Annotated in this window: 192 protein-coding genes, 3 tRNA genes and 2 pseudogenes (1 of these 197 cut by a window edge); 103 read left to right on the top strand and 94 right to left on the bottom strand. The window is 63.8% G+C overall.

What is annotated here, in order from left to right:
• From P0D87_RS00985 to P0D87_RS00975, 3 genes are all read left to right on the top strand, one after another.
• Window positions 1-248: the 3' portion of a sensor histidine kinase gene (locus P0D87_RS00985; RefSeq protein WP_053858046.1), read on the top strand. 1363 nt of this gene lie to the left of the window's left edge; the window shows 248 of its 1611 coding nt (coding positions 1364-1611); its start codon lies off the left edge, out of view; it ends in the stop codon at window positions 246-248.
• Between the two features lie 122 nt (window positions 249-370).
• Entirely contained in the window at window positions 371-856 is a 486-nt protein-coding gene (locus P0D87_RS00980) for a response regulator (RefSeq protein WP_053858047.1), read from the top strand.
• Window positions 857-908: 52 nt separating this feature from the next.
• A complete protein-coding gene (locus P0D87_RS00975; protein ID WP_006048907.1) occupies window positions 909-2882 on the top strand; it encodes a hybrid sensor histidine kinase/response regulator in 1974 nt (657 codons plus the stop codon).
• 67 nt (window positions 2883-2949) lie between these two features.
• Here P0D87_RS00975 and mscL read toward each other — a convergent pair whose 3' ends face one another.
• The 4 genes from mscL to mfd form a co-directional block, all read right to left on the bottom strand.
• Window positions 2950-3399, bottom strand: coding sequence for a large conductance mechanosensitive channel protein MscL (gene mscL, locus P0D87_RS00970; protein WP_029968328.1), 450 nt, complete (start codon window positions 3397-3399; stop codon window positions 2950-2952).
• 110 nt (window positions 3400-3509) lie between these two features.
• Window positions 3510-4544, bottom strand: coding sequence for a threonine/serine dehydratase family protein (locus P0D87_RS00965; RefSeq protein ID WP_006048909.1), 1035 nt, complete (start codon window positions 4542-4544; stop codon window positions 3510-3512).
• Between the two features lie 62 nt (window positions 4545-4606).
• Window positions 4607-5854 carry an acetylornithine deacetylase gene (gene argE / locus P0D87_RS00960; RefSeq protein WP_053858048.1) on the bottom strand — a complete coding sequence of 416 codons (1248 nt, stop codon included), beginning with the start codon at window positions 5852-5854 and terminating at the stop codon, window positions 4607-4609.
• A 218-nt stretch (window positions 5855-6072) separates the two neighbouring features.
• Entirely contained in the window at window positions 6073-9555 is a 3483-nt protein-coding gene (mfd, locus tag P0D87_RS00955; protein WP_029968331.1) for a transcription-repair coupling factor, read from the bottom strand.
• A gap of 120 nt (window positions 9556-9675) precedes the next feature.
• Between mfd and ispD the strand changes: the two genes are divergently transcribed.
• Both ispD and ispF read left to right on the top strand, forming a co-directional pair.
• Window positions 9676-10389 carry a 2-C-methyl-D-erythritol 4-phosphate cytidylyltransferase gene (ispD, locus tag P0D87_RS00950; RefSeq protein WP_029968333.1) on the top strand — a complete coding sequence of 238 codons (714 nt, stop codon included), beginning with the start codon at window positions 9676-9678 and terminating at the stop codon, window positions 10387-10389.
• 54 nt (window positions 10390-10443) lie between these two features.
• On the top strand, window positions 10444-10923 hold the full coding sequence (ispF, locus tag P0D87_RS00945; protein WP_006048913.1) for a 2-C-methyl-D-erythritol 2,4-cyclodiphosphate synthase: 480 nt from the start codon (window positions 10444-10446) through the stop codon (window positions 10921-10923).
• A gap of 77 nt (window positions 10924-11000) precedes the next feature.
• Here ispF and P0D87_RS00940 read toward each other — a convergent pair whose 3' ends face one another.
• From P0D87_RS00940 to ompR, 4 genes are all read right to left on the bottom strand, one after another.
• On the bottom strand, window positions 11001-11519 hold the full coding sequence (locus tag P0D87_RS00940; protein WP_006048914.1) for a carboxymuconolactone decarboxylase family protein: 519 nt from the start codon (window positions 11517-11519) through the stop codon (window positions 11001-11003).
• A 74-nt stretch (window positions 11520-11593) separates the two neighbouring features.
• Complete coding sequence (locus P0D87_RS00935) at window positions 11594-12142, bottom strand: peroxiredoxin (RefSeq protein ID WP_006048915.1); 549 nt, start codon at window positions 12140-12142, stop codon at window positions 11594-11596.
• A gap of 237 nt (window positions 12143-12379) precedes the next feature.
• Complete coding sequence (locus P0D87_RS00930) at window positions 12380-13729, bottom strand: ATP-binding protein (protein WP_006048916.1); 1350 nt, start codon at window positions 13727-13729, stop codon at window positions 12380-12382.
• 44 nt (window positions 13730-13773) lie between these two features.
• A complete protein-coding gene (ompR, locus tag P0D87_RS00925; protein WP_006048917.1) occupies window positions 13774-14508 on the bottom strand; it encodes an osmolarity response regulator transcription factor OmpR in 735 nt (244 codons plus the stop codon).
• A gap of 229 nt (window positions 14509-14737) precedes the next feature.
• Between ompR and P0D87_RS00920 the strand changes: the two genes are divergently transcribed.
• Window positions 14738-15064 carry a hypothetical protein gene (locus P0D87_RS00920; RefSeq protein WP_082366974.1) on the top strand — a complete coding sequence of 109 codons (327 nt, stop codon included), beginning with the start codon at window positions 14738-14740 and terminating at the stop codon, window positions 15062-15064.
• A gap of 325 nt (window positions 15065-15389) precedes the next feature.
• Entirely contained in the window at window positions 15390-16592 is a 1203-nt protein-coding gene (locus P0D87_RS00915; RefSeq protein ID WP_053858050.1) for a DUF1501 domain-containing protein, read from the top strand.
• 25 nt (window positions 16593-16617) lie between these two features.
• On the opposite strand, the gene P0D87_RS00910 is transcribed toward P0D87_RS00915, so the two are convergent.
• The gene (locus P0D87_RS00910) at window positions 16618-17478 is read right to left on the bottom strand and encodes a squalene/phytoene synthase family protein (protein ID WP_053859019.1); all 861 of its coding nucleotides are present in this window, start codon (window positions 17476-17478) and stop codon (window positions 16618-16620) included.
• A gap of 230 nt (window positions 17479-17708) precedes the next feature.
• Between P0D87_RS00910 and P0D87_RS00905 the strand changes: the two genes are divergently transcribed.
• Window positions 17709-17795 (top strand) — tRNA-Leu (locus tag P0D87_RS00905).
• Here the strand turns inward: P0D87_RS00905 and P0D87_RS00900 are convergent.
• From P0D87_RS00900 to P0D87_RS00885, 4 genes and pseudogenes are all read right to left on the bottom strand, one after another.
• Window positions 17796-17981 (bottom strand): annotated as a pseudogene (locus tag P0D87_RS00900) (GIY-YIG nuclease family protein); the annotation flags it as partial.
• 32 nt (window positions 17982-18013) lie between these two features.
• On the bottom strand, window positions 18014-18217 hold the full coding sequence (locus tag P0D87_RS00895; RefSeq protein WP_053858051.1) for a hypothetical protein: 204 nt from the start codon (window positions 18215-18217) through the stop codon (window positions 18014-18016).
• 70 nt (window positions 18218-18287) lie between these two features.
• Window positions 18288-18515: a hypothetical protein gene (locus P0D87_RS00890; RefSeq protein ID WP_053858052.1), complete on the bottom strand. Its 228-nt coding sequence runs from the start codon at window positions 18513-18515 to the stop codon at window positions 18288-18290.
• A gap of 345 nt (window positions 18516-18860) precedes the next feature.
• Complete coding sequence (locus P0D87_RS00885) at window positions 18861-19148, bottom strand: hypothetical protein (RefSeq protein ID WP_053858053.1); 288 nt, start codon at window positions 19146-19148, stop codon at window positions 18861-18863.
• Window positions 19149-19666: 518 nt separating this feature from the next.
• Between P0D87_RS00885 and P0D87_RS00880 the strand changes: the two genes are divergently transcribed.
• Both P0D87_RS00880 and P0D87_RS00875 read left to right on the top strand, forming a co-directional pair.
• Window positions 19667-23173, top strand: coding sequence for a DUF2339 domain-containing protein (locus P0D87_RS00880; RefSeq protein ID WP_053858054.1), 3507 nt, complete (start codon window positions 19667-19669; stop codon window positions 23171-23173).
• The gene (locus tag P0D87_RS00875; RefSeq protein ID WP_053858055.1) at window positions 23170-24702 is read left to right on the top strand and encodes a DUF3999 domain-containing protein; all 1533 of its coding nucleotides are present in this window, start codon (window positions 23170-23172) and stop codon (window positions 24700-24702) included. Before P0D87_RS00880 ends, P0D87_RS00875 begins: the two co-directional genes overlap by 4 nt.
• Before the next feature lie 136 nt (window positions 24703-24838).
• On the opposite strand, the gene P0D87_RS00870 is transcribed toward P0D87_RS00875, so the two are convergent.
• Complete coding sequence (locus P0D87_RS00870; RefSeq protein ID WP_029968344.1) at window positions 24839-25291, bottom strand: MarR family winged helix-turn-helix transcriptional regulator; 453 nt, start codon at window positions 25289-25291, stop codon at window positions 24839-24841.
• Window positions 25292-25355: 64 nt separating this feature from the next.
• Window positions 25356-26501: a glycerate kinase gene (locus P0D87_RS00865; protein WP_006048925.1), complete on the bottom strand. Its 1146-nt coding sequence runs from the start codon at window positions 26499-26501 to the stop codon at window positions 25356-25358.
• A gap of 399 nt (window positions 26502-26900) precedes the next feature.
• Between P0D87_RS00865 and tig the strand changes: the two genes are divergently transcribed.
• The 7 genes from tig to P0D87_RS00830 all read left to right on the top strand — a co-directional run bounded on the left by tig (window position 26901) and on the right by P0D87_RS00830 (window position 35706).
• The gene (gene tig, locus P0D87_RS00860; RefSeq protein WP_006048926.1) at window positions 26901-28247 is read left to right on the top strand and encodes a trigger factor; all 1347 of its coding nucleotides are present in this window, start codon (window positions 26901-26903) and stop codon (window positions 28245-28247) included.
• A 171-nt stretch (window positions 28248-28418) separates the two neighbouring features.
• On the top strand, window positions 28419-29072 hold the full coding sequence (gene clpP / locus P0D87_RS00855) for an ATP-dependent Clp endopeptidase proteolytic subunit ClpP (RefSeq protein ID WP_006048927.1): 654 nt from the start codon (window positions 28419-28421) through the stop codon (window positions 29070-29072).
• A 180-nt stretch (window positions 29073-29252) separates the two neighbouring features.
• Window positions 29253-30524 (top strand): ATP-dependent Clp protease ATP-binding subunit ClpX, encoded by a 1272-nt coding sequence (gene clpX / locus P0D87_RS00850; RefSeq protein WP_006048928.1) that lies wholly within the window; start codon window positions 29253-29255, stop codon window positions 30522-30524.
• 198 nt (window positions 30525-30722) lie between these two features.
• Window positions 30723-33146, top strand: a complete 2424-nt coding sequence (gene lon, locus P0D87_RS00845) for an endopeptidase La (protein ID WP_006048929.1) — start codon at window positions 30723-30725, stop codon at window positions 33144-33146.
• A gap of 332 nt (window positions 33147-33478) precedes the next feature.
• Window positions 33479-33751: an HU family DNA-binding protein gene (locus P0D87_RS00840; RefSeq protein ID WP_006048930.1), complete on the top strand. Its 273-nt coding sequence runs from the start codon at window positions 33479-33481 to the stop codon at window positions 33749-33751.
• Window positions 33752-33810: 59 nt separating this feature from the next.
• Window positions 33811-33886: transfer RNA gene (locus P0D87_RS00835), tRNA-Val, on the top strand.
• A gap of 188 nt (window positions 33887-34074) precedes the next feature.
• Window positions 34075-35706 carry an MFS transporter gene (locus P0D87_RS00830; RefSeq protein ID WP_053858056.1) on the top strand — a complete coding sequence of 544 codons (1632 nt, stop codon included), beginning with the start codon at window positions 34075-34077 and terminating at the stop codon, window positions 35704-35706.
• A gap of 153 nt (window positions 35707-35859) precedes the next feature.
• Here P0D87_RS00830 and P0D87_RS00825 read toward each other — a convergent pair whose 3' ends face one another.
• The 6 genes from P0D87_RS00825 to P0D87_RS00800 all read right to left on the bottom strand — a co-directional run bounded on the left by P0D87_RS00825 (window position 35860) and on the right by P0D87_RS00800 (window position 40424).
• A complete protein-coding gene (locus P0D87_RS00825; RefSeq protein WP_053858057.1) occupies window positions 35860-36576 on the bottom strand; it encodes an O-methyltransferase in 717 nt (238 codons plus the stop codon).
• Window positions 36577-36581: 5 nt separating this feature from the next.
• Entirely contained in the window at window positions 36582-36878 is a 297-nt protein-coding gene (locus tag P0D87_RS00820) for a 4Fe-4S dicluster domain-containing protein (RefSeq protein WP_053858058.1), read from the bottom strand.
• 2 nt (window positions 36879-36880) lie between these two features.
• Window positions 36881-37189 carry a hypothetical protein gene (locus P0D87_RS00815; protein ID WP_053858059.1) on the bottom strand — a complete coding sequence of 103 codons (309 nt, stop codon included), beginning with the start codon at window positions 37187-37189 and terminating at the stop codon, window positions 36881-36883.
• A gap of 12 nt (window positions 37190-37201) precedes the next feature.
• Complete coding sequence (locus tag P0D87_RS00810; RefSeq protein ID WP_171799838.1) at window positions 37202-37783, bottom strand: RNA polymerase sigma factor; 582 nt, start codon at window positions 37781-37783, stop codon at window positions 37202-37204.
• Between the two features lie 212 nt (window positions 37784-37995).
• The gene (locus tag P0D87_RS00805; protein ID WP_006048936.1) at window positions 37996-39183 is read right to left on the bottom strand and encodes an MFS transporter; all 1188 of its coding nucleotides are present in this window, start codon (window positions 39181-39183) and stop codon (window positions 37996-37998) included.
• 347 nt (window positions 39184-39530) lie between these two features.
• Window positions 39531-40424 carry a LysR family transcriptional regulator gene (locus P0D87_RS00800; protein ID WP_053858061.1) on the bottom strand — a complete coding sequence of 298 codons (894 nt, stop codon included), beginning with the start codon at window positions 40422-40424 and terminating at the stop codon, window positions 39531-39533.
• Window positions 40425-40658: 234 nt separating this feature from the next.
• On the opposite strand from P0D87_RS00800, the gene P0D87_RS00795 reads away from it, so the two are divergent.
• A complete protein-coding gene (locus P0D87_RS00795; protein ID WP_053858062.1) occupies window positions 40659-40934 on the top strand; it encodes a DUF4148 domain-containing protein in 276 nt (91 codons plus the stop codon).
• Between the two features lie 141 nt (window positions 40935-41075).
• Here P0D87_RS00795 and P0D87_RS00790 read toward each other — a convergent pair whose 3' ends face one another.
• The 3 genes from P0D87_RS00790 to budC all read right to left on the bottom strand — a co-directional run bounded on the left by P0D87_RS00790 (window position 41076) and on the right by budC (window position 43866).
• A complete protein-coding gene (locus tag P0D87_RS00790) occupies window positions 41076-41600 on the bottom strand; it encodes a cyclophilin-like fold protein (protein ID WP_321175801.1) in 525 nt (174 codons plus the stop codon).
• A gap of 103 nt (window positions 41601-41703) precedes the next feature.
• On the bottom strand, window positions 41704-43074 hold the full coding sequence (locus P0D87_RS00785; protein WP_053858064.1) for a hypothetical protein: 1371 nt from the start codon (window positions 43072-43074) through the stop codon (window positions 41704-41706).
• 9 nt (window positions 43075-43083) lie between these two features.
• The gene (gene budC, locus P0D87_RS00780) at window positions 43084-43866 is read right to left on the bottom strand and encodes a meso-2,3-butanediol dehydrogenase (RefSeq protein ID WP_053859020.1); all 783 of its coding nucleotides are present in this window, start codon (window positions 43864-43866) and stop codon (window positions 43084-43086) included.
• A 125-nt stretch (window positions 43867-43991) separates the two neighbouring features.
• On the opposite strand from budC, the gene P0D87_RS00775 reads away from it, so the two are divergent.
• Entirely contained in the window at window positions 43992-44495 is a 504-nt protein-coding gene (locus P0D87_RS00775; protein ID WP_053858065.1) for a flavin reductase family protein, read from the top strand.
• A gap of 35 nt (window positions 44496-44530) precedes the next feature.
• Here P0D87_RS00775 and P0D87_RS00770 read toward each other — a convergent pair whose 3' ends face one another.
• The 3 genes from P0D87_RS00770 to P0D87_RS00760 all read right to left on the bottom strand — a co-directional run bounded on the left by P0D87_RS00770 (window position 44531) and on the right by P0D87_RS00760 (window position 47369).
• Window positions 44531-45673, bottom strand: a complete 1143-nt coding sequence (locus P0D87_RS00770) for a DSD1 family PLP-dependent enzyme (protein WP_053858066.1) — start codon at window positions 45671-45673, stop codon at window positions 44531-44533.
• Window positions 45670-46347 carry an HAD-IA family hydrolase gene (locus tag P0D87_RS00765; protein ID WP_053858067.1) on the bottom strand — a complete coding sequence of 226 codons (678 nt, stop codon included), beginning with the start codon at window positions 46345-46347 and terminating at the stop codon, window positions 45670-45672. Before P0D87_RS00765 ends, P0D87_RS00770 begins: the two co-directional genes overlap by 4 nt.
• Before the next feature lie 116 nt (window positions 46348-46463).
• Window positions 46464-47369 carry a LysR family transcriptional regulator gene (locus tag P0D87_RS00760; RefSeq protein ID WP_053858068.1) on the bottom strand — a complete coding sequence of 302 codons (906 nt, stop codon included), beginning with the start codon at window positions 47367-47369 and terminating at the stop codon, window positions 46464-46466.
• Window positions 47370-47613: 244 nt separating this feature from the next.
• Here P0D87_RS00760 and P0D87_RS00755 point away from each other — a divergent pair.
• Both P0D87_RS00755 and P0D87_RS00750 read left to right on the top strand, forming a co-directional pair.
• Window positions 47614-47690, top strand: a tRNA-Asp gene (locus tag P0D87_RS00755).
• Window positions 47691-47773: 83 nt separating this feature from the next.
• The gene (locus tag P0D87_RS00750; RefSeq protein ID WP_053858069.1) at window positions 47774-49714 is read left to right on the top strand and encodes a SurA N-terminal domain-containing protein; all 1941 of its coding nucleotides are present in this window, start codon (window positions 47774-47776) and stop codon (window positions 49712-49714) included.
• Window positions 49715-49891: 177 nt separating this feature from the next.
• Here P0D87_RS00750 and P0D87_RS00745 read toward each other — a convergent pair whose 3' ends face one another.
• Window positions 49892-50233 (bottom strand): hypothetical protein, encoded by a 342-nt coding sequence (locus P0D87_RS00745; protein WP_006048947.1) that lies wholly within the window; start codon window positions 50231-50233, stop codon window positions 49892-49894.
• Window positions 50234-50349: 116 nt separating this feature from the next.
• A complete protein-coding gene (locus P0D87_RS00740) occupies window positions 50350-51096 on the bottom strand; it encodes an arylesterase (protein ID WP_053858070.1) in 747 nt (248 codons plus the stop codon).
• On the opposite strand from P0D87_RS00740, the gene P0D87_RS00735 reads away from it, so the two are divergent.
• A complete protein-coding gene (locus P0D87_RS00735; protein WP_029968371.1) occupies window positions 51095-51781 on the top strand; it encodes an ABC transporter ATP-binding protein in 687 nt (228 codons plus the stop codon). The genes P0D87_RS00740 and P0D87_RS00735 overlap by 2 nt on opposite strands.
• Before the next feature lie 177 nt (window positions 51782-51958).
• Here the strand turns inward: P0D87_RS00735 and pgi are convergent, their stop codons facing one another.
• The 3 genes from pgi to P0D87_RS00720 all read right to left on the bottom strand — a co-directional run bounded on the left by pgi (window position 51959) and on the right by P0D87_RS00720 (window position 57066).
• A complete protein-coding gene (gene pgi / locus P0D87_RS00730) occupies window positions 51959-53581 on the bottom strand; it encodes a glucose-6-phosphate isomerase (RefSeq protein ID WP_053858071.1) in 1623 nt (540 codons plus the stop codon).
• Window positions 53582-53924: 343 nt separating this feature from the next.
• Window positions 53925-55511, bottom strand: coding sequence for a bifunctional ADP-dependent NAD(P)H-hydrate dehydratase/NAD(P)H-hydrate epimerase (locus P0D87_RS00725; RefSeq protein ID WP_053858072.1), 1587 nt, complete (start codon window positions 55509-55511; stop codon window positions 53925-53927).
• 247 nt (window positions 55512-55758) lie between these two features.
• Window positions 55759-57066, bottom strand: a complete 1308-nt coding sequence (locus P0D87_RS00720; protein ID WP_053858073.1) for an FAD-dependent oxidoreductase — start codon at window positions 57064-57066, stop codon at window positions 55759-55761.
• 350 nt (window positions 57067-57416) lie between these two features.
• Here P0D87_RS00720 and purL point away from each other — a divergent pair, with 350 nt between their 5' ends.
• The 3 genes from purL (at window position 57417) to P0D87_RS00705 (ending at window position 63397) form a co-directional block, all read left to right on the top strand.
• Window positions 57417-61511: a phosphoribosylformylglycinamidine synthase gene (gene purL / locus P0D87_RS00715; RefSeq protein WP_053858074.1), complete on the top strand. Its 4095-nt coding sequence runs from the start codon at window positions 57417-57419 to the stop codon at window positions 61509-61511.
• Between the two features lie 277 nt (window positions 61512-61788).
• Window positions 61789-62115, top strand: coding sequence for a helix-turn-helix domain-containing protein (locus tag P0D87_RS00710; RefSeq protein WP_085962920.1), 327 nt, complete (start codon window positions 61789-61791; stop codon window positions 62113-62115).
• A complete protein-coding gene (locus tag P0D87_RS00705; RefSeq protein WP_006048955.1) occupies window positions 62105-63397 on the top strand; it encodes a HipA domain-containing protein in 1293 nt (430 codons plus the stop codon). Before P0D87_RS00710 ends, P0D87_RS00705 begins: the two co-directional genes overlap by 11 nt.
• Window positions 63398-63452: 55 nt before the next feature.
• On the opposite strand, the gene P0D87_RS00700 is transcribed toward P0D87_RS00705, so the two are convergent.
• From P0D87_RS00700 to P0D87_RS00680, 5 genes are all read right to left on the bottom strand, one after another.
• Window positions 63453-64232, bottom strand: a complete 780-nt coding sequence (locus tag P0D87_RS00700) for a peptidylprolyl isomerase (protein WP_006048956.1) — start codon at window positions 64230-64232, stop codon at window positions 63453-63455.
• An 11-nt stretch (window positions 64233-64243) separates the two neighbouring features.
• Window positions 64244-64555 (bottom strand): BolA family protein, encoded by a 312-nt coding sequence (locus P0D87_RS00695; RefSeq protein WP_006048957.1) that lies wholly within the window; start codon window positions 64553-64555, stop codon window positions 64244-64246.
• A 1-nt stretch (window position 64556) separates the two neighbouring features.
• On the bottom strand, window positions 64557-65087 hold the full coding sequence (locus P0D87_RS00690) for a septation protein A (protein WP_006048958.1): 531 nt from the start codon (window positions 65085-65087) through the stop codon (window positions 64557-64559).
• 171 nt (window positions 65088-65258) lie between these two features.
• Window positions 65259-65681 (bottom strand): peptide-methionine (R)-S-oxide reductase MsrB, encoded by a 423-nt coding sequence (msrB, locus tag P0D87_RS00685; protein ID WP_006048959.1) that lies wholly within the window; start codon window positions 65679-65681, stop codon window positions 65259-65261.
• A 61-nt stretch (window positions 65682-65742) separates the two neighbouring features.
• A complete protein-coding gene (locus P0D87_RS00680; RefSeq protein WP_053858075.1) occupies window positions 65743-67299 on the bottom strand; it encodes a protein adenylyltransferase SelO in 1557 nt (518 codons plus the stop codon).
• 221 nt (window positions 67300-67520) lie between these two features.
• Here P0D87_RS00680 and P0D87_RS00675 point away from each other — a divergent pair, with 221 nt between their 5' ends.
• The 3 genes from P0D87_RS00675 (at window position 67521) to P0D87_RS00665 (ending at window position 72763) form a co-directional block, all read left to right on the top strand.
• Entirely contained in the window at window positions 67521-69206 is a 1686-nt protein-coding gene (locus P0D87_RS00675; protein WP_053858076.1) for a 3-(methylthio)propionyl-CoA ligase, read from the top strand.
• Between the two features lie 185 nt (window positions 69207-69391).
• Window positions 69392-71476: a 3-hydroxyacyl-CoA dehydrogenase NAD-binding domain-containing protein gene (locus tag P0D87_RS00670; protein ID WP_053858077.1), complete on the top strand. Its 2085-nt coding sequence runs from the start codon at window positions 69392-69394 to the stop codon at window positions 71474-71476.
• A gap of 108 nt (window positions 71477-71584) precedes the next feature.
• Window positions 71585-72763, top strand: coding sequence for an acetyl-CoA C-acyltransferase (locus tag P0D87_RS00665; protein WP_053858078.1), 1179 nt, complete (start codon window positions 71585-71587; stop codon window positions 72761-72763).
• A gap of 10 nt (window positions 72764-72773) precedes the next feature.
• On the opposite strand, the gene P0D87_RS00660 is transcribed toward P0D87_RS00665, so the two are convergent.
• Together P0D87_RS00660 and P0D87_RS00655 are read right to left on the bottom strand one after the other, a co-directional pair.
• Window positions 72774-73277 carry an LEA/WHy family protein gene (locus P0D87_RS00660; RefSeq protein ID WP_006048964.1) on the bottom strand — a complete coding sequence of 168 codons (504 nt, stop codon included), beginning with the start codon at window positions 73275-73277 and terminating at the stop codon, window positions 72774-72776.
• Window positions 73278-73345: 68 nt separating this feature from the next.
• The gene (locus P0D87_RS00655) at window positions 73346-73720 is read right to left on the bottom strand and encodes a hypothetical protein (RefSeq protein ID WP_053858079.1); all 375 of its coding nucleotides are present in this window, start codon (window positions 73718-73720) and stop codon (window positions 73346-73348) included.
• A gap of 231 nt (window positions 73721-73951) precedes the next feature.
• Here P0D87_RS00655 and P0D87_RS00650 point away from each other — a divergent pair, with 231 nt between their 5' ends.
• The 5 genes from P0D87_RS00650 (at window position 73952) to P0D87_RS00630 (ending at window position 79370) form a co-directional block, all read left to right on the top strand.
• Window positions 73952-75499, top strand: a complete 1548-nt coding sequence (locus P0D87_RS00650; protein ID WP_171799839.1) for an aminotransferase-like domain-containing protein — start codon at window positions 73952-73954, stop codon at window positions 75497-75499.
• Window positions 75500-75625: 126 nt separating this feature from the next.
• Window positions 75626-76111, top strand: a complete 486-nt coding sequence (locus P0D87_RS00645) for a PaaI family thioesterase (RefSeq protein ID WP_006048967.1) — start codon at window positions 75626-75628, stop codon at window positions 76109-76111.
• Between the two features lie 116 nt (window positions 76112-76227).
• Window positions 76228-77226, top strand: a complete 999-nt coding sequence (locus P0D87_RS00640) for an NADP-dependent oxidoreductase (protein WP_029968390.1) — start codon at window positions 76228-76230, stop codon at window positions 77224-77226.
• Between the two features lie 226 nt (window positions 77227-77452).
• A complete protein-coding gene (locus tag P0D87_RS00635) occupies window positions 77453-78346 on the top strand; it encodes an SDR family oxidoreductase (RefSeq protein WP_053858081.1) in 894 nt (297 codons plus the stop codon).
• Window positions 78347-78410: 64 nt separating this feature from the next.
• Window positions 78411-79370, top strand: a complete 960-nt coding sequence (locus P0D87_RS00630; RefSeq protein WP_053858082.1) for an alpha/beta hydrolase — start codon at window positions 78411-78413, stop codon at window positions 79368-79370.
• Here the strand turns inward: P0D87_RS00630 and P0D87_RS00625 are convergent, their stop codons facing one another.
• Both P0D87_RS00625 and ygfZ read right to left on the bottom strand, forming a co-directional pair.
• Window positions 79371-80252, bottom strand: a complete 882-nt coding sequence (locus tag P0D87_RS00625; protein WP_053858083.1) for an NRDE family protein — start codon at window positions 80250-80252, stop codon at window positions 79371-79373.
• Between the two features lie 137 nt (window positions 80253-80389).
• Window positions 80390-81466 (bottom strand): CAF17-like 4Fe-4S cluster assembly/insertion protein YgfZ, encoded by a 1077-nt coding sequence (gene ygfZ / locus P0D87_RS00620; protein WP_053858084.1) that lies wholly within the window; start codon window positions 81464-81466, stop codon window positions 80390-80392.
• 77 nt (window positions 81467-81543) lie between these two features.
• Between ygfZ and mltG the strand changes: the two genes are divergently transcribed.
• The 11 genes from mltG to P0D87_RS00565 all read left to right on the top strand — a co-directional run bounded on the left by mltG (window position 81544) and on the right by P0D87_RS00565 (window position 92921).
• The gene (mltG, locus tag P0D87_RS00615; protein WP_029968395.1) at window positions 81544-82554 is read left to right on the top strand and encodes an endolytic transglycosylase MltG; all 1011 of its coding nucleotides are present in this window, start codon (window positions 81544-81546) and stop codon (window positions 82552-82554) included.
• Window positions 82555-83175, top strand: a complete 621-nt coding sequence (gene tmk / locus P0D87_RS00610) for a dTMP kinase (protein WP_006048974.1) — start codon at window positions 82555-82557, stop codon at window positions 83173-83175.
• Between the two features lie 97 nt (window positions 83176-83272).
• On the top strand, window positions 83273-84316 hold the full coding sequence (locus P0D87_RS00605; RefSeq protein WP_029968397.1) for a DNA polymerase III subunit delta': 1044 nt from the start codon (window positions 83273-83275) through the stop codon (window positions 84314-84316).
• Window positions 84317-84412: 96 nt separating this feature from the next.
• A complete protein-coding gene (locus P0D87_RS00600) occupies window positions 84413-84937 on the top strand; it encodes a GNAT family N-acetyltransferase (RefSeq protein WP_044020915.1) in 525 nt (174 codons plus the stop codon).
• Between the two features lie 33 nt (window positions 84938-84970).
• On the top strand, window positions 84971-85762 hold the full coding sequence (locus tag P0D87_RS00595; protein WP_029968401.1) for a TatD family hydrolase: 792 nt from the start codon (window positions 84971-84973) through the stop codon (window positions 85760-85762).
• An 89-nt stretch (window positions 85763-85851) separates the two neighbouring features.
• On the top strand, window positions 85852-86544 hold the full coding sequence (locus P0D87_RS00590) for an ankyrin repeat domain-containing protein (protein ID WP_044020874.1): 693 nt from the start codon (window positions 85852-85854) through the stop codon (window positions 86542-86544).
• 176 nt (window positions 86545-86720) lie between these two features.
• On the top strand, window positions 86721-87077 hold the full coding sequence (locus tag P0D87_RS00585) for a Rap1a/Tai family immunity protein (RefSeq protein ID WP_006048979.1): 357 nt from the start codon (window positions 86721-86723) through the stop codon (window positions 87075-87077).
• A 318-nt stretch (window positions 87078-87395) separates the two neighbouring features.
• Entirely contained in the window at window positions 87396-88634 is a 1239-nt protein-coding gene (locus P0D87_RS00580) for a mechanosensitive ion channel family protein (protein WP_053858085.1), read from the top strand.
• Window positions 88635-88924: 290 nt separating this feature from the next.
• The gene (otsA, locus tag P0D87_RS00575; RefSeq protein WP_053858086.1) at window positions 88925-90334 is read left to right on the top strand and encodes an alpha,alpha-trehalose-phosphate synthase (UDP-forming); all 1410 of its coding nucleotides are present in this window, start codon (window positions 88925-88927) and stop codon (window positions 90332-90334) included.
• A 100-nt stretch (window positions 90335-90434) separates the two neighbouring features.
• Window positions 90435-91601, top strand: a complete 1167-nt coding sequence (locus tag P0D87_RS00570; RefSeq protein ID WP_053859021.1) for an AAA family ATPase — start codon at window positions 90435-90437, stop codon at window positions 91599-91601.
• Between the two features lie 252 nt (window positions 91602-91853).
• A complete protein-coding gene (locus P0D87_RS00565; protein ID WP_006048984.1) occupies window positions 91854-92921 on the top strand; it encodes a glycosyltransferase family 4 protein in 1068 nt (355 codons plus the stop codon).
• Window positions 92922-93300: 379 nt separating this feature from the next.
• Here P0D87_RS00565 and P0D87_RS00560 read toward each other — a convergent pair whose 3' ends face one another.
• The 3 genes from P0D87_RS00560 to P0D87_RS00550 all read right to left on the bottom strand — a co-directional run bounded on the left by P0D87_RS00560 (window position 93301) and on the right by P0D87_RS00550 (window position 95305).
• Window positions 93301-93888, bottom strand: coding sequence for a BPSL1445 family SYLF domain-containing lipoprotein (locus P0D87_RS00560; protein ID WP_006048985.1), 588 nt, complete (start codon window positions 93886-93888; stop codon window positions 93301-93303).
• A 369-nt stretch (window positions 93889-94257) separates the two neighbouring features.
• Complete coding sequence (locus P0D87_RS00555) at window positions 94258-94710, bottom strand: hypothetical protein (protein ID WP_029968406.1); 453 nt, start codon at window positions 94708-94710, stop codon at window positions 94258-94260.
• A 301-nt stretch (window positions 94711-95011) separates the two neighbouring features.
• Window positions 95012-95305 (bottom strand): PsiF family protein, encoded by a 294-nt coding sequence (locus tag P0D87_RS00550; RefSeq protein WP_006048987.1) that lies wholly within the window; start codon window positions 95303-95305, stop codon window positions 95012-95014.
• Window positions 95306-95772: 467 nt separating this feature from the next.
• Between P0D87_RS00550 and P0D87_RS00545 the strand changes: the two genes are divergently transcribed.
• Both P0D87_RS00545 and P0D87_RS00540 read left to right on the top strand, forming a co-directional pair.
• Window positions 95773-96069 carry a YciI-like protein gene (locus tag P0D87_RS00545; RefSeq protein ID WP_053858088.1) on the top strand — a complete coding sequence of 99 codons (297 nt, stop codon included), beginning with the start codon at window positions 95773-95775 and terminating at the stop codon, window positions 96067-96069.
• 599 nt (window positions 96070-96668) lie between these two features.
• The gene (locus P0D87_RS00540; protein WP_053858089.1) at window positions 96669-98105 is read left to right on the top strand and encodes a DUF6566 family protein; all 1437 of its coding nucleotides are present in this window, start codon (window positions 96669-96671) and stop codon (window positions 98103-98105) included.
• A 115-nt stretch (window positions 98106-98220) separates the two neighbouring features.
• On the opposite strand, the gene P0D87_RS00535 is transcribed toward P0D87_RS00540, so the two are convergent.
• Complete coding sequence (locus tag P0D87_RS00535; protein WP_114156118.1) at window positions 98221-99786, bottom strand: mannose-1-phosphate guanylyltransferase/mannose-6-phosphate isomerase; 1566 nt, start codon at window positions 99784-99786, stop codon at window positions 98221-98223.
• Window positions 99787-100452: 666 nt separating this feature from the next.
• Between P0D87_RS00535 and P0D87_RS00530 the strand changes: the two genes are divergently transcribed.
• The 10 genes from P0D87_RS00530 (at window position 100453) to P0D87_RS00485 (ending at window position 113597) form a co-directional block, all read left to right on the top strand.
• A complete protein-coding gene (locus P0D87_RS00530) occupies window positions 100453-101850 on the top strand; it encodes an undecaprenyl-phosphate glucose phosphotransferase (RefSeq protein WP_006048991.1) in 1398 nt (465 codons plus the stop codon).
• A gap of 31 nt (window positions 101851-101881) precedes the next feature.
• Window positions 101882-103354 (top strand): UDP-glucose dehydrogenase family protein, encoded by a 1473-nt coding sequence (locus tag P0D87_RS00525; protein WP_029968413.1) that lies wholly within the window; start codon window positions 101882-101884, stop codon window positions 103352-103354.
• 53 nt (window positions 103355-103407) lie between these two features.
• Complete coding sequence (locus P0D87_RS00520) at window positions 103408-103845, top strand: arsenate reductase/protein-tyrosine-phosphatase family protein (protein ID WP_029968415.1); 438 nt, start codon at window positions 103408-103410, stop codon at window positions 103843-103845.
• Window positions 103839-105074, top strand: coding sequence for a polysaccharide biosynthesis/export family protein (locus P0D87_RS00515; protein ID WP_029968417.1), 1236 nt, complete (start codon window positions 103839-103841; stop codon window positions 105072-105074). Before P0D87_RS00520 ends, P0D87_RS00515 begins: the two co-directional genes overlap by 7 nt.
• A gap of 43 nt (window positions 105075-105117) precedes the next feature.
• Window positions 105118-107316: a polysaccharide biosynthesis tyrosine autokinase gene (locus P0D87_RS00510; protein WP_053858091.1), complete on the top strand. Its 2199-nt coding sequence runs from the start codon at window positions 105118-105120 to the stop codon at window positions 107314-107316.
• A 61-nt stretch (window positions 107317-107377) separates the two neighbouring features.
• Entirely contained in the window at window positions 107378-108310 is a 933-nt protein-coding gene (locus P0D87_RS00505; RefSeq protein WP_006048995.1) for a glycosyltransferase family 2 protein, read from the top strand.
• Between the two features lie 85 nt (window positions 108311-108395).
• Window positions 108396-109601, top strand: a complete 1206-nt coding sequence (locus P0D87_RS00500; RefSeq protein WP_053859022.1) for a glycosyltransferase — start codon at window positions 108396-108398, stop codon at window positions 109599-109601.
• 3 nt (window positions 109602-109604) lie between these two features.
• Window positions 109605-111131 (top strand): glucose-6-phosphate isomerase, encoded by a 1527-nt coding sequence (locus P0D87_RS00495; protein ID WP_053858092.1) that lies wholly within the window; start codon window positions 109605-109607, stop codon window positions 111129-111131.
• Complete coding sequence (locus P0D87_RS00490; RefSeq protein WP_171799840.1) at window positions 111128-112357, top strand: glycosyltransferase family 4 protein; 1230 nt, start codon at window positions 111128-111130, stop codon at window positions 112355-112357. The genes P0D87_RS00495 and P0D87_RS00490 overlap by 4 nt, the downstream gene beginning before the upstream one ends.
• A gap of 73 nt (window positions 112358-112430) precedes the next feature.
• Complete coding sequence (locus tag P0D87_RS00485) at window positions 112431-113597, top strand: glycosyltransferase family 4 protein (protein ID WP_006048999.1); 1167 nt, start codon at window positions 112431-112433, stop codon at window positions 113595-113597.
• A gap of 166 nt (window positions 113598-113763) precedes the next feature.
• Here the strand turns inward: P0D87_RS00485 and gmd are convergent, their stop codons facing one another.
• Genes gmd through P0D87_RS00470 form a run of 3 tightly spaced genes read right to left on the bottom strand, consistent with a single transcriptional unit; the run spans window position 113764 to window position 116740 of the window.
• Window positions 113764-114807: a GDP-mannose 4,6-dehydratase gene (gene gmd / locus P0D87_RS00480; RefSeq protein WP_029968426.1), complete on the bottom strand. Its 1044-nt coding sequence runs from the start codon at window positions 114805-114807 to the stop codon at window positions 113764-113766.
• Window positions 114808-114846: 39 nt separating this feature from the next.
• A complete protein-coding gene (locus P0D87_RS00475; RefSeq protein WP_053859023.1) occupies window positions 114847-115596 on the bottom strand; it encodes an SGNH/GDSL hydrolase family protein in 750 nt (249 codons plus the stop codon).
• Between the two features lie 46 nt (window positions 115597-115642).
• Window positions 115643-116740: an acyltransferase family protein gene (locus P0D87_RS00470; RefSeq protein WP_053858094.1), complete on the bottom strand. Its 1098-nt coding sequence runs from the start codon at window positions 116738-116740 to the stop codon at window positions 115643-115645.
• A gap of 709 nt (window positions 116741-117449) precedes the next feature.
• Between P0D87_RS00470 and P0D87_RS00465 the strand changes: the two genes are divergently transcribed.
• Genes P0D87_RS00465 through P0D87_RS00455 form a run of 3 tightly spaced genes read left to right on the top strand, consistent with a single transcriptional unit; the run spans window position 117450 to window position 123624 of the window.
• Complete coding sequence (locus P0D87_RS00465; protein WP_053858095.1) at window positions 117450-119651, top strand: NHL repeat-containing protein; 2202 nt, start codon at window positions 117450-117452, stop codon at window positions 119649-119651.
• A gap of 35 nt (window positions 119652-119686) precedes the next feature.
• Window positions 119687-121153: a flippase gene (locus P0D87_RS00460; protein WP_053858096.1), complete on the top strand. Its 1467-nt coding sequence runs from the start codon at window positions 119687-119689 to the stop codon at window positions 121151-121153.
• A complete protein-coding gene (locus P0D87_RS00455) occupies window positions 121150-123624 on the top strand; it encodes a glycosyltransferase family 4 protein (protein WP_053858097.1) in 2475 nt (824 codons plus the stop codon). Before P0D87_RS00460 ends, P0D87_RS00455 begins: the two co-directional genes overlap by 4 nt.
• 123 nt (window positions 123625-123747) lie before the next feature.
• Here the strand turns inward: P0D87_RS00455 and P0D87_RS00450 are convergent, their stop codons facing one another.
• Window positions 123748-124983 carry an acyltransferase family protein gene (locus tag P0D87_RS00450; RefSeq protein WP_029968437.1) on the bottom strand — a complete coding sequence of 412 codons (1236 nt, stop codon included), beginning with the start codon at window positions 124981-124983 and terminating at the stop codon, window positions 123748-123750.
• A 235-nt stretch (window positions 124984-125218) separates the two neighbouring features.
• Between P0D87_RS00450 and P0D87_RS00445 the strand changes: the two genes are divergently transcribed.
• Window positions 125219-125374: a hypothetical protein gene (locus P0D87_RS00445; protein ID WP_006049008.1), complete on the top strand. Its 156-nt coding sequence runs from the start codon at window positions 125219-125221 to the stop codon at window positions 125372-125374.
• Between the two features lie 286 nt (window positions 125375-125660).
• Window positions 125661-126575, top strand: a complete 915-nt coding sequence (gene galU, locus P0D87_RS00440) for a UTP--glucose-1-phosphate uridylyltransferase GalU (RefSeq protein ID WP_006049009.1) — start codon at window positions 125661-125663, stop codon at window positions 126573-126575.
• Window positions 126576-126732: 157 nt separating this feature from the next.
• Here galU and P0D87_RS00435 read toward each other — a convergent pair whose 3' ends face one another.
• Together P0D87_RS00435 and P0D87_RS00430 are read right to left on the bottom strand one after the other, a co-directional pair.
• Entirely contained in the window at window positions 126733-128910 is a 2178-nt protein-coding gene (locus P0D87_RS00435) for a malate synthase G (RefSeq protein WP_053858098.1), read from the bottom strand.
• Between the two features lie 157 nt (window positions 128911-129067).
• Entirely contained in the window at window positions 129068-129472 is a 405-nt protein-coding gene (locus tag P0D87_RS00430; protein WP_006049011.1) for a GlcG/HbpS family heme-binding protein, read from the bottom strand.
• A gap of 276 nt (window positions 129473-129748) precedes the next feature.
• Here P0D87_RS00430 and P0D87_RS00425 point away from each other — a divergent pair, with 276 nt between their 5' ends.
• Window positions 129749-130630: an MOSC domain-containing protein gene (locus tag P0D87_RS00425; RefSeq protein WP_053858099.1), complete on the top strand. Its 882-nt coding sequence runs from the start codon at window positions 129749-129751 to the stop codon at window positions 130628-130630.
• A gap of 36 nt (window positions 130631-130666) precedes the next feature.
• On the opposite strand, the gene cobA is transcribed toward P0D87_RS00425, so the two are convergent.
• Complete coding sequence (gene cobA, locus P0D87_RS00420; protein ID WP_053858100.1) at window positions 130667-131446, bottom strand: uroporphyrinogen-III C-methyltransferase; 780 nt, start codon at window positions 131444-131446, stop codon at window positions 130667-130669.
• Between the two features lie 784 nt (window positions 131447-132230).
• On the opposite strand from cobA, the gene nirB reads away from it, so the two are divergent.
• From nirB to P0D87_RS00395, 5 genes are all read left to right on the top strand, one after another.
• A complete protein-coding gene (gene nirB, locus P0D87_RS00415; protein ID WP_053858101.1) occupies window positions 132231-134771 on the top strand; it encodes a nitrite reductase large subunit NirB in 2541 nt (846 codons plus the stop codon).
• A gap of 33 nt (window positions 134772-134804) precedes the next feature.
• Complete coding sequence (gene nirD / locus P0D87_RS00410) at window positions 134805-135158, top strand: nitrite reductase small subunit NirD (RefSeq protein WP_006049015.1); 354 nt, start codon at window positions 134805-134807, stop codon at window positions 135156-135158.
• A 149-nt stretch (window positions 135159-135307) separates the two neighbouring features.
• On the top strand, window positions 135308-136675 hold the full coding sequence (locus P0D87_RS00405) for an MFS transporter (protein ID WP_006049016.1): 1368 nt from the start codon (window positions 135308-135310) through the stop codon (window positions 136673-136675).
• A gap of 37 nt (window positions 136676-136712) precedes the next feature.
• Complete coding sequence (locus P0D87_RS00400) at window positions 136713-137423, top strand: type IV pili methyl-accepting chemotaxis transducer N-terminal domain-containing protein (protein ID WP_035569962.1); 711 nt, start codon at window positions 136713-136715, stop codon at window positions 137421-137423.
• Between the two features lie 75 nt (window positions 137424-137498).
• A complete protein-coding gene (locus tag P0D87_RS00395; protein WP_006049018.1) occupies window positions 137499-137999 on the top strand; it encodes an MgtC/SapB family protein in 501 nt (166 codons plus the stop codon).
• A 13-nt stretch (window positions 138000-138012) separates the two neighbouring features.
• Here P0D87_RS00395 and P0D87_RS00390 read toward each other — a convergent pair whose 3' ends face one another.
• On the bottom strand, window positions 138013-139191 hold the full coding sequence (locus P0D87_RS00390; protein WP_053859024.1) for a porin: 1179 nt from the start codon (window positions 139189-139191) through the stop codon (window positions 138013-138015).
• 274 nt (window positions 139192-139465) lie between these two features.
• Here P0D87_RS00390 and aldA point away from each other — a divergent pair, with 274 nt between their 5' ends.
• From aldA to P0D87_RS00370, 4 genes are all read left to right on the top strand, one after another.
• The gene (aldA, locus tag P0D87_RS00385) at window positions 139466-140920 is read left to right on the top strand and encodes an aldehyde dehydrogenase (protein WP_053859025.1); all 1455 of its coding nucleotides are present in this window, start codon (window positions 139466-139468) and stop codon (window positions 140918-140920) included.
• Window positions 140921-141023: 103 nt separating this feature from the next.
• Window positions 141024-142370, top strand: a complete 1347-nt coding sequence (locus tag P0D87_RS00380) for an MFS transporter (RefSeq protein WP_171799843.1) — start codon at window positions 141024-141026, stop codon at window positions 142368-142370.
• The gene (locus P0D87_RS00375; protein ID WP_053858103.1) at window positions 142371-143588 is read left to right on the top strand and encodes a mandelate racemase/muconate lactonizing enzyme family protein; all 1218 of its coding nucleotides are present in this window, start codon (window positions 142371-142373) and stop codon (window positions 143586-143588) included. It begins immediately after the preceding gene.
• 3 nt (window positions 143589-143591) lie between these two features.
• A complete protein-coding gene (locus P0D87_RS00370) occupies window positions 143592-145268 on the top strand; it encodes a GMC family oxidoreductase (protein ID WP_053858104.1) in 1677 nt (558 codons plus the stop codon).
• 121 nt (window positions 145269-145389) lie between these two features.
• Here the strand turns inward: P0D87_RS00370 and P0D87_RS00365 are convergent, their stop codons facing one another.
• Window positions 145390-146322 carry a LysR substrate-binding domain-containing protein gene (locus tag P0D87_RS00365; RefSeq protein WP_006049024.1) on the bottom strand — a complete coding sequence of 311 codons (933 nt, stop codon included), beginning with the start codon at window positions 146320-146322 and terminating at the stop codon, window positions 145390-145392.
• 318 nt (window positions 146323-146640) lie between these two features.
• On the bottom strand, window positions 146641-147006 hold the full coding sequence (locus P0D87_RS00360; protein ID WP_006049025.1) for a hypothetical protein: 366 nt from the start codon (window positions 147004-147006) through the stop codon (window positions 146641-146643).
• A gap of 343 nt (window positions 147007-147349) precedes the next feature.
• Here P0D87_RS00360 and P0D87_RS00355 point away from each other — a divergent pair, with 343 nt between their 5' ends.
• Window positions 147350-147973: a glutathione S-transferase family protein gene (locus P0D87_RS00355; RefSeq protein ID WP_053858105.1), complete on the top strand. Its 624-nt coding sequence runs from the start codon at window positions 147350-147352 to the stop codon at window positions 147971-147973.
• 116 nt (window positions 147974-148089) lie between these two features.
• Here the strand turns inward: P0D87_RS00355 and fabV are convergent, their stop codons facing one another.
• The gene (gene fabV, locus P0D87_RS00350; RefSeq protein ID WP_006049027.1) at window positions 148090-149286 is read right to left on the bottom strand and encodes an enoyl-ACP reductase FabV; all 1197 of its coding nucleotides are present in this window, start codon (window positions 149284-149286) and stop codon (window positions 148090-148092) included.
• Window positions 149287-149617: 331 nt separating this feature from the next.
• Here fabV and P0D87_RS00345 point away from each other — a divergent pair, with 331 nt between their 5' ends.
• The gene (locus P0D87_RS00345; protein ID WP_053858106.1) at window positions 149618-152131 is read left to right on the top strand and encodes a penicillin-binding protein 1A; all 2514 of its coding nucleotides are present in this window, start codon (window positions 149618-149620) and stop codon (window positions 152129-152131) included.
• Window positions 152132-152159: 28 nt separating this feature from the next.
• Here the strand turns inward: P0D87_RS00345 and P0D87_RS00340 are convergent, their stop codons facing one another.
• Entirely contained in the window at window positions 152160-153512 is a 1353-nt protein-coding gene (locus tag P0D87_RS00340) for an MFS transporter (RefSeq protein ID WP_006049029.1), read from the bottom strand.
• 289 nt (window positions 153513-153801) lie between these two features.
• Here P0D87_RS00340 and P0D87_RS00335 point away from each other — a divergent pair, with 289 nt between their 5' ends.
• The gene (locus tag P0D87_RS00335; protein ID WP_029968463.1) at window positions 153802-154113 is read left to right on the top strand and encodes a hypothetical protein; all 312 of its coding nucleotides are present in this window, start codon (window positions 153802-153804) and stop codon (window positions 154111-154113) included.
• Window positions 154114-154187: 74 nt separating this feature from the next.
• Here P0D87_RS00335 and P0D87_RS00330 read toward each other — a convergent pair whose 3' ends face one another.
• On the bottom strand, window positions 154188-154634 hold the full coding sequence (locus P0D87_RS00330) for a cupin domain-containing protein (RefSeq protein WP_053858107.1): 447 nt from the start codon (window positions 154632-154634) through the stop codon (window positions 154188-154190).
• Complete coding sequence (locus P0D87_RS00325; RefSeq protein ID WP_053858108.1) at window positions 154631-155335, bottom strand: FMN-dependent NADH-azoreductase; 705 nt, start codon at window positions 155333-155335, stop codon at window positions 154631-154633. Before P0D87_RS00325 ends, P0D87_RS00330 begins: the two co-directional genes overlap by 4 nt.
• Window positions 155336-155619: 284 nt before the next feature.
• Between P0D87_RS00325 and P0D87_RS00320 the strand changes: the two genes are divergently transcribed.
• Window positions 155620-157092 (top strand): HD domain-containing phosphohydrolase, encoded by a 1473-nt coding sequence (locus P0D87_RS00320; RefSeq protein WP_053858109.1) that lies wholly within the window; start codon window positions 155620-155622, stop codon window positions 157090-157092.
• Between the two features lie 21 nt (window positions 157093-157113).
• On the opposite strand, the gene P0D87_RS00315 is transcribed toward P0D87_RS00320, so the two are convergent.
• Window positions 157114-157455, bottom strand: a complete 342-nt coding sequence (locus P0D87_RS00315) for a cupin domain-containing protein (protein ID WP_053858110.1) — start codon at window positions 157453-157455, stop codon at window positions 157114-157116.
• Window positions 157456-157697: 242 nt separating this feature from the next.
• Complete coding sequence (locus P0D87_RS00310) at window positions 157698-158375, bottom strand: TetR/AcrR family transcriptional regulator (RefSeq protein ID WP_053858111.1); 678 nt, start codon at window positions 158373-158375, stop codon at window positions 157698-157700.
• Window positions 158376-158454: 79 nt separating this feature from the next.
• Between P0D87_RS00310 and P0D87_RS00305 the strand changes: the two genes are divergently transcribed.
• The 5 genes from P0D87_RS00305 (at window position 158455) to P0D87_RS00285 (ending at window position 163752) form a co-directional block, all read left to right on the top strand.
• Window positions 158455-159198 carry an SDR family NAD(P)-dependent oxidoreductase gene (locus P0D87_RS00305; protein WP_053858112.1) on the top strand — a complete coding sequence of 248 codons (744 nt, stop codon included), beginning with the start codon at window positions 158455-158457 and terminating at the stop codon, window positions 159196-159198.
• A gap of 274 nt (window positions 159199-159472) precedes the next feature.
• Window positions 159473-159706: a hypothetical protein gene (locus P0D87_RS00300; RefSeq protein WP_321175803.1), complete on the top strand. Its 234-nt coding sequence runs from the start codon at window positions 159473-159475 to the stop codon at window positions 159704-159706.
• A gap of 306 nt (window positions 159707-160012) precedes the next feature.
• Window positions 160013-161581: a gamma-glutamyl-gamma-aminobutyrate hydrolase family protein gene (locus P0D87_RS00295; protein ID WP_408636708.1), complete on the top strand. Its 1569-nt coding sequence runs from the start codon at window positions 160013-160015 to the stop codon at window positions 161579-161581.
• Between the two features lie 37 nt (window positions 161582-161618).
• The gene (locus tag P0D87_RS00290; RefSeq protein WP_053858115.1) at window positions 161619-163055 is read left to right on the top strand and encodes an aspartate aminotransferase family protein; all 1437 of its coding nucleotides are present in this window, start codon (window positions 161619-161621) and stop codon (window positions 163053-163055) included.
• A gap of 235 nt (window positions 163056-163290) precedes the next feature.
• On the top strand, window positions 163291-163752 hold the full coding sequence (locus tag P0D87_RS00285) for a tellurite resistance TerB family protein (RefSeq protein WP_006049041.1): 462 nt from the start codon (window positions 163291-163293) through the stop codon (window positions 163750-163752).
• On the opposite strand, the gene P0D87_RS00280 is transcribed toward P0D87_RS00285, so the two are convergent.
• Window positions 163725-164606, bottom strand: coding sequence for a LysR family transcriptional regulator (locus tag P0D87_RS00280; RefSeq protein WP_006049042.1), 882 nt, complete (start codon window positions 164604-164606; stop codon window positions 163725-163727). The genes P0D87_RS00285 and P0D87_RS00280 overlap by 28 nt on opposite strands.
• 143 nt (window positions 164607-164749) lie before the next feature.
• Here P0D87_RS00280 and P0D87_RS00275 point away from each other — a divergent pair, with 143 nt between their 5' ends.
• Together P0D87_RS00275 and P0D87_RS00270 are read left to right on the top strand one after the other, a co-directional pair.
• Entirely contained in the window at window positions 164750-165508 is a 759-nt protein-coding gene (locus P0D87_RS00275) for a TerC family protein (RefSeq protein ID WP_044020922.1), read from the top strand.
• Window positions 165509-165541: 33 nt separating this feature from the next.
• Entirely contained in the window at window positions 165542-165850 is a 309-nt protein-coding gene (locus tag P0D87_RS00270) for a TFIIB-type zinc ribbon-containing protein (protein WP_006049044.1), read from the top strand.
• Between the two features lie 37 nt (window positions 165851-165887).
• On the opposite strand, the gene P0D87_RS00265 is transcribed toward P0D87_RS00270, so the two are convergent.
• Window positions 165888-167285: an MFS transporter gene (locus P0D87_RS00265; protein ID WP_053858116.1), complete on the bottom strand. Its 1398-nt coding sequence runs from the start codon at window positions 167283-167285 to the stop codon at window positions 165888-165890.
• A 424-nt stretch (window positions 167286-167709) separates the two neighbouring features.
• Here P0D87_RS00265 and P0D87_RS00260 point away from each other — a divergent pair, with 424 nt between their 5' ends.
• From P0D87_RS00260 to P0D87_RS00245, 4 genes are all read left to right on the top strand, one after another.
• On the top strand, window positions 167710-168663 hold the full coding sequence (locus P0D87_RS00260; RefSeq protein ID WP_029968488.1) for a 2-hydroxyacid dehydrogenase: 954 nt from the start codon (window positions 167710-167712) through the stop codon (window positions 168661-168663).
• A 123-nt stretch (window positions 168664-168786) separates the two neighbouring features.
• Complete coding sequence (locus tag P0D87_RS00255; RefSeq protein ID WP_053858117.1) at window positions 168787-169734, top strand: LysR family transcriptional regulator; 948 nt, start codon at window positions 168787-168789, stop codon at window positions 169732-169734.
• Between the two features lie 76 nt (window positions 169735-169810).
• Complete coding sequence (locus P0D87_RS00250) at window positions 169811-170722, top strand: MBL fold metallo-hydrolase (RefSeq protein ID WP_053858118.1); 912 nt, start codon at window positions 169811-169813, stop codon at window positions 170720-170722.
• A gap of 131 nt (window positions 170723-170853) precedes the next feature.
• Window positions 170854-171789: a LysR family transcriptional regulator gene (locus tag P0D87_RS00245; RefSeq protein WP_006049049.1), complete on the top strand. Its 936-nt coding sequence runs from the start codon at window positions 170854-170856 to the stop codon at window positions 171787-171789.
• A 72-nt stretch (window positions 171790-171861) separates the two neighbouring features.
• On the opposite strand, the gene P0D87_RS00240 is transcribed toward P0D87_RS00245, so the two are convergent.
• The 10 genes from P0D87_RS00240 to P0D87_RS00195 all read right to left on the bottom strand — a co-directional run bounded on the left by P0D87_RS00240 (window position 171862) and on the right by P0D87_RS00195 (window position 185645).
• Window positions 171862-174873: an ATP-binding protein gene (locus tag P0D87_RS00240; RefSeq protein WP_053858119.1), complete on the bottom strand. Its 3012-nt coding sequence runs from the start codon at window positions 174871-174873 to the stop codon at window positions 171862-171864.
• Between the two features lie 113 nt (window positions 174874-174986).
• Window positions 174987-175526: a DUF3331 domain-containing protein gene (locus tag P0D87_RS00235; RefSeq protein ID WP_053858120.1), complete on the bottom strand. Its 540-nt coding sequence runs from the start codon at window positions 175524-175526 to the stop codon at window positions 174987-174989.
• 87 nt (window positions 175527-175613) lie between these two features.
• Window positions 175614-176627: an MBL fold metallo-hydrolase gene (locus P0D87_RS00230; RefSeq protein ID WP_082366978.1), complete on the bottom strand. Its 1014-nt coding sequence runs from the start codon at window positions 176625-176627 to the stop codon at window positions 175614-175616.
• Between the two features lie 11 nt (window positions 176628-176638).
• Window positions 176639-178366, bottom strand: coding sequence for an FAD-dependent oxidoreductase (locus P0D87_RS00225; RefSeq protein WP_053858121.1), 1728 nt, complete (start codon window positions 178364-178366; stop codon window positions 176639-176641).
• Window positions 178367-178418: 52 nt separating this feature from the next.
• On the bottom strand, window positions 178419-180035 hold the full coding sequence (locus tag P0D87_RS00220) for an alginate export family protein (protein WP_053858122.1): 1617 nt from the start codon (window positions 180033-180035) through the stop codon (window positions 178419-178421).
• The gene (locus tag P0D87_RS00215; protein ID WP_053859027.1) at window positions 180025-180993 is read right to left on the bottom strand and encodes a VOC family protein; all 969 of its coding nucleotides are present in this window, start codon (window positions 180991-180993) and stop codon (window positions 180025-180027) included. The genes P0D87_RS00220 and P0D87_RS00215 overlap by 11 nt, the downstream gene beginning before the upstream one ends.
• A 93-nt stretch (window positions 180994-181086) precedes the next feature.
• On the bottom strand, window positions 181087-181338 hold the full coding sequence (locus P0D87_RS00210; RefSeq protein WP_006049057.1) for a DUF1427 family protein: 252 nt from the start codon (window positions 181336-181338) through the stop codon (window positions 181087-181089).
• A gap of 24 nt (window positions 181339-181362) precedes the next feature.
• Window positions 181363-182004, bottom strand: coding sequence for a phosphohydrolase (locus P0D87_RS00205; protein WP_053858123.1), 642 nt, complete (start codon window positions 182002-182004; stop codon window positions 181363-181365).
• A 227-nt stretch (window positions 182005-182231) separates the two neighbouring features.
• Window positions 182232-183701 (bottom strand): mechanosensitive ion channel family protein, encoded by a 1470-nt coding sequence (locus P0D87_RS00200; protein WP_053858124.1) that lies wholly within the window; start codon window positions 183699-183701, stop codon window positions 182232-182234.
• A 72-nt stretch (window positions 183702-183773) separates the two neighbouring features.
• Entirely contained in the window at window positions 183774-185645 is a 1872-nt protein-coding gene (locus P0D87_RS00195) for an amidohydrolase (protein ID WP_006049060.1), read from the bottom strand.
• A 295-nt stretch (window positions 185646-185940) separates the two neighbouring features.
• On the opposite strand from P0D87_RS00195, the gene P0D87_RS00190 reads away from it, so the two are divergent.
• The 4 genes from P0D87_RS00190 to P0D87_RS00175 all read left to right on the top strand — a co-directional run bounded on the left by P0D87_RS00190 (window position 185941) and on the right by P0D87_RS00175 (window position 192169).
• Window positions 185941-186459, top strand: coding sequence for a Dps family protein (locus P0D87_RS00190; RefSeq protein WP_006049061.1), 519 nt, complete (start codon window positions 185941-185943; stop codon window positions 186457-186459).
• A 347-nt stretch (window positions 186460-186806) separates the two neighbouring features.
• Window positions 186807-187628 carry an alpha/beta fold hydrolase gene (locus P0D87_RS00185; RefSeq protein ID WP_029968505.1) on the top strand — a complete coding sequence of 274 codons (822 nt, stop codon included), beginning with the start codon at window positions 186807-186809 and terminating at the stop codon, window positions 187626-187628.
• Window positions 187629-188062: 434 nt separating this feature from the next.
• Entirely contained in the window at window positions 188063-189028 is a 966-nt protein-coding gene (locus P0D87_RS00180) for a helix-turn-helix transcriptional regulator (RefSeq protein ID WP_053858126.1), read from the top strand.
• Between the two features lie 174 nt (window positions 189029-189202).
• On the top strand, window positions 189203-192169 hold the full coding sequence (locus tag P0D87_RS00175) for an ATP-binding protein (RefSeq protein WP_053858127.1): 2967 nt from the start codon (window positions 189203-189205) through the stop codon (window positions 192167-192169).
• A gap of 47 nt (window positions 192170-192216) precedes the next feature.
• Here P0D87_RS00175 and P0D87_RS00170 read toward each other — a convergent pair whose 3' ends face one another.
• The 4 genes from P0D87_RS00170 to P0D87_RS00155 form a co-directional block, all read right to left on the bottom strand.
• Window positions 192217-194061 (bottom strand): HAD hydrolase family protein, encoded by a 1845-nt coding sequence (locus tag P0D87_RS00170; RefSeq protein ID WP_171799844.1) that lies wholly within the window; start codon window positions 194059-194061, stop codon window positions 192217-192219.
• 38 nt (window positions 194062-194099) lie between these two features.
• Window positions 194100-195155 (bottom strand): glycosyltransferase family 4 protein, encoded by a 1056-nt coding sequence (locus tag P0D87_RS00165; RefSeq protein ID WP_053858129.1) that lies wholly within the window; start codon window positions 195153-195155, stop codon window positions 194100-194102.
• Window positions 195156-195342: 187 nt separating this feature from the next.
• On the bottom strand, window positions 195343-195618 hold the full coding sequence (locus P0D87_RS00160; RefSeq protein WP_006052798.1) for a hypothetical protein: 276 nt from the start codon (window positions 195616-195618) through the stop codon (window positions 195343-195345).
• A 53-nt stretch (window positions 195619-195671) separates the two neighbouring features.
• On the bottom strand, window positions 195672-195923 hold the full coding sequence (locus P0D87_RS00155; protein WP_053858130.1) for a DUF2934 domain-containing protein: 252 nt from the start codon (window positions 195921-195923) through the stop codon (window positions 195672-195674).
• Between the two features lie 250 nt (window positions 195924-196173).
• Between P0D87_RS00155 and P0D87_RS00150 the strand changes: the two genes are divergently transcribed.
• Window positions 196174-196899, top strand: a complete 726-nt coding sequence (locus tag P0D87_RS00150; protein ID WP_053858131.1) for a DeoR/GlpR family DNA-binding transcription regulator — start codon at window positions 196174-196176, stop codon at window positions 196897-196899.
• 78 nt (window positions 196900-196977) lie between these two features.
• Here P0D87_RS00150 and P0D87_RS00145 read toward each other — a convergent pair whose 3' ends face one another.
• The 7 genes from P0D87_RS00145 to deoC all read right to left on the bottom strand — a co-directional run bounded on the left by P0D87_RS00145 (window position 196978) and on the right by deoC (window position 206484).
• Window positions 196978-198060, bottom strand: a complete 1083-nt coding sequence (locus P0D87_RS00145) for an ABC transporter permease (RefSeq protein WP_053858132.1) — start codon at window positions 198058-198060, stop codon at window positions 196978-196980.
• Between the two features lie 15 nt (window positions 198061-198075).
• A complete protein-coding gene (locus tag P0D87_RS00140) occupies window positions 198076-199623 on the bottom strand; it encodes a sugar ABC transporter ATP-binding protein (protein ID WP_053858133.1) in 1548 nt (515 codons plus the stop codon).
• Window positions 199624-199683: 60 nt separating this feature from the next.
• The gene (locus P0D87_RS00135) at window positions 199684-200688 is read right to left on the bottom strand and encodes an autoinducer 2 ABC transporter substrate-binding protein (protein WP_006052803.1); all 1005 of its coding nucleotides are present in this window, start codon (window positions 200686-200688) and stop codon (window positions 199684-199686) included.
• 125 nt (window positions 200689-200813) lie between these two features.
• Complete coding sequence (locus P0D87_RS00130) at window positions 200814-201887, bottom strand: ABC transporter permease (protein ID WP_053859028.1); 1074 nt, start codon at window positions 201885-201887, stop codon at window positions 200814-200816.
• Between the two features lie 49 nt (window positions 201888-201936).
• Complete coding sequence (locus P0D87_RS00125) at window positions 201937-202905, bottom strand: ribokinase (protein ID WP_053858134.1); 969 nt, start codon at window positions 202903-202905, stop codon at window positions 201937-201939.
• Window positions 202906-203044: 139 nt separating this feature from the next.
• Window positions 203045-205462 carry an aldehyde dehydrogenase family protein gene (locus tag P0D87_RS00120; protein WP_053858135.1) on the bottom strand — a complete coding sequence of 806 codons (2418 nt, stop codon included), beginning with the start codon at window positions 205460-205462 and terminating at the stop codon, window positions 203045-203047.
• Between the two features lie 14 nt (window positions 205463-205476).
• Window positions 205477-206484 carry a deoxyribose-phosphate aldolase gene (gene deoC, locus P0D87_RS00115; RefSeq protein ID WP_053858136.1) on the bottom strand — a complete coding sequence of 336 codons (1008 nt, stop codon included), beginning with the start codon at window positions 206482-206484 and terminating at the stop codon, window positions 205477-205479.
• Between the two features lie 468 nt (window positions 206485-206952).
• Between deoC and P0D87_RS00110 the strand changes: the two genes are divergently transcribed.
• The 3 genes from P0D87_RS00110 to P0D87_RS00100 are packed head-to-tail and all read left to right on the top strand — an operon-like array spanning window position 206953 to window position 212317.
• The gene (locus P0D87_RS00110) at window positions 206953-207534 is read left to right on the top strand and encodes a DUF2760 domain-containing protein (protein WP_053858137.1); all 582 of its coding nucleotides are present in this window, start codon (window positions 206953-206955) and stop codon (window positions 207532-207534) included.
• Entirely contained in the window at window positions 207531-209390 is a 1860-nt protein-coding gene (locus P0D87_RS00105; protein WP_053858138.1) for an Hsp70 family protein, read from the top strand. The genes P0D87_RS00110 and P0D87_RS00105 overlap by 4 nt, the downstream gene beginning before the upstream one ends.
• The gene (locus tag P0D87_RS00100) at window positions 209387-212317 is read left to right on the top strand and encodes an Hsp70 family protein (protein ID WP_082366979.1); all 2931 of its coding nucleotides are present in this window, start codon (window positions 209387-209389) and stop codon (window positions 212315-212317) included. The genes P0D87_RS00105 and P0D87_RS00100 overlap by 4 nt, the downstream gene beginning before the upstream one ends.
• Window positions 212318-212343: 26 nt before the next feature.
• Here P0D87_RS00100 and phnX read toward each other — a convergent pair whose 3' ends face one another.
• Window positions 212344-213147, bottom strand: coding sequence for a phosphonoacetaldehyde hydrolase (gene phnX / locus P0D87_RS00095; protein ID WP_006052812.1), 804 nt, complete (start codon window positions 213145-213147; stop codon window positions 212344-212346).
• 40 nt (window positions 213148-213187) lie between these two features.
• Window positions 213188-214420 (bottom strand): 2-aminoethylphosphonate--pyruvate transaminase, encoded by a 1233-nt coding sequence (locus tag P0D87_RS00090; protein ID WP_053858139.1) that lies wholly within the window; start codon window positions 214418-214420, stop codon window positions 213188-213190.
• A gap of 133 nt (window positions 214421-214553) precedes the next feature.
• On the opposite strand from P0D87_RS00090, the gene P0D87_RS00085 reads away from it, so the two are divergent.
• Complete coding sequence (locus tag P0D87_RS00085) at window positions 214554-215423, top strand: LysR substrate-binding domain-containing protein (protein ID WP_029968530.1); 870 nt, start codon at window positions 214554-214556, stop codon at window positions 215421-215423.
• Window positions 215424-215496: 73 nt separating this feature from the next.
• Here the strand turns inward: P0D87_RS00085 and P0D87_RS00080 are convergent, their stop codons facing one another.
• Complete coding sequence (locus tag P0D87_RS00080) at window positions 215497-216243, bottom strand: glucose 1-dehydrogenase (RefSeq protein WP_006052815.1); 747 nt, start codon at window positions 216241-216243, stop codon at window positions 215497-215499.
• Between the two features lie 489 nt (window positions 216244-216732).
• Here P0D87_RS00080 and P0D87_RS00075 point away from each other — a divergent pair, with 489 nt between their 5' ends.
• Entirely contained in the window at window positions 216733-218073 is a 1341-nt protein-coding gene (locus tag P0D87_RS00075; protein WP_029968531.1) for a TAXI family TRAP transporter solute-binding subunit, read from the top strand.
• A 31-nt stretch (window positions 218074-218104) separates the two neighbouring features.
• Here the strand turns inward: P0D87_RS00075 and P0D87_RS00070 are convergent, their stop codons facing one another.
• Together P0D87_RS00070 and P0D87_RS00065 are read right to left on the bottom strand one after the other, a co-directional pair.
• Entirely contained in the window at window positions 218105-218992 is an 888-nt protein-coding gene (locus tag P0D87_RS00070) for a ProQ/FinO family protein (RefSeq protein ID WP_053858140.1), read from the bottom strand.
• Window positions 218993-219473: 481 nt separating this feature from the next.
• The gene (locus P0D87_RS00065) at window positions 219474-219677 is read right to left on the bottom strand and encodes a cold-shock protein (RefSeq protein ID WP_006052818.1); all 204 of its coding nucleotides are present in this window, start codon (window positions 219675-219677) and stop codon (window positions 219474-219476) included.
• Window positions 219678-219983: 306 nt separating this feature from the next.
• On the opposite strand from P0D87_RS00065, the gene P0D87_RS00060 reads away from it, so the two are divergent.
• Together P0D87_RS00060 and P0D87_RS00055 are read left to right on the top strand one after the other, a co-directional pair.
• The gene (locus P0D87_RS00060) at window positions 219984-221429 is read left to right on the top strand and encodes an NAD-dependent succinate-semialdehyde dehydrogenase (RefSeq protein WP_006052819.1); all 1446 of its coding nucleotides are present in this window, start codon (window positions 219984-219986) and stop codon (window positions 221427-221429) included.
• A 107-nt stretch (window positions 221430-221536) separates the two neighbouring features.
• Complete coding sequence (locus P0D87_RS00055; protein ID WP_085962968.1) at window positions 221537-222115, top strand: GNAT family N-acetyltransferase; 579 nt, start codon at window positions 221537-221539, stop codon at window positions 222113-222115.
• 59 nt (window positions 222116-222174) lie between these two features.
• Here the strand turns inward: P0D87_RS00055 and kdgT are convergent, their stop codons facing one another.
• Window positions 222175-223191: a 2-keto-3-deoxygluconate transporter gene (gene kdgT / locus P0D87_RS00050; RefSeq protein ID WP_053858142.1), complete on the bottom strand. Its 1017-nt coding sequence runs from the start codon at window positions 223189-223191 to the stop codon at window positions 222175-222177.
• 323 nt (window positions 223192-223514) lie between these two features.
• Here kdgT and kduI point away from each other — a divergent pair, with 323 nt between their 5' ends.
• The 3 genes from kduI to kdgR all read left to right on the top strand — a co-directional run bounded on the left by kduI (window position 223515) and on the right by kdgR (window position 226212).
• Window positions 223515-224351, top strand: a complete 837-nt coding sequence (kduI, locus tag P0D87_RS00045; protein ID WP_408636721.1) for a 5-dehydro-4-deoxy-D-glucuronate isomerase — start codon at window positions 223515-223517, stop codon at window positions 224349-224351.
• Between the two features lie 71 nt (window positions 224352-224422).
• Window positions 224423-225223 carry a 2-dehydro-3-deoxy-D-gluconate 5-dehydrogenase KduD gene (kduD, locus tag P0D87_RS00040; protein ID WP_053858143.1) on the top strand — a complete coding sequence of 267 codons (801 nt, stop codon included), beginning with the start codon at window positions 224423-224425 and terminating at the stop codon, window positions 225221-225223.
• Between the two features lie 110 nt (window positions 225224-225333).
• On the top strand, window positions 225334-226212 hold the full coding sequence (gene kdgR, locus P0D87_RS00035) for a DNA-binding transcriptional regulator KdgR (RefSeq protein ID WP_082366981.1): 879 nt from the start codon (window positions 225334-225336) through the stop codon (window positions 226210-226212).
• Window positions 226213-226271: 59 nt separating this feature from the next.
• Here the strand turns inward: kdgR and P0D87_RS00030 are convergent, their stop codons facing one another.
• A complete protein-coding gene (locus P0D87_RS00030; RefSeq protein WP_171799846.1) occupies window positions 226272-226826 on the bottom strand; it encodes a cytochrome b in 555 nt (184 codons plus the stop codon).
• A 658-nt stretch (window positions 226827-227484) separates the two neighbouring features.
• Between P0D87_RS00030 and P0D87_RS00025 the strand changes: the two genes are divergently transcribed.
• Together P0D87_RS00025 and P0D87_RS00020 are read left to right on the top strand one after the other, a co-directional pair.
• Window positions 227485-227856 carry a hypothetical protein gene (locus P0D87_RS00025; protein ID WP_006052827.1) on the top strand — a complete coding sequence of 124 codons (372 nt, stop codon included), beginning with the start codon at window positions 227485-227487 and terminating at the stop codon, window positions 227854-227856.
• A gap of 114 nt (window positions 227857-227970) precedes the next feature.
• On the top strand, window positions 227971-228240 hold the full coding sequence (locus P0D87_RS00020; protein WP_006052828.1) for a hypothetical protein: 270 nt from the start codon (window positions 227971-227973) through the stop codon (window positions 228238-228240).
• Between the two features lie 87 nt (window positions 228241-228327).
• On the opposite strand, the gene P0D87_RS00015 is transcribed toward P0D87_RS00020, so the two are convergent.
• From P0D87_RS00015 to P0D87_RS00005, 3 genes and pseudogenes are all read right to left on the bottom strand, one after another.
• Complete coding sequence (locus tag P0D87_RS00015; RefSeq protein WP_029968547.1) at window positions 228328-228579, bottom strand: hypothetical protein; 252 nt, start codon at window positions 228577-228579, stop codon at window positions 228328-228330.
• A gap of 154 nt (window positions 228580-228733) precedes the next feature.
• Entirely contained in the window at window positions 228734-229912 is a 1179-nt protein-coding gene (locus P0D87_RS00010; RefSeq protein WP_006052830.1) for a 4-hydroxybenzoate 3-monooxygenase, read from the bottom strand.
• A gap of 248 nt (window positions 229913-230160) precedes the next feature.
• Window positions 230161-230686 (bottom strand): annotated as a pseudogene (locus P0D87_RS00005) (threonine ammonia-lyase, biosynthetic); the annotation flags it as partial.

The raw sequence follows: 230686 nt of genomic DNA, 5'->3' as shown, positions 1-230686 counted from the left end.
CGCGCGCCGTGCGCATGCGCACGTACTATGTGCGCGATAACGGCCTCGGCATTCCGGCCGCGTATATGTCGAAAGTGTTTCGTGCGTTTCAACGTCTGCATATCGACGTGGCGAAGGGCGACGGCGTCGGTCTCGCGGTGGTGCGGCGCACGGTGGAACGGCATGGCGGGCGAGTGTGGGTCGAGTCCGCGGAAGGTGCGGGATCGAGCTTTTTCGTCGTGCTGCCGGAACAACCCGCGCGCCTCTGAGTCGCGCGGGCGCAATGAAAACTCGCAGCGCATGAATCGCGCGGCCTGCGCTCCAGCGCAGCGCCGGCACTACGTGGGCTTACCTGGCGTGAACTGCCGTGAACTGGGAGAACGGAGGGCATATGAGTCACGGGGAAACGGTCAGCATCGTGTTGATCGAAGACGACGACGGCCACGCCACGCTCGTCGAACGCAATCTGCGCCGTGCCGGTATTTCGAATGGCTTCGTGCGCTTTCGCGATGGTCAGCAGGCTCTCGATTATTTCTTCGGCGCGCAGGCGGACGGCGAGAGCGCGCCGGGCGCGCATCCCGATGCGGAAGATCTGAGGAATTCCGTGGTTCTACTCGATCTGAAGATGCCGCGCGTCGACGGCTTCGAAGTATTGCGGCGCCTGAAGGAGTCGCCGCAAACGGCGCCGGTGCCGGTGATCGTCCTCACCACGACCGACGATCCTCGCGAAATCGCGCGCTGCTACGAACTGGGCTGCAATGTCTACATTACGAAGCCAGTCGAGTACGATGCATTTATTGAAGCGGTGCGCCGCCTCGGGTTTTTCCTGCAAGTGGTGAAGCTGCCGTCCGGGCATCGCTTTGCGTCGCCATCATGACGTGCCTCAATTTGTTCACATACTCTATATATCTACCCGACGAAGATCGCGCATGACCGAAGAAGTGTCCACGCAGCCCGCCGCTTGTGTTCTCGTCGTCGACGACGACGAGGGCATCTTGCGTCTCGCGCGCAAGTCGCTCGAACGCGCCGGCTGCCGGGTCGCGGTATGCCCGAGCGTGGAGGCCGCGCGCGAACGGCTCGCCGCGGGCGGCCTCGACTTGCTGGTGCTCGACTATCAGTTGAGTGGACCGGAAACGGGCCTCGACTTCTTTCGCCGGCTGCGTTCCGAAGGCGTGCGGATTCCGGCCATCCTCGTGACTGGTTTTACCGACGAATCGCGTGTGATCGAAGCGCTGCGCGCGGGCGTGTCCGACGTGGTGCCGAAGTCAGGCGATTACCTCGATTACCTGCCCGAAGCGGTGGAGCGCGTGCTGTCGCAAGTGCGCCTGCAGCGCGCGTCGGACGAAGCATTGCTGCTGCGCGATCGCGAGCAGCACTACCGCGACCTGTCCGAAGCGCTGCCTCACCTCGTGTTGACCTGCAACGCCGCGGGCGACTGCGATTTCCTGTCCAAGCAATGGTACGACTACACCGGTCTCACCGAAAACAGCTCGCATGGTCTTGCATGGCTCGATGCCGTGCATCCGGACGATCGCGAGGAAGTGCGCCGTAGCTGGCTCAAAGCGGTGGCCGGGAATGCGGGCACCTATCGGCACGAACTGCGCATTCGCCGCCATGACGGCGAATATCGCTGGTTCGACACGCGCATCGTCGCCACGCGCGACAACGAAGGCAACATCAGCAAATGGTTCGGCAGCTGCACGGACATCCATTCGGAGCGCGAAGCGATGCAGGAACGCGAACGGCTGCTCGCTTCCGAACAGGCCGCGCGCCAGATCGCCGAAGAAGCGAACCGCGCGAAAGACCGCTTCCTCGCGATGCTTTCACACGAGTTGCGTACGCCGCTCACGCCGGTGCTCGCCGGCGCGAGCGTGCTGGAGATGATTCCCGATCTGCCGGATCAGGCGCGCTCGAGCGTGCGCATGATTCGCCGCAACATCGAACTCGAAGCGCGCCTGATCGACGATCTGCTCGACCTTACGCGGGTAGCCAACGGCAAGCTGCGTCTGTCGCTGGAAACGGTCGACGTGCATGAGGTGATCGACAGCGTGCTCGAACTGTTCCGCAGCGAAATCCAGGTCAAGCAGCAGGACGTGCATGTGCACAAGGACGCGACGCATCACTACGTGCTTGCCGATCGCGCGCGCCTGCAACAGATGCTATGGAATCTGATTCGCAACGCCGCGAAGTTCACGCCTGACGGCGGCCACATCTACGTACGCACGCGCGACGAGCGCATGCATGTGCAGATTTCGGTGGAAGACACGGGCATCGGCATCGAGCCCGAACAGATCGGCAAGCTGTTCAACGCGTTCGAGCAGGGCGATCAGAAGATGACGCGGCAGTTCGGCGGGCTGGGGCTCGGCCTCGCCATCACCAAGGCGCTCACGGACGTGCATGGCGGCACGGTGACCGCACAAAGCCCGGGCCCGCACTGCGGCGCCACGTTCACCATCACGCTGCCGACGGCTGCCGCCCCCGCGCGCACCTCGCAACCGGTGTTGCCCGACCCGGTGCATCCGGCCGGTGTACTTAACATTTTGCTGATCGAAGATCACGTCGATACTGCCGAAGTCATGGCGCAACTGATACGCACGCTCGGCCACGACGTGACGACGGTGGGCCGCGTGGACGACGCGCTCGCCGCCACGCAGTTGCAAACTTTCGATCTGGTGATCAGCGACGTCGGCTTGCCGGACGGCACCGGCCTCGATTTCATCAAGGCGTATCGCGAGCGTTCGAATGCGCCCGCCGTTGCGCTGACCGGTTTCGGCACCGACGAAGACGTGCGCCGTTGTCTCGCCGCCGGCTTCACCTCGCATTTGACGAAGCCGGTGAACTTCGCGCAACTGGAAACGATGATCGAGAACGCGATCAATCTGAAGGCGCAGAAGGAAATGTGACGCGCGGCGCGTAGGTGTGGCACATAAGTGCGGCACATGAGTGCGCCGCACGGCAAGCATCGGTCGCCTAGCGCGGCGAGTTTTTCAGCGAGTCGCGGATTTCACGCAACAGCAGCACGTCTTCCGGCGGCGGCGGCGGGGGTTCCGACGGCGCGGCAGCGTCCGGCTTACGCAGATTGTTGATGAACTTCACCATCAGGAAAATGATAAATGCGAGGATGATGAAGTTGATGAGCACCGTAATGAACGAGCCATAACCGAACACGGCGACGCCCGCTGTTTGCAGGTCTTTATACGATTCCGGACTGCCTTTGAAGCTCGGCGGAATGTCGCCGAGGCGAATGAACTTGTTCGAGAAGTCGAGGCCGCCCGTGGCGACGCCGACAACCGGCATGATCAGGTCTTTCACGACTGAATTGACAATGGTGGAGAACGCGCCGCCGATGATCACACCGACCGCGAGATCCATCACGTTGCCCTTAAGGGCAAATTCCTTGAATTCCTTGACCATGCTCATAGGGTTTTCCTCCCGAATATCGATGACTTAATCATACCAATCTCAGACGGATAGGCCAGCCCTTAGTTATAGCTTAGTGAGCGTAGTTCGGCTTGGTCGGCATGACTAGCCTAGTCGGGAAACTGCGACGCGCTGTGGCGCGCGCGTTCGATCTGCGCCGCGAAAGTAACCGGGTCGGTGTTGGTGCCGCACAGCAGAACGCCGACACGCTTGCCTTGCAGCTTCTCGCGCAGCGGTCCGAGCAGCGCCGCGGTGGCAGCCGCGCAAGCCGGTTCGACGGCGAGCTTCAGTTGTCCGAACAGGGTCAGCATGGCCGCGCGCAACTGGTCGTCGGAAACCGTGACGAGTTCGTCGATATGACGGCGGCACAGTTCATAGCTGTATTCCTCGGTATGCGGCGCCATCAGCGAATCGGCGATGCTGTGCATATGGCCCATCTTCACCGTGTGATTCGCGGCGAAGCTCTTGCCCATTGCGTCCGCGCCTTCTGGCTCGACACCGAACACGTGCACGTCGGGATTCGCGAGCCGCATTGCCGTGGCGACGCCGGCCGCGAGACCGCCGCCGCCGATCGGCACGATCACGGCTTCGAGGTCGGGCGTTTGCGTGGTCCATTCGTAGCCGAGCGTGGCCGAGCCGAGCACCGTGCGATAACCGTTGAACGGATGCACGAAGTAGCGGCCTTCTTCGGCTTCGATGCGGCGCACGAGTTCGAACGCTTCGGCGAGATCTTCGGCGAACACAATTTCCGCGCGATATTGCCGGCACAGCGCGACGCGCGCCGGATTGGCCGCGCGAAACAGCACGACCTTCGCGCTGATGCCAAGCCGCATCGCCGCATACGCAACCGCTACCGCATGGTTGCCGCCCGATACGCAGGTGACGCCCGCGCTGCGCTGCGCTTCGTCGAGCGCGAGCAGGTTCGTGAACGCGCCGCGCGCCTTGAAGCTGCCGCCCGCCTGCAGCAACTCGAACTTGAAGTTCACCACCGTGCCTTCGAGCGACGCGAAGTCGAGCCTGTCGAACACCGGCGTTCGCGCCACCCACGGCGTCAGCGCGAAGTGCTGCGCGGCGATGTCGTCGAGAGTGGGGATCGGCTCGCCGTCGATCGTATGGTCGGTGTGCTGCGGCGTGGCGGTTGACATGGCGTGGGCGACAATGGGTTGATCGGGAAACGCGTGAGTGTCTGCTTCTTTCTCACGCGCTTTCAGAGCGCATGCGCTTCCACCGACATGCTGTGGATGAACTTGCGCAGGAAGCGTTCGCACTGCACGAGCTGATCGAGTGCGACGAACTCGTTGGCCTTGTGCGCCTGCTGAATGTCGCCGGGGCCGCACACGATGCTCGGAATGCCCGCCAGCGAAAACAGTCCGGCCTCCGTGCCGTATGCAACCTTGCGCTTGTCCTGATCCGCGGTGAGCGCGCGCACGAGCTGCGTGATGGCCGCCTGTTCGGACGAATCGAGTCCCGGCGCCGCGGCGATCTTCGTGATCTCGATGGCCGCCGATGGATGCTCGCGCAACATTTTCGGCAGCAGCGTTTCGCGCGCGTACTGGTCGATGCGCGCGAAGATCGGCTCCGGATCGAGCGTGGGAAGGTTACGGAATTCGAACTGGAACTTGCACTCGGCCGGCACCGTATTGATCGCATTGCCGCCGACGATCGTGCTGGTTTGCGCGGTGGTGAAGGGCACGTCGTACAGTTCGTCGAACGGACCTTGCTCGCGGAACTGATCGGCCATGTCGCGGATATAGCAGATGAGGCGCGCTGCGTATTCGATCGCGTTCAAGCCCTTCGGCGTGAGCGACGAGTGCGCCGCCTGGCCGCGCACGCAACATTGATAAGCGTTGATGCCTTTGTGCGCCACGATGGGCCGCATGCTGGTCGGCTCGCCGACGATGCAGCCGTCCGGCTTCACGCCGCGCTTCATCAGGTCGGCGATCAGAAGCGGTGCGCCCGCGCAGCCGACTTCCTCGTCGAACGAAAGCGCGAAGTGAATCGGCTTGGCGAGCTTCGTGCGCTGCATTTCAGGAACGAGCGCAAGCGCCGCGCCGATGAAGCCTTTCATGTCGCAGGTGCCGCGGCCATACAGTTTGTCGCCGCGAGTTTCCGGCTTGAACGGATCACTGTCCCATTGCTGACCGTCGACGGGCACCACGTCCGTGTGGCCCGACAAGACCACGCCGCCATTCGTTTCGCCGTCGTGCGCGGGGATCGTCGCAAAGAGGTTGGCCCATTTGCCGCTTTGATCGTGCGTGAGCGTGGCGTCAATGCCTACGGCGCGCAACTCGTCGCGCACGGTTTCGATCAGACCGAGATTCGGATTGCGGCTCACCGTGTCCATCGACACGAGCCGTGTGACCCAAGGCAGCGAGACAGGCGTATCGGAGGCGGAAGCGGATGATGCAGTGGCGGATGTTTGCGAGGACTGCGCTGAATCAGCGACGTGAGACATGACAAGACTCCGGCATTTGAGTCTTTCGATCATACCCAAAAATGCCGTGCCGTATGCGGCTTGTGTACAGTGAGTGCGCTGCTGCGCGCGGGTTGCGCAGCGCAGCATTGCGGAATAACGCTAGACGTAGGGCGGTTTTGTGCGCTGGGCAGCGCGTAACGCGTGCATCGAATGAACGCGCCCTACGCCGTGCGGCGTTTCAACTCAACTTACTCAACTCATCGCGCCGCCGTTGCCGCGGCCGTACCGCGGCTCGGCGACCCGAGTGCGCGCAAGGTCTCCTTGACGGTCGCGACGCGCACCGCAAGGTCGGGACTGCGCGTTTCAATGCGCAGTTTGTCCTGGCCCGCGAGCTTGATGTGCTTGTGCTTCTGCACCATCTCGATGATACGCATCGCGTCGATTGGCGGATTCGGAATGAACTGCAAGCCGATCACGGCTTCGCCCGCGTCGATCTTCGAGATGCCCAACGGCTTCGCCGCCAGCCTCAGCCGATGCGTCTCGACAAGCGCATGCGCCTGCGGCGGCAGCTTGCCGAAGCGGTCGATCAGCTCTTCCTGAATGCCGTCGATCGAATCGCTGTGCTCGCAATTCGCGAGCCGCTTGTAGAGCGACAGACGTTCCTGCACGTCGCCGCAATAGTCGGCGGGCAGAATCGCGGGCGCATGCAGATTGATCTCGGTCGTCGCGGCAAGCGGCGCGGTGAGGTCGGGCTCCTTGCCGTCCTTCAGCGCCTTCACGGCGTCGTTGAGCATGTCGGTGTAAAGCTGGAAACCGATCTCGTGAATCTCGCCCGACTGCTTGTCGCCGAGCACTTCGCCCGTGCCGCGAATCTCCAGATCGTGCATGGCCAGATAGAAGCCCGAACCGAGTTCCTCCATCTGCTGGATCGCCTCGAGCCGGCGCTGCGCCTGCTTCGTCAGACCTTGCGGATCGTGCACGAGCAGATACGCGTACGCCTGGTGATGCGAGCGCCCGACGCGTCCGCGCAACTGGTGCAATTGCGCAAGACCGAACTTGTCCGAGCGATGAATCAGGATCGTATTCGCGCTCGGCACGTCGATGCCGGTTTCGATAATCGTCGTGCACAGCAGCACGTTCGCGCGTTGCGCGACGAAGTCGCGCATCACGCGTTCGAGTTCGCGCTCGTGCATCTGCCCATGCGCGACCGCGATGCGTGCTTCGGGCACGAGCGCTTCAAGCATCTGCCGGCGATTCTCGATGGTCTCGACTTCGTTATGCAAAAAGTAAACCTGGCCGCCGCGCTTCAGTTCGCGCAGCATGGCTTCGCGAATCACGCTTTCTTCCTCGCGACGCACGAAGGTCTTGATCGCCAGACGCTTTTGCGGCGCGGTCGCGATCACAGAGAAATCGCGCAGCCCTTCGAGCGCCATGCCGAGCGTGCGCGGAATCGGCGTGGCGGTCAGCGTGAGCACGTCCACTTCCGCGCGCAACGCTTTGAGCGCTTCTTTCTGACGCACGCCGAAGCGGTGTTCTTCGTCGATGATCACGAGCCCGAGCCGCTTGAACTGCACATCCGACGAGAGCAGCTTGTGCGTGCCGATCACGATATCGACGCTGCCTTCGTTGATCTGCTGGATCGCGGCGTTCACTTCCTTGGTCGACTTGAAGCGCGACAGTTCGGCGATACGCACCGGCCAGTCGGAGAAGCGGTCCGTGAAGGTTTGCGTATGCTGTTCGGCGAGCAGCGTGGTGGGCGAGAGGAGCGCGACCTGCTTGCCGCCCATCACCGCGATAAACGCCGCGCGCAATGCAACCTCGGTCTTGCCGAAGCCCACGTCGCCGCATACCAGACGGTCCATCGGCTTGCCGCTCGTCATGTCGCCGATCACGGCGGCGATGGCCGCGGCCTGGTCCGGCGTTTCCTCGAAACCGAAGCTCTCGGCGAACTTCACATAGTCTTTCGGTTCGAGCGCGAACGCGTGGCCCGAGCGCGCGGCGCGGCGCGCGTAAAGGTTCAGCAGCTCGGCGGCCGTGTCGCGAATCTGCTGCGCGGCCTTGCGCTTGGCCTTCTCCCATTGACCCGAGCCGAGCGAATGCAGCGGCGCGCTTTCCGGGTCGGCGCCGCTATAGCGCGAGATCACATGCAGTTGCGCGACCGGCACGTAGAGCTTGCTGTCGCCCGCGTATTCGAGGTGCAGGAACTCGGTTTCGCCTTCGCCCAGGTCCATCGTGACGAGGCCCATGTAGCGGCCAATGCCGTGCTGCGAATGCACGACCGGATCGCCGACCTTCAGCTCGGACAGATCGCGCACCATCGAATCGACGTTGCTCGCCTGTTCCTGACGACGTCGCCCGGCGCGTCGCGCGAGCGGTCCGTAAAGCTCGGTCTCGGTGATGATCGCGATGCCGTCGACCGGCACCGCAAAGCCGTTCGCAAGCGGCGCGACGCCGAGCGAAAAACGCGCGTCGCCGATGAGCCAGTCCTGGAAGCTGTCGCTCGACGCGGGCTTCAGATGATTGTCCGCAAGCAACTGCAATAGCGTTTCGCGGCGGCCCGCCGATTCCGCGGCGAACAGCACGCGGTTCGGCGTCGTGTCGAGAAACGCGCGCAACGCGGAGACAGGATCGTCCGCGTGACGGTCGATCGCGAGGTTCGGCAGCGGCGTCGCCCAACCGCCGCCCGCGTTGGCCGGCAGCACGAGGCGCGCGAAGGGCTTGGCGAGCGTGAAGAAATCCTCGTCCGTCAGAAAGAGGCGCTGCGGCTCGAGAATGGGCCGGTCGCGATCGTGCGACAGGAAGTTGTAGCGCTGCTTGGTGTCGTTGGTGAAGCGCCGGATCGCCGCATCCAGATCGCCGATAAACGCGAGTTGCGCGCCTTGGGGCAAATAGTGGAAGAGGGTAGCCGTCTCGTCGAAGAAAAGCGGCAAATAATATTCGATGCCCGCCGACGGCACGCCGTTGCCGATGTCCTTATAGATCGACGCGCGGCTCGGATCGCCCTCGAACGTCTCGCGCCAGCGGCTGCGAAACGCGGTGCGCGCGGCTTCGTCGAAGGGGAATTCGCGGCCCGGCAAGAGCCGCACGTCTTTCACCGGATAAAGGCTGCGCTGCGTGTCGGGATCGAACGCGCGGATCGAATCCACCTGGTCGTCGAACAGATCGATCCGGTAGGGCAAGGGCGAGCCCATCGGGTAAAGATCGAGCAGCGAGCCGCGCACGCAGTATTCGCCGGGGCGCACGACCTGGCTCACGTGTTCGTAGCCGGCCAGTGTGAGCTGCGCTTTCAGCTTGGCCTCGTCGAGGCGCTCGCCTTGCGAGAACGAGAACGTATAGGCCGCGAGAAACGACGCGGGCGGCATCCGGTACAGCGCCGTGGTGGCGGGCACGAGCAGGATGTCGCAGCGGCCCTCGCCGAGATCGTGCAGCGTGGCGAGGCGCTCGGAGACCAGATCCTGGTGCGGCGAAAAGGTGTCGTAAGGCAGCGTTTCCCAGTCGGGCAGCAGGCGCACGCGCGCGTCCGGCGCGAAAAAGCCGATTTCCTGCGACAGCCGCTGTGCATCGACCGCGCTCTCGCAGACGACCGCGAGCAACGGCACCTTCTCGCGATAGGCGAGATGGTAGCGGGCGATCAGCAGCGCGTCGGACGAGCCATGCGTGCCGTCGAAGGCGAAACGCTGGCCGGCCTTGACGAGCGCGACGGGCGGGGAGTACTGCGATGTTGCGGCGATATCTGGCATAGAAAGGAAAAGGCGGCCTCGGGCTCACACGAACCGGCAAGTTTACGCGTGTCGGGGCGTGGATGCGAAGGACCTATTATAAAATCCGTCCTTTACTTTGACCTCGCGGCATCCGCACTCGTGACTTCCCGTCTATTTGCCCTGATTCCGTGCGCAGGCACCGGCAGCCGTTCCGGCGCCGCGATGCCCAAACAGTATCGCACCGTCGCCGGCCGCGACCTGCTGCATTATTCGCTCGCGGCATTCGACGCGTGCAGCGAATTCGCGCAAACGCTCGTCGTCATTGCGCCCGACGACCAGCACTTCGACGCGCGCCGCTTCGGCGGCTTGCGCTTTGCCGTGCGCCGTTGCGGCGGCGCGTCGCGCCAGGCGTCGGTGCTGAACGGCTTGCACGCGCTCACCGAGTTCAACGCGCGCGACGACGACTGGGTGCTCGTGCACGACGCCGCGCGGCCGGGCATCACGCCGGGGCTGATCCGCACGTTGACCGGCGCGCTGAAAGACGACGCGGTGGGCGGCATCATGGCCTTGCCGGTCGCGGATACGTTAAAGCGCATCGACCGCGCATCGGCGGACGGCCGCATTGCCCGCACCGAATCGCGCGACGGACTCTGGCAGGCGCAGACGCCGCAGATGTTCCGCATCGGCATGTTGCGCGAAGCGATCTTGCGCGCGCAGGCCGACGGCCACGATCTCACCGACGAAGCGAGCGCGATCGAATGGGCCGGCCATGCGCCGAGGCTCGTGCAGGGCAGCTTGCGCAATTTCAAGGTGACGTACCCGGAAGACTTCGATCTCGCCGAGGCGATTTTGCTGCGGCCTTCGGCAGCGTGACCGGCGGTTTCATTTTCAGTGAATTCAGTGAACGGACTTGAGGACTTGACGCAGATGGATTTCAGAATTGGGCAAGGCTACGACGTGCATGCGCTGGTGCCGGGGCGTCCGTTGATTATCGGCGGGGTGACGATTCCCTATGAGCGCGGCTTGCTCGGCCATTCGGATGCCGACGTGCTGCTGCACGCGATCACCGACGCGCTGTTCGGTGCGGCCGCGCTCGGCGACATCGGCCGCCATTTCTCCGATACGGATGCGAAGTTCGCCGGCGCCGACAGCCGCGTGCTGCTGCGCGAGTGCGTGGCGCGCGTGAAGGCCGCGGGCTTTTCGATCGCGAATGTGGACAGCAGCGTGGTCGCGCAGGCGCCGAAGCTCGCGCCGCATATCGAGGGCATGCGCGCGAACATTGCCGCCGACCTCGGCCTGCCGACGGAAAAGGTCAACGTGAAAGCCAAGACCAATGAGAAGCTCGGCTATCTCGGTCGCGGCGAGGGCATCGAGGCGCAGGCCGTGGTGTTGCTGGTCAAGGACTGACTGGCTTTTATGCGGCCGCGAAGAGCGGCTTGCGCGGCGTTGACAAAGCCCGGAAGCCGCGACGAAATCAACTGCCGTTATTCAGCGGCAATACACTGCGCGGCCGCATTGATCACCGCGGCAATCCGGCCCACGTCGCGCAACTGCGTCGTGCTCATGCCTTCGGCGACCAGCGTATCGAAGTGCGACTTCACGCAGAAGTGACACTTGCCGATGATCGACGCGGCGAGCGCATACATCTCGAAGCGCCGCTTGTCCACGCCGCCATGCGACGCATAGGCGTTCATGCGTAACTGCGCCGGTTGCGATTTCAGATCCGCGTTGTCCGTCATTTCGACGTACGGATACCAGACGTTGTTCATGCCCATCAACGCGGCGGCGGTCAACGCGCCGTTCGTCTCTTCGGGCGAGAGCACGCCCGCGTTGCGAATCGCGTTGACGATCACCGTGCTCTTCGCGGCGAAAGCCGCGGCCAACGCGACGCCCACCGCATCGTTACCTTCCAGCGACGAGCGCGCGATCGTGCCGTCGAGATTCAGCCGGATGTCTTTCGCGTAGTCGGGCACGAGCGCCTTAATGGAAGACAAGAACTCCATTGCGATCTCCTATCGGGTTGTCGATAAAAAAGCCCGCGGCTTTTTCAAGCGTGGCGGGCCTGGGCGGACACGGCTTACAGCGTCGCGCCGCCGACTGCGCGGTTGCACGGACAGAGCTCGTCCGTTTGCAGACCGTCGAGAATACGCAGCACTTCCTCAGGATTGCGGCCGACGTTCAGGTTGTTCACCGAAACGTGCTGGATCGTATTGTCCGGATCGACGATGAACGTGGCGCGCAGCGCGACGCCCGCTTCCTTGTCGCGCACGCCGAGCTGGTCGATCAGCTCGCCCTTCACGTCGCCGAACGAATAGTGGTTCAGCTTGCTCAAGTCCTTGTGCTCGCGGCGCCATGCGAGCTTCACGAATTCATTGTCGACGCTGCCGCCGAGCAGCACCGCGTCGCGTTCCTCGAAGTCTTTCGCGAGCTTGCCGAACTCGACGATTTCCGTCGGGCACACGAAGGTGAAATCCTTCGGGTAGAAGTAGATGATTTTCCACTTGCCGGGGAACGACTGCTCCGTGATCTCTTCGAACGCCGAGACGCCGTTTTCCTCGTGGTTGTTAAAGCCAGGCTTGGCAGCGGTGACGGTGAACGCTTCGAGTTTGTCGCCAACGGTTTTCATGCGAGTGCTCCTTCGTGTGTTGGAAAAACAGCATGTTGAGGCTACCAGCTCGTCATCACGAGCGCGTGTCAGGCTTTTAACTATAGCTCTATGGAACTATCCGCTCAATAGTTTTTAACTAACAACCCGGATAGTTATTATTCAACGGCGCGGGCATTGGCAGTGCGCAGCCTGGTCTGATGTGGCCGGTGTCGCAAGGCGCGGGCCACAGCGGTTCACAGCGGGCTCGCAGTGGACTCAAGCGCCTTTGGCAAGCGGGAATTCGATCGTGACTTCGAGGCCGGGGCCCGGCGTGCGATTGCGCAAGCGCAGCGCGCCGCGATAACGGCCGACGAGCCGCTGCACGATCGCCATGCCGAGACCCGTGCCGTTCGCCTGCGTGCGAGCGGAGTTCACACGATAGAACGGCCGTGTGACGAGCGCGAGTTGATCTTCCGGAATGCCCGGGCCTTCGTCGACCACCGAAAGCTCGACTCGCGAGTGCGACACACGCGTCTCCAGAATGACGTGCGGAATGCCGTCGCCATCGCTCAAACCGTATTTGCGCGCGTTTTCCAGCAGATTGCCGACGACGCGCCGCATGTCGGTCTCGTCCGCTTCGATCACCGCCGACGGCGCAAGCCGCGTGATCAGCCGCATGCTGTCCTCGCTTTGCATGCGCGCGGCGAGTTCGCTTGCGATCACCGACAGATCGACCGGCTCGGGCACGCGCTGCACCGGCCGCGCGTAATCGAGGAAGCGGCCGATGATCATATCCATCTGCTCGATGTCGTCGACCATTGCGTCTTTCGTGCTTTGATCCGACGGACTCATTTCTGTTTCGAGCCGCAGCCGCGCGAGCGGCGTGCGCAGATCGTGCGAGATGCCGGCGAGCATCAAGGCGCGGTCGGCCTCGAGCTGCTCGAGGTCCCGCACCATCTGGTTGAAACTGCGATTGGTTTCGGCGGCCACGCCCATGCCGCGCTCGGGCAGCGGTTCGGGCGACTGGCCCGAGCCGACCCGGCGCGCGGCCATCGCGAGACGTGCGAACGGCCGGTTCACGAGACTCGTGATGAAGGCCGCGCCGAACAGCGACAGCGCAAGCGCGAACACGCCCCAGCCGGCCCATTGAAGGCCGGTCGCATTGTCGAGTTGATCGCGGTCGAGGGCGACCCAGTAATCGTCGTCGTCGATCTTGAAGCTGATCCACACGCCAGGGATGTCGTTGACGCTTTGCGCGATCACGGTGTCGTCGCCTAGACGGCCGCGAATGTCGTGTTCGATCAGCCGGTTCAGCGACTCGTCGGGCTGCAGCTTGAACTTGTCGGTGGTTTCGCGCGGATACACGCGCACGCCTTCATTGCTTTCCAGATCTTGCAGCAACGCGCGCCGCAGATCGGGATCGGAATAAAGGAGTGCCGTGCGTGTGAGCTTGACGATGGCGACGAGCTGCAACGCCACGCGCTGCGCGCGCGGCTCGCGCTCGATCACCCGGAAGCTCTGGAACCACGCGGCGAGACTGACTGCGATCAACAGCGCGATCAGCAGAAAGGTCCGCCAGAAAAGGCCGCCGAACGCGAGCGTCAGGAGGCGCCGGTCGATCCGCATGGGCCCTTCTTATCTGAAAACAAAAGCTTGAGGTGTGAACAAACTCAGGCTGCGCCGTCGGGAATGAACACGTAGCCAAGACCCCATACCGTCTGAATGAAGCGCGGGCTGCCTGGGTCGGGCTCGATCAGCTTGCGCAGACGGGAGATCTGCACGTCGAGGCTGCGGTCGAACACTTCGTATTCGCGGCCGCGAGCGAGTTCCATCAGCTTCTCGCGCGACAGCGGCTGGCGCGGATGACGCGCGAATACCTTGAGCACCGAGAACTCGCCGGTGGTCAGCGGAATTTCCTGGCCTGCTTTGGTGAGCGTACGGGTCGCGAGATTGAGCGCGAACTCGCCGAACTCGAAGACCTCGGTGGTCTCGGACGGCGCGCCCGGCAATTCCGACGGCGACTGACGGCGCAACACAGCATGAATTCGCGCGACCAGTTCGCGCGGATTGAACGGCTTCGGCAGATAGTCGTCAGCGCCCATTTCGAGGCCGACGATACGATCGACGTCTTCGCCCTTGGCCGTCAGCATGATGATCGGCGTGCGGTCGTTGCTGCCGCGCAGACGCCGGCAGATGGACAGGCCGTCCTCGCCAGGCAGCATGAGGTCGAGCACCAGCAGATCGAAGCGCTCGCGCACCCACAGCTTGTTCATGGACGGCGCGTTCTCCGCCACATAAACATTGAAGCCTTGTTCGCCGAGGTAGCGGCGCAGCAGGTCGCGCAGGCGCGGATCGTCGTCGACGACGAGGATTTTCGAAGGGTTTTTGGTTTCCATGGTCGGCATCTTAGCGCGATTAGAAAGTGGTGCGCGGTTGCATCATTTGTCGAGTTACAGTCAGTTACAAAATTTACCCTGCCTGTGGCACGGCGTAAAGCGACGCCAGTTAGACTCCTTTACTGAATGCGGCTGTTCGGTGGATACTTCACTCGACTAAAACCCACGCGCCCGGCTCGTAACCGGGTTTGTCACACGCATTTGAGGTCGCCGGTTGCCGCGCCACGAAGGGAACAACATGAAGGGAGGGGTTTGGCCGAATGTGCGCCTGAACGTGATTGCACTGGCGGTTGCCGGTACGCTCGCAGGCACATTGGGATCAACGCTCGCCCACGCCCAGCCTTCTGCCGACAGAGCTGCGAGCGCGCGCGCGCCCAGACTGAGCCCCTCAAAAGCAAACCGTCATGACTCGAACAGCGAGCGGCCTGCATCGGACGTGATGCTGCGCACCGCGGTTCCCCCCGACCTCGATCAACGCCGCCGCGATGGGCATATGACGCCGGACGAACGTCGTTTGCTGAGGCAGCATATCGAAGATGCTGTGCGGGAGCTTTATAAGCGGTAGGGTTTTGGTGGTGGTGGTCGTCGTGCTTGTTCTGGTTTTAGCGTTCCACGCTGTCTTTCCGTTCTTGTGCTGTCTTGTGCTTGTTCGCACTTGCATCGCTCTTCGCTGTGCTTCCCGTTCCTGATTTTGCAGTGCATGTCTTGCTCATCATGCTGACAAGGTGTGTCGACTCTTGCATGTGGCCTGTGTACTAGAAGCGGGCAGACAAGGGAGCGGCATGGCGCATGCGATGCGTCATCGTGCGTGAAGATGCGGTCTGTCATGAACGCATCGTGCGCCTTGCACATTTGTTCGCCAGCGATTCGCGCATCCTTCCGGACGCCCCATGAAACGACGCAGCTTTCTCTCGATGAGCGCCGCCGCCAGCGCGGCCCTCTGGCTGCCTCGCACATTCGGCGCTGAGCCCGCCGCGCACAGGGCACGTCACGCTCCAGTGTTCGCGCGCGATAACGGCGAGCTCCTGATCCTCATCGAATTGAAGGGCGGCAATGACGGTCTGAACACCGTCATTCCGTTCGCCGATCCGGCGTACTACCGGCTCCGTAAGCGCATCGCAATCAGACGCGAGCACGCGATTCAACTCGACGAACGCACGGCGCTGCATCCATCGCTCGAACCGTTGATGCCTTTGTGGCGAAGCGGGCAGCTTGCGATCGTTCAGGGCGTCGGTTACGCGGCGCCCAACCTCTCGCATTTTCGTTCGATGCAGATATGGGACACGGCATCGCGCTCCGATCAGTACCTGCGCGAAGGCTGGCTCAGTCGCGCGTTCGACAGCGCGTCGGCGGCGGCTGGTTTTGCCGCTGAGGGCGTCGTGATCGGCAGCGCTGAAATGGGACCGTTGGCGCTGGGCGGCGGTGACGGGGCGCGTGCCGGTCGCACTCAAGTTGTAGAGGCCGGGAAAGGCATCGCTCAACTATGCGGTCGGCCGCTGCGCGCACAAGACGCAACGCGACTGACGACCGCGTTTCCATGCAGTTCGTTCGGCGCGTCGATAAAGAGCGCGATGCAGATGCTCGCGGCCCGCGATAGGTTGCGCGTGCAAGCACAGCAAGGGCAGGCACTGCGACTACATGCTGCGCAAGCCGACACAACCGCCCCTGCAACCGCAATCCGCCTGACGCTAAACGGCTTCGATACGCATCAGAATCAGCCGGAGCGTCATCGTCTGTTGCTGACGCAATTTGCTGAAGGCTTGGCTGCGATGCGATCGGCGCTTGTCGAACTGGGCCGTTGGAACGACACGCTCGTGATGACGTACAGCGAGTTCGGGCGGCATCCGCGTGAGAATGGCAGCGCCGGTACCGACCACGGCACCGTGGCGCCGCATTTCATGATGGGTGGACGAGTGCTCGGCGGCTTGCACGGCGTGCCGCCGCAGTTGGCGCGGCTCGACGGCAATGGGGAGCTGCCGGTCGGCGTCGATTTTCGACAGCTTTACGCGACGGTGCTCGCGCGCTGGTGGCGTGTCGACGCACAGGCGATCTTGCGGCAGCAGTTCGAGCCACTCCCTTTGCTGCACATCTGACGACGGCGCGCGCCGCCCGTTACGCTTACTTTGCGCGCCACGCGATCCACAGCTTGCGGACCGGCGTCAACGCGATACGTTGATGCAGCACGTGATAACCGTCGCGCTCTATTTCATCGAGCAACGCGCCAGCGAGCGCGGCCTGCGCAAGCAGCGTGCGCTGCGAACGGCGCTCGCTGCGCGGCACCGCGGCGAGCGCGCTATGCAAGGCATCACGCGCCCGCTTCGTCTGAAAGCGCATGAGTTCCGTGAACGCATCCGAATATTTTCGATTGATCAGGTCCGCGGCTGTCACACTGAAGCGCTGCATTTCGTCAATAGGAATGTAGATGCGGCCGTGGCGCGCATCGTTGCCCGTTTCCGCCACGAGTTGTGCGAGCAGCAGCGCTTCGCCTAACGGTGCGGACCAGCCCGGAGCCTGTGCGCCGTCGGTGGGTGCGCTCGTGGGTGCGCTCGTGGATCCATTCGTGCTCGCCGCGCGCGCCACAAGCGCGGCAAAAGTGCCGCCGACCGCCTGCACATAGCGGCGCAAATTCGGGTAGTCCAGGTAACGCGCCTGGTCGAGATCCATCTCGAAGCCGCCAAGCAGCGTCTGCAACGCGGGGTATTCCGCTTTGACGTCGGGCAGCGAAGCCGCGAGCGCCTTTGCAACCGGATGCGTGGGCGAGCCCGCAGCCAACGCGCCGAGTTCGTTTTGCCACCACGCGAGCTTCGTGCGGCCAATCGCGGGGTCGCTCACTTCCTTGACCGTTTCCTCGAACTCGCGGCGCAGTGCGAAGAGCGCGGTCAAGCGCGGCTGACTGGCGGCCGGCGCTTGCCGCAGCGCGTAGTAGGCGCTCGATCCAGGGGGCGCCGCTTTTTGCTGGCAATATTCGTCGAAATTCACGGCGTGGAATGTGGGGAAGGGCAGGCGAAGTGAGCACGGCATGCGTGCGCGAAGCCGAAAATTGTAGCATCGGCGGGGCAACGGCAGAGGCGCGAGCCGGATGCCCGGCAGTTGCAGACAAGCGCGAATCAATGCGTTAGAATCTCGCGCTTACGCTTTTGGGCGCGTACATTTGAACGCGCCGGAAAGCATGCAGGACATCGGGCGAGACGTACAACGTTGGCCCGGCTGCGAGGGTGGCGAAATTGGTAGACGCACCAGGTTTAGGTCCTGACGCCCGCAAGGGTGTAGGGGTTCGAGTCCCCTCCCTCGCACCATTAACTTCTCGATATAGAGCGGTCTGCGGATTTCCTTGGCGTGGTTGACCGGCGGCCTTGAAGCGAATCCGGGATTCTCGGCAGGAACATAACATCATCGAATTTCTTGACGTTGATGTGCTGCCCGAGCCGCGTATAGACATCTTCTGTCTTTCCAATGTATTGGATATTCCGCTGCCTCAAGAAGAAATAGAGTCCGAGAAATAGAGTCCGCGGCGCTAGGCCGGAATCGGAACCTGTTGAAGGCCTGCGCGCTCAAGAAGCTTTCCGTGCATCGCTGCATTCTTTTCGCCGTTTTCTTTTCCAAACTTATCCACGGTCTTTGCGCCTGAAGAATCGTCGCCGGCGCGCTTGCGCGCCGTTTGCCAGACGCGGTAAATCTGGTGCGAGCCGGCGTACCGTTCGCGCGTCGTTGGGTTCATGAACAGCGGGCCGTCCGCTATGGCCCACCTGTACAAATGAGACCGTCGGTCCGGTTCCGCAGGTTATCAATCACTCGATATTCGGGAGTGCCGGCCATGCGTCGGGATCTCCACCCATCGCCACACACATGTCCCGCATGAGGTCCGTGCTGACCTCGATCCACTCGGGCGTACCGAACGGAAGGTCCTCGGGATTCTTTTTGCCCTGCGCTGAGCGAGTGCGGCGCACGGTCGCGCTGACTTCCTTCATTTCATCGAACAGAAGGTAGTCCGGCTTGGTCGGTTCGTTATCTGCCATCTCTTGGTCTTTGGTATTTTTTTTGGTTGATCGGAAAGATACTCCGATTTTCTGATGTCGTAACTTCCAATTTCGGAAAGTTGTGCCGTCCCGTCATGCGGGACGAATCAAAAGCGCGCCCGACAATCTGCTGGCGAGGCTGCAATCAGGAATTGACGGCGGCCTGAAGCGGTACGACGCCGAGTGTTCGCGATCGTCGCGATGTGTAGTGAGAACCCCCGTCAGGTCACAGCACTCGCCGGGGCTCTTTCTTGAATGGCCCTTGGGTGACTCTTTTTTGGTGACCCGGATAGGCGGCGCGCGCGATGCAGGCCGGTAGAGGCCCGCATGGCGAGGTCAGGCCGCTCAGGCTTCCGGTGTGGCGGGCGGCGCCTGCGTGCCCGGCAGATCGGCTTGCGCGGCGCCCTCGAGAAAGCGCCGCGTCGATTCGAATGCCTGCAACATCGGCTCGGGCCACGGCGTTTGCAGCATGACCGCCTGATGGTTTTCGAACGCCGACGACAACAGCTTCGCCAGTTCCGGCGAACGCAGATGGCGCAACAGCACGCTTACCGCAATCGCCGTCGCCTGGCTCGCACCGGCCGTCTGGAGTTCCGACGCCGTGAGCGCCGCGACCTGTTTGTTGATGTCCACTGAAACTTCCCTGAATAGAGTTGGATGACTGGCTCGCGCGCCGCGCGGTTCATCGACTTGAATGGAAGCGATAACCCGGCGCACGCGGCGGACCCGGGATTTTGACACGGTTGGCGTTTTGCCGCGAAGACAGCGTCGCGATCAGTGAGAATGCGGCGCGCGGATAATCGCGTGCCGTTGTTCGGGTAATTGACTCGGCAAAGGCGCTGACAATAACGGTTCGATTCGGTAAGCGATTCGCTTTAATTAATCGACGCACATCAGCCGCATAATGAGCGATGAAATTTCGGCAAGTGTTGTCGGAGACGTGGCGACATCCGCGTTCAATTGGCTTGCCTGCCGCTCGTCATCATCTATCGGGGGATAGCTGCTTGAAAAGCCCGCTTTGCACGTCGCTTTGCATGTTATTCTGCGCGCCGATTTTCGCTGATTCCACATGCCGTATTCGCGGATAATCCGCGCGACCGAGGTTGCGATCAAACGGATATCGCCGGAAAACACAATAAAAGAGGGATGCGATGAGCGTGATATTTGCCGTGCTGGGCGCGGTGGTCGGCATGCTGGCTTCGTTGTCGAACGATCTTCCGCTCGGCTATGGCGCATTGTTCGGCGCGCTCGCGGGCTTTGCGCTGGCGCGCTTGCGCAAGAGAAATCCAGCGGGCACCGCGCAGTCGCCATCTCCGGGAACCACCGTCACGGATGCGCCGAGCGCTCCTCGTGACCTGGCGGCTCGCGTCGAGTGGCTGGAACGTGAACTCGTTTCGCTGCGCGGCGAGATCCGGCAATTGCGTGAGGCAGTGGGTATTGCGTCAGCCGACGACGCTCGAGCGCCAGCGCCCATGCACGCATCAGACGCCGCAACGATGCGCGATTCAGTTGCGGCAGGCACCACAGAGCATCGCTATGCAATCGCGGCGCAAGAGGCCGTGAAGCTCACGGCGAGAGCGTCGGCGGCGCTTGCGCCAGCGGGCGGGGAGGCGGGCGCGTCGATTGTTCGGCAGACAGAAACGTCAACCGGCATGGACGCCGCCGCACAAACACAAGCACAAGCACAAGCACAAGCACAACTCGACGCAGCCGCGCGCACCCAAGCCGACGCCGCCGCGCCAGCACAACCGAACCTCGCGGGCCTCCCGCAAGCCACTGCGACCCACGCGGCACAACCCGCCCAACCGCAACCCGACGCCGCCGCGCATACCCAACCTGACCTCGCCGCCCCGGCACAACCCAACCTCCCACCCGCCCCCCCACGCGGCCCCGGCGTCGTCGAGCGCCTTTTCAAAGCAGGCCGCGACTGGCTCTTCGGCGGCAATACGGTGGTGCGCGTCGGCATCGTCGTGCTGTTCTTCGGCATTGCGTTCCTGCTCAAATACGCCGCCGACAACAGCCTGCTGCCGATCGAATTCCGCCTCGCCGGCGTCGCGCTCGCCGCGACGGCCTTGCTCGTGCTCGGCTGGCGCATCGGCGACAGTCGCGGCGCGTACGGGCTCGTGCTGCAAGGCGGCGGCGTCGGCGCGCTGTACCTGACGGTGTTCGCCGCGACCCGGCTCTATCATCTGCTGCCCGCCGGCGCAGCCTTGCCGCTGATGGTCGCGACCTGCGCGCTGAGCGCGTTCCTCGCGGTACGGCAGAATGCGCCTTCGCTCGCGTTCATGGGCAGCGCGGGCGGCTTCCTCGCGCCGCTCCTCTTGTCCACCGGCGGCGGCAGTCATGTGATGCTGTTCAGTTACTACGCGTTGCTCAACGCGGGCATCTTCGCGATCGCGTGGTTCAAGGCATGGCGTCCGCTGAATCTGCTCGGCTTTGTCTTCACGTTCTCGATCGGCGCGGCGTGGGGCGCGACGGCATATCGTCCGGAACTCCTCGCGAGCACCGAGCCGTTTCTGGTCCTCTTCTTCCTGATGTATGTCGGTATCGCGCTGCTCTACGCGGTGCGCCGCGAACTGACGCTCAGGCATTACGTCGACGGCACGCTCGTGTTCGGCACGCCGCTCGTCGCAATCGGCCTGCAGTCCGCGCTGATGCGAGGCACCGAGTTCGGGCTCGCATGGAGCGCCGTCGCGCTCGCCGTGTTCTATCTCGCGATAGCGGGCTGGCTCGCGCCGCGCCGCGCGCGCCTCGGCCTGCTGTTCGACTCGATGTTCGCGCTCGCCGTCATCTTCGCGACGCTCGCCGTGCCGCTCGCGTTCACCGGACCGACGACGAGCGCGACGTGGGCAATCGAAGGCGCCGCGGTGACATGGCTCGCCGTGCGGCAACGACGCCTCGTCGCGTTCGCCTTCGGCCTGCTGATGCAACTGGCCGCGGCGGGCGCGTTTGTCGTCGGCACGGTTTTGTCGTTCAGCCACGCGGCGAGCTTGCCGGTGCTGAACGGCGCTTATCTGGCAAGCGTACTGATCGCGCTCGCCGGCATCTTCACCGGATGGCGTTTGCACGGCCGCAGCGAAGCACGCGACTGGCACGCGTGGCTGCCGCAGATCGGCGTGGTCGCGAGTCTGTGGGGTCTGCTGTGGTGGGTGGGGGGCGGGCTCAACGAGATACAGAGCTACGTCCATGCGTACGTTCCGGACGACCGCGACCGAGTCGGCATCGCATTCGTCGCGCTGTTCGCCGCGCTGAGCGCATGGCTCGCTCATGGCGCGCGCCGCAAGCTGCGCTGGCCGCTCGCAGAGTGGCCGGCGCTCGCGCTCGTGCCTGTTCTCGCCGCGCTCACACTCGGACTTTTTGCATTGAACATGAGGCCGGTCAGCGGCTACGGCTGGCTGGTTTGTCTGCTGGTTGCCGTCGCCAGTTACGCGCTTTTATGGCGTCAGCAGCGCGACGTCGGCGAGCGCATTCTCGCGCCGCTGCACACGCTGGTGTTCTGGACCGCCGGCACGCTCGCCGCGCTCGAAGGCTACTGGGCGTTGCGCGCTTACGTGCCCGAAGGTGCATGGAGCTGGAGCGCGTGGGCGTATGGCTTCGGCGCGCTGCTGTTGCTGCTGGCCGGCGTGGGGCATCGTCTGCGTTGGCCGGTTGGGCGCTTCACGTGGGCCTATCAGGTGTGGGCCGCGGCGCCGCTCGCCGCGTTGCTGTGGGCGTGGACCATTGCAAGCGTGACGAGCGACGGCAGCGCCGCGCCGCTCTTCTGGCTGCCCATCGTCAATCCGCTCGACGTGGCGCAGATACTCGTGTTCGTCGCGGGCGCAGTGTGGCTGCGACGGCTGCGCGCACTGGGCGTGCAATGGCACCCGCGCGCGTTCGATTATGCCGTGCTCGCGACGCTGTTCCTGTGGTTCAATGCGTTGCTGCTTCGCACGCTGCATCATCATTTCGACGCGGCGTACGACGTGACCGCGGTGCTCGCGTCGTTCACGCTGCAGCAGGTGTTCCTGGTCGGATGGAGCGCGTTCGCGTTCGCCGGTTTGTGGCTCGCGCGACGCGACAGCATCGTGCGCCTGTGCGCAATTTCGTCGACGCCGCTCGTGCTCGTGATGTGGCTGTGGACGTTCTACGCCAACCTGACGCAGGACGGCGGCGCGTGGGCGCGGCTGCCGTTATTGAATCCGCTCGATCTCGTGCAAGCCGCGGTCTTTGCACTGGCCGCGCTCTGGCTCGTGCGCGTTCACCGTCTCGGCGTGCCGCTCGACGGCTACCGGCTGCCGCTGCAAGTCGCGGCCGGGGCGACCGGCTTCGTGTGGTTGAATGCGATGCTGCTGCGCACGCTGCATCATTGGATCGGCGTGCCGTACGAGTTCGCGCAGATGTCCGAGTCGATGCTCGTGCAGGCGTCGGTCTCGGTCTTCTGGACGCTGTGCGCGCTGGCGGCGATGATCTGGGCGACGAGACGCGCAAGCCGTATCGTGTGGTTCATCGGCGGCGGGTTGCTCGGCGCGACTGTCGTCAAATTATTTCTGTTCGACCTGTCGCACGTGACGGGGATCGAGCGCATCGTATCGTTTATCGGTATCGGCCTGATGTTGCTGCTGATCGGCTACTTCTCGCCGCTGCCGCCCAAGCCGATGGTCAGGGAAACTGAACAATGAAGCATCTTCTGAAAGTGACGGGCTGGTGTGCCGCGCTCGTGTGCGCGTGGACCGCGGCGCCCGCGTGGGCCGAAGAGTTCGCGCGGCACTTTGCGCTTCAGCTCGACGACGGCGCGGCCTACTACAGCGTGAGGCTGCCGGCCGCGGTCTATGCGGCCAGCCAGCGCAACGATCTCGGCGACGTGCGCGTTTTCAACGGCGCGGGCGAGCCCGTGCCGTACTCGCTCGAGGGGCCGCGCGAGCCGGCCCGCACGCCGCCGACGCTGCGTCCGGCCCGCTGGTTCCCGCTTCGTCCCGCCGCCGCAGGTCAGGCGGGCGCGCCGCTGGGCGTGACGATCGCCGCTGACGGATCGCTGCGCGCCACCGCCGCGCCGCCTGGGCGCGCGCAGCACGACACCGATCTGATCGATGCCGGTCAGGCGTCGCACGAAGGCCGCGCGAGCGCGCTGCTGATCCATCTGCGCGACGACAATTACCAGGGGCGTGTGTCGGTCGAATCGAGCGACGATCTGCGCAACTGGCAACCGGCCGGCGATGCGCAACTGCTCAAGGTCAGCTACAACGGCAGCACGCTGAGCCAGGACCGGATCGAACTGAACGGTGCGCACGCGCGTTACCTGCGCTTGCGCTGGCTCGACGGCGCGCCGTACCTCGAATCGATCGATGTCGAAGTGCAGGCGGCCGGCGCGGGGCGCGCGCAACTCGCGGACAGCCAGCGCGAGTGGCGCGAAGGCATCGTTGCGCGCGCGGGTCCGAAGGCCGGCGAATATTTCTTTAGCACCAGCGGTCCTTTCCCGGTCGACCGGCTGCGGCTGAATCTGCCGCAGCCCAACACGGTGGCGCCCGCGGTCGTCTATTCGCGCGGCGAACTGGGCGGGGCGTGGCGCGAGGTGTCGAATGCGACGCTGTTCCGTTTGCATAACGGAGACGTCGAACAGAACAATCCGTCGCTTCAATTGCCGCCGGATACGGACCGTCACTGGCGGGTGGTTGTCGATGCGCGTAACGGCGGGCTCGGCAGCGGCGTGCTGACTGTTGCAGCGGGGTGGCGTCCGGCGACGCTGACGTTCGTCGCGCGCGGATCGGCGCCTTTCACGCTTGGCGTGGGCAATGCGTCCGCAGTGTCGACCGCGGTCGGGCGCGATGAGTTGCTGATGGACGCGTCCTCGGCGATTGCCACCGCGCGCGTCGGCGAGCCGCTCGCGCTTGCGCCGAATGCGAATGCGCCGTCGCCGGCGAATGCGGATGCGTATCGGCGCTATGTGCTGTGGGCCGCATTGCTACTGGCCGTCGGCTCGCTCGCGGCGATCGCGTGGCGTCTGGCGCGCAGCGTGTCGCATCGGGTGCCGGCGGGCGATGCCGCGGCAAGCGCATCGGGCGCGATGGCCGGCGGTCTTGCAACTACGGCGGCTGCGGCAACGGACTTAAACGGCCCAGCAGGTGCTTCGCCCCAGGATAATGCGAACGCGGTTTCCGGTGGTGCAGGGCACGCGCCGGAACCTGGGCATCGGCGCGAGAGCAACGACTGAGACGCGCGTGCGTTCGCAACGAACGACACGCGTTATCCACCTCTGTTCATGAGCGCGGCATTCGTCGCAAATTTGAAGCGCCGCGCGTCATGTCTGGCGCTTGCCGGTTTCAGACTCGAGCCGCGTTTCACACGCTTCACGCGTCGCGCGTAGTCATCATCTCGATGACCTTGTCGAGCGCTTCGCCTAGCGCGAGCTTTTCGTTTTCGTCGAGGCAATCGAACAGGTCGCCATTCCACTTGCGCGCGATCGGCATCACCTTGCGATACAGCGCGCGGCCCTCGGGTGTGAGCGACACGAGCACCACGCGGCCGTCGTCGGCACTCGCTTCGCGTTTGACGAGTCCCTGTCTGATCAGACCTTCGGCGGCGCGGCTCGCCTGGCTCTTGTCGAGATTGGCATGCCTTGCGAGTTCCATGATCGAGAACGGTCCAAACGATCCCACCGACGCGATTACGCGAGCTTCCGGCAACGTCACGCCGAGCTTGTCCTGGTAGCGCTCGCTGATGCCGCGCTCAGCAAGCTTGTTGAGTACATGCAGACGATAAGTGAGGAGCTGTTCCAGGCCAGCTTTGGCGGAGTCCTTCATGGTCTTCCCGTGATGAGTGGCGTGGTTGTGGCGCTGTGATTGTTGCCGCAACCATGCCGCCTGGTCAACGCGCGCCGTACTTCAAACGCGTCAGTTGTTCGGCCTCATCCGCCAGGAGCCGCGCGGCGTCGCGAATCGCGAATTCAAGCGTGATCGGACCGGGTGCCGGCGAGAAGCAACCACTGAAAAATTCGGCAAGGCGCGGCAACGCGGCGGAGTCCACGGCGCCCGACAAAAGTGTGGCCGGCACGCCTGCGGCTTGCGCATGACGGCACGCGATGAAGGGCGCTTTGCCATGCAGCGTTTGCACGTCCGAGCGTCCTTCGCCGGTGATCAGCCAGTTCGCGCCTTCGAGCGCGGCGTCGAGGCCGAGTTGCCGCGCGACCGTTTCCGCGCCCGGCTCGAACTGCGCGCCGAGCATGTGCAGCGCGAAGCCCAGGCCGCCCGCGGCGCCCGCGCCGGGCAGATCGCGGGCACTGCGCCCGAGCGCCGCTTCGAGCAGATCCGCGTAACGGGCGAGGGCGGCGTCGATCGTCGCGACCTGTTCCGGCTTGACGCCTTTTTGCGGGCCGAACACGGCGGTTGCTCCATGCTCACCGGTCAGCGGATTGTCCACATCGGACATGCCGATGAATTGCGTGCCCGCGAGCCGCGCGTCGAGTTGCGACACGTCCACGCGCGCGACGCGAGCGAGTTGCTCGGGCGAGGGCTCGAGTTCCCCGCCTTGCGCATCGAAGAGCTTCAGCCCGAGTCCGACGAGAAGGCCCGCGCCGCCGTCGTTCGTGCTGCTGCCGCCGAGCGCGACGAAAAACCGCCGCACGCCCGCGTCGAGCAGCGCGCTGATCGCTTCGCCCATGCCGCGCGTGTTGCGCGCCTGAACCGGCACGCCCATCCCGACCGGGTCGGTGATGCCGACGATCTCCGCGGTTTCCACGATCGCGCTGCCGTCGGCGAGCACGCCGGTCAGCGCGTCGCGCACCGGCCCGGCCGCACCGCGCACGCTCAGCGTGCGGCGCTCGCCGCCGCTTGTCAGCATGGCGTCGAGCGTGCCTTCTCCGCCGTCCGCCATCGGGCAGATACGGACTTCGGCATCCGGACGGGCACGCCGCACGCCCGACGCGATCGCCTGCGCGACCTGTTCGGCGCTGAGCGAGCCTTTGAAGGAATCCGGGGCGATGACGACGACGGGCGTGGACGGCGAATTCGGCATGGTGTCTCTGAATGGTTGGAATGGTTACGAGCCGGGAGGCGGCGGTGAAGCGGACGCGGCGCCGCTCCGAGCGCGTTCGCTAGCTTATCAGCATGGCCGCGCCGACTAAATATGCCGAAAGGCATAGGCGGCATTGTGGAAATTGCGATCCGGTAGCGCGGCGGCATCGCCGGCGAAGTGCGAAACCGACTCGAAAACAGCCCGGAAAGGGCTCCGAATGCCGATAAAAACGCGCGTAATCATCGAATCCCGGCTAGGCGCGCAAATAGTTTGCTAAAATATTCGGCTCTTTGGACCCAACCGTGCTGCCGGCGGCCTGCAAGCCCGCGGCGCAGGCGCGCAAATGCGGCACGAGAAGATAACTGAATTCGCTCGAATAATTTTAGGACGATTGAAGCCATGGCTAACGTTGTTGAGAACCTCGGCAAGCTCGAACGCCGCGTAACGATTTCCCTGCCGAAGGACGCCGTGCAGAAGGAAGTGGACTCGCGTATCCGTCAACTCGCGAAGAACGTGCGCATGCCGGGTTTCCGCCCGGGCAAGGTGCCGCTCAAGATGGTGACGCAACAGTATTCGGGCCAGGTGGAAGCGGAAGTGCTGAGCGACAAGGTCGGCAAGGAATTCTTCGACATCAGCCGCGCCGAAAACCTGCGCGTCGCCGGTCAGCCGAGCTTTGCGCCGAAGGTCGACGCGACTGAAGGCGATTACGCTTTCGACGCGACCTTCGAGGTCTATCCCGAAGTGAAGCTGGGCGATGTCGCCACGGCTGAAATCGAGCGCACCACGACCACGATCACCGAAGCGGAAATCGACCGCACGCTCGAAATCCTGCGCAAGCAGCGCGTGCATTTCCACGCTCGCGGCGAAGCCGGCGAGCACGGCGACGGCGGCGCGGATACGGCGGCCAAGGAAGGCGATCGCGTGTCGGTCGACTTCGTCGGCAAGATCGACGGTGAAGTGTTCCAGGGCGGCAGCGCCGAAGACTTCGCGTTCGTGCTGGGCGAAGGCCGCATGCTGCCGGAATTCGAAAAGGCGGCTACGGGCCTGAAGGTCGGCGAGTCGAAGGAATTCGACCTGGCATTCCCGGCCGACTATCACGGCAAGGAAGTGGCCGGCAAGACCGCGCAATTCACGATCACGATGAAGAAGATCGAGTGGCCGCATCTGCCGGAAATCGACGCTGAATTCGCGAAGTCGCTCGGCATTGAAGACGGCGATCTGACCAAGATGCGCGCCGAGATCAAGGACAATCTGGAGCGCGAAGCCAAGCGCCGCACGCAAGCCATCGTCAAGAATCAGGTGATGGACGCGCTGCTCAAGATTTCGGAACTCGACGTGCCGAACGCGCTGATCGAACAGGATCAGGAACGCCTCGTCGCGATGGCTCGCCAGGATCTGGAGCAGCGCGGCGTGCCGAACGCTAAAGATGCGCCGATTCCTGCCGCTATGTTCAAGGAACAGGCCGAGCGTCGCGTGAAGCTGGGTCTCGTGCTGGCCGAGCTTGTGAAGGCGAACGACCTGCAGGCAAAGCCGGAACAGATCCGCGCCGAAGTCGACGAATTCGCGAAAAGCTACGAAGACCCGAAGGAAGTCGTCCGCTGGTATTATTCGAACCAGCAACGCCTTGCTGAAATGGAAGCGTACGTCGTTGAAGCCAACGTCGTCGAATTCGTGCTGAGCAAGGCCAAGGTGACGGACAAGGAAGTGAGCTTCGAAGAACTGGCAAGCGCAACGGCGCAAGCGTAAGCGTCGCTGCAACGGCGTGCCGGCTGTCGGAGCGACGGCCCGCACGCCGTTTTTTTGTGCGGCATTTTTGTACTGCCTGTCGTGCAGTCGGCGCGCACTTGAATACGGGCTGGTCGACCACACCTGTCTAGCATCAAATATTTAGAATATTTCCAGACAAGGATCCATTGCATGACCTTTCGCGCCCAAATGCTGGACACGTTGACCTCCCAGTCGTCCCGGGATCTCGAAGCGCAGGCGCTCGGACTGGTGCCGATCGTCGTGGAAACGAGCGGTCGGGGCGAGCGCTCGTATGACATCTACTCGCGTCTTCTGAAGGAACGCATTGTGTTCCTGGTCGGCGAGGTGAACGATCAGACGGCCAATCTCGTCGTCGCACAAATGCTGTTCCTCGAGAGCGAGAATCCGGACAAGGACATCTACTTCTATATCAACAGCCCGGGCGGATCGGTTTCGGCGGGCATGGCGATCTACGACACGATGCAGTTCATCAAGCCGGACGTCTCCACGCTGTGCATGGGGCTTGCGGCGAGCATGGGCGCGTTCCTGCTGGCAGCAGGCGCGAAGGGCAAGCGCTTCGCGCTGCCGAACTCGCGCGTGATGATTCACCAGCCGCTTGGCGGCGCGCGCGGTCAGGCGTCGGACATCGAAATTCAGGCTCGGGAAATCCTTTACCTGAAGGAGCGGCTGAATCATCTGCTGGCGCACCACACCGGCCAGCCGGTCGAGCGTATTGCGCGCGACACCGACCGTGACAACTTCATGTCCGGCGACGACGCGCAAGCGTACGGTCTGGTCGATCAGGTAGCCCACAAGCGTCCTTGATCGGGTACGGATTTGCCCTAATTCGGGGCAAATCCGGCGCCTGATCGGTTGTGAAATAATCAAGACTCGTCCGAGCGCCTGCGGCAAACGCCGTCACCTTGCTCAGCCCCGCCGCGCCCAACTGCGAGGCTGGGGCAAACGGCGTATCATGTAATCGAGTGTCCGGAGGCTCACACATCTATGGCGGACAAGAAAGGTTCTAACAGCGAAAAGCTGTTGTATTGCTCGTTTTGCGGCAAGAGCCAGCATGAAGTCAAGAAACTGATTGCCGGCCCGTCGGTGTTCATCTGCGATGAATGTATCGACCTGTGCAACGAAATCATTCGCGACGAAGCAGCAGGCGCGGGTATCGAGGCGGGCTTGTCCAAGTCCGATCTGCCGAGTCCGCAGGAAATCCGTGAAATCCTCGACCAGTATGTGATCGGTCAGGAACGCGCGAAGAAAATTCTCGCGGTCGCGGTGTACAACCACTACAAGCGCCTGAAGCATCTCGACAAGAAAGACGAGATCGAGCTGTCCAAGAGCAACATCCTGCTGATCGGCCCGACCGGTTCCGGCAAGACCTTGCTCGCGCAAACGCTCGCGCGTCTTCTGAACGTTCCCTTTGTCATTGCGGACGCAACCACGCTCACCGAAGCGGGTTACGTGGGTGAAGACGTCGAGAACATCATCCAGAAGCTGCTTCAGAACTGCAATTACGAAGTCGACAAGGCCCAGCGCGGCATTGTCTATATCGACGAAATCGACAAGATCAGCCGCAAGTCGGATAACCCGTCCATTACCCGCGACGTGTCGGGCGAGGGCGTGCAGCAGGCGTTGCTGAAGCTGGTCGAAGGCACGATGGCGTCGGTGCCGCCGCAAGGTGGCCGCAAGCATCCGAATCAGGACTTCATCCAGGTCGATACGACCAACATTCTGTTCATCTGCGGCGGCGCATTTGACGGCCTCGAAAAAGTCATCGTCGATCGTACTGAAAAGACCGGCATTGGCTTTGGCGCGAGCGTGAAGAGCAAGCAGGATCGCGACGCCGGCGAAGTGCTGCGCGAAGTGGAACCGGAAGATCTGATCAAGTTCGGTTTGATTCCCGAACTGATCGGCCGTCTGCCGGTGGTCGCCACGCTCGGCAAGCTCGACGAAGCGGCGCTGATGAAAATTCTCGTCGAACCGAAGAATGCGCTGGTGAAGCAGTACCACAAGCTCTTCAACATGGAACGGGTCGAACTCGAAATTCGTCCGGCCGCGTTGCAGGCTGTGGCGCGCAAGGCGATCCGTCGTAAGACGGGCGCGCGCGGACTGCGCTCTATCCTGGAACAGGCGTTGCTGGACGTGATGTACGATCTGCCGCAAATGAAAGGTGTCAGCAAGGTCATCATCGACGACAATGTGATCGACGGCGACGGCAAACCGTTACTGATCTACGAAGACGCGCCCAAAGTCGCGGGTTCGAACTGATCGGCTTCGGATACCGCAAAAAGCCGTTCATGGCGACGTGAACGGCTTTTTCGTTTATCGTGTGGTCAGAAAGATTGTTTTCACAATGGAGTCACTGAACCTTCGGAGTCACTGAACTTTTCCCACACGCGGAGGCTTGCAATATTTTCTGCCGGCCTCACCTATCGAACGAACTGATTCCACTCATGGGGAAATGAAATGTCAGGAACCCAACTCCTTCCGCAGGAACGCATTACGCTCCCGCTGCTCCCGCTGCGTGACGTAGTCGTTTTCCCGCACATGGTGATTCCGCTCTTCGTAGGCCGCCCGAAGTCGATCAAGGCTCTCGAGGCAGCGATGGAAGGCGGCAAGCACATCATGCTCGTCGCCCAGAAAACGGCTGCGAAAGATGAGCCGACCGAAAAGGACATGTACGAAGTAGGGTGTGTTGCCAACATCCTGCAAATGCTCAAGCTGCCCGATGGCACCGTTAAGGTGCTCGTCGAGGGTTTGCAGCGCGCGAAAACGCTTTCCATCGAAGAACAGGAAACGCAGTTCTCGTGCGAAGTCATGCCGCTCGAACCCGACCACGCCGACAGCGCTGAAACTGAAGCGCTGCGCCGCGCGATCGTGTCGCAGTTCGATCAGTATGTGAAGCTGAACAAGAAGATTCCGCCGGAGATTCTGACGTCGCTGTCGGGTATCGACGAAGCCGGGCGTCTGGCCGATACCATCGCGGCACATTTGCCGCTGAAGCTCGACCAGAAGCAGCACATCCTTGAGATGTTCCCGGTCATCGAGCGTCTCGAGCATCTGCTCGCGCAGCTCGAAGCCGAGATCGACATCCTGCAGGTCGAAAAGCGCATCCGTGGGCGCGTGAAGCGCCAGATGGAGAAGAGCCAGCGCGAGTACTACCTGAACGAACAGGTCAAGGCGATCCAGAAGGAACTCGGCGAAGGCGAGGAAGGTGCGGATCTCGAGGAACTCGAGAAGCGCATCACGGCTGCCCGCATGCCGAAGGAAGCCAAGAAGAAGGCCGACGCCGAGCTCAAAAAGCTCAAGCTGATGTCGCCTATGTCGGCTGAAGCCACCGTCGTGCGCAACTATATCGACACGCTGATCGGCTTGCCGTGGCGCAAGAAGAGCAAGGTCAACAACGACCTCTCGAATGCGGAACGCGTGCTCGACGAAGACCACTTCGGTCTCGAGAAAGTGAAGGAACGCATTCTCGAGTATCTCGCGGTCCAGCAACGTGTCGACAAGGTGAAAGCGCCGATTCTGTGCCTCGTTGGGCCTCCGGGTGTCGGTAAGACGTCGCTGGGCCAGTCGATCGCTCGCGCCACGAACCGCAAGTTCGTGCGCATGGCGCTCGGCGGCGTACGTGACGAAGCCGAGATTCGCGGTCACCGTCGTACGTATATCGGTTCCATGCCGGGCAAGATTCTGCAAAGCCTGACCAAGGTCGGCGTGCGCAATCCGCTCTTCCTGCTCGACGAAGTCGACAAGATGGGCCAGGACTTCCGCGGCGATCCGTCGTCGGCATTGCTCGAAGTGCTCGATCCGGAACAGAACCATACGTTCGCCGATCACTACGTCGAAGTCGACTTCGATCTGTCGGACGTGATGTTCGTGGCGACGTCGAACTCGCTGAATATTCCGCCGCCGTTGCTCGACCGGATGGAAGTGATCCGTCTGTCGGGTTACACGGAAGACGAGAAGGTCAGCATCGCGCAACGTTATCTTTTGCCCAAGCAGAAGAAGAACAACGGCCTCAAGGATGGCGAGGTCGATGTGACGGAAACGGCGATCCGCGACATCATTCGTTACTACACGCGTGAAGCGGGCGTGCGTTCGCTCGAGCGTGAAATTTCGAAGATCTGCCGCAAGGTCGTGAAGATGCTTCTGCTGAAGAAGGCGGAAGGCGCGGTGAAGGTCGACGGCAGCAACCTCGACACGTTCCTCGGCGTGCGCAAGTACGACTTCGGTCTGGCCGCGAAGGAAAATCAGGTTGGCCAGGTCACGGGTCTCGCGTGGACGGAAGTGGGCGGCGATCTGCTGACCATCGAAGCCGCCGTGATGCCGGGCAAGGGCAATGTGATCCGCACGGGTTCGCTCGGCGACGTGATGAAGGAATCGGTCGAGGCAGCGCGCTCGGTTGTGCGTTCGCGTTCGCGTCGTCTCGGTGTCAAGGACGAAGCGTTCGAGAAGCAGGACATTCACATCCACGTGCCTGAAGGCGCCACGCCGAAAGACGGTCCTTCGGCCGGTATCGCGATGACCACCGCGCTGGTGTCGGTGCTGACCGGTATTCCGGTGCGTGCCGATGTCGCGATGACGGGTGAAATCACGTTGCGTGGCGAAGTGCTGCCGATCGGCGGTCTGAAGGAGAAGCTGCTGGCAGCGCATCGCGGCGGCATCAAGCTCGTGCTGATCCCGGAAGAAAACGTCAAGGACTTGACGGAGATTCCGGACAACGTGAAGAACGCAATCGAAATCGTGCCGGTCCGCTGGATCGACAAGGTGCTCGAACTGGCGCTCGAACGTGTGCCTGAAGCGTTGCCGGAAGAAGAGGCGAAGCCTGCGTCGCCGGTCGCTGCCGAACCCGGCAAGGACTCCGGCGCAACCGAAGTCGTGAAGCACTAAACCTTCAGCGGTAGTTTCGCTGCACAAAACCCGCGGCCTTATCGCCGCGGGTTTTTTATTGCCTGTTTTCTTTCGAGTGCAAAGAAAGTTGTAGCGACACGGTCTTCATTTGGGCAATGAAATGTGAGGCTGTAAACTGGTTGTGCGCGCATCGAAAGGCGCAAGCATCGCGGCGAGAAGCGAGTCCGTTCGAATCTCTGCAAAATCAGGCTCAACCCCGGTTGACACGGCGGTTTCGGCCAATTCTAATGACTCGGCCCGGCGTTGCGCCGGCCACACGATGTCAGGCGCTGCACGCGCCGTTTCGCTTCTAAAACATTCGCGGGGGTAGGATGAACAAGACGGAATTGATCGACCACATTGCGCAGCAGGCGGAAATTTCCAAGGCTGCGGCCGGCCGCGCGCTGGACGCAGTGATCGGCGGTGTAAAAGGCACGCTGAAGAAAGGCGGTTCGGTGACGCTAGTCGGCTTCGGCACGTTCGCCGTCGGCAAGCGTACGGCGCGCACGGGACGCAATCCGCGCACCGGCGACGCGATCAAGATCAAGGCGGCAAAAGTGCCTAAATTTAGGCCTGGCAAAGCCCTAAAGGATGCGCTAAACTAACGGGCTTACTGCTTCAGCAAAGGCAACAGCGAGGCAGCAGCATCAGAAGTCTGCGAAACGGGTGCTTAGCTCAGTTGGTAGAGCGGCGCCCTTACAAGGCGTAGGTCGGGAGTTCGAGCCTCTCAGCACCCACCATTCGTTTCGCGACCTGCTTCCACGCAGTTCCGTAGTGTTCTGCCGCAGTATCCGAAAACCCGCACAGCTATTGGCTCTGCGGGTTTTTTCTTGGCCGTGGCGCGGCGCGCAAGCCCACCAGCACCCACATCTGCACTCCCGCGCCCCAGTTGCTATGCTAGTCACCATCGACCGGCACTGGAGCGAGCATGGCCGACCAGCGCGTTCATAGCGACCCACACCGCGCGCAGGTTGTCGCTGCGCAAGCGAGCCCGTGCGACGAACTCATCATCCGCATGCAGCCCACCGCACTCGACAGCCCGTGCCGGCGCAAGCGTCTGGCGCTCGCCGCGACGATCCTCGGCTCGAGCATGGCGTTTATCGACGGCTCCGTCGTCAACGTCGCGTTGCCCGCCATTCAGAGCGAGCTCGGCGCGAGCGTCGCGGCGATGCAGTGGATCATCAATGCCTACCTTCTGTTTCTCGGATCGCTCGTACTGGTGGGCGGATCGATGGGCGACAAACTCGGCCATCGCACGGTGTTCATCGCGGGCATCGCGGTTTTCACGCTCGCGTCGGCCGCTTGTGGGCTCGCGCCGAACGCGGGCTCGCTGATCGCCGGACGTGCGGTGCAGGGCATAGGCGCGGCGCTCTTTGTGCCCGGCAGTCTTGCGATCATCGGCGCGATCTTCGACGGCGAAGAGCGCGGACGGGCGATCGGCACCTGGGCGGGTGTCGGCGCGATTACGTCGGCGCTCGGGCCAGTGGCCGGCGGCCTGCTCGTCGACGCATTCTCCTGGCGCGCGATCTTCTTTCTCAACGTCCCGCTTGCAGCGGCGACGATTGCGCTCGCGGTTTCGTCGGTGCCGAACAGCCACACGCCGGATGCGCCTCAACAATTGGACTGGCCAGGCGCGTTGAGTGCGGCAGCGGGGCTCGCGGCATTGACCTATGGCCTGACCGAGGCGTCGGCGCGTGGCTTCGCGCATGCGCTCGTATTGTGCGCGATCGGCGTTGGCACGCTCGTGCTGGCCGCATTCCTGATGATCGAAGCTAAGAGCCGTGACCCGATGATGCCGCTCGAGGTGTTCCGCTCGCGCGATTTCACCGGCGCCAATCTCGTCACGCTGCTGCTTTACTTCGGTATGGGCGGCGTGTTTTTCTTCCTGCCGTTCACGCTGATCCGCGCACATGGCTACACCGCGACCGAAGCGGGCGCGGCGCTGCTGCCGGTGCCGGTCATCATCGGCTCGTTGTCGCGCTTGACCGGCGGCCTGACGACCCGCTTCGGCTCGCGGGTCCTATTGAGCGTTGGCCCGGCCATCGCCGCAATCGGCTTTGCGATGCTCGCGATGCCGTTCGTGCGCGGCAGCTATTGGGCCGGATTTTTCCCTGCGCTCGCCGTGCTCGGGCTCGGCATGACGATCACCGTGGCACCGCTCACGACGACCGTGATGGGCTCAGTGCCGGCTCATCGCACGGGCGTGGCGTCCGGCATCAACAACGCGGTGGCACGCGTGGCGAGCCTGCTGGCGGTTGCGGTACTCGGCATCGTGTTTGTGTGGTCGCACGACGCGGCGCTGTCCGCGCGGCTGGACGCACTGCACGTTCCTCACGATGCACGCCAGAGCGCACAGTTATCGGGGTTGAACGCGGCAGCCGGTGCGCAAGCGGGCGATGCACATACGCCGCCGCAGACGCCGCAGACGCCGACGGCGCCGACGGCGCAAGCGGAAGCCGACGCCATCGTTGCCGCGCTGCGCGCAGTCGCGCTGGTGTCCGCCGCATGCGCGTTCGCAGGAGCGGGGCTGGCCCTGGCAACTATCCAGCGACGCAGGTGAGAGGCTTCACTTCACCGGACGCGTTTGCTCACGGACTCTCTGCTTCCATCTCCGGCTGAGACCGGGCGCCTTCATACAAGCAGCGATCAATCACGGCGCATTGGAATCATCCCGATTGCATGGCGCAAGAACGCGAGCGCACTCCCGATTCATTCAGCAAACCACGACCGTAAACTCGATCCCCGATTCAAAGCCCAAGGTCGTGCTCGAGAAGCGCGGGTCCGCATCGAGATATTGCTTGTACGGCCGAACCGCGTCTTCGGCTGTGTACATGTTGTCGGCGAGAACGATCGATCCGGGGCGCAGCAGGTGTTCGATCCGTTTGAACAGATCCAGATAGGCGTTGGCCCATACGTCGATGAACACCATGTCGAACGTGCCGTCCAGCTCGGTGACGGTCTGGAACACATCGCCTTCCCGCAGATCGACATAAGCATCGACGCCCGCCGTCGTGATGTTGTCCCGAAGACGTACGCACTTCAGCGGATCGACTTCAGTCGCCACAACGATGCCGCTGCCTGACGTGCGAAGAGCCTCGGCGAGATACAACGTGGACACACCGCACGAACTACCGAGTTCTAGGATTCGAGCCGGTTTGTGCGACAGCACCATGTTGCGCAGGAACCGTCCCGTCTCCGCCGAGACGGCCAGCGAAAGAGGCGTGCCTTGCGAGGACTCGAAATCTTCGCTGGATAGCCCGAGCGTTTCGAGAAACCGGCCACGCAATCTGGGTGCGAGCGTTTCGTATTCGTCGGCGAGAGTCAGAAACTCCTCGCTCGATCCATGAAACTGCGCGCAAGCGCGGGCTATCACTTCTGACTGGCTCTGCTCGTGAAGCTCGCGCAAAAGCACTGTGGTTGATGGACTCATATGCGCTATGCCGTTCTGGCGAGCTTGATCGCGCGTTCAGGGCATGCCGTCACGCAAAGACCGCACGAGCGGCAGGCGTCCGCATTCGGCGTGTAGGCGGCCTTCATTCCATGCACGCGCTGCTTCAGGCGATGCATCAAACCGAGGCTGAGATAATCGGCCTCATCGATACGCCGGATCTCAAACACATTTTCCGGGCAAACGTTCACGCAATCGCCTTTGCCTTCGCAACGTTTGAGATCGACGACAGGCGCAATCACGCCCGGCTCCTGTTTGCAGTCGCGCACCGCGTTCTCGCGCATATTCAATCCTCCTTGCGCGGGGCATGGCGTGAGCGCCACGCCGTCTGCAAATGCTCGCGTTCCTCGGGCGTCATCGCTTCCCATTTGCGCCAGTGACGCCGTTCGCGCCAGCCGCCATGTCCGCGGAATCCGCCAAAGAGAATGCGGCTCAAGACCAGCAAGCCCAACGCATGAGCGAAATCGATCGCACGGGCGCCGACGAATAGCGCAGGAATCACCCAATTCCATAGCGTCATGACCACCCACCCGAGCGCGGCGATGGCGACCACCACAAGCAGCGCTTTACCGGCACATCTGATTCGGAATTTCATCCGTTGACTCCTTTAAAGATCCAGTTCGTCGTAAATGACTTGCAGTCGAGCGCGCAAATGGAGAACCGCATAGCGTTTGCGCGCGAGCAGCGTATTAAGCGGCACGCCGCTTTGCGCGACCATGTCCTTGAAGGAACACCCCTCGAGCTCGTGGGCGATAAATACGTCGCGTTGATTCGGCGGCAACTCGTCGAGCGCGTCCTGCAAAGCCTTCAGCAATAGCGCGCGAGCGTAGAGCGCTTCGGGACCGGCATCGTGCGCCGGCAGCGCGAGGTCGAGGCGATATTCGCTGCCGGCGTCGTCGTCGGTCTCGAACGGATCGGTCAGCGGCTGCTCTCGTTTCTTGCGAAAACGATCGATGATGCGGTTGCGCGCGGCGCGGAAAAGCCACGCGCTGGCCTGTTCGATCGGAGCGGGAAGCCGGTAAGCCTGCACGAATTCGTGGAACACGTCCTGCAGGATGTCCTCGGCATCGTCCGGGTCGCGTATTCGACGCCGGATGAAATTGACGAGCCTCGTGCGCTCACGCACCACGGTCGCGGTGATGTCGCTGTCTCGGTCGGTCATCGGCTGCGAGGTAGGTGGCGGTTCCATGCGCCTGAAGACGTTTCAGGAACGCGAATATTGTGGCGAGCGTGAAAAATGTTTTGTCGGGCGACTGCGGCCGCTCGTTGCCGCCGATAGAAGAATAATCAACTGTACGCGGCAGGACCCAGACGCGCAAACTGGAAACGTAAGATGGCCGTTAGCCGGATAAGCGATGACGCTGGTGCCGCGCACGAACTGCGCGTCGTCTGCATCGTCTATCAGACCGCAGGCCTGAGACGCCTGCCGCTGCCAACGACAATCGCCGAAAGAACCAGCAGCGCCGCGCCGGACAAGAAGGTCGCGCCGATCGAATAATGATCGAGTAGTGTGCCGCCTAGCTCCGCGCCGACCATGATGGATAGCTGGATAGACGCAACCATCAAGCCTCCGCCGCTTTCCGGCTTGTCCTTCACGCCTTTTGAAAGCCACGTCGACCAAGCGACCGGAATGGCTGCATTAACGGCGCCCCACGCAATTGCCAGCAATGCCGCTGCGCCGAACGAGTGACCCGCAGGAAGCATGATGAGCGTCACGACGGCCAGTGCAACGGGCAAAGCCATCAACAGATGGAAGAGGCGTTTACCGATCAGTGCGCTCGCACCGTACGTGCCGGCGAAACCGGCGAGTCCCATGCCTAGCAGAAGGACTGATAGCCGTAGCACGCCGACGTGCGTGTAGGTTTCAAAGAACGGCCGGAAGTACGTGAAGACCTCAAAAGCGCCGGCAAACGTCAGCATGACGGCGAGCATTGCAAACGACACATGTGGGCGCCGCAGGAGTGCAAGCGCGTTCGCGCCGCCGTCTTGCGATGCGCGGGTTTTCATAGGCGGAAGCGTCACCAGCAGCATGACCAGATTGATTGCCACGATTGGGACGAGTGCCCAGAACACACCTCGCCATCCGATGACACTGCCCAGGTAACTGCCAATGGGTGCCGCAAACGACGTCGCGACGGCGTTGCCCGTATAAAGAACACCTAACGCCTTCGGCACCGATTCCTCGGGCACGAGTCGCATGATCGTTGCGGTTGCAAGCGACCAGAAGCCGCCTACTGTCACGCCGAGAAGCGCGCGAGCGGCCATCAACATCTCGAAGCTGCGGGCCTCGGCGATCAGCACCAACGACATCAGCATCAGTCCCGCGAGTCCGGCCAGCACATGACGTCGATCGAGACGGCTCGTCACCGAAGGAATGATCAGGCTTGTCGCGACAGCAAAGAGGCCCGAGATAGAAATGGCCTGGCCCGCCATACCGACTGACGCACGCAGGTCCGAGGCAATCGGCGTCAGAAGACTAACGGGCATGAATTCGGACGCTATCAGCATGGCCGCGCACATCGCCATCGAGGCGACCGCGCTCCATACCTGGCGTCTGGAAATAGCGGATTGATTCGACACTGTGGACATCGGATTTCCTCGTTCATCTTGCGCGCCGATTCGCTGCAGTACTTGAACGTGCTTCGATAAAAAGGAATGCGCGACCGGCCAATGAATTGGCAGTCGACAATGCCTGACTACGGCGTTCAGGCGCGACGATGCGCGCTCAAGCAGTGAATGGACGTGCGAGTCGCCGGCGCTGCGATCCGTTAAAGCAATGCAGCGGGCGCGTGTTGACTAAAAAGACTGAAGTTAGCGAGTGAATGCCTGACCGATTGAAGTTATTCTAGCTGCGCGGGCAGTTCGGATAAACCCAAGCCGGTCGATTGGACTTATGAGCTGTTGTGATCAATCGGTGCGGCGAATTGGGAGTCGGCTTAGCTTTGGTGTTTCAATGCATCGATCACAAGCGAGAATGCACGCGACGTCTGACGGCGGCTCGGATAGTAGGCTCGGTAGCCGGGCCAGACTGGGCACCAGTCTCTCAAAACGCTTAGCAAATGGCCATTGCGCATGTGTTCGAGTACTGCGTCCTCAGGTACGAAAGTCAGTCCAAAGCCGTCCAGCGCGGCCTGGATCATTTGAGGCTGCGTATTGACGGTGACCTGTCCTGCAACGCGCACTTGCGTCTCTCTCTTTCCCTTTTTCAATTCCCACGCGTACAGCGCCTTCGTGGTCGTCATGCGCAAGCTAATGCATTCGTGGCGGAGAAGATCTTCCGGGGTTTTGGGAAGTTCTCTATTTGCAAAGTAGCCGGGTGAGCCGACGATAGCCATCGGAATGTCCGGGCTAATACGGACCGCAATCATGTCCTTTGCGACCTGATCGCCGAATCGGACGCCAATGTCATAGCGTTCTTCGACGATGTTCGAAAGACCGTAGTCGACGGTCACCTCGACCTTGATATCCGGGTAGGACGGCAAAAGTTTTCGCAGCTTCGGCCAGATGACCGTCTCCACCGGATGATCCGTTGCGGTGATGCGAATGATCCCAGCGGGCTTGTCCCTGAAATCCGATAAAGCCGCAATGCTTGCATCGATCTCCTCGATGCGCGGCGCCACCGCCTGAAAAAGTTCTTCGCCCGCTTCAGTGGTCGAAACGCTTCGGGTCGTTCGCGTGAGGAGGCGCAGTCCGAGTCGCGCCTCGAGATCGCGGATGGTATGACTCAACGCCGATTGAGAAACGCCCAGTTTTGCCGCCGCACGCGTGAAGCTCTTCTCGCGTGCAACCGCGATAAACACAAGGATGTCATTCAGGTTTTCTCGAGGCATCTCGCATCATCCATTCTTTGTGAGCAAACATCCGGTGCCAGGGGCGAGCAGCGCGTTGCGTGTTCGAGCGTCGCTTCGATCTCGTGATTCATGAATGATACTAATAGGCTCAATGGAAGGCGTCTACTTAATCGAATCAGTAGAAATCCTTAAAGTGTGCATGAACCGAAGCGACGCCCGTTGCTTCATCGAAGCTATCGGGCAAACCTTGCCCAACTTTCTGGAGCTACGACCATGAAACGCAAACTTAAACTTGCTCTTATCGCAATCGCCATGTCTGCGCCTATGCTCGCCTCGGCGCAAACGTCCTCTCAAGGTTTGACGCGTGAGCAGGTCCGTCAGGAAGCTGCCGACTACGCGGCAGCAGGATATAACCCCGCGCGCATGAATCCGCGGACCTGGGTGGACGACGCGCACGCAGCGTCCGCGAAGGTGACGCTCGCGAAAGCGGAACGCACGTCGAGTCAACTCGCGGCGAATAAGAGCGACGACAACGCGCACTGCAACTGATCGCTGTATTGCGCGACGATAGTTGTCTATCGGTTATCTGCCGACGCTCGCAAGCAAAAGAGGCTATGGGATGCGAGTCCCATAGCCTCTTTGTGCATGTTCGAGAAAACGACGGAACGGCATCGAAAGTTCAAAAGCCGACTACTGCACAGCTTCAATACGGACGCTGAATTCGCCGTCCATCTTCGACAGTTCTTCTATACCGGAAGTGAAGCGACCGAGATGAACCAGATCGCCGGAATGTCGAAACCCGCGATAGTAGGCCACGAGGTTTCCCCACGGCGCATACAACGCAAAGTCGCCGACAGCGGGTGTCAATCCAAACGGCGCGCCTTTGGTTGAGAGCTTGCGCGGAGGATAGGCGACTTTCTCGACTCCGTTGTAGTCCCGGAAATTCAGCGTGAGCGGCAGCATGGAAACAAAGTCGCGGCTGGCAGGGTTGTCGTTGAGTTCGACCTCCGCTTGCTTACCGTCGAAGCTCAGCCTGATTCGGGCCAGCGCGGTTGATTTGTTCGACATGGTTGCGGCTTGTTTTGCTGAAGCGGTCTGTACGTAAGCAGGATTCGTTTGGCTCTTTAATGCGGACGCGCCACGGCTCATAAAGGGGAGAGCAGTCGTTGCAAATGCAACAGCTAGTGCAACTGTTCGGCAAACCTTCGTGTCCAAATGCTGCTCCTTTGCCTGGGAAGTCCACGTCGCTGTCCACTTTATCCGAGAGTCTTCTTTAGATTAAGTTGCTGTGCTTTCTTGAGGCTATGAATCGGCGTCATCAATACAGCGCCGCCATGACCGCCGATCGAAGATCTTCCGCGTGAACCATCAGCTCGCGAACCCGGCGCAGCGTCGGATACTGGTAGAGCAGAGCATGCCATTTCGGAGATTCGAGTAACTGCTGCCAGACTGGTTCTAGAGCGCTTGAATCGGCATCGTGTTCGGTAGCGAGAACATTTGCAAACACCAGACTGGCCTCTGCCGACAACAACTGCATACGAGCGGCGGCACCAAGCAAACGCGGACTCGCTTCAGCAGGAGCGTCACAGCAATAGAGCACAGTCTTCGCGAGACTTGCGTCGTCGGTTCGCAGCGCGCTCAGTGAAGCGCCACGCACACGCACTGTGCCTTGCTGGGTGAGGAACGAGTAGACCGTGTTTTCATCCGCGTGGGCAAGCAGATTCACACCGCGCAAAAGACGCGGGAAGTCGGTGGTCGCGGCGTCAACGGATGCCTTCGCCTCCACGAGCAGGCATACGTCCCAGGCCGCAGCTTCGCCATTCGCCTTTGCACGTCTTAACAGCACGACGTCCCACTCGGTTTTTGCACGCTCGTGGCTCGCGGGCATCGCGGCCGGAACACGCATCGAGTTGACGACGCAATACGACGCGAGCGAGTCTTCCGCGTCGTTCAGTCGTCGCGCCAATAGCTCGAGCGCGTGCGTGGCTAACGCTTCAACCTGGGCGCCGCGTTCTTTCGATGCAACGCCGAGGGCAATCGCCGCCGCGCTTCCCGGACGATGAGCATGCCGATCCCACAGCGACTGATATTGACGCACACGATCATCGGACGCGAGCAGTTCGAGACGCCGCAAGCGTGACAACTCGGGACTGTCGAGCAATTGCCTCAAGCTGCGTTCGAACGGAAACTCGCCCGAGCAATGCTCGACGCAAAGCCGCCGCAGCGTCGCGTCGAACTCCGACCAGGCTCCCGACGCCGCGGACGCATGCAACAAAGCCAGCGCGTCGCGTTGCCGCCCCGGCGGAGTTCGTTGCTGCTTCGCCGGATGAGCGATGGCGTTCACGGCCGCGTGAATCGTACGGCGGTCCCGCGCGGCACGCGCTGCCAGCGACGCGTACTCGCGCACCTCAGCCGTTCGATGACGAAACGCCATCGCCTGGAAAACGGGGTCGCCGGATTCGGCACGCATCGCGTCACGAATCATCTGAGCGAGCGCTGCGATGAAACGACGCTTCAATTCCGCATCGGGCGCTTCGCCGCGGACCACGGCTTCGCGAGCCCGCTCGATGACGATCGCGAGCGCCTCAGCAGGACTGGCATCGGGCGTCGGCGGAAATTTGCAGGCGTCGGCCGGCAAGCGATAACGCCGCACGACGCGATTCAGCGTGTCATCGAGCAGCGCAGGCACGCGTCGCGCTCACGCTTGCGGCGGCTGGCCGTTCGACGCGCTCAGACCGCCGTCGACGGGCAGATTCACGCCGGTCACAAAACGCGCGTCGTCGCTGGCGAGAAAAGCGATGACCGCCGCGATGTCAGCGGGCTCGGCTGCGCGGCCGAGTGGAATGCGCTCGCGAAACTTTGCCATCAGCTTTTCGTCGCCGAGCATGTCTTGCGTGAGGTCGGTGGCCGTCAGGCTCGGGCAGACCGCGTTGACTCGCACGCCGTCGCGGCCGTGATCCAGGGCAAGCGCCCGCGTGAAATTGGTGACCGCGCCCTTGGCCGCGTTGTAGAAACTCATGCCCCAATCGCCGCCCAAGCCGGACACCGACGACACGTTCACGATCGAGCCGCGCGCGTCGATCAAATGACGAATCGCCGCGCGGCTGCAATAGAAAACACCGTCGAGATCGGTCGACATGATCGCGCGCCAGTCGTCGAGCGAGGCTTCGTCGATGCGGTCAGTCGGCGCGATTCCTGCGTTATTGACGAGCACGTCGATACGGCCGAAGCGCGCGATTGCCGCGGCCATCAGTTGCTCGGCGGCCTCGTAACTGGAGACATCGCAGGGGTGAACGAGCGTGCGTTGAGCGTCGAGGTCGCGCGCCACCCGCTCGAGCTTCTCGTGAGTGCGTCCGGCCAACACGACCGACGCGCCTTCTCCGGCAAAGCGACGCGCCGCACCTTCGCCGATCCCGGACCCGGCGCCTGTCACGACGACCACTTTCGAACTGAACCGGTTGTAGATGAGAGAGTCTTTCATGATGAAATGAAGATCGCTGTAAAACACCTTCGCGCCGCAAGCCGCGTTCCAGCCGATGCGCGAGCCGCAACGCATGAGCGGCGCTATGATGAAACACGCTTCTTCGCACTTAAGAGGAGTCCACGATGAGCGAGCGCATCGCAGAACTTTTCAGGCATTTGACGGCCGGCGTGTATGTCGTCGGCGTTGCGGATGGTAATCGACGCAACGCGTTCACCGCCAGTTCGATCATGCAGGTTTCGTTTTCGCCGTTGCTCGTCGCGATCACGATCGGCACGGACCACGAGTCGTACAAACTGCTGCGAAGCGGCCAGGTCTTCGCCATCAACGTGTTGAGTGCGGACCAGCAGCCGCTCGCGGAACACTTCGGCACGCAGTCGGGCCGCACCGTCGACAAACTCGCGTCCGTGTCGTGGCAACCGGGCCGAACGGGTGCGCCCTTGCTCCTCGAGGCGCTCGCGCACTTCGAGTGCGAAGTGGCGAACGACGTCGAGGCGGGGGATCATCGCCTGGTCATCGGCCGTGTCGTTGATGGAGCAATCATTCGCCGCGACGGCGAGCCGTTGATCTACGCGCAAACCGGCAATCTCGACGGCAGCGCGGCGCTCTATCCGGACCGGTTTGGCTAGCCACGGGCGCGGGCTCACAAGCAGGTCCGCGAGTTTCACCAGCCATGCAGGCGGCTCCACACGGCGAGTTCTCCCGTTGCTTGCAGCGCGTGATATTCGGGGAACTGCGCGCCCGTTGCACACGCGTGATTGGGCAGGATGCGCAGCCGGCTGCCGATCGGAAAGCGGGCCTTCAGATCGCCGTGATCAGGAGCGTGGCCGGCATCGGCCGGTGCAAGAATGCCGTGCTCCTGGTTTGCGCCGATCATCAGATAGCCGTCGAGCGGAGTGCCGTCGAGCGTGCACGGCAGTCCATAGCCGAAATCGCGTGACTGCTTCGACGTGCCGCGGTCACGGCTCATGGCCATCCAGCCCGCATCCACAATCACCCACGATTTGTCCTCCTGATGGCCGATCACCGTGGTCAGGACGCTCAGCGCGATATCGTCGATCGCGCAAACACCGACGTTGTGCATCACGAGATCGAAGAATGCGTAGACGCCGGCACGCACTTCGGTGACGCCTTCGAGGCTGCGTGCGGCGAGCGCCGTCGGCGTGGAGCCGACGCTCACGCTCTCGCACGGAATGCCGGCCGCGCGCAGGCGTTGCGCGGCGCGCACGCAGCCGGCGCGTTCCTGTTCAGCGAGCGCCGCCAACGCTGCGGGCGTATTCAATTCGTAGCTCGAACCGGCATGTGTCAACACGCCGCCGACCTTGATCGCGCCCGCGTGCAGAATGCGGCCGATTTCCAGCAGCGCATCTTCTTCTGGCTTGAGGCCGGAGCGATGGCCGTCGGTATCCACTTCGATCCACACTTCCAGCGATTCGCCCGCTGTTTTGCAGAACTCCACGATGCCGAGCGCGGCGCTCGCATTGTCGACGACGATCTTCAGATCGCATCCCCGTTTCCGCAGCGCCATGACTCTAGGCAGCTTCGACGGAACGATACTGACCGCATAAAGAATATCGACGATGCCGGCCGCGAAAAAATTTTCCGCCTCTTTCAGCGTGGAAACGGTGATGCCCCGAGCCCCGGCGGCGATCTGCGCCTGTGCCACGTCGACGCATTTCGACGTTTTCACATGCGGGCGGAATTTCACGCGGAGGGCGTTCATCCGCTCCTGCATCGCGGCGATATTCTTTTTCATCTTGCGGACATCGACGATGGCTGCGGGCGTTTCCTGTGAGTCTAGCGTCATGATGTTTGCGGTTTGTTCGGCGTGAAGTGGCTCGCCCAGGCGGCGAGAGAATCGAGTGCCGGCGATTCGATTTCCGGCCGCTGTGCGCCGGCGACGAGCGGCAGGCCGATCCGGTTATGCCAGTACGTCCGCAAGCCGACGGCAGCCGTACCGAACATGTCGTAACTGGAACCCGCGACGAATGCCGCTTGGTGAGGCAGCACGTTCAGCGCGTCGAGCGCCAACTCGTAGGGACGAGGGCTGGGCTTGTAGGCGCCGGCTTCTTCTGCTGTCACTACCACGTCCCATTGCACGGGCAGAATCGAGGCGGCTTGCCGGCCGAGTCGTGCCGAACAATTGGTGACCACTGCGAGCTTGCAGTGAGGTTGTAGCTGTTGCAGCGCAGCCAATGCGCCTTCCCACGGCGTCAGTTCGAGCCAGTTATCTTCGAGCGCTTGCGGCGCGGAGTCGGGAAGGCCGACGTATTGCGCCGCGCGCTTGACCAACGTTTCGTACTCGACGTATTGGCCGCAGCCGTAGGTGAGGCGCAGGTACTCGGCACGCCACGCTCTGCCTGCCTGTTCGGAGCCGGCGCAACGATTCCAGAGCGTCCACGAATCGAGCAGGGCGGTCAACAGGTCGAACAGGACGGCGTTCGGATAGCCGGGCTGAAGTGAGGAATCTTTCGCGGACATGGACGTTGATAACCAATCGGAATCCAGAGACGATTCGATTATAGGTTTTAGCAGCCCGCTGTGAATTTAGCTGCGCTAACTCAATGATTCAAAAAATATGAACATGTGATGCGCGCTCAAACGCGCCACGGCGGAAGCGGCTTGAAGCGCGCCTGCAGATACTGCATGAAATTCCGGGTTCTTCTCGGCAAGCCGGAACGGTTGTGAGTCAGCGCGATCACGTGGGCATCCGGTGCTTTCCAGGCGGGCAGCAGCCTCACCAGCCGGCCTTGCCGGATATCGTCCGCGACATCCCACTCGGAACGCAGGATGACGCCTCGCCCTTCGCACGCCCATCGGCGGATCACGTCGCCGTCGTTGCAACTGAGTTTCGACGTCACGCGGACGCTGCGGCCGGTTTTGCCTTTGCTGAAATGCCACAGCGACACGTCTTCCTGGTTTTCGCGAAGGACGATGCACGGCAGTCCCGCCAGATCGTCAGGCCGTTCGGGATTGCCGAAACGCTTCACGAAAGCAGGCGACGCGCAGACGAACCGCGCATTGGGTGCGATCGTATGGCCGACAAGATTGGATGCGCGCAACTCGCCGATATGAACCACGACGTCGAACCGGTCCGCCGCTTCGGTGAGCGGCTGGTCGGATAGCGTGAGCGCGACATCGACGTCGGGGTTCTCCTGCTGGAAATCGGCAATGACCGGTGCGAGGTAGCGCCGGCCGAAACCGAGCGGCGCATTGACCTTCAATGTGCCGACCAGTCCTCCATGATGAATCCGCAGATCTTCCAGCAGCGTGTCGAGTTGCTCGATCAGTTCCGCACCGCGCAGGCAAAGCAGCGTGCCTTCTTCGGTAAAGGTCAGCTTGCGCGCGGTTCTTTCGACGAGCCTGCTGCCGAGCTTCTTTTCGATCTGTTGCAGGCGCTGCGTTACTGCCGAAGCGGTGAGGCCGAGCTTGCGCGAGGCGGCGATCAGGCTTCCGTTCTGCTGGATGGTAAGGAGGAAGCGGATATCGGCGGTATCGGTCATTTGGGTGACGCTAACTGGATCAGTGACGGAGATTGGATTGTGGGCCGGACCGGTCGGGTACGCGCCGAACCTTGCCCGAACCGCATCGGGAGCCGCCCGAACCTCGGGACGCAAAAGTTGCGGACACGCGGCGCCTTCAGCTACAATTCGTTTTTTGCCGCGATTTCGCCGCGATTTGGGCAGTCCCGGCAAGCTGCAGCTTGCAAGAAGAAGCGCAGCCAGGATGCAGAAGTGTGTAGTAGAAGGAGTGGTAGTTCAGTCGGTTAGAATACCGGCCTGTCACGCCGGGGGTCGCGGGTTCGAGTCCCGTCCACTCCGCCAGTATCCTTGAAAGGCGAACTCCGGTTCGCCTTTTTTATTGCCCGCTGTTGTAAGATCGGGCGTTCTGTTTTTGGCACTCACGCATGCTCGATTTTTTCCGTAATCACAAACGCCTGATGATGTTCATGCTCATCCTCGTCATTGTGCCGGGGCTGGGTTTTGTGGGCATTCAGGGCTTTCGCGGCTTCTTTGACGAAAGCGCAAACGTCGCGAGCGTCAACGGTCACAAGATCACGCGGGCAGAGTACGACAACGCGATGCGTCAGCAGCTCGACCGCGCGCGGCAGATGCTCGGCGCGCAGTTCGACATCAAGGCGTTCGACACGCCGGAGCGTCGCAGCCAGATGCTCGACGGCCTGATCGAACAACGCGTGCTGGCCGATGAAACGCAGCGCCTGCACCTCACCGCGTCCGACGACGCCGTGCGCCGCGTGCTGCTGAACGATCCGGTCATCTCGTCGCTGAAAAATCCGGACGGCTCGATCGACGTCGACCGTTACAAGCAGTTGCTCGCCATGCAGGGCATGACGCCCGATCAGTACGACGAGCGCGTGCGCTACAGCATCGCCACGCAGCAGTTGCCCGCCGCCATTCAGGGCAGCGCCTTCACGTCGAAAACGCTCGCGCAGCATTTGACCGAACTCGCCGAGCAGCAGCGCGAAGTGCAGGGCATCGCGTTCCATCCGCGCGACTATGCCGCGAAGGTGCAGCCTACCGACGCGCAGTTGCAGGCCTATTACGACGCCCATCGCAACGACTTCGCGACGCCGGCCACGGCGACCATCCAGTATCTGGTGATGTCGCCGGCCACGGTCGCCGCGTCGGTGCAGCCCGGCGACGCCGAGCTGAAAAAATACTACGACGACAACATCGCGCACTACCGCACTGAAGGCCAGGTGCGCGCGAGCCATATCCTGATCGCAGCGCCGAAAGACGCGAGCGCGGCCGACAAGGCCAAGGCGAAGCAGAAGGCCGACGAGTTGCTCGCACAGATCAAGGCGCATCCTGATCAATTCGCTCAGATCGCGCAACAGAACTCGCAAGACCCCGGCTCGGCGGCGAAGGGCGGCGATCTCGGCTACTTTGGCCGCGGCATGATCGCAGGCGGCAAGGCGTTCGACGACGCGGTGTTCGCGCTCAAGAAGGACGAGGTCAGCGGCATCGTGCAAACGGACTTCGGCTATCACATCGTCAAGGTGACGGACGTGAAGCCGGCCGCTACCAAGCCGTTCGACGAAGTGAAAGATCAGATCGCGCGCGACCTGAAGACCCAACTCGCCAGCAAGGCGTTCAGCGACGACTCGGAAGGTTTCACGTCCATCGTCTATGAGAAGGCGAAGAGCCTGCAACCGGCTGCCGACAAGTACAAGCTGCAATTGCAGACGGCCACTGTCACGCCGCAGCCCGATCCGAAGCTGCCGCCCGACAGCCCGCTGAACAACGCGAAGTTCCTCGCCGCCGTGTTCGCGAACGACTCGGTCAATGCGCGCAACAACACGCAGGCAATCGACGTCGGCGGCAACACGCTGATCGCGGCGCGCGTCACCGACTACAAGGCCGCGGCCGTGCCGGCGCTCGACGCGATCAAGGACACGGTGCGTCAGAAGGTCATCGCGGCCCAGTCGAACGAAGCCGCGCATAAGGACGGCATCGCAAAGCTCGCGGAGTTGGAGAAGTCGAAGGCGACCACGGGTTTCTCGTCGCCGCTGAAAGTGTCGCGCAACGACGCGCAAGGCATGCCTCCGGCGGCCTTGAGCGCGATCTACAAGGCGGACGCGCAAAAGTTGCCCGCCTACGTAGGCGTCGATCTCGGCGACGATGGTTACGCGATCTATCGGGTGAACGCGGTCGTCTCGGGCGGAGCAGTGGACCCGCAGCGTCTGGCTGCGGCTCAGCAGCAGATCGCGCAGGTGCAATCGCAGTCGGAAGCCGAGGCCTATGTCGAGGCGCTGCGCGCCCGCTCGAAGGTGAAGCTGTACGGCTCGCTCGAAAGCAGCGGCAACGCGCAGGCAAGCGACCAGTAAGGCTCGCGTTGCAGCCTCGTTGCAGCCCGGTTGCAGCCTGTTAGTCAGCAGCACGCAAATGCAAAAAGCCCCGCAACCGCGGGGCTTTTTGCATTTCGCGACACTTTTCATTCGACAAGCTTCATTCGACAACTGAGCGCTCGTCGAACGATCCTGGCGCTCGTCAGCGCCTCGCGATTACAGGCACGAACTGATCGCGCCGGTGGCGTCGCTGCCTGCTGCGCCATTTGCGCGGAAGCCGACCCACGAACCCTTGCCGGAGTATGAAGGACGCACGACAGCGGCCGCGCCGTTCGGCGGCTGCTGGCCAGGCACATACACGTCGACGGCCTGATCGTTAGCGAGCGTGTCTTGCGACACGACCTGCTGCTGCGAGCCGTCCGCCCACTTTTGCGCGATGCAGGTCGCCACGGCCTTCGGCGGTTGCTGGCTTTGTCCAACGGATTGGACGCCAGCCGGCGGTTGAGCGGCGCAGGCAGAAATTGCCACGGTCAAAGCGATTAACGGTAGGTATTTCACGTTATCTCCTCAGAAGTCGCTCAGAATCGAGCCGGGTACACGGGATTGCGAAGCGTGAGATAGAGCGCGCCGATCCGTGTTCCCGTGATGTCGGACACAAGTTGCTAGCCGCCTGCCTAGCGCGGCGAACTTGCACGAAGGAGTGGCTTCACAGCAGGCCACACGTTGTTCAGTAGCACTGGCTGTGCCTGCTGCGTCGGATGAATCTGGTCCGCCTGGAACATATCGGGCTTGTCGGCAATGCCGGCGAGCAGAAACGGCACCAGCGGCACGCGCAGTTGCTTCGCGAGCTGGCCATAGATGCCGTGGAACTTTTGCGTATAGTCGGGGCCGTAGTTAGGCGGCACGTACATGCCCACGAGCACGACTTTCGCGTGACCTTGCTGCGCCTCTTCGATGATCGTGCGCAGGTTCGCTTCGGTCGTGGCGAGCGGCACGCCGCGCAACGCGTCGTTCGCACCCAGTTCCACGATCACAATGCTGGGCTTCAAACGCTGCATGAGCGCCGGCAAGCGGGCTCGTCCGCCGCTTGTCGTGTCGCCGCTGATGCTGGCGTTGGCAACGCTATAATCGATTCGCTCTTCGGTCAGGCGCTGGCGCAGCAACGCAACCCAGCCCGTATCGCGGGGCAGGCCGTATTCGGCGGAGATGCTGTCGCCCAATACGACGATCACCGGCCTGGCCGCTTCGGGCGCATTCGGTGCGTTGGCTGCGTTGGGTACATTAGCCGCGCGAACCGCGAAACTCGCCGATAGCAAGGCCGCGGCCAATACGACCGGGCCGATTACCACTGAGCTCGTTGCCGGAATAATGGCGTTGGCGCAACGCCTGATGGCGCGCACTTTCAACCTACGCCTCACCATGCTAAACAAAACTGATCCAGTCATTGAAGTGCGGGGTTTGTGCAAGAAGGTTAAGGATGCAACGGGCGAACTGACCATTCTCGACAACATCGACCTGGCTATCCAGGCCGGCAGCAGTGTCGCGATAGTCGGCGCGTCCGGGTCGGGCAAGTCTACGCTGCTCGGCCTGCTCGCAGGATTGGACAGCGCAAGCGCCGGCTCGGTTCGTCTGCTCGGCCGCGAGCTCACGACATTGAACGAAGACGAGCGCGCGGCACTGCGCAGCGGCTCGGTCGGCTTCGTGTTCCAGTCGTTCCAGTTGATGCCGCATTTGACCGCGCTCGAAAACGTCACTTTGCCGTTAGAACTGCAAGGCGGTATCGGCACCCGCGAGGCCGCGCTGCGCGCGCGCCGGCTGCTCGAGCAGGTCGGCCTCGGGCAGCGCACCGGTCATTATCCGAAGCTGCTGTCGGGCGGCGAACAGCAACGCGTGGCACTGGCGCGCGCGTTCGTCACGCACCCGGCCATTCTCTTCGCCGATGAACCGACCGGCAGCCTCGATGCCGCGACCGGCCACGCGGTGATCGACCTGATGTTCGAGATGAATCGCGCGAATGGCGCAACGCTGATTCTCGTCACGCACGACGTCGAACTGGCGCGCCGCTGCGATACGACAGTGACGATCGAAGCGGGGCGTCTGGCGTGAGCGAGGTGGAGGCGCGGTTAACACCGCGCTCATCAGCGAGCTACAACCAGTAAGCGCGACACATGCCGTTAGGTCGAAAAAAAGCGGGCCGCTAAAGGCCCGCTTTCTACTTCACACAGCGCAACGCATATCGAACACGCCGACCGCAAATGCGCCGGTTCGACCAGCGCACCAATCTCAGCGCTTCAAAGCCGCCCGCGCCCTTGCGATCAACGCCGACGTCGACGAATCGTGTTTCTTTTCATCGACGCTTGCCGCGGTGAGATCGGCTTCAACCACCTTGCCGAGAATCTTGCCCAGCTCGACGCCCCATTGATCGAACGGATTGATGTTCCAGACCGACGCCTGCACCAGCACCTTGTGTTCGTACAGCGCGATCAACGCACCGAGCGAACGTGCGGTGAGCGCGTCGAGAATCAGCGTACTGGTCGGACGGTTGCCCGGGAACACGAGGTGCGGCGCAAGCTCCGGCTTGTCCGGACCGGCGACCTTTTTCGCTTCTTCGAGCGTGCGGCCGAGCATCAGCGCTTCGCTTTGCGCGAAGCAGTTGGCGAGCAGCTTCGCGTGATGATTGACGAGCGGATGCTCAGGCGTCAGCACGGCGACGAAGTCGATCGGCACAATGGTCGGACCTTGATGCAGCATCTGGAAGAACGCATGCTGGCCGTTCGTGCCCGGCTCGCCCCACGTCACGGCGGAGGTCGGATAGTCGACCATCGCGCCATCCAGACGCGCCGACTTGCCGTTGCTCTCCATCTCCAGTTGCTGAAGATATGAAGGCAGGTAGTGCAGCGCTTCCGAATACGGCGCGACGAGATAGCTCTGCGAGCCGAAGAAGTTGCGATACCAGATGCCGATCATGCCGAGCAGCACGGGCAGATTCTTGTCGAGCGGCGCGGTGCGGAAATGTTCGTCCATTTCGTTGGCGCCCGCGAGCAGCTCGCCGAACTGCTGCGGTCCGACCGCGATCATGATCGACAGACCGACTGCCGACCACAGCGAATAGCGGCCGCCCACCCAGTCCCACATCTCGAACACGTTCTCTTGCGCAATGCCGAACTTGACCACTTCCGAAGGGTTCGCCGATACGCCGACGAAGTGCTTCGCGAGCGCGTTTTCCGGGCAGCCTTTCTCGATGAACCAGTCGCGCAGCGAGCGCGCGTTCGTCATGGTTTCGAGCGTGGTGAAGGTCTTCGAAACGATGATGGCGAGCGTCTCTTCGGGATCGATCTGCTGCATCACGTTGTAGAGATCCGCGCCGTCCACATTCGACACGAAGTGCGTGGCGATCTCGGGCGTAGCCAGATGATGCAGCGCGTGCACGACCATTTTCGGCCCGAGGTCCGAGCCGCCGATGCCGATGTTCACCACGTGGCGAATGCGCTTGCCCGTGTAGCCGGTCCACGCGCCGCTGCGCACCTGGTCGGCGAACGCAGCCATCTTGGCGCGCTCGGCTTGCACCTGCGCGTGGAACGGCGCGCTCGGGCTGCTCGCGCGCAGCGCGGTGTGGAGCGCCGCCCGGCCTTCGGTCGGATTGACGACTTCGCCCGCGAACATCGCGTCGCGGCGCTTTTCGACGCCGGCTTCGCGGGCGAGTTGCACGAGCAGCTTCAGCGTGTCGTCGGTGATGCGGTTCTTCGAAAAGTCGGCCGCGAGACCGCCGCCGGCGAACGCAAAGCGTTCGGCACGCGTGGGCGCGGGATCGTTCTCGGGGGCGAACCAGTCGCGCAGGTGTGCATTGCGAATCTGCTCGTAATGCGTTTGCAGCGAGGACCAGGAGGGGAGCGAGTTCTGGGTCATAGCGTCCGTCTAACCAGGGGCACGAAGAAAGGCGCGCGCGAAGCGCCGCCAGGGATGATGCAACGATGCTGTTAGAGCGAGACCGCACGGCCGCGTTCGTGGTGAAATTTCAGAAGCTGCGGCACCATGCAGCGCTTCGCCGCGGTTCGTGGAATCCATCGCGATTCGCGAGGCACTGCATGCGTCAGGCGGCGAACATAATTACTGAGCGCGGTCTATCTACACAGTGGGTCACGCAGTCACTCAGTATAGCGGCGTTGCGTGACAGGCGGCAGGGCTTTAGCCACCCGGTATAGGACGCCTCTTGCCGCACGCGGCGCGATGCCGCTCAGCGCGCCATCACTCATGATTGCGTCGACGGATAGAACATGCGGTTCATCAAGCTGCGCACCATTGGTGCGAGTTCGCCTGCCGTCAGTCCGGCGGGGCCGTGACCTTGCGCGGTGAGCGTGTCGGCGGCGAGTCCGTGCAGATAGACGCCCGCGAGCGCCGCTTCGTAGCCCGGCAGGCGTTGCGCGAGCAAGGCGCCGATGATGCCGCCGAGCACGTCGCCGGTGCCGCCCGTCGCGAGCGCGGCATTGCCGGTCGGATTGATCGTGAGACGGCCGTCGGGGGCGGCGATCACCGTGCCCGTTCCCTTGAGCACCACCACGCTCGCGAAGCGCGCAGCGAGCGCGCGCGCCGCGCCGAGGCGGTCCCGCTGCACGCCGGCGGCGTCGGTGCCGAGCAGGCGCGCGGCTTCGAGCGGATGCGGCGTGAGCACGCACGGATCGCCTTCGACACCGCGCGCGGTGACGGCCGCGGCCAACGCCGCGTCGTTCGAAATCAGATTGAGCGCGTCGGCATCGAGCAGCTTCGGCACGTCGAGTTGCAGCACGTCGCGCAGCACGCGCGTGGCGCGCTCGCCGTGGCCCATGCCGCAGCCCACCGCCAGCGCGTCCATTTTGTCGAGCGGCAGATCGTCGACGGCATGCAGCATCAGTTCGGGATGCGGTGGGTCGTAGGGCGGGGCGCCCGCGCCGAGCAGCGCGACGTGGACCTTGCCCGCGCCGCTGAAAAGCGCCGCGCGCGAAGCCAGAATCGGCGCGCCGCACATGCCGGTGTCGCCGCCGACCACCGCGAGACTGCCGAACGTGCCCTTGTTGGTCGCGAAGTCGCGCGGCGGCAGGAACGTCGCGAACAGTTCCGGCGCGTTAAGCCGAATCGAGGCGCGCGCCGTGCTGTCGATGCCGATCGGCGCGACCGTCACCGCGCCGGCAAGATCGCGGCCCTGCGCGGTGAAAAGACCCGGCTTCCCGGCGATGAACGTGACGGTGTGCGTCGCGCGCACCGCGGCTTCGCCGTCGTCGACGATCGTGCCGGTGTCGCTGTCGAGACCGCTCGGCACGTCGAGCGCCAGCACGCCGCCGCCATGCGGCCGGGCCCGCGTGCGCTGCGAAAGCCGGCGCGCGATGTCGGCGAACACGCCTTCCAGTGGGCGCGCGAGGCCAATGCCGAACATGCCGTCGACAAGCCACGTGTACCCATCGAACGAAGCAGGCGGCGCCTGGGTGATCGAGACGCCGTTCGCGCGCGCCGTGTCGAGCGCCCAGCGGGCGTCGTCCGGTTTCACTTCGACGGGCATGCACAGTTCTGTGGCGATGCCCGCCTTGTGCAGTTGCGTCGCGAGAATCAGCGCGTCGCCGCCGTTGTTGCCGGGGCCGGCGATCAGCCAGACGCGCTGGCGGGATTTTTCCGTCGACGTGTCGCGCGTGATCTGTTCGCGCAGGAAGCTGGCGGCCGCCTTGCCGGCGCGGTCCATCAGCGTGTGCGCGGGCAGCGACGCCGCGGCTTGCGTTTCGGCGATCCGCAGATCGGTCAGCGTGAGCAGCGGCAGCGCGCGGTTGTGCGGGCGGATCAGCGTTGGCGGCGTGAGGTCGGCATCGGTCATGGCGAGAACAGGGCGAGAACAGGGCGAGCACCTTGGGTAAGGCGCGAGAGCTTCTGGAATCGCTATGGTAGTGCCGATGGACGCGCCGCGTGGCAGTTTGGCGAGGCGAGATGAGACGAGGCGAGATGAAGTGAGATGAGGCGAGCTGGTCTGCGGCCATGCAAAGCACCGGCGGCACTGCTAGCGCTGGCCGGGCGCGAACGGCATTCGCAAAAACCGTGGCTACGTCCCACGGCCCGCGCAGCGCTTAAACCCCTTGCCCGAACCGCTCGGCCCGCAACGCGGCGAGCGTTTCCGCCGGGAGATCCGGCGTCTCGCCCGAGATCAGATCCGCGACCAGCTTGCCCGCTCCGCAGGCGACGCCCCAGCCCGCGGGCCCATGCCCCACATTGACGAAGAGCCGCGGATGCAGCGCATTGCCGACCACGGGCAGTCCGTCCGGCGACAACAGCTTGACGCCTTCCCACGGCAAGGCCGCCGAGATGCGCGCGGCGCCGGGAATCCAGTCGTGCGTGGCCTGGCCGAGGAGCGCGAGCGCTTCCTTGGTCAGCGCCTCGCCAAGCGGCTTGTCGAGCTGGTTGGCGGCTTGCAGGACCGCGCCGCCGGCAATCCGCAAACGGTGATTCATGCGGCTGATCGTGATGCGCTTGACCGCATCGACGATGGCCACGTGCGGCGCGCATTCTTCATGCGCGATCGGTGCGACCAGCGTGTGAATGCGCAACGGATAGAGCGGCAGTCGCAAGCCGAGGCGCTCGAGCAGCGCGAGACTGCCTTGACCGGCGGCGACCACGACGGCGTCCGCGTGAATCACGTCGACTTCGCGCGAACGGGAAGTTTCGCCCGGCCGCGACGCAAGTTCGACCGCCGCGCGCTGGCCGTCGAGGCGGATCGACGACACCTCGCAGCCGAGCATGAACTGCACGCCGCCCTGGTTGTCGAGCGTCTGCTTGATGAGCTTGGTGAAGAGCGGACAATTGGCGGTTCGTTCGTGATCGAACACGACGCCGCCCGCGAATTCCGGCTCGGTGCGCACCGAATGCTCGTAGGCCGCGCATTCCGCGGGACTGAGCACGCGATGCGGCACGTGGTGCAGCGCCAGCAGGCCGAGCGCGGGCTGCAACTGCTGCCACTCCTGCGCGGAACGCACCAGATAGAGCAGGCCGCTTGCCTGTTCGAACTCGTAGCCAAAGCGCGCTTCCATGTCCGCCATCGCCTCGCGCGAGGACTCGATGAGCGGCCGCAACATCTCGTACTGATGACCGAACTCGTCCGGCTCCTGCAACGCGGCGAGCTTCTTCACGAACTGGCGCGCCGGGCCGCTGAAGCCGGGCTTGCTGATCACGCCGTTTTTCGCGTTCTGCCGGCTTGCCATGAAGGTCGGGCCGAACCAGACGTCGAGCGGCGTCGGCAGGACCGTGCCGCCGTGACCATAGGTGGCGCCCTGCGCGACGGTGGCGTGGCGCTCGACGACGCATACCCGGTGGCCGGCCGCGCGTAGCTGATAAGCGGTGGCGACGCCAGCAATCCCGCCGCCAATGACGATGACATCCATTGTTCTGATTCGATTTGCCGGGGCGAGGCGCCGAGGCGTGACATGCGGCGCGGCCGCACCTCGCGCGCAGCCAAGACTTCCGGAACGAAGTCCGGCGCGGCTCGCGACGTGAGGCTGGCGCAAGGCCACGCCTTGCTCGCACCGATCTGATGAAAGGGCGAATGATAGCAGTCAACGACCGCGCGCGGCGCGCCGGAGCATGGCCGAGAGCGCCTCGCGGAGCGCGGGCGAGCCCACGTCGCAGGCCGCTGGAAGCCCGTTCCCGGGGTATAATCCCGGACTTCCTTTCCGCCTCATGTCGCCATCACGCGCGACTCTTCGGCATCATTGAGCGACGCAACGTCAAGTCCATGGCCCACTTCTCGTGTTTCCCCGGCGCTTCGGCCCTTTCCGATTTCCGTCAAACCCGCCTGCTCGAAACGCTCACGCGCATCGACCCGAACATCACGGGCGTGCGCGGACAATACCTGCACTTCGTCAACGCGCACGCTCCGCTTTCCGCAGAAGACAACGCGAAAATCGAGGCGCTGATGCACTACGGCCATCCGCTCGAAGAAGTCAAAGAGCGCGGCGCCGCAGAGACGTTCCTCGTGGTGCCGCGCTTCGGCACGGTGTCGCCGTGGGCGAGCAAGGCAACGGACATCGCGCATCTGTGCGGGCTCACGCAGGTGCGCCGCATCGAGCGCGGCGTCGAGTACACGGTCACGCTGAAAAGCGGGCTGCTCGGCGGCAAGAAGGCGCTCTCCGACGAAGCCCGTGAGGCCGTCGCCGCCGCGTTGCACGACCGCATGACCGAGAGCGTCGCGCCGTCGCGCGATTACGCGCTGCATCTGTTCGACGAACTGCCGGCCAGGCCGCTGCAAACCGTCGACGTGCTGGGTCAGGGCCGCGGCGCGCTGGAAACCGCGAACACGGAACTGGGCCTCGCGCTCGCCGACGACGAAATCGACTACCTGGTCGACGCCTTCACGAAACTCGGTCGCAACCCGACCGACGTCGAACTGATGATGTTCGCGCAGGCCAACAGCGAGCACTGCCGTCACAAGATTTTCAACGCGGAATGGACCATCGACGGCGAGAAGCAGGACATCTCGCTCTTCAACATGATCCGCAATACCGAGAAGCTCAATCCGCAAGGCACGATCGTCGCGTATTCGGACAACTCGGCGATCATGGCGGGCGGCATGGCCGAGCGCTGGTTCCCGCGCACGCCGGAGCAGCTCGGCGAGAACGAATTGCCCGAGCACTATCGCCGCAGCGTCGAGCTCACGCACACGCTGATGAAGGTCGAAACGCACAATCACCCGACCGCGATTTCGCCGTTCCCCGGCGCCGCGACCGGCGCGGGCGGCGAGATCCGCGACGAAGGCGCGACGGGCCGCGGCGCGCGTCCGAAGGCCGGCCTCGCGGGCTTCACGGTGTCGAACCTGGAATTGCCCGACGCCGTCGAGGCATGGGAAAACGCGCGCGACGTCGCCGAGCCGCTCGCGCATCGCAATCCGAACAATAAGTACGAAGCGTATGGCCGCCCGGACCGTATCGCGTCGCCGCTGCAAATCATGATCGACGGACCGCTCGGCGGCGCCGCGTTCAACAACGAATTCGGCCGGCCGAACCTGGGCGGCTATTTCCGTGCTTACGAGCAGAATGTGGCGGGCCTCGTGCGCGGCTATCACAAGCCGATCATGATCGCGGGCGGCATCGGCAATATCTCGGATCAGCACACGCACAAGCACGACTTGCCGGAAGGCTCACTGCTGATTCAGATCGGCGGCCCCGGCATGCGTATCGGCATGGGCGGCGGCGCGGCGAGTTCGATGGCGACGGGCACGAACACAGCCGAACTCGACTTCGACTCGGTTCAGCGCGGCAACCCGGAAATCGAGCGGCGTGCGCAGGAAGTCATCAACGCGTGCTGGCAACTCGGCGACAAGAATCCGATTCTGAGCATTCACGACGTGGGCGCGGGCGGTTTGTCGAACGCGTTTCCGGAAGTGGTCGACGGAGCAGGCAAGGGCGCGCTGTTCGATCTGCGCAAGATTCAGCTCGAGGAAAGCGGTTTGTCGCCGCGCGAGATCTGGTCGAACGAGGCGCAAGAGCGTTATGTGCTGGCCATTGCGCCGGCCGATTTGCCGGCGTTCCAGGCCATGTGCGAGCGTGAGCGCTGCCCGTTCGCCGTGATCGGCACGGCCACGGCCGAGCGTCAACTGAAGCTGATCGATCCTGAACTGAAGGACGACAACGCGCATCAACCGGTCGACATGCCGATGGAAGTGCTGCTCGGCAAGGCGCCGCGCATGCATCGCGACGTCAAGCGCGTCGAGTCCAAACTGCAAGCCGTCGATGTGACGGGCATCGCGCTCTCCGAAGTCGCGGTCAGCGTGCTGCGTCATCCGACGGTCGCGAGCAAGTCATTCCTCATCACCATCGGCGACCGTTCGGTGGGCGGCACGACCGCGCGCGACCAGATGGTCGGCCCGTGGCAGGTGCCGGTCGCGGACGTCGCGATCACGACGATGGACTACGCGGGCTTCCGCGGCGAAGCCATGACAATGGCCGAGCGTACGCCGCTCGCCGTCATCAACGCGCCGGCGTCGGGCCGCATGGCGGTTGGCGAGGCGATCACGAATATCGCAGCAGCGCCGATTGCGTCGCTCGACAAGCTGAAGCTGTCGGCGAACTGGATGGCCGCGTGCGGCGCGCCGGGCGAAGACGCGGCGCTCTACGACACGGTCAAGGCGATCGGCATGGAATTGTGCCCGGCGCTCGGCATCAGCATTCCGGTCGGCAAAGACTCGCTGTCCATGCGCACGAAATGGGAAGACCGCGGCGTCGCGAAGGAAGTGGTCGCGCCGGTGTCGCTCATCATTTCGGCGTTCGCGCCCGTCGAAGACGTGCGCCGGCATCTCACGCCGCAACTGCGTCGCGCAAGCGGTGCGGACGGCGTCGGCGACTCGGTGCTGATCGCGATCGACCTCGGCCGCGGCAAGCATCGGCTGGGCGGCAGTATCCTCGCGCAGGTCACGCAGCAGATCGGCGACACGGTGCCGGACGTCGACGAGCCCGAAGACATCAAGCGCTTCTTCAACGCGATCCAGTCGCTCAACAGCAACGGCAAGCTGCTCGCTTACCACGACCGCTCGGACGGTGGCCTGTGGGCGACGGTCTGCGAAATGGCGTTCGCGGGCCACGTCGGCGTGTCGCTGAACGTCGACATGCTGGTGCTCGACCCGCATCACGAGTCCGATTACGGCGACGCCAAAGACTGGGCGAAGCAGACGAGCGGCCGCCGCGAAGACCGCACGATCCGTGCGCTTTTCAACGAAGAACTCGGCGCCGTGGTGCAGGTGCGCGCAGCCGACCGCGACGTGGTGCTCGCCGCGTTGCGCGAACATGGCCTCGCGGCCTGCTCGCATGTGATCGGCAAGATCAACGACCGCGACGTCATCGAAATTTATCGCGATGCGAAGAAGGTCTACGAAGCGCCTCGCGTCGAACTGCATCGCGCGTGGAGCGAGGTGAGCTGGCGCATTTCGCGTCTGCGCGACAACCCGGCTTGTGCCGACGCCGAATACGACACGCTGCTCGACGCCGCCGATCCGGGCATCACGCCGGTGCTGACGTTCGATCCCGCCGAAGACGTCGCCGCGCCGTACGTCGGCAAGAGCGCGCGTCCGCGTGTGGCGATCCTGCGCGAGCAGGGCGTGAACTCGCACCTGGAAACGGCTTATGCGTTCGACCGCGCCGGTTTCGACGCGCACGACGTGCACATGAGCGACCTGCTCGCGGGACGTGCGAACCTCGCTGACTTTGCCGGCGCGGTTGCGTGCGGCGGCTTCTCGTACGGCGACACGCTCGGCGCGGGCGAAGGCTGGGCGAAGGCGATCCGCTTCAACGCGCAACTCGCCGACATGTTCGCGGCGTTCTTCGGCCGTGCGGACACCTTCGCGCTCGGCATCTGCAACGGCTGCCAGATGATGAGCAGCCTCGCGTCGATGATCCCGGGCGCCGAAGCCTGGCCGAAGTTCACGCGCAACAAGTCGGAGAAATTCGAAGCGCGCTTTTCGCTCGTGCAGGTGGAGGCTTCGCCGTCGATTTTCTTCGCCGGCATGGAAGGCTCGCGCATTCCGGTCGCGGTCGCGCACGGCGAGGGTTACGCGGACTTTTCGCAGCAGGGCGATGCGTCGAAGGTCGCGGTGGCAATGCGTTATATCGATCACCGTGGTCAGGCGACCGAGCAGTATCCGTTCAACCCGAACGGTTCGCCGGACGGCATCACGTCGGTCACGACGCCGGACGGCCGCTTCACGGTGCTGATGCCGCACACGGAGCGCGTGCACCGCGCGGTGCAGATGAGCTGGCATCCGGAAGGCTGGGGCGAGGGCGCCACCGACGCAAGCCCGTGGCTGCGCGTGTTCCAGAACGCACGGCGCTGGTTGGGCTGATCGCCTGGAGCGTAGCCGGTAGAGCCGTAGAACAGGCTGCCGCGTTTTTCGCGGCAGCCCGTTCCGCTGCGCCGAGCCGCAGGTCGCCGTCCTCGCCCTCGCGGCCGCTTCGGTCCACTTCTCTTCGTACCCGCTCGGGTACGAAACACCTCATTTCTCCCGCTTTTCACCGGTTTCGTATCCGCTCGGGTACGAAACACCCGGTTTCACCCCATTTTGACCCGCTTCGTATCCGCTCGGGTACGAAAACGGCTTTGCACCGCTGCGCTATGCCATAATGTTCCCGAGCGGATACGGACGGCGAAGGGAGTCGAAAGTGCGGGAATCCGGAGTGTTGATTACTGACATTGCGCAGTTGGGCGAACTGGCGCGAGCATCGCGGCTCGCGCAAGGGCTCACGCGAGACGACGTCGCGCTTGCCACCGGCCTGTCGCCCAAATTCATCAGCCACATCGAGGCGGGCAAGACGACGGCGCAGATCGGCAAGGTATTGCATCTGCTTGGCGAACTCGGCATAACACTGCGCGCCGAGACCCCCGTCGATCTTCCTGCGGCCGCGGCCGCAGGTGCACCTCGTCGCCGGCGGAGCAATCGTGGCGGCTAGAACACTCGTCGCATACGCCAACCGCCGGCGCGTCGGCACCGTGAGCGATGAAAACGGCGTCTGGTCGTTCACCTACGACGAGGAATGGCTCGGCTACGGCGACGCGTTCGCGCTGTCGCCCGCTTTCGCGTTCCAGTCCGCGTCTTTTGTGGATGGCTCGAGCGAGAGGCCGGTTCAATGGTTCTTCGACAATCTGTTGCCCGAAGAAGAAATGCGAGCGGCGCTTGCTCGCGAAGCCACAGTCGATGCAAACGATGCGTGGGGTCTGCTCGCCTACTACGGCCGGGAATCGGCAGGCGCGCTGACTCTGCTCGCGGAAGGCGAGCGCGAGGCTTCGGGCGGTTTGCAACCGTTGTCGTACGCCAATCTCGACGCGCGCATTCGCGCCATGCCCGAACGTGCGCTGACCGCCACCGCACCCAAGCGCATGTCGGCGGCTGGCGCGCAGCAGAAGCTTCTTTTGACGTTAAGGGGCAATGCACCGGAGTACGAGCTTCTCGAGCCGCTAGGCAGCGAGCCGTCCATGCATTTGCTGAAGCCCGATATGCGAAGCACGGGCTATCCGCATTCGGCAATCAACGAATTTTTCTGCATGCGACTGGCGCAGGCCATGGGCCTGCCGGTGCCGCCCACGCATTTTCTGCGCGTGCCGTCGGCGTGTTATGTGATCGACCGCTTCGATCGCGACATCTCCAGCGAGCCGGTTCGGCGCCTGCACACGATCGACGCGATGCAGCTGCTGAACTACGACCGCAGCTTCAAATACCGGAACGCGAACGCGCAGGTATTGAGCGATGCCATCGAGATAACCAGCACGCGAGCCGTCGCGCGGCTGCATCTGTTCCGTTGGGCCATCTTCAATGTGCTTATCGGCAATGCGGACTCGCATCTCAAGAACGTGTCGTTTTTCGCGACTTTCCGGGGCTACATGCTCGCGCCGTTCTATGACCTGGTGAGCACAGTCGTCTATCACACGCCGACTTACCAGCCGCACAATCAGGACCGCTGGCCCGACTGCGACCTGACCATGCCTGTCGGTCAGGCCACGCGTTTCGCCGACATCTCCAGGAAGAACATGCTCGAGTTCGGGCAAGCACTGCGCCTTCCTCTGAAAGGCTGCGAGAAATTGCTGGACGAAATGCTGGCACTGGCCGACGCGAAAGTCGCGAACACGCGGCGGGCCGTCGACGAAATCGCGCAGCCGAATGCCGGCGAAGTCCGCCTGCTCGATTCGATCGTTGCAATGCCGCTTGCTGAAATGAGCCGGGCGCTGCGCAAATAAAAAGCCCCGTTCAGTCATCGACTGAACGGGGCCATGAAGCGACCCAGCTTGCCGCTTACTGGATCTTCGCGTTCTTGCGCAGACCTTCTTCGAACGCCTGCAGCTTTTCCTGCTGAATCTGCTGCACGATCTGCGGGCGCACCTGTTCCAGCGGCGGCGGCGTGATGCTGCGCACGTCGTCCACACGAATGATGTGCCAGCCGAATTGCGTATGCACCGGCGTCTCGCTCATCTGGCCTTTCTGCAGATGCGTGGCCGCGTCCGCGAACTCGGGCACGTAGGCTTTCGGATCGGACCAGTCGAGGTCGCCGCCGTTCTTGCCCGAGCCCGGGTCCTTCGAATATTGCTTGGCGAGATCCTCGAAGCTCGCGCCGCCCTTGATCTTCGCGATCAGGTCCTTCGCCTGCTGTTCGTTGTCGACGAGGATGTGATGCAGGTGATACTCCTTGCCGCCCGCGTCCTTGATCAGCGCGTTATAGCGAGCGGTGACTTCCGCGTCGCTCGGCGTGTTCTTCTTCACGAAGTCTTCGATCAGCGCGCGCAGCACGACCGTTTGCTGTGCGACGGCGATTTGCGCCTTGATGTCCGGCCGATTCGGCAGCCCGCGGCGCAGCGCTTCCTGCATCAGGATCTCGCGATTCACGAGCTCTTCGCGCACTGCCATTTGCAACTGCGGCGTGTTTTGCTGGCCTTGATGAACCAGTTGATCGATCAGCGCGTCGGCACGCGCTTTCGGAATCGGCGTGCCGTTCACCACGGCGATGTTCTGTGCGAATGCAGGTGCGGCCGCAAACGCAGCCAGCAATACCCAAAGGCGGGTTTTCTTCAAGGTCATCGGAAGGTTTCCTAGCGGGGCAACAAAGCGAATTCTTCGGGCGTGTAAGCCGTGATGGCAAGGGCATGAATGCCGCGCTGCATGGCGTCGGCCAGCGCATCATACACCATGCGATGCCGCGCCACGCGGGGCTTCCCGGCGAACGCGGCGGCCACGATCGTGACGCTGAAATGACCGCCGGCAGAGGCTCCGGCGTGGCCTGCGTGCTGCGCGCTGTCGTCGGTGATCTGGATCGACGCGATGGGCGCGAGCGCAGCCGTGAGACGCGCCTCGATCAGCGCGGCGCGCTCGGCGGTGGTGGCGTGCATGAACACGTCGCTCATGTCATTCCTCCTTCATGTACTTCGACAGCCACAAGCTTTGCCCGACGATAAACACCACCAGACAGCCGGTTGCGCCGAACAGTTTGAAATTGACCCATTGGTCGGTCGTGTAGTTGTACGCGACGAACAGATTGAGCAGCCCGAGCAGCACGAAAAAGATCGCCCAGATGACATTCAGCTTGCCCCAGATCGCGTGCGGCAGCGTGATCTGCTTGCCCATCATCGCTTCGATGAGGTTCTTGTTGAAGGCCAGTTGCGAGACGATCAGCACGACGGAGAAAGCCCAGTACAGCACGGTCGGCTTCCACTTGATGAAGGTGTCGTTATGCAGCACGAGCGTCGCGCCGCCGAACACGGTGACGACGCCGAGGCTCACCCACAGCATCGGATCCACCTTGCGATGGCGGAAGGCCACCCACGCGATCTGCACCAGCGTGGCGACGATCGCCACTGCCGTCGCCGTGAAGATGCCCCACACCTTGAAGGCGACGAAGAACAGGATGATCGGGAACAGATCGAACAGAAATTTCATGTGTGGACGGGGAATTCGGAGAGTGGGTCGGAGAGGCAGGGGCGCCGTGATCCGCCAACTGGCTGGCTGCGCCGGGCGCTCAGCTTCAGCATCACGACCGACGGCGCCTGGCGGACCGTGCAAGCGGCCGCCAACCACTCGTCGGGTCCCGCCATCAGCGCACGCGCTGCGTTACTTGGGCTCGAATTGTAACGCAGCCGAATTGATGCAGTAGCGAAGACCGGTCGGCGCGGGGCCGTCCTCGAACACGTGGCCGAGATGCGCGCCGCAGTTCTTGCATTGCACCTCGATGCGCAGCATGCCGTGCGAGCGGTCGGTCTTCTCCGCGATCACTTCGCCGTTGATCGGCTTGAAGTAGCTCGGCCAGCCGCAGCCGGCGTCGAACTTGGTATCCGATTCGAACAGCGGCGTGCCGCAACAGACGCAGTCGTAGATGCCGCGATCCCAGTGATCGTGATAGCGGCCGGTGAAGGGACGCTCGGTGGCCGCGTGCCGCGTCACCTGATATTCGATGTCGGAAAGCTGCTTGCGCCACTCGGCGTCGTCTTTCTGTACGGCCGGGGCGTCGTGCTTGAGGTCGTCGGGATTGTTCATGGTCGGTTCCTCTCTCGGGCTTGGGTGGGAGCGCGGTTCGCGCGATGCGGCGTCGCGCGCGTCACGACGAGCAGCTCACTTCGAGCGAGCTTGCCCAGTCGGGCGGCAAGCCGGCATACGCCTCATGCTCGGGCTGTTCGTCGAACGGACGGCACAGCACGGCGGCCAGACGCTCCAGTTCGGAAAAGTCCTTCTCTTTCGCGCGGCGGATCGCCGTTTCCGCCAGATGATTGCGAAGAACGAATTTGGGGTTGACGCGGTTCATTGCAATGGCGCGCGCCGCGTCGTCGCGTGTTTCATGGGACAGCCGCGCGCGATAGTCGTTCGCCCACGCGTCGAACGCGGCGCGATCGAGGAACAGATCGCGCACCGGCGCGTCGCCGCTCGCGTCGTGTTTCGAGAGACGCGCGAGATTGCGGAACGTCAGCGTGAAATCGGCGCGATTCGCGTGCATCACGTCGAACAGGCGATTCACGAGGGCCGCGTCGCCGTCGCGCTCGATCTCGAGTCCGAGCTTCGCGCTCATGCGCCGCTCGAGCGCCGGACCGAAGCGGTCCTTGAAACCGGCGAGCACCCGCTGCGCGTCTTCGATCGACTTGTCACCGCGCACGCTCTCTTCATAGCGTTCGCCGAGCAGCGGCAAGAGCCCTTGCGCGAGACAGAAGAGATTCCAGTACGCGATTTGCGGCTGCATCCGGTACGCGTAACGGCCTTGCGAATCGGAGTGATTGCAAATATAGCCGGCGTCGAAGCCGTCCATGAACCCGAACGGGCCGTAGTCGATCGTCAGACCGAGGATCGACATGTTGTCGGTGTTCATCACGCCGTGGCAAAAGCCCACGGCCTGCCATTCGACCATCAGGTCGGCGGTGGACAGCACCGCTTCGTTCAGCAGCGCGAGATACGGGTCGTCGGCTTCGCGGCAATGCGGATAGAAGCGCTCGATCACATGATCGGCGAGCGCGCGCAGCGCGTCCGTGCGGTCGTTCGAATAGAAGTGCTCGAAGTGGCCGAAGCGCACGAAGCTCGGCGCGACGCGCGTGACCACGGCGGCCGTTTCGACTTCCTCGCGCCGCACGGGCTGGTCCGAGCCGATCACGCACAACGCGCGTGTGGTCGGAATGCCGAGATGATGCATCGCCTCCGAGCACAGGAATTCGCGAATCGACGAGCGCAGCACCGCGCGGCCGTCGCCCATGCGCGAATAGGGTGTGCGGCCCGCGCCTTTCAGTTGCAGCTCGAAGCGCTGGCCGTCATGTTCGACTTCGCCGAGTCCGAGCGCGCGGCCGTCGCCGAGTTGACCCGCCCACACGCCGAACTGATGCCCCGAATAGACCGATGCATAGGGCAGCGCGTCTGCCGGCCATTCGCGCGTGGCGTTGCCCGAAAACAGCTCGGCGAAGCCCGGATCTTTTTCGAGCCCCGGCTCCAGGCCGAGCATCGCCGCGGTCTCGGAAGAGAAACCGACGACGTACGGCGCGTTGAGCGGCGTTGCCGGCAAACGCGTGACAAACGTGCTGCCAAGCTGCGCGAACGCGTTTTCGTTGGAGGTGGAAAGAGCTTCGGAAAGTGCCGCCAAAGGCCCGGACAGGCCTGCAATGCTTGGGGAAAACGACATGTTGAGCGCCTCACTATTAACCGATATTGTAAGTCCGCACCCGCGGCGCTGCTGGCGGCCCGGCACGTAAGCCGCGCGGGCCGCGTGGCTGCCGATGCGTGGCGAGCCGCCGGCTCGCTTGCCGACTGCTTCAGCAATTTCACTGCCGCGGCGGGTTTTCCGCGCACGGCGCTTTCCGATCCGCACTCTTTGAAAAGCAAAAGGCGAGGAGACGACTCTTTATGACGATGCCGCTGCTTGGCCAGATGATGGACGTGCCCCTCACCGTGTCCTCGCTGCTTGCGCACGCCGCGCGGCATTTCGGCACCGCCGAGATCGTGTCGCGGCGCATTGAAGGCGACATCCACCGTTATACCTATCGCGATTGCGAACGGCGCGCGAAGCAACTCGCGCAGGCGCTCATCGCGCTTGGCGTGCAGCCCGGCGAGCGCGTCGCGACGCTCGCCTGGAACGGCTACCGGCATCTCGAAACGTACTACGGCACGACAGGCTTCGGGGCGGTGTGCCACACGATCAACCCGCGGCTTTTTCCCGATCAGATCGCCTACATCGTCAATCACGCCGACGACGCCTACGTGCTCTTCGACACCACGTTCGCGCCGCTCGTCGACGGGCTCGCGCCGCAATGTCCGAAAGTGCGCGGCTGGATCGCGCTCGCCGACGAAGCGCATCTGCCGGCCATGCAAACGCCCGCGCTCAGCTACGAAACGCTCGTGAACGCGCACGACGGCGACTTCGAGTGGCCGCCCATCGACGAGCGTCAGGCGTCGTATCTCTGCTATACGTCGGGCACGACCGGCAATCCGAAAGGCGCGCTGTACTCGCATCGCTCGACGGTGCTGCATGCGTTCGGCGCGTCCTTGCCCGATGCGATGGCGCTGTCCGCGCGCGATTCCGTGCTCCCCGTCGTGCCGATGTTCCATGTCAACGCATGGGGCATCCCGCACGCCGCGCCGCTCACCGGCGCAAAGCTCGTGTTCCCCGGCAAGGACCTCGACGGCAAGTCGCTGTTCGAACTCATGGAGCGCGAACGCGTCACGTATTCGGCGGGCGTGCCGACCGTCTGGCTCGGCCTGCTCAACTATCTGCGCGAAAGCGGCTCGCGGTTTTCGTCGCTGGAGCGCACGGTGATCGGCGGCTCCGCCTGTCCGCCGGCGATGCTGCGCAGCTTCGTCGACGACTACGGCGTGCAGGTCATTCATGCATGGGGCATGACGGAGATGTCGCCACTCGGCACGCTCTCCAAACTTACGTGGGAACAATCGCAGCGGCCTGTCGCGGAGCAGCGCAAACTGCTCGAGAAGCAGGGGCATGCGTTGTACGGCGTCGATATGAAGATCGTCGGCGACGACGGGCAGGAACTGCCGTGGGACGGCGTTGCGTTCGGCGATCTGTACGTGCGTGGGCCGTGGGTGATCGACCGATATTTCCGCAAGGACGACTCGCCGCTCGTGGACGGCTGGTTTCCGACCGGCGATGTCGCGACCATCGACCACGACGGCTTCCTGCAGATCACGGACCGCTCGAAGGACGTGATCAAGTCGGGCGGCGAATGGATCAGTTCGATCGACGTGGAAAACGTCGCGATCGCGCATCCCGCAGTGGCCGAAGCGGCGTGCATTGCGTGCGCGCATCCGAAGTGGACCGAGCGGCCGCTCCTCGTCGTGGTCAAGCGCGCGGGCCTCGACGTGACGCGCGACGAACTGCTCGCGTTCTACAACGGCAAGGTCGCCAAGTGGTGGATTCCGGACGACGTCGTGTTCGTCGACGAACTACCGCATACGGCGACGGGCAAACTGCAGAAGCTCAAGCTGCGCGATATTTTCCGCGATCATGTGCTGCCGTCCGCGCTCGAAGACCGCATGCACGAAGGCGATTGCCCGCTCGCCAGGGGAAACCCCGCCTGATCGTAAATTGAACGAGCGTGCTTTTTTGTGTATTCTGCCTGCTGACACCGGAACCGCCGACCTAAGCTGAAGACGAAGGCCGGCGCATTCGAGTTGGGCCATTCGCCGGCTCGATCAACCGGACGGGCGGCGCGCGCTGCGCCGCCTCATCTCATGGATGCAATGCATCGCACGGAGGCAGGCAGATGGCAGTGGACTACACAACCCATGACGGCGTGGCCGTCATCACGCTGAACAATCCTCCCGTCAACGGCCTCGGCCTGTCGACGCGCGCGGGGATCGTCGAAGGCATCGAGCGAGCGCAACGCGATCCGGCCATCCGGGCCATCGTGCTGACGGGCGCGGGCAAGGCCTTCTCGGGCGGCGCCGACATCACCGAATTCAACACGCCGAAGGCGACCCAGGAGCCGACGCTCGCCACCGTCATCAAGACCGTGGAAGGGAGCGCCAAGCCGGTGGTCGCGGCCATTCACAGCGTCGCGATGGGCGGCGGCCTCGAACTGGCGCTCGGCGCGCACTACCGCATCGCCGCACCCGGCGCGCAGATCGCATTGCCCGAAGTGAAGCTCGGCATTCTGCCGGGCGCGGGCGGCACGCAGCGTCTGCCGCGCGCAATCGGCCTCGAAGGCGCGCTCAACATGATCGTGTCCGGCGCGCCGGTCGACTCGCAGAAACTGGCCGGTTCGGGCCTCTTCGACGAACTCGCCGAAGGCGATCTCACGCAAGCCGCGCTCGCGTTTGCGCGCAAGGTCGGCGCAAAACATGGCCCGCATCCGAAAGTGCGCGATCGCGAGATCGAGCATCCAAACCCGGAAGGTTTCATTCAGTTCGCGCGCAACAGCGTCGCGGCTATCGCGAAGAATTTTCCCGCGCCGCTCAAATGTATCGACGCGGTCGAGGCCGGCGTGAAAAACGGCTTCGACAAGGGCCTCGCATTCGAGCGCGAGTGCTTCGTCGCGCTCGTGCAAACACCCGAGAGCCGCGCGCTGCGCCATGCGTTCTTCGCCGAACGCGCGGCGAGCAAGATTCCCGATGTGCCCGCCGATACGCCGGTGCGCGAGATCCGCCAGGTCGCGGTGATCGGCGCGGGCACGATGGGCGGCGGCATCGCGATGAACTTCATCAACGCGGGCATTCCGGTCACGCTGCTCGAGATGAAGCAGGACGCGCTCGAGCGCGGTCTTGCCACGATCCGCAACAATTACGAAGCGAGCGTGAAGAAGGGCAAGCTCAAGCCCGAGGCGCTGCAGGAGCGCATGGCGCTCATCACGACCACGCTTTCCTACGACGACCTGAAGAACGCCGACCTGATCGTCGAAGCGGTGTTCGAGGAACTCGGCGTCAAGGAGCAGGTATTCAGGCGTCTTGATGAAATCGCGAAGCCGGGCGCGATTCTCGCGTCGAATACGTCCACGCTCGATGTCGACAAGATCGCCGCGTTCACGAAGCGTTCGCAGGACGTCGTCGGCACGCACTTCTTCAGTCCGGCCAATGTGATGAAGCTGCTCGAAGTGGTGCGTGGCGAGAAGACCGCGAAAGACGTGCTCGCCACCGTCATGAAGCTCGCGAAAAAGATAAAGAAGACCGCGGTTGTTTCGGGCGTGTGCGACGGCTTTATCGGCAACCGGATGATCGAGCAGTACATCCGCCAGGCGCTCTTCATGCTTGAAGAAGGCGCGCTGCCTGCGCAGGTCGATCGGGCCATCGAAAAATTCGGCTTTGCGATGGGGCCGTTCCGTATGAGCGACCTGGCGGGCAACGACATCGGCTGGGCGATCCGCAAGCGCCGCTATCAGGAACAGCCTGACATGCACTACTCGAAAATCGCCGACCGTTTGTGCGAGAGCGGGCGCTTCGGCCAGAAAACCGGCGGCGGCTGGTACGACTACAAGGCGGGCGACCGCACCGCGTATCCGTCGAAAATGGTGGACGAAATGATCGTCGCTTATTCGAAGGAAACCGGTAGCGAGCGGCGCAAGATCGGCGACGAGGAAATCGTCGAGCGCCTCGTGTTCGCGCTCGTGAACGAAGGCGCGAAGATTCTCGAGGAAGGCATTGCGTCGAAAGCGTCGGACATCGACATGGTCTATCTGACCGGCTACGGCTTCCCGCTTTATCGCGGCGGCCCGATGCTGTACGCGGACACCGTCGGCCTTTACAACGTCGAGCGCGCGATACGCCGCTACGCATCGCAGCCGAACGGCGACGCGTGGCAACTTGCGCCGAGCATCGCCGAACTGGCGGCGCAGGGCCGCACGTTTAACGGCTGAGTTGACGCGTAGAGCAAAAACGCTCGCATCGAACGACAAAGGTGGCGCGGGTCACTCCCGCGCGTTAGCGCATGCGCCACCATCGACATTGACACGCAGGAGATTCGCATGACTGACGCCGTAATCGTATCGACCGCTCGCACGGGGCTCGCCAAATCATGGCGCGGCGGTTTCAACATGACTCACGGCGCGACGCTCGGCGGCCACGTGACGAAGGCCGCGGTCGAGCGCGCGAAGCTGGACCCGGCGCGCATCGAAGACGTGATCATGGGTTGCGCGAATCCGGAAGGCGCGACGGGCATGAACATCGCGCGGCAGATCGCGCTGCGCGCGGGCTTGCCGGTCAGCGTGCCGGGCATGACGGTCAACCGTTTCTGTTCGTCGGGATTGCAAACTATCGCGCTTGCCGCGCAGCGCGTGATCGCCGGCGAAGGCGATGTGTTCGTCGCGGGCGGCGTGGAATCCATCTCGTGCGTGCAGAACGAGATGAACCGCCACATGATGACCGAAGGCTGGCTCAGCGAGAACAAGCCGGAAATCTACTGGTCGATGTTGCAGACCGCCGAGAACGTCGCCAAACGCTATTCGATTTCGAAGGAACGTCAGGACGAATACGGCGTGCGCTCCCAGCAGCGCGCCGCAGCCGCGCTCGAAGCCGGCCGCTTCAACGACGAGATCGTGCCGTTGACGGTGCTCGCGGGCGTCGCCGACAAGGCAACGGGGCGTCTTTATACGAAGGAAGTCACCGTCAGCGGCGACGAGGGCATTCGCGCGGACACGACGCTCGAAGGCGTATCGAAGATCCGCACGGCGCTGCCCGGCGGCGTGATTACCGCGGGCAACGCGAGCCAGTTTTCGGATGGCGCGTCGGCTTGCGTGGTGATGAACGCGAAGCTCGCGGAACGCGAAGGGCTGCAGCCGCTCGGCATTTTCCGCGGCTTCGCGGTGGCCGGCTGCGAACCGGACGAGATGGGCATCGGCCCGGTTTTCGCGGTGCCCAAGCTGCTCAAGCAGGCCGGTCTGAAAGTCGGGGACATCGACCTGTGGGAACTGAACGAAGCGTTCGCCGTGCAGGTGCTGTATTGCGCGGACAAACTCGGCATCGACCAGGAGCGCTTGAACGTGAACGGTGGCGCGATTGCGGTGGGCCATCCGTATGGCGTGTCGGGCGCGCGCCTCGCCGGACATGCGCTGATCGAAGGCAAGCGGCGCGGCGCGAAGCTCGTCGTGGTGACGATGTGCATCGGCGGCGGGCAGGGCGCGGCGGGCCTCTTTGAAGTGGTCTGAGGTCGCGTGATTACGGCATGCCGGCGCCGGACATCGGCAGGCTGAGCATGCCCTGATCGACGAAACGGGCGGTGCCGAATGGACCGCCCGCCAGCTTGCCGCGCAGAATATACGGAACCTGTCCCGACTGCGCGGCGCCGGCGAACGCGAAGGCCTGGCGCACCGCGGCGAATGCGGGCACCGTCAACGGCACGTTCAGCACCGTTTCGCCATAGCGCGGCACGGTGCCGGCTTGATCGCTGACGCCGCTCGCAAAAGAGTGGCCGTTCAGTTCGAGATCGAGCGACACGCCGTTGAAGCTCACCGCCGATTCGTTCGGATTCTGCACGCGCAGCTTGACGTTAAAGCGCACCTCCAGCCCCTGGCTTTCGAGCGGTTCGATGCCTGCCACGCTCACGCGCAACGGGTCGCCGCCGAACAGCCCCGCGCAGCCGCTGAGCGTCAGCGTGAGAACCGCGCACAACGCGGCGACGCGCAACAGACTCGCGCCGAACAGCTTGCGGACAAAGGACATGACCGGCACCTCGAAGAGCGGATGGGGTCATGCATTGTAGCGGGCGACAGGCGGCGCGCGGCAACGCATCAGGCAGCGCGCCGCAGCGTCGCTTTGAGAAAGGCGGCGAGTTGGCGAATCCCATTCGCGTGCTGCGTATTGCTTCTAGCTGCTGCATGCGATGCGGGCAGTGCGAACGCCGCGGGCAGTGCGAACGCCGCGGCTTTTCCATGCAACGCGCTGATCGACACCATGCTGCGTTCGGTCGGCACGAAGCACTCGCCTTCGCTGAGCATGATCGATGTCGACGGAACCGCGTCGCCGAGCCACGACAGCGAATGATCGCGGACGACCAGGTGCAGATCGCCTTCGACCGCGACGACGGCGCTCCTCGCGCGCAGGTCGTGCAGCGCGACCTGGCCCGCGGCGAGACGGCACACATTGATGTTGGCGTGAGCTGACATAACGTTTCCTTTGGTGCGTTTGCATGCCATTCAGCTTATTGACCCGCTGCCACGGAAAACAGCCGCAGCCGCCGACAATCTGCACCGGTACAACGCGGGTGTTTGATACGCTGTATCGGTCGAAATGAGGTCGATGTGTATCTGTTGCCGCACGCGGACCGTGCGCACCATCGGCTCATGAGCCGATCAACCTGAACGCAAGCACAAAAGCCCATGCACGCGCACACCAGCATGCCCCTCGCGCCTCATGCACTCCCGGCGTCCTCGAACGATGCCACCGCGAGCGAACCGCTTTACCGCCAACTGGCCGCGCAATATCGCCGCGCGATACGCAACGGCGTGCTGCGCCCCGGCGAGCGCATGCCGTCGATGCGCGCCTTCATGCAGCGTCACGGCGTGAGCCTCGCGACCGCCACGGAGAGTTATCGCGTGCTCGAACGCGAGGCGCTGATCGAAGCGCAGCCGCGCGCCGGCTATTTCGTGCGCGCTTCGCAAAGCGCCGCGTTGCCCGCCGCATCGGAACCCGACCTCGCAACGATGCCTCGCGCCGCGCAGTTCGTCGGCATTCACTCGGTCATTTCAACCATCGTCTCGCAATATCAGCGCTATCCGGACGCGTTCAATCTGGGCGGCGCGACGGCGTCGCCGGATCTCTATCCGACCGACGCGTTGCAGAAAGCCGCGCTGCGCGCATTGCGCCGACGGCCGATGCTGTTGACCACAGCCGGGCCGGATCAGGGCGATCCGGCGTTGCGCGCGATCATCGCGCGCCGTGCGCTCGACGCGGGCATCCAGATCGGCGCGGACGACATCATCATGACGCACGGCGGCATCGAGGCGGTCAACCTGGCGTTGCGGGCAGTCACGCAACCGGGCGACACCGTCGCCGTCGAATCGCCGTGTTTCTTCGGCTTGTTGCAGGCACTCGAGAGTCTCGGGCTGCGCGCGCTCGAAATTCCCGCGAGCCCGAGCACGGGGCTCGCCATCGAGGCGCTCGACTTCGCGTTGCAAACGCATCCCGACATAAAGGCTGTGGTCGTGGTGCCGAACCTGCAGAATCCGCTCGGCAGCGTGATGCCCGATGCGCACAAGGCACGGCTCGTCGAGTTGTGCGCGCGGGCGGGCATCGCGCTGATCGAGGACGACCCGTATCGCGAGCTGGTCGATAGCACGCAGCCGCTGCGCTCGCTGAAGGCCTGGGACAGCGACGGCACCGTGATCCACTGCACGTCGTTCAACAAGACGCTCGCGCCGGGCATGCGCATCGGCTGGATCAACGGCGGGCGCTGGCATCCGCGTATCGGCATGCTGAAATTCGCGCAGTCGCGTCACAACGAGCAGTTGTCGCAAGTCGTGCTCGCGGAGTTTCTGCAGACCAACGCGTATGAGCGGCATCTGCGGCGCTTGCGCGACCGGCTGAGGATGCAGCGCGAGCGGATGGCGGCGGCGCTGGGCGCGTCCTTTCCCGAGGGCACGCGGTTCACGCCGCCCGCGGGCGGCATCTTCTTCTGGATCGAGCTGCCGCGCGAGGTGTCGTCGGCCGATTTCTTCGACGCCGCGCTGAAAGAGGGCATTCGCGTGATGCCGGGCACCGTGTTCTCGAACGCGGGCCGCTTCGATCACTTCATTCGCCTCAGTTGTCCAAGCACCGATCTCGATCTCGCCGATGACGCGCTGCGCCGGCTCGGACGGCTTGCGACAGCGATGGCGGCGCGGGCGTCGGCATATGCGTCGGCGGCAGACAAACCCACGCCTCGCTCCCACTGCGAAACGGCATAGCAGGTATCATTTCTTCTCTTCCGGCGCGTCGCGTCGCGCGCGCATGAAGGTGCCCGCATCGCCGGTGCATCAGCGCACACACGCACGCGCCGCCGCACGTCAAGACAAGGAAAACCGAAAGCCGCAATGACCGATTCATCTTCATCCACTGCGGGCGGCGCGTCGTTGCCCGAAAGTCCCTTCGTCGACCGGCTCGGCGCACGGCTCGTTTCCGCTGCGGACGGCGCCAGCGAAGTGGTGCTGTCCCTCTTGCCCGAGCATATGAACACGTGGGACGTCGCGCACGGCGGCGTCACGATGACGCTCGCCGACGTCGCGCTCGCGATGGCCGCGCGCAGTCTCGCCGGCGACGGTGTCGGCGTGGTCACGGTCGAGATGAAGGTCAACTTCATGCAGCCAGGCCGCGGCGAGTTGCGCGCGACGGCACGCGTGCTGCATCGCTCGACCACCATGGCGTATTGCGAAGGCGAGATCCGCGATAGCGAAGGCCACTTCGTCGGCAAGGCGCTCGGCACGTTCAAATACATGCGCCGCCTCGCCGTGGGCCGCGACGTGACGCGCCAGCGCTTGCGCAGCGACCCGTCGGCGAAACCCGGTCCTAGCGACGGTTGAGCGAGTGGCAAGGTGCGAGGCGGCAACATGCCCGAACATGCCGTCGGCGAGCGCAACACGCCGTCGCTGATTCGTAATCGGTAGTCCACAATCCACAACCCAAGGAGACGATCGACATGCCACAAATCAACCGCCAGTTCCTGCTCGCTTCGCGTCCGCAAGGCGCTGTCACGCCCGACAACTTCCGTCTCGTGGAGACGCCGCTCGCGCCGCTTGCCGATGGCGAAATCCGCGTGCGCAATCACTACCTGTCGCTCGATCCGTACATGCGCGGCCGCATGAACGACAGCAAGTCGTACGCGGCGCCGCAGCCGCTCGATGAAGTGATGATCGGCGGCACGGTCGGCGAAGTGATCGAGTCGAAGAACCCGAAGTTCGCGGTCGGCGACAAGGTCGTCGCCATATTCGGCTGGCAGGAATACGGCACGTCGGACGGCGCGGGCGTGCAGAAAGTCGACGACACGCACGTGCCGCTGTCGGCCTATCTCGGACCCGTCGGCATGCCGGGCGTGACGGCATGGTATGGATTGAACCGGATCATCGCGCCCAAGGCGGGCGAGACCGTCGTAGTGAGCGCGGCGAGCGGCGCGGTGGGCAGCGTCGTCGGCCAACTGGCGAAGCGGGCCGGCGCGCGCGCGGTGGGCATCGCCGGCGGCGTCGAGAAATGCCGCTACGTCGTGGAGACGCTCGGCTTCGACGCCTGCGTCGACTACAAGGCCGGCAATCTGTATCAGGACCTGAAGGCGGCGACGCCGGACGGCATCGACGGCTGCTTCGAGAACGTCGGCGGCGAAGTGCTCGACGCGACGCTCGCGCGCATGAACCCGTCGGGGCGCATCGCGGTGTGCGGATACATCGCGGGCTACGACGGTCAGCCGGTGCCGCTCAAGCACCCGTCGCTGATACTGACGCAGCGTCTGCTGGTGCAAGGCTTCATCGTCACCGAGCATATGGACGTCTGGCCGCAGGCGCTCAACGAACTCGGCACGCTCGTCGCGCAGAAGAAGCTGCAATATCGGGAGACCATCGCGCAAGGGCTCGATGCCGCGCCCGAGGCTTTCATCGGTTTGCTGAAGGGCAAGAACTTCGGCAAGCAGCTGGTGAAGCTGATTTGAGTGAGGCTCGGCTCGGTGAGTGAAGCGTGAGTGGGACGCGCGAGTCGCTCATTGAGCCGTTTGTCGATGCGATGCGTTGCGTTGCGCGGAAGTCGCGGGTTGATGGCATGCAGCAAAATCAGGCATCAAACGGCACGCAGCCGAAGTCACCGCAGTCGAAGTCGCGCATCGCGAATCACACATTCAAAAGCCACGCATCAAGCCCCACGCAAAAAGGAGTCGCCAGATGTTCGAATTTCCCGCCAGGGTCGCGGTCATCACCGGCGCGGCGAGCGGCTTCGGCCAGGCATTCGCGCAACGAGCCGCGGCGTTTCGCATGAAGCTCGTACTCGCGGACGTGAACCCCGAGGCGCTCGCCCAGACCGTCGATGCATTGCGCGCCGCGGGCGCCGACGCGATCGGCGTGCCGACCGACGTATCGAACGCGGCGCAGGTCGACGCGCTCGCCCAGGCCGCGCTCGATGCGTTCGGCAAGGTGCATCTGCTCTTCAACAATGCGGGCGTGGGCTCGGGCGGCTTCCTGTGGGAGAGTTCGGCGAACGACTGGGCCTGGGTGTTCGGTGTGAACGTGATGGGCGTCGCCCACGGCGTGCGCGCGTTCGCGCCGCTCATGCTCGCGCAGAACGAGCCGGCGCATATCGTCAATACGGCGTCGGTGGCGGGGCTGTTGTCGCCGCCTGCGATGGGCGTCTACAACGCGTCGAAGCATGCCGTCGTGTCGCTCACCGAGACGCTCTATCACGATCTGCAGCTCGCGCAGGCCGGGCGCGACGCCAATGCCCGGGTCGGCTGTTCGCTGCTCTGTCCGGCTTTCGCGCCGACCGGCATCGCGGATGCCGAGCGCATGCGGCCCGCCGGTCTGCGCAACGAAAACGATCCGACGCGCTCGCAGATCGCCGCCGGCAAGCAATTGCAGCGCGCGGTGCGAGCGGGCAAGCTGAGCGCGGCCGAGGTCGCCGCGCTCACGTTCGACGCCATCGCCGCACGGCGCTTCTATATCATCACGCACCCGGCCATCATGGCGACCGTCAAGCTGCGTCACGAGGACATCGAGCAGTTGCGCGATCCGACCGATCCGATGTCGCTGAAGCCGGAAGTGAAAAGCGCCAGCGAGATTTGAATGCGGTACGGAAGCCGCCCGCCCGAGCCGTCCCGCGAGTTCTCTTCAACCCACCTCACGTCACATGCCGTTGAATCCGAAGATCGAGCAGGTGCTCGACATGATCGCGCGCGCAAAGCGCCCGAAGCTCCATGAGATGACGCCGCAAGCGGCGCGCGCATCGTATGAAAAAAGCGCGCCGATTCTGGAGATCGCCAGCGCGCCGATGTTCTCCGTCGAAGACCTGCGTATTCCGACACGCGACGGCGCGACGATCGGCGCACGTCTTTACCACGCCGAAGAGCCGAGCTGGGCGAACCCCGCGCCGGCGCTCGTCTACTATCACGGCGGCGGCTTCACGGTCGGCAGCGTGAACACGCACGATGCGCTCGCGCGGATGTTCGCGCGCGACGGCCAATGCGCGGTGCTGTCGGTCGATTACCGGCTCGCGCCGGAACACAAGTTCCCGACCGCCGTCGACGACGCTTTCGACGCGCTCACGTGGCTGCATACGCACGCCGCGGAGTTCGGCATCGACGCGGCCCGGCTCGCGGTCGGCGGCGACAGCGCGGGCGGCACCCTCGCGACGGTGTGCGCGGTGCTCGCGCGCGACGCAGGCATCCCGCTCGCGCTGCAATTGCTGATCTATCCCGGCACGACCGGTTATCAGCAGACCGATTCGCACTCGCGCCTCGCCGACGGATTCCTGCTGTCGGGCACGACGATCCAATGGTTCTTCGAGCAGTATGTGCGCGATACGAGCGATCGCGACGACTGGCGTTTTGCGCCGCTCGACGGCACGCGCGGTGCGCCCGATTTCAGCGGACTCGCGCCGGCCTGGATCGCGACCGCCGAATACGATCCGCTCAGCGACGAAGGCGATGCCTACGCGGACAAGCTGCGCCGCTACGGCAACGCGGTGACACTCACTCGCTATCCGGGCATGATCCACGAATTCTTCAAGATGGGCGGCTTCGTGCCCGAGGTCGCGCACGCGCATGCCGATGCCGCCGCGGCATTGCGCGCGGCATTCGGCGTGGACTGACTAGGCGATTTCCCGCTCGACGTTGAACGCGAAGCTGCGTTCGAAGTCGCCTGGCCGCACGATGCGGTGCGAGCCGTTGTCGTCGCTGCGCTCGGCCACCGCGACGCTGACCATCTCGCCGTTCGCGACGACGCGCAGCGCTGTCGTGCCGCGCGTGCCGTATCCGGGCGTTTCGATGAACGCCGCAGACAGCGCCCGTTCCCGCTCGAGCGCAATGCCGGTGGACGGCAACTCGGCGTCCGCGGCGACGCGCGGATCGCGCATCAGGTCGATCAGATGTTCGAGCGGCGGCATCGGATTGCGCGTGAGCAGCGCGCCCAGTTCGGCGCGCTTCCTGACGAGCTTCGGCCACGGCGTGTCGAGAATCGCGTTCGAGATGCCGTGCGTGCCCGGCGCAAGCAGCGCGGGCGCCAGATTCGAGCGATTGCAGTACCAGGCCAGCTCGCGACGCGTCCAGTCGCCTACCAGCAGATTAAAGCCGTTGTACAGGTCGCCCGTTTGCGCGACGCGGCGCAGATAGGCGAGGGGCGTTTCCTGTTCGCCGTCGTTCGCGTCGTGGTTTTCGCCGCCATTCCGTCCCGCGTCAAATGCGGGCTCCTCGCAAGCCAGCCAGTCGCTGACGAGCGTGCCGCGGGTCGGCGCGTCGGCGCGCATGTCGTGCGGCGCGCGGTAGTTGGTCAGCGCGGCGAAGCGTCCGTGGCGCGACATGCCGAGCCAGGTGCCGCCGCCGACCAGATCGCGGCCGGCCAGCACGCCCCGCGCGTCGTCCCACCAGCCGATCGGCTGGGCCGTGCGGTGGAAAAATTCGTCGCGATTCGCGGCAAGCGTGAAGAGTGGGCCGTCGACCGCATCGGGCCGCCAGTCGAACACGATCAGGCACATCGGGGGCGTCTCCCGGTTGTTGCTTCAATGTTGCTTCAAAACGCAATGGCGAACAGTAGTCGGACGAGGACGCCGGCAAAAAGCGGCGCGTGCTTCGAGCGCACGGCGCCGTTCATCTGCGTACCGCGAAGCGCCGTTCAAACCTCGGAGGGCAGTCCGTACGGCAGCGCGAGAAAGCGCAGCGCCGGGCCGTCCGCGGCGCCCAGGTGCACCGAACCGCTTTCGAGCGCCGCGAGCTTGATCTCGACGAGAACATCGACGCCGCCGTCCCGCGCCGACGCCGCGTTCACCACCATGCCGCACGGCTGACCGGGATCGTCGGAGTGAAACAGTTCGACGCCCGCCTTCACGGTATCGAGCTCGCCCGCCACGTTCGCGAGCGACGTGCGCCGCTTGATCGTGCCGCGGTACTGGCTGCGCGCGACCACTTCCTGGCCAGGGTAGCAGCCCTTGCGGAAATTGACCGCGCCGAGCACGTCGAAATTGACCATTTGCGGCACGAACTGTTCGACCACCGGCTGCGTGATGCGCGGCTCGCCCGCGCGAATGTCGAGCCAGTCCCACACGGCCGGCGAAACCTGCGTGAGCTTCTCGCCGAGCGAGGGCAGATGCGCTTCGACCTGCGCCTTCGGCCCGATCCACAGATAACGAAGCCGCTCGAACGCATCCGGCACGCGAATCAGCGAGCCGGCCGCGCCGTCCACCTTGACGTGCACGCCGTCCGGCAACGCGTCAAACACGCCGGACAGCGCCTTGCGCACATCGCCCGCGAGGCCGATCACCGCCAGCTCGCCGCTTGCATCGGCGAGCTTCGCCTTCGCGCGCAGAACGAACATGGAGAGGCGCTTTTGCACCGCCGCCTGCACGTCTTTCGAGACCAGCAGACGGAGCGTGTCGCCGCTGCGCCAGGTCAGGAACGACGCGAGCAGGCGCCCCTTCGCCGAGCAGTAGCCCGCGAGGCGCGCGTTGGCGGCGTCGAGGTGCTGTGTATCGTTCGTCAACTGACCGTGCAGGAAGCTCGCGGCGTCGTCGCCGGTCGCGTCGATCACGCCGAACTGCGTGAGCACCGCGTAGGCGCCGTGCTGGAGGGCGGCGTCGAACTCATCGGCGGACGGACGCGGCAACACCGGCAGCGCCGTGACGGCCGCGGCTGACGGATTGGCAGCGGGGTTAGCTGGGACAGTGCCTGAAGCGGTAGCGAGCGGTGTGTTCATGGATTCCGGGAACAGTCAATTCTGACTTTAGCTAAGGCAAACAAGTATTATATGCAGTCCAACCCTGCCACGTTTTCATGTCCCTCTTCAAGAAATGTTTGGTTGCCGGCTCGATTGTCCTCGTGCTGGCCGCAGCCGCGATCGCTGGCGGATACCACTGGGCCAACAGCCCGCTCGAGCTGAATCCCGCGCAACTCGACGTCACCGTCAAACCGCACAGCAGCCTGCGCAGCGTCACGCTGCAGCTCAACCGCGGCGGCGTGCCGGTCGAGCCGGAGCTATTCATCGTGATGACGCGGCTGCTCGGCCTGCAAAGCGAGCTCAAGTCCGGCAATTACGAGTTCAAGACCGGCGTGACGCCCTACGAAGTGCTGCAAAAAATCGCGCGCGGCGACGTCAACGAATACGTCGCGACCATCATCGAAGGGTGGACGTTCAAGCGCATGCGCGCCGAGCTGGACGCGAATCCGGCGCTCAAGCACGACAGCGTCGCGATGAACGACGCGCAGTTGATGAGCGCGATCGGCGCACCGGAAGCGTCGATCGGCAACGGCGAAGGGCTCTTTTTCCCGGACACCTATCTGTTCGACAAGAACACGAGCGACCTCGACGTGTATCGCCGCGCGTATCGTCTGATGCGCGTGCGTCTCGATGAAGCATGGCTCGCGCGGGCGCCGAACCTGCCGTACAAGACGCCGTACGAGGCGCTGATCATGGCTTCGATCATCGAAAAGGAAACCGGCAAGAAGTCGGACCGTCCGATGGTCGCGGCCGTGTTCGCGAACCGTCTGCGCGTGGGCATGCCGCTGCAGACCGACCCGACTGTGATCTACGGAATGGGCGAGAGCTACGCGGGCCGCATCCGCAAAAAAGACCTGCAGACGGACACTCCCTACAATACCTACACGCGCATGGGCCTGCCGCCCACGCCGATTTCGCTGCCCGGCGTCGCGTCGCTGCAGGCGGCGATGAACCCGGCGCAAACGAGCGCGTTGTACTTCGTGTCGCGCGGCGACGGCAGCAGCATCTTTTCCGACAACCTTGGCGATCACAACAAGGCCGTGGACAAATACATTCGAGGGCAATAAATGGCGCGCGGCAAATTCATCACGTTCGAGGGCATAGACGGCGCCGGCAAGACGACGCATCTCGCCTGGTTCCGCGAGCGGCTGGAACAGAAGGTGGCGGCCACCGGCCGCGCGGTCGTCATGACGCGCGAACCCGGCGGCACGCCGCTTGGCGAGCAGATCCGCGAAATCGTGCTGCATCAGAAGATGGATCTCGAAACCGAGGCGCTGCTGATGTTCGCGCTGCGCCGCCAGCATCTGGCGGAAGTGATCGAGCCGGCGCTCGCGCGCGGCGACTGGGTGCTGTCCGACCGTTTCACCGACGCGACCTTTGCCTACCAGGGCGGCGGGCGCGGGCTGCCGCGCGACAAGCTGGAAACGCTCGAGCGGTGGGTGCAGGGCGGCTTCCAGCCGGATTTGACCGTGCTGTTCGACCTCGCGCCGGAAATCGCCAACGAACGGCGCAGCGCGGCGCGCGATCCGGATCGCTTCGAGAGCGAATCGGCGGCTTTTTTCGAGCGCACGCGGGCCGAATATCTGCGCCGGGCGGAAGAGGCACCGTATCGTTTCGCTATCATTGACTCTTCGCAGAGCATTGTCCGCATCCAGAAACAGCTTGAAGAGTTGATTGCAAGTCTTTGATTTTGCATTAGTAATGTCAAATCCAGGCGAGCGCACGCCAAAGCTGCGGCAAAGCATCAAATAACGCCCCCAACCGATTGATTCGAAAAGACAAACGATGATTTATCCGTGGCAAGCCGATGACTGGAACCGCCTGCAGCAGTTGCGCGGCCACTGGCCGCATGCGTTGTTGCTGCATGGCCAGGCGGGCATCGGCAAGCTGCGCTTTGCGCAGCACCTCGCGCAGGGCCTGTTGTGCGAAGACCAGCGCGAGAACGGCGAGCCGTGCGGCGCGTGCGTCGCGTGCAACTGGTTCGTGCAAGGCAACCATCCCGATTACCGGATCGTGGTGCCCGAGGCGCTGGCCGCCGAGGCCGGCCTCGGCTACGGCGCCGACGACAAAGCGGATAAAGCCGACAAGGCCGACGCCGACGAGGGCAAGAAAACGCGTGCACCCAGCAAGGAGATCAAGATCGAGCAGATTCGCGGCTTGCTCGACTTCGTCGGCGTGGGCTCGCATCGCGGCGGCGCGCGCGTGGTCGTGCTGTATCCCGCCGAAGGGCTGAACATCGCCGCGGCCAATGCGCTGCTGAAGACGCTCGAGGAGCCGCCAGCGGGCGTCGTGTTCCTGATGGTGTCGGCACGCATCGACCGGTTGCTGCCCACCATCATCAGCCGTTGCCGCCAATGGCCGATGAGCATGCCGTCACCCGAAGCCGCCACCCAATGGCTCGCGGCGCAAGGCGTGGCCGAAGCGCCGGCGCTGCTCGCCGAGGCGGGCGGCGCACCGCTCACCGCGCTCGCCCTCGCCAGCGACGAAAACCGCACGCTGCGCGACTGGACGCTCAAGCAACTGGCTGCGGGCCCCGAGTGCGACGCCTTTGCGTGCGGCGAGGCGCTGCAGAAGCTGCCGGTGCCGCTCGTGCTCGGCTGGCTGCAGCGCTGGATGTACGATCTGCTCGCCCAGCGCGCGGCCGGCGCGCCGCGCTACTTTCCGCAGGCGTCGGCGGCGTTGACGCGTTGCGCGTCGCAGGCTGACGCGAGCGCGTTCGCGCGCTTCATGCGGACCGTGACGCGGCAGCGCGCGGTCGAAAATCATCCGTTGAACGCGCGGCTTGTGTTCGAGGAGCTGTTTCTGGGCTACCGCGAGCTTTTTGCATGACGCTCACGAAGCGCCATGCCGTCCATGCCGCAAGCGTCGTCTGAAGAACCGTTTCTGATTTTTTTACCCAGCCTCTCATTCCAATCCGAAAGCACCATGAGCCTGTCTTACCGCGATGCCACGCTCGACGATCTGCCCGCGATCGTCGCCATTTACAACTCGACGGTCGCGTCGCGCCAGGTGACGGCCGATCTGGAGCCGGTCAGCGTCGAGAGCCGGTTGGCATGGTTTCATGCGCACGGGCCGCAGAAACGTCCGCTGTGGGTCGTCGACGACGCCGAAGCGCCCGGCCGCCTGCTCGGCTGGCTCAGCTTTTCGGACTTTTACGGCCGTCCGGCCTATCAGCGCACCGCGGAAGTCAGCATCTATCTGGACGAGCGCGCGCGCGGCAAGGGCCTCGGCAAGCAGTTGCTGGCGGCCTCGCTCGCGGCGGCGCCGGCGCTCGGCATCGACACCGTGCTCGGTTTCATCTTCGGCCACAATGACGCGAGCCTGCGCCTCTTTCGGGGTTTCGGCTTCGACACGTGGGGGTCGCTGCCGCGCGTGGCCGTGCTGGACGGCGTCGAGCGCGATCTGGTGATTCTCGGCAAGCGGCTCGACGCGCACGGCGCGGCAAGCTGATCCGCCTCAGGCATTCCTTTGCAGGACATCGTCATGTTTGTCGATTCACACTGTCACATCAATTTCGAAGGACTCGCCGACCGCCTGCCGCAGGTGCTCGAGAACATGCGCAGCCACGCGGTCACGCATGCGCTGTGCGTGTCGGTCGATCTGGAAACGCTGCCGTCGGTTCTTGAAATCGCGAGCCGGCACGACAACGTTTATGCGTCGGTGGGCGTGCATCCCGATCACGAGGACATGCGCGAGCCGAGCGTCGCCGAACTGGTCGAACTGGCCGAACATCCGAAAGTGGTCGCGATCGGCGAAACGGGGCTCGACTATTACCGCCTGGAAGGCCGCTCGATCGCCGATATGGAATGGCAGCGCGAGCGCTTTCGCACGCACATCCGCGCCGCGCATGCGACCGGCAAGCCGCTCATCATCCATACGCGTTCTTCGTCGGAAGACACGCTGCGCATCATGGCCGAGGAGCGTGCGAGCGAGCCGGGCGGCGTCATGCATTGCTTCACGGAGCCGTGGAGCGTCGCCGAGCAGGCGCTTGCGCAAAACTTTTACATCTCGCTGTCGGGCATCGTCACGTTCAAGAGCGCGACGGACGTGCAGGACGTCGCGCGTCGCGTGCCTCTGGAGCGGCTGCTGATCGAGACCGATTCGCCGTATCTGGCGCCCGTGCCGTATCGCGGCAAGCCCAATGAACCTGCGTACGTGAGTTATGTCGGACGTTTCATCGCGCAGCAGCGCGAGATGACGGACGAGGCGCTCGCCGCCGCGACGACGCAAAACTTCTTCCGCCTTTTCAAGATTCCCGCGCCGGCTGGCGCGTAGAGGTAAACAAATCAATAGGATAGGGCTTAGCCCTAAAGTAAAATATGACATATTTCACATTAACCCGCACACCGCATTCCGCTGACACGATGGCCACGGCAAGCTCGTCCGTCCGCCGCGGTTTGTCGCGCGCCGCCTTGGCCGCCACATTCGCCTGTGCCGCGCTGAGCTCGCTGATCGCCGCGCCGGCTGTAGCCGCGCCGATCGACTCGCTGATCAAATCGGTGAAATTCGACGACGTGGACGGCGTGAAGAAATTGCTCGCGAAGGGCATGGATCCGAACAGCGTCGACAACCAGGGCATGCCGCTGCTGGTCCTCGCCGCGCGCGAGAAGTCGGACAAGGTCGGCGCCGCGCTGCTCGCGAATCCGAAGACCAACGTCGAAATCGAGGACAAGGCGGGCGAAAACGCGATGATGATGGCCGCGCTCAACGGCGACCTGGAATTCGTCAAGCAACTGATCGCGAAAGACGCCGAAGTCAACAAGAAGGGCTGGGCGCCGCTGCACTACGCCGCCGCGAACGGCCACGACGACATCGTGAAACTGCTGCTCGACCATTCGGCTTACGTCGACGCCGGCTCCCCGAACGGCACCACGCCGCTGATGATGGCCGCGCGCGGCGGCCATGTGTCGACGGTGAAGCTGCTGCTCGACAACGGCGCGGACCTGACCGTGAAGAACCAGATCGGCCTGACCGCGCTCGATTTCGCGAAGACCTACAAGGAGCCGGACGTGGTCGAGGGCCTCACCGCCCGCCTGCAACAGATGCAGCAAAAGTAAGGCGCGCGGCGAAGCGGCTGGTGCGCGTTTTGCCGCTTATATGCCTGAAGATAGCGGCGGCTGCCTGCTGCGGCCCCGTAAAACAGTGCAGAATGACGACTTTGGCGCGCCTCTCGTGTGCGCGCCCTCGGGATGCGGCAACAGACCGCGTGATAAACGACCTGGAAAGGAACACCATGCTGCGGGCTTTGATTTTCGCCAGCGCGTTTGCCGTACCGTTGTCGGCGGCCGCGTTTACGGGAGGCGACCTCAACAAGCTGTGCACGAAGACCGACGTGGCGTCGCGCAGTGCGTGCGCTGCGTACATTGAAGGCGCCGCCGACGGCATTTTCAACACGATCGACGCAATCGGCGGCACGACCGGGCCGCGCGTCGGCCAGTACTTCTGCCTGCCGCAAGACGCGCGTTCGGCGCAGTTGACGGATGCGGTGCGCAAATACATCGCCGAGAATCCGATTGTGGCGGGCTATAACGCGAGCACGGCGATTTCGCTGGGGCTCGGCAAGGCGTTTCCTTGCAAAAGCGGAAGCTGACTTGAGTTGATTCGAGCTGGCGCGGTTTGCGGCCTCGTGCCGCGGGGCGTGTGGGTTGCCAGCTTTGTTGTTTTTTCACGGGTTTTTGTCACCGGTTTTTTGTCACTGAGTTTGCTCACCGCGTGTGCCGTATGCCGTGCACGCGTTCAACATGAGCCGGGGCGCCGCTTTGCGCGGTCGCAGCCGGCTTTGATAGCGGGGCGCATCGTTTGATCCGCGCTTTCGCGGGCGTGCCGGCCGGGCGCCTCATCTCTACGCCGTCGCCGCGTCACACGCGGCCGGCCTGTCCCCATCCAAGCGAGGAGGAAACTGTCCTATATGGCTTTTCTCGATCGACTCGACCAGTTGGACCACATCGCTGAAGCGCCGCTGCATACCTGGCCCGGCGCGTTGCTGGTCTCGGTCATCGCCGTGCTGATCGCGATCGGCGTGCACCGCGTGGGCGCGCGCATCGTCACGCGGATCGCGCGGCCTTATCCGCTCACGAGTGTCGTGCTGCGCTATATCGACAAGCCGTCGCTGTTCGTTCTGCTGATTCTCTCGCTCGAAGCCGTCTGGTGGGAGGCGCCGGACACGCTCACTTTTATCGGCCCGTTGCGCGACGCCGCGGCCATTGCGCTGATCGGCGCGTTGACGTGGCTGTCGGTGCGCTCGGCGGCGGCCATCGGCGAGGCGATCATTCAGGCCCATCCGCTCGATACCGCCGACAATCTCCACGCGCGCCGCATCCATACGCAGGCGAGGGTGCTGGCGCGCTCGGTGATGCTGGTGATCGTGATCGTCGGCGTCGGCGGCGCATTGATGACGTTTCCGAACGTGCGGCAGATCGGCGCGAGCCTGCTGGCGTCGGCGGGCGTCGCCGGTCTGGTCGCCGGTATTGCCGCGCGGCCGGTGCTCGGCAATCTGATCGCGGGCTTGCAGATCGCGCTGTCGCAGCCGATCCGGCTCGACGACGTCGTCGTGATTCAGGGCGAGTGGGGGCGCATCGAGGAGATTACCGGAACCTATGTGTCGGTGCGTCTGTGGGACCAGCGGCGGCTGATCGTGCCGCTGCAATGGTTCATCGAGAATCCGTTTTCGAACTGGACGCGCAGCAGTTCGCAGATCATCGGCACGGTGTTTCTGTACGTCGATTACCGGATGCCGCTCGCGCCGTTGCGCGAGGAACTCGCGCGCATCGTCGAAGCGGCGCCCGAGTGGGACCGTCGCGTGCAGGTGCTGCAAGTCACCGAAGGCACCGAGCGCTCGATGCAGTTGCGCGCGCTCGTCAGTTCGCTCGATTCAGGTCTGAACTGGGACCTGCGCTGCCGCGTGCGCGAGGGGCTGCTCGACTTCATCCAGAAGCACTATCCGCAGTATTTGCCGCGGGCGCGCGCGGAGGTGTCGGCGGAACTCGAAAACGGCAAGGGCGAACCGCTCGACTGGGTGCCGCGCGGCACGCGCACGCCGGCCGGCAGCACGGCGGCGCATACTGAGGCGGACCCGGTGGCAAGCCGGCCTGGGCCTGGGCCGTCGTCGGCGGCTGGGTCGCCGCACAAAGTGAAGGAAACGGCCTAGCGCGAAGTCAGAATCCGCGCGACGCTGCGCGGAACGTTGGCAGGCAGTGCTGCGACGATCGGAAGCGCGCAACCGAATTCGCTGAAATGTGCGCGCCGTGCGCTATCTGCCCTGGCCAACCGGCTAAACGATGCAACCGATCGTTCGCCAAAGGGTCGAACCGTCCACTCATTGAATAAACCTGGCGCGGCATGGCGTGCACCATGCAAAACGATGTCGACGCGTCCGCTGCGTGGCGGGCGCGGGCTGCACCCTGGCAGATGCCGCGCGAAACAAGGAGGACTTGCAACATGGGCCGACTGATCGTCGTGTCGAATCGCGTCGCTACGCCGACGGAAACCAAAGGATCGGCGGGCGGCCTCGCCGTCGGCGTGTTCGGCGCGCTGAAAGACGCGGGAGGCGTGTGGTTCGGCTGGAGCGGCGACGTGGTCAGCGAGACCGTCGCCAACGCGGGACCCACGCTCGAACAGGACGGCGCGGTGACCTTCGCGACCGTGGGCCTCACGCGCAAGGATTACGACCAGTACTACCGCGGTTTTTCGAACGCGACGCTCTGGCCGGTGTTCCACTATCGCAACGACCTCGCGCGCTACGAGCGGGAGGAATATGCCGGTTATCGGCGCGTCAACGCGTGGCTCGCGCACAAGCTCATCAAGCTGCTCGAACCCGACGACGTCATCTGGATTCACGACTACCATCTGATCCCGTTCGCCGAGGCGCTGCGCAGCGAGGGCATCACGAATCGCATCGGTTTTTTCCTGCACATTCCGTTTCCGTCGCCGCAAATCCTGCTGAATATTCCGCCGCACGAGGAACTGGTGAAGTCGCTGTCGTGCTACGACCTGCTTGGTTTCCAGACCGCGACCGACGAAGAGGCTTTTCACGACTACGTGACGCGCCACGCGCGTGGCACGGTGTCGAACGGCATGGTGGAGGCGTTCGGCCGGAAGCTGCGCACGGGCGTTTACCGCATCGGCGTGTTTCCCGACGAGATCGCCGAACAGGCCAAGCGCTACGAAAGCCGTCAGCACGTGCTCGACCTGAAGCAGAGCCTGGAAGGCCGCAAGCTGATCATGAGCGTGGACCGGCTCGATTATTCGAAGGGGCTCGTCGAACGTTTTCGCGCGTTCGAGCATCTGCTGGAACGCTCGCCCGAATGGCGCGGCAATGTCACGCTCGTGCAGATCGCGCCGCCCACGCGGTCGGATGTCGCGACCTATCAGAAGATCCGCCAGGACCTGGAGTACGAAGCGGGGCGTATCAACGGCCGCTATTCGGGCCTCGACTACACGCCGATCCGTTATCTGAATCAGCAATACGACCGCTGGAAACTGATGTCGCTGTTTCGCGAGTCGCAGATCGGTTTCGTCACGCCGTTGCATGACGGCATGAACCTGGTCGCAAAGGAATATGTCGCCGCGCAAAACCCGGACGATCCCGGCGTGCTCGTGCTGTCGATTTTCGCGGGCGCGGCGGCGGAGTTGACGGGCGCGCTGCTCGTCAATCCGCACGATGCGATCGGCATGTGCGAGGCGTTGCAGCGGGCGCTGCAAATGCCGCTCGATGCACGGCAGCGGCGTCACGAGATCAACATGGCGGCGCTGCGCAAGAACGATCTGGGCGTGTGGCGCGACAGCTTCCTGCGCGACCTGCGCAGCGTGCCGATACAAAGACCGGCCGTGGGCGGAGGGCACAGGTGATGAGCTTGCGGCAATACGCAACCTTCAGCCTCGGGCAGCGGAGGTTGTCGGCCAGCAAGGCGTGCGTGCGCCCGCAAGCCTCGTATCTTCGGATGGCCGCGTGCTGAGTGCGCTCGCCATCGCGGGCTATCGGTCTTTGCGCGAACTGATCGTGCCGCTCGGCCGGCTGAACGTCATTACCGGCGCGAATGGCAGCGGCAAATCGAGCGTCTACCGTTCGCTGCGTCTGCTTGCGGAAACGGCGCGCGGCGGCGTGATTACGTCGCTCGCACGGGAAGGCGGCCTGCCGTCCACCTTATGGGCCGGTCCCGAACGCTTTTCGCGCGGCGTGCTGAGCGGCGAATTCGAGGTTGAACCCACGGCACGCAAGACGCCGGTGAGTCTCAGGCTCGGTTTCGCGGGCGAGCAGTTTAGTTATGCGATCGATCTCGGGCTGCCGCTGCTCAATAAGAGCACCCGTTTTATGCTCGATCCCGTCGTCAAGCGCGAATGCATCTGGAGCGGGCCGGTGCTGCGGCCGTCCGCATTGCTCGTCGACAGGCAGGGTCCGGCGTTACGCACGCGCGATGAAAGCGGCGAGTGGCAAACGGTGCCGCAGCCGGTTGCGAGTTTCGACAGCATGATGACGGAGTTCGCCGACCCGCGCTCCGCGCCCGAAATGATCGCGGTGCGCGAACAGATCCGCTCGTGGCGCTTTTACGATCACTTCCGGACCGACGTCGACGCCCCCGCGCGCATGCCGCAAGTCGGCACGCATACGCCGGTGCTCTCCGACGACGGCGCGGACCTCGCCGCCGCATTGCAAACCATCCGCGAAATCGGCGATTCGAGCGCGCTCGACGCTGCCATCGACGACGCGTTTCCCGGCTCGCGGCTCGACATCGCCTCGCAGGACGGCCGCTTCGAAGTGCTGATGCAGCAGCACGGCCTGCTGCGTCCGCTGAAGGGCGCGGAATTGTCGGATGGGACCTTGCGCTATCTGCTGCTGGTCGCCGCGCTGTTGACGCCGCGCCCGCCCGCGCTGCTGGTGCTGAACGAGCCTGAAACCAGTTTGCATCCCGATCTGCTGCCGGCGCTCGCGCGGCTGATCGCGCGGGCCGCCGCGCACTCGCAGGTCCTCGTCGTATCGCATGCAGCGCGGCTGATCGCGGCGCTCGAACGCGAGGACGCCAGCGAATCGCTGGTGCTGGAAAAGCATTTCGGCGCCACGCGTCTCGCGGACGCCGACGAGCGCGACATGCCGGCCTGGAAGTGGCCGTCGCGCTGAATCGCGCGACGCGATGCGGCGTTTATTTCGGTGCCAGGCGGCTTGTAAGCTGAATGTAACAGCGCCCAGGAAATGCAATAACGGGCGCTTTTTAGTCCCTGCCAGGGAATAATGCTCCGATGCCTATGGTGCGCGCGTGCTGCCGCGGTGCACTGATCGAAGACCGGCGCTCAAAAGGGCGCCACTGACGGCGCCGCAAAACGCGGCCTCGGAACAAGCCGGGCCACGAGCCGTCAGTTCACGGAGACAACTATGAAGATTGCGCAGATCGCCCCCTTGACCGAATCGGTGCCGCCGAAGCTATACGGCGGCACGGAGCGCGTCGTGTCGTACATCACCGAGGCGCTCGTCGAGCTCGGCCACGATGTGACGCTGTTCGCAAGCGGCGATTCCGTTACGAGTGCGAAACTGGAGCCGGTGTGGCCGCGCGCGCTGCGCCTCGACCCAGGCATTCGCGATCGCGTCGCGCCGCATATGTTGCTGATGGAACTGGTGCGCCGCCAGGCCGAGCAGTTCGACGTCCTGCATTTTCACCTCGACTATTACTCGTTCTCGGTGTTTCAGCGCCAGGACACGCCGTTCGTCACGACGATGCACGGCCGTCTCGACCTACCCGAACAGCAGCCGGTGTTCGACACGTTCAGCTCGGCGCCGGTAATTTCGATTTCGAATGCGCAGCGCCATCCGCTGCCGCAGGCGCGTTGGCTCACCACCGTCTATCACGGCTTGCCTGAGCATCTCTACACGCCGCAGCCGGTCGAGCAGAAGTACCTGGCATTTCTCGGCCGTATTTCGCCGGAAAAACGCGTCGATACGGCGATCCGCATTGCCGGTCGCTGCGGCATGCCGATTCGCATCGCCGCCAAGGTCGACGCCGCCGATCGCGAATATTTCGAGCGCGATATCCGGCCGCTGCTGGACTTGCCGTACGTCGAGTTCATCGGCGAAATCGCGGACAATCAGAAGGCGGAGTTTCTGTCGGGCGCGCATGCGCTGCTGTTTCCGATCGACTGGCCGGAGCCGTTCGGCCTCGTGATGATCGAGGCGATGGCGTGCGGCACACCGGTCGTCGCGTTCAACCGCGGCTCGGTGCCGGAAGTGCTCGAAGACGGGCTGACGGGCTTTATCGTCGAAGACGAGATCGGCGCGGTCGCGGCGGTCAACCGGCTGCACAAGATGTCGCGTGCGGGCGTGCGGCAGCGCTTCGAGGAGCGCTTCACGTCGCACCGGATGGCGCAGCAGTACGTGGATGCGTATCAGTCGGTGATTCGCGCGCAGAAGCGTTCGCGCTTCAAGGTGGTGGATAGCTCGGGGCGTTGATCGCGGCCAGTGGGCGCGCGGTGCTGCTGTCTCGTTTGCTCGCGCGATCAGACAAAGCGGGATTGAGCGAAAACAGTAGAGAGAAACGAAGCCGGCGCTCGTGGCGAGCGCCGGCTTTTTTACTGCGAGAGGCTGTGCCGCGTGTGCGGTGAGCCGATGCCGGCATAGCGCACTAGGCGCGCTCGCGGCAACTCAGTTGTCGCGATGGCTGCATTACTACGGTTGCGTTCCACAACCCTAGGCCCAGCGGGACACATTGCGTGTCCCGCCGCAAAGACGCTATCCCGCCTCAACCAACGCGGCGGCGGCTCGTCGAGCCATTGTCACGCTCACAGAGTCGGCCCGCGGACACAAACCGCCGGGGGCCAACCCTTCGGCGTCAAATCTTCAGGCGCGAAACCTTGGTGCCTTGCAACGACAGGTCGCCCATCAACCCGGCGTTGGTCAGCACGAAGACCTCGACCGGCGCGGTTGCCGTGTTCGAATCGATCGCGCCGTTCGCACCCATTTTCACGAGCGCAACGGAGGCGTCGCCGCCGACCGACCAGCCGTCGGCATTGCGGAATTTGTCGAGCGCATCCTGCGTCATGAACAGGAAGATGATGGCCTTCGATTGCGCGCCCGCCTGGAGCCCGAACGAGCCGGAAACCGTGCTGTAGTAGCCGACTGAGGTGCCGGCGACGCGCAGCGCGCCTTCGCCGTATTGCCCGCCGACGATGAAGCCCGCCTGCAGCACCGACGGGAACACCAGCACGCCGCGCGCCTTGGCGACGAGCTCGCGCGAACCCTTCACGGTCGTGTACAGCCGCGACATGGTGCCGTCGACGTCGGCGTCGATCGAGCGGCGTTTGGACGAATCGGTGGCGGCGGTGTCGTGGCCGCCGGTGTTGGTTGTGCAACCGGCGAGAGCAAGGCCTCCGAAAGCGAGCGCAGCGGTAGTCTTCAACATGAAGTGTCGTCTTTGCATCGTTTTTCTCCGTATGGTTCCGGGGCGCGACCGCGAACAAATCGCGCGGTCGCCTCTGAGTTATATCACACGGCACGCCAAAACGCGCCCTCGGTCGTAAGCCTCAAAGCCTTATGCGGCGGGGCTTTGAGGCAAATCGAAAAGAGTCTTCTGTAAATTTGACCGGTCGCCGGGCGACGCTCGCGGAGCGCATCAACGCGCAGAAAACGGGCCGCCGTGCTGCGGATCGCGCTCGGTCGAGCCGCCGGGCACGCGAGCCGAAATCGCCGGATTCGCCCATTTTTACCGACTCCAGCGCTTCGCATTTTCTGTCGCGATCGGCGCGAAACTGTTGTCTCGACGCCGCAAATCTGAAGTCAGATGCGCGCGCTATCCGCCGTGATTGGCCGGACTCTTGACCGCCGGTGGCCGCCTGAGCGCGCGGCGCACTGCGCCGATCAACACGCCGATAACAAACAGCGTGAGCGCCGGCACGATCCAGTAGCCGACGAACGCATGCCAGAGATAAGCCATCAGGGTGGAGCGGCGCACGCTGTATTCATTGCGGGCGTCCTGCTGACGCGGCGCGTTGGCCGCGAGCACGTCGGCGGGACAACCGGCGGCTTGCGCCTCTTCCGGCTTGCCGTGGCAGCGCGCGGGGGCGCCGGCCGCACGTTGCGCGTCGGTGAAATTCCAGGTGGTCAGCGCGCGGTCCAGGTCGACGGCGTTGTAGGCCATCTCCTCGCGAATCTCGCTGACAGCAACGATCGCCACGGGCACCGCCCAGAACACGATGACGACCAGCCACCGCCTCAACCAGCGGTTTTTATGCTTCGATACCATCCTTGCCTCCAATCGATGCTTTGCGGCATCAACGACAAGATGGCGGCCCGTATGAATGTTGTGTGGGGTGGGCCGTCTCCGCAGCCATCATAGAAGAAAAACAGCGCGTTCGGGCGAGAGGACTGTGAAGGGCGGGCGAAGCGGGGAACGGAAAAGCGTAGGGGGTGTGGTGCGAAAGATCGCACACGAGAGCCCGATGCGAGAGTCCGATGCGAACCGCATGCGCCGCGCGAAGTGCGCGGCGCATGGTCGAGCGTGCTGGAAACCCGCCTGGTCGAATCTGGTTGGGTTTAAGCCAAGTTCAGTTAGCCGGCGCCGACGACAGGCAGCTCTTCATGAACGCCTTGCGATCGTCGCCTTTCTTGCCGGTGGCTTGCGTGTTGCATACCTTCATCTTGTCCTGCTGGCTCATCGGCGCGGCGGCCGGTTTCGCCGACAGGCACGTCTTCATGAACGCCTTGCGCTCGTCGCCTTTTTTGTCGCCGGCCTGCTTGTTACAGTCGGCCATCTTCGTCTGCTGGCTGTTCTGCGCGAATGCCGGCGAAACGAGGACGGCGCCGAGTACCAGGGAAGCGATTGCGGATTGGATTTTCATGTGACACTCCATCGGTGTGGAAACGTTTTTGGTCTTCATGCACGTGGGCGTCGACGGGATCCGGCATCCGGCCCTCGGCAAGTCCATTATGGCAAATGCTGTCTGCATCAACGGTCAAAAGCGCGTTTGCGTTGACAGCCGCGCCCGCTGGTTTTCCCTGATCAGGCGGAGTGAGTGCGTATTTCAGGTCGATTGGCGTTGAATTGCAGCGAATCCGGACACGCGATTATGTTATGCATTGCAGATTAATCGATGATGCAATCGGACTGCAATTCGCTACCGTATCGCCCACTGCGAGCGGTTGAAAAATTCGCGCTGCATTGTTTTTCTGCATTGTCCATTTGCTGCGGTAGCACATGAATGGCAATTGGTAAGGAAATTCGCAGGGAAATCCTTAACGGCTATTGACAGGTTGCCGTGTCCGTTCACCACCGGCACCGTAGTGTTTTTTTAAGGAGGAATTCGTCATGCACTATCTATTGATCTATGACCTCGTGCCCGACTATCTGGAACGGCGTGGTGAGTACCGCGATGCGCATCTGAAACTCGCATGGGAAGCGGCGGGGCGCGGCGAACTGATGCTGGGCGGTGCGCTGACCGAACCGGTCGACACGGCCATGCTGCTTTTTAACAGCGAGACGCCTCGCGTCGCCGAAGCCTTCGCCCAGGCAGATCCGTACGTGCGAGCGGGGCTTGTTACACGCTGGCGCGTACGCGAATGGAAAACCGTGGCGGGCGAGGGCGCGGCGAATCCCGTGCGCTAGCCGTTCCACAAACCACGCAGGCGACGCCTCAAGCGAGCGGCTCGCCTGCGTTGCCACATCGATGTCATCAAGCGTTGGCACCGTTGACTCGATGCGCGCGCAACGAACCTGCCGCACCGGCAGACAGACAAAGAATGCCTGAATTATTGCGCCGTGATGCGGTCGAATTCGGGCGGCTTATTCGGCGTGTCTGCCGCATTTTTTAGCAGGCCTTTAGCGCGCATTGGCTGTGCTCTTTCGCGGGCTGTCGAGTGGGCAATAGCTATTCCGTCGCTATCGCATGAAGCATTTCCGTTACGGCATGACGTGAATTAAGCGAGTGAAAAGCATAAGTTTGTTTCTATCCGTAACACTTGTCTCGCCGATATTCACGCAAACCCTGGTGATGGTATGCTTCGTGCACAATTCTCCCATGCACGAGTGAGACCACGTTTTGTGCTTCGCAACAGGGATAAACCGCACTAACACAGGGCGGGGTTGACCAGCCAACAGAACGTACAAGACATATTTGTGCAACCGAGGGTGACACACGGATCGTGAAGGCTGAATCCGTGGTCCACCCAAAGCCGCGGCCCGGCCAGGCTGCGTGGAGAAAATCCATGTTTTTCGATGAGCTAAGCAATGACGAATGGGCGCTGCTATCTGCGCTTGTCTCCGATGAGCCGGCCGTCCGTCTGAACCGACGTGGGCGGCCTCGCGCCGACCCACGTGTCGTGGCCAATGCGGTTTTGTGGATCCTCACTACCGGAGAGCCCTGGTCGAAGCTGCCAGGCCGTTATCCGTCGGGGCCCACTTGCCGGCGCCGTTTCGAGGAATGGCAACTGAACGGCACGCTGCTCGAGATGGTTCGGCTTCTGTCCAGAACAGGGCGCACGTTCGCCTACGTGCCGCAACCGGCGCCGCCCGTCGCCGCCAAACCCGCGGCGCCTGTCGCGGATACAACCAGCATGCGTGACGAGAGTCCGCGCGGCGTGTCGTGGAAAAGCCCCGAGTCGTGGCAGGCGCCCGGCACGAACGGCCACGCGGCCAACGCGCTGCACGAGGCTCAGGCGTCGCACGCGCGGCCCTGGCGTTCGGCCGATCCGATCGCGGATATCACGCGTCAACTGGCGGGTTTCGACCACGCCGCGCCCGTCGTCGCGCAGGATCGGCAAGATGCCTACGCTGCACAAGCCGCACATGCCATCGCGCGTGCGCCGGCTTTGCCGACTCCATCGGTCGCTTATGCGCCGCGCCCGGCGCTGCGTGCCGACTTGCGCGCGATGAACGAAGCCGGCGCGGTCGGTGCCGCGATGCAGGGCTTGGACGCGGCCATTGCATCGGCGCGCGGAATCTCGGGAGCGGCGCTGCAACGCAGCCCGCTGTCGACGGCTCTCGCGCCGCGCGGGCGGCAAGTCGCCGAACGGCACGGCTATCTGATCTACGTCGCCGCCGAGCGGGTGCCGAACGCGATGTATCGCGCATGGGCGGAGATCATGAAGGACGGCAAGCGCGTCGAGCGTTCCGGCCTCGTCGGCCCGCGCTTTACGGACGCCGAGGCGGCCGAGCATTATGCGTTCGAGTGGGCTGCGCAGTGGATCGATCGTGAATGCGCGATGCAGGCCGCGGCCTATGCAGCGCCGCAGGTACGGGCACCGCAAGCGTACGGCGCGCCGATGCATGGGCAGATGCACAAGCCCGTGTACACGTCGGACGTGTCTGCCGCTCACTCGCCGTATACCGCGCCGCCGGCTCGTCCGATGGCGGCGGGCATGCGTCATGTGCCCGAGTCCGTCGCCGCGCATCATGGAGCGCCGTTGCATGGTCCGTTGAATGCGTTTCGCGGACCGCTGCGGCGCTACACGAGCGAACCCGCCGCGGCTGCTGTCGGCAGTGCGGTGAGTGGCGGGATGACTAGCGCAAACGCATCAGCCAATGCAGCATCAGGCGCGGGCGCAGCACCAGGCGCAGCAACCGCAACGCCCGCCAATCCAGCCGCAGCAGATCGAGCAGAACGTTATCCGTCGTACACAGAACTCATCTCCCACGCGGGATGAGCACGCAGCACCCCGCGGCAGTCTGGAGCAACCGCCGCAGGATCCCGCTTCATTCGCTGTGATTCAACGCTGTTCCCGCAACCGACCTCGCGTGCCTGATGTGTGACCCAGGGCTTTACTGGCGTCCGTACGTGTCGTCGAAGCGCACGATATCGTCTTCGCCGAGATACGAGCCGGATTGCACCTCGATCATTTCGAGCGGCATCTTGCCCGGGTTCTCGAGACGGTGCGTGACGCCGAGCGGGATATAAGCCGATTCGTTTTCGGAGACGATAAAGCGCTCTTCACCTCGCGTGACGAGCGCGGTGCCGCGCACGACGATCCAATGTTCGGCGCGGTGATGATGCATTTGCAGCGAGAGGCGAGCGCCCGGCTTCACGACAATGCGCTTCACCTGGAAACGCTCGCCGGTATCGACGGAATCGTAATTGCCCCACGGGCGATGCACCTTGCGATGATTGGCCGCTTCGATGCCGCCTTCGCTGCGAATGCGGCCCACGATTTTCTTCACGTCCTGCACGCGCGATTTGTCGGCGACGAGAATCGCGTCCGCCGTTTCGACGACGACGAGATCCTGCGTGCCCACGCAGGCGATCAGGCGTCCTTCCGAATGCGCGAAGGTGGAGGAGGCGCCTTCGAACATCACGCGCCCGCGGCCCACGTTCTGCTCCGCGTCTTTCTCGGAGATGTCCCAGATCGCGTCCCACGAGCCCACGTCCGACCAGCCCGCCTGCAATGGCACGACCACGCCCGAGGCCGCGCTTTGGTCCTGGCCGAGTTGCTCCATCACGGCGTAGTCGATCGAATTGGACGGCGACGCGCTGAACGCATCGCGTTGCAGGCGGAAGAAGTCGCCGTCCGCCTTGCCGCCCGCGTAGGCCGCTTCGCAGGCGTCGTGAATGGCCGGCTGAAAGTGGCGGATCGCCTTCAACCACGTCGATGCGCGCATGATGAAAATGCCGCTGTTCCACCAGTATTCGCGCGATTCGACATAGCGTTGCGCGAGTTCGAGATGCGGCTTTTCGACGAAGCGATCGAGCTTGTGCGCGGTGACCGAAGCACTCGCATCCACAGCGTCAGCCGCTTGCGTTTCATCAGGATTACCAGGCGTACCGATAGCCGCGCCAATGCGGATGTAGCCGTAGCCCGTTTCCGCGCGCGTCGGCACGATGCCCATTGTGACGATCTGACCCGCCGCCGCATGCTGCACGCCCGCGGCGACTGCGGCGTGAAAGCCTTCGAGATCGGTGACCGCGTGATCCGCGGGCATCACCACCATGATGCCGTCCTCGTCCTGCGCAGCAATGGATAGCGCGGCCACAGTCAGCGCCGGCGCCGTATCGCGGCCTACCGGTTCGAGAATCAGGCGAGTCGGTTTGCCGCTCGTGCGCAATTGCTCGGCGGTCGTGAAGCGTTGTTCCTCGTTGGCCACCACGACGAGTTGCCCGGCGAGCGGATAGCCGGCCTCGAGCGCGTCGAGACGGCGCGTGGTGGACTGCAGCAGCGAGTCTTCGCCGAGCAGGCCGATCAACTGCTTGGGATGCTGTTCGCGCGACATCGGCCACAACCTCGTGCCTGAGCCGCCCGCGAGAATGACGGGATGAACCTTCAGTTTGACGTGCGCGGACGTCGTCTGGGTGGGCCGGGTGTCGGCGGACGTGGCCGTAACCGGAGCGGTCATGATGGACTCCTCGGGACTGGATGGATGCGTCCAGTTTTATCACGAAGACCGAAATGAATAAAAGCCCGTTAATTGGAAACTATATATAAGCCGAATAGAGCTAACGTCTTGATGAACAAAAAATGTCGCGGCTATTTTATAAAAAGAAAAATTATGCGGAAATTAACGGCGGGCTATTTTTTTACCGCGGCGCCTGCACGAGAATTATGACGGCGCAAGCCCGCGCGGGCATCGCCGGAAAGCGACAGAAAGGCCGCCGTTACTCGTCATGAAGGCGCAAAAGCATGGTCAAAGCCGCTATTCCGGTAAAAACACCCCACAAAATTCACAAAAAATTCCGAAATTTTGACCGATACATTTTGAGATTTTTGCAGCCTTGCGGCGCGAATTTTAATAACGCTTTATCTATACCTGTAGAAGGACATTCACTCATTCCGAGACACGTTTTTCGCCGCGGCCGAGCGTCCGGTTTAGCAAAGCGGAAAGCGTAATTGCAATTAGCACGGCTTCAATCGGATTCGCGTCGGGCAATTCATTTGCCGGCGCGGCTGCTGGCGTTTTTGCGTGCCGCCCAATCGACCGGGCAGCGCGTTCCAAGCGGCCGGCGGATGCACGCAACGGACTAACAGCAGGATGGCACTTGACTGACGAACTGAGGGGCAGCACATGCTGAGCGTTCTATCGAGACTGATCGACATCGCGATGGTCGCGCTCGGCGCCGCGATCGCGGCGGCCGTGCACAACGGAGAAGTCGTGTGGCTGGACGACATGCAAAGCGTGTCGCTCGCCTTCGACGTGCTGCTCGTCGTCGTGTTCTTTCCCGCGCTCGGCATCTATCAGTCATGGCGCGGCAAGCCGCTCTACGACCTGCTGTGCCGCGTCGCGGGCGGCTGGGCGATGGTCGAAGTCACCGGCGTGCTGATCAGCTTCAGCCTGCATCGCGCGGACAGTCTGTCGCGGCTGTGGCTCGTCTATTGGGCGGCCGCGACCATCGTGCTGCTGATCGTCACGAAGGTGATCGTCTACTCGATTCTGCGCGGGCTGCGCCGCGAAGGCTTCAATCAGCGCGCGGTGGCGATCGTCGGCGGCGCACCGTATGGGCGCTTTCTGATCCAGCAGATGCGCAGCCGTCCGGACGCCGGCTTCAGCCCCGTCGTGGTGTTCGACGAGAACGGCACGATCAACCCCTATGAAGATCCCGACGCGGCCGCCGCGATAGAAGGCGTGCCCGTCGAACGCGACTATCAGCGCATGATCCAGCTCGTGCGCCAACGCGCGATCCGCGAATTGTGGCTCGCGCTGCCTATTTCGAAGGAAAAGGAAATACATCGCATTGTGATGGATCTGCGCAACGACTTCGTGAACATCCGCTTCATTCCGGACGTGCGCAGCCTCACGCTCTTCAATCAGCCGATGGTGGAACTGCTCGGCGTGCCGGCGATCAATCTCGCGGCTTCGCCGATCACCGATTTGCGCGTGCTGCCCAAGCGCATCTTCGACCGGCTGTTCGCGCTCGCCGCGTTGACCGCGCTCGCGCCGCTGATGCTCGGAATCGCGGTGCTCGTCAAGCTCAGCTCGCCGGGTCCGGTGTTCTTCCGCCAGAAGCGCAAGGGCATCGACGGAAACGAGTTCGAGATCTACAAATTCCGCTCGATGAAAGTGCACAAGGAAGAGGCCGGCAAGATCACGCAGGCCACGCGGCGCGATCCGCGCATCACCGCGGTCGGCGCATTCCTGCGGCGCACGAGCCTCGACGAGCTGCCGCAATTCATCAACGTGCTGCGCGGCGAGATGTCGGTGGTCGGGCCGCGTCCGCATGCGCTCGAACACGACGACATCTACAAGGATCTGGTGAAGGGCTACATGCACCGCTACCGGATCAAGCCGGGCATCACCGGATGGGCGCAGATCAACGGCTATCGCGGCGAAACCGACCGCATCGAAAAAATGATGGGCCGCGTCAAGCTCGATCTGTACTACATGCAGCACTGGACCTTCTGGCTCGACATCAAGATCGTCGTGCTGACGCTGTGGAAGGGCTTTGTCGGCAGCAACGCATATTGAACACTCACTCCAAACTCCTGCGAGGTAATACATGAACCTGACGATCATCGGTAGCGGCTACGTAGGCCTCGTGACGGGCGCATGTCTGGCCGACATCGGCCACGACGTGTTCTGTCTCGACGTCGACCGGCGCAAGATCGACGTGCTCAACGGCGGCGGCGTGCCGATTCACGAGCCGGGCCTGCAGGAGATCATCGCGCGCAATCGCAAGGCCGGACGCCTCACGTTCTCGACCGACGTCGAAGCGGCGGTCGCGCACGGCGACATCCAGTTCATCGCGGTCGGCACGCCGTCGGACGAAGACGGCTCGGCGGATCTGCAATACGTGCTCGCCGCGGCACGCAATATCGGCCGCCACATGACGGGCTTCAAGGTGATCGTCGACAAATCGACGGTGCCGGTCGGCACGGCTTCACGCGTTCGCGACGCGATCGCCGAAGAGCTTGCCGCGCGCAACCTCAGTCACATGTTCTCGGTGGTGTCGAACCCGGAGTTCCTGAAAGAGGGCGCGGCAGTGGAAGACTTCACGCGGCCCGACCGCATCGTGCTCGGTTGCGACGAAGACGTGCCCGGAGAAAAGGCGCGCGAATTGATGAAGCGCCTCTATGCGCCGTTCAACCGCAATCGCGAACGCACGCTGTACATGGACGTGCGCTCGGCCGAATTCACCAAGTACGCGGCCAACGCGATGCTCGCCACGCGCATCTCGTACATGAACGAGCTGGCGAATCTCGCCGACCGCGTCGGCGCGGACATCGAGGCCGTGCGCCGCGGCATCGGATCGGACCCGCGCATCGGCTACGACTTCCTGTACGCGGGCTGCGGCTACGGCGGTTCGTGCTTCCCCAAAGACGTGCAGGCGCTGATCCGCACAGCCGCCGATCACCACGCGAACCTGCGCATTCTCGAAGCCGTGGAAGCGGTCAACGACACGCAGAAGAAAGTGCTCGGTCAGAAGATCGTCGCGCGTCTCGGCGAGGACCTGTCCGACCGCACGTTCGCTGTGTGGGGCCTCGCGTTCAAGCCGAATACCGACGACATGCGCGAAGCGCCGAGCCGCCCGCTGATTGCCGAACTGCTGCGCCGCGGCGCGCGCGTGAAGGCGTACGACCCGGTCGCAATCGACGAATCGAAGCGCGTGTTCGCGCTCGATCTGAAGGACGTGCCGCAGCAGCACGCGCGTCTGCAGTTCGTGAACGAAGAGATGGAAGCAGCGCAAGACGCCGACGCGCTCGTGATCCTGACCGAGTGGAAAGTCTTCAAGAGCCCGGACTTCAATGCGCTCAAAACGATGCTGAAAACGCCGCTTATTTTCGACGGCCGCAATCTGTACGAACCGGACGCGTTGCTCGAACTCGGCATCGAGTATCACGCGATCGGACGCCAGCATGCGCTGCGCAATGCGCCCGCAAGAGTCGGCGTGAACGGCCTGCCGCCCGTGCATGGCGATACGCACGGCGGTACGCAAGCGGATGCGCTCGCCGTGGCCCAGGCCGGCCAATAAGCCTGCCTGTCACGCCGCCCGCCCGCACTACGCGCCTCATCCCGGAGCCCGACATGTTCGCCAATGTTCTGATCGTCTGCCACGCCAACGTGTGCCGTTCGCCGGCCGCCGAAATGCTGTTCAAGGCGCGCCAGGCGTCGGCGTCCATCGCGTTTCATTCGGCGGGCATTCGCGCGATGAACGGCCACGGCATGGACCCGGTGATGCGGCGCCTGCTCGCCGAGCGCGGCGTCGCATCCGGCGCGCATCACTCGCGGCGGCTTGACCGCCGGCTCGTGCGATCCGCCGATCTCGTGCTCGTGAGCGAGCGCGCGCAGATCGGCGAAGTCGAAGCACTCGATCCGGCTTCGCGCGGCAAGGTCTTTCCGCTCGGCAAGTGGGAAGACCTGGCCGACGTCGCCGATCCGCACGGCGGCGAGGAATCCGCTTACAGGGAAAGTCTCGTGCTCATCGAACATCTGGTCATGGGATGGCTGAAAAAAATATGCTGATGAAAACACTCGCTACACCTACATTCGCGAACCCGAAAACGAAGCTGATCACGAAGTTCGCCGCCACGCTTTTGCTGACGTCCTTTCTGTCGGCCTGCGCCACCGCACCGGGTAATTACCTCGACACGTCGCGTCTGAAAGACGACGGCCAGCACCAGAGTCAGAGCCAGTCCGCCGAAACCTATCCGGTCCATGTGATCGACGCGAGCGTCGTCGCCGCCCAGGCGCAGGCCGAAGCCAGCGCACCGCCGCGTCCGTTGCCGACCTCGACCTTCAGCGATCCTTCGCAGTACGTCTACCGGCTGTCGCCGCAAGACATTCTCGGCATCACCGTGTGGGATCACCCCGAATTGACCACGCCGCAGGGCAGCACGCTGTCGGCGGGCGGCACCAGCACGCAGACCATCGCCGGCGCGTTGCAGCAGCCGTACACGGCCGCGTTGCCGGGCCAGGCCGATCCGTACGGCCAGACCGTCGCCGCGGACGGCACCATCTATTTCCCGTTCGTCGGCCGCATCATGGCCGCGGGCAAGACCGTCGGCGAGTTGCGCGATCAGCTTGCGCGCGGCCTCGTGCGCTATATCCGCAATCCGCAAGTCGATGTGCGCGTGCTGTCGTATCGCGGCCAGAAAGTGCAGGTCACCGGCGAAGTCAAAACGCCGGGTCCGCTCGCGGTCAGTGACGTGCCGCTCACGCTCGTCGATGCGCTCACGCGCTCGGGCGGCACGACTGCCGACGCCGACATCCAGCGCGTGCGCCTCACGCGCAACAAGACGCTTTACGTGCTCGACGCGAACCGCATGCTCGATGCGGGCGACACCACGCAGAACGTGATGCTGCAAAACGGCGACGTCATCAACGTGCCGGACCGCAGCAACAGCCGCATCTTCGTGATGGGCGAAGTGAAGACGCCGATTCAGGTGCCGATGCTCAAGGGCCGTCTGACGATCGCGGACGCGCTCACGCAAGCCGGCGGCATTCTCGACACCGACGCCAATCCGCGGCAGATCTTCGTGATGCGCGGCATGCGCGAGCATCCGACCACGCCGGACGTGTACCGCCTCGACATGACGCAGCCCGACGCGATCATGCTGTCCGCGCAGTTCCAGTTGCAGCCGCTCGATGTCGTGTATGTGGGCACCGCCGCCTCGACCACGTTCAACCGCGTGTTGCAGCAGGTGTTGCCGAGCGTGCAGACGCTGTTCTACCTGAAGCAACTGACGCGCTAACCAGATACGGGATCGAACTGTGAGCAATCAAATCTCTCCACACATGACCGGCCCGATCAGGACCGAAGAAGAGGACGTGGTCCTCGGGCAACTGGTGCAGGTGATCCTCGACGACATCTGGTGGCTCATCGCGATCGCGGCGGCGGTCGTCGCGATTGCCGGCGCGTATTGCGTGCTCGCCAAGCCGATCTATTCGGCCGATGCGCACGTGCGCGTCGAGCAGGCCGACAACACGTCGCAGGCGCTCACGCAAACGCAGACCGGCGCCGCGATCACGAGCGGCTCCAGTTCGCTGCCGACCGACGCCGAGATCGAAATCATCAAGAGCCGCGGCGTGGTGGCGCCGGTCGTCGAGCAGATGAAGCTGAACTTCAGCGTCACGCCGAAAACGCTGCCGCTGCTCGGCAGCATCGCCGCGCGCGTCGCGACGCCTGGCGAGCCGGCGAAGCCGTGGCTCGGCTTGTCGTCGTATGCATGGGGCGGCGAGGTCGTCGATGTCGATTCGATCGACGTGCTGCCCGCGCTCGAAGGCCAGAAGCTGACCATGAAGGCGCTCGACGGCGGCCGCTACGAACTGCGCGCGGAGAACGGCGCGTTGCTGCTGCGCGGTCAGGTCGGGCAGCAGGCGCAAGGCGGCGGCGTGACGATGCTGGTCAGCAAGCTGGTCGCGCGTCCGGGCGAGGAATTCACCGTGATGCGGGCGAACGATCTCGACGCGATTAGCGCGTTTCAATCCGCGATCAGCGTGCAGGAGCAGGGCAAGCAGACCGGCGTGATCCAGATTTCACTCGAGGATAAAAACCCCGAGCATGCCGCGCTGGTCGCCAACGCGCTCGCGCAGTCGTATGTGCGTCAGCACATCGCGAACAAGCAGTCCGATGCAAGCAAGATGCTCGACTTCCTGAAGAGCGAAGAGCCGCGCCTGAAGTCCGATCTCGAACGCGCCGAGGCCGCGCTGACCGCGTATCAGCGTCAGTCCGGTTCGATCAACGCGAGCGAGGAGGCGAAGGTTTATCTCGAAGGCAGCGTGCAGTACGAACAGCAGATTGCCGGCTTGCGGCTCCAGATGGCGCAGCTCACCGAACGTTACGGCGACGACCATCCGATGCTGAAGGCCGCGCGCGAGCAGATGGCCGAATTGCAGGCGCAGCGCACGAAATACGCAGACCGTTTCCGCGATCTGCCGGCCACCGAGGTCAAGGCCGTGCAGTTGCAGCGCGACGCGAAGGTCGCGGAAGACATCTACGTGCTGCTGCTCAATCGCGTGCAGGAGTTGTCGGTGCAGAAGGCGGGCACCGGCGGCAACGTGCATATCGTCGACGCCGCGCTGCGTCCCGGATCGCCGGTCAAGCCGAAGAAGGCGCTGATCCTGTCGGCGGCGACGATTCTCGGGCTGATCGCGGGCACCGGCTTCGTGTTCCTGCGCCGCAATATGTTCAAAGGCATCGACGACCCCGAGCATATCGAGCGCGCATTTCGTCTGCCGGTGTTCGGCCTTGTGCCGATGAGCGCCGAGCAGACGCTGCTCGAAAACGGATTCGCGCGCGGCGGCGAACGCCTGCGTTCCGTGCTCGCCAATGCGCGGCCGAAGGACGTCACCGTGGAGAGTCTGCGCAGTCTGCGCACGTCGATGCAGTTCACGATCATGGATGCAAAGAACCGCATCGTCATGCTCACAGGACCGATGGCGGGCGTCGGAAAGAGCTTCCTCACGGTCAACCTCGCCGTGCTGCTCGCGCATTCGGGCAAGCGCGTGCTGATGATCGACGGCGACATGCGCCGCGGTGTGCTCGAACGCTACCTCGGCGGCACGCAGGAAAACGGCTTGTCGGAATTGCTGAGCGGTCAGATTTCGCTGGAGGAGTCGATCCGCGCGTCGGAGATCGAGAACCTCAGCTTTATCTCGTGCGGGCGCCGTCCGCCGAATCCGTCCGAATTGCTGATGTCGCCGCGTTTGCCGCAATACCTCGACGCCCTCGCAAAACGCTACGACGTGATCCTGATCGACACGCCGCCGGTGCTCGCGGTGACCGATGCGTCGATCATCGGCGCGTATGCAGGCTCGACGTTCTTCGTGATGCGTTCGGGCATGCACAGCGAGGGCGAGATCATCGACTCGCTCAAGCGTCTGCGCGGGGCCGGCGTGCATGTGCAGGGCGGCATCTTCAACGGCATGCCGGCGCGCGCTCGCGGCGGCTATGACCGCAGTTACGCGGCGGTGCAGGAATATCTGAGCACCTAACCGTAACGGCCTCGGCTAGCGAAACGCATCGCATCAAGGACTCAGCAACAAGGACATCGCAATGAAAGTGACGGTACTGGTTCCGACTTACCGCCGCCCGGCCGACCTCGCGCGTTGCCTCGCGGCGCTGCAACGGCAGTCGCGCGCGCCCGACGAAGTCGTGGTGGTTGCTCGCGCCGACGACGACGCGACGCATACCTGTCTGCGCGATCCGGCGGTGCCGGGCAAGCTGCCGCTATCGGTGGCGCTCGTCGACGTGCCCGGCCAGGTGGCCGCGCTCAATCGCGGACTAGACGCCGCGAGCGGCGACGTGATCGCCATCACCGACGACGACGCCGCGCCGCATCCCGACTGGGTGCAGCGCATCGCCGCTGCGTTCGAAAGCGATGCGCGGCTCGGCGCGCTCGGCGGCCGCGACTGGGTGCACGAAAAAGGCCGCGTGCTCGACGGCGAGCGGCCATTGGTCGGCAAGGTCACCGCGCACGGCAAGATCATCGGCAATCATCATCTCGGCGTGGGTGGCGCACGCGAAGTCGACATCCTGAAGGGCGCCAACATGAGCTATCGGCGCGACGCGGTGCGCAACATCCGTTTCGATGCACGGCTGCGCGGCGCGGGCGCCCAGGTTCACAACGACATGGCGTTCAGCCTCGCGGTCAAGAACGCCGGCTGGAAGCTGATGTACGACCCGCGCGTGGCGGTCGATCATTTCCCCGCCGAACGTTTCGACGACGACCGCCGCGACGCGCAGACCATGGCCGCGTTGCGCAACGCCGCGTTCAACTTCCATCTGATTCTGCGCGACCAGTTGCCGCCGCTGCGCCGCGAAACCGCATGGTGGTGGTGGACGCTCGTCGGCACCAAGGTGTATCCGGGGCTCACGCATGCGGCGCTCGCGCTGCTGTCGAAACAGGCGCGTTTGAAGCTCTCGCGCTGGCGCGCGGTGCGAACCGGCGCGCACGAGGCGCGGCGCGCGCTGTCGCGGACCGCGTGAAGCGGCGGTTCATGCAAGCGGCACGCAGCGGGTTGGACGCGTGGGCATCGGCATCGGCATCGGCATCGGCAAAGGGAATCTCTACATGACTACCAAGGTTCACGTTCATCTGTTTTACGGCGCCGATCCGCGTTTCTATCGACCGGGCGACAACATCGGTTGCCTGTACGGCTATCACCACGCCGAGTCCGACGCGTTCGCGCTCAGCTATTCACAAGACGCGCGCGAAAGCAAACCGGTGCGCCTCGCGCGCCGCGCACTGAAGGCGGCGTTCGGCTTCGATTTCATTCACACGTGGCGCAATCGCGCGGACGTGCTGAATGCCGACGTGATCTGGACGCACACCGAACAGGAATGGCTTTCCGCCGCGCTGATGCTTCTGCTGAGCGGCCGCAAGGCCGGCGCGAATGCGTCGCCGCTGCTGCTTGCGCAAAGCGTGTGGCTGCTCGACAAGTGGCCTTCGTATGGCATCGTGCGTCGCTGGCTGTATCGCAAGCTGATGACTCGCGCCGATCAGTTGACCACGCTCGCCAGCGAGAACGCCGCGCTGTGCAAGCGCTATTTCGATCGCGACGCCAGGCCGTTGCTCTACGGTCTGAACACGCGCGACTTCCCCGTGAAGACGCCGACCGAATGGAAGCCGCATTCGCCGATCCGCATCGCCGCGATCGGCAACGACCGCGACCGCGACTGGGAGACGCTCATCAAGGCATTCGGCAACGACGCGCGCTACACGGTGAAGCTCGCCACGCGTCGCCGGATTCCTGCTTCGCTGCGCGCGCCGAACGTCGAGATCGCGCTGTTCTCCGGCATCAAGAAACAGCATGAGTTGTATGACTGGGCCGATGTGATCGTCGTGCCGCTGCGGCCGAATACGCACGCGTCGGGCATTACGGTGATGCTCGAGGCGGCGGCGGTCGGCAAGCCGATGGTCGTGACCAACGTCGGCGCGTTGCAGGATTATTTTCCGGCGAGTGAGGCCTTCTACATTCCGCCATTCAATCCGCCCGCGTTGCGCGATGCCGTCGATCAGCTCGCCGCCGCGCCAATGGATGCACTGCGCCAGGCGCAAGCGGCGGCGACCGGTCTGCTCGCGCGCGATCTCACGACCGAGCACTACGCGATGCAGCATGTACGCATCACGCAGGAGATGCTGCGTGCACGCGCTGGAGTGCGCGGCCGGGGCGCGCAGAGCGCCGACGCGGACAAGGCCGCGAGCAAGGCCGCGAATAACGCCGCAAGCAGGCAAGCGCAGGCCGGCGCCGCGCAAGAATCGCGCGGAGGTCTGTAAGCGATGTCGATGTTCCCGCGAGCGGACTTTCCGCCTCCGCCTGGCATACCCGGCATGTCCAGCGCTGTAGAGGCGGCGGCCGGGCAGGGCGCAAGGCGAGCGCGCCGCGAATGGCTACCATCGGCGATGCTCTGGCTCATCACGGCGGTGCTGATCGTCGCGCATCAAGGCACGGTGTTGACGCTCGCGTTTCCCGTTCTCGCGATTCTCACGGGCCTGTGGCTCTACTTCAAGAGTCCCGCGCGCTACATCGGCTTCATGTGGTGGCTGTGGTTCCTGAGCCCGGAAGTGCGGCGTCTCGCCGACTGGTCCAAAGGCTCGTTCACGCCGACGAGCCTGATCCAGGTCGCGCCGCTCGCGGTCACGATGATCAGCGCACTCTCGCTATTGCGCTACTACCGCCTGCTCGGCCAGCGACGCGGTCTGCCGGTGCTGCTGATCCTGCTCGGCCTCGTCTATGCGTACCTCGTCGGCGTGGTGTCGAGCGGCCCGCTCGCGGCCACCTACGACCTCGCGAACTGGCTCTATCCGATCCTGATCGGCTTTCACATCATGGCGAACACGCGCCAGTATCCGCAGTATCGCGACATCATCGTCAACACGTTTATCTGGGGCATGCTCGTGATGGGCGGCTACGGCCTGATCCAGTTTTTCATCATGCCGCAGTGGGACGCGCTGTGGATGCTCGGCTCGCAGATGAACTCGCAAGGCGATCCCGTGCCGATGGGCGTGCGCGTCTTCAGCACGATGAATTCGTCAGGACCGTTCGCGTTCGCGATGATGGGCGCGATGGTCTACGTGATGGCCGCCACGCATCGCGTGCGCTGGGTCGCGGCAGCGCTCGGCTTCTTCTCGTTTGCGCTGAGCCTCGTGCGCTCCACATGGGGCGGTTGGGTGATCGCGCTGCTGATCCAGTTGATCAAGTCGAACAACAAGGTGCGCTTGCGGATCGTCGCGAGCGCGGTGCTGCTTGCGGGGTTATGCGTGCCGCTGCTCGCGGTCGGTCCGGTGGCCGAGCGGATGCAGGCGCGTCTGTCGACCATCGTCAATCTAAACGACGACCAGAGCTATGCCGCGCGCAACGAGTTCTACGCGACCTTCGCGAAGACCGCCTTCACCGATGTCTCCGGCGAAGGCATGGGCGCGACCGGCACGTCGACGAAACTCTCGAACGACGGCGGCCAACTCGGCCAGTACGGCAACTTCGATAGCGGCGTGATGAACATACCGTTCGTGCTGGGATGGCCCGGCACGCTGCTCTATATGTCGGGCATCGTGTGGCTGCTCACGCGCGCGGTGCTCGCGTCGTTCAGATTGCGCCACGACAAATACGTGTCCGCGTGCCTGAGCCTGTGCCTCGCGACCTTCGCGATGCTCGTGTTCACCAATTCGCTGGTCGGCACCGGCGGACTGCTGCTTTTCATGAGCGTTTTTTCGATTCTTTCCGCGGTGCATTACGACAAGATCAACCGCGTCAACGCGGTCAATAGCCCATCGCGCACGCCAATTTTTCACGGAGGCACTGATTGAGAGTCGCCATTGTCACGCACGTTGTGCGCCATAACGACGGCCAGGGGCGCGTCAACCACGAGATCGCGCGCGCGGCGCTCGACGAAGGCATCGGCGTGACGCTGATCGCTTCGCATGTGGCGCCCGATCTGCTCGTTCATCCGAATGTCCGCTGGGCGCCGATCAAGATCGGCCGCTGGTGGCCCACCAATCTGCTGCGCCAGCAGGTGTTCGCGTTCAAGAGCGCGCTGTGGCTGCGCGCGCATCGCCGCGAATACGACGTGCTGCATGTGAACGGCTTCATTACGTGGATGCCCGCCGACGTCAACACGTCGCACTTCGTGCATAGCGGCTGGCTCGGCAGCAAGTACTACCCGTTCGGGCTGCTGAAGGGCGTGTGGTCCGCGTATCAGTCGATCTATACGCGCTGCAATGCGCTGCTCGAGCGCTGGGCATACCGGCGCTCGAAGGTGATCACGGCGGTCTCGCAGAAGGTCGCCGACGAAATCCGCGCGATCGGCCTCACGCCGGATAACCGTGTGGACGTGATCTATAACGGCGTCGATACGCAGGGCTTTGCGGCGGCCACCGGCGATCGCGCAAAATTCGGTCTGCCTGCCGATGCGTTCCTGCTGCTGTTCGTCGGCGATCTGCGCACGCCGCGCAAAAACCTCGGTACGGTGCTGGCTGCGCTCAAACATTTGCCCGAGCATGTGCATATCGCGGTGGCCGGTTTCCTGCCGGGCAGTCCTTATCCGGACGAAGCGAAGGCGCTCGGCATCGCGCATCGCGTGCATTTTCTCGGGCTCGTGAAAGAGATGCCCGTGCTGATGCATTCCGTCGATGCGTTCGTGTTTCCATCACGTTATGAGGCAATGAGCCTGTCGCTGCTCGAAGCGATGGCCGCGGGTCTGCCGGTCGTGACCGCGCGCACCGCGGGCGGCGCCGAGATCATCACGCCGGAGTGCGGCATCGTGCTCGACGATCCCGACGATCCGCGCCTGCTTGCTGCCGCAGTCGCGCGCCTTGCCGCCGACGACGACGCGCGCCGCAACATGGGCACAGCCGCCAACGAACTTGCGACCGGCTTCGGCTGGGCGCGCATGGCCGCGCAATACATTGCGCTGTATCGGCAGCTCGAAGGGCAGCAGAAAAATCGCCGGCGCAGCGATGCCGACGCGGCGGCGGTCGCGAAGACCGACGCGCTGACGCTCAACTCGCTGGCCGGGCACAAGAGCGGCGAATGAAGCGACGGCGCGTCGGACACGCGACCATCGCAATCCAACGAATACCTCACGAAATCGACAAGGGGCAATGACAATGACGACGAGCTCAATCAAATCGCTGCAGATCGGGATGCACTGGTTCCCCGAGCGCGCGGGCGGCCTCGACCGCATGTATTACTCGCTGGTCGGCGCGCTGCCGGGCGCGGGCGTCGCGGTGCGCGGCGTCGTGGCCGGCTCGCCGAAAGTGGCCGCCGATACCGGCGGTGCGATCAACGGCTTCGGTTCGGCCGGGCAATCGCTGCCATTGCGCTTGATGGCCGCACGCCGCGCGCTGCGCGAGGAGATCGGCCGCTCGCGTCCCGACGTGATCTCGTCGCACTTCGCGCTCTATACGTTTCCTGGGCTCGACGTGACGCGCGGCATTCCGCAGGTCTCGCATTTTCAGGGACCGTGGGCGGACGAGAGCCATGTCGAAGGCGCCGATTCGCTCGGCCAGCGCGCGAAGCGTTATCTCGAGCAGTCCGTGTATGCGCGTTCGTCGCGGCTCATCGTCTTGTCGGAGGCGTTCGGCAAGATTCTGACTTCGCGTTATCGCATTTCGCCGGACCGTGTGCGCGTGGTGCCGGGTTGCGTCGACGTCGAGCAATTCAATCTGCCGATCACACCGGCCGAAGCGCGCCTGAAGCTGCAATTGCCGCAGGATCGTCCGATCGTGCTGGCGGTGCGGCGTCTCGTGCGGCGCATGGGTCTGGAGGATCTGATCGATGCGGTCAAGCTGCTGAAGGCGGCCCATCCGGACGTGCTGCTGCTGATCGCGGGCAAGGGGCGTCTCGCGGACGAATTGCAGGCGCGCATCGACGAGGCCGGTTTGCAGGACAACGTGAAGCTGCTCGGCTTCGTGCCCGATCAGCATCTCGCGGCGTTGTATCGTGCGGCGAATATCAGCGTGGTGCCGACGGTGGCGCTCGAAGGCTTCGGGCTCATCACGGTCGAATCGCTCGCGTCGGGCACGCCGGTGCTGGTGACGCCGGTCGGCGGCTTGCCGGAAGCGGTGGCGGGGCTGTCGCCCGATCTCGTGTTGCCGGAGACGGGCGCGCAAGCCATCGCGGCGGGTCTCGCAGGTGCGCTAAGCGGCAGGCTGAAGCTGCCGGACGCCGACGCGTGCCGGCGCTATGCGCGTGAGAACTTCGATAACTCGGTGATCGCGAAGCGCGTGGCTGCGGTTTATGGGGAGGCTATTGGGGCCGGTGGGGTGCATTGAGGCGTGCACTGAGGTTTGCCCTGTACGTGCGTGAAGAATGAGAAAAGCGCCGGCTCTTGCACAAGAGACCCGGCGCCTTTTTTCACGCGGCGATTTTTTCGTGGCCGCGCGTCATAGCGGCATTCGCGCCTGCATCGTCCGCGATACAGACTCGAACGGCAGCGGTCTAGAACGTCTCCTGATGCTCATTCCGCCCAAGATCCGCGTGAACCATCATGTGACACAGTTGCTCGAGACTCGTCCGCGGCTCCCAGCCTAGCTTCTCGCGCGCCTTGTCCGCGCAGCCGATCAGCAGATCCACTTCGGCCGGCCGGTAGAACTTCGGATTCACGCGCACGAGCGTCTTGCCGGTCGCCACGTCGATACCCGTTTCGCGCTCTTCCTTGCCCGACCATTCGAGTTGATAACCGGCCGCTGCGAACGCCATGCGCACGAAGTCGCGGACCGTTTCAGTGCGGCCCGTCGCGAGCACGAAGGTGTCGGGCTCGTCGGCTTGCAGCATGCGCCACATGCCTTCCACATATTCAAGCGCGAAGCCCCAGTCGCGTTTCGCGCCGAGATTGCCGAGCTCCAGCACGTCCTGCTTGCCGAGCTTGATCTTCGCGACGGTGTCGGTGATCTTGCGCGTCACGAACTCGCGGCCGCGCAGCGGCGATTCGTGATTGAACAGAATGCCGCTGCTCGCAAAGAGACCATACGACTCGCGATAGTTGATCGTCGACCAATGCGCGAACAGCTTCGCCACGCCATACGGACTGCGCGGATAGAAGGGCGTGTCCTCGCGTTGCGGCACCGCCTGCACGAGCCCGAACATTTCCGACGTCGACGCCTGGTAATAACGCATCTTCGGATTGAGGATGCGGATGCCTTCGAGCAGATTCAGCGCGCCGATGCCGGTCACCTCGGCGGTCGTCACCGGCTGATCGAACGAGACGCCCACGAAGCTTTGCGCGGCGAGGTTATACAGCTCGTCGGCCTGCGCGCCTTCGAGCAGACGCAGCGTCGAGCCGAGATCGGTCAGATCGTGCTCGACGAGACGCAGATTCGGATGATCGAGCACGCCCAGCTCGCGCATGCGCCAGAAGTTGACGGAACTCGTGCGCCGGTAGGTGCCGGTCACGTGATAGCCCTTGTCGAGCAGCAGCTTGGTCAGATAGGCGCCGTCCTGTCCGGACACACCGGTGATGATCGCTTTGCGTGGTTGGCTCATAGCTTGCCTTCGATATGGGTAAAAGAAAAAAAGAGCACCTCAGGGCGTGCCATCCAGGAGCCGCCGCACCAGCGGTTCGACGACCTCGGCATCCTGCTCGGCCTTGAGCCGGTACAAGCCCGGCTTCGGATGCGCGCCGTCGGACATCAGCGTCTTCCAGTCCGGCAGGGTGCTGATGTACGCGAACTGGTCGACGAGCGGCACATGCTGCTCGGCGGCGACGCGGCGCGTCACCGCGACCATCGACGCGAGCCGTGCGTTGAGCCGGTTATCGGGCATCGGATTCGACGTCTCCAGCACCGGCTCCTTGCCGAGCGCGCGAGCCGTTTGCACGAGCGCGCTCTGCGCTGCGTAGAACTGCTCGGGCGTCTGGTCCTGCATCACTTCGTTGATGCCGTAGTTGATCAGCACGATCTGCGCGGGCGATGCCGCGAGCCGTTCGCGCCACGGCAAACCGGCCGTCGGCCCGGCGCGGCGGTTGCCGGTGCCGTCGCGCAATTGCGTCGCCATCGTCCCGCCGACGCCGTAGTTGACGACGCGCACGCGCTCGCCGAAATGCATCTGCAGCTTGTCCTGCAGATAGGCCACGGCGTTTTGCGCTTGCGGCGCGCAACGGCCTTCGCTGCATGAAATGCCGAGCGTCGTCGAGTCGCCGTAGGCATCGATCACAATCTGGTGCTGCGCGGCCTGAGCATGCGCGGTCGTTGCGGCGGTAAATGCCGTGAGCGTGATGAGTGCGGTAAGCGGCGCGAGCATCGCTGCCGCGGCGGCGCATGCGCGGCGCTTCATGCGTGCGACCTCATGCGCCACTTCATGTGCCACCTCATGTGCCACTTCATGCGCGGCCGTGCGGTGCTTGCGGCGCGGCGCGCGGCACACTCGCACCCGCACCGGCCGTCGCGTGCGCCCTGCCGCGCGAGCCGAAAATCAGCCGCTTTTCGAACGCGAACCATGTGACGCTTGCATAGGCGAGGGTGATCGCGAGCGCAAGCGCAGCGGTCGCATAGCGGCTCATGTTCAGCGGCCACAACGCATACAGCACGCTCAGGTGAATCAGGTAAATCGTGTAGCTGATCGTACCGATGTACACCAGCACCGGATTGCACAACAGCCGTTTGACGATGCCCCGGCTTTGCAGGGCGATGACCACGACGGACGTGCAAAGCACCAACGAAATGCTGTAAAGCCCCGCGTTCGACAGCGGCGTATTGGCCGCGCGAAAACGCGGGAAATGCAGATGCAGCCACGCGAGCGCCGCGAGTGCGGCAATCACGCCGAGCACTGCGAGGCCCTTGAACGGTTCGAGCGCGTCGCGATCGCGGCGCACGGCGACCGCTAGCAGCGCGCCCGCCGCCAGCAGATCCATGCGAAAGGGCGTCAGGTAATAGATCGGCCAGAACGAATCGAACCACGGCGTGGCCACCGCGCGCAGCACCGGCACGAGCAGGATCAGCGCGGCCGCGACCCATGCGAGCACACGCTCGGGCACGAGCAGAATCACGAACGGCCACACAATATAGAACTGCTCTTCGACGGCAAGCGACCACAGCACATTCAGGCTGTCGTGTCCGCTCTGGTTGAGCGCATCGCCGATGTTGGTCGCGAAGAACGCATACCACTGCCAGTGCTGCGCCCAACCGAACCCGAACAGGATCGACGACACCGCCATCAGCAGCAGATACGGCGGCAGAATGCGCCGTGCGCGGCGTGCATAGAAATAGCCGAAGTACGACTGCCCGCGCGCCTTGCGTTCGAGCAGGATGCCGGTGATCAGAAAGCCGCTCAGCACGAAGAACAGATCGACGCCCATCCACAGCGGCGCTTTCAATGCGTGCTGCGCGAACACCGCGAGCACGGCGATCGCACGCAAGCCGTCGAGCTGCACGATGCGGCGTGAATGAGAAGGCGCTATGGGCAGGGCGCTAGCAGTCATGAACCGTCCGTGGTGTGAAGCGGATAAAGCCGCGAGAAGCCGCAAGGCATTGCGAAAGACGTGTCGCGCCGATAACGGCCGCGATCCGGAACGCAATCGGAATGCAATCCGGGTGCATTCGATTCTAGGCAAAAGAAAATCGCGAAAAAACGCGAATGAAATGGATAAGTGAATCAGATTGCAACAGGGTGTTTCGTTATCCATTTGAAGGCGGTTTGCATGCTTGTCTTGTACCCGGAGCCCGAGTCCGGGTTCATGCGTGAATTCGCCGGATCGATGAAGTGCCCTCGGTAAAACATGGGCTCATGCATTCGCAAGCGGGCGCCTTATACAGCATGGCACGGCCAAATTTTCTTTTAATCCATTTTTAAATCGATTTCTTTATCCCGACATAAAGCTGGGAATATTTTTGAATTATTTTTGACTTTCGTCGCCGACTTTTGTACGCGTAATGTGAACCGTGCGGATTGGGCGGCCAAGGACGGCGCGTGCGCCGAGCACCGCATTTCGACGGGGCTTATGCGGCCTGCGTGGCATAGGCGAACGTTCGCGCTTCGTCTTTCATCGGCAACTTGCGGCGCATGCCGTCACCTTCATTGAATGCCTGTGTGTGCGGATAGCAGCGTACGTCTGTGAGGCTCGCGCGCGCTCGCCTATCGGCCTCATCGGTTTTTTAAAGCATCGATCCGTATCGACTGGAGGACATACCTTGCTGCGCTTCACGTTCAAACGCCGTCTCGCGATATTCGCGTGCGCTGCCGGGCTGGCCGCTCTATCGGCCGGTTCAATCGCGCGTGCCGAAACGGCGTTGAACGCTAAGACGTCGTGGATCGGCAATACGTTCGGCTTCGGCGACGGCACCTGGACCCAAATCAACATCACGGCAATTGCCGTCGCGCCCGACGGCAAGGTCTACACGAATGCGCCGTGGGACGAAAGCGGTGCCGAGGCGAGCGTCTATCAGAACGGCAAGATGCTCGGCTTCGCAGGCGGCACGCACGGCTGGGGCAACAGCGGCGGCAATGCAATCGCGATCAATCGCAAGTACGCGTTTGTCGCGATTGCAGTCGGCAACGAAAAAGGCCGGCTCGTACAGCCGGGCGTGTGGCCGGAGAAAGGCAAGCAGTGGTTCGGCATTTCGCGTCGGCAGATCGCCGATCCGAAACGCGCCGCACCGTTTCAGCCTGCGGCGAAGAGCGCCGATCCGCATGCGCAACTCGCCGCCGGCTTCCTGATGATGAACGAAGTGCCGACCGGCACGAGCGCCGAAATCGGCGGACTCGCGGCGAGCGAAACGACGCTCTACGCGGCGAACACTGCGCGCGATCGCATCGAGGTGTACGACGCGGAATCGATGCAGCAGAAGACCACGTGGAGCGTGCACGAACCGGGCCGCCTCGCGCTTGCGCCGGACGGCACGCTATGGGTGCTGAGCGGCACGCGCAACGATCGCGCGCCGCATGTCGAGCACTACACGTCAGGCGGAAAACGCATCGACGAGAACTTCGAACTGCCCGCCGATACGCTCGCGGTCGATATGGCCGTCGATGCAACAGGCCGTGTGCTGATCGCCGATAACGGCCCGCGTCAGCAGGTGCTGCTCTTCAGCAAGAAGGACGGGCGCTACGAAGAGAGCGGTTCGCTCGGCGAGCGCGGCGGCATTTTTAGCGGCGTCGCCGGAAGGCCAGGACCGCGGCGTTTTAACGGACTCACCGGTGTGGGCGCGGATGCGCGCGGCAATGTGTACGTGTCGACCAACGGCATCGGTCCGCGCTATGAGCCGATCGGCGCGGGCCTTGGCGCGACGCTCGAAAGCTACGTGCCCGACGGCAAGCAGAACTGGCTCGTTCAGGGACTGCTTTTCGTCGACGGCGCGTGGATAGATCCGTCGCGACCGGACAGCGTTTATACCGGCAACAAACGCTTCGAACTCGACCTCTCGAAACCCGCGGGGCAGGACTGGAAATATGTCGGATTCCTGTCTAACCGATTCAAGTATCCCGACGATCCGGTCTTTCACACCGACCAGTATCCGGGCCTGCCGATCGCCCGCAAGCTGAAGGGCCGCACGTTTCTGTATTTGACGGACATGTATGCGGATCATCTGAAGATCTATCGCTTCGATCCGCAACGCGACGGCGAGACTGCGATTCCGTCGGGCTTTATCGCGGGCCGCGAGCGTGCGGTCGCGAAGGTGCCGAACGCGCCGCCGGGCGGCGACTGGATCTGGCGCGACGCAAACGGCGACGGCAAATTCAATTCCGACGAGTTCGCGCTGAACACGACCGGCACCAAGCTCGCGGGCGGCTGGGGCTGGTGGGTCGATAGCGCCGGCGACATCTGGCGCACACGCGATACGAAGGGCATTTATCGCTTCCGCTTCGGCGGCCTCGATGCGAAAGGCAACCCCGTCTATTCGTATTCCGACCTCACGCAATACCCGGTGCCGCAACCGTTCGCCGAGCTGCATCGCACGATTTACGAACCCGACACCGACACGCTGTACGTGACCGGTTATACGCCGGACACGCCGGCCGACCGCGGCTTCTGGAAGGAAGTGGGCCGCGTGCTCGTGCGCTACGACAAGTGGTCGAGCGGCAAGCCGGTGCAGCGCTATTCGATCACGCTCCCCTGGCAGACGCAGAGCAAACCCATCGCGACGATCATCGGGCTCACGGTCGAAGGGCAGTACATCTTCGGCGTCGAACCCGTGGGCGCCGTGCACGTGTGGGACAAGGACAACGGCCGTGAACTCGGCGTGATTCGGCCGGGGCCAGAAGTAGGCCGCGCGTCGGGCTGGGTCGACGTGCCCAACGGCATCAGCGCGGCGAAGCGAAGCAACGGCGAGTACCTCGTGTTCGTCGAGGAAGACGCGCGCGGCAAGGTGCTCATGTACCGCTGGAAACCGTGACGAATTACCAATCGCAGTCGAACCCAGGGCATCCGATGGACAAAGGCATTCTCAAGAACGTAGCGATCAATTTCTTCGGCCTCGTGCTGCCGACTTTCGTCTCGCTCGTGACCGTGCCGTCGTATATCAAACTGCTGGGCGTCGAGCGCTATGGCGTGATCAGTCTCGTGTGGACGCTGATCGGCTACTTCGGCATTCTCGATCTCGGCATGAGCATGGCCGCGCAGAATCACATTTCGAAAGCGCGCGCGTCGGGCGACAAGGACGAAAGCGCGCGCGTGTTCTGGAGCGCGACGTGGCTCAATCTCGGGACCGGTGTAATCGGCGGACTGATCATTTATTTCGGCGCGTTTCTCTACACCGCGTATTTCACGAAGGTATCGCCGGAACTGCAGCACGAGGTCTACATGGCGTTGCCGTGGCTCGCGGTGGCGATTCCGCTGGCCAACGTCTCGTGGGTATTCGCAGGCGCGATCAACGGTGCGGAACGCTTCGGCGTCTACAACACGAATCAGACGATCGGCACTTTCCTGTTCCAGCTCTTGCCGCTCGGCGCGGCGCTCTGGCTCGGCGCGAATTTGCAGAACGTGCTCGCGGCCGCAGTATTCGCACGCATACTCGCCGCGATCCTGCTCGGCCGTTCGGCGCTAAAAGTGCTTGAAATACGCAGTATTCTGCCGCCGCAGCTCGGCGTGGCGAAGGGGCTTTTCAACTTCGGCGGCTGGATGCTGATTGCGAGCGTCACCAACATGATCGCCGAATCGCTCGACCGCGTGATGCTCGGCACTAGTCTCGGCGCGCGCTTCGTCACGTATTACACGGTGCCGCAAAACCTCGTCACGCGTTTGAACATCGTGCCGACCGCGATGGTGCGCACGCTGTTTCCAAGGCTCTCCGCTGTGGGCCGCGCGGACGCCGACACGATCACGCAGCAATCGCTTGAATTTCTCAACGGCGTGTTCACGCCTGTCGCGCTGATCGCGATGCTCGTGCTCGAACCGTTTTTGCATCTATGGGTGGGCAATGAGATTGCGACCGTCGCGGCGCCGGTGGGACGCATCATGATCGTCGCCGTCTGGCTCGTCGGCCAGGCGAACGTGACGCGCATCCTGATCCAGTCGCAGGTCAATCCGGCCACGGCCGCACGCGTCGGTCTCTTCGAATTGCCCTTGTTTGCAGGGGCTTTGTGGTTCGGCATCGCGCATTTCGGACTGACCGGCGCGGCGATCGCGGTGGCCGGCCGCGCACTCTTTGACTACGTCGTGCTGCTGCGGCTCTCCGCAATCCGCGCGCGGCAGATCGCGCTCGACATGCTCGCTCACCTCGTTTTCCTGCTGGCGAGCCTCTGGCTCTCCGGCTTCCTGCCCGGCCTCGCGATGGCGATTGTCGCCGGCGCGCTGATGGTCGGCGCGAACATCGCGTGGTCCATCACGATGACTCCCGCATTGCGCGATCTAGCGCGTTCACTGCTGTTGCGACTGAATCCGAGGAAAAGCGCATGAACCACGAAGTCCTTGAAGAAGCCGTGCTGCAACCGCCGACGCGCAGCGCACTGGCCGAACTGACCACGGCTCCCGCTATAGGCACGCCCTCGCGCGCCGCATCGCGCGGCAATAAAACCGTGCGCGTCGCGATCGTGCACGACTGGCTCGTCACCTATGCAGGCGCGGAGAAGGTGCTGGAACAGATCGTCGCGTGCTTTCCGGAGGCGGACCTGTTCAGCCTCGTCGATTTTCTCGACGACCGCAGCTTCCTGCGCGGCAAGCCCGTGACCACCTCGTTTATCCAGAAGCTGCCGCTCGCACGCACGAAGTACCGCACCTATCTGCCGCTGATGCCGCTCGCCATCGAGCAACTCGATGTGTCCGCGTACGACGTCGTGATCTCTAGCAGCCACGCGGTGGCGAAGGGCATTCTCACCGGTCCCGACCAGGTGCATATCAGCTACGTGCATTCGCCGATTCGTTATGCGTGGGATTTGCAGCATCAGTACTTGCAGCAGTCGAAATTGACGAGCGGCCTGAAGTCCGCGATGGCGCGGCTGATTCTGCATTACATCCGCAACTGGGACATCCGCACGGCGAATTCCGTGGATGGCTTTATCGCGAACTCGGAGTTCATCGCGCGGCGCATCAAGAAGGTTTATCAGCGCGATGCGCAAGTGATCTTTCCGCCCGTCGACGTGGATGCTTTCACGCTGTGCACGGAGAAGGACGACTTTTATCTGACCGCTTCGCGCATGGTGCCGTACAAGAAGATCGATCTGATCGTCGAGGCGTTCGCGCGTATGCCCGAGCGCAAGCTCGTGGTGATCGGCGACGGTCCCGAGATGCAGAAGATCCGCGCGAAGGCCGGCGTGAATGTCGAGATCATGGGCTATCAGCCGTTCGAGGTGCTCAAGGACCGGATGAGCCGCGCGAAGGCGTTCGTGTTCGCCGCAGAAGAAGACTTCGGCATTTCGGTGGTGGAGGCGCAGGCGTGCGGGACGCCGGTGATCGCATACGGCAAGGGCGGGGCGCTCGAAACCGTGCGCGACGTGGCCGAGCCGCGCGCGACCGGCATGTTCTTCGACGAGCAAAGCGCGGACGCGATCATTGCCGCTGTCGAGCGTTTTGACGCACACGTGAAGCGTTTTTCGCCGCTGGATTGCCGCGCGAACGCCGAGCGTTTTTCCGCGGCCAATTTCCGCGAGCGCCTTTTCGCCCATGTGCGCGCTGCTGTCCCCGCGCTGCGCAACGCGACGCTGCCGCCATACGTGCCGTATGTACCGGAGCGCGCTGAACCTGCGGCGAACGCGCCGCGCATTCTCGCGGTCGATCAAAGCGGCGTGCTGGGCGGCGCCGAATTGTCGCTGCTCGAAATCGTCAAGGCGCTGCGTTCGCGCATCGAGGTCGTGCTGTTCGACGACGGCCCGTTCCGCACCGCGCTCGACAAAGCGGGCGTGAGCGTCGAGGTGCTCGACGCCGGTGCGCTGCGCAACGTGCGCAAGCAGGGCGGCTCGCTCCCGAAGGGCGCGGCGCTGAAGGGTTTGTTGTCGCTCGTTCGGGCGACGGCCAAACGCGCGCGCAATGCGCAGGTGATCTATGCGAACACGCAGCGCGCGATGGTGATCGGCGCGGTCGCGGGCAAGCTCGCGAGGCGGCCGGTGGTCTGGCATCTGCGCGACATCGTGAGTCCCGAGCATTTCGGCGGCAAGCAGCTTGCGATCATCAAGTGGTGCGCGCGCCTCGGGCTTAGCCATGTGATCGCGAATTCGGCGGCATCGGCGCGTGCCTTTGCCGAACTCACGCAGTTCGACGACAAGCGTATCGACGTCGTATTCAACGGCATTTCCGCAGCGCCGTTCGACGCGTTGCGCGACGTGCCGCAAGCGACGCTGCGCGAGCGCCTGAACCTGCCGCAGGATGCGTTTCTGGTCGGCTCGTTCAGCCGGCTCGCGCGCTGGAAAGGCCAGCATGTGCTGCTCGAAGCGATGGTCCTCAACCCGCACATGCACGCGGTGCTGGTCGGCGCGCCGCTCTTTGGCGAGGATCAGTACGAGATCGAACTGCATGCGTTCGTCGCGGCGAACAAGCTCGGCGGCCGCGTGCATTTTCTCGGCTTTCAGCACGATATTCCGGCGTGCATGTGTGCCGTCGATGCGGTCGTGCATACGTCGATCACGCCCGAGCCGTTCGGCCGCGTGATCGTCGAAGGCATGCTCGCGCAGCGGCCCGTGGTGGCCGCACGCGCGGGCGGCGTGCTGGAGATCGTCGACGACTACGAGAACGGCGTGCTGTGTACGCCAGGCGATGCGCATGCGCTGGCCGACGCGTTGGCCGAACTGCGCTCGAATGCGGAACTGCGCGAGAGGCTCGTTAAAAACGGCTACAGGACGGCGCTGAGCCGTTTCGGCACGGAAGCGTATGTCGAGAGCGTCGAGCGGATTCTGAGGCGCGTGGCGGCGTCGGCGAAGAAGGCTGCGGATGCGTGACGCTTGAGGAAGGAGCGGGCGCTCGCGGTTGTGAGCGCCGCTTGGTTAAAAGGAACAAAGCGGAGCATGAGTCAGCGACGAAGTCGCCGGCTCTCGCTGCGCTTTTTTTAATCACGATGATCGTTACAGCGCGCTTTTCGTTTTCGGTTTGAAACTGGCCGACCACTTCATCGCCGGCAATTCGACGAGACGATAGAACACATACGCGGCAGGCACCGCAACCAGCATATAGCCGAACGACGGCCAGATCGACATCTGCAACGACGAGCGGAATAGCAGCGACGAGAGCAGCACGAAGATCGGCAGATGAATCAGATACAGCGAGAAGCTGAAGTCGCCGAAGCGCGACAGCAGCCGCAGGCCCCAACCGGCGCGGCCGCTGCCGTTGCCCTTATTGCGGTCGTTGGGTTCCAACGCCTTGTACAGATAGAACGCGAAGCCGATCGCCCACAACTGGAACGCACCGTACTGACCGAAATGAAACGCCGCGCAGCCGAGCGCGATGCAGGCCGCCGCGAGCGCGTAAAGCCACCGCGACGAACGCGTTTGCAACACGCTGTGCGCCTTCGCGTCGGCGATCCATGCGCCGAGCGTCCACGAAAACCAGTATGACGTGAAGAACTGAATGTCGTGCCGCTCGAGCGCATAAGCCGACACGACATTGACCACGCCGACTATCGCGAGCACCGACGTCATGCCAATGCGCCGGCGCAGTGCGAACAGCAGCGGATAGATCGCATAGAACTGCACTTCGAGCGAAAGCGTCCACAGCGCGCCGTTCGATCCATAGGTCTTGCCGGCCACGCCTTGCAGCGAAAACAGATTGACGAGAAATGCCTCGAGGCCGATCTCGCGAATCTTGTGGCTCACAGGTGGCAATTGCAGACTGAACCAGTCGAGTGCGAACGTCAGCAGCAATGCCGCGAGCAGCACCGGATAGATGCGCGCAAAACGGCGCGCCCAGAAGTTCGCCGCGCCGAGCCGGTAAGCGGGATTGGCGGCGAGCCGCAATGCGGCGCTGCGATGAATGCAGTAGCCGCTGATCACGAAGAAAATCGGCACGCCGGCCGAGCCCCACGCAATCGGAAAGGTCAGATAGGCGGCAATCGTATTCAGGCTGAATGAATGACCGGCGTTCTGGTGAAAGGCCTGCATGCCGACCCATTCGATCTGTCGGCAATGGAAGTACGCGACGAGCAGCGCGGCGAAGCCTCGCATTGCGTCGATCACATGTTCCTTGCCGGCGCTGTCGGCGCGCGCGTCGCTTTGCGCGCGCGGCGCGGCGGGTTTTGCCGCGGGTTTTGACGTAGGAGACAGGGGCAGGGATGAGCCGGCGGCATCCAGTGCTGAGTCGCTCATGCGCGGTCCTTTATTCGAAGTGGTGCAATGCGGATTCGCGCGATGCGCGCGCGGTGCATCACATGCTAGTGCACCGCGCGCACCAAAAATGGATAAAAAAATCGGCCATATTCTCCATTAAAAAGGCCATTTTGTGACGAATTGTAATTACACATGACGAGCCGTATCGAATAATTATTTATCCGTTTTGTCATGCTACTTTGAAGCACGGATTCTCCTGATGAGAGGTGAAGTCATGAACCTGCATTTGCTGGCCGGCATCGCCGTGCTGCTGATCCTCGTCGCCGCCTCCGCCTACCGGGAAGCGCTGCGTAATGAGCCGATCCGCCGTTTTCGCATCAATCCGGGCAAGCTGCCGCAACTCGACGAAAACGAAGAAGCCCGTTCGTAAAGCCGGCCGCGGCACGCCTCGTTGCGCACGGACTCGCGCGCGCGGCGCGAGAAAATCCACGAGTAAATTTTTCGCAACTGCTTAAAAATAATTCGATTTTGCAATGTAATTGTTGCCTGTCTTGCGCATTACACGCCGCTCCAATGGATGCAAACCGGTTTTATTAAGCATTGTTTGAGAAATTTCACGCGTGATCTCGCGTGGCTTTTTTGTTAGCCTTTCCGGCGACGTCGAGCGGCCGCCATGCCCGCGACACCAATTTCTAACCGATCTGGGAATGCCTACCATGCTGAAAGTCACCAAAGCCGTGTTTCCCGTAGCGGGCCTCGGGACACGATTCCTGCCGGCTACCAAGGCAAGTCCGAAGGAAATGCTGCCTATCGTCGACAAGCCGCTGATTCAGTACGCTGTCGAAGAAGCGATTGCTGCCGGCATCACCGAAATGATCTTTGTCACGGGCCGCAGCAAGCGCGCTATCGAAGATCATTTCGACAAGTCGTATGAGATCGAGGCCGAGCTCGAAGCGCGCAACAAGCAGAAGCTGCTCGATCTCGTGCGCAGCATCAAGCCCGCTAATGTCGACTGTTTTTACGTTCGCCAGGCCGAAGCGCTCGGTCTCGGTCATGCAGTGCTGTGCGCGGAAAAGCTGGTCGGTCAGAGCCCGTTCGCGGTGATTCTCGCGGACGACCTGCTGCATAGCTCGAAGCCGGTCATGAGCCAGCTTGTCGATACGTTCAATCACTATCACAGCTCGGTGATCGGCGTGGAAACCATCGCGCGTGAAGACAGCCGCTCATACGGTGTGGTCGACGGCCGCGAGTGGGAAGACAACGTGATCAAACTCTCGGGCATCGTCGAAAAGCCGGCGCCGGACAAGGCGCCGTCGAACCTCGGCGTAGTGGGCCGCTACGTGCTGATGCCGACCATCTTCAAGCATATTCGCGCGCTGAAGCCCGGCGCGGGCGGCGAATTGCAGTTGACCGATGCCGTGCAGTCGCTGCTCACCGAAGAGCAGGTGCTCGCCTATCGCTACTTCGGCACGCGTTTCGATTGCGGCAGCAAGCTCGGCTATCTGAAGGCGACGGTGGAGTTCGCGCTGCGTCATCCGGAAGTGAAAGACGAGTTTGGAGCCTATTTGCAGGCTTATTTGCAGGCGAACGCGCACGGCGTGCCGCCGGAGTACACGGCTGAAGCGGCCTGATTCGGGCGGCGGTCGCTGCGGTCCACACGTAAATCACGCAGAAAGCGCGCAATACATCGCGCGCATTGAAATCGGGCGCCTCGCAGCAACGAGGCGCCCGTCTTTTTTTGCGGCTGCCGCTACTCGAACTTCAACGCTGTTCGCGCAGCGGCGAACCTCACGCCCGGTCCTGCTTCACTTCAAGCCGGAACTTGTGCAGCAACGGCTCGGTGTAGCCGCTCGGCTGCTGACGTCCTTCGAACACGAGCGCCTGCGCGGCCTTGAACGCAATCGTGTCGAAGCCCGGCGCCATCGGCGTGTAGAACGGATCGGCGGCATTCTGCTGATCGACCACTTTCGCCATGCGCCTGAAGGTCTCCTCGACCTGCTCGCGCGTGACCACGCCGTGATGCAGCCAGTTGGCGATGTGCTGGCTCGAGATACGCAGCGTCGCGCGGTCTTCCATCAGGCCGACGTCGTGAATGTCCGGCACCTTCGAACAACCCACGCCCTGATCGATCCAACGCACCACGTAGCCGAGAATGCCTTGCGCGTTGTTGTCGAGCTCGGCGCGGATTTCATCGGCGCTCCACTTCGCCGTTTCGACGACGGGAATCGTCAGCAGGCCGTCGAGCAATTCGTCGCGCACCTTCGCGTAATCGGTGCGCTCGAGTTCCTGCTGAACCGCCTGCACGTCGATCTGGTGATAGTGCAGCGCATGCAGCGTCGCGGCCGTGGGCGAGGGCACCCACGCGGTGTTCGCGCCGGCCTTCGGATGCCCGATCTTCTGCTCGAGCATCGCGTGCATCAGATCGGGCATCGCCCACATGCCCTTGCCGATTTGCGAGCGGCCGCGCAGCCCGGCATGCAAACCGACGAGCACATTGCTGCGCTCGTACGCTGCAATCCAGGTGCTCGACTTCATATCGCTCTTGCGCATCATCGGGCCGGCTTCCATCGCGCTGTGCATCTCGTCGCCGGTGCGGTCGAGAAAGCCCGTATTGATGAACGCGACGCGCTCCGACGCCTCGCCGATACACGCCAGCAGATTGACGCTGGTGCGGCGCTCCTCGTCCATGATGCCCATCTTGATCGTGTTGCGCGGCAGCTTCAGCAGATCTTCGACGCGCGCAAAGAGCTCGCTCGCGAACGCCACTTCAGCCGGGCCGTGCATTTTCGGCTTCACGATATAGATGGAGCCGGTGCGCGAATTGAGCCTGTTTTTGCGGTCGTGCAGCGCGCACAGCGTCGTGATGACCGCATCGAGAATGCCCTCGGGAATCTCTGCGCCGTCGTTCGTCAGCACTGCCGGATTGGTCATCAGGTGGCCGACGTTGCGGATAAAAAGCAGCGATCGCCCGTGCAGCTTGACCGGCGTTTTGCCGTCCGCGCCGACGTATTCGCGATCCGCGTTCAGACGGCGCGTGAACGTCTTGCCGTTTTTCGTGACCTCTTCGGTCAGATCGCCGTTCATCAGGCCGAGCCAGTTGCGATAGAGCTGAACCTTGTCGCTCGCATCCACGGCCGCAACGGAATCTTCACAGTCGATGATCGTGCTCACCGCCGCTTCGACCACCACGTCCTTGACATGCGCGGCGTCGGTCTTGCCGATTGAGTCGTTCGCGTCGATCTGGATTTCGAGGTGCAGACCGTTATGCTTGAGCAGCACCGCCGAGGGCTCGCTTGCGTCGCCCTGATAGCCGATGAACTGCGCGGGCGCAGCAAGCTCGCTCGTGCCGTTTTTCAGCGCGACGACGAGCTTGCCGTTCTGCACGCTATAGCGCGTCGCGTCGGCATGCGAGCCGTTCGCGAGCGGCGCGGCTTCGTCGAGAAACTTACGGGCATAGGCGATGACCGCCGCGCCGCGCACCGGATTGAAGCTCTTCTGACGCTCCGCGCCGTTCGTATCGGGAATCGCGTCGGTGCCGTAGAGCGCGTCGTACAGGCTGCCCCAGCGCGCGTTTGCCGCGTTCAGCGCATAGCGCTGGTTCGACAACGGCACCACCAGTTGCGGACCGGCCTGTTCGGCGATTTCAGTATCGACGTTCGCGGTCGTCGCCTTCACGCCGGCCGGCGCGGGCACGATATAGCCGATGCCTTCAAGAAACGCACGATACGCGCGCAAGTCGCGCACCGGGCCCGGATTCGCGCGATGCCAGTTGTCGAGTTCCGTTTGCAGGCGATCGCGCTCGGCGAGCAGCGCGCGGTTTTTGGGCGCCAGATCGTGCACGAGGGCGTCGAAACCCGACCAGAACGCGGCGCTGTCGATTCCGGTGCCGGGCAGGGCTTCGGTTTCGACGAACTGGTCGAGATTGGCGGCGACCTGCAAGCCGCCACGCGGGTTCATCTGAGTCATCGACTGCTCCATCTGTCTGAGTGGGGCCGATGTGGGGTATCGGCCCGCGTTGGGGCTACTGCTGACAAGCTGTCTGCTGTTGCTGCGTTCGGTTCGCGGATCATGCGGTCACGACGGCATTCGTGACGCACGCGCCATGCTCATGGCCTTGCCGACATCAGACGCCGAGCGCCTGAATGCCGGCCTTCGCGATCTGCGCATCCTGATCGGACTTTACGCCCGACACGCCGACCGCGCCGATCACCTGGCCTTCGACGATCACCGGCACGCCGCCTTCCAGCGTACCGGAGAGCGGCGCGCTGAGAAACGCGGTGCGGCCATTGTTGATCATGTCCTCGTAAACCTTGGTTTCGCGACGGCCGATGGCCGCGGTGCGGGCCTTTTCGGTCGCGATATAGGCGCTCGCGGGCGCGCTGCCGTCCAGACGCAGCATGCCGAGCGGATGGCCGCCGTCGTCGGACACGACGATCGCGACGGCCCACCGGTTCTTCTCGGCTTCGGCACGCGCGGCTTCGAGGATGCGGGTCGTTTCGGCGATGGTCAGTACGGGTTTGCTCAGCATAATCAGGTTCCTGTCTCGTTCATGGTAGGGAGGCTTTGTGCCACTTCTTCCGGCTCGTGCGCATGTTCATGCTTGCAGTGGCTATCAAACGGGGCAATAAAGCGCGGGCCGCGTCGACAGCCATGCTGCCGTGCCAAGCTTTGGGATTTTACTTCCACGAGCGACGGGAGGAAACGGCCGCCGCCGCAAGCTTGCGGCTCGAAAGGAACAAGCGGCGCGATTTGCCGATTTACAATCGCCCAAGTGCCTCATAAAAACCAGCGAGAACCCCACATCATGCCGACCATCAGCGAGCTATTTGTCTATCCGATCAAATCCTGCGCGGGCATTGCGCTGAATGAAGCGCGTCTGCTGGCCACGGGGCTCGAATACGATCGTTACTGGATGGCCGTCGATTCGAACGGCGAGATGCTCACGCAGCGCGCGTATCCGCGCATGGCGCTCATCAAGGTGGAGATTGCGGATCATGATCTCGTGATCCGCGCGCCGGGCATGAGCGAGTTGCGCACGCCGCTCGACGCCGCGCAACTCGGCGCTGCGGACAAGTTCACCACAAAGGTATGGCGCGACGCCGCTTACGGACTCGACACCGGTGACGAATGCGCCGCCTGGTTCACCGCGTTTCTCGGCATGCCGGTGCGGCTGCTGCGTTTCGATCCCGAGCGCGGGCGCATTGTCGATCCCACCTACACGCAGAGCGTGGGCGGCGCCACGACTTATTTCGCCGATGGCTTTCCGTTGCTCGTGATCGGCCAGGCTTCGCTCGACGATCTGAACACGCGTCTGAACGCGAAAGGCGCGCCGTCGATTCCGATCGACCGGTTTCGTCCGAACATCGTGCTGAACGGGCTCGATGCTTATGAGGAAGATTATGTGGAGACGCTCGGGATCGACGGCGCGCAAACGTCGGAGCCGCGCGTCGAGCTGCGCCTTGTGAAGCCATGCTCGCGCTGTCCGATGCCGACCATCGACCAGGCGAAGGGTGAGCGCGATTCCGAATGGCCGAACGAACCGACCGACACGATGAGCGCCTATCGCGCGAATCCGCACAGGAACGGCGCGGTCACGTTCGGCAACAACGCGGTCGTCGCGAGCGGGGCGGGCACGTGGCTGCGCGTGGGGCAGACGGTTGAAGCGGAGTTGGGCTTCGGCGATTAGCTGGGTTTTGCAGCGCGGCCGCGCGCGTGACGTGCGTCACGCAGCCCGAGCACGCGCCGATTCATCGTGCGATGTCGCGTCTTGCGCCCACATCGCTTCCACACTTTCGCCGATCGCATCGCCCACCAGGATCACGGCGGGACTGCCGAAGCCCTCGTCGGTGGCATCCGCGGCGAGACGATCGAGGCGCGTCAGCAAGCGCCGTTCATTCGCGCTGCCGGCCCACTGCACGACCGCTGCGGGGGTGTCGGCGGGCAGGCTCGCGAGCAACGCTGCGGCGAGGCTGCCGATTCGCCGCATGCCCATATAGATCGCAAGCGTGGTGCGCGTCGCGGCGAGCGCGGCCCAGTCCGGTTCGCCGTGGTCCTCTTTGTGCGCGGTGACGAAGGTCACGCCATGACAATGGCGACGGTGCGTGAGCGAAATGCCGAGGCCCGCTGCGGCAGCGAAGCCCGATGAAATGCCGTTCACGATCTCAACCGGAATGCCGGCCTCGCGCAGGCTCGCGAGTTCTTCTCCCGCGCGGCCGAACAGCAGCGCTTCGCCGCCTTTCACGCGCACCACATGCAAGCCCTTCTGCGCGTAACGCCGCATCAGGCGCTCGATAAAAGCCTGCGGCGTCGAGCGGCAGCCGCCGCGTTTGCCGACGCGAATCACGCGCGCTTGCGGCGCGAGCGACACGATCTCGGGATTCGCCAGGTCGTCGAGCAGCACGACGTCGGCGGCGGCGAGCGCTTTCGCGGCCCGCAGCGTGAGCAGATCGAGTTCGCCTGGGCCGGCGCTCAATAACGTGACCTTGCCGGAGTTCGTGTTCATCGCGATGTCCTTTTGATTCTCTGGTGGCCGGCGGCTTTGGTGTGCCTCGTGTGCCGTCGGCGCAAAAACAAAAACGGCGTCCTCTCGCGATGATCACGAGGGGACGCCGTTGTCCGATGCTGCTGCGTTGCTTGCTGTGTTGCTGACTTGTTCGATGCGTCGCGAGGCACTGCGTTGTGTCTCGCGCGATGGTCGCGTGTTGCGCTCCGGCTGCGTTGCCGGAGTCGAACGTTGCACGCGACGCGCATCGTGTTTATGCAAGGAGCAGGCCAACGGAGCGCTTGCGCGGTAATGACGTGCGTGTTCGTTCGACGCAAAGCGCCGATGACTCGCACGCCGACGCTCGCGCTCCCGCATTCGAGTCGCCCTCGCACGCTTGAAAAAGCCGGGTAGGGAGCGCGCTTCCCGCGCCGCCGATCCACGCACGTTTCGCACGCACACAGTGCTGCGTCGCACCATCGCTGTGCTGACGTGCATCGAAATACGTCGCGCGTCGAGTCCTTCATACGATGCCGCGATTCCTCGCAAAACCACGCGCTGCAAGGCTCACGAGTCTATAAAACCCGATTGGCACAGCCCTTGCATTTAACGGTCCCATCGGATCAACGACGATCCGCCGTGAGCGCACACAAAGCGCTCGCCGCAGCACCCAGGTCAGGACAACGGCGTCCCCCGAATTCAGTCATCGACTGGGTTCGCGGGACGCCGTTTTTATTTCCGGCGCCGCTTTGCCGATGACGGCAGCGCGGCAGCCGATGCCCAGCACATTGAGGAAACCGCGGTCATGAAAATCATCGTTATCGGTCACGGGATGGTCGGTCACAAACTGGTCGAGTGTCTGGCGCAAGACGCCGCGCACGGCCTCGACATCACCGTGCTGTGCGAAGAGCCGCGTCCCGCGTACGACCGCGTGCACCTGTCCGAATTCTTCGCGGGCAAGTCCGCAGACGACCTCTCGCTTGTCGAGCCCGGCTTTTTCGAGCGCGAGAACGTGCTGCTCAAACTCAACGCGAAGGCCGTTTCGATCGATCGCGACGCGCACACGGTCGCGCTTTCCACCGGCGAGACGCTTGCCTACGACAAGCTCGTGATGGCCACCGGTTCGTCGCCGTTCGTGCCGCCCGTGGCAGGCCGCGAGCGCCGCGATTGCTTCGTCTACCGAACTATCGAGGATCTCGAAGCGATGCAGGAATGCGGCGCGCGCTCGAAGACGGGCACCGTCGTCGGCGGCGGGCTGCTCGGTCTCGAATGCGCGAAGGCGCTGCGCGACATGGGCCTGCAAACGCATGTGGTCGAGTTCGCGCCGCGCCTGATGGCCGTGCAGGTCGACGAAGGCGGCGGCCGCGTGCTGCGCGCGAAGATCGAGGAACTCGGCGTGACGGTCCACACGCAGAAGAACACCACGGCAATCGTCGACGGCGAAGCGGGCACGCACCGCATGCAGTTCGCCGACGGTTCGCATCTGGACACCGACATGATCGTGTTCTCCGCGGGCATCCGTCCGCGCGACGAACTGGCGCGTGCATGCGGCCTCGAAGTCGGCGCGCGTGGCGGCATTTCCATCGACGCGGCGTGCCGCACGAGCGATCCCGACATCTACGCAATCGGCGAATGTGCCGCATGGAACGGCATGGTGTATGGCCTCGTCGCGCCGGGCTACGACATGGCGCGCGTGGCCGCGAAACATCTGCTCGGCGACGACGCAGCCTTCGCGGGCGCCGACATGAGCACGAAACTGAAGCTGATGGGCGTGGACGTCGCGAGCATCGGCGATGCGCACGGCACGACGCCGGGCAGCCGCGCGTACCAGTTCAGCGACGAGCGCAAGCAGGTCTACAAAAAGCTGGTCGTCTCCGAATGCGGCAAGCAGTTGCTGGGCGCGGTCATGGTCGGCGACGCGAGCGAATACGGCACGCTGCTGCAGATGATGCTCAACGGCATCGAGCTGCCCGAGTCGCCCGAATTCCTGATCCTGCCGCCAAGCGACGGCGCCGCGAAACCGGGCCTCGGCGTCGACGCGTTGCCCGACACCGCGCAGATCTGTTCGTGCAACAACGTGTCGAAGGCCGAACTGTGCGCCGCCGTTTGCGCGGGCGCGACCGACATCGGCGCGTTGAAATGCGCGACCACGGCGGGCACGTCGTGCGGCGGCTGCGTGCCACTCGTCACGCAGGTGATGAAGGCCGAGATGAAGAAGCAGGGCCTCGCCGTGAACAATCACGTATGCGAGCACTTTGCATATTCGCGCCAGGAGCTCTATCACATCGTGCGAGTGGAAGGCGTGCGCAGCTTCGGCGAACTGCTGTCACGGCACGGCCACGGTCTGGGCTGCGACATCTGCAAGCCGGTGGTGGCGAGCATTCTCGCGTCGTGCTGGAACGAATTCGTGCTGAAGAAAGAGCACGCGTCGTTGCAGGACACCAACGACTACTACCTCGCGAACATCCAGCGCGACGGCACCTATTCGGTGGTGCCGCGCATGCCGGGCGGCGAAGTGACGCCCGACGGGCTGATCGCCGTCGCGCAGGTCGCGAAGAAATACGGCCTCTACACGAAGATCACTGGCGGTCAGCGCGTGGACCTGTTCGGCGCGCGCGTCGAGCAGTTGCCGCTGATCTGGGAAGAGCTGATCGCGGCCGGCTTCGAATCGGGGCATGCGTACGGCAAATCGCTGCGCACGGTGAAGTCGTGCGTCGGCTCGACGTGGTGCCGTTATGGCGTCGGCGATTCGGTCGGGCTCGCGGTCGAACTCGAGAACCGCTACAAGGGCTTGCGCACGCCGCACAAGATCAAGTTCGGCGTGTCGGGCTGCACGCGCGAATGCGCGGAAGCGCAGGGCAAGGACGTCGGCGTGATCGCGACCGAGAAGGGCTGGAATCTCTATGTGTGCGGCAACGGCGGGATGAAGCCGCGGCATGCGGAACTGATCGCGTCGGACCTCGATCGCGAGACGCTCGTGCGCTACATCGACCGTTTCCTGATGTTCTATGTACGCACCGCCGACCGTCTGCAACGCACCAGCGTGTGGCGCGAAAGCCTGGAAGGCGGGCTTCAGTATCTGATCGACGTGGTCGTACACGACAAGCTCGACGTCGCTGCGGAACTCGAAGCGGACATGCAGCGCGTGGTCGACACGTACGAATGCGAGTGGAAGAAAGCGGTCACTGATCCGGAGACGCGCAAGCGCTTCCGTCACTTCGTCAACAGCGATCAGGCCGACAGCACCGTGACGTTCGTTCAGGAGCGCGGACAGATTCGCCCGGCCACGCCGGAGGAACGTCAGTCGAAGCTCGCCGCGATTCCTGTCGTAGTCGAAACCGTTTGATTTTTAGCGTCATCGAAAATGAGGAGCTCCGCCATGAGTAACGACCGCTTGCCGCAAACCTGGACCCCTGTTTGCACGCTCGACGACATCGTTCCGAACACGGGCGTCTGCGCGCTCGTCAAAGGCGAACAGGTCGCCGTATTTCACGTGAACACGGACCAAGATCAGGCCGCCGTGTACGCGATCGAAAACTTCGATCCGGGCTCGCGCGCGGCCGTGCTTTCGCGCGGGCTGATCGGCAGTCTCGGCGAGCGCGTCGTGGTGGCTTCGCCGATCTACAAGCATCACTTCGATCTGCGCACCGGCGAGTGCCTCGAAGCGCCCGCGCATTCCGTCAGCGCATTTCCCGCGCGCGTCGAAAACGGCCAGGTGTGGGTCGCCGTTTGAGCCGGTACGTTTCACCGCTGCATAAGAACGGCCCGCATGGCACAGACGTTGCATTGACAGCGCGGGGTCCAAACAGAGTGATCATTCCGGTGCGCGGCGAAGCATACGGCCAGCCGGGTGATCGAAAATCAGTTTAATGAGGATGTCTGATGAAAAACGTGATGAGCTCGCTTAAGAGCGGCGATTGGCGCGCGCTGGTGGCGTGTTTCCTTTATTTCGACACGGGCTTTACCGTGTGGGTGCTGTATGGCCCGCTCGCGCCGTTCATCAGCAAAAGCATTTCGATGACGCCGGCGCAGCAGGGCCTGCTCGTCGCGGTGCCCGTGCTCTCCGCGGCGATCCTGCGCGTGACGCTCGGCAACCTCTATCAGTCGGCGCACGGCAAGCGCATTGCGCTGCTCGGCGTGCTGCTCTCGGCGGTGCCGACCATCGTGTTGCCGGTGCTGCCGTTCGTTCCGTCGTACACGCTGCTGCTTGTGCTCGGCGTGTTTCTCGGCGTGGGCGGTGCGAGCTTCGCGGTCGCGTTGCCGATGGCCGGCAGCAACTATCCGCCGAAAGTGCAGGGCCTCGTGCTGGGGCTTGCCGCTGCGGGCAACATCGGCGCGGTGCTCGACGGCTTCCTGTTTCCGCAGCTCGCCACGCACTACGGCTGGCAGGTCGCAACCGGCGGCGCATTGCCGCTGCTCGCGATCGCCGCGATCACGCTGTACTTCTGGGCCAACGACTCCGGCGTGAAGACAGGCAGCGTGCTGCGTGCCTTCGGCGGTTTCGCGGTGACGCTCGTCGGTCTGATCGTGCTCGTGCTGCTCGTCGAAGCGGGCATCTTCGGTTCGGGCAAGACCGGCGTGCTGCTGTTGCCGGTGATCGGCGCGCTGCTCGCGATTGCGGTGCTGCCCAAGCGCTATCGCTCAGTGCTCGCGGAGCGCGATACGTGGGTCATCATGCTCGTGTACAGCATCACGTTCGGCGGTTTCGTCGGCATGTCCTCGTATGTTTCGCTGCTGCTCACCAACCTCTATCAGCTCTCGAAGATCGACGCGGGTCTCTTCATGGCGTTGCTCGCCGCAACCGGCGCGCTGGTGCGTCCGCTCGGCGGCCTGATCGCCGACAAGGTGTCCGGCGTGCGTGCGCTGACGGTGCTGCTCGCGACGATTTCGCTGTGCGACCTTGTGTTCGCCGCAGTCATGCCTTCGCTCGCAGGCGGCATCGCGCTGCTGGTGTGCCTGTACCTGGCGTTCGGACTCGGCAATGGTGCAACGTTCCAGCTCGTGCCGCATCGCTGGGCTGGCCGCACGGGCTTGATGTCGGGCATCGTCGGCGCGGCGGGCGGGATTGGCGGTTTCTATCTGCCGGTCGTGATGGGTATCGCTAAGGAAAGCACCGGTTCGTATCAGATGGGCTTTGCGACTTTCGGCGCGCTTGCCGCCTGCGCGTTCCTCGCGATCGTCGCGCTGCGCCGTCCGTGGATGGCGTGGTCGATGCAATCTGCCGGCATGCACGCGCATGCAACGGAGTGATGCGACGCTTTGATCTGAACCTTCACAAACAAATAGCGTGAGCACGATAGAACGGATTCAGACAGTGCGGGCCGACGCAGCGCAAACCGACGTGTCCAGCGAAGTGTTGAGCTCGTTGATCAACATCGCTGGGCGTCAACGGATGCTCTCGCAGCGCATCGTCTTCAAGGCGATGCTCGCGCTGCGTCAAAGCGACGGCGCGCTCGCGATCGCGCGAGATACGCTGCGCACTTTCGCGGACAGTCACGCGGCGCTCGTGCAAGGCCGCGATGGTTTGCCGGGGCTCTTTTCACCGGCGCTGCGCGAGGCCTTTCACGGCACGGGCAACGACAAAGACAAGGGCAACGGTAGCGGACACGTCGCGAAGAAAATCGCCGACTTCATCGCAGTGGCGTCGGCCGCGCTCGACGCGATAGGACGCGACTCGGCACGCGCCGAAGACGCCGTGCAGGCGTTGATCGCGTGCGCCGATCCGTTGCTGAACGACCTGCATGGCATCACGGCGGTCTACGAACAGGAGAGCCGGCGCATTGCCCGCTTGCAGAAAAAAGAGCAGCAGCAATTGATCGAACGAATCAAGTCGATCGCGAAGGAAGCGCATATCGTGTCCTTCAACGGTCAGATCGTGGCGAGCCGCACGAATGTGACCGGTCGCGAGTTCGCGGTCGTTGCGGGCGTGATGACTTCGATCACGAAGGAACTCGAGTCCGTGGTGAGCGCCTTCGTGAAGAAGACTGCGTCCGCCTGATCCGCGCGCCGAGGTCTGCCCACCCGATGCTATCCCGGCTATGCTTGACGTTTTCGCCAACGTCGGGTCAGCCATATGAACAGCGGATCGCAAACGGTGTGGGAAACGGTGTGGCAGACGGCCAAGGGTGAGTTCTCGGATCTCGGCAGCGCGGCCGATCTGACTCAGGTGCTGATGCGTCTCGGCATCGCGCTCGTGCTCGGCGGCGTGATCGGTTTCGAGCGCGAGATCTCGCGGCGCGATGCCGGCATGCGCACGCATATGATGGTCGCCGTGGGCGCGGCGCTATTCGTCGTGGTGCCGCTGCAAGCCGGCTTTTCGCAAGACAATATGAGCCGCGTGCTGCAAGGGCTCGTGTCGGGCATCGGCTTTCTCGGCGCGGGCGCCGTCATCAAGCTCAGTGCGCAGCGCGAGGTGCGCGGCCTGACGACGGCCGCAAGCCTGTGGCTGAGCGCGGGTGTGGGCATGGCGGCGGGCCTTGGGCGCGAAGCCACCGCGATTCTCAGCGTGGTCATTGCACTGTTGATTCTCTCGAGCGCGCGGCTCGTGAAAGGCCGCGCGCATCCACGCAAATAAGCGTTCGTCGACGTTAGAACTTATGACGCAGCGCGACTCGCGCGGCGACCTGCGTACCCGTCGACGACGGCGCCTGTACGCCCGGAATAAACGCGTTATCGAGGATCGAATGCGTCGAGTCTCCCGTGACCTTCTGATACACGCCCTGCACGTAAACGTCCGTGCGTTTGGACAGGTTGTAGTCCGCCATCAGACCGGCCGAATGAATCTTCGGCTTCACGCCGCCTGACGACGCGTCGTAATTCTCCATCGTGTACACGTACTGCGCACCGACGAAAAACGCGGGCGTGAACTGGTATTTGCCATTCACTTCGAAATTCTGGTACTTCAGCGTGTTCAACGTCACGCCCGCCGCCGCGAGCGGCACGCCGATATAGCCGTTGCCCGTTGGGCTCCTGTAGCTGGAGTTCGTGTAGGCGAAACCGGCGGTGGCCGAGCCGAACGTGTAGTTGATGCCGCCGCCGAAAACCCGCATGCGTCCGGCGATGAAGCTCGCGTCGTTCGCCGTGATTGCGCCGGTCGCGCCCACGCCGGGGTTATTCGCCTGCAGATAGGCGGCCGCAATCAGAAGCCCGCCGGTCGCGTACTGCGCGCCGAAGCTGTACGCGCGATTGTTCGCGAAGTTCGTGTCGTTGCTGAAGCTGTAGACGCCGCCGAACTGCAGGCCCGCGAAATTCGGGCTCGCGTATTTCACGCTGTTGCCGAGGCGAAACGAGTTGTCGGTGTTGTCGTTGTCGTACGGATGCGCGAACAGATAGCCGGCCCAGTTGCCGTTCGCCGTGGTCTGCGCGAGGTAATCGACAACCGAGTCGTACTGTCGTCCGAACGTGAGCGTGCCGAACCGGTTGTCGCTCAAACCCACGTACGCCTGGCGGCCGAACATGCGGCCGCCCTGGCCGAGCCGCCCCGAATTGATGTCGAAGCCGTTCTCCAACTGGAACACGGCCTGCGTCCCGCCGCCCAGATCTTCCGAGCCCTTCAGGCCCCAGCGACTGCCTTGTGCGTAGCCGCTCGCCATTTCCCATACCGCGCCGCGTCCGGCGTTGTTGGTGTAGTCGAGGCCTTCGTCGAGCACGCCGTACAGCGTCACGCTGCTTTGCGCGAACGCGCAGGGACTGGCCAGCGAGGCGAGGGCGGCGATAGCGCCCGCAATGGCCTGCGCAGTAGCCGTGGCGGACAGGTTCTTTCTCATCATCGTGAACTCCAGACGTTGGTAATGAGCGGCCGCGCATGAGGACCCGGCGTGGCCGCTGCTTTTTGGCGAAGCCCGGATTCTGCTATTCGAGATGCGGCTCGCGTATGAGGCACATCCCTGGATAAACGTGATTTTTTCGAATGTTTGTCCCGCGAATTATTCGCTTGTGGCCGGTAATCAGGCCGACAAAAATTCCGTCCATGCACTTTTGCATGAAGACGGAAACGCAAGGCATGCGTTTTCCGCAGGCAAGAAAACGAAGGAGACGAACATGCGACTCGACCGGAACTATGTGAACGGCCGCTTTCTCGAACCGGCCGCCGATGCCGGTTCACCCACGCATCAGGCGTTGATCGCCGTCCACAACCCAGCGACCGAAGCGCTCATTGCGCACGTCACCGCCGCGACTCGCGCGGAAGCCGTGGCCGCCGTCGATGCCGCCGCGCTCGCGCAAAAGGCGTGGCGCAAGCTGCCGTCGGTGGAACGCGGCGCGTGGCTGCACAAGCTCGCCGACGCGCTCACCGAATGCGCGCCGGCCATCGGCGCGGCGCTCGCGCTCGAATCGGGCAAGAGTCTCGCCGATGCCACCAACGAAGCGATCTACGCCGCGCAGATCACGCGTTACCACGCGGAGTGGGCGCGCCGCATCGAAGGCGAAGTGATTCCAAGCGATACGCCCGACGAAAACCTCGTGCTGCATCGCGAGCCGATCGGCGTGGTCGCGTGCCTGATTCCGTTCAACTACCCGGTCTACACGTTCATGCGCAAGGTGGCGCCCGCGCTGATCGCGGGCAACACGGTCGTCGTGCGCCCGAGCAACAACACACCGACTTCGGCGTTCGAAATCGCGAAGGCCGTCGAGAAGGCCGGTTTGCCCGCAGGCGTCGTCAACATTCTCGCGATGGATCATGCGACCGCCGAGGCGCTGTGCACGCATCCCAAGGTCGGCATGATCACGTTGACGGGCAGCGTCGGCGCGGGCCGCAAGGTGCTCGAGTACTGCAAGGCGAATATCGCGAAGCCGTCGCTCGAACTGGGCGGCAAGACGCCGGCCATTATCGAAGCCGACGCCGATCTGGAAAAAGCCGCGCGTGAACTGGTCGCGTCGAAAACCACGCACTGCGGCCAGCTTTGCACGGCAATCGAACGCGTCTATGTGCAGGAAAGCGTGCATGACCGCTTCGTCGCGCTGCTCAAGCGCCACATGAGCGCAGTCGAGTTCGGCGACCGCAGCGAACAGCCGTCGCTGATGGGTCCGCTCGTCAATGAAGCATCGCGTCAGTCGATTCACGCGATGGTCGAGCGCGCGGTTGCAGCAGGCGCGACGCTGGAAACAGGCGGCAAGCTGCCGGCGTCGACGGAACGCAAAGGGTTCTTCTATCCGGCCACGTTGTTGTCGAACTGCCGGCAGGACATGGAGATCGTGCAGGAAGAGACCTTCGGCCCCGTGATGCCGGTCGTCAAATACCGCACGCTCGACGAAGCACTCGAGATGGCCAACGATCACCAGTTCGGTTTGTCGTCGGTGCTTTACACCGAGAACTATCGCAGCGCGATGAAGATCGCCAACGGCATCGAGGCGGGCGAGTTGTATGTGAACCGCACGCCGGCCGATCCGTATCAGGGCTTTCATGCCGGCTGGAAACGCTCGGGGCTCGGCGGCGACGACGGCAAGCACGGCATGCTCGAATTCACGCAGACGCGTCTTGTCGTCATGAAGTACTGATGCAAACACGCAGCAAAACCGCTGCTCATTCATAACAAAACATCAAAACATATTGGAGACTCACGGGCCGCTCATGCGGCGCGGGGTCTCTCAGGAGGCTCACGTGTCATCTCAACCCGTCCGATCCGCTTCGAACGCCGCAGCGCTGGCGTTAAACGAAAACGACCTGCAAACCGCGCTGCAAAACACCAAAGCGCGCCGTTATACGCAACTGATGTTGCTGGTTCTCGCAGCCGGCGCGATCTATCCGATCCTGTATCTGCGGCAGGTTTATCAGCCGACGATGCTCGAAGTGTTTCATATCACCGATAGCCAACTCGGCTATCTGTATTCGTCGCTCGGCACGATTTTTCTGCTGAGCTATCTGCCGAGCGGCTGGCTCGCGGACCGCATCGCGCCACGCCTGTTGATCTGTTTTTCGCTGATCGCGACCGGCGTGCTCGGGCTCTGGTATTCGACCGCGCCTTCGTTTCAGATGCTGATGCTGATCTTCGGTGGCTGGGGCTTGTCGACCGGCCTGACGTTCTGGGCCGCTGTGATCAAACGCGTGACGATGATCGCCGGCGCCGACGAGCAAGGCCGCTTCTTCGGTCTGCTCGACGGCGGGCGTGGGCTTATCGAGGCGATGCTCGCGACCGTCGCGATCACGCTCTTCGCATGGGCGACGCAGACGAAGGGCGAGTCAGTCGCCGCGGGTTTCAGAATGGTCGTCTACATGTACGCGTTCTTGTGCATTGCGCTCGGTGTGGTGCTCGTTCTTGTCAAAGACCCGCAAGGCGAGCAGGGCGCGCGCGAGGCCGCCGCCAATCGCGCTGCGCGCCGGCGCAACAACGTGCTCGCCGATCTCGCCACGCTCGCAAAGATTCCGGAGTTGTGGCTCGTCGCGGCGATCGTGTTCTGCGGCTACCAGGTGTTCTGGGCGACGTATAGCTTTTCCGCCTATCTGCACGAAGGCGAAATCGGCCTGACCGTCGTCATGGCCGGCACGATCACCACGCTCAAACTGTGGATGCGGCCGATTGGCGGCATCGGCGGCGGCTTTCTCGGCGACCGTTACTCGAAGGTATCGGTGCTGGTCATCGCGCTGTTTCTCGCCGCGCTGTCCCTGCTCGGACTGATGGCCGCACCACGCATTGCGAGCCACGTATTGCTGGTGTTCCTCGTGCTGTTCATCGGCATTCTGACCTATGCGATTCGCGGGCTTTACTGGTCGCTGCTGGACCGCTGCAACATCCCCGTTTCGACGATGGGCCTCGCCATCGGCCTCATCTCCGTACTCGGTTATTCGCCCGACGTATTTCTGCCGCTCATCAACGGTTATCTGACACAGACGTTCCCCGGCGTATTCGGCTATCAGCTGTATTTCGGCTATGTGGCCGGGATGGCGGCGCTCGGCGGTTTTGCGGGGCTCGCGTTGAGAAACATGCTTAACAGGAAAGAGGTTGCGTAAATGAAAGTTGTCTCCCTCGAAACGCATATCGTTGCCGTACCGCCGCCGCACGTGGGCGGCATGTACTGGATCTTCGTCAAGCTGAAAACCGACTGCGGTATTGAAGGCGTCGGCGAAATCTATTCGGCGACGTTTCATCCGAAAGCAATGACGCATATCGTCGACGATGTCTTTGCGCGCTATCTGCTCGACAAGGACCCGCATCATATTGAGCGCTTGTGGCGCGAAGCCTATTCGAGCGGCTTCACGCAACGTCCCGATCTGACGATGATGGGCGTGGTGAGCGGCCTCGAAATGGCGTGCTGGGACATTATCGGCAAGGCAGCGGGCAAGCCGGTTTACGAATTGCTCGGCGGCATGGTGAATCAGCGTCTGCGCTCATACACGTACCTGTACCCGAAGAACAGCCGCGGCGAATACGACTACGACGATCCCGATCTTGCCGCCGAATGCGCCGCCGGGAATGTGAAGCGCGGCTTTACCGCGGTGAAGTTCGATCCGGCCGGGCCGTACACGGCGTACTCGGGGCATCAACTGTCGATGGAAGTACTCGACCGCTGCGAGACATTCTGCCGGCGCGTGCGTGAAGCGGTGGGCAGCAAGGCCGATCTGCTGTTCGGTACGCATGGACAGATGGTGCCTTCATCGGCAATCCGGCTTGCGAAGCGCCTCGAAAAATACGATCCGCTATGGTTCGAGGAACCCGTGCCGCCCGGCCAGGAAGACGCGATGGCGCAAGTCTCGCGGCACACGAGCATTCCGATTGCAGCCGGCGAGCGGCTGACTACGAAGTACGAATTTTTCAGGCTGCTGCAAGCGGGCGCCGCATCGATTCTGCAATTGAACGTGGCGCGCGTGGGCGGTCTGCTCGAAGCAAAGAAAGTGGCCGCGCTCGCCGAGGTTTATTACGCGCAGATCGCACCGCATCTGTACAACGGTCCGATTGGTGCGGCCGCAAGCATTCAGTTGGCGACATGCACGCCGAACTTCCTGATTCAGGAAAGCATCGGCACGTGGGACGGTTTTCATGCGGCGGTTTTGAAGAAGCCGATTCAATGGGAAGACGGCTACATCATTCCGTCGCGCGAACCTGGCCTTGGCGTCGAGCTGAACATGGAAGTCGTCGCACAGCACACGCCGTACACAGGCGAGCGTCTGCATCTGCAAATGGCCGCACAACCTGCCGACGTGAAAGATCTGGCGCCGGCCAAGGGTTAGAGCATGAACTACGATTACATCATCGTCGGCGCGGGTTCGGCGGGCTGCATTCTCGCTAATCGCCTGTCGGCGTCGGGCCAATATTCGGTGCTGCTGCTCGAGGCGGGCGGCAAGGACAGTTCGTTCTGGTTCAGGATTCCAGTGGGTTTTACAAAGACCTACTACAACGAAACCTATAACTGGATGTATTACAGCGAGCCGGAAAAAACGCTGGATAACCGGCCTATTTACTGTCCGCGAGGCAAGGTGCAGGGGGGCTCCGGCTCGATCAACGCGATGATTTACGTGCGCGGGCAAGCGAGCGATTTCGACGATTGGGCGGCAGCGGGCAACTCCGGCTGGGCGTTTCGCGACGTGCTACCGTATTTCCGCAAGCTCGAATCGCATCCGCTTGGCAATACGAAATATCACGGCGCCGATGGGCCGATCCGCATCTCGCCGATGAAAGACGCCGTGCATCCGATTTGCCACGTCTTTCTGAAGGGCTGCGATCAGGCCGGCTATCAGCGCAGCGACGACTTCAACGGCGCGCAATTCGAAGGCGCCGGTATTTACGATGTCAACACGCGCAATGGTCAGCGCTCGTCGAGCAGCTTCGAGTATCTGCATCCGGCGCTCGCGCGGAAGAATCTCACGATCGAGCATAACGTGCTGGTCGATCGTGTGCTGTTCGACGGCGAGCGGCGCGCGATTGGCGTGAGCGTCACGCAGAACGGCGTCGCGCAGAAAAGCGCCGTGCGGCGTTTCATGGCGAATCGCGAGGTGATCTTGTGCGCGGGCGCGGTCGATTCGCCGAAGCTCTTGCAATTATCCGGCGTCGGCGACAGTGCGCTGCTCACGAAACACGGCATCGCCACCGTCAATGAGTTGCCCGCCGTCGGCCGCAATTTGCAGGACCATTTGTGCGTGAGCTTCTACTACCGCGCGAACGTCAAAACGCTCAACGACGAAATGCGGCCGCTTCTCGGCAAGCTCAAGCTCGGGCTGCAATATCTGCTCACGCGCAAGGGGCCGCTTGCAATGAGCGTGAATCAGTCGGGCGGTTTTTTCAAAGGCAGCGAACGCGAGGCGCAGCCGAACCTGCAGCTTTACTTCAATCCGCTGTCGTACCGCATTCCGAAGAGCAGCAAGGCGAATCTCGAACCGGAGCCGTACTCGGGCTTCCTGCTCGCATTCAACCCTTGCCGGCCGACGAGCCGCGGCTCGATCGAAATCGCGTCGAATCGCGCGGCCGACGCCGCGAAGATTCGCCTGAACGCGCTCAGCACGCAGAAGGACATCGACGAGGTGATCCAGGGTTGCGAACTCGTGCGCAAGATCATGGGCTCGCCAGCACTGAAGGAGATCACAGTCGAGGAAATCTCGCCGGGGCCGCAGGTCGCGTCGCGCGAGGACTTCCTGCAATATTTCCGCGAGCAGTCCGGCTCGATCTATCACCTGTGCGGCTCGTGCGCGATGGGCGACGATCCGCGGACGTCGGTGGTGGATGCGCGTTTGCGCGTGCACGGCATGGCGGGCTTGCGCGTCGTCGATGCGTCGATCTTCCCGAACATCACATCCGGCAACATCAATGCGCCGACGATGATGGTCGCGGAGAAGGGCGCCGACATGATTCTCGAAGACGCCGCCGCGCAGGGCGCGCGCGAGGCTGAGGTGGCGGAGTGGGCTAGCGCCGCTTGAGGGGTGTCGGCGTTGTGTTCAAGCTGACGAGGACAGCGCGCCGATGCAATGCGATCGGCGCGTTTTTTATCGGCACTCTGTGAAAAACAAACGCGGTTGACGCCGCGCGTTTCACTACACGTTAGACGTCGCCGAGCGGCATCGCCTCCGACCCTTCGAAAGACCGCTCGCCCAGCCAGATTTCCTGTTGCAGCCAGTCGCGAAACAGCGCGACATGCGGCAATTCCTCCTGCCCGGCGCGCGTCACGAGCCAGTACGACTGATGGCCGTCGACGTGCACGTTCAGCACCTGCACCAGTTGCCCGTCGGCGAGTTCACGCGCGACCATGTGACGGTCGGCAATCGTCACACCGAGGCCGTCGATGGCGGCACGAATCGCGTGGTCGAGCAGATCGAATTCATAGCCGCCGCGCGTATCCACATTGTCGATTCCGGCCGCCTTCAGCCAGTGTTGCCAGGTCAGGTAACGCTGATCCGCGCTCGCCAATACGTGCAGCAGCGTGAATTCGTTCAGATCGATCGACGCGCGCCCGGCCTGGCGCGCGAGCAGCGCGGGCGCGCAGACGGCGACGTGCCGCTCGTTCATCAACAGACGATTGTCGAAACCTTCCCACTCGCCGTTGCCGAAGCGGATCGCGCAATCGAGCACGCCGGATTCCGCGAGCTTGTCGTCGATGCGCGTCGACAGGCTCAGTTCGAGATGCGGATGCGCGTCGCGCAGCCGGCCGAGACGCGGCATCAGCCAGCGGCTCGTGAAGGTGGGCGGTGCGTTGATGCGCAGCCGGTTGCGATGCGTTTTCTCCTGCAGGCTGCGCACCGTCAGTTCGATACGGTCGAACGATTGCTGCAGCGCCTGCAACAGCACGCGCCCGGCCGCCGACAGTTCGAGATGGTGATGATGGCGTTGCAGCAGCGTCTCGCCGATTTGCGCCTCGAGTTGACGCACTTGCCGGCTCACGGCGCTTTGCGTGACGTTCAGCAATTCCGCGGCGCGCGTGAAGCTGCCGGTGCGGCCAGCCACTTCGAAGGCTTTGAGCGCGTTCAGCGCCGGCATTTTGCGTTTCAAGATGTTCGACCGGGAGAGGGAAGCGCGACGCGCGATGTGCCCGGTATTTTAGCGGCTGGGGAGAGGGAGGCGAGGTGGTTTGGGCGGGTGTTTTTACGGAGGGGACGCGGGAGGGAAGGCGTGTCGCGCAGGTGTTTTCGCGGGTTTGAAGAGATGGCGGCCACGGCGAAGCGCGAGATGCGGACTTGCTGCTGAAACGGCTTCCCGCCCCGCCAGAGTTCGGCGTCGGGATTCGTGCGAAACGTTCGTTTTTAGACTTGCGGGCAAAAAACGCGCGGCGGCGCCAGCTTGCCCTCTCGATACCAATCAGTCCGCCGTCCGCCGGTCCGCCAGCGCCTTCTCGCAGTCCGCGAGAACCTGCCGGACGAGCCGCGCTTGCGGATCGAGTTCGTCGGTGTCGAGAATTTCCTCGACGGCGTCGCGGGCCCAGTCGGTGTCGACGAAGCGCGCGTGCCGGCGGGCGATTTCCAGCGCGGTGGCCGACAGCTTGGCGATGGCGAGCCAGTCGGCCTCGCGCGCGCGCCGGTCGAGCCATTTGTGGGCGGCCTGCACGTGGAACGCGGCGTCGGGCCAGTCCTCGTTGAGGTAGTAAGCGCCGAGGCTGCCGCATGTGAGCCAGCACAACAGCTCCAGACGGTCCCGCGGACTCAGATGGTGGCGTACATCACTCATGGCGACGCTCGCTGCGGTAAATTGCTTTCCGGGGGAGGCGGCGTGCAGCCGTCCTCCGCATGGATTAACAATATCACGCAGAATTCATCAGCGGCAATTCCCGGGCGTACCCTGGCGCACGCGGGGCGGCGCTTTGTTCGGGCGCTGGTTTAACGGCGGGCCACTCGCCCGTTGGCACAAAACCGGACACGAGCGCGAGACGCGCGGCAGCAAGCAGCAGGAGCGGGTAACGAGACGCCCGGCAAGCAACGCGCCCAACCGCGCAGGCACCCGCCGCGCCCCAGCGGAAAATCCGCCAACGCGCTAACGTAACGGTTCCCTTCCACCACCGCATCCACGCCCCATGCTGCAGATTCTCGGCAAACCTACCTCCATCAACGTGCGCAAGGTGCTGTGGACCTGCGCGGAACTCGGGCTCGCGTTCGAACGGGAAGATTGGGGCGCGGGGTTCCGTCCAACCAACGTCCCCGAATTTCTCGCGCTGAATCCGAACGCGATGGTTCCCGTCATCAGGGACGGCGACTTCGTGCTGTGGGAGTCGAACTCGATCATCCGCTATCTCGCGGGGCGCTATGGCGGCGAGTGGCTTTATCCGGCCGACCCGCGCGAACGCGCGCGCTGCGACCAGTGGATCGACTGGCAGGCAAGCGAATTGAACCGCTCGTGGAGCTACGCGTTTCTCGCGCTCGTGCGGCAATCGCCGGCTCATCGCGATGCGCAGCAGATCGAGGCGTCGCGCGCGAACTGGGCGAAGCACATGGCAATCGTCGAAGGACAATTGCAGCGCACCGGCGCATTCATCGCGGGCGACGCCTTCTCGCTCGCGGACATTCCGATCGCGCTATCGATCAACCGTTGGCTCGAAACCCCAATTGCACGCGACGATCTGCCCGCGGTCGACGCATACATGACGCGCCTTGCGTCGCGCGATGCGTATCGCGAGTACTGCCGCAACGGCACGCCGTAAGCGCGACAGCATCAGCGAACGAGGGGGAGAAAAAGCAGAGGAGGAAGCAAACGAGACAAACAATGCGGGGCGCAGCGGCCCCGCATTCTCAAAACGCGGCTAAAACCCGCAAAAACTCAGACCTGAACGAGCCGCGGAATCTGCACGTCGGGATTCACGTCGGCCTCATAGTCGACGCCCGCAATCTCGAAGCCGAACAACCGCAGAAAGTCGGTCTTATAGCCGGCGAAATCCGTGAGTTCGTAGATCGTGTCGTTCGTCACCTGGCCCCACAGCGCTTCCACGCGTTGCTGCACTTCCGGATCCAGTTCCTTGTAGTCCGCGCGCAAACGGCCTTCTTCGTCGATATGCGGCGCCGCGCCGTACAAGCTGTCCTTATAAAGGCCATAAACCTGCTCGATACAGCCTTCGTGCGTGCCTTTCTCCTTCATCACCTTGAAGAGCAGCGACAGATAGAGCGGCATCATCGGAATCGCGGAACTCGCCTGCGTGACGACCGCCTTCAGCACCGACACGCGCGCGTCGCCGCCTTTGGCCGCGAGCTTCGCGCGGATATCGAGCACCTTCTGGTCGAGGTCCTTCTTGGCCGCGCCGATCGAGCCGTTCCAGTAAATGTCGTGCGTGATCTTCTCGCCGAGGTAGGTGAACGCGGTGGTCTTCGCGCCGTCCGCGAGCACGCCCGCTTCGAGCAGCGCGTCGATCCACATTTGCCAGTCTTCGCCGCCCATCACCGCGACCGTGTGGTCGATTTCGGTTTGCGTGGCCGGTTCGAGCACGGTTTCCTTGATCACTTCCTTGTCGGTATCGATGCCGCGCAGCGTGACTGCCTTGCCGACCGGCTTGAGCGTGGACGTGAACACCTCGCCGGTTTTCGGATGCGTGCGCTTCGGTGCGGCGAGGCTGTAGACCACGAGGTCGACCTGGCCGAGATCGCGCTTGATGACTTCGATGGTGCGCGCCTTCACTTCGTCGGAAAACGCGTCGCCGTTGATGCTCGTCGCGTAGAGGCCCTCGGCGGCGGCGAACTTCTCGAACGCCGCGCTGTTGTACCAGCCTGCCGTGCCGGCCTTCGATTCGCTGCCGCCGCGCTCGAAAAACACGCCGAGCGTGTCCGCGCCGCAGCCGAACGCCGCGCTGATGCGAGCGGCCAGTCCGTAGCCCGTGGATGCGCCGATCACGAGCACCTTCTTCGGGCCGTTCGCAATGGGACCGCGTGCCTTGACGTAGTCGATCTGTTCCTTGACGTTGGCCTCGCAGCCCGTCGGATGGGTGGTTACGCAGATGAAGCCACGCACGCGCGGTTTGATGATCATGAAGCACCTCTTGTCGGAATTGGCGACATTATAGTGGCCCGCGCGGCTGCTGGCGCGGCGCGCGGGATCGGCTGCGGGGAGCGGCAAACAGGCAGCAGACGAGCAGCACACGAGCGGCGAGCGAGCAACAAACGAGCGGCGAGCCGCGGCAAGAACCGGCAAAGCCGCCGAAAAGCATCGGCAAAGCAGCAACAAACGCACAACAAAGCTGCAACAAACCCGCAACAAAGCTGCAATAAAGCCACCGCCGTCCCACGGCTGCACGGGCAAAAATCAGCCCAACCCGCACATCTTGGTAGGATTCAGCCTTTTCCCGCAGACGGTAGCCAGCGTGAAGCGCCTTATTCCCCTGATTCTGGAGACACTCGACCGAGGTCTGACCCGCGTGAACCCGCTCGTGGCCGCGGCGCTGTGGCATCTGCGCCATCCGACGCGCCGCGGGGTGCTCAAGGCGTGCGCGGCGCTTCCGCTGCTGTTCGTGCTGTATGTGCTGGTCCTGATTCCGTTCACACCGGGCATCGGCGATATTCGCAAGGCGAAGATCGAGCAGCCGGCGCGCATTCTCTCCGCGGACGGCAAACTGCTCGCCGAGTTCAAGCCGTCCAACCGCGAGTGGGTCAAGCTGAAGGACATCTCGCCGAACGTGGTCAATGCGCTGATCGCTACCGAAGACCATCGCTTCTATCAGCATTTCGGGCTCGACTGGCGGCGCACGGCATCGGCCGCGCTGCATACGTTTTCCGGCGACCGGCAGGGCGGCTCGACCATCACGCAGCAACTCGCGCGCAATCTTTATCCCGACGAAATCGGCCGCGCGCCGACGCTCACGCGCAAGCTCAAGGAAGCGATCACGGCCTTCAAGATCGAGGCGCTCTATACGAAGGACGAGATCCTCGAAACCTACCTGAACACGGTGCCGTTTCTGTACAACGCGTACGGCATCGAGATGGCCGCGCGCACGTACTTCGACAAGTCGGCGTCGGAGCTGAACGTGCTCGAAAGCGCGACGCTCGCGGGCATGCTGAAGGGCAACAGCTATTACAACCCGGTGCTCAATCCGGAGCGCGCATTGCAGCGGCGCAATACGGTGCTCGCGCAGATGGTGAAGTTCGGCAAGCTCACGCCCGCCGCCTATCAGACGCTCAGTAAAAAGCCGTTGCGCATCGACTTCGAGCGGCAGACCGAGCCGCCCGGGCCCGCGCCGCATTTCGCGCAGCAACTGCGCAAATGGCTTGCGGCATGGGCCGACCGCAACGACTACAACCTTTACTCCGACGGCCTCGTGGTGCGCACCACGATCGATTCGCGTCTGCAGACGATGGCCACGCAGGCGGTGATTTTGCAGGGCAACCAGTTGCAGGGCATCGCGAATGCGGCGTGGGGCAGCCGTGCCGGTTGTTCGAACGGCAAGGACCTGCTCGCGACGTTCCTGCGCGAAACGCCCGACTACCGCGCCGCGAAAGACACGGGCCTCTCCGACGACGACGCGCTCAAGCGCGTGTCGGCGAACCGCGGCCTCGTGCAGTCGGTATGCGAATCGAAAACGCGCGTGCAGGCCGATTTTCTCGCGATGGACCCGCGCAACGGCCAGATCCGCGCGTGGGTCGGCAGCCGCGATTTCAGCCAGGACCCGTTCGATCACGTCCAGCAGGCACGGCGTCAGCCGGGCTCGACGTTCAAGCCGTTCGTCTACGCGGCGGCCTTCGAGGCGGGCGCGAAACCGTCGGACACGTTGCTCGATCAGCCCGTCGAAATTCAACTCGCGGGCGGCGAAGTCTGGCGTCCGGGCGACGAGGACGAACCGAGCGAGCGGCCCATCACGCTGCGCGACGGCCTCGCGTATTCGCGCAACCGCATCACCGCGCAACTGATGCAGACAGTCGGTCCGAACAAGGTCGCGCGGCTCGCCCGCGCGATGGGCGTGCGCGACAGTCCGCTCGAGGCGGTGCCGTCGCTCGCATTGGGCACGAGCCCGGTCACGCTGAAGGAAATGGTCTCGGCATACGGCACGATCGCCAACCTCGGCGGATACGTCGAGCCGGTGATGGTCACGCGCATCGAGGACCGCAACGGCGAGGTGCTGGCCGACTTCGCGCCGACGCCGCCGCAGCAGGAACTGTCCGCCGATGCGGCGCGCACGCTCGTCGACGTGATGCGCGACGTCGTCAATCGCGGCACGGGATCGGCGATACGCGGACGCTTCGGCGTGCGCGGCGACGTCGCTGGCAAGACCGGCACGACGCAGGGCAGCGCGGACGGCTGGTTCATCCTGATTCATCCGCAACTCGTGGCCGGCGCGTGGGTCGGTTTCAACGACAGCCGCGTGACCTTGCGCAGCGATTACTGGGGGCAGGGGGCGCATAGCGCGCTGCCGATCGTCGGCGATTTTTTCCAGCGCGCGCAGCGCTCGAAGCTCGTCGACACGCGCGTCAAATTCGACACCGAGCACCAGCCTGGCTGGTTCGCCGAGCGTTCGGAGCGGCTGCGGGCGTGGTTCCAGCAACTGTTTCCGCCGACGGCGCCGACGGTCAAGCCGGATGCGGCGGTGACTGCGCGGAATACGACGCGGCGTGCGCCGGTTGAGGTTGTTTCGTCGGAAGCGGAGGCGGCTGCGTCGAGTGCCGCGGCGGCTTTGGCGGCGAGCGAAGACACGCGGGCGCTGCCGCCGTTGCTGACGGCGCCTGGCGCGGCTTCAGGTGCGGCGGTTCTGAATGAGCCGGTCCACGGCGAAGCGCGCGGCGCCGGCACAGCGGCGTCGGCACCGACGCCCACGCCCGACGACGTGATGCCGCCGGATGCGGTGAGCGTCGAAGGTCAGCCGAGCGGAGCGGGTGCGTCGGAGTGACTGTCGACGCAAGCCACGTGAGCGTCGCCTAATACTCCGCCACGCCAGGCCGCCCCGGCGCTTCCCGCTGCGCCCCGCCCGCCGACGTCTCCAGCGCCGTATCGTGATGCAGCAGCAGCGCGGCCGCCGCGCCGACGAGTCCCGCGCCTCCGAGGCACAGGAGGCCCGCGCCGAAGCCGCCGGTGCTGTCCTTGATCCAGCCCATCGCGTAAGGTCCGAAGAAGCCCGCGAGGTTGCCGAGCGAATTGATCGCGGCGATGCCGCCCGCCGCCGCGGCGCCCGAGAGGAACGCGGCCGGTAGCGTCCAGATAACGGGCAGGCAGCCGAAAATGCCGAAGCCGGCGATCGACAGCGCGATCATTTTTTGCACCGGATTATCGAGCCCCGCCGACGCCGCGATGCCAACCGCGGCCACCGTCAGCGCGAAAGCGACATGGCGTTTGCGTTCGAGCTTGCGGTCCGAATGACGTCCCCAATAGACCATGCTGATCACGCCGACGATATACGGCAACGACGTCACGAAGCCCGTCTGCAAGTTGGTCAAGCCGAACGACTTCACGATCTGCGGCAGGAAAAAGCTCAAGCCATAATTCGTTGCGTTTGCACCGAAGTAGATGAGCGCGATGGCAAGCACCCGCCGATTGAAAAGCGCTTCCTTCACGCTGAATGCATGCGCGGCCTCGCGATGTTCGCGCTCCTGCTTCTGACGCGCGACGAGCCATTCGCGTTCGTCGTCGGCAAGCCAGGTTGCGTCGGCCGGCTTGTCGGTCAGGTAGAACCAGACCGCGAACGCGAGCAGCAGCGCGGGCGCCGCTTCGATCAGATAAACCCATTGCCAGCCGGCGAGCCCGCCGAAGCCATCCATGGAGAGCAGGGCGCCTGAAATGGGCCCGCCTATCACCGTGGATAACGGAATCGCCGCCATGAAATAGCCGACCACGCGACCGCGATAGGCGGCCGGAAACCACAATGTGAGCAGGAAGATGACGCCGGGAAAGAAGCCCGCTTCGGCCACGCCGAGCAGAACGCGCAAGCCGTAAAAAACATGCGCCGCCGAAAACCCCGTGTATTGCGCGATATGTGGGATATACGCCATCGCGCCGGCGAGCAGGCCCCACGTGAACATGATTCTCGCGATCCAGCGACGCGCGCCGAATTTCTCGAGCAGCAGATTGGACGGCACTTCGAAAAAGAAGTACGCGATAAAGAAAATCCCCGCGCCGAAGCCGAATGCACTCGCGGAAAGGCCGAGCGCCTTGTTCATCTGCAGCGCGGCGAAGCCGACGTTCACGCGGTCCAGATAGGCGATGAAATAGCAGACGATCAGGAACGGCACGAGCCGAACCGTCACACGTTTCATGGTACGTGCTTCGAGTTCCATCGATGTCTCCTCCAGTTCATTGTCCGGATGGTTCAGAAGATGCCGTTACAGACTAGTCGCTCGGCCACGTTTCGGGAAGTGCTTTAAACAGTCCGCGGGCGCCAATGCGTCGAGGCCGCGGTCAGTAAGCGCACGCGGATTGTTCGGGCGAAGGCAACAGTGTTTTCGACCCATGAGGCTGATCTCTAGCGGCAGATTCCGGATAATTCGATTCGCGGAAAAACCATCTAACCGATCCGCGACGACTCCGTCGGCGGATCACGCAACGATCAGCAAACTCAGGTACATCATGTTGAATAAGCTACGCGATTGGGCGCGCGTCGCTCTCGCAGCGCTCGCGATAGGCGGCGCGCTTGCCGGCTGCGCATCGTCGACGCATGTCGTCGCAACCGATAAACCCGGCACGTACACGGTCGCGGCGAGCGCGACGGGCGGGCGCATGGCATGGGCCCGCGCACACGGCGAGGCGCTGAACGAAGCGCGCGATTATTGCGAGCGCCTCGGCATGCAAAGCAGTGTCAAGGAAGAATCGGTGAGCGGGGTGGCGATGCTGACGACGCACGCGTCTTCGCTGAACTTCGAATGTCATCCGAAGTTCTAGAACGAAGCGCGTGCGGCAGGGGTGTTGCGCGGTTGGCGCTGCGGTTGCCGCTTATTTTGCGGCTTATTGGTAGCTTATTTCTTGTGGTCCAACGTGACGAGCTTGTTGTCGTTTGTGTCCGCCACGAAAATGGCGAGGAGGCGGGCCGGCTCCGTATCGCTCGCATTTTCGCTGACGGTGTGATGCGCGCCCGGCTTCTCGATCCAGTGCTCGCCCGCATGGAAGACCTGCGCTTCCTTGCCGTCGACGCCGCTGCGAATCGCGCCCGACAACACATACGCGACCACGAAAGCCTTTCCGTGCCGATGCGGCGACGACTTGCCGCCTGGCGCGTAATCGACCACCAGCGCCGTCATTTTCTTACCGGGCACGTTGGCGATCGCTTCGGCGAAGGCGGGCGTGATGGTCTCGGCAGCGGCGGCGGCTTGGCCGGTTGAGTCGGCGGCAAGCGCGGGTTGTGAAGTGGCGAGCATGCCGAAACCGGCGAGCGTTGCCGCGGCAATCAGGGTGTGTAGTTTCATTGCGTCATCTCCGAGTCTGCGTCTTCATGTTGTGCGGCGTCTGCGTTATTCGCATGCGAAGCCGCGTTTGCCGAATTGGCCCAGCTAGCCGCCACTGCGGATAACTCGCCGCGTGCGCGTTCGAGCGCTTCGGCTCGTGCTTCCTGATTCGCGAACTGCAACGGCTGGGCATCGACGAACGTCGGCGCCGCGACGCCGAGAAATCCGAACGCGGCTTTGAGCGCGGGCGTGAGCGCGTCCATCGACGCGTACGGCGAGCCCGGCCGCAAGTCCGCGCCGCGGCTCGTGATGAACAGCACTTTCTTGCCCGCGAGCTGGCCGACGATGCGGCCGTCGTCGCCATGCTTATAGGTAACGCCGGCGCGCGAAATCGCGTCGACGAACGTCTTGAATGCGGACGGCATCGACCAGTTGTACATGGGCATCGCGAACACGAGCGCATCGGCGGCGAGCACGCGCTGGCAGAGCGCATCCGACGCCGCGAGCCGCGCCTTCATGGCCGGTGTGCGCTCGTGCGGCGCTGCGTAGATTGCGATCGCGAACGCTTCGTCGACGTGCGACGGCGTATCGACGGAGACATCGAGATAATCGACTTCCAGGTCCGGGTGCCCGGCGCGCAGACGTTCAACAAAAAAACGGCTCAACGCCCGCGAGTTCGAACGCTCGCGTTTCGCGCTGGCATCGACATGCATGAGCTTCATCGTCGGTTCCTTCAGGGTTGAATGGGTGATGTCAGATTAGAGCCTGGAGTGGCTTTGGGAAATGACCGGTTTTTGGGAAATTGAGGTGGCCAGTTGGCGTCGGCGGGCGGACATTTCTAAAAAGCTCTGTCATGCGATTTGTTGATAATTTATCTTATGTCAAATCAACTATTCGACGGCGCGCACATCTCACCACGTCCGATCCACCAGGCACTGCGGTGCACCGCTTCGAACCGTCGCGTATGATTGTTAGCCCATTCCGGCGACGTACCCTATCCCATCCGATGTTCGACCTTCAGACCAGCCACGCCACGCTGCGTATTTTCGATGCGGTAAGAGCTCTCGCTTTCATCGGCGATCTGAGCATGGGACAGCCGACCGATCATTCGTTGCGCACCGGTTGGCTGGCAGTACGGCTCGCACAAGCGGCCGGACTCGAGGCCTCGGCCTGCGACGCGGTCCGCGAGGTGTCGCTGCTACGTTGGTCGGGTTGCACGGCAAACGCGGCAGGGTTCGCAACAGTGTTCGGCGACGACATCGCGGTCCGGACCGCGATGCTCGAGAGCAGGCCCGGCATCGCGGAGACGATTGGCGGCGTCGGCGCCGCGATGATGCCTCTCGCGCAAACTCACTGCGAAGTATCCGGCGAGGTCGCGCGAATAATGGGGCTTTCGAGTGGGACCGAAACGGCGCTGCGCCATATTTTCGAAACCTGGGACGGCAGCGGCTTGCCCGCACAACTCGCCCGCGACGCGGTGCCGATATCCGTACTCGTCGTCGCGCTTGCTGGCGACCTGGAGGTGTTCAGCCGCACATATGGAGTCGAAGCGGCGCTTGCGCTGATCGAACAACGCGCCGGCACGCGGTATCCGGAGAGCCTCGTCGCAGTCGCGACACGCCACGCCGGCAGTTGGCTGACGGAACTGGAGCGCCAGGCGCTGGATGATTTTGACGTCGTGCTCGCGACAGCCGATATGCAACGGACGACGTCGGCGGAATTGATCGCCGACATCATCGATCTGAAATTGCCGTGGATGACGGGCTTTTCACGTGCGGTCGCAGTGACGGCCGCCGAATGCTACGCACGATTCACGTCGAATGACGCAGCAGGCGCGCTTGTCTATCGGGCTGGATTGATTCATGGCATCGGCAGGGCCGCCGTGCCGAATGAAGTGTGGAACCTACCTACTCGCTTGTCGCCGAGCGCCTGGGAAAAGGTGCGGCTCGTGCCCTACTGGACGGAACGCGCCGGCAAGCAAACCGGCTCGCTCGGCGAAGCCACCGTGCTTGCGTCCCATGCGTACGAGCGGCAAGACGGCTCGGGGTATTTTCGCGGCGTGCGCGACCCGGCATTGACGTTGGAGGCTCGTGTGCTGGCTGCGTCGGTGGCATGGGTTGCGTTGCGCTCGACGCGCCCGTGGCGCGCCGCGCTGACCGATGAGGCGGCCGCACACGTGCTGCAAGACGAGGCTGCCAATGGCCGGCTATGCCGCGAGGTGGTAGACGCGCTGGTGGCGGAACGGGTCCCCGTCGCAAGGCGCGCGGCAAGAAGTGTGTTACATGGTCCGCGTCTGTCTGCGCGAGAGATCGACGTCCTGCGTGCGATCTCGCGAGGTGCGAGCAACAAGCAAGCCGCCCAGGAATTGACGATGAGTCCGAGCACGGTGCGCACCCACGTCGAGAGCGTGTTTCGCAAGCTCGAGTGTTCGACACGCGCGGCAGCAACACTCAAGGCGTCGACGATGGGCTTGATCTAGCTGCATGGCGTTGCCCTGCCCTCAGCGAGACGATCCGGCCAGCACAATGTCCGGGACGCCGCCCGCCTGGACCGTGAGATAGACGACATCCTCATTCGTCTCGTTCTTGACGTGGTGAACGGTGCCCGGATCAACCGAGTAAAATTCGCGCACCTCGGTGCTCTGAACCTGACCGTCGATATTCAACTCGACGGTCAAGACGCCCCGGATCACGAGAAACCGGTCACTGACATTCGTGTGGTGATGCCATTGCGTTTCACCGCCGGCTTGAACCGTCGTTTGCAGGATCGAGCACCCTTCCTCGCGCAATAGCGTCCTGTACTGCACCTTGCCGTTGGCAAGCGGAATATCGTTGTCATTCATTTCATTCTCCGATGCGAGTCAGTAGCGTGTTGTGTCGCCGCGGCTCCAACGGCATCATGGCAGCCGACTGATCGCTGAGGTATCGGTCGAATGACCGATACGCGCGAGCGTGCCTCTAAAGCACGTTTCCGCTCCAGTCGAAAGAAGCCGGAATAGCGAAATTCTGCGCGCCCGAAAACACCTTGACGCGAAGCGAAGCCGGTTTTCAAGCCCAGCGAGATACTCCGCTGTCCGAATCAATGTTAATCAGGCTTTGCACGTGTGTCGCAGTGACGAACCAGCGCCTCCCATCCCGCCATCGTCATCTCAGCGACGGCCTGGAGTTCTGCTCTTTCGGCGCCGTCCCGCGCCCGGATCGCCATACCGCTTTGTACTGTTTGCAGGAACCTCGCGAGTTTCGCTATATCCACGGACCCCGGCAACTCACCCTCGCCAACGGCCCTTTCCAGGCGCGACACGAGCACATCAAACGCTCCACCTCGCGCGGCCCGCATCAAGTCGCCGAGCTCGGCATGGCCGTCGCTCCCGACGCTCCCCAGTGTGACCATGCAGCCGTGTGGCAGACCGCAATCTGCCCCAGTCATCGCCACGGCTGAGTCCCACAGATAGGCGAACGCCGCTTCGCGTGCTGTGACCGCCTTGCGAAAGCTTCCCAGGACCAGATGCTCGTAGGTCTCCGAGTAAAACCGCATCGCTTCGGCATATAGCTCGTCTTTCGATCCGAAAGCGGCATAGAGGCTGGTCGGGCCGACGCCGAGCGCATTGGTCAGGTCTGCGATTGAGGTCGCCTCATAACCCTTGATCCAAAAAAGCCTCATGGCTTGCGCCAATGCAGCCTCGCGATCGAAAGCGCGTGGCCTGCCGCGGCCACGAAGTGGGCGTCCAACGGTGCTCGGAGATTTCTCTGATTTTTTTTGCATCGGTCACTACACAATATCTTGACTGTCTATGCCGCCGATCTTACCATTTGTGCATCGATCACTACATAAAAGGCGGACAATGAACAACAATCTAGTCGGAAAACGGGCATTGGTTACCGGCGGGTCCCGGGGCATCGGCGCCGCGATCGCACTTGCGCTTGCAGAAGAAGGCGCGGACGTTGCGCTAACGTTTCAGAACTCAGCCGGGCGCGCGCAGGCAGTCGTGGCGTCAATCGAGAAGCTAGGCCGCCGCGGTGTCGCGATCCAAGCCGACATTGCCGATCCGGCCGCCATCAGGCGATCGGTCGATGAGGCCGTTGGCGCGCTGGGTGGGCTCGACATTCTCGTCAACAACGCTGCCATCGCTCGCTACAACACGATCGCCGACTTCGACCTGGCGGACATCGACGCTCTCCTTGCGGTCAACATCCGCGGTCCCATTCTCGCGACGCAGGCAGCCATCCCTCACCTCAAAGCGGGCGGTCGGATCATCACGATCGGCTCCGCCGGAGCTGATCGCATCGTGGGCGCAGCGGGAACGGTCTACTACATGACCAAGTCCGCACTACAGTCGTTCACACGCGGGCTGGCTCAGGAACTGGGCCCGAAAGACATCACTGCCAACCTCGTTCAACCGGGCTCGACCGATACCGAAATGAACCCGGCTAATGGCGAGAGCGCGGACTTCCAGCGCAGCCTCGCGCCGCTCGGGCGCTTCGCCGCGCCGGCTGACATCGCTGCGGCCGTCACGTTTCTTGCAACCCCGGCGGCAAGGCATGTCACGGGAACAATTCTCACGGTCGACGGGGGCTTGCTGACTTAGGTCGGTAATGCACGATTTTTCGGCGCTCCAAAATTGCCGAGTGCATACATCCCAACAATGCATCCACGCTCACCAATCCAGAAAACAATTTGACGGCATCACCGGCTCGTATATGCTGGTTAACAGGCGATCGTGATACCGCCGTCGGAAAACACGTTCATCATGTTTTCCGACGCAGCGAATACACGATCATCCGACGCGCAGCTTCTGTCAATGTCCCGTGCGATCAAGGCAGCGCGTTCAATACGTTCAACGTCGCTAATCGAGTGTCATCGTGAGAGTCCGTGGCCCTTTGGTGAGATGGAACCGCAGTCACGCGAGTTGTCCGCGCGCTGACGGCGCCATCGCCAACGGCAGCAGCGGCAGCCTTGCGTTCCGCCGCTTCCTGTCCGTCTTCAAGATCGTCTTTACAATCATCTCCCGCCGTTCAGTTCGGCGTCACAACTCTATCTCCGCGCGCGCCTTCATCGCGGTGCGTACAGACGAAGTCGCGTCGCTGTTGCCCTAGCGCCTCCCTCCTTTTTGCCGTTCGATCCGTCCGTCTGCGTGAACGCGTTCGCCTGAATCGCGCGTTTGCTTGCGTGCGGCGTTGCCTGACGTCCATCCGTCGCGCACGCGTGCGCCCGCTCGCGCATCGCGGCGGGCGGCATCGAACGGCTCATCAGATCGTCACGCGCGGCGCGTTCCGTTGACGGCGACCGCCTGCCCTGCTCCGAAGCCTTGAAGCAGGCCGCGCGGCCGCGAACTCGCGCCCCGCCGTGTTTCGAAGAATGTCGCGCCGCATTTCGCGGCCGGATAAACACATCTATTCGTTATGCGAACTAAACCACTGGTTGCCATCAGCGCCGACAGAACGACGATAGGCATGCATCCATCACACGTGGCCGGCGAAAAATACATCGCGGCGATCGTGGATGGCTCGCGAGCGCTCGCCATGCTGCTGCCCGCGTTCGGCGAGCGTCAATCGGCGCAAGACGTACTGGCCACTGTCGACGGCCTCCTCTTCACCGGCAGCTATTCGAACGTCGAGCCAACCGAGAGAAAAATCATGCATGACATCGACGATTTTCTGAAGAAGCACCATGTGACTGAAATCGAAGCGATCATTCCCGACATGGCCGGCATCGCGCGCGGCAAGATCATTCCGCGCAGCAAGTTCGAATCCGGCGAGTCGATGCGCTTGCCGCAAGCGGTAATGATCCAGACCGTCACCGGCGATTATCCGGACGACGGCACGCTGACCGGTGTCACCGATCCCGACATGGTGTGCGTTCCCGACGCCACGACGATCCGGATGATTCCCTGGGCCGTCGATCCAACCGCCCAGGTGATTCACGACTGCGTGCACTTCGACGGCACGCCCGTTGCCATCTCGCCGCGCCGCGTGTTGCGCCGCGTGCTGGAGTTATATCGCGCGAAAGGCTGGAAGCCCGTCATCGCGCCCGAACTCGAGTTCTATCTGGTCGACATGAACAAGGACCCGGACCTGCCCTTGCAACCGCCGATTGGCCGAACCGGACGTCCCGAGACCGGACGCCAGTCCTATTCGATCGAAGCGGTCAACGAGTTCGACCCGCTCTTCGAAGATATTTACGAGTACTGCGAGGTGCAGGAACTCGAAGTCGATACGCTGATTCACGAAGTGGGCGCCGCGCAAATGGAGATCAACTTCATGCATGGCGATCCGCTGAAACTCGCGGACAGCGTGTTCCTCTTCAAGCGCACGGTGCGTGAAGCCGCCTTGCGTCACAAGATGTACGCGACGTTCATGGCGAAGCCAATGGAAAGCGAGCCGGGGTCGGCGATGCATATGCACCAGAGCCTCGTCGATGAAGAAACCGGCCGCAATCTTTTTACCGCTGCGGACGGCAAGCCAACCTCGCTTTTCACGAGCTATATCGCCGGTTTGCAAAAATACACGCCGGCATTGATGCCGATTTTCGCGCCGTACATCAACTCGTATCGGCGGCTGTCGCGCTTCATGGCCGCGCCGATCAACGTCGCGTGGGGCTACGACAACCGCACAGTCGGCTTTCGTATTCCGCATTCCGGGCCCGCCGCGCGCCGCATAGAAAACCGCATTCCGGGCGTGGATTGCAACCCGTACCTCGCGATTGCGGCGACGCTCGCGGCCGGCTATCTGGGCATCACGCAAAGACTCGAAGCCACCGAGCCGCTGCTTAGCGACGGCTATGAATTGCCCTATCAATTGCCGCGCAATCTCGAAGAGGGTCTAACGTTGATGAGCGCATGCGAACCCATTGCGGAAGTACTCGGCGAAAAATTCGTGAAGGCCTACCTCGCATTGAAAGAGACCGAATACGAAGCGTTTTTCCGCGTGATCAGTTCGTGGGAACGCCGGCATTTGCTGCTGCACGTCTAACGCACACAAAGCCAACAAGCCAAACACTGGAGGCAACATGAGTTACCGGACAGAAGACATCGCTTACATGCAGCCGGCGCAATCCGCGGCGAACACGCCTGCCGCGCAGCAACGCACTACCGCCGATTTCCGCGCACTCGATGCCGCTCACCACATTCATCCGTTCTCTGATATGGGCGCGCTCAATCGCAGCGGCAGTCGCGTGATCGTGAAAGCGCACGGCGTGTATCTGTGGGATTCGGACGGCAACAAAATTATCGACGGCATGGCGGGTCTTTGGTGCGTCAACGTCGGATACGGTCGCAAGGAACTCGCGGATGCGGCCTATCGGCAGATGCAGGAACTGCCCTACTACAACACGTTCTTCAAGACCACGCACCCGCCGATAATCGAGTTGTCTGCCTTACTCGCCGAACTCGCGCCCGAGCCGTTCAATCACTTTTTCTACTGCAATAGCGGCTCGGAAGGCAACGATACGGTGCTGCGCATCGTTCATCAATACTGGGCCACGCAGCGCCGGCATTCGAAGAAGATCGTAATTGCGCGCAGAAACGGTTATCACGGCTCGACCATCGCAGGCGCGACGCTCGGCGGCATGGGTTATATGCATGAGCAGATGCCGTCGAAAGTCGAGAACATCGTGCATATCGATCAACCGTATTTCTTCGGCGAAGCAGAAAGCGGCCAGACGCCCGAGGAATTCGCGCTGGCTCGCGCGCAGCAACTCGAAGCAAAGATCCTCGAATTTGGCGCTGAAAACGTGGCCGCGTTTATCGGCGAGCCGTTCCAGGGCGCGGGCGGCGTGATTTTCCCCGCGTCGACTTATTGGCCGGAAATTCAGCGTATTTGCCGCAAATACGACGTGCTGCTAGTCGCGGACGAAGTGATCGGCGGATTCGGGCGCACCGGCGAATGGTTCGCTCATCAGCACTTTGGTTTCGAGCCCGATCTCATCACGCTCGCCAAGGGACTCACGAGCGGCTATGTGCCGATGGGCGCCGTCGGTTTGCACGATCGCATCGCAACCGCGATTATCGACAACGGCGAGTTCAATCACGGCCTCACCTACTCCGGTCATCCCGTGGCCGCAGCCGTTGCGGTAGCGAACCTCAGGTTGCTGCGCGACGAGAAAATTGTCGAGCGCGTGAAGACGGACACCGGTCCGTACTTCCAGAAAAAACTGCGTGAGACGTTCGCCAATCATCCGATTGTCGGCGACATTGCCGGCGCCGGACTCGTGGCCGGCTTGCAACTCGCGGAACAACCTGCATCGCGCAAACGCTTTGCGAATGGCGGCGATGTCGGCACGCTCTGCCGCGACTTCTGCTTCAACGGCAATCTGATCATGCGCGCAACCGGCGACCGCATGCTGCTGTCGCCGCCGCTCGTGATCAGCAGGGAGGAAATCGACGAGATCGTTGCGAAGGCGAAAAAGGCCGTCGATGCGACAGCGCGGCAACTGGGCCTTTTATAACGGACTGCGGCTTCAGGCATGCGCGCATGCGTCAGGCACGCGCATGCCGCCGACGCTCACGTTGACGCTGACGCCGACGCCGACGCCGACGCTGAAAAACGCGCGGCAACGGCGGTTCGTGACACTTCGCATTTTCCGCACCTTAACTTCGCGATTAACAGGTTTATCCGATATGGATACTGCCGCAGACTGGGCTCATCATCAACACGGACATTGTCCGCGAAAGGACCCGATCATGCGAAGCTATCCGCTTAACAGCAAAGAGGCAGCAGCGCGTATCGTCGCGCTTGCGCTCACTTCGGACGGCCATGTGTGCAGTTCGGAAGAACGCGCACTCGAGAAGCTCGACATAGCCGGCGAACTCGGCCTCGCGCCGGCGCAGTTCGCGCAGATCCTGCAGACGCTGTGCGAGGACCGCTCGATCGCGCAGTTATCGTCCGCGCCACCGATGGGCCGCCTGGACACCGCGCTGCTCGCCACGCTGATCGACGAAATCGACGATCCCGCGCTGCGCCGCAAGGTCATCCGCCTATGCGTTGCGGTGACGGTCGCCGACGACTATCTCGCGGACGGCGAAATCGCGCTGCTCGCCGCGGTGTTCGATGCATGGGGACACGAACTGAAACCGGTCGCACGTCGCCACGGCTTTCCGTCGCATGTGATGCGCAATTACGAGCGCGCGCTCGCCATCACCTGAGAAGCCAGCGCATGATGCTGCCCGCGGCGCGAACGGATCGCGTGAATCTCTTCGACCACGCCGTCCGCGCGGCCGAGCGGCCGCAAGCCGCGCAGCAGCGACAACTCTTCCGCGCCCAGTTCGGCGAGCGGAAACACGCCGAGGCCGCGCGCGGCGAAGACGGCCATCAGCGCGCTGTCCTCGAACTCGCCGACGACGCGCGGCCGGATGCCGTGCGAATCGAACCAGCGATCGAGCCGCGCTCGCAACGCGGCGTGACGCGTGGGCAGTAGCACGGGCAAATCGGCAAGACAGTGCGGAAAACTCGCGCGCGCGGATTTGCGCACGATTTCCGCAGGACCGTACCAGTCGACGGGCGAGCCGACGAGCCGCTGACTCAGCACACGCAAATCGGAATTGTGCGGCGCCGGCTGACACGCGAGCACCAGATCGAGCCGATGCAGCGCGAGTTCGGACAGCAACTGCGCGGGCTCGCCCTCGTGACACAGCAGCCTGAGCGACGGCGTGCCGAGCACGGGCGCGAGAAGCGCATGCGCCGCGAGCTTTGAAATGCCATCGGACAGGCCGACCGCAAGGCGCGCGACGCCTTCGCCGCCCGCCTCTTGCATGTCGTCGAGCAGCGCCTCGCCGAGCTGAAAAATCTGCTCGGCGCGGCTGAACGCGGTCTCGCCGGCTTCGGTCATCGCGACGCCGCGGCCGGCCGGTTTCAGCAATTGCCGCCCGATGGATTTTTCGAGTTCGCGGACCTGCGCGCTGATGGTCTGAACCGCCATATCGAGCCGCTCGGCTGCGCGCGCAAAGCCGCCCTCCTTCACGACGATCCAGAAATAGTACAGATGACGGTAGTTGAGCATGGCACGGCCGATATAAATTAGCTTCGGAAAAACCGATATGTCGATCAGCTTAACACTGGTTTATCCGATCCACGCATTGGGCGATCATGATCGCTATTGCATCGCTATTCCACCGCTATTCAACCCCATTCGCCGACGAACTCATGGACACCCTGCTCACACTCGCTGCCGATCCCGCCGCATGGGTCGCGCTTCTCACGCTCGTCGTGATGGAGATCGTGCTCGGCATCGACAACCTGATCTTCATCTCGATCCTCAGCAACAAGCTGCCCGTGGCGCAGCGTGCGCGCACGCAGCGTCTCGGCATAATGCTCGCGCTCGTGCTGCGGCTCGGCCTGCTCGGCACGGTCGCATGGATCGCGCAACTGACCGCGCCCGCGATCACGCTGTTCGACCACGCGTTTTCATGGCGCGATTTGATTCTGCTTGGCGGTGGCCTGTTCCTCGTGTGGAAAGCGACGCGTGAAATGCACCATCACGTCGTGCACGCGCAGGCGGACCACGAAGACCGCAGCGCGGGCAGCACCGTTCAGTTGACCGTGGCGAGCGCCATCGGCCAGATTCTGCTGCTCGATATCGTGTTTTCAGTCGACAGCATCATCACGGCGGTCGGCATGACCGACCACTTGCCGATCATGTTCCTCGCGGTCATCAGCGCGGTCATGGCGATGCTGTTCGCCGCGCGCCCGCTGTCGCAATTCATCGACCGCAATCCGACCATCGTCACGCTCGCATTGAGCTTCCTGCTCGTGATCGGCATGACGCTGATTGCGGAAGGCTTTGGAACGCATGTGCCGAAGGCCTATATCTACGTGGCGATGGCTTTCTCCGCGTTCGTCGAGGCAGTGAACATGCTCGTGCGCCGCTCGAAGTCGAAGCGCGCTGCGGGCACCGCTCGATGAGCGTTTCCACCTCTCGTAACAAGGAGCGACACCATGAAATGCCCTGCTTGCAAAACGCCTGACCTGCTGATGACCGAGCGCCGCTCGATCGAAATCGACTACTGTCCCCAGTGCCGCGGCGTGTGGCTCGACCGCGGCGAGCTCGACAAGCTGATCGCGCAAGACGCCGCCGAAACAGCCGCGCCTGCCGCACCCGCTCACGCGCGCCCGAGCCACGACGACTATCGGGATCGCGATCGCGGGCATGTCTACGACGATCAACGCCGTTACGACGATCATCGATCGGGTTATCGGACGCACAAGAAAAAGCGCTCGATTTTCGACGTGTTCGACTTCGATTGAGCGCTTAAACCTGCGTCATACGCCTCGCGTGGCCCTGCTACTTCGCGCGCGCTTGCGGCCCGTCACCGCGCCGCGTCGCAATCGGCTCGGCCACGCTGCAGAGCAGCAGCAGACACAGCAGCGCCGTGCCGACCATATACAGAAACACGCTCGTCCAACTGAACTTGTCGAGCAGAATGCCGACGACAAGCGGGGCGCATGCGCCGCCAATCTGTCCGACACAGTTCACGATGCCGAAGGCCGTCGGATAAGTGGACTTGGTCGCGAGTCCCATCGGGTACGCGGAATAACCGGCGAAGCCGATGCCGAGCATCAGGCCCGCGAGCATCAGCGCGACGCCGAGATACGCGACGCTGTCCGGCGCGTCGATCAGCAGCAGCATCATCAGCATGGTGCCGAGCGCGCCGAGCATCATCATCGGCTTGCGGCGGCCGGCGAGCAGCCGGTCCGATATGACGCCGCCGAGCATGTTGCCGGCCACCGCGCCGATAAACGGCGCCGACGCGAGAAAGCCCATTTTTACCGACGCAAAACCCTTGACCGTGACGAGGTACGTCGGCATCCACGACATGAAGATGTTGCTGATGCCGATCATGCAGCCATAGCCGATCGCGACGCCCAGGATATTCCATGATCCGAACACCTGGCGGATCGTTTCCAGTTGCGCGACAGGCCTGGTCCGATTGAACGCATCGAGATACGGAATACGCGCGACTTCATTGCGGCGCGACGCGGTGGCGCCCCGGCCCTGGCGCGGGGTATCGTCGGCGATATAGCGCTGCTCGGCTTCCGAACAGAAGCGGTTTTCACTGGGCGAATTCGTGACGAGAACCATCCACACGACAGCAAGCACAAGGCCCGGCACCGCGAAAACATAAAAGATCTCGCGCCATCCCCACAACTGGATCACGACGATGCACACCGACGGCACGATCAGCGGCCCGAGCTTGGACGCGGCGATCCACAGGCCGGTGGCCGTGCCCTTCTCTTTCGCGGGAAACCAGCGGTTGATCACGTTCGTGCAGCCGATCCCCAACGGACCCTCGGATAACCCGAGACCGACGCGGTACGCCTGGAGCAGAAACACCGACGACGTCGTGCCCATCAGCCCGGTAAATACCGACGTGAGAATCATGAAGACCGAAAACAGAAAGCCCGTGGTCTTTTCACTGAGCCGCTTGTAAAGCAGGCCGACGGGTATCTGCACGAAACCGTACGCAAACGAAAAGAGACTCACGATGAGTCCCGCCTGCGTGTTCGTGATGCCGTATTCCTTTTTCAGGTACGGCAGCGCAAAGCCGAAATTGGCGCGGTCCGCGCAGGCAATCGCCCAGATGCAGAAGATCAGCCCCATCACGATCCAGCGGTGGCCCGTGCGCTTTTGCGCAAGCGGTGCGGCTTTTGCATCCGCGACGACACTCTCCGCATTATTCATGGCGAATCCCTCGCGAGCTTGCGTCGGGACGGGAATGCAATTGCGAGTGCAACGGCGGGTGCATCGGTAAAAAACCTGATGCAGCGAGAGGCGTCATGCAGCGGCATGTTTTCACGCTTTGTCTCCGATGTATTTAGAAATTATTAGCCGCTTCCCTTGAGGAAGCAGCCGAAGGAATGCTCCTTCCGATGCTTCGATTCTGCGGGCGGTGTCATGGGCCGTCCAATCTTTTCTCGCTATTAATTGATGCCTGGATTGAATCACCGGCGAGCGCGCCGTTACGCTTCGATCCGTGGATCAACTGATAGCGTTTTGGGATTGGACGCGATTCGTGAAAGGGCCCATCATCCGCCGACATCGCGACTGGATGCGTGCGCCGCTCGCCGCGCCGGCCGGATCGTCGACTACAACAAGGAGCGCCGCTTTGAAACCGAACATTCTGCAACTGAACCCCATTCTGATTCCCGCGATCAACGACACGCTCGCATCGCGCTACACGGTGCATCGCCTCTTCGAACAAAATGATAAGGATGCCTATATCAGCGAGCACGGCGCGTCGATCCGAGGCGTTATCACAGGCGGCCACACCGGCATTTCGAACGACCTGATCGAGCGCTTGCCCGCTCTGGAAGTGATCGCGGTCAACGGCGTGGGCACCGATGCAGTGGATCTGGCATTCGCGCGCTCCCGCGGCATTCCGGTGACAGCGACGTTCGGTGCGTTGACGGAAGATGTCGCCGACCTCGCGATCGGTCTGATGCTCGCGGTATGCCGCGAAATCTGCGCGGGCAACGAGTTCGTCAAATCGGGCAACTGGCAGAAGAATCCGCATCCGGGCGCGTTGCCGCTGTCGCGCCGCTTGAGCGGCAAGCGCGTCGGTATCGTCGGAATGGGCAAGGTTGGGCGTGCGATTGCGCAGCGCGCGAGCGCGTTCAACTGCCCGATCTCATACACGGATTTGCGCCGCATGGACGATGTGCCGCATCCGTTCGTCGCCGATCTGCTGTCCCTCGCGCGCGGTTGCGATTTTCTCGTGCTGGCCGCCGCCGCCGACAAGGCGCAAGGCATCGTCAATGCCGCCGTGCTCGATGCGCTCGGCAAGAACGGCTATCTGATCAACGTCGCGCGCGGCAAGCTCGTGGTGGAAAGCGATCTCGTGCAGGCGCTGCAAGGCGGCGTGATCGCGGGCGCGGGACTCGACGTGTTCGTCGACGAACCAAACGTGCCGCCGGCGCTCTTCGACATGGACCGCGTTGTTTTGCAGGCGCATCGCGCGAGCGCCACGGTCGAATCGCGCACCGCGATGGGCGAAATGGTGCTGGCAAGCCTCGAACAGGCGCTTGCAGGGCAGCGTCCCGAGGGCAGTCTCACGACGTGATGCAGCGACCTGACGCAGCAACGTGATGCAGCACCGGCCCGCGGCTCGCCGCGGCGTCCGGATCGGATGGGGAGCGCGCGCACCTATAATGAGCGTCGACTTCCCTTCCATGCCGATACAAGAATGCTCGATCTCGGACAAGTGCGTTGCTTCGTCGCCGCGGCGACAGAACTGAATTTCAGACGCGCCGCCGCGCTGCTGCACATGACACAGCCGCCATTGAGCAGACAGATTCAACTGCTCGAGGACAACCTCGGCGTGAAGCTGTTCGAACGCATTGGCCGCACCGTCAAGCTGACCACCGAAGGCCGCGTGTTTCTCGCCGACGCGACGCGTCTGCTCAATCTTGCCGAGCAGGCCGAAAGCACCGTACGGCGCGCGAGCAAGGGCAAGACGGGGCGCGTGCGGCTCGGCTTCACCGGCGCGGCCGGCTATGAGCTGATTCCCGAGTTGCTGGTCGCCGCCGCCGACGTGCTGCCCGAGATCGACGTCGTATTGCTCGAACTCGTTTCCGCCGCGCAGATCGAAGCGTTCGCCGCGAATGCAATCGACCTCGGCTTTCTGCGTCCGTTGCAATCGAGGCAAAAGCTCGAGTTTCTTCTCGTCGACGAAGAGCCGCTGATCGTCGCGCTGCCGAGGCGCCACGCGTTGTGCCAGTTCGAGCGGATCGAACTGAAGCAACTCGACGAGCAGCCGTTCATCATGCATTCGCCCGCGCAAGGCAAGTACTTTCACGACCGCATCATGGGCATGCTCGCGGCCGAGGGCGTGAATCTGAACATCGCGCAATACATCGATCAGACGCCCACGATTCTGTCGCTGGTTCGCGCGGGACTCGGGCTCGCGATTCTGCCCGCGTCGGCGCAACGGTTTCATTACGACAATGTCGAGTTCCGGCATATCGCCGGCAACACGATTCACGCGGAAATGAGCATGGCGTGGCGCGCGGATCAGGACAATCCCGCCGTCACCGCATTCCGCCTGATGGCCGCGGAATATTTCGCGAATGTCGCGAATGCGGCGAATTCGGCGAACGTCACGAACGCGAAGCGAGCCGCGCCGAACCCATAGCCGCTCTCCCACGACCAGGTATAGCGCTTGCGCGACGTTGCATCACTCCTTCCCCTTCCGTTACGGGACGAATGCGATGATCGTGCACCATCTCAACTGCATTTCGACCTGCCCGCTGGGCGGCCGCCTGATGGACGGACGCACGCGTTCGCTCGCCGAGCGCGGGTTGCTCACCTGCCACTGCCTGCTGGTCGAAACTTCCGCGGGGCTCGTGCTGGTCGACACCGGCTTCGGTCTGCGCGACGTCGCCGATCCGCGCTCGCGGATCAGCCGTTTTTTTCTCGGACTCGTGAGCCCGGATTTCCGCGAGGAAATGACCGCGATCCGCCAGATTCAGCGGCTCGGTTTCGATCCGCGCGACGTCACGCATATCGTGCTGAGCCATCTCGACTTCGATCATGCGGGCGGCCTCGACGACTTTCCGCACGCCACCGTGCACCTGTTGCGCGTCGAGCGCGATTACGCGTTCGAGCAAAGAACGTGGATGGACCGGCAGCGGTTTCGTCCGCAGCAGTGGTCGACGTCCGCGAAATGGCGCGTGTATCAGGCAAGCGAAGGCGAAACGTGGAATGGCTTTTCGCGCGTGCAGCAATTCGACGGACTGCCGCCCGAATTGCTCGTCGTGCCGTTGCGCGGACACACGTTCGGTCATGCGGGCATCGCCGTAAATACGACGGGCGACCGGTGGCTGTTCAACGCGGCCGACGCCTATTTCCATCACGCCGAAATGCATGCAAAACCGCATTGCACGCCGGGGCTGCGCTTTTATCAGTGGATGCTCGAAAAAGATCGCGCGGCGCGCTTCGATAATCAAAGCCGGTTGCGCGACCTCGCATTGACGAGCCAGGCGGTGAGCGTGTTTTGCAGTCACGACGTGACCGAGTTCGAACGGCTCGCGAAGCGTCCCGCGAACATGCCGGCGCGCCGGGCCGTCGACACCACTGCCGCCCCGCACGCGGCCTGGTCGTCCGACAATCGCACGGCCTAGCGCCGTCAACAAAAGAACAGACAACAACGAAGAAGCCGGCGCGCCAGCCACCGCGCCTGCGATGAAATCCAGTATGCTGAGCGCTTCAGCCGCCCGGCTCGAATGGATGTCGTCCTTCGCCCTTCTTCGTCATGAATCTTTCCTTTGAAGTCCTTCAGGTGCTTGACGCCGTCGATCGAACCGGCACCTTCGCGAGCGCCGCGGAAACGCTGCATAAGGTGCCGTCGTCGCTCACGTATCTGGTGCAGAAGCTCGAGCTCGATCTCGGCGTCAAGCTGTTCGATCGCAGTGGCCGGCGCGCCACGCTCACGCATGCGGGGCGCGTGGTCGTCGAGGAAGGCCGCCGTTTGCTGGCCGCAGCAGAAGATCTGGAATGCAAGGCGAAGCGCATCGAGCAAGGCTGGGAGTCCGACCTGTACGTCGCCGTCGACGAGATCATTCCGTTCGCGCTGCTGTGGGATCACGTCGGCGAGTTTTATAAGCTCAAGCTCGACACGCGCCTGAATCTGTCGACGGAAGTGCTGGGCGGGTCGTGGGACGCGCTGCTCACGCGCCGCGCGGATCTGATTGTCGGCGCCGCGGGCGATCCGCCGCCGATTCCGAATCTCGTCGCAAAGCCGATCGGCTCATTGCGGCACGTATTCGTGGTCGCGCCCGATCATCCGCTCGCAAGCATGCCCGGACCGCTGACGCTCGACGTGGTCGCGCGCTATCGCGCGGTGGCGATCGGCGATACGTCGCGCAAACTCGCGCCGCGCACCATCGCGCTTGCCGACAATCAGGAAGTGCTGACCGTGCCGACGCTCGGAACCAAGCTCGCCGCGCAGTTGCGCGGGCTCGCTGCCGGCACGATCCCCGAATGCCTCGCCGTCGAGGCGCTCAGGAACGGCGACCTGGTGCAGAAAGAAGTGCTCGGCATGCGCGAGATCACGCATTTTTATCTGGCATGGCGCGACGACGAGACGGGCAAGGCGCTGCGCTGGTGGGTCGAGCGCCTCGATCATCCCGACCTGGTCGACCAGGCCGTGCAACGGCAAATGCTCGACATGCAGATCAGTCCGCCGTGATGCAGACGCACCCGTGACTCAGGCGTGACTCGGGCATAACCCAGGCCGCTCAAAGCCAATGCCGCGCGCCGGCTAGCATCCTTCGCTCACTCTCGGCTGCCGCGAATGCCTGACAGGCGGCACACGCGCCTCGCCTTCGCTGTGCGCGCATTGCGGCACCATCGCGGCCGAAGCCCTCGCGGTTTCGAGCAGTTGCAGCGCCGCCCGGAAATCGTCGAAATCGAGCCCCTGCGTGAGTTTCGCGCACGCCGATTGGATCAGGCGCACCGCATCGGCAGCACGCCCTTGCGCGCACCACAGGCGGCCGAGACTGGTGGCCGCGCGCAACTGCAACGAAGCGCAGCCTTGCGCGAGCGATTCCTCCATTGCCGCCGTCAGGCACGCGTTCGCATCCATCGCGGCGCTGCCAATTGAAAACACATTGGCATCCTGAAGCAGCAACTCGCCCTGCACGCGCCGCAGTTCGACCACATACCAATGGTCGCCGCTTTCGTCGCATTGGGCTAGCGCGCGCGTCACCGCGGCGATGGCTTCCTCGCGCCGTCCCGCGCGGCCCAATGCCAACGCGTACTGCGCGACCAGCATCGCGCGTTGCGCGGCGTATTCGAGCGCGTCGAGTTCGTCGAGCGCCGCGCGAAATGCCTGGAGACGTGCGGGGCTCACGTCGTCGAACGAACGGAGGTACTCGTGGAAACAGCGCGCGCACGCTTGAGAGACACCGAGGCCCGTGCGCGCCGATACATCGCGCAGCAACGCGATGGCGTCTGCGGCCCGCTCGCGTTGATCCGACAGCAACGCGAGCGGAATCTCCGCTTCGACGAGCACGTAGCAGGTGACGATCGCCTGGTCTTCCGCGCACGCGCTCGCGACGCAGGCTTGCGCCAAATCCAACGCCTCTTCGCGCGCGCCCTGAAACCACAGCAGCCGTGCAAGCGTCGCGCGGCCGACCACGCCCTGATCGATGGATTGACCGAGCGGCAAACCGTGCTGCAGCGTATCCGCTTGCAGCAGAAAGCGTTCGAGCGACGCGCGCGCCTGCTGCTGATTGCCCGCGTAGTGCCACGCTATGCCGAGAAGCCGCGCGGCGAGAATGCCGTTGCTCGTGTCGCCGGTCTGCGCCGCGAGCGAGGCAAACCGATGCGCGAACGCCAGCGCATTGCGCGCCGCGCCCGACGACTGGCTCGCGTTCCACATGCCCCACAACGCGCGCGCTTCGAACGCGCGGTCGGCAAGCGCGATGGCGAGCGCCAGCACCTCGGCCCAGACCGCGAGCGTTTCGCGGTTCGGTCCATTGACGTAGACAAGCGCCGCACCGAGCGCCGCGAGCAGTTGCATGCGCACCCGCAGATGCCGGGTCGATCCCGACGCACCATGCGTATGCGCGACGCTTTCCAGCGCGCGGCGCGCCCACGCGCAGCATTCGTCCACCAGCGAAAGCTCGTACAACAACGCGACCACCTTGACCGCGAGTTTTTCCGCGAGCGCGTCGTCGCCTTTTGACGAAAGCGCCCAGCCGAGCGCCGCGCGCAGATCGTCGAGCCAGCCGCGCATGCGCGCATGCCAGCGGTCGGCGTCGGCATCGGCATCGCCTTCCGACAAGCGCGCTTCTGCCGACATATGACGCTCGAGCAAGCCGGTGAAATAGCGCGCGTGATTGAGCGTGACCGCGCGCCGCTCGCCGTTGTCGTCGAGCTTTTGCAGCGCGTACGCACGCGTGGTTTCGAGCAGCCGATAGCTCGCCTTGCCGCGCTCCACGCGCGCGACCACCAGCGACTTTTCGACGAGCCCTGAAACCGCCGCGATCACCGCGGCTTGCTGCAAGCCAGAGTCCGCGGCGACGGCGATGGCCGCGTCGATCGAAAAACTGTTGACGAAGATGCCGAGCCTGCGCAGCGTCGCGCGCTCCGCGTCGTCGAGCAGGCCGTGACTCCAGTCGAGCGTGGCCTTCAAGGTCTGATGCCGCGGCAGCGCCGTGCGGTTGCCGCCCGTCAGCATGTCGAAGCGGTCATCGAGATGATCCGCGAGTGTTTCGATGCCGAGCGTCGCCGCGCGCGCGGCCGCAAGTTCGATCGCAAGCGGTATGCCGTCGAGCCGGCGGCATACGGTGCCGGTCAGTTGAATGCTGCGTTCGTCGGACGAAAAACGCGCGTCCATCGCACGGGCGCGCGACAGGAACAACTGCACGGCGCTGCGCTCGAGTACCTGCTGGCTTTGATCGTCGTGCGCGGGGACATCGAGCGACGCGACCCAGTACAAGTGCTCTTGCGCGAGGCGCAGCGGCTCGCGGCTCGTGGTCAGCACGCGTACGCCCGGACCCGCATTCAGCAGCGCGTCGGCGAGTTCGGCGGCCGGGCCGAGCACATGCTCGCAATTGTCGATCACGCACAGCACGCGCCGCTCGCCCCACTCGCTGCTGACCCGCGTGAGCGTGAGCGGACCGCTCGCCTTGCTGACGCCGACGCTCGCGGCGAACATCGCGAGCACGCTGTTCGCGTCCGACGTCGATGCAAGCGGGATCAGATAGACGCCGTCCGGATACGCGTCGAGCAGGCGGCGCGCGACTTCGACCGCAAGACGCGTCTTGCCGATGCCGCCCGCGCCGAGCAGCGTGACGTGACGCGCCGATGCGAGCGCGTGCGCGACGTCGCGCAGCGCGTCGTCGCGGCCGATCAGCGGCGAGAAGCTCGCGGGCAGATTGTGCGGGATGTGGGCGGCCGCGCTCTGGCGGTCGTTGGCCGCCTGCAGCTCGCGGCCGAAACCGCTCAACGTTACGCCGCTCGCGTGCTGCACCGGCGATTGCCGCGCGACGAGCCGGTAGCCGCGGCCCGAGACGGTCTGTATGAGTCCGCGGCTCTCGCCAAGCACCTTGCGCAGCGCGGACATATGAACCTGCAGATTATTTTCTTCGACGATGGTGTCGGGCCACACTTCCTTCAACATGTCGTTCTTCGACACCAGTTCGCCTTTTGCGGCGATCAGGACGGCGAGCATGTCGAATGCGCGGCTGCCGATGCGCACGGGTTGTCCGTCGAGAAGCAGTTCCCGACTGGTCAGGTCCACCTGAAGCGGGCCGATGCGGATCATGAGGCGGTATCCAGAGCACGAGGGATGAAGATGCTGCCGGGCAATGGCTACCCGGCGATGAGTCCCCGAAGTCTAGACCAACAGTAATCACGCATGCGCGGAAAAAACTGAACCTATCGTTCAAAATTTTTGTACTGAACGAGCGGATGCTGAAGCTCGACCACCGACGCGAGAATCATCGCCGCGGCGTTGACCGGCACCGCGCTGCGCACTCTCGGCTTATAGATCATGTCGTTCCGGCGGATCGTCGCGCCGCTCAGCGCGCAGCGTCCCTTCAGTCGCGCGCGGCAACTGATCCACACCTGGTCCGCGTAACGGCACAGCGTCGCGTCCTGCCAGAGGACCGCAATCGACGTCTCCGACAGGCGCTCGATCACTTCGACCTGCCGATGCCGCGACGGCCCGTTGGCGGCCTCGCGCGTGAGCGGCAGCACGCGATACGGCTCGCCTTCGGCGTCGCCGCGATAGCCGGCGAGGAGCCGCTCGATCACGTGATTCCAGATGGGCGCGCTGGTGCCGTCGTGCGCGTAGTCGTGCTCATGTTCAGGTTCATGCTCGCACTCGTCGCGCGCTGCACGGCATTCGTCACGATGCACGCCCGCTTCGTGCCTGGCTGCATTCGTGCATTGCTTGGCGGGGGATTCGATGTGCATCGCGATTCTCCTCGAGTGTTGACTATGCGCCGGTGGTCCACGTTGCAGGCGGCTCGCCTCGCAACGTCGGCTGCTTCAGTGGCCGCATCAGTGGCCAGGCGCGGCCTCGTAGTTGACCGGCACCCAGTCGTACGTGCCGCCGTTTTTTCGAATATGCCCGAGGCCTGGAAACGCGATATGCGCGGCGCCGATCAGGTAGCGCCGATCCGCGGCGAGTTCGAGCGCGCTGCGGCGCGAGCGTTGTGCAGCGGCGGCGTCGGTGTCGTATTCGACCGAGGCTGTCGGGTTCTGCAACTGGATCGCGGCCACATGCACGATGTCGCCCCACACGAGCAGATGCTCCGTGCCGCTCTCGATCAGATAACCGGTGTGGCCAGGCGTGTGGCCAGGCAACGCGATGGCGCGGATGCCTGCGTCGAGTTCGACATCGCTATCGACGTCGACATCGAACGGTTTGAAGCGGCCCGCCGCGATATACGGCGCGACGCTTGCGCTCGCCGCGTCGAAGAAGGTGCTCAGAAAAGCCGGCGCTTTCGCTTTGTTGGCCGGATTCAACCAGTAGTCGGCTTCGGCCCGGCTTGCCCGCACGAGCGCGTTCGGAAACGCCATCGTGCCGCTGCTCGCACTGTTGATCACGATCCCGCCCACATGATCCTTGTGCAGATGCGTGAGCAACACTTCGTCGATCTGTTCGGGCCGATACCCGGCCGCGCGCAGATTCCCGAGCAACTTGCCGCAGCAATCGCCGTACAGCACCCCCGCGCCGGTGTCGATCAGGATCAGCTTCGAACCCGTGTTGATCAGAAACGCGTTGATCGAGCCTTGCACCGGCGCGCTCAGAAAATCGCGTTCGAGGTCGCGCGCGATCTCCGCCTTCGACACGTCTTCAATCACAGTGTCGATGGGAAACGGATGCGTGCCGTCGAGCAGCGCCGTGACTTCTAACTTGCCGAGCATGAGCCGGTAAAAGCCCGGCCCTTGTGTCTTGACTTGCGGCGCGGCCGCGAACGCCGCACTGCATAAAAAGCTCGCGGCCATGCCCAAAATCATCATGCAACGCGCGGCCGCATGCAAAGTCCAGCTACGTTGAAACGACTTCATCTTCTGCTCCGTCAGGAATGAGCCGCGACTTTCGCGGGCTGGCTGAGATACGCATGAATCTGTGCGACGACCGCCGCGCCGTCGCCGACCGCCGCGGCCACGCGTTTCGCCGAATCCGAGCGCACGTCGCCGACCGCGAACATGCCCGGCACGCTCGTTTCGAGCGGATAGCGCAGGCCCGCCGCGGAGCCGCCCGCGTCGCTTCTTGCGATTCCTGTCACGACGAAGCCGCGATTGTCGAGTTCGACGCCGCTCGCCGTGAGCCAATCGGTTTTCGGGTCCGCGCCGATAAAGAGAAACAGATGCCGCGTGGCCACGACTTCTTCGTCGCCGCTCGCTTCGTGACGCACGCGCACTTGAGTGAGGCCCGCTTCGTCGCCTTCGAGCTCGCTCAACGTGCAGCCTGTGCACAACGACACGTTGGGCAGCGAACCGATCCGGTCGATCAGATACTTCGACATGCTCGCGTTGAGATCGCGGCCGCGAATCAGCATGCGGATGCTGCGCGCGAAGTTGGCGAGAAACACCACGGCCTGCCCCGCCGAATTGCCGCCGCCGATCAGCACGATGTCCTGCCCCTTGACGAGCTTCGCTTCGATCGTCGATGCCCAGTAGTAGGTGCCGCGTCCCTCGAAACGCTCGAAGCCGGGCACCGTCGGCTTGCGATACGCGGCGCCGCTCGCCACCACGACCGTGCGCGCACTGATGCGCTGGCCGTCGACGAGCGTCAGCGCGAACATGCCGTCATCGCGGCGCACCTCCGTGACCTTGCCGGGAATCGCGAGATGCGCGCCGAACTTGAGCGCCTGCTGGAACGCGCGCGCGGCGAGCGCCTGACCCGAGATGCCGGTGGGAAAGCCGAGATAGTTTTCGATGCGCGAGCTCGCGCCCGCCTGGCCGCCAGGCGCACGCTGATCGAACACGGCGACGGACAGTCCCTCGGTCGCCGCATACACAGACGCGGCGAGTCCGGCCGGACCCGCGCCGACAATCGCGACGTCGTAGCGATGCGACTGCTCGAAGGTCGGCACGAGTCCGAGGCACGACGCGAGTTGCGCTTCATCGGGCGCGCGCAGCACATGTCCGTTCGGGCAGAACACCAGCGGAAAATCGCCGGGGCCGGTCGTCATGCCGCCGAGCAGCGCGACCGCCTCCGGGTCCGAGCGCGCGTCGATCACGGTCGCCGGATAGGCATTGCGGCGCAGGAAGCCTTGCAGGCCGACGAGCCGCGCATCGTCGCCATTGCCGACGATGATCGGCCCGAGGCCCTGCTCGATCAGTCCGAGCCGCCGCAAGATCAGCGCACGCATGATGTGCTCGCCGAGTTGCGCATCGGCGACGATCAGTGCGCGCAGGTGCTCGGGTTCGATCACGAGCGTCTCGGCGTCCGTCAGCGCGAGACCGTCGATCAGCGCCGGCTTGCCGGACAGTTGCGCCATCTCCGCCATGAAATGCCCGTCGTCGTGTTCGGTGACGAGCGTCGAGCGGCCGAAGCTGTCGCGCGAAAAAATCCGCACGCGTCCATGCAGCAGCACGAAGAGTCCGAGCGCGACTTCGCCCGTCTTGAAGATGAGTTCGCCGGCCTTGAAGCTCATCGGCCGCGCAAAGCGCCGCACGCTCTGAATCTCCGCCGCCGACAGACGCGGAAACATTTGATGTTGCCGGTATTCGAGCGATGAATAAGGAAACTCGAGCTCCGACGGTTGCGAGGCGTCGAGCGAAAAACCGGAAGTGCTCATTGCGATGACCTTTGTATGCGTGACCCGTTGCCGCTCTCTTCTTCTCTCTTACCTACCAGCCGAACTTCAGCTCGGCGCCGACATAGTCGGCATTGCGCGCGCCGAGTTCGCGCAGCGACGGTCCCACCTGAAAATGCACGGCTTCGAGCGCCGCCGCGAGATTCGCGGTGACGGCCCAGTCGGCGCGCAGTTGCGTATAGAAACCGGTCCATCGGCTGCCGCGTCCCGCCGTGCCCGGCACGACCGCGGAGCCTTGCTGATAGACCGCGTCGGCGGTCGTCTCGCGCCATTGCAGACCGACGCCCGCGAGCAGCGAGAGCTTGCTGGTCGGCTTGACGACGAGCGAGGGCTTCACGTGGATCAGGTTCGCGTAGCCGGTGTAGCCGGCGAGCGCGAAGTAATAACCGTTCGGAAACAGCGGATTGAAGGTGCCGACGCGGCCGTCGCCCGGATGGTTGTCGCCCGATGCCGCATCGACCTGGATGCCGACGCGCGGCGTCCACGGCGCGGACGCGAACGTGTAGCCGGCGAGCGAACCGACCGCCCATGCGCCGATCGTCTTCGTGCCCACATGCCCTGACTGATACATGCCCTCGACGTCCCAGTCGACGTGACCGAGCTTGCCCGCATAGCGCGCGTCGAACACGTCGCGATGCTCGTCGCCGGTCGCGTCGAGAAAGCGCGCGTTGCTGCGGTTGTAGCGCGAGTAATACGCGGACACGTCGCCGGGACCGACGCCCTGGCGCTCCACGCGCACGCCGCTGAACGTGAGATGCCGGTTCGACACATCGTCGAAATCGCTGTTGTCGCGGTACTGGACCGGCTGCGTCGCGTAGGCGATCCAGCGCCACGGACCGGTCTCGTAGTCGGCCCAGATCGCGTCATACGCCTGGCGCACGTTCGGGCCGTCGCGCACGGAGATGAAGCGCTGCAAGTCGAACGCCATCTCCTGGCGGCCGACGCGGAACTTGATCACGCCAGGCCCGAGCGGCTCCACGATGGCGACAAACGCCTGACGCAAGTCGAGCGGATTCTTGTCGACTGGCGAGACCGTGTTCTTGCCGTAGGGATGCGCGTCCTCCAACTGCGTGAAGATCTGCACGTGAGGACCGAGGCGCACGTCCGCATGCACTTCGAGGCGTTGCAGCAGATACGTGTCGGCATGCCCCGAGCCGAGACCGAAGAGCGGCGCGTCGTTGGTTTCGAGCCGCTCGCGCAGCACCACGCCGAGCGACACGTACGCGTCGGGATTGCCGAACAGCGGGATGTATTTCAGCGAATCGAACGGACGCTTCGGGACGCACGGATTCGCGAGCGCCGACCAGTTTTCCTGCCAGCGGTTGAACATCACGGCTGGGCGCGTGCACGACGTGCTGGTGGCGGGAGCGCTGACGAGGGCTGTGTCGTCGGCGCTGCCGAGGGCGGTGTTGGTGGCGCTCGCCGTATTCGCGGCGCTGCCCGATGCGCTCTCCACGGCAAAAGCCGGCGTTGCGGCAGTCAGACCCGTCGCCAGTCCCGTCGTCACGCTCGTGGCGAAAAGCCACGCGCGCAGCGCGGTACGGCGCGCCGTTCGAGCACGCGCCGTCGCCTCCACCTTGCGTGAACTCGCCGCCGCCGACGTTGCGTGCATCGTCTGCGTCATCTGCATCGCGGTCGCTTTAGCGGCCATCGTGTACTTCGGCGATATATCCGCCCGGGAATTCGAGCATCGCGGTCTTGCCCGCCGCGCTGCCATTGGACGCGTACGGCGCATACAGCACCTTCGCGCCGGCCGCTTGCGCGCGTTGCAGCGTCTGCGCGACATCGTCGACGGCATAGCCGGTGGTGTCGCGGCCAAACGGGAACGGCAGCTTGCCGTCGGTGACGAACACGACCATACGGCCAAAGCCCGAAGCGATGCGAATCTCGCGGATCGTTTCGCCCGGACGGCCGATCACGCCGCCATCGGCGCGCGGATTATCCGACAGCACCTTGCCGTGCGAAAAGTGCAGCCAGCGGCGCACGAAGTTGTCGGCCTCGTAGCGCGACACGTACACGCGGTTATCCGGCACGCTTTGCAGCGGCGCATAGTTGGGCGCCTTGGTGTGCCAGTAGAGCTGCATCGTCAGACCGCCCGGCCACTGGATGATCGCGTCCTTGCCGATCGGATCGTCGAAGCTGTCGACGAGCACGTCCGCGCCCGCCGCGCGCGCGGCCTTCACGGCCTGATCGATATTGGTAACGAGGTAGCCGGTGCGTTCATTGCCGAACGGATACGGCACCGGCGTTTCGAAGCCGAACACCGACAGCATGCCCACCGGCGTCTGCACATATTGCGAAGCGGTGCGGCTCGGCGTCGGCGTGACGGTGAAGACCGCGCGCGGCGACGCCTTGCCGCCGAACGTCGCGATGAAGCTGTTGACGAACGCGTCGAGATCCGCCGAAGCGACATACACGTGCGTCGTGTCGTATTGAGGACCGACCGACACATCGGGATGACGCGCGGCAAGCGCAGTCTTCGCGCTCGCGACTTCGGGCGGACCGGCATCGGCGAAAGCGGACGTGAACGGCGTGAGGCCGGTCAGGCCGATGAGCAGCGCGGCGGACACCACCGCGAGAGGACGAAAACGCTGGAGCGAATGGAGCATATGCATGACCTGATCGTGTTGGAAAAATGCGTGTGCAATGGAGCGGAGGAATCGCTGCACTAACGTGGGAATCAACTGCGCACTAACTTGGAATCAACCGCCCTCTTTCGCGGCGCCCGGCGCGAGCGGTTTTTGCGCGGCGCCATCCGCTGCGGGCGGCGCGCTTTGGACCGCCGCGCTCGGCGTGAAGAGCTGGCCCTTCACGACAGGGATCGCGTGTTCGCCGAGCACCATGCCGAGCAGGCCGGCGAGCGCGATCAACGGCGGTGCCGGCGACTGCACCTTGAGCAGCCAGTAGAGCAGTCCGACGCCGAAGCCGACGCCCAATGAAATGATGTAGCCCATGTCAATCTCCTATCGGGGCCATGCTCAGTTCGGCCATTCCGAACCGAGCACCAGCCCGCAAAAATTCAGACGCCGGTAGTTCGGGTCCCACCGGTCCAGTACGTCGGCGTTCACGGTGCCGAACGTCGTATGCGGACGAAACTCCATGCCGCGCGCGTATTCCTCGAGAATCCGCTTCTTGAAGCCGGCTTCCCGCGGACACGCCTCGACGATTTCGTCGCGCTGCTGCGGGGCGAATTCGTCGTAGCACGCGCCGCGCACATCCATCTGCACGCCCGCGGCAAGCAACGCGGCGAGCGGCGCGACATGCTCGGGAATGCCCGGCGTCGTATGCAGCGCGACCGCCAGCCAGACTTCGTCGATCGCACTCGCCGCGGCCTTGTGCTCGCGCATGAAGTCGCGCGCCGCGTTCGCGCTATCGACCTCGTAGCGGCACGACGATCCGCGATGCACGATATTCAGGCCCACGTTATGAAACATCGCGCCCACGTACAGCAGTTCGATGTCGAACACCAGGTTCTCGCGATAGCCGGTCAACGCGCCGAATAAAAACGCCCGCTGCGCGTGATGGAACATCAGCGCCGATTCCGTCGCGCGGACCCGTTCGGTCGCCCCGCGAGCCATCGCACTGTCCGGCATCGCGATGCCCGCTATGGTCCTGTTCATCTCATCTCCTCCACGTAGCGCATCGCGCGGGCCTCCGCGCGGGCCTCTTCATCGGGCCGTAGTCCTCGCGCGATTCCTGCGAACACGCGAAAGGCTGCCATCGGCAGGCCATCGACCGAGCCTTGAACAGCGTAACGATTGCCGCCGATAAAAGCCTTGGCGCAAACTTAAAAAGCCTGAAGCGGAAACGGCTTGGTTTAAGCGCAAACGCAAGCGCACACCCGCGCTCACAGCGCGAGTTCGTGAAAGCGCCGCACGCCGTCGCGAATCCATTGCAGCAAGCCGCCGCTGCCCGCATCGGCATTCGCGGACGGCGCGAGCAGCATCTTTTCGCTTTCGTGATGGACGGAAAGCAGCCGGCACATTTCGCGCGCCACATCCGGCCGCCGCGCGAGGATCGGTGTCAGCGCGTCCTTGTCGAGCCGGAACACCGTGGCCCGCGTCAGTGCGCGCACGATCACGCCGGTTCTGACACCGGCGAGTATTCCGGACTGGCCGACCGAGTCGCCTGGCGCGAGCCTGCGCAACTCGACCTCGACGCCCTCTTTCGTCACGACCGCTTTCGCGACGCCGCGCGCGAGAATATGCAACTCGTGGCCGCCCTCGTCGGCGGCGCTGTAGATGGTGTCGTCGGCGTCGAACTCGTGCGGCGTCAATTGCGCGGCAAGCTCGGCGATTTCATCGTCGTCGAGCGTCTGGAAGATCAGCACGTTGCGCAGCAGTCTTTGCTTTTCGTCGGCGGGCTCGCCTGTGGGTTCGGCCACCGACAACGGCCGCAACACCACACCGCGCGATAGCAGATGCCGGTGCGCGAGGTCGTAAAGGTCGTTGCGCACGCCGATCTTCTTTGTCCACGCGTCGACATAGCAGACGATCTCGTACTCGATCGCGTCGTTGGTCGCGCGCTTCACGCTCACCAGCGGCTTGGGCTCGGTCAGCACTTCCGGCGAACTCGCCGCGGCGTGCATCAGCGCCTGCAAAACCGTCGCGGGACGAACCGACGGCTTGACCGGCAGCACCACGCTCACGCCGTGCGTGTGCATCGGCTGATTCGCATTGACGATGTTCGTGCGTGCCGCCACGCTATTCGGAATCACGACGATGTTGCCCTGCGAGTTGAGCAGGCTCGTCGCGCGCCAGTTGCTCTCCACGACCCGGCCTTCCACTTCGCCGATGGTGATCCAGTCGCCGATGCGAAACGGCTGCGTCGCATTGAGCACGATGCCGGAGAACACGTCGTTCAGCGTGCTCTGGATCGCGAGACCCAGCACCACCGCGACCGCTCCCGAAGTGGCGAGCAGCCCGCGCACCGGCAGTTGCAGCACGAACGCAATCGCGCCGACGGCGGCCGCGAGAAACACCAGCGCGCCGAGCACGTCCTGAAAGAGACGCTCCTTGTGCCACGTGTCGGGCAACACCATCCGGTCGAGCACGACGGTGACAAGCCGCGCGCCTTGCAGCCACCAGACGACCTCGAGAATCTGTGCGAGCAGATGGCGCACCGGTTCCGCGGACCACGGCGCCTCGCGCAGCGGATTCATCCCGTGGCTAAACAGCACGTAGCTCGACAGGCCGAACATCAGCGCGCGCAACGCGAGCCGCGCCTGCTCGCTGCGCCGGCCCATGAAGCGCCACGCGAGGAAGTCGAGAACCAGAATGCCGAGCCCATAGAGCACGCCATCGGTCAGAGTCGGCATGAGGGTTCCCGCTTGCGACGATGTATTAAAGAGCCGGGCGCAACATGAAGTGCCTGGTGCGTGTGGCGCGCGTCAGAACGCGAAGCAACTGCAGCCGAGCGCGCCCCAGAAGCCGTTCGAATCGCTGACCGGCACGTTCTTGCGCCACGCCCAGCCGTGCGCATGCGCGTGCACGCCGCACAGATTCACGCAGCCGTCCACACAGGCAACGGCGGTCGGCTTATAACGGCTGTAGCCGCCGAACTCGGCGACCGGCGACCACGACGGGCTCACCGGCAGGTCGGGCGGTGCGAGCGGCGCGAACTCGTCGGCCGCATAGACGACCTTGCCGCCCACCACCGTCATCACCGATTCGAGGTACTTGATGCTGGTTTCGTCGACGCTGAAATAGTCGTCGCTCAGCACCGCGAAGTCCGCGAAGTGGCCCGGCATGAGTGCGCCCTTGCGGTCGTCCTCGTTCGAGAACCACGCGCTGCCCACCGTGTAGCGGCGCAGTGCTTCCATGCGGTCGAGCTTGTTCGCGCTCGAATACATCGCCGTGCCGCCGACCGTCTTGCCCGACACCATCCAGTAAAGCGACACGAACGGATTGAAACTGGCGACGCGCGTCGCGTCCGTGCCCGCGCCGACCGGCAGACCCGCGTCGAGCATCTGGCGGATCGGCGGCGTGTGCTTGACCGCTTCTTCGCCGTACTGCTGGATGAAGTACTCGCCCTGATACGCCATCCGATGCTGAATGGCGATGCCGCCGCCGAGCGCGCGCACCCGCTCGATGTTCTTCTGCGTGATCGTTTCGCAATGGTCGAAGAACCAGCGCAGGCCGTTAAACGGAATGTCGGCGTTCACGCGCTCGAACACATTCAGGAAGCGCTCGATCGACTCGTTATACGTGGCATGCAGACGGAACGGCCAGCGGTTCGCGACCAGCAGTCTCACCACCGCCTCGAGTTCGACTTCGAGCGTGTCGGGCAAATCGGGCCGCGGCTCCAGGAAGTCTTCGAAGTCGGCTGCGGAAAACACCAGCATTTCGCCGGCGCCGTTCACGCGCAGGAAGTCGTCGCCTTCGCCGGGCTTCGTCATCTTCACCCACTTCGCAAAGTCCTCGATCTCTTTCTTCGCGTTCTGCGTGAAGAGGTTGTAGGCGATGCGCACGGTCAGTTCATTGCGCCTGGCCATCTCCATGATGACCGCGTAGTCGTCGGGATAGGCCTGATAGCCGCCGCCCGCATCGATCGCGCTCGTCACGCCGAGGCGGTTCAGTTCGCGCATGAAGTGGCGCGTCGAATTGCGCTGGTCTTCCAGCGCGAGCTTCGGACCCTTCGCGAGCGTCGCATACAGCAGCCCGGCGTTGGGCCGTGCGATCAGCATGCCGGTCGGATTGCCGCGCTTGTCGCGTTGAATCTCGCCGCCCGGCGGATTGGGCGTGTCCTTCGTGTAGCCGACCGCGCGCAGCGCCGCCGCATTCAGCAGCGCGCTGTCGTACAGATGCAGGATGAACACGGGCGTATCCGGCGCGATCGCGTTGATTTCCTCGAGCGTCGGGCCGCGCCGCTCGGCGAACTGGAATTCGTTCCAGCCGCCGACCACGCGAACCCACTGCGGCGCCGGCGTGCGCGCGACCTGCTTGCGCAGCATGTCGAGTGCATCGGCGAGCGACGGCACGCCGTCCCAACGCAACTCCATGTTGAAGTTCAGACCGCCGCGAATGATGTGCAGATGCGAATCGTTGAGACCCGGAATGACCGTGCGGCCTTTCAGATCGACATGGCGGGTGGCGTCGTTCACGTGACGCATCACGGCATCGCGCGAACCTGCGGCGATCACACGGCCGTTCGCGACGGCAAGCGAATCCGCGAACGAACGCTTGTCGTCCTGCGTCGCGATTTTGCCGTTGAAGAAAACGACTTCGGCCGGGGTGAATCCGGTTGACGGGTCCTGGGACATGACGGGCTCCAGTGGGAAAGGACAGGCAGACTGGGATGAGTGCGGGGCTCGCACTCATGGCGAGTCGAACTGGGAGGCAGTCTATCGGCGGGGTTTTGCCGAGTCCTTGTGCAAGCCCTTAATAGTTCTTAAAAGAACTGTCCGGCGAGGCGTGGCGAGACGGTGATGCGCCTCAGAACTTTTCATCTTTTTTGCAGGACTTTTTGCGGGCGGCGTTTTTACACTGGCAGCGCGGTAAACCGAATGCTTCGACACGTTCGACCCGCTGCTCACTCGCCTTTAAAAAGGAATCGCCATGAAAGACATCAAAGAGGCCGCAGCGCATCGCGCGGCGCCGCTGAAGACGCCGACCCGCCTCAGCGAAGACGCGACGCGCGACATCGCCGCCGCGTTGACCACGCTGCTCGCCGACGTGTTCGCGCTCTATCTGAAGACGAAGAACTTCCACTGGCATATGTCCGGCCCGTACTTCCGCGACTATCACCTGCTGCTCGACGAACAGTCGGACCAGATCTACGCGACCACCGATCCCATCGCGGAGCGCGCGCGCAAGATCGGCGGAAAGACGCTGCGCTCGGCGGGACACATCACGAAGCTGCAGCGCATCGCCGATAACGACGCGGACTTCGTCACGCCCGACGACATGCTCGCCGAGTTGCGCGAGGACAACCTGGCGCTTGCCGGCTATATGCGCGAAACGCATTCGCTGTGCGACGAATATGGCGATGTCGCGACGGCAAGCCTGCTCGAAAACTGGATCGACGAAGCCGAACAGCGCGTGTGGTTCCTGTTCGAGTCGGGACGGCATGCGTGATGAGGCGCGGCGGGCGACACGGGCTTAACGACACGCGCTTAACAACACGAGGTTAACAACACGAGGTTAACAACACGAGGTTAACAACAATTAAGCAATCTGAAGTACGGCGACTATGCGCGCCCGTAGCATTGAAAGCGGCACACAACAACGTCACAGGTACGGAGAATAATTTGGCTAACTCATCCGCAGTTCCATCGGCAAATCGCCGCCAGTTGCTCGCAGCGGGCGCAAGCGCGGCCGTTGCCGCGTTTGCCGCGCCCGGCGCCGCGATGGCCGCGGCATCGGCCGGCGGCGCGAGCCATGCGGCCAACTCATCTCACTCACATCACGGAGAGCGACACAGCATGAACACGGTCACGACGAAAGACGGCACGCGGATTTTTTTCAAGGACTGGGGCACCGGTAAGCCCGTCGTGTTCTCGCACGGCTGGCCGCTCGACGCGGACGCCTGGGACCCGCAGATGCTGTTCCTCGTGCAGAAGGGTTATCGCGTGATCGCTCATGACCGCCGCGGCCACGGCCGTTCGGACCAGCCGTCGCATGGCAACGACATGGACACCTACGCGGACGATCTCGCCGCGGTGATCGACGCGCTCGATCTGAAGGAAGCGACGCTCGTCGGCCATTCGACGGGCGGCGGCGAAATCGCTCACTATATTGGCCGCCACGGCAGCGCGCGCGTCGCGAAGGCCGTGCTGATCGGCGCGGTGCCGCCGATCATGGTCAAGACCGAAGCGCATCCGAACGGCCTGCCGATGTCCGTGTTCGACGGCATTCGCGCGAACGTGGCGGCGAACCGCTCGCAGTTCTACAAGGACCTCGCGGTGCCCTTCTATGGCTTCAACCGGCCGAACGCGAAAGTGTCGCAAGGCCTGATCGACGAGTTCTGGCGCGAAGGCATGCTCGGCTCGATCAAAGGCCAGTACGAATGCATCAAGCAGTTCTCCGAAGTCGACTACACGCCCGACCTGAAGAAGATGGACATGCCCACGCTGATCCTTCACGGCGACGACGACCAGATCGTGCCGATCGACGGCGCGGCGCGACTGTCGGCCAAGCTGGTGAAGAACGCGACGCTGAAGGTGTATGCCGGCGCGCCGCATGGCATGTGCTCGACGCACGCGGATAAGGTCAACGCGGATCTGCTGGAGTTCCTGCAGAGCTAATGCTGTTAATGCCGTTAATGGCTGAGGCGCGGGGCCGCGATTGCAGCGGCGCCGCGCCTTCTTCGTGGCTGCAAAGCGCGCGTTGCCGATTAATAGATGCACTTCAAATACATGACTGTTGTCGGCGCTGAATTTTGACACGCGCTCGATTGCGGCAATACGTCTAAAGAAATCACAAAATCAATTGCCGCCGGGCGTCCGTCATCTCGCTCGAGCGCGCAAAGCCAGTCCTGGCGCGGCTCTCGCCCTTCTTATCGCGTTTCTTATCGCGTTTCTTATCGCGCTTTTTGCCTATTGTTTGTGCATATGGCGAATGAGCCGCCATCCCCAATTCGCCGGAAAACCCGGCATAATGACAATTCACTTACATTTAATTATTTCCGAGTAAATTAACGGCATGCAGTCGGGCGCTGCGACGAACAGGGGTAACGACCATGCTCAACGATAGGCTTGCATCCGCCGCTTCTTCCACTGGGGCTTCTTCCACCGCTTCTTCCACCGCTTCTGCCACAGGGTCTGCCACCGCGGCTCGCGAGGATTCGCTCGGCTGTCTGTCGAGCCGCTTGCAGCACGACCGCGAACTCGATACCGGCGAGTTCAGGTTCTATCGCAAATGCACGCTCGGCAGCGACACGAACCCGGTCGTCATGGACGGCTCGGGCCGCGGCTTTCTGATCGGCGTATCGCTGAGAACGGGACATCGGCGGCGCATCCACTCGCAGCATCGGTGGACCACGCATGAGTTCGAGCGCGACTCGGTGTACGTGCGCGATCTCGCCGACGACTATCGCGCCGAACTGCTGGGCGGCTTCGACTTCGTGCTGATCGAACTGTCGCGCGCGTTCGTCAGCGACACCTGCCATGAACGCGGCCGCGGCCTCGCACGTATCGCGACCGTCGCGGGACACAAGGACCCGGTGCTCGGCCATCTCGCCCAGGTGCTCGCGCTCACACTCGACGCACAGAACAACGCGAGCCCGCTTTTCGTCGAACAACTTGGCGTGACCATCGGCACGCATCTGCTGGATCGATATGGCGAGCCCGCGCGTGGAACGGGTCAGGCGAGCCGCCGTCTTTCACCGTTGCAGGAAGCGCGCGCGAAGGAGATGCTGCTCGCCAGATCGCAGGGCAATGTTTCTATTGAAGAGATCGCCGGCGCGTGCAATCTGTCGCGCAGTTACTTCATTCGCGCGTTTCGCGAGACCACGCAGCGCACGCCGCATCAATGGCTGCTCGAGCGGCGCGTCGAACAGGCGCGCGAACTTCTGAAACGATCGGACCGTTCGCTGTCCGACATCGCCATGGCTTGTGGGTTTTCGGATCAGAGCCATTTCACGCGCACATTCTCGCAACTGGTCGGCACGCCCCCTGGACATTGGCGTCGGCAGGCTGGGCGTTAAGGCGCGTCAGGCGCCGCACACCGCCGGCATGACTGCCGCCTGCGCTCGCCATCGCGAGACTTTCCTACAAAGCATCGCACTAACCGACAAGACGCCGAGGCGCGGACGCGGTAATTTCTGCCCTACCGCCCGCACGTTTTTCCCTCAGCCCGTTGTCCGGAAATTGAAAACGACATGATTGAACTAGGCCGCTTTCAAATCGATCTGGAACTGCGCACCTTATGGTGTGACAGCGAACGTGTGCCGCTCGGCTCGCGGGCCTTCGACATTCTCGCGATGGTCGCCAAGGCCGGCGGCCGCCTCGTCACTAAGGACGAGTTGATGGACGCCGTGTGGCCCAACACCATCGTCGAGGAAAACAATATTCAGGTTCATCTGTCCGCGTTGCGCAAGATACTCGGCGCCGACCGCGACCTGATCCTGACCGTGCCTGGCCGCGGCTATCAGCTCGTGCAGCGGCACCGTGCGGCGAGCATCGCGGCGTCTTCGCCAGAGGCACAATGCGCGCCGGTCGGACGCCCGCTTCCGCCGTTACGCATGCAACTGGTCGGGCGCGAAGCGGACGTCATCCAGATCCGCTCGATGCTGGCCCATACGCGCGTGCTGACGCTCGTCGGCGCGGGCGGCATCGGCAAGACGAGTCTCGCCGTCGAAGCCGCGCGCCAGGCCGCGGCAGATGTCACTGAGCCCTTCACGGAACCGGTCTGGTTCGTCGAACTCGCGACGCTCGGCACGCGCGACGAAGTGCTCGCCGCCATCGCGCAAGCTTGCGGACTGCCGGTCGAACACGCCACGCCGGGCCTCGCGCAAATCGCGTCGGCGCTCGCCGGACGCCGTCTGCTCGTGCTTGACAATGCGGAGCACGTGATCGAGCACGTCGCCGAGGCCGTCGAAGTATTGGCCGCCGTCAACGCGGATTTGCGCATGCTCGTAACGAGCCGCGAGCCGCTGCGGATCATGGCGGAAGCGGTGTTTCGCGTCGAGCCGCTCGACGTGCCGCAGCCCGGCAGCGCCGATGCCGACATCCTGCGGCGCTCCGCCGTCAATCTGTTTCTGCTGCGCGCCAACTCGATGCAGCGCGAGGTGGCCACGGACAGCGCCGAACTGCGGCTCGTCGGCGAAATCTGCCGGCGGCTCGACGGCATTCCACTCGCGCTCGAACTGGCGGCCGCGCGCGTCGTGACGCTCGGCGTGGTCGGCGTGTATCAACGGCTCGACGATCGCCTCGCGATACTCGCGGGCGGCTATCGCACTGCGTTGCCGCGTCACCAGACCTTGCGCGCGACCTTCGACTGGAGCTTCGCGCTGCTCGACGCGAAGTCGCAGGCGCTGTTCCGGCGAAGCGCGGTGTTCGGCGGCGTATTCAGCTTCGAAGCGATGTGCGCGGTCGCATGCGATGCGTCGCTGACGGTCGCCGATGCGATCATCGCGATCAGCGAACTGCTCGCGAAGTCGCTCGTGAATGTGGAGTTCGACGGGCCGGTCGCGCGCTACCGGTTGTCGGAATCGACCCGCGCATACGCGCTCGACAAGCTGCAAGCCGAAGGCGAGCGCCAGGAACTCGCGGTGCGCCACGCGCGCTATCTGTCGCAGTGCTTCATCACGCACACCGCGCAAACCGTGCGCGGCAACGCTGACAGCGCCGCCGCACTCGCCGCCGCACTCAAACACACGCTCGACGACGCGCGCCATGCGTACGACTGGGCGTTCTCGCCCGACGGCGACGTGCAACTCGGCGTCGAGTTGGCATCGACGCTGTCGGCTGCGCTGCTCGACGGCGGCATGATCGCGGAATGCTGCGAACGCGCGACGCGCGCCGTCGATATGCTCGACGCGCTGCCCGCCGCAAGCATCGATGCGCGCGACGAAATGCGTGTGCGCGCGGCGTTGGCCTCGGCGCTGCCGCATGTGCGCGGCTCGGTCTCGAAAGCCGAGCAATTGTGGCGCAAGGTCTATGCGCTCGCAACGGAACGCGCCGACGACGCGTACCACGCGCGCGCGCTGTGGGGCTTGTGGACCACGATGATTTCGAGCGGCAACATCCACGCATCGGCGGAATTCGCAGTGCGCTTGCGGCAGCTCGCGCAGCAACGCGAGAACGCCTGGCAGGAAACGTTAGCCGATCAGATCGCCGCCATTTCGCAGCATTGCCTCGGCCGCCATGCGGAGGCCAAGGCCGAACTGCTTCGCACGAGAAACCGCTTCGCCGAGCTCGAATACAGCGGACAGCGTGACAACACGATTGCCGTCGATCCGCTCGTCTACTGCAATGGCACGCTCGCGCGCATTGCATGGCTCGAGGGACATTGCGGCGAGGCGATGCGGCTCGTCGACACGCTCGTCGGCCTCGTGCGGCCCGACATCATGGAGCCGTCGCTCACGCATACGCTCGGCGCTTCGGCCGCGCCGCTCTCGCTGATGTGCGGCGACCTCGGCCGCGCCGCCGTGTATCTGGACATCATGCGCTCGCAGGTGGCGCTGCATGGGCTCGACGTGTGGCGCGACTACTGCAACTGTTTGTCCGCGCATCGCGACATTCTCGACGGCCAACTGCAGCGAGGCGTCGCATTGCTGGAGAGTTCGCTCGACGCGCTGATCGCGCGGGGCTTTCGCCGGCTCATCACGCTGTTCATCGCGGCCTATGCGGAAGCGCTCGTTGCAGCAGGACGAATCGACGAAGCGGTGCGCCGGCTCAACGACACGTTGCAGTTCTGCGAGAACAACGGCGAGATGATGTTCGTCCCTGAACTGTGGCGCGTGCTCGGTATCGCCGCGCGCGCACGACGCCGATCCGCCGACGCCGAAGCGCATTTCACCACGGCCATACAAATGGCCCGCAGGCAAGGCGCGACAATGTGGGAGCTGCGCGCGTCGCTCTCGCTGGCCGCGCTGTGGCGTGAAGAACCTCGCGACGCGGAGCGCCATTCGCACGCGCTGCACATGCTCGAGCGCCTCGCGCTGTGTTTCGATGTGCGGTCCAATGCCGCCGATGTGCGTGCGCTGTTCGACACGCTCAGCACGATGCGTGGAGCGGAACGCACGGTGAGCACTGCGTCGCCGATGCTGACAAGTCCGGCACCGCTGGATGGTCGTCGCAAAGCCGCGCGCAAACCGAACGCGAGCCTCGCGCGCGTCGATTAGATTAGCGTCGCGCAAGCCCCGAGCGCGGATTTATTACGCCATCCGAACTATTGTTTTTTTCCATCCGCGTCTTCGCCATCTGCCGTCGCCACATCCGCATTCTTCGCCGTCAGCACTGCAGGCATCGACGGATTCTCCGGCTGCGTATAACGCTCCTGCACGGCGGCCTTGATGCGCGCGAGGCTCGCGGCTGCATCGAGCGAAGCGTCCTGCTCGATCTGCCGCGCTTGCGCCGCGAGATCCGGATCGCCGATTTCCTTTTCGAACCAGCGCGAATAGTCGCCGCGCTCGCGATGATACTGCCAGGTGCCCGCATCGACGCCCTCGGCGATTTCGACGAACAGCACGAGGTTATGCGCGCGCAGGTTCAATGCGTTCTGCGGCCCGCGGAAATAGAAACTGCGCTCGGGAATCAGCAGCCCTTCCGCGTATTTGCGCCGATGCCTGAGGCGATGCTTGCTGCCCGGCTCGAGCCGGATCACGCCTTCGGGCTCGGGCTCATCGAGCCGCCATAACAACGCCTGCCCTGTTTCGAGCTGCGTTTCCTGAAGCTGCGGCACCGGGCGGCCCGTGGCGTTCGCGAGTTCCTGCACCGCTTTGCCGGCGCTCGGACCCATTGCGAGTATCAGGTTCACCTGACGCAGGAACGCGCCGTCCAGTTGCTGCGGAGAAACGGTGATCGCGAGCGCGGTCTCGAGCGCCTGCGGAATCGCCTGGTTCGCGCCGGCCCAGCCAGCCGGAAACAGATGATGCGCCTCGTCGAATACGAGCCAGTGCGGCCGTCCGGTTCGCAGACGCAACTGCTGCACTTCGAGCAGCAGCGACGCGCAGAACGCGGGCCGCTCGGGCAACGGCACACGCAGCAGATTGACCGCCACCGCCGGACGCGGAGGCCGCAACAGCAACTGCACGACTTCATCGATGACCGGCGCGGTGTGCGCGTCGCCGATCACGATCGTATCCTCGTCGTTCTGATAGTCGCCTTCCGGATCGATGATGCACAACTGCTGATGCATGCCCGCCAGGCGTTCGAGCAGACCCGCGCACGCGGTCGACTTGCCGCATCCCGATTCGCCGGCGAGCAGCGCGACCGTGCCGTGCGCCGGGCAGTAACGGTCCGCGGGTTCGCGCGTGTCTTGCCTGCCTTGCGTGTCTCCCGCGTCTTTTGCATCGCGTGCATGTCCGATCAGCACGCGGCTCTTCGGCGCGGCGCACGCGCGTTCGCGCAGGTCGTCCTTTACGATCGCGTCGACCAGTTCCGCGACGCCCGCGCCAGCCGCCTGGCTCGTCACCATGTCGGCGTGCTGCTTCAACGCCGGCAGCGCATTCGCCACCGCGACCGAGAAGCCGCACGCGTCGAGCAGCGCGTGATCGTTTTCCGCGTCGCCGACGCCCGCGACGTTGAAGGCCGACAACGCGAGTTCGTCGAGCGCCTCATGCAAGCCGGTTGCTTTCGATATGCCCGGCGACACGATCATCACCGCGTCGCCGTTGAAGATGATCTGCAAGCCGAGGCCGAGATCGCGAATCGCCGCGAGCGCGATCTGTTCCGCGGGCTTCATCATCGCGACGAGCGTTTCGCTGACGCTGAAATGGCGCAGGCCGCGGCTTCGCAATTCGTCGACGAAAGCCGGCGGCGGCGGTGGAGCGAGCAGGCGCCGCGCACCCGTCGACGGCGTGTACAGCACGCCGCCGTTTTCCGCGACGACTCGCGAAAACAGATCGAGCCGCGGACAGATCGCGAGCAGATCGTCCATCTCGCGGCCGCTCACGAGGATCGCCTGGCGGCCCGACGCGCGCAGGCGTTCGAGCGCGGCCCACGTCGCGTCGGCAACGCGTCCGTCGGATGCAAGGGTGTTGTCGTAGTCGGTCGCAATGGCAAAAAATCGCATGGAAAGCGCTCCGTGATCGCGTGTTGTTCAGCCTTGTTTCAGCCGGCCTCGAGCGGTTGCGCGTCGCACGCGTCGCGCAGCATCGCTTCGTAAATGCGGACGTACCGATCGACCATTCGCTCGACGGTGAAGCGGCGCTCGAAGGCCGCGCGGCATGCGGCGCGGCTAATGGTGTCGATCTTCGCGAGCGCGTCGACCGCTTCGTCGACGGAGTGAACGAGAAAGCCGGTCACGCCGTGTTCGACGATTTCATGCGCCGCGCCATGATCGAAGGCGATCACCGGCGTGCCGCACGCGAGCGCTTCGATCATCACGAGGCCGAAGGGCTCCGGCCAGTCGATCGGAAACAGCAACGCACGCGCGCGTCCGAGGAAATCGTTCTTGTCGGAATCGCCGACTTCGCCGCAATACTCGACATGCGGCAGCTCGAACAGGTCCGCGATTTCCTGCTCGAAATACGCACGATCGCCGTTGTCGATTTTTGCGGCGATGCGAATCGGCCAGCCCGCGCGCCGCGCAATTTCGATCGCGCGGTCGGGCCGCTTGGTGGGCGCGATGCGGCCGAGAAACGCGACGTAGTCGCCCGGCTCTTCATGAAAGCGCAGCAGGTCGACGGGCAAGCCGTGATGCACGGTGGCGCGCCAGTTGAGCCACGGCAACGGCGCGCGTTGCGCGGCGGAGATCGAGACCACCGGCATGTCGGCGAACTGCCGGTAAAGCGTGCTCAAGCCAGGCACGTCGAGCCGCCAGTGCAAGGTCGTCAGCGACGCGCAGTTCAAACGCCGGGCGAATGGAAAGCTCGCGTAATCGGTATGAAAATGCACGATGTCGAATTCGTCGGCGCGCCGCACCACGTCCTCGAGCATCGCGAAATGGAAGGCCTGCGGGTCGGCGGTATCTTCGATCAGACGAACCGCGCAGTCGCTGCCCGAGACGAGCCGCGCGCGCGTGCGCGAGTCGCCGCTTGCAAAGAGCGTCACGTCGTGGCCTCGCGCGACGAGACCGTCCACGAGCCACGCCACCACTCTTTCGACGCCGCCATAGGCCACGGGCGGCACCCTCTCATACAACGGCGAAACCTGCGCGATACGCATGCCCTGCTCCATTCGACGAACCTATGTTCGGAAGCCGCCGCATGGTGCATGCCCGGCGCCGTCACGCGCGAGCCGCAGTACTTTTCGCCGATGGAAAAATGTACAGGCCGGCGATGAAATTAAGCGGTACGCGCGGCAATGGTCAGTCGCAATGATCATTCTGAACCTGAGCGGACTGCATGCGCCGCTAGCTGATCGGGCCGCTATAACCATCGGCGGACGCCGCGGGCTCCGCTCCGTTTGCCCGTTCGACGTGCTCGTCGATCCATGCCGTCGCGCGTTCACGTGCGAATTCGAGCGCCTCGTGTTCATCGACGAAATCGCGGTGAAACTCCATGTCATGCGTATCGTCGCCCGAACTCACGCTGCCTGGCGTGACCTCGATCCTCGCATGTGCAACGATCGCGCCGCCGTCGACGCCTGCCGTCAGATGAACGATGCACCCTCCGTATTCGAAATCCATGATGTTCTCCCGCGTGTCGTGGTTGTGTCGCTCAGTTGTGTTGCCAGGTGCCCTCACGAACCGTTATCGGCTCGCGGTGCGCTGTCTTCGCCGACGGCTTCGTCCGCGCGTCGCCCCTTGCTCGACTGGTCGACGGCAACCGGCGGCTCGGCGTTGCCCGTATCGCCTTCGGCTTCGATCTGCGCCTGAGCGCGTGTCCAGTAATCGTCGGCGCTTCCTTCCGGCGAGCCGTCGCTCTGCCATAGCTCATACGCGCGCTTGCGGATTCGGTCCTCTACGGTGGGTTCGCCCGGCAGGCCGTCCATGGCAATCTCCAAACGTTTGTCGTCAGTCGAAAACAGCGCACGCGATGCGGGCCGCTGCGCCGGTGAGGTGAGCAAAGCGCGTTCCCATGCGCGCTGTGCGCACGCTGCATGTGAAGTCTCGAAGCAAGCGCTTTTGCGCGACTGCGTTGGCTTTCCGCTCGCCTCACGATGAGCCTGTCGTTATAATCGTTTCAGCAAGCATGAATCAAATCTAACGACATTCACATTCTCTCCACGCGCCAGGACCTCCATGCTCAAACCCGATCGCCTTCGCGCTCTGGCCGACGCGCTGACACGGCAAAGCGTGATGCGCCTGCGCGATGCCGCGGCGCTGCTCGGCGTATCGGAAATGACGGTGCGCCGCGACATTGCCGCGAATTCGGATCGCTTCACGTATCTCGGCGGCTATATCGTCAGCGCGACCGATGTGCCGAATAACGCCGGCTATTCGCTGGAGCAGGAAAAGGATCACTTCGCGCAGGCCAAGGCCGACGCGTCGTCGATCGCGGCGGGATTGATCGGCGACAACGAAACGCTTTTCATCGATTGCGGCACGACGCTCGCTGCACTCGCGCGCCTCGTTCCGCCGGAGCGCCATGTGACCGTGGTCTGCTATTCGCTGAACGTCGCCGAGATTTTGCGGCGCAAGCCGAACGTGCGCATGATTCTGCTCGGCGGCGTCTATGTGCCTTCGTCGGATTCGTTCGCGGGCGAGGAAAGTCTCGAGATGCTGCGCCGCATGGGCATCAACAAGGCGTTTATCTCGGCGGGCGGCGTGGACACCGCGCGCGGCGTGACCTGCTGGAATTTCCACGAAGTCGCAGTGAAGCAGGCGGCGATGGCGAGCGCCGTCGAGCGGCATCTGGTCGTGGACCGAAGCAAGTTCGGCGTCGTGAAAGCCGTGCGCTTTTCACAGATCGAAGACTTCGATTCGATCATCACCGAAGAAGGCCAGGCGCCGCGCAAGCGCACGTAATATGTTTAGCGTGAAGCGGCAGGCGCGCATCGCGACGCGCCTTCCGCTCACACGAACGCAACCCCGCGCGGCGCGTTTTCAGCGCTTGCGTTGCAGCGCGAACAGCGTGCCGGCGAGCAGAATGAACGCGCCGATAATCACCTTCTGCCACGTAGTCGGCACGCCGACCAGAATCAGCACGCTCTTGATCAGCGTAACCAGCACCACGCCGAGCAGCGTTCCCACCACCGTGCCCGTGCCGCCCGTAATGCGCGCGCCGCCGAGAATCACCGCGGCAATCACGTCGAGTTCCGAGCCGACCAGATCGAACGGATTCGCGAGGCGGTTGTTCGACACATGCAGAATGCCCGCGATGCCGGCAAGCATGCCCGTATAGCCGAACACGAACAGATGGATCGCGCGCAGGTTGTAGCCGAGCCGCTCGGCAATCGCAAGCGAGCCGCCCATCGCGTAGACGCCGCGGCCCATCATCGTTCGATTGAGCAGCCACCAGGTGACGAACGCGGCGGCGACGAGCGCCAGCACCGAGACCGGCAGCACCGCGCGCAAGCCGTCCGCGGTGTGATAGAAAAACAGCGGAATGCGGCCGAAGCGATCCATGCTGTGCGGAATGTTCATGAAGAACGTCGTGCCGATGAACGTCAGCAGCAAGCCGCGATACAGGTATTGCGTGCCGATCGTGACGATCAGCGAAGGCGCTTTCAGCCGATGCACCAGCAAGCCGTTGACGACGCCGAGCATGACGCCGCCCACTGCACCCGCTACGAGAATCAGCGCGAACGGCGCGTCCGGCCAGAACGCGAATACGGCCTTGGTGATGCCGTACATGGTCAGCGCGGCAATCGCGGTGAACGACACGTCGATGCCGCCCGACGCGAGCACGACGAGCGTGCCGAGCGCGAACAGCGACATGGTCGTCGCCGAATGCAGCAGATCGAACAGCGTCGCCAACTGAAAGAAGCGCGGGTTGATGGCGCCGACGATCAGGCACGTGACCACGATCAGCGCGACCGTGAACCACTCGGGGTTGCGCGCGAGCCGCATGCGCAAGCCTCCCGGTTCGACGCTCGGCGCGACTTCGACGACGTTCGGAGTGGTCATGGTCTGCTTCATGGGCGATTCGGTGGGCAAATCAATGCGCGGCTGGATGCGCGAGTTCATGGCGGTTGACGTCCTCTAGGCCGCTTCGGAAAGCAGCGCGTGATACAGATCGGCCTCGCTCAATGCGTCGGCCTGATATTCGGCGGCCACGCGTCCCTTCTTCATCATCAGAATGCGGTCGCAGTTCTGTAGAAGCTCGGGCAGGTCGTCGCTGATCAGAATGATGCCGATGCCGCGCTGCGAGAGCCGCTGCATGATCCGGTAGATGATGTCCTTCGAGCCCACGTCGACGCCCACCGTGGGGCCGTGCAGAATCAGCACGCGCGGGTCGATGGCGAGCCAGCGGCCGATCAGCACGCGCTGCTGGTTGCCGCCGGAAAGCGATTGCACGGGCTTGTCGACGCCGGGCGTCGCGATCTGCAAATCCTTCACCGTCTGCTCGGCAAGCGCCTGCGCACGCGCGCGGTCGATCTGGCCGAAGCGGTCGCGCAGGCTCGAAATCATCGCGGTGATCACATTGTCGCGAATCGGCTTGTCGAGAAAGAGCCCTTCGTTCAGCCGGTCTTCCGGCACATAGCCAATGCGGTGGCGTTTTGCATCCGACGGCGTGCGCAGCGCAATCGGCTTGCCGTCGAGCCGCGCCTCGCCCGCTTGCGCCGGCGCGACGCCCGCCAACGCGCGCGCGAGTTCGTTGCGCCCCGAATCGAGCAGTCCGGTGACGCCGAGAATCTCGCCGCCGTGCAGCCTGAACGTGACGTCGCTGAACTGACCGGCGCGCGTGAAGCCGCGCACGTCGAGCACGACGTCGTCCGCGTGCGCGCTTTCGCGATACCGCTCGTTCGACAGATGGCGGCCCGTCATCAGTTCGCTGATCTGCGCCTTGGTGAACTGCGCGATCGGTCCTTGCGCCATCTTTTGTCCGTCGCGCAGCACGATCACTTCGCCGCCGATCGCATAGCACTCGTCGAGCTTGTGGCTCACGAACAGCACCGTCACGCCTTGCGCGCGCAGATTCGCGAGCACCGCGATCAGATTGTCGACTTCCTTTTGCGTGAGCGACGTGGTGGGCTCGTCCATGATGACGAACTTCGCCTCGCTCGCAATCGCTCGCGCAATCGCGACAAGCTGCCGCGTGGCGAGCGGCAGTTGCTCGACGAGCGTCGCCTGGAAATCCGCGTTGCCGGGCAGGCCCACCGCTTCGAGCGCGCGCGCGGCCGTGGCGGCGAGCACGCGGCGATCGAAAGTGCGCGCGAGCCGTCCGGCATGCGTCGCGAGTTCCGATGTGAGCGCAACGTTTTCGGCGACGCTCATGTTCGGCAGCAGCGACAAATCCTGATACACGGTTTCGATGCCGGCCGCGAGCGCCTCGAGCGCGGAGAGCCGCGCGTGCGGCACGCCCTCGATCACGAGTTGGCCTTCGTCCGGCGGCTGCGCGCCGGAAATGATCTTGATCAGCGTGCTCTTGCCGCAGCCGTTTTCGCCGAGCAGGTGATAGATCTGCCCGCGTTCGAACGCGAGGCTCACGCCGCGCAACGCATGTACGCCGGTAAAGCGTTTATGCACGCCGACCACTTGCAGAAAGGGTTGCGAAGACTGGGCGGAAGAGACGTCTTGTTGATTCATGATGAGCGGTCGCGATGCCGGGGCGCGCCCACCGGACGCGCCCCGAAGTGAACAACGGAATCAGAACGGATACTGCTTGTAGTTCGACTTGTCGACGTTCACCCAGCCCTGGCCGCGCACGATGATGCCCTTGCCCGGCCCTTTCGCGACCGTCACCTTCGTGTAGCCCGGAATGCCGAGGTCCGCGCCGTTCTCCACGGTCTTGCCGTCCACCAGCATCTTCGCGACCTTGTTCATCGCGATGCCCGCGAGTTTCGGGTCCCAGAACGCGATGCCGTTGATCGCGCCGCTCTCGAGGAACTTGCCCGCCTCGGTCGGCAGACCCGTGCCGTATACGCAGATCTTGCCCTGCATGCCGGCTTCCTCGACGGCGCGGCCGATGCCGATCACATCCAGCGACGACGAGCCCTGGAAGCCCTTCAGATCCGGATGCTTGCGCAGCACTTCTTTGGCGACTTCGTACGCGCGCTCGCCGTCATTATTGGTTTCGAGCTTCGGCTCGACGAGATTCATTTTCGCGTACTTGGCCTTGGCGTTCCCAATGCCGCCGTCGGCCCATTGCACCTGCGAACGGCTGCCGAGCGAGCCGACCAGCACCGCCCACTTGCCTTCGTTGTGCATGCACGACGCGAGCCGTTCGTTCAGACCCGCACCGTAGGCCGTGTTGTCGAACGCCTCGATGTCGACCATCGTGTTCTTTGCGTTGTCCGCTTCATGCGTGACGACCTTGATGCCGCGATCCATCGCCTTCTTCAGCGCCGGTTCGAGTGTCGGCGGATCGTAGGGCACGACTGCAATTGCGGTGACTTTCTTCGCGATCAGATCTTCGATGATCTTCAGTTGCTGCGCCGCGTCCGCGCGGCCCGGGCCCGTCTGGTACGCGGTGATGCCGGTGTTTTCCTTCGCGAATTCCTTGACGCCGTCGTCCATCCGGTTGAACCAGTTGATGCCCGTCACCTTGACGACCGTGACAATGGTTTCGTTGGTGGCGGCCTGCGCCGCGGCGATCGCGCCCACCGCCACTGCGCCTGCTGCGAGCGCGGCACCCAGTCGAGTCAGTTTCATGCAATGTCTCCTTTATCGTTCGATGTCGCCCGTGCTGGCCGTGTCAGCCGTCGCGAACAGGGAGGGCACCCTGTCCGCCTTCATCCGTTGCGTTGCGTTTGCTTTTACCGATACTTCGCTATGTGCTAGCGCTTTGGCGGCGTGCCGCCGTCGGCGCGAGCCGCTGCCGGTTCCGTTGCCGGATGCGCGCCACGGCCGCCGAAGCCGAAGATTGCGCGCACGCGTTCGCCGCCCGCAAAGGCCAGCGACAGCAGCAGCAAAAAGCCCCACGCGCAGTCGCCGAAAAACTGCGAGACGCCGAGCAGATTAAAGAGGCTCGACAGAAACTGCAGCACTGTCGCCGCAAAAAACACGCAGACGATGCGCCCATAACCGCCTGCGGGATTCACGCCGCCCATCACCGCAATGAGGATCGCGATCAAGAGATACGAGTTGCCGTAATCCCATTTCGCGCTGGACGTATGCGTCGCGCTGATCAGGCCGGCAAGCGACGCGAGCACGCCGCACATCGCATAGGTCGTGATGAGCATGCGCGCGCGCGGAATGCCCGCGTAAAACGCGGCCTTCGGATTCGTGCCCATCAGATAGAGACGCAGGCCGAAGGGACTGCGCCTGAGCAGCCATCCCAACAGAATCACCGCGGCGATGAAGATGCAGAACGCAATCGGCACCTGCAACACGGTGCCGTTGCCGATGTCCGACAGCGGCTCCACATAGTCGACATGCACCGATGCGCCGTTGCTGATCACGACCGCGAAGCCGGTGAATAGCAACTGCGTGCCGAGCGTGCAGAGAATCGGCGTGAGTCTGAGGCGCGCGATCACGACGCCGTTGAGCAGGCCGCCGAGCAGACCCATGATGAGCACGATCGCGCAAAATAGCGACGTGTAAAGCATCGGCGAATCGTCGCCATTGACGAAGCGCGGCACCACGATCGCCGCGACCATGCCCGACAGGTTCGCGAGGCCGACACCGGACAGGTCGATGCCGCCGTTGCCCGACACCATCGACAGCATGATGCCGAGCGCGAGCAGACCGAGTTCGGGCAACTGGCCGCCCATCGACTGAAGATTGTCGATGTCGACGAACTGGCCGCGCGAGAGCCACGTCGCGACCAGCACGACGAGCACGTTGACGATCAGAAGGAAGTTGAGTTGCCGGTCGGCAAACAGTTTTCCCGCAGCAAACGAAGACTTCATGGCGCTCATGATCTCCTGACACTGCACTGCACGTTACTGCACGGATGAGTTACGACACCTGCGCGGTCTGGCCCGACTCGCTGTACTCGCTCAACACCTGGTTCACTTCGGCAAGCGTGGGCATCGAGGGCGCGGTGCCTGCGCGCGTGACCGAGATGCCCGCGAGCGCGCAGCCGAAGCGCATCGCCGCAATTGGGTCTTCGCCGCGCGCAAGCGCAGCCGCGAAGCCGCCCGTGAAGCCGTCGCCCGCGCCCGCCGTTTCCACTACCGTACCGCAGCGGAACGCGGGCAGCCACACCGATTGCGTGGCGTCGTGCAGCAACGCGCCGCCTTCGCCGAGCGTCACGATCGCGGCGCCCACGCCTTTTGCGAGCAGCACATCGGCCGCGCGCCGCGCATCGTCGACATTCGCGATCGGCACGCCGGTGAGCGCGGCCGCCTCGCTTTCGTTCGGCGTGATGTAGTCGCACAGCGGGAAGATGTCGTCGTCGAGCGGCATGGCCGGTGCGGGATTGAACACTGTGATGACGCCATGCTTGCGCGCCACTTCGAGTCCGCGCCGCGCGGCCGCGAGCGGCTGCTCGAGCTGCGTGACGAACACGCGCGCGCCGGCAATCTCGGCTTCTATCGCATCGACATCGGCTGCGCCGAGCGTGCCCGCCGCGCCGGCCGCGACGATGATCGCGTTCATGCCGGTGGTGTCGTCGACGAAGATGTGCGCCGCGCCCGTCGCCACGCCGGCCACCACCGACGCGCGCGCCGTGATGCCCTCGCGCGCCCAGGTGGCCTGTGCGATGGAGCCGAACGCATCGTCGCCGATGCGCGTGCAGAACACGACCTGCGCGCCCGCGCGCGCCGCCGCCACGGCCTGGTTCGAGCCCTTGCCGCCAGGGCCCATCGCGAACGCGGAGCCCGCAATCGTCTCGCCGATCGAAGGCATGCGCGCCGCGCGAAACGTCAGATCGGTCACGTAGATGCCGAGAATGACGACGCGTCCGCCCGCTTGCTGCGCGCTCATGACGGCAGCCCTTCGTGCGCCGCGTGCGATGGCGCAGCGTTCGTCAACAGCAGGAAGTCCAGAATGTTCGGCACGTTGTCTCCTTCATTTTGTGATCGACGCGCATGCGCTGCGCTGCGGTGCGTGTGCTGCTGTGCGGTCAATCTCCGTACGGTATCCAGATGTTCTTCACCTGCACGGCCTGGCGCAGAAACGGCCTGCCCTCGCTCGCACGGTCGAACCAGTTGAACTGGTGCCCGTAGTCGGTGAAGGTGCGCTTGAGATTGCCGACCGATGCGCGCTCGATCAGCGCCGAATCCGCCGCGTTGCCGAAGCACCAGACCGCGTCGACGTCGTCGTGGCTCGCGAGCGCCGGCAGCAGCGCCGCGCGTTTGCCTGTGACGATGTTCACCACGCCGCCGGGCACGTCGGACGTCTCGACGACCTGATAGAAATCCGTCGCGGCGAGCGAACCGGCCTCGCCCGGCAGCACGACCACACGATTACCCATTGCGAGCGCCGGCGCGATCAGCGAAACGAAAGCCAGCAACGGCGCCTCGTCCGGGCACGCAATCCCGATCACGCCGAGCGGCTCGTGCATCGCAAGCGCGACACCGCGCAACGGCGGCGTGTGCACCGCGCCGTCGAACTTGTCGGCCCACGCCGCGTACGTGAAGAGGCGCGTGACCGACGCCTCCACTTCTGCACGCGCCGCGTCAGCCGTCACGCCATGTCGCAACACCAGCCGATGCGCGAATTCATCGGCGCGCACCGCGAGATTCTCGGCGAGATAGAACAGCACCTGCGCGCGGTTATGCGTGCTCGCCTGCGACCACTTGTGCGCGGCGCGCGCCGCTTCGACCGCGTTGCGTATGTCCTTGCGATTGCCTTCGCTCACCTCGCCGACCGGCGTTCCGTCCGGCGCGTGAATCGTCAGCGAATAGCCGCTGTCCGGGCGCACCTGCTTGCCGCCGATAAAGAGCTTCGCCGTGCGGTCGATCGATACGATGTTCGCGATGTTCGCCGTGTCCTGCTCGGCAGCCGGCATCTGTACGCGGCCGCTGTCCACTTGCGTCGCGCTCGGCGGCCGGCGCTTCGGAAGATTGAGCCACGCGCGCGGTTTCAGATATTCGTAAATGCCCTCACGTCCGCCCTCGCGTCCAAAGCCCGACTCGCGATAGCCGCCGAAGCCGACCGCTGCGTCGAACAGGTTCGTCGCGTTGATCCACACCACGCCCGCCGCGAGCCGCGGCGCGACGTCGAGCGCGCGGCCGATGGTCTCGCTCCACACGCTCGCAGCGAGTCCATAGCGCGAATTGTTGGCGAGCGCGACGGCTTCTTCCGGCGTGCGAAAGCTCATCGACACGAGCACCGGGCCGAAGATTTCCTCCTGAGCCAGAGTCGATGCGGGCGCAACGTTCGTGACGAGCGTCGGCGGATAAAAACAGCCGTTGGCAGGCAGCGTCGTATTGCTCGCCTGCCAGATCGCGCAGCCCTCGCGCCGTCCGCTTTCGACGAGCGAGCGAATCCGTTCCAGTTGCACCTGATCGACGATCGCGCCGACGTCGGCATTCTTGTCGAGCGACGTTCCGACGCGCAGCGACTCCATGCGACGCTTGAGCTTCGCGATGAAGCGCGCTTCGACGCCCTCCTGCACCAGCAGACGCGAACCCGCGCAACACACCTGGCCCTGGTTGAACCAGATCGCGTCGACCACGCCTTCGACGGCAGCGTCGAGATCCGCGTCGTCGAATACGATGAAGGGCGACTTGCCGCCCAACTCAAGCGTCAGCGATTTGCCCGAGCCCGCCGTGACCGAGCGGATCAGCTTGCCCACTTCCGTCGAGCCGGTGAACGCGAGCTTGTCCACTTGCGGGTGCTCGACGAGCGCCGCGCCCGTCGCGCCGTCGCCGGTCACGACATTGAGCACGCCCGCGGGCAGGCCGGCGCGATGCGCGAGCTCGGCGAACAGGAGCGCGGTGAGCGGCGTGTATTCGGCCGGCTTCAGCACGACGCAATTGCCCGTTGCGATAGCCGGCGCGATTTTCCACGCGAGCATCAGCAGCGGGAAATTCCACGGCACGATCTGGCCGATTACGCCGAGCGGCGCATGATCGGCGAACTCGCTGTCCTGCAACTGCGCCCAGCCGGCGTGATGCAGAAAATGACGCGCGACGAGCGGCACGTCGATGTCGCGCGTCTCGCGAATCGGCTTGCCGTTGTCGAGCGCTTCGAGCACCGCGAAGAGCCGGCTATGCCGCTGCACCATGCGCGAGAGCGCATACAGATGCCGCGCGCGTGCCGCGCCGCCCGCCGCGAGCCAGCCGGGTTGCGCGGCGCGCGCGGCGGCTACCGCGGCGTCGACGTCGGCTGCATCGCCCTGGGCGACTTCGGCAAGGCGCTCGCCACTCGCCGGCGCGTGCGACACAAAATGCGCGCCGCTTGCCGGCGCGTGCCACGCGCCGTTGATGAAATGCCCGAAGCGCGCGTCATGTTGCGCGAGCCAGGCGCGCGCGGGCTGGTCGCCCTCGGACGAGGGGCCGTATTCCATCGAAGAAAAATACTCCGCTACGCTCATGGGTTGGGTCTGCTTCAGGCTACGGGGTGACGGTTGAAAGCGGAATAACGGCCGCTCACGTGATGTTCGAGTTGCCGCTCGATGTCGGCGAGCAGGCTCGATGCGCCGATGCGCAACAGCTCCGGTTCGAGCCACGCGCGGCCGAGTTCTTCCTTCATCAGGATCTGGTACGACAGCACCGACTTCGCGCTCGACACGCCGCCTGCCGGCTTGAAGCCGATGAGCACGCCGGTGCGCTCGTGGTATTCGCGGATCATGCGCGCCATGACGAGCGACACGTCGAGCGTCGCATTCACGCCTTCCTTGCCCGTCGACGTCTTGATGAAGTCGGCGCCGGCCATCATGCAGACCATCGACGCGCGCGCCACGTTCGACAGCGTGCGGATGTCGCCGGTCGCGAGAATCGCTTTCAGATGCGCGGGGCCGCAGGCCGCGCGAAACTCGCGCACTTCGTCGTAAAGCGTCTGCCAGTTGCCGGTCAGCACGTATTCGCGCGTGACGACGATGTCGATTTCCGCGGCGCCGTCGGCGACCGACGCCTCGATTTCCTTCAGCTTCAGCGGATGCGGAATCAGTCCGGCCGGAAAGCCGGTCGACACCGCCGCGACGGGCACGCCGCTGCCTTCTAGCGCATCCACGGCGGCGGCGACGAAGCGGTGATAGACGCATACGGCGCCGGTGGTGATGCGCTGCGGCGCCATGCCGAGTGCTTCGAGAATATCGGCGCGCACCGGCTGACGCGCCTTCGCGCACAGGCGCCGCACGCGGCCTTCGGTGTCGTCGCCGCTGAGCGTGGTGAGGTCGATGCAGGTGACGGCTTTCAGCAGCCAGGCGGCCTGCGCGTCTTTCTTGACGCTGCGGCGCGCGACGAGCGTGGCCGAGCGCCGTTCGACCGCCGACTGGTTGACGCGCAAACCGTCGAGCCACGAAGCGTCGAACGGCATGCCCGGATTGCGTACCGGATGAACGAGCGGCCCGCCGCGCAGCGCGACGACCGATGACGACGGAGAAGAATCAGGCATGAGGCGTCCGGGGTTGGAATGCGGCACGACGGCGAGCCGGCGAATGACGGGGCTATGTTACTCCGTTTGATAGGATTGTCACACGAAGTACGGGTAAATCCTCACATTGCGGGCGGCGAATCCTGTTGTTGCGGTGTTTGCATGTGAGGCGAGGCGCTTGAACGTGATGTAGATGTCACAAACGAGGTTGCGAGGTTGTTGGGCTGCCCCCTCCCAAGCCGCCAATCTGACTGCGTTTCTCACGCGAGAACGTGCGGGTTTGCCCGCAGCCGGCGCGTCACAAGGCAAAATACGGGTTTTGCGCGCGCGGATTGCGCCGGTCGCGCCAAGCGAAGCGCACCGCTCGCTGCGTCGCAGGCTTTTCGCGATACGAACATCGCCACAGGGCGCCGTGGGCCGTTTCGCCCGCCGCGCCCACTCCCGGACACAGGACAGCTCGTCCTCTAAAAGAGCCTCTCAGGAGCATTTATGACCGATTCGAACCCATCCTTCCTCGGCAGGATTTCGCTGGCCGTCAGCGCGTTTTTCCGCATTCTCGGCGATGGCGAATTCGCCGCCGCGGTGCTGCGCGTGCACGACGGCGGCGCGGCTGCGCAAGCGCAGACTCAAGCGCAAACGCAAACCCAGGCGCCCTCGCAGGCCCCCAAGGCCGCGCCGACGCTCAAGGAAGCCAGCCCCGACGCCGCGCTGCAACTGCTCGGCCTCTTGCAACGCGACGCGCGCTTCATCGATTTCGTCGAGGAAGACATCAAGCGTTTCAGCGACGCCGACATCGGCGCCGCCGCGCGCCTCGTGCACGAAGGCTGCCGCGCGACGCTGCGCGAGCACTTCACGATCCGCCCGGTGCGCGACGAGGCGGAAGGCAGCCGCGTCACGCTTCAGGAAGGTTTCGACGCGAGCGCGATCCGTCTGACGGGCAACGTGGTCGGCCGCGCGCCGTTTGTCGGCAGCATCAGCCACCGCGGCTGGCGCGTCGACGACGTGCGTCTGCCGAAGCTCGCGGAAAGCCATAACGCGAAGGTCATCGCGCCGGCCGAGGTGGAGCTATGAGCGACGCGCGTTATTCCATCGGCATCGATCTGGGCACCACGCACTGCGCGCTCTCCTACGTCCACACCAGCGCAAGCGACGGCGAGAAGACCACGCTGGCGGTGCTGCCCATCGCACAATTGACCGGCCCCGGCGCAATTGCCGATCTCGATCTGCTGCCCTCGTTCCTGTATCTGCCGCATCCCGACGAACTCGGTTCGGGTGACCTGCATCTGCCGTGGACGGGCGAGCGCCAGTTCGCGGTCGGTGAATTCGCGCGCAGCCGCGGCGCGGCGACGCCGATCCGGCTCGTTTCGAGCGCGAAAAGCTGGCTGTGCCATCCGGGCGTCGACCGGCGCGCGGCGATCCTGCCGAGCGATGCGCCGCCCGAAGTCGCGCGCGTGTCGCCACTCGAAAGTTCGGTCCGCTATCTGACGCATTTGCGCGAAGCGTGGGACCACGCGCATCCAGACGCGCCGTTTCACGAGCAGGACATCACGGTGACGATTCCCGCCTCGTTCGATCCGGCCGCGCGCGAACTGACCGCCGAAGCCGCGCAAGCCGCGGGCTACGGCCGCATGACGCTGCTCGAGGAACCGCAGGCCGCGCTGTATAGCTGGATTCAGAAGAGCGGCGGCCAGTGGCGCAAGCAGGTCAAGGTCGGCGACATCATTCTCGTGGTCGATGTCGGCGGCGGCACGACCGACCTCTCGCTGATCGCGGTGGTCGAGCGCGAGGGCAATCTCGAACTGCATCGCGTGGCGGTCGGCGAACACATTCTGCTCGGCGGCGACAACATGGACCTCGCGCTCGCGCACGTGGTCGCGCGCAAGCTCGCGGCGCAAGGCACCCAGGCCGACGCGTGGCAGTTGCGCGCCCTCACCTATGCGTGCCGCTCGGCGAAGGAAACGCTGCTAAGCGACCCGACCACCGACACCGTGCCGCTCGTCGTGCCGAGCCGCGGCTCGAAGCTGATCGGCGGATCGATCCGCACGGAGCTCACGCGCGCGGAGTTGACGCAGACGATTCTCGACGGCTTTTTCCCGCAGGTGGACAGCGCCGCCCGGCCGGTGAGCCGCACGCGCGCCGGCCTCACGCAACTCGGCTTGCCCTATGCGCAGGACGCGGGCATTACGCGGCATCTGGCGGCGTTTCTCGGCCGTCAGGTCGGCGCGCTCGCGGAACTGGAAGGCTTGCGCGAGACGGCCGCCGACGCGTCCGCGCAAGGCGCAAGCTTCCTGCATCCGACGGCGGTGCTGTTCAACGGCGGCGTGTTCAAGTCGACGCTGCTCGTCGAGCGGATCATGAGCACGCTGAACGGCTGGCTCGCCGCGGAAGGCGCAGCGCCCGCGCGCCTGCTCGAAGGCGCCGATCTCGATCTGGCCGTCGCGCGCGGCGCGGCGTATTACGGCTACGTGCGGCGCGGCCAGGGCGTGCGGATTCGCGGCGGCACCGCGCGGGCGTATTACATCGCGATCGAATCGGCGATGCCCGCCGTGCCTGGCCTCGAGCCGCCCATCCAGGCGCTGTGCGTCGCGCCGTTCGGCATGGAAGAAGGCACCGAGGCCGAGTTACCGGCGCAGGAGTTTGGGCTCGTCGTCGGCGAGCCGGTGCATTTCCGCTTCTTCGGGTCGTCGGTGCGTCGTCAGGATCAGGTCGGCACGCTGCTCGACTTCTGGGGCCCCGACGAGTTGCAGGAGCTAGAAGAGATTCAGGCGACGCTGCCCGCCTCCGGCCGCACGTCCGGCGAGGTCGTGCCCGTGAAGCTGCACGCGCGCGTGACCGAAGCGGGCACGCTTGAACTCGAAGCCGTGCCGCGCGGAACGGACGAGCGCTGGAAAGTCGAATTCGATGTGCGCGGCAACGCGAATGCATGACTGAGATGAAGCGGTACAGCGTCGGCATCGACCTCGGCACGAGCAACACGGTGCTCGCGTATGCGCAGGCCGGCTCGCAGGAGATTCGCGTCTTCGAGATCGAGCAGCTTGTTAGTCCGGGCGAGGTTGCCGCGCGGCCGCTACTGCCTTCGGTGCGGTATCACGCCGCGCCGGGCGAGCTGGATGCGGGGGATTTGCAGTTGCCGTGGACCTCGGGACGCGGCGCTGCTGGGCGCGGGGTGCAGGCGGATGGGGGGAGCGTCTCGGTCTCGGGCGAAAGCGCGGCGCGAGCCGCAGCGCCTTCCACCGACGATCAGGACGCGCCTTCCGTCGTGATCGGCCGGCTTGCGCGCGTGCTCGGCGCGCAGGTTCCCGGACGCCTCGTCGCCAGCGCAAAAAGCTGGCTCTCGCATGCCGCCGTCGATCGCGTCGCGCCGATCCTGCCGTGGGGCGCCGCCGACGATGTCCGCAAGGTCTCGCCCGTCGAAGCCAGCGCGAGCTATCTCGCGCACGTGCGCGCGGCGTGGAATCAGCGCTTTACCGACGCGCCGCTCGAACAGCAGGACGTGGTGCTCACGGTCCCCGCATCGTTCGACGAAGGCGCGCGGGCGCTGACCGTCGAAGCGGCGCGCATGGCCGGGCTGCCGTCGTTGCGGCTGCTGGAAGAGCCGCAGGCGGCGTTCTACGACTGGCTGTTCCATCATCGCGAGCGGCTTGCCGACGAACTGGCGCACACGCGCCTCGTGCTGATCTGCGACGTCGGCGGCGGCACCACCGACCTGACGCTGATCGAAGTAAGCATGGAAGACGGCGAGCCGCAGCTCACGCGTATCGGCGTCGGGAATCATTTGATGCTCGGCGGCGACAACATGGACCTCGCGCTCGCGCATCTCGTCGAAGCGCGGCTGCCTGGCGGCGGCGAGCGTGCGCGTTTGTCGGCGGCGAGCCTGTCGCAACTGGTCGAGCGCTGCCGCGGCGCGAAGGAGTTGCTGCTCGGGCCGCAAGCGCCCGACTCGGCGTCGATCACGCTGCTCGGCGCGGGCGCGAAGCTCGTCGGCGGCGCGCGCACGGCGCAGGTCACGCGCGACGAGGTGGAGCGTGTGATCGTCGATGGATTCTTTCCGGCGGTGGCTGCACACGAACGGCCGGGCCGGCCGCGCGGCGCGATCGTCGAGTTCGGTCTGCCGTATGCAACCGATGCCGCCGTCACACGCCATATCGCCGCTTTTCTGGGCCGCTTCGAGGCGCAGTCGCGCGAGGCGTTGGGGTGGGACAAAGATGAATCCGCCCCACTCCCCGTCCCCGACACGTTGCTGCTCAACGGCGGCGTGTTCCGCGCGCAGGCGTTGACGCAGCGCCTCGCCGGCACATTGGGCGCGTGGCGCGGCGAACCGCTGCATGTGCTGGAGAACGACAATCCGGACGTCGCCGTGGCGCGCGGCGCTGTTGCCTATAGCCTCGCGCGCGCGGGCGGCGCGCCGAAGATCGGCGGCGGTTCGCCGCGCAGCTATTTTCTCGTACTGGACGAACCCGCCGACGCGCGCGAGGAAAGGCAGCGTTCGCAACCCGCACCGCCCGAGCAAACCACCCAACGCGGCATCTGCCTCCTGCCGCGCGGCACCGAGGAGGGCCACGAAATCCTCATCGCCGATCGCACGTTCGCGCTGCGGCTCGGGCATCCGGTGCGCTTTCACCTGGTGTCGTCGAGCGCGGACACCGTGTATGCGCCAGGCGAGCTGGCCGACCTTGCGGGCGGCGACTTCGTGCGCCTGCCGCCCATCGCCACCATCGTCCCGCCGCAGGGCGCGGGCAGCGCCCGCGAGCGAGCCGTGCGCATCGCCACGTCGCTGACCGAGGTCGGCACGCTCGAAGTCCACTGCATCGACCGCGACAATCCCGCCGAGCGTTGGTTGCTTGAGTTCCAGTTGCGTCGTGAGCATGCTCAAATTGATCTCGCGGACGATGCCGCCGCGGCGCGGCATCCGCGGCTCGACGAAGCCATTGCGCAGATCGACCGCTCGTTCGGTTCGCGCTCGCAAGACGTCGATAAAAAGGAAGTCAAACGTCTGCGCGCGCAGCTCGAACAACTGCTCGGCCCGCGCGAGAGCTGGAACAGCGCGCTGCTACGCGAACTGTTCGGCGCGCTGTGGGAACGCGCGCGCAGACGGCGCCGCTCGGCGGATCACGAGCGGCTCTGGCTGAATCTCGCCGGCTATTGCGTGCGGCCAGGGTTCGGCTATCCGCTCGACGAATGGCGCGTCGAGCAACTGTGGTCGCTCTTCGACGACGGTATTCAGTACGTCCAGGAAAGCCAGGTCTGGTCCGAATGGTGGACGCTGTGGCGGCGCGCCGCGGGCGGCCTCGACGAAACGGCGCAACTGCGCGTGCTCGATGCAATGACCTATCTGCAAACGGCCGCGCAGTCGCGTCACAAGCTGCCGTTCGACGTCGCGAAAACGGGCATCGCCGATATGGTTCGGCTGAGCGCGTCGCTGGAACGCATTCCGGTGGAGCGCAAGATCGAACTCGGCGAGTCGGTGCTCGCGCGTTTGCGCAAGCCTTCGGAGAATCATCAGAGCTGGTGGGCCGTCGGGCGGATCGGCGCGCGCCGGCCGTTCTATGGCAGCGCGCATAACGTCGTGCCGGCCGATGTCGCGAGTGGATGGCTCGACGCGATTCTCGCGCTCGACTGGAAGAAGATCGACCCGGCCGCGTTCGCCGCCGTGCAGATCGCGCGCATGACCGGCGACCGCTCGCGCGATCTGCCGCACGAGTTGCGCGACGCCGTGATTCGCAGGTTAGAGGCGGCGAGCGCGCCGCGCGCGTGGATCGCGATGGTCGGCGAGGTGGTCGAACTGGATAACGCGGACGAAGGCCGCGTGTTCGGCGAGTCCTTGCCCGCGGGGTTGAAGCTGATTTCCGACTAAGTTGGGACCGGCGCCCAACACGCCCCTCAAGGCCGCTCGCCCCGCGCGAGCCGCGCGTCGATATCGCGGACCACCGGCATCAGATCCGCGACGCTGTCGATCACATAATGCGCGCCCGCGGCCCGCAATCTGTCGATGGCGGCCGCGCGGCGCCGCGCGAAGTCGTCGGGCGCGAGCGCCTTGACGTCGTCCTCCGCCATACCGAACGCATTGCCGCTGACGGCGACGCCCACCGCCCACGTGCCGCCGTTAATGCCTTCCTCGATGCCGACTTCCGTATCGTCGACCTTGATCGCGTCTTTCGCGCGCCACACGCCCAGTTCCGGCAGCGTCTTGTAGATCATGTACGGCGACGGCCGCCCTTCGGGCGTATCGCCCGTGCACACGATGCTGTCCGGCGAGAAGCCCTGGGCCGCCGCGCCCGGCACGATCTCGGCCATGATCTCGCGCGTGTAGCCCGTCGTCGTGCCGATGCGGATGTCGTCGCCGCGCAGCGCGCTCGTCACTTCGGCGACGCCCGGAATCACCGAACTGTAGCTCGCGGCCACCGCGATATTCTTCGGCACGAACACGTCGTACACGGCGTCGATGTCGGCGTCGCCCGGCGCGTGGCCGTACCTGTCGGCCCATGCGCGCGCGACGCGCGGCAGCGCCATCAGCGCCGCGATATGCGGGCGCTTGGCCATGCCCATCGGCCCGCGCGCTTCGTCGATCGTGATCGGCACGCCGAACTGCTCGAAGGTTTCGACAAAGGCGCCCATCGGCGCAAGAGAACCATAATCGACCACCGTGCCGGCCCAGTCGAAAATCACCGCCTTGACGTGCTTCATCGTGTTTCGTTCGCTTCCATTCGATGTTGTCTGCTATCGCTCATGCAAGCTCCGCCAGCAGCTTGCGTTCTTCGATGGCGGCGGCCGGCGGCGCGGCGTGATCGACGCCCATCGTCCGCAGCCCGCTCGCGCAGGCTTGCACGACGCGGCGCATCACCTGCGCGTCCACCTGGCCGATGCAGCCGATGCGGAAACTCTCCACCACCGTCAGCTTGCCCGGATAAATGATGAAACCCTGTTGCTTCATTAGTTCGTAGAACTGCTCAAAGCTGAACGACGGATGCGCCGGCGAGAAAAACGTCACGATGATCGGCGAACGCCAGCGTGCATTCAGCAGCGGCTCGAAGCCGAGTTCCTGCATGCCCGCGACCAGCACGTCGCGATTGTTCGCATAACGAGCGAGGCGAGCGGGCTGCCCGCCTTCGAGCTTGTGAAGCCGCAGCGCCTCGATAAACGCGGCGACCGTGTGCGTTGGCGGCGTGAAGCGCCACTGGCCGGTGCGGTTCATCACGTCCCATTGATCGTGCACGTCGAGCGCGAGCGAATGGCTGCGCCCGCGCGCGTCGTGCAGCGCGCTCTTCTTCGCAATCACGAAGCCGAAGCCGGGCACGCCCTCGATACACTTGTTCGCCGACGAGACGAACGCTTCGCACGCGATCTCGCGCACGTCGAGCGGCACCGCGCCGAATGCGCTCATCGAGTCGATCAGCAGCTTGCGGCCTTTCGCCGCCGTGACCGCCGCAATCTCTTCGATCGGATTGAGAATGCCCGAGCTCGTTTCGCAATGCACGGCGACGACATGCGTGATGGCCGGCTCGGCATCGAGCATGCGTTCGACTTCCGCGGCGCGCGGCGGCAAGTAATCGCCCTTGTCGAGCACGGTATGCGCGCGGCCGAGATAGCGCAGCGTCGTCGCGATGCGTTTGCCGTAGGCGCCGTTCGCAAGCACGAGCGCATGGCCGTCGCGCGGAATCAGACTGCCCAGCATCGCTTCGACGCAATAGCTGCCGCTGCCTTGCAACGGCACGCAATCGTATTCGCCGGCATCGTCGCTTGCGTCACCTGCGATGTCGAGCAGGCTGCGGCGCAGTTGCGCCGTCATCGCGCGAAAATCGCCGTCCCACGAACCCCAGTCGCGCAGCATCGCCCGCTTGGTCGAGAAGGCGGTGGTCAGCGGGCCGGGCGTCAACAGATAAGGCTCGCCTTGGGCCGGCGGCGCGCAGCTTGCGCTTTCTTGCGCTGTCGCCGGGGAATTGCCAGTCGCGCTTTGCATGCCGAATCTCCGGTCTGGCTGGTTGAGATAGCGCCTACAGTACCGAAACGTGATGCATCGGTAAAATCGATATAATCGATGCGCTCATCGTAAATACTTATAGCCGGCGAGTTTCGCTGCGACGGAGGCTCAGGTGCAATACGCGCAATTGCGGGCGTTTCATGCGGTCGCGGAACATGGCGGCTTTTCGCGGGCGGCCGAGGCGTTGTCGCTCTCGCAACCGGCGGTGTCCGACCACGTGCGGCGGCTCGAGCAGGATTACGGCGTGAAGCTGTTCGAGCGCGGACCGCGCGGCGTCGAGACCACCGAGCTCGGGCTACGCCTTTTCAGCGTGACGCGGCAGATGCTCGGTTGCGAGCGCGACGCGCGGCAGTTGCTCGAATCGGCGGGCGGCCTGGAGTCGGGGTCGCTGTCGCTCGCGGCGGACGCGCCCGATCTCGCGGTCGCGCTGATCCGCGCGTTTCGCAAGCTGCATCCGGGGATCGTGGTGACGCTGTCCATCGCCAATGCGGCGGACTGCATGCAGCGCGTGCTGTCGAGCGCCGTCGACGCCGCCATTACCGCCGCGCCGCAGGTTCACAGCCGGCTGGAATCGCGCGTATTGCGGCGCGATCCGCTGGTCGCGATGGTGCCGGTGCGCTATCCCGTCGCGAAGAAACGCAAGCTGAGTTACGGGGAACTCGTGCAGCAGCCGATGATTTTTCGCGAGCCGCAATCGGTCACGCAGCAATTGCTGGAGATCGAACTGGTGCGCGAGTCGCTGCTAGTCGAGCCGGTCATGTATGTCGACGGCCGCGAGGCGCTCGAGGAAGCCGTCGCGCAAGGCATGGGCGTCGGCGTGATCGCGCGCGCGGAATTCAACCCGTCGCGGCGCATCCGGATGATTCCGCTGGAAGATTGCCAGGTGCGCATGACCGAATCGCTCACGCGGCTCGCCGGACGGCCGGGGTCGAATCTGCTCGATGCGCTCTTTGCCGTCCGCTTGCCGGGGAGCGAGGAATAAGCGAGGCAAAAAGCGACGCGCAAAAAAAACGGCACCCGAGGGCGCCGCTTTGCCGCTACTTCAATGGATATTCTTAACGCACGCCGCCGCTGACGATCAGGCTTTCGCCGGTGATCCAGCGCGCGTCGTTGGATGCGAGGAAGGTGACCACGTCCGCGATGTCGTCCGGCTGGCCGAGGCGGCCAAGCGGCGTCGTGCTCAGCGCCCACTGCTCCAGGTCCGAACCGATGATGCCCGCGCTATGCGTGCCTTCCGTCACGACCATGCCCGGATTCACCGAGTTCACGCGAATCTTGCGCGGCGCGAGGTCCTTCGCGAGCACGCCCGTGATGCTGTCCACCGCGCCCTTCGTCGCCGAATAGACTGCGCTCGTCGGCGGCGTGATGCGGCTCGCGACCGAGCTCACGTTGACGATGCTCGCGCCCTCGCCCAGATGCTTGACCGCTGCCTGCGTGACCAGCAGCAGACCGAGCACGTTCACATTGAAGTGCTTATGGAAGTGCGCTTCGGTGATGTCCTCGATCGCCGCGAATTCGTACACGCCCGAGTTGTTGACGAGAATATCGAGGCGGCCGTAGGTTTCGACGGCGCTGTCGATAATGCCTTTCGCATCGGCGGCTTTCGATACGTCGCCGCCGACGGCGATGGCCTTGCCGCCCGCGGCGGTGATCGCGGCCACCACTTCGTCCGCGCCGGCCTTGCTCGACGCGTAGTTCACGACTACCGACGCGCCTTGCGCGGCCAATCCCTTTGCGATTGCCGCGCCGATACCTTTCGATGCACCCGTTACGACTGCGACCTTGCCTGTGAGCTTACTCATGATCTGGTTCGTCCTTTGACTGGATTTGCGCCGGCGTGCTGCCGCGGAGTTCGCGGCATTCACGCTGCTTCAGCAGGACGCTGCGGCGCTGACACTGGTGACAATGTAAGCACCAGGGCCACGCGGATAAAGCGGCTCAAGGCGAATAGATACGTCAAGGCAGCCGAACAATGAGAAAGATGCGGTCGGCCGGCGATGTGGCGCGCTCACCGCTTGCGTCCGAAGACGAGAATATGCAGAGCGATGCTCAGCAGCACCGCCAATGCACCTAAAGTATCCAATGCAGCAGACAACACGATCGTCTCCTTGGCAGCTCGGGCTGCTCATTGCTTGAGAACGATTGCATGGCCCTTCGATTAAAGGACTTTTGCAACGCGCGCCGCGAATCAGGCAAACAATACGGCAACAAACAATAGAGCAAACTTCCGACGACAAGTCCGCCCGCCGCAGTAGACAATGCCCTGATCCCGGCTACCGCATGCCATGCCTATGAAAGCGCAACGTCCGCGTCGTCCTCCGCCGCTTCCTCGCGAATCGCTTCATGCCGAGTGGCGCGATCACACGCTGCCTTATATCGTCGTCGCCGCGGCGATCGCGCTTGTCGTCACGCTGATCGTGTGGCTCGTCGATCCGGCGCCTCCGAAAACGATCACGCTCAGCGCCGGTCCGCAAGATAGCTCGTTTGTCGCCGCCGCCGATCAGTACAAGAAAATTCTCGCGCAAAACGGCATCAAACTGAACGTACTCGAATCGGACGGCTCGGTGCAGAACCTTCAGCGTCTGCTCGATCCGAAGCAGCACGTCGACCTCGCGCTCGTGCAAGGCGGCGTGGCGGACGGGCTGGATACGTCGTCGCTGATGTCGCTCGGCAGCGTCTTTTATGTGCCGATCGTGGTGTTTTATCGCGGCACCGGCGTAACGGAGCTCGCGCAGCTCGAAGGCAAACGGATCGCCGTGGGCCGTGAAGGCAGCGGCACGCGCCTGCTCGCGCTGAAGCTGCTGGACGCGAACGGCATTGGGTCCGGCGACGATACGACGCTCGTGCCGAGCGACGGTCTGCAAGCGGCCACGCAGCTCGTCGCGGGCGAGGTCGATGCGGCGATTCTCAGCGGCGATTCCGCGACCCGCGGGCTGATGCTGCGCCTGCTTCGCGTGCCCGGCATTTCGGTGATGAATTTCGACGAAGCCAGCGCCTATACGCGGCTTTTTCCGTATCTGGATCAGATCGATCTGCCGCCTGGTGTGCTGGATCTGCGGCACAAGATTCCGCCCGAGACCGTGCATCTGATCAGCCCGACCGTCGAGCTTGTCGCGCGAACCGATCTGCATCCGGCCATTTCCGATCTGCTGATCGAGGCGGCGCAGGAAGTGCACGGCAGGCCGGGCCTGCTGCAGCGCGCGGGACAATTCCCGAGCCCGATCGCGCACGAGTATCAGATCAGCGAGGACGCGCAGCGCTACTACCGCACCGGCAAGAGCTTCCTATACCGGACGCTGCCGTTCTGGCTCGCGAGCATCGGCGACCGCACGCTCGTGCTGCTGTTGCCGATCGCCGTGCTGCTTTTTCCGGCGATGCGGCTGGTTCCGGCGCTGTATCGCTGGCGTGTACGTTCGCGCATCTATCGCTATTACGGTTCCCTGATCGCGATCGAGCGCGGCGCGCTCGCGCAAACCACCGACGAAGAGCGCAAGCGGCTCTTCGCGGAACTGGATCAGATCGAGGAATCGTTGAATCGGCTGCGCATGCCGCTCGCTTACGCCGACGCGTTCTATGTGCTGCGCGAACACGTCGGCTTCGTGCGCGGCCGGCTGGGGGCGGCGGTGCGTTGAGCGGCCACCGGGTGATTCAGGTGGCCGATGCTCAGGCTTCGCGAGTGGCGGGCGCCGTCTCGGAGAGGTTGGCGGATTGCGCAGCGAGTTTGTCGTCAGACGGCGCATCGGCGGCGGTGGATTGCGGCTCGTTGGGCTCGGCTTGTTGCGGGGTTGCTTGCGACGCTTCCTGTGAGGTTGCTTGCGACGCTTCTTGCGAACCCTGCTGTGACGCTTGCGCATCCACAGACGCTTGGTCCTGCGCATCCACAGCATCGGCGGAAGCAGCAGATGCAGCCGGCGCAGCCGCTGCCGCCGCACTCTTCGCGCTCTTCGCCGCGCGATGCGCCTGCAGGCGCTGCGCGCCCGCCGCTTCCTGAGCCGTGACCTTGCCCGCCTCGGCGCCCGTCAGGTCGACGCGCGCGGCGCCTTCCACGAGACACTTCCAGTAGCGGCTGCCGCGGCACCACGTCTTGATCGCGTCGCGCAACTCGGCTTCGCTCAGCGACAGTTCCTTGGCATGCACCACGAGGTCTTCGAAGATGCCGACCTTCAGCGGCAGCTTCGGCGCCGGGTTCTTCGGGAACGCGTTCGGGAAGCGCTTTTGCAGACGGCCGATGGACTTCACCACCGGATCGACCGGCTTGGCGTCCGCGGCCGGCGCGCCAGCATTGGGACCCCCGCCGGGACCGCGCCGCGATTGTGACGGCTGCGACGGCTTGCCGGCAGGCCGCGCGCCCTGTCGGGCGCCCGCACCGGGGCCCGCGCCCGGCTTCGCGGATTTCGCAGCCGGCCTGCCATCGCTCCTGACATCGCGCCTTGAATCCGGCTTGCCCTCGGGCCTCGCGCCGGATTTGCCGTCAGCCTTCGCGGCCGGCGCAGCCTGGGCCCGTGCCGCGGCCAGTTGCTTCTTCAGTTCAGCGAGTTGTTCGAAACCCATAGCGCACAACCAATCAAGAAAGGGGAGATTGTAGCAGCGCTCCGTAAGAGATTAGTGACGGCATTGCAACGCCGGGCGGGCCGCCAGCATGCGCGGGCGCCCGTTTGCGATGCCGTTGGGCACTAACGCAGCGGATTATGCAAGGTGCAATAACCGTTCGGACGCTCGCTCCCCGCCCGGCGAGCGAACCGGGTGTCCGCGCGGGCGTTGCGTTCGCATCGCCCGCACGAGGGTTGCAGAAGGTTTCGGGATGCTGATTAACTTGCCGGCAAGTTTCCACTCAGCGGGCCGCTCAGCGCGGCCAAGATAACCGCATCGGCGCACGACGGGCCGCGCTCACCGAAGCCGGCGACGCTCGGGCGCGGCGTCCGCGACGACGCCACGCGCTGCGGCGACCGCAGCAAGCGCGGCGCTCGCCGTCATCATGCAAAGCGCCGCGCAACGATCGCGAACGTGTGCGCGGCGCTAGCCGCATCGCCGGCTAGATAGGCTTGATGTCCGCGGCCTGCTTTCCTTTCGGCCCCTGCTTCACTTCGAAGCTGACCTTCTGATTTTCCTGCAGCGATTTGAAACCCTCGGAGCGAATCTCCGAGAAATGGGCGAACAGGTCTTCACCTCCGTCGTCGGGTGTGATGAAGCCGAAGCCTTTTGCGTCGTTGAACCACTTCACTGTACCGGTAGGCATGTCGATTCCTCATGTGCATCTGGTTGACTGGGACTGCCGCTCGACTGTACGCCACTTGACGCGCCGGCGCTCTCCCCGGGCTTTCCATGACTAGCGCCTGGCGTCGACGCACAGGCCGCGGCGGCCGTCCGGAAACTGGGGTCGCAAGATGCGTGCCGCGCCCGCCGCGAGCGGAGCGGCCGCCGGTACGTTTGAGCGCAATCAGATAAGATGTTTCCTTATCGGCAGTCCATTCTCGGCCACGCGCGTTCGGCTCTGTACGCGAGCGCAGCGCAGCCTGTCGTTTTCCCATTTACAGGAACCAGCATGGCAATTTCGAGCTATACCGATACCCGACTTCTCATCAACGGCGAGTGGTGCGATGCCGCGAGCGGCAAGACTCTCGACGTATTGAACCCCGCTACCGGCCAGGTCATCGGCAAGGTGGCGCACGCCGGCATCGCCGATCTCGACCGGGCGCTCGAAGCGGCTCAGCGCGGCTTCGAAGCCTGGCGCAAGGTGCCCGCGCACGAGCGCGCCGCGGTGATGCGCAAGGCAGCCGCGCTGGTGCGCGAGCGCGCGTCCGACATCGGCCGCCTCATGACGCAGGAACAGGGCAAGCCGTTCGCCGAAGCGAAGGTCGAAGTGCTGGCCGCGGCGGACATCATCGAATGGTTCGCCGACGAAGGCCGCCGCCTCTATGGCCGCGTGGTGCCGTCGCGCAATCTCGCCGCGCAGCAACTCGTGCTGAAGGAACCGATCGGCCCGGTCGCCGCCTTCACGCCGTGGAATTTCCCGGTCAACCAGATCGTGCGCAAGCTGAGCGCCGCGCTCGCGAGCGGCTGCTCGTTCCTCGTGAAGGCGCCGGAAGAAACCCCGGCGTCGCCAGCGGGCCTGTTGCAGGCGTTCGTCGAAGCGGGCGTGCCGGCCGGCACCGTCGGCCTCGTGTTCGGCGATCCGGCCGAAATCTCGAACTACCTGATCCCGCATCCGGTGATCCGCAAGGTCACGTTCACGGGCTCCACGCCGGTCGGCAAGCAACTGGCCTCGCTGGCCGGCGCGCACATGAAGCGCGCGACGATGGAGTTGGGCGGCCACGCGCCGGTCATCGTCGCTGAAGACGCCGACGTCGCGCTCGCGGTCAAGGCAGCGGGCGGTGCGAAGTTCCGCAACGCGGGCCAGGTGTGCATTTCGCCGACACGCTTTCTGGTGCACAACAGCATCCGCGAAGAGTTCGCCGCGGCGCTCGTCAAGCACGCCGAGGGCCTGAAACTCGGCGACGGTCTCGCGGACGGCACGACCCTCGGGCCGCTCGCCAACGCGCGCCGCCTGACGGCGATGAGCAAGGTGCTCGACGACGCGCGCAGGACCGGCGCGAAGATCGAAACGGGCGGCGAGCGCGTCGGCACCGAAGGCAACTTCTTCGCGCCGACGGTGCTCACCAACGTATCGCTCGAAGCCGACGTGTTCAACAACGAGCCGTTCGGCCCGATCGCGGCGATCCGCGGTTTCGACAAGCTCGAGGAAGCGATCGCCGAAGCGAACCGCCTGCCGTTCGGTCTCGCGGGTTACGCGTTCACGAAGTCGTTCGCGAACGTGCATCTGCTGTCGCAGCAACTGGAAGTCGGCATGCTGTGGATCAACCAGCCCGCCACGCCGACGCCGGAAATGCCGTTCGGCGGCGTGAAGGATTCGGGCTACGGCTCGGAAGGCGGACCGGAAGCGATGGAAGCGTATCTGGTCACGAAGGCCGTCACGGTGATGTCGTCGTAACGCATGGGGTAACGCCGGCAACGGCTGATCGTTGCTGGCTGTAAAGGGTCCGCGAGTTCATGCTCGCGGACTTTTTTATTTCATCGACGAATGTTTGGTGCGAACTCATGCAACCCACGCTGACGGGCAACACGGTCGAACTGCGGCCACTGCAACGCGATCACGCGCAAGCGCTGCTCGAAGCCGCCGCCGATGGGCAATTGTGGAATCTGACGCTGACTGTCGTGCCAGGGCCCGGCACGATCGACGGTTATATCGACGCGGCGCTCGCCGGACGTGACGCGGGAACAGTCATGCCGTTCGTGATCGTGCGCCGCGATACGGGTGCGGTGGTCGGCAGCACGCGGTTCTGGAAAATCGACTACGCGAATCGCAAGCTCGAAATCGGGCACACGTGGCTCGGCGAATCGGCGCAGCGTTCGGCCGTCAATACCGAGGCGAAATATCTGCTGCTGCGTCATGCATTCGAAGCAATGCAATGTGTGCGCGTGCAGTTCACCACCGACGAGCTCAACGACAAGTCGCGCGCGGCGATTCTGCGAATCGGCGCAAAGCAGGAAGGCGTGGTTCGCCACGAGCGCATCATGCCGGACGGCCGCAAGCGCAACTCGGTGCGCTTTAGCATCATCGACGACGAATGGGCGCACGTTAAGGCCATGCTCGAAACGAAACTGGGGCCGCGTTAAAGCGGCCCCGGCGTTTCTACGCTCGGTCAGCGAGCGTCAGCACGCATGCTCACACCCACTCACACATGCACGTCGCTCTCCTTCAGCGGCGTCGCCGCGGGCGTCAGCAATTCCTCGCGCAACGTATCGCGCGCATGATGACGGCGCACCCATAGCGCGGTCAGCATCGGCACCAGAATCGCGGTCACGAGGCAGGCGGTCGCGACCATCGCGGTCGCGGCCGGCACCAGCGGCTTGAAGCTCGGAATCATCTCGCCGATGATCGCCGGGTTGGCCACCGCCGCGCCCGCCGTCGACGAAGCCGCGAGTCCCGCCGCGCCATTGCCGCCCGCGATCCAGCGGTCCGCGAGAATCAGCGGAATGCCGGTCACGACGATCACCGCAAGGCCGAGCAGCACGCCCGCCATGCCGCTCTTCGCGATCACGTTCAGGTCGATGCCGTTGCCGAGCGCGAAGCCGAAAAACGGAATCAGCGGATGCACGCAGCGGCCGAAGAACTCGCGCAGATCGCTGTCGATATTGCCGAGCGCGAAACCGATCAGGAACGGCAGCACCGCGCCCACGAAAAGCCGCGGCTCGAAGAATGCGACGCCCGTCGCGCCGAGAATGATCATGCTGACGAGCGGCCCGGACTCGACCGACATCAGCACGAATGCGCCGGCCTCCTCTTTCGTGCCGTACTGCTGCATCACCGCGGCGTAGAGACCGCCGTTGGTCATGTCCATCGACGTCGTGATCGCGAGCACCGAGAGCCCGGCGAAGAGCCCGGCCTTGATGCCGTCGATGGGAATGAAATGCGATGCCACGAGGGTCGCGATCCACGCGACGACCATCTTCGTGACGAGCAGCGTGCCGGATTTGCGCAGCACGGTGCCGGTGGCGCGCAGGTCGATCGTCGCGCCCATGCAGAAAAACCAGACCGCGAGAATCGGCACGGTGCCGGCGATCAGGCCGTTGGTGAACGAGCCGAAATACTTGCCCGCGCCGGGCGCGAACGTATGAACGCAGGCGCCGAGCAGCAGCGGCACGAGCATCAGGCCGCCAGGAATGCGGTCGATGGCCTTCTTGAGCTTCATTGTCTCCTCCGTGGACTTGACGTCCAGTTGTCCGGTAACTCCACCTTGGGTAAGCACCGGTCTGACGCCGGCTGCTCCCTTTCGGCGCAATATAGCATCGAGTCAGGAACGTCGTTCCGGTTTTTTGCGCGACGAGGATAATCGTTTACCCGGCCTATGCTGGCGGGCCGCCGCTGGCTCACCGATGCTTCGCAATTTTTTATGGACCACTGTTCCGAAATAGCGAATAACGCGCTACAGTCGAGCCCATGCGTGCGCCGCCGCTAAGCTGGGTAACTGCGGGAAGGCGCCCACCCACCGGAGACAGAATCATGGAAGCAACGCTGCAAGTGAGGCAGGCCGTCAACAGCGAGTATGCGAAGACGCTCGATACCGCCGGATTGCGCAAGGAGTTCCTCGTCGACGAGGTGTTCGAGCGCGACGCGCTGCGGCTCACGTATAGCCACATCGACCGCATCATTGTGGGCGGCGCGTGGCCCGCCGCGCGCGCCGTCGAAGTGCCCGGCTCGCTCGGCAAGGCGATCGGCGTCAGCTATCTGCTCGAGCGGCGCGAACTGGGCGCGATCAACATCGGCGGCGACGGTTGGGTCGATGTCGACGGCACGCGCTACACGGTGCGTAACGAGGAGGCGATCTACATCGGCCGCGGCGCGCAATCGGTGGCTTTCGGCAGCGACGACGCCGCGCAGCCGGCCAAGTTCTACCTGAACTGCGCACCCGCACACGAGTCGCATCCGACTCGCACGATCTCGCTCGCGCAGGCGTCGCCGCAAACGCTCGGCGATGCCGCGACGAGCAACCGCCGCACCATCTACAAGTTCATCGTGCCCGAGGTGCTGCCGACCTGCCAGTTGTCGATGGGCATGACCAAGCTCGAACCCGACAGTCTGTGGAACACGATGCCCTGCCATACGCACGAGCGGCGCATGGAGGTGTATTTCTATTTCAATGTCGCCGACGATGCCGCCGTCTTTCACATGATGGGCGAGCCGAGCGAGACGCGGCACATCGTCGTGCATAACGAACAGGCGGTGATCTCGCCGAGCTGGTCGATCCACTCGGGCGTCGGCACGCGGGCCTATACGTTCATCTGGGGCATGGTCGGCGAAAACCAGGTGTTCAGCGACATGGACCATATCGCGGTGCGCGATCTGCGCTGAGCGCTGAGCGCTGCACGTTGCGCGTTGAGCGCCCGCATCGCATCGGCCGCTCGCCATACGAAACTCACGACATGGGCTTTGACATTGTGAACATCTCCGCCACCAACCGCTCCGCGACCCATCCGTTCGATCTGACCGGCAAGGTCGCCATCGTCACCGGCAGCAACGCGGGCCTCGGCGCGGGCATGGCGCTCGCGCTCGCCGAGGCGGGCTGCGACATCGTCGGCGTGTCGCGTGCCGATGCGGGCGATACGCCCGAGCGCGTCGCCGCCGCGGGGCGCAGATTCGCGGACGTGCGCGCGGACCTCGCGTCGATTGCGCCAGTGGACGACATCGTGCGGGCCGCGGTCGAAGCGTTCGGACGCGTCGACGTGCTGGTGAACAACGCGGGCATCATCCGTCGCGAGAACGCGCTCGACTTCACCGAGGACGACTGGGACGCCGTGATGGACCTCAATCTGAAGAGCCTCTTCTTTCTCGCGCAGGCCACGGCAAGACAATTCGTCGCGCAGCAAAGCGGCGGCAAGATCATCAACATCGCGTCGATGCTGTCGTTCCAGGGCGGCATACGCGTCGCGTCGTACACGGCGTCGAAAAGCGGCGTGCTCGGCCTCACGCGGCTTCTTGCCAACGAATGGGCCGCGCAGCACATCAACGTGAACGCGATTGCGCCCGGTTATATGGCCACCGCGAACACCGCGGCGTTGCGTGAAGACGCGCAGCGCAACGACGAAATCCTGAGCCGCATTCCGGCCGGCCGCTGGGGCGCGCCGGACGATCTCGCGGGACCGGTGGTTTTTCTGGCGTCGTCCGCGTCGGACTACGTGCACGGGCATACACTCGCAGTAGACGGCGGATGGCTCGCGCGCTGAGTCTTCAACATACGCGACGAGACGCGGTATGCTCGCGGCGTCCGCCGCAACGCGGCACGCAATAGCGTTCGAATATGGTTCGATAGAAGTTCGATCAGGGAATCACGGAAATGGCAGCAACCGGCAAACAGCAGCGTAAGGACGTTCCCGCGAGTCTTGCGCACGACGCGGACAGCGTCGAGTGCGGCAGCGACAAAGGCGAATCGGCTTCGTCGATTGGCCGCGTGTTCGCGATCCTCGGCGCGATCGGCGACAGCGGGCAGATCGGCATCAGCGAACTGTCGCAACGGCTCGGCATGTCGAAGACGACCGTGCATCGCGTCGTGCAGACGCTGAAGGCGCTCGGCTACGTGACGCAGGAAGTCGAGACCGAGCGCTACCGTCTGACCATCCGTCTGTTCGAACTCGGCGCGAAGGCGTTGGAGAGCGTCGATCTCGTGCGCGAAGCCGACGTCGAAATGCGCCGCATCGGCCAGCTCACACGCGAGGCGGTGCACCTCGGCGCATTCGACGAAGACGCGATCATCTATATCCACAAGATCGACGCCGATTACGGGCTGCGCATGCAGTCGCGGATTGGCCGGCGCAATCCGCTTCACAGCACGGCAATCGGCAAGGTGCTGCTCGCGTGGATGGAGCCGGCCGACGCGCGCGAGGTGCTGTCTCACGTCGAATTCCGCAAGTCGACGCAAAAGACGTTGTCGTCGGCCGAGGCAGTGTTGAGCATCCTGCCGCGCGTTCGCGAGCAAGGTTACGGCGAAGACAACGAGGAGCAGGAAGAAGGCTTGCAGTGTATCGCGGTGCCGGTGTTCGACCGCTTTGGCCGCGTGATCGCCGGCCTGTCCATTTCGTTTCCGACCATGCGCTGCGGCGCCGATACGAAGTCGCATTACGTCGCGCTGTTGCGCGAGTCGGGCCTTGCGATCTCGACGCGGCTCGGCTATCGCGAAGCAGCCGCGCCGCAGCATGCGGCCGCGGAACCGGGTTGATCGAGCGCTGATGCAGCGTTCAGGTTGCGTTCAGGTTGCGTCCATGCAATCGCGCCCGCTCAAGGCAGCATCCGCTGCAACACATCGTCCTTCAGCACGAAGCGATGAAAGAGCGCGCCCGCCACATGCAAGCCGATCAGCACGAGCAAGACCCACGCAAGATACCCGTGGATGTCGCCCATCTCATGCCCGACGCTCGAGCCGGTCGGCGAAATCGACGGATACGGCAGCACGCCGAAAAGCTTGATCGTCCAGCCGCGCGATGACGCGTTCGCCCATCCGAGCAGCGGCACGACGACGAGCGCCAGATACAGCAGTCCGTGCGTGATGTGCGAAACGACGCGAAAAAACGGCGACACCGATGCCGGCGACGGACGATGCGTGGCACGCCAGACGATTCGCAGCACGACGGCCGCAATCAAGGTTGCGCCCACACCGAGATGCCACGCAATCAGCCCTTCGGGCAGCGTGCCCTTGTGAATGTCCGGCATGGTCCAGCCGATCACGAACTGCGCCGCAATCAGCAAGACGATCAGCCAGTGAAGCAAGCGGGCGACGCCGTCATAGCCGGTCGCATAACGGCGCGCATTCGTATCGAAGGATTGCATCTTCATAGGACGTCTCGTTTCTCGTTTGGCATCGTGGGTTGGGCACGGGGCGGGCGCCGGCGTGCGAGCCAGTATGCTACCGGTCAAATATTAATAAAAGCTGAACTGCGGTCCGACGATTGACCAATCTCAGGCCTCGCGTCGCAAACGGTCAACGTAAAACGCCAGTCTGCAACCGAATGTATCCGCGCGGCATATAGGCCGCGTCTCGCCCTCCCTTCCGCTTTTCAGCCCTGCTCGCAACGGGCCTTTGTCGCGCCGCGGTTCATCCGAGACCTGCGTACGCGGCCTTTTCACAGCGTGCTCAATGGCTTGCCCCTCGTTCGCAGTTCGTAGCCGCGGTCGTCACGCGGCACGTGCGCCCTCGCCTGCGCGCGCCCTGCACAAACAGTCCACGCGATGCACGCGACACGTCCTGTTACACACGAACACAACGGTAATACCGCCTCTCAGTAGAGTTCGGATCAACAGCAACGAGGAGCAATCTCATGAAACGAATTTTTGCGCTGGTCATTCTGGCGGCGACGCTCGGCACCGCGTTGAGCGGTTGCATCGTGGTGCCCGATGGCGGCTATCACAACCATTACCGTTACCACGACCGTTACTGATCGCGGCGCGCGCCGAGCCCTACACACTCAATCATAAGAACACGGGAACCCACCCCATGAATCAATCACGAAGCCGCTTGCTCTCTATTGCGATCGTCGCCGGTGTCGGCATCGGGGCGTCGTCGGCGGCGCTCGCTCACGTCGACGTCGGCGTGAACATCGGCGTTCCGGGCGTCGTGTATGCGCCCGAGCCCGTTTACGCGCCGCCTCCGCCGCCGGTGTATGCGCCGCCGCCGGTGGTCGTCGTTAGTCCCGGCTGGTATGGCGAGCGTTACTACGACGGTCATCGCTATTGGGAACGCCGCGAATGGGAAGAGCGTCATCGCGAACGCGAATGGCGCGACGCGCGCGGTCCGCACGGAGACTGGCGCGGCCACGGCGAAGGGCATGGCCGCGGCGAGTGGCACGGCCACGGCGGCGATCATTGATCGCGCGTAGTGCGGCGCTACACGTTATGACGATCGCGCCGCGCTGCATTGGGCTTTGCCTTTGCATTGAGGTCTGCGTTTGCGTTTGCATCGGCAGCTTGCAGGAGCGACAACTTGGTACGCACTGATCCACGACGAGTCAGCGCGCAGATCGACGGCATGCTCGTCTGCGCGGAGTACAGCGAACAGACCGGCCAGTTGTGCTTGCGGCAGAACGGCGCGCTCGTTCGCGAATGGTTTCCACCGCATTCGTGGATGGCGATTGCGTCCGTCGCGGGCGCGCGGCATTGGGGCACGCGACCAACCGACGACGACCTCATCGCACTGCTGCGCAACGAGATGACGTTGTTGCGCTCGCCGCAATCCGGCACGATGCAGAAATAGAAAACCGCGCGGCGCCTAGGGCGTCACGCGGTTTTTTCGTTTGCGGTTTGAACGCGAAAACTCCGCGCCCTGCTCTTTCGACAAACTTTATCGTGCGTTATAAACCGGCGGCGAATACGAACTGAACGTAACGTCGCCGCCGCGGCCCGCTTGCCACGTACCGTGGCTGCCCGAACCATAGCCGCTGTTCTCGACTCGCGCGGCGCCCTGCTGGCTCGCGGCCTGACTTTGAATAACCTCGACGCCTTGCTGCGCGGCTTGCCCCGACGTCTGCGCCATCGAAACGATCGGCGCGCCCAGCGCGACGGCAACTGCAACAGCCTGAATGAGCGATTTCATTTGACCACCTCCAGTCATGCTTCTTATGTGTGCTGCGAACGGAATTCGTTGCAGCGGTGAAGGCAGTGTAGGTGCGCCGTCGTAGACGATAAATCCGCTAATCCTGAATTCACTGTTGCTGTTGCACCGACAATCGCAGCCGCCGGCGTTGCGCTCAGTCTTGCGGCACAGCCACGCCGACGTAGTTCTCCGCCATCACCGTGGCTGCGCTGCGCGACGTCGTCACGTATTCGAGTTCGGCCACCTGAAGCTGCTGCTCGAACGGCGACGCGCCCTCGATCCGATGCATCATGCTCGTCATCCAGTACGAGAAATGCTCCGCGCGCCAGATGCGCTTGAGCGCCGTTTCGCTATAGCGTTCGAGCAGATCGCTGCGGTTCTCGACGTAGAACGCGTTCAATGCCTTCGTGAGCAACCGCACGTCGGCGACCGCGAGGTTCATCCCTTTTGCGCCGGTCGGCGGCACGATATGCGCGGCGTCGCCGGCCAGGAAGAGTCGGCCATGCTGCATCGTCGCCGAAACGAAACTGCGCATGCCGACAATGTTCTTCTGAAATATCTTGCCGTCTTTCACGTGCTGACCATCGTGCGAATCGACGCGTGCATGCAGTTCGGCCCAGATACGGTCGTCGGACCAGTTATCGACGGAATCTTTCGGATCGCATTGAAAGTACATGCGCTGCACGTTGGCCGAGCGCGTGCTGATCAGCGCAAAGCCGCGGTCGTGGCGCGCATAAATGAGTTCATCGGAAGACGGCGGCCCTTCGCATAGGATCCCGAACCATCCGAACGGGTACACGCGTTCGAAGTCGCGGCGCAATGCCTGCGGAATCGATGCGCGCGAAACGCCTTGCGAGCCGTCGCAGCCGATCACGAAGTCGCACTGCAACTCGCAGAGTTCGCCTTCGTGGCGGTAGCGGATCGACGGCTTGTCCGTGTCGATGCCATGCAGCGACGTCTCCGATACGCCGAAGCGCAATTCCCCGCCCGCTGCCACGCGCGCCGCGACCAGATCCTTGATGACCTCGTGCTGTGCATACACGGTGATCGAGTGGCCCGTCAGTCCGGTCAGATCGATGCGGCGGCGCTTGCCTTCGAACGCAAGCTCGAAGCCGTGATGCAGCGCGCCCTCCGCCTTCATGCGCTCGCCGACGCCGGCTTGCGTCAGCAGATCCATCGTGCCCTGCTCGAGCACGCCGGCGCGTATCGTCGATTCGATCTGCTCGCGCGTGCGCGTTTCGAGCACGACCGACTCGATACCGCGCAGATGAAGAAGATGAGAAAGAAGCAGGCCCGCGGGCCCCGCGCCGATGATGCCAACCTGGGTGCGCATGATGTGTCTCCTGAGTGCAAGTGTGATTTGCGCCCAGTTTGACGATTGGCCCGGCTATCGCGCAACGCGATACGGCGGATACGCTGTATCGTCTTTTGAGATAGCAGGACGGCGCTGCGAGCGTCACGCAAAGCCGTCGATACTGCGCGACGCCCTGCTGACGGCGCTTGCAGCGCAGTGCCTGTTTATGCGGTGCGATTGCTCGTACGTGAGGCGCTCAAGGTAAACCCCGAGTGCGCCGATAACGTTCAGCCGAGGAACAGCCGGTAAACCGGATTCTGCGTCTCTTCCCAGTACGGATAGCCGAGCGTCGCGAGAAAACGATCGAACTCCGCGTTGTCCGTTTCCGGCACCTGGATGCCGACGAGAATCGAGCTGTAGTCCGCGCCCTGGTTCCGATAGTGGAAGAGGCTGATGTTCCAGTCCGGCGCCATCGACGAAAGGAATTTCATCAGCGCACCTGGCCGCTCGGGAAACTCGAAGCGGAACAGACGTTCGTCGTGTGCGAGCGGCGAGCGGCCGCCGACCATGTAGCGGATATGCTGCTTCGAGAGTTCGTCGAAAGTGAGATCGACGGTGGCGAAATTGTGCGCCTCGAATGCTCTTGTGATCTGCGCCGATTCACTGCGATTCCTGATCTGGACGCCCACAAAAATATGTGCCGATTCGGCCTGCGCGATCCGGTAATTGAACTCCGTGACGCTGCGTGTGCCGACCAGTTCGCAGAATCGTTTGAAGCTGCCGCGCTCTTCCGGGATCGTCACGGCGAACACC

The organism is Paraburkholderia sp. RL17-368-BIF-A, from assembly GCF_046054045.1.
GTDB classification, from domain to species: Bacteria; Pseudomonadota; Gammaproteobacteria; order Burkholderiales; family Burkholderiaceae; genus Paraburkholderia; species Paraburkholderia graminis.
Note: the sequence above shows the minus strand (reverse complement) of the source record. Positions and strands in the feature narration are given on the sequence as shown.

What these genes read in the sequence shown, in the direction of transcription:
- P0D87_RS00980 (WP_053858047.1), top strand. Translation starts at nt 371, where the DNA reads ATGAGTCACGGGGAAACGGTCAGCATCGTGTTGATCGAAGACGACGAC.
- P0D87_RS00975 (WP_006048907.1), top strand. Translation starts at nt 909, where the DNA reads ATGACCGAAGAAGTGTCCACGCAGCCCGCCGCTTGTGTTCTCGTCGTC.
- mscL (WP_029968328.1), bottom strand. Translation starts at nt 3,399, where the DNA reads ATGAGCATGGTCAAGGAATTCAAGGAATTTGCCCTTAAGGGCAACGTG.
- P0D87_RS00965 (WP_006048909.1), bottom strand. Translation starts at nt 4,544, where the DNA reads ATGTCAACCGCCACGCCGCAGCACACCGACCATACGATCGACGGCGAG.
- argE (WP_053858048.1), bottom strand. Translation starts at nt 5,854, where the DNA reads ATGTCTCACGTCGCTGATTCAGCGCAGTCCTCGCAAACATCCGCCACT.
- mfd (WP_029968331.1), bottom strand. Translation starts at nt 9,555, where the DNA reads ATGCCAGATATCGCCGCAACATCGCAGTACTCCCCGCCCGTCGCGCTC.
- ispF (WP_006048913.1), top strand. Translation starts at nt 10,444, where the DNA reads ATGGATTTCAGAATTGGGCAAGGCTACGACGTGCATGCGCTGGTGCCG.
- P0D87_RS00940 (WP_006048914.1), bottom strand. Translation starts at nt 11,519, where the DNA reads ATGGAGTTCTTGTCTTCCATTAAGGCGCTCGTGCCCGACTACGCGAAA.
- P0D87_RS00935 (WP_006048915.1), bottom strand. Translation starts at nt 12,142, where the DNA reads ATGAAAACCGTTGGCGACAAACTCGAAGCGTTCACCGTCACCGCTGCC.
- P0D87_RS00930 (WP_006048916.1), bottom strand. Translation starts at nt 13,729, where the DNA reads ATGCGGATCGACCGGCGCCTCCTGACGCTCGCGTTCGGCGGCCTTTTC.
- ompR (WP_006048917.1), bottom strand. Translation starts at nt 14,508, where the DNA reads ATGCCGACCATGGAAACCAAAAACCCTTCGAAAATCCTCGTCGTCGAC.
- P0D87_RS00920 (WP_082366974.1), top strand. Translation starts at nt 14,738, where the DNA reads ATGAAGGGAGGGGTTTGGCCGAATGTGCGCCTGAACGTGATTGCACTG.
- P0D87_RS00915 (WP_053858050.1), top strand. Translation starts at nt 15,390, where the DNA reads ATGAAACGACGCAGCTTTCTCTCGATGAGCGCCGCCGCCAGCGCGGCC.
- P0D87_RS00895 (WP_053858051.1), bottom strand. Translation starts at nt 18,217, where the DNA reads ATGAACCCAACGACGCGCGAACGGTACGCCGGCTCGCACCAGATTTAC.
- P0D87_RS00890 (WP_053858052.1), bottom strand. Translation starts at nt 18,515, where the DNA reads ATGGCAGATAACGAACCGACCAAGCCGGACTACCTTCTGTTCGATGAA.
- P0D87_RS00880 (WP_053858054.1), top strand. Translation starts at nt 19,667, where the DNA reads ATGAGCGTGATATTTGCCGTGCTGGGCGCGGTGGTCGGCATGCTGGCT.
- P0D87_RS00875 (WP_053858055.1), top strand. Translation starts at nt 23,170, where the DNA reads ATGAAGCATCTTCTGAAAGTGACGGGCTGGTGTGCCGCGCTCGTGTGC.
- P0D87_RS00870 (WP_029968344.1), bottom strand. Translation starts at nt 25,291, where the DNA reads ATGAAGGACTCCGCCAAAGCTGGCCTGGAACAGCTCCTCACTTATCGT.
- P0D87_RS00865 (WP_006048925.1), bottom strand. Translation starts at nt 26,501, where the DNA reads ATGCCGAATTCGCCGTCCACGCCCGTCGTCGTCATCGCCCCGGATTCC.
- tig (WP_006048926.1), top strand. Translation starts at nt 26,901, where the DNA reads ATGGCTAACGTTGTTGAGAACCTCGGCAAGCTCGAACGCCGCGTAACG.
- clpP (WP_006048927.1), top strand. Translation starts at nt 28,419, where the DNA reads ATGACCTTTCGCGCCCAAATGCTGGACACGTTGACCTCCCAGTCGTCC.
- clpX (WP_006048928.1), top strand. Translation starts at nt 29,253, where the DNA reads ATGGCGGACAAGAAAGGTTCTAACAGCGAAAAGCTGTTGTATTGCTCG.
- lon (WP_006048929.1), top strand. Translation starts at nt 30,723, where the DNA reads ATGTCAGGAACCCAACTCCTTCCGCAGGAACGCATTACGCTCCCGCTG.
- P0D87_RS00840 (WP_006048930.1), top strand. Translation starts at nt 33,479, where the DNA reads ATGAACAAGACGGAATTGATCGACCACATTGCGCAGCAGGCGGAAATT.
- P0D87_RS00830 (WP_053858056.1), top strand. Translation starts at nt 34,075, where the DNA reads ATGGCCGACCAGCGCGTTCATAGCGACCCACACCGCGCGCAGGTTGTC.
- P0D87_RS00825 (WP_053858057.1), bottom strand. Translation starts at nt 36,576, where the DNA reads ATGAGTCCATCAACCACAGTGCTTTTGCGCGAGCTTCACGAGCAGAGC.
- P0D87_RS00820 (WP_053858058.1), bottom strand. Translation starts at nt 36,878, where the DNA reads ATGCGCGAGAACGCGGTGCGCGACTGCAAACAGGAGCCGGGCGTGATT.
- P0D87_RS00815 (WP_053858059.1), bottom strand. Translation starts at nt 37,189, where the DNA reads ATGAAATTCCGAATCAGATGTGCCGGTAAAGCGCTGCTTGTGGTGGTC.
- P0D87_RS00810 (WP_171799838.1), bottom strand. Translation starts at nt 37,783, where the DNA reads ATGGAACCGCCACCTACCTCGCAGCCGATGACCGACCGAGACAGCGAC.
- P0D87_RS00805 (WP_006048936.1), bottom strand. Translation starts at nt 39,183, where the DNA reads ATGTCCACAGTGTCGAATCAATCCGCTATTTCCAGACGCCAGGTATGG.
- P0D87_RS00800 (WP_053858061.1), bottom strand. Translation starts at nt 40,424, where the DNA reads ATGCCTCGAGAAAACCTGAATGACATCCTTGTGTTTATCGCGGTTGCA.
- P0D87_RS00795 (WP_053858062.1), top strand. Translation starts at nt 40,659, where the DNA reads ATGAAACGCAAACTTAAACTTGCTCTTATCGCAATCGCCATGTCTGCG.
- budC (WP_053859020.1), bottom strand. Translation starts at nt 43,866, where the DNA reads ATGAAAGACTCTCTCATCTACAACCGGTTCAGTTCGAAAGTGGTCGTC.
- P0D87_RS00775 (WP_053858065.1), top strand. Translation starts at nt 43,992, where the DNA reads ATGAGCGAGCGCATCGCAGAACTTTTCAGGCATTTGACGGCCGGCGTG.
- P0D87_RS00770 (WP_053858066.1), bottom strand. Translation starts at nt 45,673, where the DNA reads ATGACGCTAGACTCACAGGAAACGCCCGCAGCCATCGTCGATGTCCGC.
- P0D87_RS00765 (WP_053858067.1), bottom strand. Translation starts at nt 46,347, where the DNA reads ATGTCCGCGAAAGATTCCTCACTTCAGCCCGGCTATCCGAACGCCGTC.
- P0D87_RS00760 (WP_053858068.1), bottom strand. Translation starts at nt 47,369, where the DNA reads ATGACCGATACCGCCGATATCCGCTTCCTCCTTACCATCCAGCAGAAC.
- P0D87_RS00750 (WP_053858069.1), top strand. Translation starts at nt 47,774, where the DNA reads ATGCTCGATTTTTTCCGTAATCACAAACGCCTGATGATGTTCATGCTC.
- P0D87_RS00735 (WP_029968371.1), top strand. Translation starts at nt 51,095, where the DNA reads ATGCTAAACAAAACTGATCCAGTCATTGAAGTGCGGGGTTTGTGCAAG.
- P0D87_RS00740 (WP_053858070.1), bottom strand. Translation starts at nt 51,096, where the DNA reads ATGGTGAGGCGTAGGTTGAAAGTGCGCGCCATCAGGCGTTGCGCCAAC.
- pgi (WP_053858071.1), bottom strand. Translation starts at nt 53,581, where the DNA reads ATGACCCAGAACTCGCTCCCCTCCTGGTCCTCGCTGCAAACGCATTAC.
- P0D87_RS00725 (WP_053858072.1), bottom strand. Translation starts at nt 55,511, where the DNA reads ATGACCGATGCCGACCTCACGCCGCCAACGCTGATCCGCCCGCACAAC.
- P0D87_RS00720 (WP_053858073.1), bottom strand. Translation starts at nt 57,066, where the DNA reads ATGGATGTCATCGTCATTGGCGGCGGGATTGCTGGCGTCGCCACCGCT.
- purL (WP_053858074.1), top strand. Translation starts at nt 57,417, where the DNA reads ATGGCCCACTTCTCGTGTTTCCCCGGCGCTTCGGCCCTTTCCGATTTC.
- P0D87_RS00710 (WP_085962920.1), top strand. Translation starts at nt 61,789, where the DNA reads ATGTTCCCGAGCGGATACGGACGGCGAAGGGAGTCGAAAGTGCGGGAA.
- P0D87_RS00700 (WP_006048956.1), bottom strand. Translation starts at nt 64,232, where the DNA reads ATGACCTTGAAGAAAACCCGCCTTTGGGTATTGCTGGCTGCGTTTGCG.
- P0D87_RS00695 (WP_006048957.1), bottom strand. Translation starts at nt 64,555, where the DNA reads ATGAGCGACGTGTTCATGCACGCCACCACCGCCGAGCGCGCCGCGCTG.
- P0D87_RS00690 (WP_006048958.1), bottom strand. Translation starts at nt 65,087, where the DNA reads ATGAAATTTCTGTTCGATCTGTTCCCGATCATCCTGTTCTTCGTCGCC.
- msrB (WP_006048959.1), bottom strand. Translation starts at nt 65,681, where the DNA reads ATGAACAATCCCGACGACCTCAAGCACGACGCCCCGGCCGTACAGAAA.
- P0D87_RS00680 (WP_053858075.1), bottom strand. Translation starts at nt 67,299, where the DNA reads ATGTCGTTTTCCCCAAGCATTGCAGGCCTGTCCGGGCCTTTGGCGGCA.
- P0D87_RS00675 (WP_053858076.1), top strand. Translation starts at nt 67,521, where the DNA reads ATGACGATGCCGCTGCTTGGCCAGATGATGGACGTGCCCCTCACCGTG.
- P0D87_RS00670 (WP_053858077.1), top strand. Translation starts at nt 69,392, where the DNA reads ATGGCAGTGGACTACACAACCCATGACGGCGTGGCCGTCATCACGCTG.
- P0D87_RS00665 (WP_053858078.1), top strand. Translation starts at nt 71,585, where the DNA reads ATGACTGACGCCGTAATCGTATCGACCGCTCGCACGGGGCTCGCCAAA.
- P0D87_RS00660 (WP_006048964.1), bottom strand. Translation starts at nt 73,277, where the DNA reads ATGTCCTTTGTCCGCAAGCTGTTCGGCGCGAGTCTGTTGCGCGTCGCC.
- P0D87_RS00655 (WP_053858079.1), bottom strand. Translation starts at nt 73,720, where the DNA reads ATGTCAGCTCACGCCAACATCAATGTGTGCCGTCTCGCCGCGGGCCAG.
- P0D87_RS00650 (WP_171799839.1), top strand. Translation starts at nt 73,952, where the DNA reads ATGCCCCTCGCGCCTCATGCACTCCCGGCGTCCTCGAACGATGCCACC.
- P0D87_RS00645 (WP_006048967.1), top strand. Translation starts at nt 75,626, where the DNA reads ATGACCGATTCATCTTCATCCACTGCGGGCGGCGCGTCGTTGCCCGAA.
- P0D87_RS00640 (WP_029968390.1), top strand. Translation starts at nt 76,228, where the DNA reads ATGCCACAAATCAACCGCCAGTTCCTGCTCGCTTCGCGTCCGCAAGGC.
- P0D87_RS00635 (WP_053858081.1), top strand. Translation starts at nt 77,453, where the DNA reads ATGTTCGAATTTCCCGCCAGGGTCGCGGTCATCACCGGCGCGGCGAGC.
- P0D87_RS00630 (WP_053858082.1), top strand. Translation starts at nt 78,411, where the DNA reads ATGCCGTTGAATCCGAAGATCGAGCAGGTGCTCGACATGATCGCGCGC.
- P0D87_RS00625 (WP_053858083.1), bottom strand. Translation starts at nt 80,252, where the DNA reads ATGTGCCTGATCGTGTTCGACTGGCGGCCCGATGCGGTCGACGGCCCA.
- ygfZ (WP_053858084.1), bottom strand. Translation starts at nt 81,466, where the DNA reads ATGAACACACCGCTCGCTACCGCTTCAGGCACTGTCCCAGCTAACCCC.
- mltG (WP_029968395.1), top strand. Translation starts at nt 81,544, where the DNA reads ATGTCCCTCTTCAAGAAATGTTTGGTTGCCGGCTCGATTGTCCTCGTG.
- tmk (WP_006048974.1), top strand. Translation starts at nt 82,555, where the DNA reads ATGGCGCGCGGCAAATTCATCACGTTCGAGGGCATAGACGGCGCCGGC.
- P0D87_RS00605 (WP_029968397.1), top strand. Translation starts at nt 83,273, where the DNA reads ATGATTTATCCGTGGCAAGCCGATGACTGGAACCGCCTGCAGCAGTTG.
- P0D87_RS00600 (WP_044020915.1), top strand. Translation starts at nt 84,413, where the DNA reads ATGAGCCTGTCTTACCGCGATGCCACGCTCGACGATCTGCCCGCGATC.
- P0D87_RS00595 (WP_029968401.1), top strand. Translation starts at nt 84,971, where the DNA reads ATGTTTGTCGATTCACACTGTCACATCAATTTCGAAGGACTCGCCGAC.
- P0D87_RS00590 (WP_044020874.1), top strand. Translation starts at nt 85,852, where the DNA reads ATGGCCACGGCAAGCTCGTCCGTCCGCCGCGGTTTGTCGCGCGCCGCC.
- P0D87_RS00585 (WP_006048979.1), top strand. Translation starts at nt 86,721, where the DNA reads ATGCTGCGGGCTTTGATTTTCGCCAGCGCGTTTGCCGTACCGTTGTCG.
- P0D87_RS00580 (WP_053858085.1), top strand. Translation starts at nt 87,396, where the DNA reads ATGGCTTTTCTCGATCGACTCGACCAGTTGGACCACATCGCTGAAGCG.
- otsA (WP_053858086.1), top strand. Translation starts at nt 88,925, where the DNA reads ATGGGCCGACTGATCGTCGTGTCGAATCGCGTCGCTACGCCGACGGAA.
- P0D87_RS00565 (WP_006048984.1), top strand. Translation starts at nt 91,854, where the DNA reads ATGAAGATTGCGCAGATCGCCCCCTTGACCGAATCGGTGCCGCCGAAG.
- P0D87_RS00560 (WP_006048985.1), bottom strand. Translation starts at nt 93,888, where the DNA reads ATGCAAAGACGACACTTCATGTTGAAGACTACCGCTGCGCTCGCTTTC.
- P0D87_RS00555 (WP_029968406.1), bottom strand. Translation starts at nt 94,710, where the DNA reads ATGGTATCGAAGCATAAAAACCGCTGGTTGAGGCGGTGGCTGGTCGTC.
- P0D87_RS00550 (WP_006048987.1), bottom strand. Translation starts at nt 95,305, where the DNA reads ATGAAAATCCAATCCGCAATCGCTTCCCTGGTACTCGGCGCCGTCCTC.
- P0D87_RS00545 (WP_053858088.1), top strand. Translation starts at nt 95,773, where the DNA reads ATGCACTATCTATTGATCTATGACCTCGTGCCCGACTATCTGGAACGG.
- P0D87_RS00540 (WP_053858089.1), top strand. Translation starts at nt 96,669, where the DNA reads ATGTTTTTCGATGAGCTAAGCAATGACGAATGGGCGCTGCTATCTGCG.
- P0D87_RS00535 (WP_114156118.1), bottom strand. Translation starts at nt 99,786, where the DNA reads ATGACCGCTCCGGTTACGGCCACGTCCGCCGACACCCGGCCCACCCAG.
- P0D87_RS00530 (WP_006048991.1), top strand. Translation starts at nt 100,453, where the DNA reads ATGCTGAGCGTTCTATCGAGACTGATCGACATCGCGATGGTCGCGCTC.
- P0D87_RS00525 (WP_029968413.1), top strand. Translation starts at nt 101,882, where the DNA reads ATGAACCTGACGATCATCGGTAGCGGCTACGTAGGCCTCGTGACGGGC.
- P0D87_RS00520 (WP_029968415.1), top strand. Translation starts at nt 103,408, where the DNA reads ATGTTCGCCAATGTTCTGATCGTCTGCCACGCCAACGTGTGCCGTTCG.
- P0D87_RS00515 (WP_029968417.1), top strand. Translation starts at nt 103,839, where the DNA reads ATGCTGATGAAAACACTCGCTACACCTACATTCGCGAACCCGAAAACG.
- P0D87_RS00510 (WP_053858091.1), top strand. Translation starts at nt 105,118, where the DNA reads ATGACCGGCCCGATCAGGACCGAAGAAGAGGACGTGGTCCTCGGGCAA.
- P0D87_RS00505 (WP_006048995.1), top strand. Translation starts at nt 107,378, where the DNA reads ATGAAAGTGACGGTACTGGTTCCGACTTACCGCCGCCCGGCCGACCTC.
- P0D87_RS00500 (WP_053859022.1), top strand. Translation starts at nt 108,396, where the DNA reads ATGACTACCAAGGTTCACGTTCATCTGTTTTACGGCGCCGATCCGCGT.
- P0D87_RS00495 (WP_053858092.1), top strand. Translation starts at nt 109,605, where the DNA reads ATGTCGATGTTCCCGCGAGCGGACTTTCCGCCTCCGCCTGGCATACCC.
- P0D87_RS00485 (WP_006048999.1), top strand. Translation starts at nt 112,431, where the DNA reads ATGACGACGAGCTCAATCAAATCGCTGCAGATCGGGATGCACTGGTTC.
- gmd (WP_029968426.1), bottom strand. Translation starts at nt 114,807, where the DNA reads ATGAGCCAACCACGCAAAGCGATCATCACCGGTGTGTCCGGACAGGAC.
- P0D87_RS00475 (WP_053859023.1), bottom strand. Translation starts at nt 115,596, where the DNA reads ATGAAGCGCCGCGCATGCGCCGCCGCGGCAGCGATGCTCGCGCCGCTT.
- P0D87_RS00470 (WP_053858094.1), bottom strand. Translation starts at nt 116,740, where the DNA reads ATGACTGCTAGCGCCCTGCCCATAGCGCCTTCTCATTCACGCCGCATC.
- P0D87_RS00460 (WP_053858096.1), top strand. Translation starts at nt 119,687, where the DNA reads ATGGACAAAGGCATTCTCAAGAACGTAGCGATCAATTTCTTCGGCCTC.
- P0D87_RS00455 (WP_053858097.1), top strand. Translation starts at nt 121,150, where the DNA reads ATGAACCACGAAGTCCTTGAAGAAGCCGTGCTGCAACCGCCGACGCGC.
- P0D87_RS00450 (WP_029968437.1), bottom strand. Translation starts at nt 124,983, where the DNA reads ATGAGCGACTCAGCACTGGATGCCGCCGGCTCATCCCTGCCCCTGTCT.
- P0D87_RS00445 (WP_006049008.1), top strand. Translation starts at nt 125,219, where the DNA reads ATGAACCTGCATTTGCTGGCCGGCATCGCCGTGCTGCTGATCCTCGTC.
- galU (WP_006049009.1), top strand. Translation starts at nt 125,661, where the DNA reads ATGCTGAAAGTCACCAAAGCCGTGTTTCCCGTAGCGGGCCTCGGGACA.
- P0D87_RS00435 (WP_053858098.1), bottom strand. Translation starts at nt 128,910, where the DNA reads ATGACTCAGATGAACCCGCGTGGCGGCTTGCAGGTCGCCGCCAATCTC.
- P0D87_RS00430 (WP_006049011.1), bottom strand. Translation starts at nt 129,472, where the DNA reads ATGCTGAGCAAACCCGTACTGACCATCGCCGAAACGACCCGCATCCTC.
- P0D87_RS00425 (WP_053858099.1), top strand. Translation starts at nt 129,749, where the DNA reads ATGCCGACCATCAGCGAGCTATTTGTCTATCCGATCAAATCCTGCGCG.
- cobA (WP_053858100.1), bottom strand. Translation starts at nt 131,446, where the DNA reads ATGAACACGAACTCCGGCAAGGTCACGTTATTGAGCGCCGGCCCAGGC.
- nirB (WP_053858101.1), top strand. Translation starts at nt 132,231, where the DNA reads ATGAAAATCATCGTTATCGGTCACGGGATGGTCGGTCACAAACTGGTC.
- nirD (WP_006049015.1), top strand. Translation starts at nt 134,805, where the DNA reads ATGAGTAACGACCGCTTGCCGCAAACCTGGACCCCTGTTTGCACGCTC.
- P0D87_RS00405 (WP_006049016.1), top strand. Translation starts at nt 135,308, where the DNA reads ATGAAAAACGTGATGAGCTCGCTTAAGAGCGGCGATTGGCGCGCGCTG.
- P0D87_RS00395 (WP_006049018.1), top strand. Translation starts at nt 137,499, where the DNA reads ATGAACAGCGGATCGCAAACGGTGTGGGAAACGGTGTGGCAGACGGCC.
- P0D87_RS00390 (WP_053859024.1), bottom strand. Translation starts at nt 139,191, where the DNA reads ATGAGAAAGAACCTGTCCGCCACGGCTACTGCGCAGGCCATTGCGGGC.
- aldA (WP_053859025.1), top strand. Translation starts at nt 139,466, where the DNA reads ATGCGACTCGACCGGAACTATGTGAACGGCCGCTTTCTCGAACCGGCC.
- P0D87_RS00375 (WP_053858103.1), top strand. Translation starts at nt 142,371, where the DNA reads ATGAAAGTTGTCTCCCTCGAAACGCATATCGTTGCCGTACCGCCGCCG.
- P0D87_RS00370 (WP_053858104.1), top strand. Translation starts at nt 143,592, where the DNA reads ATGAACTACGATTACATCATCGTCGGCGCGGGTTCGGCGGGCTGCATT.
- P0D87_RS00365 (WP_006049024.1), bottom strand. Translation starts at nt 146,322, where the DNA reads ATGCCGGCGCTGAACGCGCTCAAAGCCTTCGAAGTGGCTGGCCGCACC.
- P0D87_RS00360 (WP_006049025.1), bottom strand. Translation starts at nt 147,006, where the DNA reads ATGAGTGATGTACGCCACCATCTGAGTCCGCGGGACCGTCTGGAGCTG.
- P0D87_RS00355 (WP_053858105.1), top strand. Translation starts at nt 147,350, where the DNA reads ATGCTGCAGATTCTCGGCAAACCTACCTCCATCAACGTGCGCAAGGTG.
- fabV (WP_006049027.1), bottom strand. Translation starts at nt 149,286, where the DNA reads ATGATCATCAAACCGCGCGTGCGTGGCTTCATCTGCGTAACCACCCAT.
- P0D87_RS00340 (WP_006049029.1), bottom strand. Translation starts at nt 153,512, where the DNA reads ATGGAACTCGAAGCACGTACCATGAAACGTGTGACGGTTCGGCTCGTG.
- P0D87_RS00335 (WP_029968463.1), top strand. Translation starts at nt 153,802, where the DNA reads ATGTTGAATAAGCTACGCGATTGGGCGCGCGTCGCTCTCGCAGCGCTC.
- P0D87_RS00330 (WP_053858107.1), bottom strand. Translation starts at nt 154,634, where the DNA reads ATGAAACTACACACCCTGATTGCCGCGGCAACGCTCGCCGGTTTCGGC.
- P0D87_RS00325 (WP_053858108.1), bottom strand. Translation starts at nt 155,335, where the DNA reads ATGAAGCTCATGCATGTCGATGCCAGCGCGAAACGCGAGCGTTCGAAC.
- P0D87_RS00320 (WP_053858109.1), top strand. Translation starts at nt 155,620, where the DNA reads ATGTTCGACCTTCAGACCAGCCACGCCACGCTGCGTATTTTCGATGCG.
- P0D87_RS00315 (WP_053858110.1), bottom strand. Translation starts at nt 157,455, where the DNA reads ATGAATGACAACGATATTCCGCTTGCCAACGGCAAGGTGCAGTACAGG.
- P0D87_RS00310 (WP_053858111.1), bottom strand. Translation starts at nt 158,375, where the DNA reads ATGCAAAAAAAATCAGAGAAATCTCCGAGCACCGTTGGACGCCCACTT.
- P0D87_RS00305 (WP_053858112.1), top strand. Translation starts at nt 158,455, where the DNA reads ATGAACAACAATCTAGTCGGAAAACGGGCATTGGTTACCGGCGGGTCC.
- P0D87_RS00295 (WP_408636708.1), top strand. Translation starts at nt 160,013, where the DNA reads ATGCGAACTAAACCACTGGTTGCCATCAGCGCCGACAGAACGACGATA.
- P0D87_RS00290 (WP_053858115.1), top strand. Translation starts at nt 161,619, where the DNA reads ATGAGTTACCGGACAGAAGACATCGCTTACATGCAGCCGGCGCAATCC.
- P0D87_RS00285 (WP_006049041.1), top strand. Translation starts at nt 163,291, where the DNA reads ATGCGAAGCTATCCGCTTAACAGCAAAGAGGCAGCAGCGCGTATCGTC.
- P0D87_RS00280 (WP_006049042.1), bottom strand. Translation starts at nt 164,606, where the DNA reads ATGCTCAACTACCGTCATCTGTACTATTTCTGGATCGTCGTGAAGGAG.
- P0D87_RS00275 (WP_044020922.1), top strand. Translation starts at nt 164,750, where the DNA reads ATGGACACCCTGCTCACACTCGCTGCCGATCCCGCCGCATGGGTCGCG.
- P0D87_RS00270 (WP_006049044.1), top strand. Translation starts at nt 165,542, where the DNA reads ATGAAATGCCCTGCTTGCAAAACGCCTGACCTGCTGATGACCGAGCGC.
- P0D87_RS00265 (WP_053858116.1), bottom strand. Translation starts at nt 167,285, where the DNA reads ATGAATAATGCGGAGAGTGTCGTCGCGGATGCAAAAGCCGCACCGCTT.
- P0D87_RS00255 (WP_053858117.1), top strand. Translation starts at nt 168,787, where the DNA reads ATGCTCGATCTCGGACAAGTGCGTTGCTTCGTCGCCGCGGCGACAGAA.
- P0D87_RS00250 (WP_053858118.1), top strand. Translation starts at nt 169,811, where the DNA reads ATGATCGTGCACCATCTCAACTGCATTTCGACCTGCCCGCTGGGCGGC.
- P0D87_RS00245 (WP_006049049.1), top strand. Translation starts at nt 170,854, where the DNA reads ATGAATCTTTCCTTTGAAGTCCTTCAGGTGCTTGACGCCGTCGATCGA.
- P0D87_RS00240 (WP_053858119.1), bottom strand. Translation starts at nt 174,873, where the DNA reads ATGATCCGCATCGGCCCGCTTCAGGTGGACCTGACCAGTCGGGAACTG.
- P0D87_RS00235 (WP_053858120.1), bottom strand. Translation starts at nt 175,526, where the DNA reads ATGCACATCGAATCCCCCGCCAAGCAATGCACGAATGCAGCCAGGCAC.
- P0D87_RS00230 (WP_082366978.1), bottom strand. Translation starts at nt 176,627, where the DNA reads ATGAAGTCGTTTCAACGTAGCTGGACTTTGCATGCGGCCGCGCGTTGC.
- P0D87_RS00225 (WP_053858121.1), bottom strand. Translation starts at nt 178,366, where the DNA reads ATGAGCACTTCCGGTTTTTCGCTCGACGCCTCGCAACCGTCGGAGCTC.
- P0D87_RS00220 (WP_053858122.1), bottom strand. Translation starts at nt 180,035, where the DNA reads ATGGCCGCTAAAGCGACCGCGATGCAGATGACGCAGACGATGCACGCA.
- P0D87_RS00215 (WP_053859027.1), bottom strand. Translation starts at nt 180,993, where the DNA reads ATGCTCCATTCGCTCCAGCGTTTTCGTCCTCTCGCGGTGGTGTCCGCC.
- P0D87_RS00210 (WP_006049057.1), bottom strand. Translation starts at nt 181,338, where the DNA reads ATGGGCTACATCATTTCATTGGGCGTCGGCTTCGGCGTCGGACTGCTC.
- P0D87_RS00205 (WP_053858123.1), bottom strand. Translation starts at nt 182,004, where the DNA reads ATGAACAGGACCATAGCGGGCATCGCGATGCCGGACAGTGCGATGGCT.
- P0D87_RS00200 (WP_053858124.1), bottom strand. Translation starts at nt 183,701, where the DNA reads ATGCCGACTCTGACCGATGGCGTGCTCTATGGGCTCGGCATTCTGGTT.
- P0D87_RS00195 (WP_006049060.1), bottom strand. Translation starts at nt 185,645, where the DNA reads ATGTCCCAGGACCCGTCAACCGGATTCACCCCGGCCGAAGTCGTTTTC.
- P0D87_RS00190 (WP_006049061.1), top strand. Translation starts at nt 185,941, where the DNA reads ATGAAAGACATCAAAGAGGCCGCAGCGCATCGCGCGGCGCCGCTGAAG.
- P0D87_RS00185 (WP_029968505.1), top strand. Translation starts at nt 186,807, where the DNA reads ATGAACACGGTCACGACGAAAGACGGCACGCGGATTTTTTTCAAGGAC.
- P0D87_RS00180 (WP_053858126.1), top strand. Translation starts at nt 188,063, where the DNA reads ATGCTCAACGATAGGCTTGCATCCGCCGCTTCTTCCACTGGGGCTTCT.
- P0D87_RS00175 (WP_053858127.1), top strand. Translation starts at nt 189,203, where the DNA reads ATGATTGAACTAGGCCGCTTTCAAATCGATCTGGAACTGCGCACCTTA.
- P0D87_RS00170 (WP_171799844.1), bottom strand. Translation starts at nt 194,061, where the DNA reads ATGCGATTTTTTGCCATTGCGACCGACTACGACAACACCCTTGCATCC.
- P0D87_RS00165 (WP_053858129.1), bottom strand. Translation starts at nt 195,155, where the DNA reads ATGCGTATCGCGCAGGTTTCGCCGTTGTATGAGAGGGTGCCGCCCGTG.
- P0D87_RS00160 (WP_006052798.1), bottom strand. Translation starts at nt 195,618, where the DNA reads ATGGATTTCGAATACGGAGGGTGCATCGTTCATCTGACGGCAGGCGTC.
- P0D87_RS00155 (WP_053858130.1), bottom strand. Translation starts at nt 195,923, where the DNA reads ATGGACGGCCTGCCGGGCGAACCCACCGTAGAGGACCGAATCCGCAAG.
- P0D87_RS00150 (WP_053858131.1), top strand. Translation starts at nt 196,174, where the DNA reads ATGCTCAAACCCGATCGCCTTCGCGCTCTGGCCGACGCGCTGACACGG.
- P0D87_RS00145 (WP_053858132.1), bottom strand. Translation starts at nt 198,060, where the DNA reads ATGAACTCGCGCATCCAGCCGCGCATTGATTTGCCCACCGAATCGCCC.
- P0D87_RS00140 (WP_053858133.1), bottom strand. Translation starts at nt 199,623, where the DNA reads ATGAATCAACAAGACGTCTCTTCCGCCCAGTCTTCGCAACCCTTTCTG.
- P0D87_RS00135 (WP_006052803.1), bottom strand. Translation starts at nt 200,688, where the DNA reads ATGAAACTGACTCGACTGGGTGCCGCGCTCGCAGCAGGCGCAGTGGCG.
- P0D87_RS00130 (WP_053859028.1), bottom strand. Translation starts at nt 201,887, where the DNA reads ATGAAGTCTTCGTTTGCTGCGGGAAAACTGTTTGCCGACCGGCAACTC.
- P0D87_RS00125 (WP_053858134.1), bottom strand. Translation starts at nt 202,905, where the DNA reads ATGAGCGCGCAGCAAGCGGGCGGACGCGTCGTCATTCTCGGCATCTAC.
- P0D87_RS00120 (WP_053858135.1), bottom strand. Translation starts at nt 205,462, where the DNA reads ATGAGCGTAGCGGAGTATTTTTCTTCGATGGAATACGGCCCCTCGTCC.
- deoC (WP_053858136.1), bottom strand. Translation starts at nt 206,484, where the DNA reads ATGCCTGATTCTTCTCCGTCGTCATCGGTCGTCGCGCTGCGCGGCGGG.
- P0D87_RS00110 (WP_053858137.1), top strand. Translation starts at nt 206,953, where the DNA reads ATGACCGATTCGAACCCATCCTTCCTCGGCAGGATTTCGCTGGCCGTC.
- P0D87_RS00105 (WP_053858138.1), top strand. Translation starts at nt 207,531, where the DNA reads ATGAGCGACGCGCGTTATTCCATCGGCATCGATCTGGGCACCACGCAC.
- P0D87_RS00100 (WP_082366979.1), top strand. Translation starts at nt 209,387, where the DNA reads ATGACTGAGATGAAGCGGTACAGCGTCGGCATCGACCTCGGCACGAGC.
- phnX (WP_006052812.1), bottom strand. Translation starts at nt 213,147, where the DNA reads ATGAAGCACGTCAAGGCGGTGATTTTCGACTGGGCCGGCACGGTGGTC.
- P0D87_RS00090 (WP_053858139.1), bottom strand. Translation starts at nt 214,420, where the DNA reads ATGCAAAGCGCGACTGGCAATTCCCCGGCGACAGCGCAAGAAAGCGCA.
- P0D87_RS00080 (WP_006052815.1), bottom strand. Translation starts at nt 216,243, where the DNA reads ATGAGTAAGCTCACAGGCAAGGTCGCAGTCGTAACGGGTGCATCGAAA.
- P0D87_RS00075 (WP_029968531.1), top strand. Translation starts at nt 216,733, where the DNA reads ATGAAAGCGCAACGTCCGCGTCGTCCTCCGCCGCTTCCTCGCGAATCG.
- P0D87_RS00070 (WP_053858140.1), bottom strand. Translation starts at nt 218,992, where the DNA reads ATGGGTTTCGAACAACTCGCTGAACTGAAGAAGCAACTGGCCGCGGCA.
- P0D87_RS00065 (WP_006052818.1), bottom strand. Translation starts at nt 219,677, where the DNA reads ATGCCTACCGGTACAGTGAAGTGGTTCAACGACGCAAAAGGCTTCGGC.
- P0D87_RS00060 (WP_006052819.1), top strand. Translation starts at nt 219,984, where the DNA reads ATGGCAATTTCGAGCTATACCGATACCCGACTTCTCATCAACGGCGAG.
- P0D87_RS00055 (WP_085962968.1), top strand. Translation starts at nt 221,537, where the DNA reads ATGCAACCCACGCTGACGGGCAACACGGTCGAACTGCGGCCACTGCAA.
- kdgT (WP_053858142.1), bottom strand. Translation starts at nt 223,191, where the DNA reads ATGAAGCTCAAGAAGGCCATCGACCGCATTCCTGGCGGCCTGATGCTC.
- kduD (WP_053858143.1), top strand. Translation starts at nt 224,423, where the DNA reads ATGGGCTTTGACATTGTGAACATCTCCGCCACCAACCGCTCCGCGACC.
- kdgR (WP_082366981.1), top strand. Translation starts at nt 225,334, where the DNA reads ATGGCAGCAACCGGCAAACAGCAGCGTAAGGACGTTCCCGCGAGTCTT.
- P0D87_RS00030 (WP_171799846.1), bottom strand. Translation starts at nt 226,826, where the DNA reads ATGAAGATGCAATCCTTCGATACGAATGCGCGCCGTTATGCGACCGGC.
- P0D87_RS00025 (WP_006052827.1), top strand. Translation starts at nt 227,485, where the DNA reads ATGAATCAATCACGAAGCCGCTTGCTCTCTATTGCGATCGTCGCCGGT.
- P0D87_RS00015 (WP_029968547.1), bottom strand. Translation starts at nt 228,579, where the DNA reads ATGAAATCGCTCATTCAGGCTGTTGCAGTTGCCGTCGCGCTGGGCGCG.
- P0D87_RS00010 (WP_006052830.1), bottom strand. Translation starts at nt 229,912, where the DNA reads ATGCGCACCCAGGTTGGCATCATCGGCGCGGGGCCCGCGGGCCTGCTT.